At 72.1% G+C, this 191,938-nt stretch carries 187 protein-coding genes and 3 pseudogenes; 110 read left to right on the top strand and 80 right to left on the bottom strand.

Going from position 1 to position 191,938, the window contains the following annotated elements; all coding sequences use genetic code 11:
• Nucleotides 1–192 precede the first annotated feature (192 nt).
• A complete protein-coding gene (locus tag ACIBSW_RS15410) occupies nt 193–591 on the top strand; it encodes a hypothetical protein (protein ID WP_354721766.1) in 399 nt (132 codons plus the stop codon).
• 58 nt (nt 592–649) lie between these two features.
• Here ACIBSW_RS15410 and ACIBSW_RS15415 read toward each other — a convergent pair whose 3' ends face one another.
• The gene (locus ACIBSW_RS15415) at nt 650–1,468 is read right to left on the bottom strand and encodes a class I SAM-dependent methyltransferase (protein WP_404799337.1); all 819 of its coding nucleotides are present in this window, start codon (nt 1,466–1,468) and stop codon (nt 650–652) included.
• Nucleotides 1,469–1,809: 341 nt separating this feature from the next.
• Here ACIBSW_RS15415 and rpsA point away from each other — a divergent pair, with 341 nt between their 5' ends.
• From rpsA to ACIBSW_RS15440, 5 genes are all read left to right on the top strand, one after another.
• Nucleotides 1,810–3,327, top strand: coding sequence for a 30S ribosomal protein S1 (gene rpsA, locus ACIBSW_RS15420; RefSeq protein ID WP_184996451.1), 1,518 nt, complete (start codon nt 1,810–1,812; stop codon nt 3,325–3,327).
• 82 nt (nt 3,328–3,409) lie between these two features.
• Complete coding sequence (gene coaE, locus ACIBSW_RS15425; protein ID WP_354721767.1) at nt 3,410–4,609, top strand: dephospho-CoA kinase; 1,200 nt, start codon at nt 3,410–3,412, stop codon at nt 4,607–4,609.
• 1,199 nt (nt 4,610–5,808) lie between these two features.
• The gene (gene uvrB / locus ACIBSW_RS15430) at nt 5,809–7,941 is read left to right on the top strand and encodes an excinuclease ABC subunit UvrB (RefSeq protein WP_354721768.1); all 2,133 of its coding nucleotides are present in this window, start codon (nt 5,809–5,811) and stop codon (nt 7,939–7,941) included.
• Nucleotides 7,942–8,621: 680 nt separating this feature from the next.
• Nucleotides 8,622–9,569 carry a GNAT family N-acetyltransferase gene (locus tag ACIBSW_RS15435; protein WP_354721769.1) on the top strand — a complete coding sequence of 316 codons (948 nt, stop codon included), beginning with the start codon at nt 8,622–8,624 and terminating at the stop codon, nt 9,567–9,569.
• A 712-nt stretch (nt 9,570–10,281) separates the two neighbouring features.
• Complete coding sequence (locus ACIBSW_RS15440; protein WP_354721770.1) at nt 10,282–11,277, top strand: TerC family protein; 996 nt, start codon at nt 10,282–10,284, stop codon at nt 11,275–11,277.
• Between the two features lie 217 nt (nt 11,278–11,494).
• On the opposite strand, the gene typA is transcribed toward ACIBSW_RS15440, so the two are convergent.
• Nucleotides 11,495–13,357 carry a translational GTPase TypA gene (gene typA, locus ACIBSW_RS15445; protein WP_354721771.1) on the bottom strand — a complete coding sequence of 621 codons (1,863 nt, stop codon included), beginning with the start codon at nt 13,355–13,357 and terminating at the stop codon, nt 11,495–11,497.
• A 164-nt stretch (nt 13,358–13,521) separates the two neighbouring features.
• On the opposite strand from typA, the gene ACIBSW_RS15450 reads away from it, so the two are divergent.
• Both ACIBSW_RS15450 and ACIBSW_RS15455 read left to right on the top strand, forming a co-directional pair.
• On the top strand, nt 13,522–14,316 hold the full coding sequence (locus ACIBSW_RS15450) for a transglycosylase SLT domain-containing protein (RefSeq protein ID WP_404799338.1): 795 nt from the start codon (nt 13,522–13,524) through the stop codon (nt 14,314–14,316).
• Between the two features lie 182 nt (nt 14,317–14,498).
• Nucleotides 14,499–14,924, top strand: coding sequence for a 50S ribosomal protein L11 (locus tag ACIBSW_RS15455; protein WP_354721773.1), 426 nt, complete (start codon nt 14,499–14,501; stop codon nt 14,922–14,924).
• A gap of 54 nt (nt 14,925–14,978) precedes the next feature.
• Here the strand turns inward: ACIBSW_RS15455 and ACIBSW_RS15460 are convergent, their stop codons facing one another.
• The gene (locus tag ACIBSW_RS15460; RefSeq protein WP_354721774.1) at nt 14,979–15,587 is read right to left on the bottom strand and encodes an ATP-dependent Clp protease proteolytic subunit; all 609 of its coding nucleotides are present in this window, start codon (nt 15,585–15,587) and stop codon (nt 14,979–14,981) included.
• Between the two features lie 117 nt (nt 15,588–15,704).
• Between ACIBSW_RS15460 and ACIBSW_RS15465 the strand changes: the two genes are divergently transcribed.
• Nucleotides 15,705–16,319, top strand: coding sequence for a cysteine hydrolase (locus tag ACIBSW_RS15465; protein ID WP_354721775.1), 615 nt, complete (start codon nt 15,705–15,707; stop codon nt 16,317–16,319).
• A 260-nt stretch (nt 16,320–16,579) separates the two neighbouring features.
• Nucleotides 16,580–17,068 carry a DUF1269 domain-containing protein gene (locus tag ACIBSW_RS15470; RefSeq protein WP_354721776.1) on the top strand — a complete coding sequence of 163 codons (489 nt, stop codon included), beginning with the start codon at nt 16,580–16,582 and terminating at the stop codon, nt 17,066–17,068.
• 29 nt (nt 17,069–17,097) lie between these two features.
• Here ACIBSW_RS15470 and ACIBSW_RS15475 read toward each other — a convergent pair whose 3' ends face one another.
• Nucleotides 17,098–17,748, bottom strand: coding sequence for an MBL fold metallo-hydrolase (locus ACIBSW_RS15475; protein WP_354721777.1), 651 nt, complete (start codon nt 17,746–17,748; stop codon nt 17,098–17,100).
• 2 nt (nt 17,749–17,750) lie between these two features.
• Complete coding sequence (locus tag ACIBSW_RS15480; protein WP_354721778.1) at nt 17,751–18,446, bottom strand: maleylpyruvate isomerase family mycothiol-dependent enzyme; 696 nt, start codon at nt 18,444–18,446, stop codon at nt 17,751–17,753.
• Between the two features lie 248 nt (nt 18,447–18,694).
• Between ACIBSW_RS15480 and rsgA the strand changes: the two genes are divergently transcribed.
• The 13 genes from rsgA to ACIBSW_RS15545 all read left to right on the top strand — a co-directional run bounded on the left by rsgA (nt 18,695) and on the right by ACIBSW_RS15545 (nt 35,892).
• Nucleotides 18,695–19,726, top strand: a complete 1,032-nt coding sequence (gene rsgA, locus ACIBSW_RS15485; protein WP_354721779.1) for a ribosome small subunit-dependent GTPase A — start codon at nt 18,695–18,697, stop codon at nt 19,724–19,726.
• Between the two features lie 22 nt (nt 19,727–19,748).
• On the top strand, nt 19,749–21,536 hold the full coding sequence (locus ACIBSW_RS15490) for a hypothetical protein (protein WP_354721780.1): 1,788 nt from the start codon (nt 19,749–19,751) through the stop codon (nt 21,534–21,536).
• 110 nt (nt 21,537–21,646) lie between these two features.
• Nucleotides 21,647–24,604 (top strand): excinuclease ABC subunit UvrA, encoded by a 2,958-nt coding sequence (uvrA, locus tag ACIBSW_RS15495; protein WP_354721781.1) that lies wholly within the window; start codon nt 21,647–21,649, stop codon nt 24,602–24,604.
• Between the two features lie 207 nt (nt 24,605–24,811).
• Entirely contained in the window at nt 24,812–25,357 is a 546-nt protein-coding gene (locus ACIBSW_RS15500) for a Rieske (2Fe-2S) protein (protein WP_354721782.1), read from the top strand.
• A gap of 134 nt (nt 25,358–25,491) precedes the next feature.
• On the top strand, nt 25,492–27,885 hold the full coding sequence (uvrC, locus tag ACIBSW_RS15505) for an excinuclease ABC subunit UvrC (RefSeq protein WP_354721783.1): 2,394 nt from the start codon (nt 25,492–25,494) through the stop codon (nt 27,883–27,885).
• 576 nt (nt 27,886–28,461) lie between these two features.
• Nucleotides 28,462–29,358, top strand: coding sequence for an RNase adapter RapZ (gene rapZ / locus ACIBSW_RS15510; protein WP_354721798.1), 897 nt, complete (start codon nt 28,462–28,464; stop codon nt 29,356–29,358).
• A 77-nt stretch (nt 29,359–29,435) separates the two neighbouring features.
• Nucleotides 29,436–30,671 (top strand): 2-phospho-L-lactate transferase CofD family protein, encoded by a 1,236-nt coding sequence (locus tag ACIBSW_RS15515; protein ID WP_404799339.1) that lies wholly within the window; start codon nt 29,436–29,438, stop codon nt 30,669–30,671.
• A 41-nt stretch (nt 30,672–30,712) separates the two neighbouring features.
• Nucleotides 30,713–31,693: a DNA-binding protein WhiA gene (gene whiA / locus ACIBSW_RS15520; RefSeq protein ID WP_184996434.1), complete on the top strand. Its 981-nt coding sequence runs from the start codon at nt 30,713–30,715 to the stop codon at nt 31,691–31,693.
• A gap of 341 nt (nt 31,694–32,034) precedes the next feature.
• Nucleotides 32,035–33,030, top strand: coding sequence for a type I glyceraldehyde-3-phosphate dehydrogenase (gap, locus tag ACIBSW_RS15525; protein ID WP_354721784.1), 996 nt, complete (start codon nt 32,035–32,037; stop codon nt 33,028–33,030).
• Nucleotides 33,031–33,035: 5 nt separating this feature from the next.
• Nucleotides 33,036–34,232 carry a phosphoglycerate kinase gene (locus tag ACIBSW_RS15530; protein ID WP_354721785.1) on the top strand — a complete coding sequence of 399 codons (1,197 nt, stop codon included), beginning with the start codon at nt 33,036–33,038 and terminating at the stop codon, nt 34,230–34,232.
• A gap of 3 nt (nt 34,233–34,235) precedes the next feature.
• Complete coding sequence (tpiA, locus tag ACIBSW_RS15535; protein ID WP_354721786.1) at nt 34,236–35,027, top strand: triose-phosphate isomerase; 792 nt, start codon at nt 34,236–34,238, stop codon at nt 35,025–35,027.
• An 89-nt stretch (nt 35,028–35,116) separates the two neighbouring features.
• On the top strand, nt 35,117–35,371 hold the full coding sequence (gene secG / locus ACIBSW_RS15540; RefSeq protein ID WP_354721787.1) for a preprotein translocase subunit SecG: 255 nt from the start codon (nt 35,117–35,119) through the stop codon (nt 35,369–35,371).
• A 173-nt stretch (nt 35,372–35,544) separates the two neighbouring features.
• Nucleotides 35,545–35,892 (top strand): RNA polymerase-binding protein RbpA, encoded by a 348-nt coding sequence (locus ACIBSW_RS15545; protein WP_354721788.1) that lies wholly within the window; start codon nt 35,545–35,547, stop codon nt 35,890–35,892.
• A gap of 6 nt (nt 35,893–35,898) precedes the next feature.
• Here ACIBSW_RS15545 and ACIBSW_RS15550 read toward each other — a convergent pair whose 3' ends face one another.
• The gene (locus ACIBSW_RS15550; RefSeq protein ID WP_354721789.1) at nt 35,899–36,513 is read right to left on the bottom strand and encodes a GNAT family N-acetyltransferase; all 615 of its coding nucleotides are present in this window, start codon (nt 36,511–36,513) and stop codon (nt 35,899–35,901) included.
• 117 nt (nt 36,514–36,630) lie between these two features.
• Between ACIBSW_RS15550 and ACIBSW_RS15555 the strand changes: the two genes are divergently transcribed.
• The 5 genes from ACIBSW_RS15555 to fliQ all read left to right on the top strand — a co-directional run bounded on the left by ACIBSW_RS15555 (nt 36,631) and on the right by fliQ (nt 38,832).
• Complete coding sequence (locus ACIBSW_RS15555; RefSeq protein ID WP_354721790.1) at nt 36,631–37,050, top strand: hypothetical protein; 420 nt, start codon at nt 36,631–36,633, stop codon at nt 37,048–37,050.
• A 13-nt stretch (nt 37,051–37,063) separates the two neighbouring features.
• Complete coding sequence (locus ACIBSW_RS15560; RefSeq protein ID WP_354721791.1) at nt 37,064–37,648, top strand: sigma-70 family RNA polymerase sigma factor; 585 nt, start codon at nt 37,064–37,066, stop codon at nt 37,646–37,648.
• On the top strand, nt 37,645–38,058 hold the full coding sequence (locus ACIBSW_RS15565; protein ID WP_354721792.1) for a hypothetical protein: 414 nt from the start codon (nt 37,645–37,647) through the stop codon (nt 38,056–38,058). Before ACIBSW_RS15560 ends, ACIBSW_RS15565 begins: the two co-directional genes overlap by 4 nt.
• A gap of 5 nt (nt 38,059–38,063) precedes the next feature.
• Nucleotides 38,064–38,471 (top strand): VOC family protein, encoded by a 408-nt coding sequence (locus ACIBSW_RS15570; RefSeq protein ID WP_354721793.1) that lies wholly within the window; start codon nt 38,064–38,066, stop codon nt 38,469–38,471.
• A gap of 91 nt (nt 38,472–38,562) precedes the next feature.
• A complete protein-coding gene (gene fliQ / locus ACIBSW_RS15575; RefSeq protein WP_404799260.1) occupies nt 38,563–38,832 on the top strand; it encodes a flagellar biosynthesis protein FliQ in 270 nt (89 codons plus the stop codon).
• Between the two features lie 57 nt (nt 38,833–38,889).
• Here the strand turns inward: fliQ and pgl are convergent, their stop codons facing one another.
• The 6 genes from pgl to tkt all read right to left on the bottom strand — a co-directional run bounded on the left by pgl (nt 38,890) and on the right by tkt (nt 47,104).
• Nucleotides 38,890–39,660, bottom strand: coding sequence for a 6-phosphogluconolactonase (pgl, locus tag ACIBSW_RS15580; protein WP_354721268.1), 771 nt, complete (start codon nt 39,658–39,660; stop codon nt 38,890–38,892).
• 146 nt (nt 39,661–39,806) lie between these two features.
• Nucleotides 39,807–40,790 carry a glucose-6-phosphate dehydrogenase assembly protein OpcA gene (locus ACIBSW_RS15585; RefSeq protein WP_354721266.1) on the bottom strand — a complete coding sequence of 328 codons (984 nt, stop codon included), beginning with the start codon at nt 40,788–40,790 and terminating at the stop codon, nt 39,807–39,809.
• A gap of 55 nt (nt 40,791–40,845) precedes the next feature.
• A complete protein-coding gene (gene zwf, locus ACIBSW_RS15590; protein WP_354721264.1) occupies nt 40,846–42,363 on the bottom strand; it encodes a glucose-6-phosphate dehydrogenase in 1,518 nt (505 codons plus the stop codon).
• The gene (locus ACIBSW_RS15595) at nt 42,356–43,861 is read right to left on the bottom strand and encodes a glucose-6-phosphate isomerase (RefSeq protein WP_354721262.1); all 1,506 of its coding nucleotides are present in this window, start codon (nt 43,859–43,861) and stop codon (nt 42,356–42,358) included. The genes zwf and ACIBSW_RS15595 overlap by 8 nt, the downstream gene beginning before the upstream one ends.
• A 1-nt stretch (nt 43,862) precedes the next feature.
• Complete coding sequence (gene tal, locus ACIBSW_RS15600; RefSeq protein WP_354721260.1) at nt 43,863–45,002, bottom strand: transaldolase; 1,140 nt, start codon at nt 45,000–45,002, stop codon at nt 43,863–43,865.
• Between the two features lie 53 nt (nt 45,003–45,055).
• Entirely contained in the window at nt 45,056–47,104 is a 2,049-nt protein-coding gene (gene tkt, locus ACIBSW_RS15605; RefSeq protein WP_354721286.1) for a transketolase, read from the bottom strand.
• Nucleotides 47,105–47,438: 334 nt separating this feature from the next.
• On the opposite strand from tkt, the gene ACIBSW_RS15610 reads away from it, so the two are divergent.
• Together ACIBSW_RS15610 and ACIBSW_RS15615 are read left to right on the top strand one after the other, a co-directional pair.
• Entirely contained in the window at nt 47,439–48,398 is a 960-nt protein-coding gene (locus tag ACIBSW_RS15610; RefSeq protein ID WP_404799340.1) for a heme o synthase, read from the top strand.
• Between the two features lie 228 nt (nt 48,399–48,626).
• Nucleotides 48,627–48,923 carry a hypothetical protein gene (locus tag ACIBSW_RS15615; RefSeq protein ID WP_354721258.1) on the top strand — a complete coding sequence of 99 codons (297 nt, stop codon included), beginning with the start codon at nt 48,627–48,629 and terminating at the stop codon, nt 48,921–48,923.
• Nucleotides 48,924–49,035: 112 nt separating this feature from the next.
• Here ACIBSW_RS15615 and ACIBSW_RS15620 read toward each other — a convergent pair whose 3' ends face one another.
• Complete coding sequence (locus ACIBSW_RS15620; protein ID WP_354721256.1) at nt 49,036–49,968, bottom strand: COX15/CtaA family protein; 933 nt, start codon at nt 49,966–49,968, stop codon at nt 49,036–49,038.
• A gap of 98 nt (nt 49,969–50,066) precedes the next feature.
• On the opposite strand from ACIBSW_RS15620, the gene ACIBSW_RS15625 reads away from it, so the two are divergent.
• The 9 genes from ACIBSW_RS15625 to ACIBSW_RS15665 all read left to right on the top strand — a co-directional run bounded on the left by ACIBSW_RS15625 (nt 50,067) and on the right by ACIBSW_RS15665 (nt 57,664).
• Entirely contained in the window at nt 50,067–50,831 is a 765-nt protein-coding gene (locus ACIBSW_RS15625) for a transcriptional regulator (RefSeq protein ID WP_354721282.1), read from the top strand.
• On the top strand, nt 50,828–52,261 hold the full coding sequence (gene sufB, locus ACIBSW_RS15630) for a Fe-S cluster assembly protein SufB (protein ID WP_354721254.1): 1,434 nt from the start codon (nt 50,828–50,830) through the stop codon (nt 52,259–52,261). Before ACIBSW_RS15625 ends, sufB begins: the two co-directional genes overlap by 4 nt.
• Before the next feature lie 51 nt (nt 52,262–52,312).
• Nucleotides 52,313–53,446, top strand: coding sequence for a Fe-S cluster assembly protein SufD (sufD, locus tag ACIBSW_RS15635; protein ID WP_354721252.1), 1,134 nt, complete (start codon nt 52,313–52,315; stop codon nt 53,444–53,446).
• Complete coding sequence (locus ACIBSW_RS15640; RefSeq protein ID WP_354721250.1) at nt 53,443–53,775, top strand: non-heme iron oxygenase ferredoxin subunit; 333 nt, start codon at nt 53,443–53,445, stop codon at nt 53,773–53,775. Before sufD ends, ACIBSW_RS15640 begins: the two co-directional genes overlap by 4 nt.
• Nucleotides 53,772–54,536 carry a Fe-S cluster assembly ATPase SufC gene (sufC, locus tag ACIBSW_RS15645; RefSeq protein WP_354721248.1) on the top strand — a complete coding sequence of 255 codons (765 nt, stop codon included), beginning with the start codon at nt 53,772–53,774 and terminating at the stop codon, nt 54,534–54,536. The genes ACIBSW_RS15640 and sufC overlap by 4 nt, the downstream gene beginning before the upstream one ends.
• 17 nt (nt 54,537–54,553) lie before the next feature.
• Entirely contained in the window at nt 54,554–55,783 is a 1,230-nt protein-coding gene (locus tag ACIBSW_RS15650) for a cysteine desulfurase (RefSeq protein WP_354721246.1), read from the top strand.
• Nucleotides 55,780–56,238 (top strand): Fe-S cluster assembly sulfur transfer protein SufU, encoded by a 459-nt coding sequence (gene sufU / locus ACIBSW_RS15655; protein WP_354721280.1) that lies wholly within the window; start codon nt 55,780–55,782, stop codon nt 56,236–56,238. Before ACIBSW_RS15650 ends, sufU begins: the two co-directional genes overlap by 4 nt.
• 20 nt (nt 56,239–56,258) lie before the next feature.
• A complete protein-coding gene (locus ACIBSW_RS15660; RefSeq protein ID WP_354721244.1) occupies nt 56,259–56,660 on the top strand; it encodes a metal-sulfur cluster assembly factor in 402 nt (133 codons plus the stop codon).
• A gap of 65 nt (nt 56,661–56,725) precedes the next feature.
• On the top strand, nt 56,726–57,664 hold the full coding sequence (locus ACIBSW_RS15665; protein WP_354721243.1) for a metallophosphoesterase: 939 nt from the start codon (nt 56,726–56,728) through the stop codon (nt 57,662–57,664).
• Nucleotides 57,665–57,668: 4 nt separating this feature from the next.
• Here ACIBSW_RS15665 and ACIBSW_RS15670 read toward each other — a convergent pair whose 3' ends face one another.
• The 5 genes from ACIBSW_RS15670 to ACIBSW_RS15690 are packed head-to-tail and all read right to left on the bottom strand — an operon-like array spanning nt 57,669 to nt 61,911.
• Nucleotides 57,669–58,406, bottom strand: a complete 738-nt coding sequence (locus tag ACIBSW_RS15670) for an SDR family oxidoreductase (RefSeq protein ID WP_354721241.1) — start codon at nt 58,404–58,406, stop codon at nt 57,669–57,671.
• Nucleotides 58,399–59,430, bottom strand: coding sequence for an alcohol dehydrogenase catalytic domain-containing protein (locus tag ACIBSW_RS15675; protein WP_354721239.1), 1,032 nt, complete (start codon nt 59,428–59,430; stop codon nt 58,399–58,401). The genes ACIBSW_RS15670 and ACIBSW_RS15675 overlap by 8 nt, the downstream gene beginning before the upstream one ends.
• Nucleotides 59,430–60,272: a fumarylacetoacetate hydrolase family protein gene (locus ACIBSW_RS15680; protein WP_354721237.1), complete on the bottom strand. Its 843-nt coding sequence runs from the start codon at nt 60,270–60,272 to the stop codon at nt 59,430–59,432. Before ACIBSW_RS15680 ends, ACIBSW_RS15675 begins: the two co-directional genes overlap by 1 nt.
• On the bottom strand, nt 60,269–61,156 hold the full coding sequence (locus ACIBSW_RS15685; protein ID WP_354721236.1) for an SMP-30/gluconolactonase/LRE family protein: 888 nt from the start codon (nt 61,154–61,156) through the stop codon (nt 60,269–60,271). Before ACIBSW_RS15685 ends, ACIBSW_RS15680 begins: the two co-directional genes overlap by 4 nt.
• Complete coding sequence (locus tag ACIBSW_RS15690) at nt 61,153–61,911, bottom strand: IclR family transcriptional regulator (protein ID WP_354721234.1); 759 nt, start codon at nt 61,909–61,911, stop codon at nt 61,153–61,155. The genes ACIBSW_RS15685 and ACIBSW_RS15690 overlap by 4 nt, the downstream gene beginning before the upstream one ends.
• Before the next feature lie 59 nt (nt 61,912–61,970).
• Here ACIBSW_RS15690 and ACIBSW_RS15695 point away from each other — a divergent pair, with 59 nt between their 5' ends.
• Together ACIBSW_RS15695 and ACIBSW_RS15700 are read left to right on the top strand one after the other, a co-directional pair.
• Entirely contained in the window at nt 61,971–63,686 is a 1,716-nt protein-coding gene (locus ACIBSW_RS15695) for an IlvD/Edd family dehydratase (protein WP_354721232.1), read from the top strand.
• A 35-nt stretch (nt 63,687–63,721) separates the two neighbouring features.
• Complete coding sequence (locus ACIBSW_RS15700) at nt 63,722–64,477, top strand: maleylpyruvate isomerase family mycothiol-dependent enzyme (RefSeq protein WP_354721230.1); 756 nt, start codon at nt 63,722–63,724, stop codon at nt 64,475–64,477.
• On the opposite strand, the gene ACIBSW_RS15705 is transcribed toward ACIBSW_RS15700, so the two are convergent.
• A complete protein-coding gene (locus tag ACIBSW_RS15705) occupies nt 64,478–65,188 on the bottom strand; it encodes a histidine phosphatase family protein (protein ID WP_354721228.1) in 711 nt (236 codons plus the stop codon). It abuts the gene before it with no gap.
• A gap of 132 nt (nt 65,189–65,320) precedes the next feature.
• On the opposite strand from ACIBSW_RS15705, the gene ACIBSW_RS15710 reads away from it, so the two are divergent.
• The gene (locus ACIBSW_RS15710; protein ID WP_354721226.1) at nt 65,321–65,914 is read left to right on the top strand and encodes a LysE family transporter; all 594 of its coding nucleotides are present in this window, start codon (nt 65,321–65,323) and stop codon (nt 65,912–65,914) included.
• Here ACIBSW_RS15710 and ACIBSW_RS15715 read toward each other — a convergent pair whose 3' ends face one another.
• Nucleotides 65,915–66,598, bottom strand: a complete 684-nt coding sequence (locus ACIBSW_RS15715) for a DNA alkylation repair protein (protein ID WP_354721224.1) — start codon at nt 66,596–66,598, stop codon at nt 65,915–65,917.
• A gap of 30 nt (nt 66,599–66,628) precedes the next feature.
• Between ACIBSW_RS15715 and ACIBSW_RS15720 the strand changes: the two genes are divergently transcribed.
• Nucleotides 66,629–67,261: an acVLRF1 family peptidyl-tRNA hydrolase gene (locus ACIBSW_RS15720; protein WP_354721222.1), complete on the top strand. Its 633-nt coding sequence runs from the start codon at nt 66,629–66,631 to the stop codon at nt 67,259–67,261.
• Here the strand turns inward: ACIBSW_RS15720 and ACIBSW_RS15725 are convergent.
• On the bottom strand, nt 67,258–68,178 hold the full coding sequence (locus ACIBSW_RS15725; RefSeq protein WP_354721220.1) for a neutral zinc metallopeptidase: 921 nt from the start codon (nt 68,176–68,178) through the stop codon (nt 67,258–67,260). The genes ACIBSW_RS15720 and ACIBSW_RS15725 overlap by 4 nt on opposite strands.
• Before the next feature lie 216 nt (nt 68,179–68,394).
• On the opposite strand from ACIBSW_RS15725, the gene ACIBSW_RS15730 reads away from it, so the two are divergent.
• The 4 genes from ACIBSW_RS15730 to ACIBSW_RS15745 all read left to right on the top strand — a co-directional run bounded on the left by ACIBSW_RS15730 (nt 68,395) and on the right by ACIBSW_RS15745 (nt 73,508).
• On the top strand, nt 68,395–69,999 hold the full coding sequence (locus tag ACIBSW_RS15730) for an ABC-F family ATP-binding cassette domain-containing protein (protein WP_354721218.1): 1,605 nt from the start codon (nt 68,395–68,397) through the stop codon (nt 69,997–69,999).
• A gap of 463 nt (nt 70,000–70,462) precedes the next feature.
• Nucleotides 70,463–70,690 carry a helix-turn-helix domain-containing protein gene (locus tag ACIBSW_RS15735; RefSeq protein WP_015620263.1) on the top strand — a complete coding sequence of 76 codons (228 nt, stop codon included), beginning with the start codon at nt 70,463–70,465 and terminating at the stop codon, nt 70,688–70,690.
• Entirely contained in the window at nt 70,687–71,466 is a 780-nt protein-coding gene (locus ACIBSW_RS15740; protein ID WP_354721216.1) for an enoyl-CoA hydratase/isomerase family protein, read from the top strand. The genes ACIBSW_RS15735 and ACIBSW_RS15740 overlap by 4 nt, the downstream gene beginning before the upstream one ends.
• A 101-nt stretch (nt 71,467–71,567) precedes the next feature.
• The gene (locus ACIBSW_RS15745; protein WP_354721278.1) at nt 71,568–73,508 is read left to right on the top strand and encodes an ABC transporter ATP-binding protein; all 1,941 of its coding nucleotides are present in this window, start codon (nt 71,568–71,570) and stop codon (nt 73,506–73,508) included.
• 500 nt (nt 73,509–74,008) lie between these two features.
• Here the strand turns inward: ACIBSW_RS15745 and ACIBSW_RS15750 are convergent, their stop codons facing one another.
• Nucleotides 74,009–75,469, bottom strand: a complete 1,461-nt coding sequence (locus ACIBSW_RS15750) for a rod shape-determining protein MreC (RefSeq protein ID WP_354721214.1) — start codon at nt 75,467–75,469, stop codon at nt 74,009–74,011.
• A 10-nt stretch (nt 75,470–75,479) separates the two neighbouring features.
• Nucleotides 75,480–76,001, bottom strand: coding sequence for a SigE family RNA polymerase sigma factor (locus ACIBSW_RS15755; RefSeq protein WP_354721212.1), 522 nt, complete (start codon nt 75,999–76,001; stop codon nt 75,480–75,482).
• Between the two features lie 475 nt (nt 76,002–76,476).
• Here ACIBSW_RS15755 and ACIBSW_RS15760 point away from each other — a divergent pair, with 475 nt between their 5' ends.
• The 4 genes from ACIBSW_RS15760 (at nt 76,477) to ACIBSW_RS15775 (ending at nt 78,611) form a co-directional block, all read left to right on the top strand.
• Nucleotides 76,477–76,680 (top strand): anaerobic C4-dicarboxylate transporter family protein, encoded by a 204-nt coding sequence (locus tag ACIBSW_RS15760; protein WP_354721288.1) that lies wholly within the window; start codon nt 76,477–76,479, stop codon nt 76,678–76,680.
• A 199-nt stretch (nt 76,681–76,879) separates the two neighbouring features.
• On the top strand, nt 76,880–77,278 hold the full coding sequence (locus ACIBSW_RS15765; protein WP_354721210.1) for a hypothetical protein: 399 nt from the start codon (nt 76,880–76,882) through the stop codon (nt 77,276–77,278).
• A gap of 81 nt (nt 77,279–77,359) precedes the next feature.
• Nucleotides 77,360–77,968, top strand: a complete 609-nt coding sequence (locus tag ACIBSW_RS15770) for a hypothetical protein (protein WP_404799341.1) — start codon at nt 77,360–77,362, stop codon at nt 77,966–77,968.
• Nucleotides 77,969–78,008: 40 nt separating this feature from the next.
• On the top strand, nt 78,009–78,611 hold the full coding sequence (locus tag ACIBSW_RS15775; RefSeq protein ID WP_354721207.1) for a hypothetical protein: 603 nt from the start codon (nt 78,009–78,011) through the stop codon (nt 78,609–78,611).
• On the opposite strand, the gene ACIBSW_RS15780 is transcribed toward ACIBSW_RS15775, so the two are convergent.
• Nucleotides 78,529–79,113, bottom strand: coding sequence for a topology modulation protein (locus tag ACIBSW_RS15780; RefSeq protein WP_354721205.1), 585 nt, complete (start codon nt 79,111–79,113; stop codon nt 78,529–78,531). The two genes, ACIBSW_RS15775 and ACIBSW_RS15780, sit on opposite strands and share 83 nt — an antisense overlap.
• A 170-nt stretch (nt 79,114–79,283) precedes the next feature.
• Between ACIBSW_RS15780 and ACIBSW_RS15785 the strand changes: the two genes are divergently transcribed.
• The 3 genes from ACIBSW_RS15785 to ACIBSW_RS15795 are packed head-to-tail and all read left to right on the top strand — an operon-like array spanning nt 79,284 to nt 81,155.
• The gene (locus ACIBSW_RS15785; RefSeq protein WP_354721203.1) at nt 79,284–79,862 is read left to right on the top strand and encodes an N-acetyltransferase; all 579 of its coding nucleotides are present in this window, start codon (nt 79,284–79,286) and stop codon (nt 79,860–79,862) included.
• Between the two features lie 46 nt (nt 79,863–79,908).
• The gene (locus tag ACIBSW_RS15790; RefSeq protein WP_354721201.1) at nt 79,909–80,466 is read left to right on the top strand and encodes a CG0192-related protein; all 558 of its coding nucleotides are present in this window, start codon (nt 79,909–79,911) and stop codon (nt 80,464–80,466) included.
• A complete protein-coding gene (locus ACIBSW_RS15795) occupies nt 80,463–81,155 on the top strand; it encodes a DNA alkylation repair protein (RefSeq protein ID WP_354721200.1) in 693 nt (230 codons plus the stop codon). Before ACIBSW_RS15790 ends, ACIBSW_RS15795 begins: the two co-directional genes overlap by 4 nt.
• A gap of 31 nt (nt 81,156–81,186) precedes the next feature.
• Here the strand turns inward: ACIBSW_RS15795 and ACIBSW_RS15800 are convergent, their stop codons facing one another.
• The 4 genes from ACIBSW_RS15800 to ACIBSW_RS15815 are packed head-to-tail and all read right to left on the bottom strand — an operon-like array spanning nt 81,187 to nt 83,846.
• Complete coding sequence (locus ACIBSW_RS15800) at nt 81,187–81,720, bottom strand: SET domain-containing protein (RefSeq protein WP_354721198.1); 534 nt, start codon at nt 81,718–81,720, stop codon at nt 81,187–81,189.
• Nucleotides 81,717–82,292, bottom strand: coding sequence for a G/U mismatch-specific DNA glycosylase (gene mug / locus ACIBSW_RS15805; RefSeq protein WP_354721197.1), 576 nt, complete (start codon nt 82,290–82,292; stop codon nt 81,717–81,719). The genes ACIBSW_RS15800 and mug overlap by 4 nt, the downstream gene beginning before the upstream one ends.
• Nucleotides 82,293–82,298: 6 nt before the next feature.
• Nucleotides 82,299–83,054 (bottom strand): SDR family oxidoreductase, encoded by a 756-nt coding sequence (locus ACIBSW_RS15810; protein ID WP_354721195.1) that lies wholly within the window; start codon nt 83,052–83,054, stop codon nt 82,299–82,301.
• Nucleotides 83,055–83,087: 33 nt separating this feature from the next.
• Nucleotides 83,088–83,846, bottom strand: a complete 759-nt coding sequence (locus ACIBSW_RS15815) for a helix-turn-helix transcriptional regulator (protein WP_354721193.1) — start codon at nt 83,844–83,846, stop codon at nt 83,088–83,090.
• A 118-nt stretch (nt 83,847–83,964) separates the two neighbouring features.
• Here ACIBSW_RS15815 and ACIBSW_RS15820 point away from each other — a divergent pair, with 118 nt between their 5' ends.
• On the top strand, nt 83,965–84,327 hold the full coding sequence (locus tag ACIBSW_RS15820) for a nuclear transport factor 2 family protein (protein WP_354721192.1): 363 nt from the start codon (nt 83,965–83,967) through the stop codon (nt 84,325–84,327).
• A 45-nt stretch (nt 84,328–84,372) separates the two neighbouring features.
• On the opposite strand, the gene ACIBSW_RS15825 is transcribed toward ACIBSW_RS15820, so the two are convergent.
• The 4 genes from ACIBSW_RS15825 to ACIBSW_RS15840 form a co-directional block, all read right to left on the bottom strand.
• A complete protein-coding gene (locus tag ACIBSW_RS15825) occupies nt 84,373–84,828 on the bottom strand; it encodes a hypothetical protein (protein ID WP_354721190.1) in 456 nt (151 codons plus the stop codon).
• Complete coding sequence (locus ACIBSW_RS15830; RefSeq protein ID WP_354721188.1) at nt 84,825–85,643, bottom strand: DUF692 domain-containing protein; 819 nt, start codon at nt 85,641–85,643, stop codon at nt 84,825–84,827. The genes ACIBSW_RS15825 and ACIBSW_RS15830 overlap by 4 nt, the downstream gene beginning before the upstream one ends.
• Entirely contained in the window at nt 85,640–86,572 is a 933-nt protein-coding gene (locus ACIBSW_RS15835) for a TIGR04222 domain-containing membrane protein (RefSeq protein ID WP_354721186.1), read from the bottom strand. The genes ACIBSW_RS15830 and ACIBSW_RS15835 overlap by 4 nt, the downstream gene beginning before the upstream one ends.
• A 62-nt stretch (nt 86,573–86,634) precedes the next feature.
• Nucleotides 86,635–87,213: a helix-turn-helix domain-containing protein gene (locus tag ACIBSW_RS15840; RefSeq protein WP_354721184.1), complete on the bottom strand. Its 579-nt coding sequence runs from the start codon at nt 87,211–87,213 to the stop codon at nt 86,635–86,637.
• 162 nt (nt 87,214–87,375) lie between these two features.
• Here ACIBSW_RS15840 and ACIBSW_RS15845 point away from each other — a divergent pair, with 162 nt between their 5' ends.
• On the top strand, nt 87,376–88,023 hold the full coding sequence (locus ACIBSW_RS15845) for an HAD family hydrolase (RefSeq protein WP_184996378.1): 648 nt from the start codon (nt 87,376–87,378) through the stop codon (nt 88,021–88,023).
• Nucleotides 88,024–88,175: 152 nt separating this feature from the next.
• The gene (locus ACIBSW_RS15850; protein ID WP_404799342.1) at nt 88,176–89,093 is read left to right on the top strand and encodes a serine protein kinase RIO; all 918 of its coding nucleotides are present in this window, start codon (nt 88,176–88,178) and stop codon (nt 89,091–89,093) included.
• Between the two features lie 64 nt (nt 89,094–89,157).
• On the opposite strand, the gene ACIBSW_RS15855 is transcribed toward ACIBSW_RS15850, so the two are convergent.
• The 3 genes from ACIBSW_RS15855 to acnA form a co-directional block, all read right to left on the bottom strand.
• The gene (locus ACIBSW_RS15855; protein WP_354721182.1) at nt 89,158–89,403 is read right to left on the bottom strand and encodes a DUF2630 family protein; all 246 of its coding nucleotides are present in this window, start codon (nt 89,401–89,403) and stop codon (nt 89,158–89,160) included.
• 37 nt (nt 89,404–89,440) lie between these two features.
• A complete protein-coding gene (locus ACIBSW_RS15860; protein WP_354721180.1) occupies nt 89,441–90,184 on the bottom strand; it encodes a response regulator transcription factor in 744 nt (247 codons plus the stop codon).
• A gap of 118 nt (nt 90,185–90,302) precedes the next feature.
• A complete protein-coding gene (gene acnA, locus ACIBSW_RS15865) occupies nt 90,303–93,074 on the bottom strand; it encodes an aconitate hydratase AcnA (RefSeq protein WP_354721178.1) in 2,772 nt (923 codons plus the stop codon).
• 180 nt (nt 93,075–93,254) lie between these two features.
• Between acnA and pulA the strand changes: the two are divergent.
• Nucleotides 93,255–96,128 (top strand): annotated as a pseudogene (gene pulA, locus ACIBSW_RS15870) (pullulanase-type alpha-1,6-glucosidase); the annotation flags it as partial.
• A 74-nt stretch (nt 96,129–96,202) separates the two neighbouring features.
• Complete coding sequence (locus tag ACIBSW_RS15875) at nt 96,203–96,649, top strand: hypothetical protein (RefSeq protein WP_354721176.1); 447 nt, start codon at nt 96,203–96,205, stop codon at nt 96,647–96,649.
• Here the strand turns inward: ACIBSW_RS15875 and ACIBSW_RS15880 are convergent.
• Entirely contained in the window at nt 96,624–97,196 is a 573-nt protein-coding gene (locus tag ACIBSW_RS15880; RefSeq protein WP_354721174.1) for a TetR/AcrR family transcriptional regulator, read from the bottom strand. The genes ACIBSW_RS15875 and ACIBSW_RS15880 overlap by 26 nt on opposite strands.
• 138 nt (nt 97,197–97,334) lie before the next feature.
• On the opposite strand from ACIBSW_RS15880, the gene ACIBSW_RS15885 reads away from it, so the two are divergent.
• The gene (locus ACIBSW_RS15885) at nt 97,335–97,871 is read left to right on the top strand and encodes a class I SAM-dependent methyltransferase (RefSeq protein WP_354721172.1); all 537 of its coding nucleotides are present in this window, start codon (nt 97,335–97,337) and stop codon (nt 97,869–97,871) included.
• Here the strand turns inward: ACIBSW_RS15885 and ACIBSW_RS15890 are convergent.
• Entirely contained in the window at nt 97,846–98,394 is a 549-nt protein-coding gene (locus ACIBSW_RS15890; protein WP_354721171.1) for a helix-turn-helix domain-containing protein, read from the bottom strand. The genes ACIBSW_RS15885 and ACIBSW_RS15890 overlap by 26 nt on opposite strands.
• Before the next feature lie 57 nt (nt 98,395–98,451).
• On the opposite strand from ACIBSW_RS15890, the gene ACIBSW_RS15895 reads away from it, so the two are divergent.
• A complete protein-coding gene (locus tag ACIBSW_RS15895) occupies nt 98,452–99,612 on the top strand; it encodes an FAD-dependent monooxygenase (protein WP_354721169.1) in 1,161 nt (386 codons plus the stop codon).
• Here the strand turns inward: ACIBSW_RS15895 and ACIBSW_RS15900 are convergent.
• Both ACIBSW_RS15900 and ACIBSW_RS15905 read right to left on the bottom strand, forming a co-directional pair.
• Nucleotides 99,609–101,087 carry an aminopeptidase P family protein gene (locus ACIBSW_RS15900; RefSeq protein ID WP_354721167.1) on the bottom strand — a complete coding sequence of 493 codons (1,479 nt, stop codon included), beginning with the start codon at nt 101,085–101,087 and terminating at the stop codon, nt 99,609–99,611. The genes ACIBSW_RS15895 and ACIBSW_RS15900 overlap by 4 nt on opposite strands.
• Nucleotides 101,088–101,166: 79 nt before the next feature.
• Nucleotides 101,167–101,853 carry a hypothetical protein gene (locus ACIBSW_RS15905; protein WP_354721165.1) on the bottom strand — a complete coding sequence of 229 codons (687 nt, stop codon included), beginning with the start codon at nt 101,851–101,853 and terminating at the stop codon, nt 101,167–101,169.
• Between the two features lie 117 nt (nt 101,854–101,970).
• Here ACIBSW_RS15905 and ACIBSW_RS15910 point away from each other — a divergent pair, with 117 nt between their 5' ends.
• Nucleotides 101,971–102,909 carry a carbohydrate kinase gene (locus tag ACIBSW_RS15910; RefSeq protein WP_354721163.1) on the top strand — a complete coding sequence of 313 codons (939 nt, stop codon included), beginning with the start codon at nt 101,971–101,973 and terminating at the stop codon, nt 102,907–102,909.
• On the opposite strand, the gene ACIBSW_RS15915 is transcribed toward ACIBSW_RS15910, so the two are convergent.
• From ACIBSW_RS15915 to ACIBSW_RS15930, 4 genes are read right to left on the bottom strand one after another with little or no spacing between them, the layout of a single operon-like run.
• Nucleotides 102,906–103,298 (bottom strand): thioesterase, FlK family, encoded by a 393-nt coding sequence (locus ACIBSW_RS15915; protein ID WP_354721161.1) that lies wholly within the window; start codon nt 103,296–103,298, stop codon nt 102,906–102,908. The genes ACIBSW_RS15910 and ACIBSW_RS15915 overlap by 4 nt on opposite strands.
• Nucleotides 103,299–103,307: 9 nt before the next feature.
• Entirely contained in the window at nt 103,308–104,777 is a 1,470-nt protein-coding gene (locus tag ACIBSW_RS15920; protein WP_404799343.1) for a PH domain-containing protein, read from the bottom strand.
• Nucleotides 104,774–105,298, bottom strand: coding sequence for a PH domain-containing protein (locus ACIBSW_RS15925; protein WP_354721159.1), 525 nt, complete (start codon nt 105,296–105,298; stop codon nt 104,774–104,776). Before ACIBSW_RS15925 ends, ACIBSW_RS15920 begins: the two co-directional genes overlap by 4 nt.
• 10 nt (nt 105,299–105,308) lie before the next feature.
• Nucleotides 105,309–105,530 carry a hypothetical protein gene (locus ACIBSW_RS15930; RefSeq protein WP_354721157.1) on the bottom strand — a complete coding sequence of 74 codons (222 nt, stop codon included), beginning with the start codon at nt 105,528–105,530 and terminating at the stop codon, nt 105,309–105,311.
• Nucleotides 105,531–105,851: 321 nt separating this feature from the next.
• Here ACIBSW_RS15930 and ACIBSW_RS15935 point away from each other — a divergent pair, with 321 nt between their 5' ends.
• Genes ACIBSW_RS15935 through ACIBSW_RS15945 form a run of 3 tightly spaced genes read left to right on the top strand, consistent with a single transcriptional unit; the run spans nt 105,852 to nt 108,962 of the window.
• On the top strand, nt 105,852–107,000 hold the full coding sequence (locus ACIBSW_RS15935; protein ID WP_354721155.1) for a MoxR family ATPase: 1,149 nt from the start codon (nt 105,852–105,854) through the stop codon (nt 106,998–107,000).
• Nucleotides 107,001–107,010: 10 nt separating this feature from the next.
• Nucleotides 107,011–108,015: a DUF58 domain-containing protein gene (locus tag ACIBSW_RS15940; RefSeq protein WP_354721153.1), complete on the top strand. Its 1,005-nt coding sequence runs from the start codon at nt 107,011–107,013 to the stop codon at nt 108,013–108,015.
• Nucleotides 108,012–108,962, top strand: a complete 951-nt coding sequence (locus ACIBSW_RS15945) for a VWA domain-containing protein (protein ID WP_354721151.1) — start codon at nt 108,012–108,014, stop codon at nt 108,960–108,962. Before ACIBSW_RS15940 ends, ACIBSW_RS15945 begins: the two co-directional genes overlap by 4 nt.
• Nucleotides 108,963–109,331: 369 nt before the next feature.
• On the opposite strand, the gene ACIBSW_RS15950 is transcribed toward ACIBSW_RS15945, so the two are convergent.
• From ACIBSW_RS15950 to ACIBSW_RS15965, 4 genes are all read right to left on the bottom strand, one after another.
• Entirely contained in the window at nt 109,332–110,375 is a 1,044-nt protein-coding gene (locus ACIBSW_RS15950) for an acyltransferase family protein (protein ID WP_354721149.1), read from the bottom strand.
• Nucleotides 110,372–111,238, bottom strand: a complete 867-nt coding sequence (locus ACIBSW_RS15955) for an alpha/beta hydrolase (protein WP_354721147.1) — start codon at nt 111,236–111,238, stop codon at nt 110,372–110,374. Before ACIBSW_RS15955 ends, ACIBSW_RS15950 begins: the two co-directional genes overlap by 4 nt.
• A 74-nt stretch (nt 111,239–111,312) precedes the next feature.
• Nucleotides 111,313–111,969, bottom strand: coding sequence for a response regulator transcription factor (locus ACIBSW_RS15960; RefSeq protein ID WP_354721146.1), 657 nt, complete (start codon nt 111,967–111,969; stop codon nt 111,313–111,315).
• Complete coding sequence (locus ACIBSW_RS15965; RefSeq protein ID WP_354721144.1) at nt 111,966–113,162, bottom strand: sensor histidine kinase; 1,197 nt, start codon at nt 113,160–113,162, stop codon at nt 111,966–111,968. Before ACIBSW_RS15965 ends, ACIBSW_RS15960 begins: the two co-directional genes overlap by 4 nt.
• Nucleotides 113,163–113,313: 151 nt before the next feature.
• On the opposite strand from ACIBSW_RS15965, the gene ACIBSW_RS15970 reads away from it, so the two are divergent.
• From ACIBSW_RS15970 to ACIBSW_RS15995, 6 genes are read left to right on the top strand one after another with little or no spacing between them, the layout of a single operon-like run.
• Nucleotides 113,314–114,018, top strand: a complete 705-nt coding sequence (locus ACIBSW_RS15970; protein WP_354721142.1) for a beta-ketoacyl-ACP reductase — start codon at nt 113,314–113,316, stop codon at nt 114,016–114,018.
• A gap of 28 nt (nt 114,019–114,046) precedes the next feature.
• Nucleotides 114,047–114,814: an enoyl-ACP reductase FabI gene (gene fabI, locus ACIBSW_RS15975; RefSeq protein WP_184996353.1), complete on the top strand. Its 768-nt coding sequence runs from the start codon at nt 114,047–114,049 to the stop codon at nt 114,812–114,814.
• 51 nt (nt 114,815–114,865) lie between these two features.
• Nucleotides 114,866–115,894 carry a ferrochelatase gene (locus ACIBSW_RS15980; RefSeq protein ID WP_354721140.1) on the top strand — a complete coding sequence of 343 codons (1,029 nt, stop codon included), beginning with the start codon at nt 114,866–114,868 and terminating at the stop codon, nt 115,892–115,894.
• Complete coding sequence (locus ACIBSW_RS15985) at nt 115,891–116,670, top strand: HAD-IIA family hydrolase (RefSeq protein ID WP_354721138.1); 780 nt, start codon at nt 115,891–115,893, stop codon at nt 116,668–116,670. Before ACIBSW_RS15980 ends, ACIBSW_RS15985 begins: the two co-directional genes overlap by 4 nt.
• A gap of 2 nt (nt 116,671–116,672) precedes the next feature.
• Nucleotides 116,673–117,167, top strand: a complete 495-nt coding sequence (locus ACIBSW_RS15990) for an NUDIX domain-containing protein (RefSeq protein WP_354721136.1) — start codon at nt 116,673–116,675, stop codon at nt 117,165–117,167.
• Nucleotides 117,168–117,225: 58 nt separating this feature from the next.
• Nucleotides 117,226–118,413, top strand: a complete 1,188-nt coding sequence (locus ACIBSW_RS15995; protein WP_354721134.1) for a methyl-accepting chemotaxis protein — start codon at nt 117,226–117,228, stop codon at nt 118,411–118,413.
• An 11-nt stretch (nt 118,414–118,424) separates the two neighbouring features.
• On the opposite strand, the gene ACIBSW_RS16000 is transcribed toward ACIBSW_RS15995, so the two are convergent.
• Nucleotides 118,425–118,928, bottom strand: coding sequence for an NUDIX domain-containing protein (locus tag ACIBSW_RS16000; protein WP_354721132.1), 504 nt, complete (start codon nt 118,926–118,928; stop codon nt 118,425–118,427).
• Nucleotides 118,921–119,703, bottom strand: a complete 783-nt coding sequence (locus ACIBSW_RS16005; RefSeq protein WP_354721130.1) for a hypothetical protein — start codon at nt 119,701–119,703, stop codon at nt 118,921–118,923. Before ACIBSW_RS16005 ends, ACIBSW_RS16000 begins: the two co-directional genes overlap by 8 nt.
• 89 nt (nt 119,704–119,792) lie before the next feature.
• Here ACIBSW_RS16005 and ACIBSW_RS16010 point away from each other — a divergent pair, with 89 nt between their 5' ends.
• Nucleotides 119,793–120,593: a DUF3097 domain-containing protein gene (locus tag ACIBSW_RS16010; RefSeq protein WP_354721272.1), complete on the top strand. Its 801-nt coding sequence runs from the start codon at nt 119,793–119,795 to the stop codon at nt 120,591–120,593.
• Nucleotides 120,594–120,602: 9 nt separating this feature from the next.
• Here the strand turns inward: ACIBSW_RS16010 and ACIBSW_RS16015 are convergent, their stop codons facing one another.
• Nucleotides 120,603–121,916, bottom strand: coding sequence for a serine hydrolase domain-containing protein (locus ACIBSW_RS16015; RefSeq protein WP_354721128.1), 1,314 nt, complete (start codon nt 121,914–121,916; stop codon nt 120,603–120,605).
• A 119-nt stretch (nt 121,917–122,035) separates the two neighbouring features.
• Here ACIBSW_RS16015 and ACIBSW_RS16020 point away from each other — a divergent pair, with 119 nt between their 5' ends.
• The 5 genes from ACIBSW_RS16020 (at nt 122,036) to ACIBSW_RS16040 (ending at nt 125,992) form a co-directional block, all read left to right on the top strand.
• Nucleotides 122,036–122,485 (top strand): NfeD family protein, encoded by a 450-nt coding sequence (locus ACIBSW_RS16020; protein WP_354721126.1) that lies wholly within the window; start codon nt 122,036–122,038, stop codon nt 122,483–122,485.
• Nucleotides 122,486–122,520: 35 nt separating this feature from the next.
• Nucleotides 122,521–123,636, top strand: coding sequence for an SPFH domain-containing protein (locus tag ACIBSW_RS16025; RefSeq protein ID WP_354721124.1), 1,116 nt, complete (start codon nt 122,521–122,523; stop codon nt 123,634–123,636).
• Nucleotides 123,637–123,758: 122 nt separating this feature from the next.
• Nucleotides 123,759–124,418 (top strand): hypothetical protein, encoded by a 660-nt coding sequence (locus tag ACIBSW_RS16030; RefSeq protein WP_354721122.1) that lies wholly within the window; start codon nt 123,759–123,761, stop codon nt 124,416–124,418.
• Nucleotides 124,419–124,457: 39 nt separating this feature from the next.
• A complete protein-coding gene (locus ACIBSW_RS16035) occupies nt 124,458–125,048 on the top strand; it encodes a dihydrofolate reductase family protein (RefSeq protein WP_354721120.1) in 591 nt (196 codons plus the stop codon).
• A 62-nt stretch (nt 125,049–125,110) separates the two neighbouring features.
• Nucleotides 125,111–125,992: a CPBP family intramembrane glutamic endopeptidase gene (locus ACIBSW_RS16040; protein WP_404799344.1), complete on the top strand. Its 882-nt coding sequence runs from the start codon at nt 125,111–125,113 to the stop codon at nt 125,990–125,992.
• Here ACIBSW_RS16040 and ACIBSW_RS16045 read toward each other — a convergent pair.
• Nucleotides 125,978–126,220: pseudogene (locus tag ACIBSW_RS16045) on the bottom strand (TrmH family RNA methyltransferase); the annotation flags it as partial. The gene ACIBSW_RS16040 and the pseudogene ACIBSW_RS16045 overlap by 15 nt on opposite strands.
• Nucleotides 126,221–126,357: 137 nt before the next feature.
• Between ACIBSW_RS16045 and ACIBSW_RS16050 the strand changes: the two are divergent.
• Nucleotides 126,358–126,870: a hypothetical protein gene (locus ACIBSW_RS16050; protein WP_354721116.1), complete on the top strand. Its 513-nt coding sequence runs from the start codon at nt 126,358–126,360 to the stop codon at nt 126,868–126,870.
• A gap of 57 nt (nt 126,871–126,927) precedes the next feature.
• Here ACIBSW_RS16050 and ACIBSW_RS16055 read toward each other — a convergent pair whose 3' ends face one another.
• Nucleotides 126,928–127,740, bottom strand: a complete 813-nt coding sequence (locus tag ACIBSW_RS16055) for an RNA methyltransferase (RefSeq protein ID WP_354721114.1) — start codon at nt 127,738–127,740, stop codon at nt 126,928–126,930.
• A 74-nt stretch (nt 127,741–127,814) separates the two neighbouring features.
• On the opposite strand from ACIBSW_RS16055, the gene ACIBSW_RS16060 reads away from it, so the two are divergent.
• From ACIBSW_RS16060 to ACIBSW_RS16070, 3 genes are all read left to right on the top strand, one after another.
• A complete protein-coding gene (locus tag ACIBSW_RS16060) occupies nt 127,815–128,345 on the top strand; it encodes a GNAT family N-acetyltransferase (RefSeq protein ID WP_354721112.1) in 531 nt (176 codons plus the stop codon).
• Complete coding sequence (locus ACIBSW_RS16065; RefSeq protein WP_354721110.1) at nt 128,345–129,472, top strand: aminotransferase class I/II-fold pyridoxal phosphate-dependent enzyme; 1,128 nt, start codon at nt 128,345–128,347, stop codon at nt 129,470–129,472. Before ACIBSW_RS16060 ends, ACIBSW_RS16065 begins: the two co-directional genes overlap by 1 nt.
• Nucleotides 129,473–129,572: 100 nt before the next feature.
• Nucleotides 129,573–131,861: a flavohemoprotein gene (locus ACIBSW_RS16070; RefSeq protein WP_404799345.1), complete on the top strand. Its 2,289-nt coding sequence runs from the start codon at nt 129,573–129,575 to the stop codon at nt 131,859–131,861.
• A 3-nt stretch (nt 131,862–131,864) separates the two neighbouring features.
• Here ACIBSW_RS16070 and ACIBSW_RS16075 read toward each other — a convergent pair whose 3' ends face one another.
• On the bottom strand, nt 131,865–133,166 hold the full coding sequence (locus ACIBSW_RS16075) for a hypothetical protein (protein ID WP_354730565.1): 1,302 nt from the start codon (nt 133,164–133,166) through the stop codon (nt 131,865–131,867).
• Between the two features lie 84 nt (nt 133,167–133,250).
• Between ACIBSW_RS16075 and murD the strand changes: the two genes are divergently transcribed.
• The 9 genes from murD to ACIBSW_RS16120 all read left to right on the top strand — a co-directional run bounded on the left by murD (nt 133,251) and on the right by ACIBSW_RS16120 (nt 143,301).
• Nucleotides 133,251–134,603 (top strand): UDP-N-acetylmuramoyl-L-alanine--D-glutamate ligase, encoded by a 1,353-nt coding sequence (gene murD / locus ACIBSW_RS16080; protein ID WP_354730563.1) that lies wholly within the window; start codon nt 133,251–133,253, stop codon nt 134,601–134,603.
• 370 nt (nt 134,604–134,973) lie between these two features.
• Nucleotides 134,974–135,948 (top strand): MurR/RpiR family transcriptional regulator, encoded by a 975-nt coding sequence (locus ACIBSW_RS16085; RefSeq protein WP_354730561.1) that lies wholly within the window; start codon nt 134,974–134,976, stop codon nt 135,946–135,948.
• Nucleotides 135,949–135,995: 47 nt separating this feature from the next.
• The gene (locus ACIBSW_RS16090; protein ID WP_354730559.1) at nt 135,996–137,300 is read left to right on the top strand and encodes an extracellular solute-binding protein; all 1,305 of its coding nucleotides are present in this window, start codon (nt 135,996–135,998) and stop codon (nt 137,298–137,300) included.
• Nucleotides 137,301–137,443: 143 nt separating this feature from the next.
• Nucleotides 137,444–138,424 (top strand): sugar ABC transporter permease, encoded by a 981-nt coding sequence (locus tag ACIBSW_RS16095; RefSeq protein ID WP_354726775.1) that lies wholly within the window; start codon nt 137,444–137,446, stop codon nt 138,422–138,424.
• Entirely contained in the window at nt 138,424–139,323 is a 900-nt protein-coding gene (locus tag ACIBSW_RS16100; protein WP_354726773.1) for a carbohydrate ABC transporter permease, read from the top strand. Before ACIBSW_RS16095 ends, ACIBSW_RS16100 begins: the two co-directional genes overlap by 1 nt.
• A gap of 35 nt (nt 139,324–139,358) precedes the next feature.
• The gene (gene ngcE, locus ACIBSW_RS16105; RefSeq protein ID WP_354726771.1) at nt 139,359–140,792 is read left to right on the top strand and encodes an N-acetylglucosamine/diacetylchitobiose ABC transporter substrate-binding protein; all 1,434 of its coding nucleotides are present in this window, start codon (nt 139,359–139,361) and stop codon (nt 140,790–140,792) included.
• Between the two features lie 47 nt (nt 140,793–140,839).
• The gene (locus tag ACIBSW_RS16110; protein ID WP_354726769.1) at nt 140,840–141,751 is read left to right on the top strand and encodes a sugar ABC transporter permease; all 912 of its coding nucleotides are present in this window, start codon (nt 140,840–140,842) and stop codon (nt 141,749–141,751) included.
• Nucleotides 141,752–141,777: 26 nt separating this feature from the next.
• Nucleotides 141,778–142,695 carry a carbohydrate ABC transporter permease gene (locus tag ACIBSW_RS16115; protein ID WP_354726767.1) on the top strand — a complete coding sequence of 306 codons (918 nt, stop codon included), beginning with the start codon at nt 141,778–141,780 and terminating at the stop codon, nt 142,693–142,695.
• 192 nt (nt 142,696–142,887) lie between these two features.
• Complete coding sequence (locus ACIBSW_RS16120) at nt 142,888–143,301, top strand: hypothetical protein (protein WP_354726765.1); 414 nt, start codon at nt 142,888–142,890, stop codon at nt 143,299–143,301.
• Between the two features lie 41 nt (nt 143,302–143,342).
• Here the strand turns inward: ACIBSW_RS16120 and ACIBSW_RS16125 are convergent, their stop codons facing one another.
• Nucleotides 143,343–145,604, bottom strand: a complete 2,262-nt coding sequence (locus tag ACIBSW_RS16125) for a glycoside hydrolase family 3 C-terminal domain-containing protein (RefSeq protein WP_354726763.1) — start codon at nt 145,602–145,604, stop codon at nt 143,343–143,345.
• A gap of 60 nt (nt 145,605–145,664) precedes the next feature.
• Between ACIBSW_RS16125 and ACIBSW_RS16130 the strand changes: the two genes are divergently transcribed.
• Genes ACIBSW_RS16130 through ACIBSW_RS16140 form a run of 3 tightly spaced genes read left to right on the top strand, consistent with a single transcriptional unit; the run spans nt 145,665 to nt 149,619 of the window.
• On the top strand, nt 145,665–146,264 hold the full coding sequence (locus ACIBSW_RS16130; protein ID WP_354726761.1) for a helix-turn-helix domain-containing protein: 600 nt from the start codon (nt 145,665–145,667) through the stop codon (nt 146,262–146,264).
• Nucleotides 146,261–147,985, top strand: a complete 1,725-nt coding sequence (locus ACIBSW_RS16135) for a bifunctional 3'-5' exonuclease/DNA polymerase (protein ID WP_404799361.1) — start codon at nt 146,261–146,263, stop codon at nt 147,983–147,985. The genes ACIBSW_RS16130 and ACIBSW_RS16135 overlap by 4 nt, the downstream gene beginning before the upstream one ends.
• Before the next feature lie 53 nt (nt 147,986–148,038).
• Complete coding sequence (locus ACIBSW_RS16140) at nt 148,039–149,619, top strand: serine/threonine-protein kinase (protein WP_354726759.1); 1,581 nt, start codon at nt 148,039–148,041, stop codon at nt 149,617–149,619.
• 9 nt (nt 149,620–149,628) lie between these two features.
• Here the strand turns inward: ACIBSW_RS16140 and ACIBSW_RS16145 are convergent, their stop codons facing one another.
• Nucleotides 149,629–150,450 (bottom strand): metal-dependent hydrolase, encoded by an 822-nt coding sequence (locus ACIBSW_RS16145; RefSeq protein ID WP_354726758.1) that lies wholly within the window; start codon nt 150,448–150,450, stop codon nt 149,629–149,631.
• Between the two features lie 121 nt (nt 150,451–150,571).
• Nucleotides 150,572–151,036 carry a DUF1707 domain-containing protein gene (locus ACIBSW_RS16150; RefSeq protein WP_354726756.1) on the bottom strand — a complete coding sequence of 155 codons (465 nt, stop codon included), beginning with the start codon at nt 151,034–151,036 and terminating at the stop codon, nt 150,572–150,574.
• 224 nt (nt 151,037–151,260) lie between these two features.
• Between ACIBSW_RS16150 and ACIBSW_RS16155 the strand changes: the two genes are divergently transcribed.
• Both ACIBSW_RS16155 and ACIBSW_RS16160 read left to right on the top strand, forming a co-directional pair.
• Nucleotides 151,261–152,598: a histidine kinase gene (locus tag ACIBSW_RS16155; RefSeq protein ID WP_354726754.1), complete on the top strand. Its 1,338-nt coding sequence runs from the start codon at nt 151,261–151,263 to the stop codon at nt 152,596–152,598.
• Complete coding sequence (locus ACIBSW_RS16160; RefSeq protein WP_354726752.1) at nt 152,595–153,281, top strand: response regulator transcription factor; 687 nt, start codon at nt 152,595–152,597, stop codon at nt 153,279–153,281. Before ACIBSW_RS16155 ends, ACIBSW_RS16160 begins: the two co-directional genes overlap by 4 nt.
• Here the strand turns inward: ACIBSW_RS16160 and ACIBSW_RS16165 are convergent, their stop codons facing one another.
• Together ACIBSW_RS16165 and ACIBSW_RS16170 are read right to left on the bottom strand one after the other, a co-directional pair.
• Nucleotides 153,282–153,782, bottom strand: a complete 501-nt coding sequence (locus ACIBSW_RS16165; protein ID WP_354726750.1) for an NUDIX domain-containing protein — start codon at nt 153,780–153,782, stop codon at nt 153,282–153,284.
• 9 nt (nt 153,783–153,791) lie between these two features.
• Nucleotides 153,792–154,568, bottom strand: a complete 777-nt coding sequence (locus ACIBSW_RS16170; protein WP_354726748.1) for a TSUP family transporter — start codon at nt 154,566–154,568, stop codon at nt 153,792–153,794.
• Between the two features lie 121 nt (nt 154,569–154,689).
• On the opposite strand from ACIBSW_RS16170, the gene ACIBSW_RS16175 reads away from it, so the two are divergent.
• From ACIBSW_RS16175 to ACIBSW_RS16190, 4 genes are all read left to right on the top strand, one after another.
• A complete protein-coding gene (locus ACIBSW_RS16175) occupies nt 154,690–157,296 on the top strand; it encodes an MGH1-like glycoside hydrolase domain-containing protein (protein WP_354726746.1) in 2,607 nt (868 codons plus the stop codon).
• A gap of 10 nt (nt 157,297–157,306) precedes the next feature.
• Complete coding sequence (locus ACIBSW_RS16180) at nt 157,307–158,140, top strand: LLM class F420-dependent oxidoreductase (RefSeq protein ID WP_354726744.1); 834 nt, start codon at nt 157,307–157,309, stop codon at nt 158,138–158,140.
• Nucleotides 158,141–158,208: 68 nt separating this feature from the next.
• Nucleotides 158,209–161,460 (top strand): SCO7613 C-terminal domain-containing membrane protein, encoded by a 3,252-nt coding sequence (locus ACIBSW_RS16185; RefSeq protein ID WP_354726742.1) that lies wholly within the window; start codon nt 158,209–158,211, stop codon nt 161,458–161,460.
• Nucleotides 161,461–161,479: 19 nt separating this feature from the next.
• Nucleotides 161,480–161,884: a VOC family protein gene (locus ACIBSW_RS16190; protein ID WP_354726740.1), complete on the top strand. Its 405-nt coding sequence runs from the start codon at nt 161,480–161,482 to the stop codon at nt 161,882–161,884.
• Here ACIBSW_RS16190 and ACIBSW_RS16195 read toward each other — a convergent pair.
• From ACIBSW_RS16195 to ACIBSW_RS16205, 3 genes are all read right to left on the bottom strand, one after another.
• Complete coding sequence (locus tag ACIBSW_RS16195) at nt 161,874–162,713, bottom strand: GGDEF domain-containing protein (RefSeq protein ID WP_354726738.1); 840 nt, start codon at nt 162,711–162,713, stop codon at nt 161,874–161,876. The genes ACIBSW_RS16190 and ACIBSW_RS16195 overlap by 11 nt on opposite strands.
• Nucleotides 162,714–162,838: 125 nt before the next feature.
• On the bottom strand, nt 162,839–164,047 hold the full coding sequence (locus ACIBSW_RS16200) for a sigma-70 family RNA polymerase sigma factor (protein WP_354726736.1): 1,209 nt from the start codon (nt 164,045–164,047) through the stop codon (nt 162,839–162,841).
• Nucleotides 164,047–164,412, bottom strand: coding sequence for a YciI family protein (locus ACIBSW_RS16205; protein WP_354726734.1), 366 nt, complete (start codon nt 164,410–164,412; stop codon nt 164,047–164,049). Before ACIBSW_RS16205 ends, ACIBSW_RS16200 begins: the two co-directional genes overlap by 1 nt.
• A 117-nt stretch (nt 164,413–164,529) precedes the next feature.
• On the opposite strand from ACIBSW_RS16205, the gene ACIBSW_RS16210 reads away from it, so the two are divergent.
• Nucleotides 164,530–164,904, top strand: a complete 375-nt coding sequence (locus tag ACIBSW_RS16210) for a hypothetical protein (protein WP_354726732.1) — start codon at nt 164,530–164,532, stop codon at nt 164,902–164,904.
• Here ACIBSW_RS16210 and ACIBSW_RS16215 read toward each other — a convergent pair.
• A complete protein-coding gene (locus ACIBSW_RS16215) occupies nt 164,843–165,424 on the bottom strand; it encodes a hypothetical protein (protein WP_354726730.1) in 582 nt (193 codons plus the stop codon). The genes ACIBSW_RS16210 and ACIBSW_RS16215 overlap by 62 nt on opposite strands.
• A 4-nt stretch (nt 165,425–165,428) precedes the next feature.
• Nucleotides 165,429–165,632, bottom strand: a complete 204-nt coding sequence (locus ACIBSW_RS16220) for a hypothetical protein (protein ID WP_354726728.1) — start codon at nt 165,630–165,632, stop codon at nt 165,429–165,431.
• A 69-nt stretch (nt 165,633–165,701) separates the two neighbouring features.
• Between ACIBSW_RS16220 and ACIBSW_RS16225 the strand changes: the two genes are divergently transcribed.
• Entirely contained in the window at nt 165,702–166,067 is a 366-nt protein-coding gene (locus tag ACIBSW_RS16225) for a hypothetical protein (RefSeq protein ID WP_354726726.1), read from the top strand.
• An 82-nt stretch (nt 166,068–166,149) separates the two neighbouring features.
• Entirely contained in the window at nt 166,150–166,605 is a 456-nt protein-coding gene (locus tag ACIBSW_RS16230) for an SRPBCC domain-containing protein (RefSeq protein ID WP_354726777.1), read from the top strand.
• 6 nt (nt 166,606–166,611) lie between these two features.
• On the opposite strand, the pseudogene ACIBSW_RS16235 reads toward ACIBSW_RS16230, so the two are convergent.
• Nucleotides 166,612–167,769, bottom strand: a pseudogene (locus tag ACIBSW_RS16235) (multidrug effflux MFS transporter); the annotation flags it as partial.
• Nucleotides 167,770–168,049: 280 nt separating this feature from the next.
• Between ACIBSW_RS16235 and ACIBSW_RS16240 the strand changes: the two are divergent.
• Nucleotides 168,050–168,925, top strand: coding sequence for a helix-turn-helix transcriptional regulator (locus ACIBSW_RS16240; protein ID WP_354726724.1), 876 nt, complete (start codon nt 168,050–168,052; stop codon nt 168,923–168,925).
• Here ACIBSW_RS16240 and ACIBSW_RS16245 read toward each other — a convergent pair.
• The 3 genes from ACIBSW_RS16245 to ACIBSW_RS16255 all read right to left on the bottom strand — a co-directional run bounded on the left by ACIBSW_RS16245 (nt 168,906) and on the right by ACIBSW_RS16255 (nt 171,824).
• Complete coding sequence (locus ACIBSW_RS16245; RefSeq protein WP_354726722.1) at nt 168,906–169,484, bottom strand: DsbA family protein; 579 nt, start codon at nt 169,482–169,484, stop codon at nt 168,906–168,908. The genes ACIBSW_RS16240 and ACIBSW_RS16245 overlap by 20 nt on opposite strands.
• A gap of 73 nt (nt 169,485–169,557) precedes the next feature.
• Nucleotides 169,558–171,369, bottom strand: coding sequence for an anthranilate synthase family protein (locus ACIBSW_RS16250; RefSeq protein WP_354726720.1), 1,812 nt, complete (start codon nt 171,367–171,369; stop codon nt 169,558–169,560).
• Nucleotides 171,370–171,587: 218 nt separating this feature from the next.
• Nucleotides 171,588–171,824, bottom strand: a complete 237-nt coding sequence (locus tag ACIBSW_RS16255; protein ID WP_354726718.1) for a hypothetical protein — start codon at nt 171,822–171,824, stop codon at nt 171,588–171,590.
• A 184-nt stretch (nt 171,825–172,008) separates the two neighbouring features.
• On the opposite strand from ACIBSW_RS16255, the gene ACIBSW_RS16260 reads away from it, so the two are divergent.
• The 5 genes from ACIBSW_RS16260 to ACIBSW_RS16280 all read left to right on the top strand — a co-directional run bounded on the left by ACIBSW_RS16260 (nt 172,009) and on the right by ACIBSW_RS16280 (nt 178,205).
• Nucleotides 172,009–172,383, top strand: a complete 375-nt coding sequence (locus tag ACIBSW_RS16260; protein ID WP_184996293.1) for a response regulator transcription factor — start codon at nt 172,009–172,011, stop codon at nt 172,381–172,383.
• A 40-nt stretch (nt 172,384–172,423) separates the two neighbouring features.
• On the top strand, nt 172,424–174,385 hold the full coding sequence (locus ACIBSW_RS16265; RefSeq protein WP_354726716.1) for an ATP-binding protein: 1,962 nt from the start codon (nt 172,424–172,426) through the stop codon (nt 174,383–174,385).
• 39 nt (nt 174,386–174,424) lie between these two features.
• Nucleotides 174,425–175,363: a serine hydrolase domain-containing protein gene (locus tag ACIBSW_RS16270; RefSeq protein WP_404799346.1), complete on the top strand. Its 939-nt coding sequence runs from the start codon at nt 174,425–174,427 to the stop codon at nt 175,361–175,363.
• A gap of 30 nt (nt 175,364–175,393) precedes the next feature.
• A complete protein-coding gene (locus ACIBSW_RS16275) occupies nt 175,394–176,437 on the top strand; it encodes a LacI family DNA-binding transcriptional regulator (protein ID WP_354729275.1) in 1,044 nt (347 codons plus the stop codon).
• A gap of 70 nt (nt 176,438–176,507) precedes the next feature.
• A complete protein-coding gene (locus ACIBSW_RS16280; protein ID WP_354729273.1) occupies nt 176,508–178,205 on the top strand; it encodes a glycoside hydrolase family 13 protein in 1,698 nt (565 codons plus the stop codon).
• Between the two features lie 21 nt (nt 178,206–178,226).
• Here ACIBSW_RS16280 and ACIBSW_RS16285 read toward each other — a convergent pair whose 3' ends face one another.
• The 13 genes from ACIBSW_RS16285 to ACIBSW_RS16345 all read right to left on the bottom strand — a co-directional run bounded on the left by ACIBSW_RS16285 (nt 178,227) and on the right by ACIBSW_RS16345 (nt 190,594).
• Nucleotides 178,227–178,943 carry a DUF6390 family protein gene (locus ACIBSW_RS16285; protein ID WP_354729271.1) on the bottom strand — a complete coding sequence of 239 codons (717 nt, stop codon included), beginning with the start codon at nt 178,941–178,943 and terminating at the stop codon, nt 178,227–178,229.
• Nucleotides 178,943–180,001 carry a hydrogenase expression/formation protein HypE gene (gene hypE / locus ACIBSW_RS16290; protein ID WP_354729269.1) on the bottom strand — a complete coding sequence of 353 codons (1,059 nt, stop codon included), beginning with the start codon at nt 179,999–180,001 and terminating at the stop codon, nt 178,943–178,945. The genes ACIBSW_RS16285 and hypE overlap by 1 nt, the downstream gene beginning before the upstream one ends.
• Nucleotides 180,001–181,101, bottom strand: coding sequence for a hydrogenase formation protein HypD (gene hypD / locus ACIBSW_RS16295; RefSeq protein ID WP_354729267.1), 1,101 nt, complete (start codon nt 181,099–181,101; stop codon nt 180,001–180,003). Before hypD ends, hypE begins: the two co-directional genes overlap by 1 nt.
• On the bottom strand, nt 181,098–181,382 hold the full coding sequence (locus ACIBSW_RS16300) for a HypC/HybG/HupF family hydrogenase formation chaperone (RefSeq protein ID WP_354729266.1): 285 nt from the start codon (nt 181,380–181,382) through the stop codon (nt 181,098–181,100). The genes hypD and ACIBSW_RS16300 overlap by 4 nt, the downstream gene beginning before the upstream one ends.
• Before the next feature lie 23 nt (nt 181,383–181,405).
• Nucleotides 181,406–183,916, bottom strand: coding sequence for a carbamoyltransferase HypF (gene hypF / locus ACIBSW_RS16305; protein ID WP_354729264.1), 2,511 nt, complete (start codon nt 183,914–183,916; stop codon nt 181,406–181,408).
• A 2-nt stretch (nt 183,917–183,918) separates the two neighbouring features.
• Nucleotides 183,919–184,413: a hydrogenase maturation protease gene (locus ACIBSW_RS16310; protein ID WP_354729262.1), complete on the bottom strand. Its 495-nt coding sequence runs from the start codon at nt 184,411–184,413 to the stop codon at nt 183,919–183,921.
• Complete coding sequence (locus tag ACIBSW_RS16315; protein ID WP_404799347.1) at nt 184,410–184,529, bottom strand: DUF6893 family small protein; 120 nt, start codon at nt 184,527–184,529, stop codon at nt 184,410–184,412. The genes ACIBSW_RS16310 and ACIBSW_RS16315 overlap by 4 nt, the downstream gene beginning before the upstream one ends.
• Complete coding sequence (locus ACIBSW_RS16320; protein ID WP_354729261.1) at nt 184,526–185,842, bottom strand: hypothetical protein; 1,317 nt, start codon at nt 185,840–185,842, stop codon at nt 184,526–184,528. The genes ACIBSW_RS16315 and ACIBSW_RS16320 overlap by 4 nt, the downstream gene beginning before the upstream one ends.
• Nucleotides 185,839–186,471 carry a DUF6084 family protein gene (locus tag ACIBSW_RS16325; RefSeq protein ID WP_354729259.1) on the bottom strand — a complete coding sequence of 211 codons (633 nt, stop codon included), beginning with the start codon at nt 186,469–186,471 and terminating at the stop codon, nt 185,839–185,841. The genes ACIBSW_RS16320 and ACIBSW_RS16325 overlap by 4 nt, the downstream gene beginning before the upstream one ends.
• A gap of 150 nt (nt 186,472–186,621) precedes the next feature.
• Entirely contained in the window at nt 186,622–187,254 is a 633-nt protein-coding gene (locus ACIBSW_RS16330) for a DUF5947 family protein (RefSeq protein ID WP_354729257.1), read from the bottom strand.
• The gene (locus tag ACIBSW_RS16335) at nt 187,251–187,784 is read right to left on the bottom strand and encodes a hypothetical protein (RefSeq protein WP_354729255.1); all 534 of its coding nucleotides are present in this window, start codon (nt 187,782–187,784) and stop codon (nt 187,251–187,253) included. The genes ACIBSW_RS16330 and ACIBSW_RS16335 overlap by 4 nt, the downstream gene beginning before the upstream one ends.
• Complete coding sequence (locus ACIBSW_RS16340) at nt 187,781–189,571, bottom strand: nickel-dependent hydrogenase large subunit (RefSeq protein WP_354729253.1); 1,791 nt, start codon at nt 189,569–189,571, stop codon at nt 187,781–187,783. The genes ACIBSW_RS16335 and ACIBSW_RS16340 overlap by 4 nt, the downstream gene beginning before the upstream one ends.
• A 15-nt stretch (nt 189,572–189,586) precedes the next feature.
• Entirely contained in the window at nt 189,587–190,594 is a 1,008-nt protein-coding gene (locus ACIBSW_RS16345; protein ID WP_354729251.1) for a hydrogenase expression protein HypE, read from the bottom strand.
• Nucleotides 190,595–190,776: 182 nt separating this feature from the next.
• Here ACIBSW_RS16345 and ACIBSW_RS16350 point away from each other — a divergent pair, with 182 nt between their 5' ends.
• Together ACIBSW_RS16350 and hypB are read left to right on the top strand one after the other, a co-directional pair.
• Nucleotides 190,777–191,097, top strand: coding sequence for a hydrogenase maturation nickel metallochaperone HypA (locus ACIBSW_RS16350; protein WP_354729250.1), 321 nt, complete (start codon nt 190,777–190,779; stop codon nt 191,095–191,097).
• 2 nt (nt 191,098–191,099) lie between these two features.
• Nucleotides 191,100–191,813 (top strand): hydrogenase nickel incorporation protein HypB, encoded by a 714-nt coding sequence (hypB, locus tag ACIBSW_RS16355; protein ID WP_354729249.1) that lies wholly within the window; start codon nt 191,100–191,102, stop codon nt 191,811–191,813.
• Nucleotides 191,814–191,938: the final 125 nt, after the last annotated feature.

Genomic DNA, 191,938 nt, shown 5'->3' on the forward strand with positions numbered 1-191,938 from the left:
TGGGTGATCCGGTCACGCCGTACGGCCTGGTTCGCAAGACCCTCGGCCGGAGCGGCACGAACATGCGCTGGGTGAAAGCCGAGCAGAGCTCCCACCTGGGCCACAGCCTGAGCGGAGGCGGGCCGCTTCACACCGCAGGCTTCGCCGCTACGTTGTCAACGTTCGTCTTGATCCAGAGCGAGGTTCGATCGGATGCCGGTACTGCAGCAGGTTCTCACCAAATCGAGACGCAAGTGGTTGTATATCGGTCTAGCTTTCGTCGTCGGCTGCTCCGTCGGATTCGTAACCGCGCAGCTGATGCGGGATACGAACTCCGCAACGGCCGAGAGCCTCACGGGCACCGTCACCTGGTCGAACCAGAACGACCGCCTCATCGCGTTCGAAGCTGACGGCGAGAAGCGTGATCCGCTCGACGGCCAGGCCCTGTATCACGTGATCAGCGATGAGCTGAACTTCCCCCGCTGCTTGACCGCAACCGCGAGCGATCCGGTCCGCCTCGACCACCGGCGGGTCACCCTCGAGGCCGTCAATCGAGATTACGGTGGCCCGCAGCAGACCCATGTCGCGATGTCAGTCCGTTGCTTGGACTGAGCTGAGCAAGCTCATCAGAAGTCAGGCGAGGGAGGCTGGTCAGTCCTCCAGCAACCTGCTACGAGGGCAGGTGGCTGACGAAGATCGCCGTGCCGGGGAAGATGCGGCCACGCATCGGACTCCACTGCCCCCAGATCTGATCGTGCCCCTCCGGCCACTCCGGCTCCACCAGGTCGTCCAGCACGAACCCCGCCCCGACCAGCTCACGGACCCGGTCGCCGAGCGTCCGGTGCTGTTCCACGTAGGTCGGCATCCCGTCCGCGTCCTGCTCGACATAGGGCCGCCGGTCGAAGTAGGGATGCGTAGCCACCAGCCCCTCCTCGCCCGGCTCATCCAGGAAGATCCAGCGCATCGGATGAGTGATGGAGAACACCCATCGCCCGCCCGGCCTCAGGACCCTGGCGACCTCCTTCATCACCATCCCGGAGTCCGCCACGAACGGAACCGCGCCGAACGCCGTGCAGACCACGTCGAAGGCCGACGTCGCGAACGGCAGTGCCAGCGCGTCGGCCTGCACCAGCGGCACCCGTACGCCGCTGCGGTCGGCCGCCGCGCGCGCGTGGCCCAGCATCCCCGCCGACAGGTCGAGCGCGACCACGTCGGCGCCCTGGCCGTCCAGCCAGCGCGCTCCCGCGGCCGCGCCGGCGCCCAGCTCCAGGATCCGCCGGCCGCGGACCTCGCCCAGCAGGCGCGCGTCCGCCTCCCGCAGGCCCTCCGGGCACCAGACGAAGTCCACGTCGCCGAGGAACGTGCCGTGCTCCTCCTGGTAGTCGTCCGCGTCCAGGTCCCACCAGTGCCGGCTGGCCGCGCGGCTCTCGTCGTCGGTCACGGCCCGGCGCAGCGCGCCGGCCGAGGGAGATGGTTGCGCTTCGATCACCGTTCAGACGGTACGGGGGGCGTATGACACCGCGGGAGCCAGGGCGAGATGGGGTCTAATCGGCACAAAAAGCCCTGGGTACGGAGTTTGCCTTCAACAATGTGCCTCGGTCATCAGGAGGCCTTGCAACCTGTGGTAATGCGCACGGTAAGCTAGTCGATGCACTCGCGGATCGTGTGCCTCGGCAGGGAGCAGGTTCCGCAAGTCGTCGGTCCCAGCATGATCCTGCTCGCCTGATCTGACCTCTCGTCGTGATCACCGGATGTTCGTGCTGTGCCCGCCGGCAGTTCCGCGGGGCGCGAGAGTCACCACGACACCATCCGTTCGGAGCAACAGTCCACATGACGAGCAGCATCGAGGCCACCTCGAGCGCCAACAAGGTCACCGTCGACGATCTTGGCTCTGAGGAAGCTTTCCTCGCAGCCATCGACGAGACCATCAAGTACTTCAACGACGGCGACATTGTCGAAGGCACCGTCGTCAAGGTCGATCGGGACGAGGTCCTGCTCGACATCGGCTACAAGACCGAGGGCGTCATCCCCTCGCGCGAGTTGTCGATCAAGCACGACGTGGACCCCGCGGAAGTGGTGTCGGTCGGTGACCACATCGAAGCCCTCGTCCTCACCAAGGAGGACAAGGAAGGTCGCCTGATCCTCTCGAAGAAGCGTGCGCAGTACGAGCGCGCGTGGGGCACGATCGAGAAGATCAAGGAGGACGACGGCGTCGTTCGCGGCTCCGTCATCGAGGTCGTCAAGGGTGGCCTCATCCTCGACATCGGCCTCCGCGGCTTCCTCCCGGCCTCGCTGGTCGAGATGCGCCGTGTCCGCGACCTCCAGCCGTACGTCGGCCGGGAGCTCGAGGCGAAGATCATCGAGCTGGACAAGAACCGCAACAACGTGGTCCTGTCCCGCCGCGCCTGGCTCGAGCAGACGCAGTCCGAGGTTCGCACCGAGTTCCTCAACAAGCTGCAGAAGGGCCAGGTCCGCAAGGGCGTCGTGTCCTCCATCGTCAACTTCGGTGCCTTCGTGGACCTGGGTGGCGTGGATGGCCTGGTGCACGTCTCCGAGCTCTCCTGGAAGCACATCGACCACCCCTCCGAGGTTGTCGAGGTCGGCCAGGAGGTCGAGGTCGAGGTGCTCGACGTCGACCTGGACCGCGAGCGCGTCTCGCTGTCGCTGAAGGCGACCCAGGAAGACCCGTGGCGCCAGTTCGCCCGGACCCACGCGATCAACCAGATCGTGCCGGGCAAGGTCACCAAGCTGGTTCCGTTCGGTGCGTTCGTCCGCGTCGACGACGGCATCGAGGGCCTGGTGCACATCTCCGAGCTGGCCGAGCGGCACGTCGAGCTGCCCGAGCAGGTCGTCCAGGTGGGCTCCGACGTCATGGTCAAGGTCATCGACATCGACCTCGAGCGTCGCCGGATCTCGCTGTCGCTCAAGCAGGCCAACGAGAACTTCGTCGAGGGCGAGGAGCACTTCGACCCGACCCTCTACGGCATGGCCGCGACGTACGACAACGAGGGCAACTACATCTACCCGGAGGGCTTCGACCCCGAGACGGGTGAGTGGCTCGAGGGCTTCGACAAGCAGCGCGAGGTGTGGGAGAAGCAGTACGCCGACGCTCGCGAGCGCTGGGAGGCCCACACCAAGCAGGTGCAGGCGTCCCGCGAGGCCGACGCCGAGGCCGCGCTCAACCCGGCTCCGGCCGGCGGCGTGACCACCTCGTCGACCTCCACCTCCACCAGCACGTCGACGAGCTCGTCCTCGCCGGCGCGTGCGGCGGAGGAGCCGGCCGGCACCCTGGCCACCGACGAGGCGCTCGCCGCTCTGCGCGAGAAGCTCGCCGGCGGCAAGAGCTGACCCAGCTCGTAGCCAGTAGCTAGCAAGGCCCGAGGGCCGTCCGCGATTTCGGTCGCGGGCGGCCCTTCGGCATACTTGCCGCGTGCTGAAAGTGGGTCTCACCGGAGGAATCGGCGCGGGCAAGAGCGCGGTCGCGCAGCGCCTCGTCCAGCGCGGCGCGATCCTGATCGACGCCGACAGGCTGGCCCGCGAGGTCGTCGCGGCCGGCACCGACGGCCATGCCGCGGTCGTCGAGGCCTTCGGACCGGAGGTCCTCGGCCCGGACGGCGAGCTCGACCGCCCGGCCCTCGGCGCCCGGGTCTTCGGAGACGAAGCGGCCCGCCGCCGGCTCGAGAGCATCATTCACCCCCGCGTACGCGCCCGTACGGTCGAACTGACGTCCTCGGCCCCGCCGGACGCGATCGTGGTCAACGACGTGCCGCTGCTGGTCGAGACCGGGCTGGCGCCGTCGTACCACCTCGTCGTCGTGGTCGACGCCGACCCGGCGGTCCGGATCGAACGGCTCGTGTCGCTGCGCGGCATGACCCGGGAGCAGGCGGCCGCCCGCATCGCCGCCCAGGCCGACGAGGCCGTTCGGCGCGCGGCCGCGGACGCCCTGCTGGTCAACGATGCCGGCCTCGACGAGCTGGACGCACAGGTCGAGCGGTTGTGGCGGGACCGGCTCCGGCCGTACGAGGAGAATCTCCGCCTGGGGCGCCGCGCCCCGGACGATGGCGTGCTGCGCGTCGTACCCCCGGATCCGACCTGGCCGGAGCAGGCAGGCCGGGTGATCGCACGGATCCGGCACGCGCTCGGCGGGGACGCCGACGTCTCGCATATCGGGTCGACCGCCGTTCCCGGGCTGCCGGCCAAGAACATCATCGATCTGATGCTGGCCGTGCCGACGCTGGAAGTGGCCGACCGGCTCGCGGACGCACTCGGCGGCGCCGGCCTGCCACGCCGGGTGGGCAAATGGCAGGACAACGCCCGCGGCCTGCCCGGCAAGACCTGGCCGAAGCGCCTGCATGGCAGCGCCGACCCCGCCCGCCCGGTCAACCTGCACGTCCGGGTCACCGGCTCGCCGGGCTGGCGCTTCGCGCTGCTCATGCGCGACCACCTGCGCGCGGTCCCCGAGGCCCGCGCCGAATACATCGCGGCCAAGGAACGCTGGGCGGCGCGCCACAGCGACAGGGCGAGCTACTCGGAGGCGAAGGAGCCGTGGTTCGACTCGGAGGCGGTGGCCGCCCAGGAGTGGGCGGAGGCTACCGGCTGGTGCCCGGACTCCGGCCGGCCAACGCCGTAGGCGGGCAGGCGCAGGCCTGGTTGCCTCTGCTTCGCCCGGCCCTTCCGTGCGAGGCGTCCTCACAGTCCCGGCACCTTGCGCTTTCCCCCAGCACCTCAGGCCCGTGACCTGTCGGGCCGTGCAGAGGCGAAGGAGCCGTGGTTCGACTCGGAGGCGGTGGCTGCGCAGGAGTGGGCGGAGGCTGCCGGTTGGTGCTGGACTCCGGCCGGCCAAGACCGTAGACAGGCAGGCGCAGGCCTCTGGGTGCCTCCGCTTCGCCCAGTCTTTCCGTGCCACGCGCCCTCACGGTCCCGGCGCCTTGTTCACCCCAGCACCTCAGGTCCGGCGATCTGTCGGGCCGTGCAGAGGCGAAGGAGCCGTGGTTCGACTCGGAGGCGGGTGGCTGCGCAGGAGTGGGTGGGGGCTACCGGCTGGTGCCTGGACTCCGGCTGGCCAAGGCCGTAGGCGGGCAGGCGCAGGCCTGGATGTCTCCGCTTCGCCCAGCCTTCCCGTGCCCGGCGCCCTCACGGTCCCGCCACGTTCTTCAACCCAGCTCAGACCTGTCGGGCCATGCAGAGGCGAAGGAGCCGTGGGTGAGCGGAGGCGGCCCGGCTGACGCCCGGATGCCGATCAGCAGGTAGGAGGCGTAGGCCTAGCCGCTACCTTCCTGACCTGGTGTCGTCTGGTTCTGATGCACCCCCTGGCCCGTGACCTCCGCTGGCACGCTGGCATTGGGGTGTGTGAATGCTGAGGTCTGAAGGCGTTCAGGCGGGGTAGCGGGCCGGTACCTCCTCGACGAGCGGGCGGGCGGTCTCGTCCTCGCTCAGCAGGCGTCCATGCGACGCAGGCGGGGTAGGAGCTCTGGGTGAGGGACGTGGCGACGCTGGGAGCGGAAGGCATCGTCTGGGCGCAACGGCGTTCGTCTGAGTGGGCGCCGGACAGGAAGGGGCGCCCGCGGCGGCCGGTCCGCGCTGAGCGCGACCATCATCAGGTGCGCGCGCCGAGCAGTGTCGGGGCAGCAACCTGCGTGCCGACGCGGCCGCACCGTGTGGTGGTGTCGGACCGGGCCGGGCGGCCGCCGCGAGCGGCCTACCGAGTCACCGTAGCGTCGCTGCCGAACGGTGGACAATGCCGTTTTCGGCGGCCGAATGTGCACCCTCTGAACCGGCCCTGGCGGCAGCCGCTGAAAGTTGTCACACCCCCGACGTAACGTGGTCCCCATGGCGCTCGACATCCCACGACTCGATGGCCGCTTCGAGGTCATCAGCGACTACCAGCCGGCCGGTGACCAGCCAACGGCCATCGCCGAGCTGGAGCGCCGGGTGCGCCGCGGCGACCGCAACACGGTGCTGCTCGGCGCCACCGGCACCGGCAAGAGCGCCACCACCGCCTGGCTCATCGAGAGGCTGCAACGGCCGGCGCTCGTGCTCGCGCCCAACAAGACCCTCTGCGCCCAGCTGGCCAAGGAGTTCCGCGAGCTGCTGCCCAACAACGCGGTCGAATACTTCGTCAGCTACTACGACTACTACCAGCCCGAGGCCTACATCGCGCAGACCGACACCTACATCGAGAAGGACTCGTCGGTCAACGAAGAGGTCGAGCGGCTGCGCCACTCGGCGACGATGTCACTGCTCACCCGCCGCGACGTGATCGTTGTCGCGACCGTCAGCGCGATCTACGGCCTGGGCACCCCGCAGGAATATCTCGACCGCGCGGTCCGCGCCAAGGTCGGGCAGGAGGTCGACCGCGACAAGCTGTTGCGGCGCCTGGTCGACATCCAGTATTCCCGCAACGACATGGCCTTCCAGCGGGGCACGTTCCGGGTCCGCGGCGACACCCTCGAGATCATCCCGGCCTACGAGGAGCTGGCGATCCGCATCGAGCTGTTCGGCGATGAGATCGAGAAGCTCTACTACCTGCACCCGCTGACCGGCGACATCGTCCGCGAGGTCGACGAGCTCGTGATCTTCCCGGCGACGCACTACGGGGTCGGGCCGGAGCGGATGGAGCGGGCGATCCGCGACATCGAGACCGAGCTCGGCGAGCGGCTGGCCGAGCTGGAGCGCCAGGGCAAGCTGCTCGAGGCCCAGCGGCTGCGGATGCGCACCACCTACGACATCGAGATGATGCGCCAGGTCGGCTTCTGCAACGGCATCGAGAACTATTCGATGCACATGGACGGCCGGTCGCCGGGCGACCCCGCCTACACGCTGCTCGACTACTTCCCGGACGACTTCGTCACCGTCATCGACGAGTCGCACGTGACGATCCCGCAGATCGGCGGGATGTATGAGGGCGACGCCTCCCGCAAGCGCATCCTGATCGAGCACGGCTTCCGGCTGCCCAGCGCCGCCGACAACCGGCCGCTGCGCTTCGACGAGTTCCTCGACCGGGTCGGGCAGTTCGTGTTCCTGTCCGCGACGCCGGGGCCGTGGGAGATGCAGGAGGCACAGGGCGAGTTCGTCGAGCAGATCATCCGCCCGACCGGCCTGGTCGACCCGCAGGTGGTGGTGAAGCCCACCAAGGGACAGATCGACGACCTGATGCACGAGATCAAGCTGCGCACGGAGAAGGACGAGCGGGTCCTGGTCACGACGCTGACGAAGAAGATGGCCGAGGACCTCACCGACTATCTGCTGGAGAACGGCATCCGCGTCCGCTACCTGCACTCGGAGGTGGACACGCTGCGCCGCGTCGAGCTGCTCAAGGAGCTGCGCAAGGGCGACTACGACGTGCTGGTCGGCATCAACCTGCTCCGCGAGGGTCTCGACCTGCCGGAGGTCTCGCTGGTGGCGATCCTCGACGCGGACAAGGAGGGCTTCCTGCGCAGCGGGCGCTCGCTGATCCAGACGATCGGCCGCGCGGCCCGCAACGTCTCCGGCGAGGTCCACATGTACGCGGACAAGATGACCCCGTCGATGCGCAACGCGATCGACGAGACCGACCGCCGCCGGGCGAAGCAGATCGCCCACAACGAGGCGAACGGCATCAACCCGGAGCCGCTGCGCAAGAAGATCCACGACATCCTGGACGACATCTACCGCGAGGCCGAGGACACCGACGTGGCGGTCGGCGGGCACGGGCCCGGCGGTCACGTGGTGGGCGGCGGCGGCCGGCAGATGTCGCGCGGCAAGGGCCCGGTCCCGGAGACCCGCTCGAAGGCCCGTGGATCGTCGGTGCCGGCCCGCGAGGGCATGGCCCGCGCCGAGCTGGCCCAGCTGATCCAGGACCTGAACGATCAGATGCTGGCGGCGGCCCGCGAGCTGCAGTTCGAGCTGGCAGCCCGGATCCGCGACGAGGTCAAGGAGCTGAAGAAGGAACTCCGTGGCATGGACGTAGCCGGCGTCCGCTGACGCAACACGCGGGCGGGCGGTAGGGCTCGCGGGCTGCGCGGGCGGTCGGCGGGCCGCGCGGTAGGGCTCGTGGGCGGTCTGCGGGCTGCGCGGCAGGTCTTGCGGGTGGTCGGCAGGTCTCGTGGGCGGTTGGTGGGCTGCGCGGCAGGTCTCGCGGGTGGTGGGCGGGTTGCGCGGCAGGTCTCGCGGGTGGTGGGCGGGTTGCGCGGCAGGCCTTGCGGGTGGTCGGCAGGTCTCGTGGGCGGTTGGCGGGCTGCGCGGCAGGCCTTGCGGGTGGTCGGCAGGTCTCGCGGGCGGTCGGCAGGGCTCGCGGGCGCGGGGGAGGCTTTGTCGCTACGCCGTCCGGGGGCGCGCGGAGAAGCGGCGAGGCGCCGGCACGCGTCCGGAGAAGCGCTCGAAATGCCCGGGTCGTCGTGCCCCGGTCTGCCTACGGCGTGGCCCGTGCTGAGCTGGCCAGCGTGGCCTGCGCTGATGGCCAGCGTGACCCGTGCCGAGCTGGTCCAACCGATTCATGGACCTTAACGATCAGATGCTGGCCAAACATCTGGTGGCGATATGCGGCTGTGGTCGGGCATCTGATGGTGAGATGCGGCGGTGGCCGTGGATGTGGCCGGACATCTGGTGGCGAGATGCGGCGGTGGCCGTGGGGATGGCTGGGGGTGGCTTACTAGGCTGGCCGCGTGTCTGTGACCGATGGCATGACCACCGATGGTGTGGCCTGGGCGCCGCTGCTGTTCGAGGATGTGGGCGACTTCCGGGCGGGCAGCGGGAGCGGTGACGCCGACCTGATCCTGCTGGCTCGGCGGTGTCTCGATGTCGACGGTGGCCTGCCGCTTGCGGCCGAGCCCGGCTTTCTGCGTCGTCGTTGGGCGGCGCCTGGGGGTGTTGCCGTGCAGGCGCGGGACCGCGCGGGGACGCTCGTCGCCGCCGGGGCGGTGCGGCCCGGTGGGTCAGGGGACGGGGCGACGTTCACCGGGATGGTGGATCCGGCTGCGCGGGGGCGTGGGCTCGGTGCCCACCTGCTCAGCTGGGGGCTGGCGGAGGGTGGTCGCCACGCGGGTCCGGTCACCGTCGAGACCGAATCGCTCACCGGTGGTGCCGAGGCGTTGTTCGCGGGGCGAGGGCTGCGGCAGGTCTTCGCCGAGGACGTCATGCGTGTCGACCTGGCTGCGGCCGTACCGGATCGGGGTTGGCCCGAGGGTGCGGTCCTGACCGGCTGGACCGAGGCGGCCGCGGGGCGCTTTCATGCGGCCTACGAGGCCGCGTTCCGGGAGCGGCCCGGGTTTCCGGGGTGGACCGCCGAGCAGTGGATCGCGGATCTGGTCGAGGACGACGAGTTCCGGCCGGCCTGGTCCGTGCTGGTGACCGTGCCCGGTCTCGGCGATGCCGGGTTCGTGACGGCGGCGGTCGACTGGATCGTGCAGGTCGGCGTCGTGCCCGCGGCCCGGGGGCGGGGGATCGGCGCGGCGCTCGTCGCCGAGGGGCTGCGGCGGATGCGGGCCGACGGCGGCACCCACGCCTGGCTCGACGTCAACGTCGACAACCCGGCCGTCCATCTGTACCGCAAGCTGGGGTTCGAGCATCGCGGCCGTCGGGCCCGCTACCGGTTCCCGGCGACCGAAGCCTGACGATCCGGGGCATCACCGTGGTGAAGGCCGCGCCGAGTCGGCGCCTTGCCGGCCATCACGACGTGGCTTCGCCAACGGGGTCAGCTTGGCGTGAAAGGTGGCTTGGCCTGGTCGGTTGGCGTGCCGCGAAGAAGGCGCGGCTTTCAAAGCGGTCGGCTTGGCGAGTAGGTGTGGCTTGGCCTGGGCGGTTGGGCACGGCGAGAGAAGGCGCGGCCTCTTAAGCGGCGAGAGAAGGCGGGGCCTCTTCAAGCGGGCGGCATGGCGCGAAGGCCAGGCGGTCGGCTACGAGGATAGAACTAGCCTCCTAGGATGCAGAGGGGGTGTGCCTCTGCGCTCTGGGGAAGCGTCGCGTCATCTGGGTGGTGTGTGACACAGCATCTGGGAAGTGTGTGGCACGACACTCCCGCGAGGAAACCCGGTCTCTGTCCGGTTCTGCGGCCTTCAGCGGCACAAAAAGCGGAGAGCCGCAACACGATTGACAGGGTGATGTGGGGTTCCGGTCGCAGATGCGACACAATAGCCGCGTAGGAGGGGAGTATTCCTCTGCGCCGGTCTCGTCAGCACGGTCTTCACCTCGCGGTGGGCCCGGGGCCGGTGGTCGTCGCCCGCCGGGCGTCGGCGGAAGAGACCTCCGACAGTCGCACGTCGCTGTGACCCGCGAAACCGAGTGGGTGCAGCGATGGACCGTGTCTGCCGGAGGTTTTCGTTGAACGTGTCCGCCTGGGTTTGGGTCGTTACCCTGATCGCCCTGGTCGTTGTCCTCGCCGTCGATCTGCTGATCGTCGGTCGCCGCCCGCACGAGCCGAGCATGCGCGAGGCCGGTGGGTGGGTCGCGTTCTACGTCGGCCTGGCGCTTCTATTCGGGGCCGGACTGTGGCTCGTCGCGGGCGGCCAAGCCGCCGGCGAGTTCTATACGGGCTGGCTGACTGAGTACAGCCTGTCGGTCGACAACCTCTTCGTCTTCGTGATCATCATGGCCCGCTTCGCCGTGCCGCGGCAGTTCCAGCAGAAGGTGCTGCTTATCGGCATCGTGCTGGCGCTGGTCATGCGCGGCGCGTTCATCGCCGCGGGTGCCGCCCTGATCGCGCAGTTCTCGTGGGTCTTCTACATCTTCGGCGCGTTCCTGGTCTACACGGCCATCACGCTGTTCAAGCAGGGTGAGAACGACGAGGAGGACTTCAAGGAGAACATCCTGATCCGGTGGTCGAAGCGGGCGCTGCCGATCTCCTCCTCGTTCGACAGCGGCAAGATGACCATGATCACCGAGACCGGGCGGCGGCTGTTCACGCCGATGCTGATCGTCATGATCGCGATCGGGACCACCGACCTGATCTTCGCGCTCGACTCGATTCCGGCGATCTTCGGCATCACGAAGGAGCCGTACCTGGTCTTCACCGCGAACGTCTTCGCGCTGATGGGCCTGCGCCAGCTGTACTTCCTGCTCGGCGGGCTCCTGGAGCGGCTGGTCTACCTCAACATCGGGCTGGCGTTCGTGCTCGCCTTCATCGGCGTGAAGCTCTTCCTCGAGGCGCTGCACACCAACACGCTGTCGTTCATCAACGGCGGGCACGGTGTGCACTGGGCACCGGAGATCCCGATCTGGCTGTCGCTGCTGGTCATCCTCGGCACGCTGGGCATCGCCACGGTCGCGAGCCTCTACAAATCCTCCCGCGACCGCCGGAAGGAACTGGTCGACACCGGGGTCTGAGCAAGAGCAAAAGACACGGCCCGCGGTACAAGACCGCGGGCCGTGCCATTTCGGGATCGCCGGACGGAACCGGCCGGCTCCCGGGTCCGAACAAAGGGAACGGCCCGCGGTCCGAGACCGCGTGATCGCCGAAGGAACCGGCCGGCTCCCGGGTCCGAGCAAAAGGAACGGCCCGCGGTCCAAGACCGCGGGCCGTGCCGTTGGGTACGGTGCGCGGCTACTGGTGCTTGCGCCGCGCGGCGGCCCGGCCGCGGACCTGCTGGTCGAGCTCCACCTTGCGGATGCGCACAGCCGCCGGGGTGACCTCGACGCACTCGTCCTCGCGGCAGAACTCGAGAGCCTGCTCCAGCGACAGCTTGCGCGGCGGGATCAGGCGCTCGGTGTTGTCGGCGCTCGCGGCCCGCATGTTGGTGAGCTTCTTCTCCTTGGTGATGTTGACGTCCATGTCGTCCTCGCGGGAGTTCTCGCCGACGATCATGCCCTCGTACACCTCGGTGGTCGGCTCGACGAACAGCTGACCGCGCTCCTGCAGGTTGATCATCGCGAAGCCGGTGACCACGCCGGCCCGGTCCGCGACGAGCGAGCCGTTGTTGCGGGTGCGCAGCTCGCCGAACCACGGCTCGTAGCGCTCGAACAGGTGGTGCATGATGCCGGTGCCGCGGGTCTCGGTGAGGAACTCGGTGCGGAAGCCGATCAGGCCGCGCGCGGGCACCAGCCACTCCATCCGGAGCCAGCCGGTGCCGTGGTTGATCAGCTCCTCCATCCGGCCCTTGCGGGTGGACAGCAGCGTGGTGATGGCGCCCATGTACTCGTCGGGGGCGTCGATGGTCAGGCGCTCGACCGGCTCGTGCACCTTGCCGTCGATCGTCTTGGTCACCACCTGCGGCTTGCCGACGGTCAGCTCGTACGACTCGCGGCGCATCTGCTCGACCAGGATGGCCAGGGCGAGCTCGCCGCGGCCCTGCACCTCCCAGGCGTCGGGGCGCTCGGTCGGCAGGATGCGCAGCGAGACGTTGCCGACCAGCTCCTTGTCGAGGCGGTCCTTGACCATGCGGGCGGTGACCTTGGCGCCCTTGACCTTGCCGACCAGCGGCGAGGTGTTGGTGCCCAGGACCATCGAGATGGCCGGCTCGTCGACGCTGATCAGCGGCAGCGGGATCGGGTTCTCCGCGTCGGCGAGGGTCTCGCCGATCATGATCTCGGGGATGCCGGCGACGGCCATGATGTCGCCGGGGCCGGCGCTCTCGGCCGGCTTGCGCTCCAGGCCCTCGGTGATCAACAGCTCCGAGATGCGGACGTTGCTGATCGTTCCGTCGGTCTTGCACCAGGCGACGGTCTGGCCCTTGCGGATGGTGCCCTCGTGTACGCGGCAGAGCGCGAGGCGGCCGAGGAACGGCGAGGCGTCCAGGTTGACGACGTGCGCCTGCAGCGGTGCGCCCTCGGTGAAGGTCGGCGCCGGGATGGTCTCCAGGATGGTGCTGAACAGCACCTCGAGGTCGGTGCTGTCCTCCGGGACGGTGCCGTCCTTCGGCTGGGTCAGCGAGGCGATGCCGTCGCGGGCGCACGCGTAGACGATCGGGAACTCGATCTGGTGCTCGTCCGCGTCCAGGTCGAGGAAGAGCTCGTACGTCTCGTCCACGACCTCCTTGATCCGGGCGTCGGGGCGGTCGACCTTGTTGATGATCAGGATGATCGGCAGCTTGGCCTGCAGCGCCTTGCGGAGCACGAAGCGGGTCTGCGGCAGCGGGCCCTCGCTGGCGTCGACCAGCAGGGCGACGCCGTCGACCATGGTGAGGCCGCGCTCGACCTCGCCGCCGAAGTCGGCGTGGCCGGGGGTGTCGATGATGTTGATGGTGACGGGTCCACCGTCGGCGGGCTGGTAGCTGATCGCCGTGTTCTTGGCGAGAATGGTGATGCCCTTTTCCCGCTCCAGGTCCATGGAGTCCATGACGCGGTCGGCCATCTCGCCACGCGCGTGGGACTGGCTCCCCTGGCGCAGCATGGCGTCGACCAAGGTGGTTTTGCCATGGTCGACGTGGGCGATGATGGCGACGTTGCGTAGGTCGGTGCGGGTCTGCATGGCCACCATTGTCCCCGGCGTTTGTATCGGACGGCGTCCCGGGGGTCAATACCCGGAACCGGTTGCGACCCTCGTCCCGTACGTCCTATTTTCGGGGCGACGCCGCAAACTTCCCGCTGCTACCGTTCGGGCGTCGGTGGCCGGATCGGGGAGGGGCTTCGTCGATGAATCGCAGGATGTTGTGGCTTGTCGCGGCGGTTGCCGCCGTGCTGGTTGTCGCGGGCTGCGGGTTCTTCCGGGGCAACAACGACGATCCCGCGCTGGTGGCGGCGCCGCTTCCCTCGGTCTCCGAACCGGAGAACATCGTCGACCCGGTGATCGAGTCGGAGGAGCCGGAACCGGAGCCGTCGCCTGCCAAGAGCAGCGCGAAGCCGAAGTCGAAGCCGAAGGCGACGCCGACGGAGGACCCCAACAACTTCCAGCTGCCCGAGTGCGCGCACCGGGAGGGCAAGGAGGTCTCGAAGGCGAAGGCAAAGGCGGCGCTGAAGAGCGCCGCCGCCCGCAAGTACTGGCCGACCTCCGCGCCCAAGCTCACGGTGCCGTCGCGGCTGGTGCTGACCACGGCTTGGCACGAGAGCGGCTGGACGTCGAACATCGTCAACTGCGACGGCGGCCGCGGGCTCATGCAGGTGATGCCGGACACCGAGGCCTTCATCAACCAGCGCTTCGAGCAGTCCTTCGCGAGCACCGACTACCGGCAGAACGCGGTGCTCGGCGCGAACTACCTGGCCTGGCTCACCAAGGCCTTCGGCGACCAGTACTTCAAGGGCAGCTACGACCTGAGCGCCGGCAAGTGCAAGACCCACCGCAGCATGTGCCTGTTGAACATGGTGATCTCCGGCTACAACGCGGGCCGGGCGGCGGTCGACGAGTCGCACGGCTCCGGGCGGCTGCCGAACCCGGAGTACGTGGACGTGGTCCGGTCGCTGATGAAGTCCTGCTACTGCGACCGGTACTGAGGCGACCGGGTCATCGAGGCCGCGCCGGTCCGGTTACACTTGTCGGCGGAACCCGGGACTGTGCCCGCCGCTTTGACCCACCTACGGTCGCGGTAGTAAAGTCTCGGGGTTGTCGTGCGTTGATGATGCTGGCGAGCTCCTGACTTAGGCCCGTGCAGCACACACTAAGGAGCCGTTGCGTAATGCCGCCCAAGAAGAAGACCCATGTGGTGACCCTCGCGCTTGAGGCGGGTAACGCCGCGATGGTCGACCTCGGCAAGATGCTCGGCCCGACCGGTGCCAACATGCGCGCGGTCAAGGTCGAGTACGACGAGGCGACGTCGAAGTCGCGTGGCGAGATCATCCCGGTCGTCGTCACGGTCTTCGAGGACCGCAGCCACCAGCTCGTCTACAAGACGCCGCCGACGAGCTTCCTGATCCGCAAGGCTCTGGGCATCCAGTCGGGCGCTTCCAACCCGCTGACCCAGACCGTCGGCACGCTCAGCGCCGACCAGATCAAGCAGATCGCGGAGCGCAAGCTCCCCGACCTGAACGCGAACGACGTCGACGCCGCGGTCAAGGTCGTCGCCGGCACCGCGCGCTCGATGGGCGTCAAGGTAGCCGAGTAAGTAGTCCGGTAAAGCGCTGAACGGCGCGGGCCCGCTGGGGCCCGCGCCGTTTTGTCATCTGCCCTTGTCGCCGACGATGTCGTCGATGAGGCCGTAGTCGCGGGCCTCGGCCGCGGTGAGGGTCCGCCCGGCGGAGAGGTCGTCCTCGATCCGGCTGCGCGACTGCCCGGTGACCTCGACCAGGCGCAGCACGACCTCCTCGAGCTCGCGCAGGTGCTGGCCCGCGGCGGCGGCCACCTCGTCGGCGGTGCCGGTGACCGCGCCGGCGCGCGGCTCGGCCAGCTTGAACCGGGCGTGCCGGTACGCGGAGCGCCGCTCGGCCGCGGCCAGCACCGCGAGCACGGCGTCGCCGGCCTCGGAGGTGACCACGGCATGCACCGGCGCGGCCATCGCGTCGATGACGTCGGTGATGGCGTGCGCGGCGTTCAGGTCCCCGCCGGAGCTGGCCACGTGCAGCTGGATCGGTGCCGGCCCGGCGGCGTCGAGGGTGAGCAGCGCGGCGGCGATGCCGGAGGCCGCGTGCGCGGTGAGCGGGCCCCGGATCATGACGATGCGCTGATCGAAGAGCCGCTCCTCGAGCCAGCCCGGGACGGCCGGCCCGCTCTGCCAGGGTTCGGGCTGCTGGGGTACGGGGGAGGGCTGCCATCGCAGGTGGGGTGTCACCGGGCCTCCGCGGGTCGAGGGGTAACCCGATAGTAGGTAGGCGCGGGCATCTTGGCGGTGCGGTTCAGCCGTGGGCGGACTAGCGTCGGTGTGAGCCAACGCATACCGGGAGACGCGATGTCCGAGACGCTGCAGCTCGATCCCGCCAGGACCGCGATCGTGCTGATCGAGTACCAGAACGAGTTCACCTCGGACGGCGGCGTGCTGCATCGCGCGGTCGCGCCGGTGATGGAGAAGACCGGCATGCTGGCCAACACGGTCGCGCTGGTCGACGCGGCCCGCGCCGCGGGCGTGACGATCATGCACGCGCCGATCACGTTCGCGCCGGGCTACGGCGAGTTGTCGCGGCATCCGTACGGGATCCTCAAGGGAGTCGTCGACGGTAACGCGTTCGTGAAGGGCACCTGGGGCGCGGCGATCGTGGACGACCTCACGCCGGCCGAGGACGACATCCTCATCGAGGGCAAGCGCGGCCTGGACACCTTCGCCAGCACGAACCTCGACTTCATCCTGCGCGGCCGCGGCATCGACACGGTGATCCTCGCGGGTTTCCTGACCAACTGCTGCGTCGAGTCGACGATGCGCAGCGCTTACGAGAACGGCTATCGGGTCATCACGCTGACCGACTGCACCGCGGCGACCTCCGGCGAGGAGCATGACAACGCCATCGCGTACGACTATCCGATGTTCTCGCTGCCGATGGAGTCGAGCCGGGTCGTCGCCGCCCTTTGAATGAGCAATTTTCAACCTGGCCACGGGCCTGAGGCATCCGAGCCGTTGACCGCCGCCGGGCGGTGCAGCCCGGGCCACGTTGAAAAAGGCTCAGTCTTCATCCAGCACGGATGAAATCCGCATACCTGCGGGTACGGCATCGATGGATATCCTTCCGGCGGGATGAGGCCGGGTACCCCGCAAGCGGCCAGGATGGCAGGCGATCGGACCGGAGGCGCCGGTGCTGGCCACGCCGTCTCCCATTCTCGAGGGGTAGGACTATGACAGCTTTCACGGTGTGGAAGTTCGACGGTCCGGAGCGCGCCGACCGGGCCGCTCTGGTCCTGCGGGACGCGGCGCGGGACGGGCTGGTCAAGATTCTCGACCACGCGGTCGTGAGCTGGCCGGAGGGCGCGGAGCGGCCGACCACCAAGCACTCGCACGACGAGAACAAGCGCGGTGCGGGCTGGGGCGCGTTCTGGGGCGTGCTGGTCGGCGCGTTGTTCTTCGTCCCGGTGGCCGGCGGCGTCGCCGGCGCGGCGATCGGCGCCCTGGCCAAGTCGACGGAGGACGTCGGGATCACCAAGGAGCAGCTGGAGACGATCCGCACCGAGGTGACCGAGGGGACCTCGGCGCTCTTCATCGTGACCGAGGAGGGCGACCTCGACCGGCTGGGCGAGCGCTTCCACGGCATGGAGAAGAAGCTGGTGGCGACGAACCTCACCGAGGGCGAGCGGGAGATCCTGATCGAGACGTTCGGCGGCGCCTGACCCCGTCCGGGCGGCCGGGCGCCGCCCGGTCACCAGCCGCGTGCGCGCCATTCGGGGATGGCCGGCCGCTCGGCGCCCAGGGTGCTGTCCTTGCCGTGGCCCGGATAGAACCAGGTGTCGTCGGGCAGCCGGCCGAAGACCTTGGTCTCCAGATCGCCCATGAGGCTCCCGAAGTCCTTCGGATTCGTGGTTCTGCCGGGGCCGCCGGGGAAGAGACTGTCGCCGGTCCACAGGTGTGTGATGCCGTCCGGCTCGCGGTAGACCAGGGCGATCGAGCCCGGCGTGTGGCCGACCAGGTGGATGACCTCGAGGGTGCAGTCACCGACGGCGATGGTGTCGCCGTCGCTCACCGTGTCGGTCACCAGCGGGATTGCCTCAGCGTCGTCGGCGCCGGCCACGGAGCGTGCGTCGGTCGCCCGCACGACCTCCTTCAGCGCGCCGGTGTGGTCCGGGTGCCGGTGTGTCGTCACGACCGTCGCCAGCCCGGCCGGGCCGATCAGCTCCAGCAGCGTCTCCGCGTCGTTCGCCGCGTCGATCAGCAGCTGCGAGCCGTCCGAGCGGCAGGTCAGCACGTACGCGTTGTTGTCCATCGGGCCGACCGACACCTTCTTGACGGTGAGGCCGGCGAGTTCGCGGACCGCGGGGCCGCCGCCGCGGGTCACGTCTCCGGTGTACGCCATTGTCACTTCCACCTCGGTGGCTGGGGTAGCTCGCCGTCGGGCGAGACGGTCAGGTCGGTGCCGTCGCCGCGACCGGCGAGCCAGGCGGCGATCGAGCGGGTCGGGCCGCCGACCGTCGGCGCGCCGTCGCCGGCGCCGATGCTCAGCGGATGCTCCACGCCGTGTGGACGCAGGACGACGGCGAAGTCGTCGCCTTTGGACCCGGCGACGATCTCCCGCAGCAGCCGCAGCGCGAACGCGTCGCGCCAGTCCTCCGGGGTGTAGCCGGCGCCGAGGTCGACGTGGTGCACCTCGACCTCGCGCAGCCGCGCCCACGGCACGGCCGCCGCGGACGCGCCGGTCGACGGCAGGTGGAAGGTCCACGCCTCGGCGGGCATCGCCGCGCCCGCGTCGGCGAAGCGTTCGTGCGCCTCGCGGACGTCGGCGAGCTGCTCGGCGAGCGGGCGCCCGGCGCCGGCCTCGATGCCCTCCGCGCGGGCCGCCGGCGAGGCGTACGCCGGGGTCTCGACGCCGGTGCGGGCCCAGGTCAGCAGGTTGGTGTACGCGTCGGCGTTGCGGGCCACGTGGGTCAGGACGTGGCCGACGGTCCAGCCGGGCAGGGCGGACGGCGCGGCCACGTCCAGCCCTTCGGCGGTACGGATCAGGCGCTCGGTGGCCTGATCGACGTCGGTCATCAGCACCAGCGGGTCCACTGTCATGACCGACTGCACCCGGGTCGGGAAGGTAATGGCATCACGGGTCGACCCTAGTGGCCGCCCGCGCGGGCAGGGGAGCGGAATTCGCTTTCGCGCCGGTTGCGCCGACCGTACCGTCGGTTCTTGACGCGATCGCGACAACCGCGGAGGGGGTGGGGAACCGTGCTGTGCGTCCGTCAGTACCGGCTTCGCCCGGAGGTCACGGCCTGACACCCGTCGGGCCGCGCCTCCTCACACCCAAAGGGTTTCTCATGTCTGACCTGTCCGCGTTGGGCTGGAGCGAGACGCTCGCCTCCGCCTATCGAAGCTTCGACCGTCCCGACGCCCTGCCCGGCCGCGTGCTGCGCGCCGACCGCGGCGTCTGCACCGTTCTCGACCAAACCGGGGTCACCCGGGCCAGCCTCGCCGGCAGCGTGCTGCTCGCCGCGGCCCAGGACCCCGCCAACCTGCCGTGCGCCGGCGACTGGGTGGTCCTGCGCCATTGGCCGGACCGCCGCACCACGTGTGAGGTGGTGCTGCCCCGGCGTACCGCGCTGATCCGGCGTACCGCCGACAAGGACGCCTCCGGCCAGGTCCTGGCCGCCAACATGGACACCGTCGCGGTCGTCGAACCGATGCTCCCGGCGCCCGACGACGCCCGCGTCGAACGGCTCCTCGCGCTGGCCTGGGAGTCCGGCGCGGAACCGCTGGTGGTGCTCTCCAAGAGCGACACCGCGGGCGACCCGCGGGCGATCGCGCGCCAGCTTTCCCGGCTGGCTCCCCGGGTACGCGTGCTGCCGGTCAGCGTGCACGACGGCACCGGGATACCGGCCCTGAAGGAGTACGTCGCACCGGGGCGCACCCTCGCGCTGCTGGGCCGTTCCGGCGCCGGCAAGTCGTCGCTGGTGAACGCCCTGGCCGGCGCCGACGTCATGGGCGTACAGGAGATCAGGCGGGCCGACGGCAAGGGCCGGCACACCACCGCGTACCGGAATCTGGTCCTGGTCCCGGGCGGCGGCGCCGTCCTCGACACGCCGGGCATCCGCGGTGTCGGCCTGCTCGACACGGCCGAGGGCCTGGACCGGGCCTTCGCCGACGTGGCCGAGCTGGCCGCGCGATGCCGCTTCGGTGATTGTCGTCACGACGCCGAGCCGGGGTGCGCGATCGTCGCCGCGCTGGCCGACGGGACGCTCCTGCCGAGACGGCTGGAAAGCTGGCGCAAGCTGCAGCGCGAGGTCGCCGTCGAGAGCGGCCGGCGCGCGGTCCGCCTGGCCGGCGCGGCGCAGCGCAGGCCGCGTCACTGAGCGACTCTGGCACAATTCACCGGTGCCCGCGGTGGAAGAGGTTCTGGACAAGCCCGGCCTCTCCGTCGAGGCGGTGCCCGAAATGCGCACCCGTGGGTACGTCGACGTCTGGGCGCTGACCAGCTATCTGGTGCTCGCCGTGGTCGTCCTGATCCAGCTCTGGATCAGCCCGGGCGGCCGGGTGCTGGCCGCCAACGACGACGACCACGGCTTCTTCTCGTTCGTCATGGCGCACGGCGAGCGGGTCCTGTTCCACGGCGCGAACCCGCTGTTCAGCGACCGGATGAACGTGCCGGACGGCGTCAACATGATGGCCAACACGACGGTGCTGGCGCTGAGCCTGCCGATGGCGCCGGTCACGCACTTCCTCGGCGTCGGCGTCTCCGTCGTGCTGCTGCTCACCCTCGGCCTGGCCGGCACCGGGTTCGCCTGGTACTGGGTGCTCTCGCGGCACCTGGTCGCCGCGCCGGTCGCCGCCTGGATCGGCGGGCTGTGGTGCGGCTTCGCGCCGACGATGGTGTCGCACGCCAACGGGCACATCAACTTCGTCTCGCAGTTCGTCGTGCCGTTCATCGTGTGGCAGGTGCTGCGGCTGCGCGAGCCCGGCCGGGCCGTGCGCGGCGGGATCACGCTCGGGCTGCTGGTGGTGCTGCAGGTCTTCATCAACGAGGAGACCCTGCTGTTCACCGCGCTCACGCTGGGCGTCTTCGTGGCCGCGTACGCGGCCCTCGACTGGCGGACCGCGGTCGGGTACGCGCGCCGGTTCGCGGCCGGGCTCGGGGTCGCGGTGGCGACGGCGCTGGTGTTCCTGGCCTACCCGCTGTGGTTCCAGTTCGCCGGGCCGCAGAGCTACAGCGGGCAGCCGTTCGAGCCCGGCAAATTCGTCACCGACCTGCTCGCCCTCGGCGCGTACGCGCGGCAGTCGCTGGCCGGCAACGGGGTCGTCGCCCGGGCGCTGAGCGTCAGCCCGACCGAGGACAACACGTTCTTCGGCGTACCGATGCTGGTGATGGTCGTGGTCAGCGTGGTGCTGCTGTGGCGCAACCTGGCCGCCCGGGCCGCCGCGATCGCCGCCGGAGTGCTGCTGGTCGCCTCGATGGGCCCGCAGCTGCGGATCGGCGGGTGGGACACCGGCGTACCGCTGCCGTTCGCCCTGATCAGCCACGTGCCGATCATCGACCTGGTGAGCGTGACCCGGTTCGCCATGGTGCCCGCGACGATCATCGGGGTGCTGCTGGCGCTGGCCGCCGACCGCGCACCGCTGCTGCCGCGCCGCCGGCGGATCGCCTTCTGGATCGGTCTCGCGGTAGCGATCGTGCCGGTGCTGCCCAAGCCGCTGCCGGTCGTCGCCGCCGATCCGCTGCCGCCGTTCATCGCGCAGCAGATGTGGCGCGACTACGTGCCCGACGACCGGACCCTGGTCACCGTGCCGCTGCCGGAGGTCACCACCGGGCGGGCCGGGATGCGGTGGTTCGCCCTGTCCGGGCTCGACTACTCCGTGCCGCGCGGCTACTTCATGGGCCCGGCGGCCGACGGCACCGGTTCGTGGAACGCCGCGCCCCGGCCCACCTCCGACCTGTTGCGCATCGCGGGGGCGTACGGTCGGATGCCGGTGCTCACGGACGCCGACCGGCAGGACGCGATCACCGACCTGACCTACTGGCGGGCCGCGGCCGTGGTGCTGGTTCCCGGCACCCCGAACCACGACCTGCTGAAGTCGGTGGTGAGCGGGCTGCTCGGCGGCGCACCGCGCGAGGTCGGCGGCGTGCTGCTGTGGGACGTCCGGAGCCTGGTACCCCCGTCCGAGTGACGGGAATTCTCGCTCACCGCGCGGCGCTGTACCTCGGCGCCGGGAAACTTGTCGTACCCCGCGGCTAGGGTGGCGGCGCCCATCGTCTTGACGTAACGGAGTGGCTGGCTGTGGCCGACCGACTGATCATCCGCGGCGCGCGGGAGCACAACCTGCGCGACGTCAACCTCGACCTGCCCCGCGACGCGATGATCGTGTTCACCGGTCTCAGCGGCTCGGGAAAGTCCAGCCTGGCGTTCGACACGATCTTCGCCGAGGGGCAGCGCCGGTACGTCGAGTCGCTGTCGTCCTACGCCCGGCAGTTCCTCGGGCAGATGGACAAGCCCGACGTCGACTTCATCGAGGGCCTGTCCCCGGCCGTCTCCATCGACCAGAAGTCGACCTCGCGCAACCCGCGCTCGACCGTCGGCACGATCACCGAGGTCTACGACTACCTGCGCCTGCTCTTCGCGCGTACGGGCACCCCGCACTGCCCGGCCTGCGGCGAGCGGATCAGCCGGCAGTCGCCGCAGCAGATCGTCGACCGGGTCCTGGCGATGGAGGAGGGGACCAGGTTCATGGTCCTGGCGCCGGTGATCCGGGGCCGCAAGGGCGAGTACGTCGACCTCTTCGCCGAGCTGCAGTCCAAGGGTTACGCCCGCGCCCGCGTCGACGGCGTGGTGCACCCGCTGACCGAGCCGCCCAAGCTCAAGAAGCAGGAGAAGCACACCATCGAGGTGGTCGTCGACCGGCTCAGCGTCAAGGCGAGCAGCAAGCAGCGCCTGACCGACTCCGTCGAGGCGACCCTGGCGCTGTCCGGCGGCATCGTGCTGCTCGACTTCGTCGACCTGCCGGAGGACGACCCGCACCGCGAGCGCCGCTTCTCCGAGCACCTGGCCTGCCCGAACGACCACCCCCTGGCGATCGAGGACCTCGAGCCGCGGGTCTTCTCCTTCAACGCGCCCTACGGCGCCTGCCCGGAGTGCACCGGCCTGGGCACCAAGAAGGAGGTCGACCCGGAGCTGCTCGTCCCGGACGACGAGCGCAGCCTGCGCGAGGGCGCGATCCAGCCGTGGTCCGGCGGCACCACCCTCGAATACTTCCTGCGCCTGCTCGAGGCGCTGGCCGAGGCCGAGAAGTTCAGCATCGACACCCCGTGGCGGCAGCTGCCGAGCCGTGCGCAGAAGACGATCCTGTACGGCTCCGAGGACCAGGTGCACGTCCGCTACCGCAACAAGTACGGCCGCGAGCGCTCCTACTACACCGGCTTCGAGGGCGTGGTGCAGTGGATCGAGCGCCGGCACGGCGACACCGAGAGCGACTGGTCGCGCGACAAGTACGAGGGATACATGCGCGACATCCCGTGCCCGGCCTGCGGCGGCGCCCGGCTCAAGCCCGAGGTCCTCGCGGTCACCATCGCGGGCAAGAGCATCGCCGAGATCTGCAACCTGTCCGTCGGCGAGTGCGCCGAGCTGCTGGCGACGATCGAGCTGACCGACCGCGAGAAGATGATCGCCGAGCGGGTCCTCAAGGAGATCAACGCGCGGCTGCGGTTCCTGGTCGACGTCGGCCTGGACTACCTGTCGCTCGACCGCGGCGCCGGCACGCTGTCCGGCGGCGAGGCACAGCGCATCCGGCTCGCCACGCAGATCGGCTCCGGCCTGGTCGGCGTCCTCTACGTGCTCGACGAGCCGTCGATCGGCCTGCACCAGCGCGACAACCACCGGCTGATCGAGACGCTGGTCCGGCTCAAGAAGCTCGGCAACACCCTGATCGTGGTCGAGCACGACGAGGACACCATCCGCACGGCGGACTGGATCGTCGACATCGGCCCCGGCGCCGGCGAGCACGGCGGCCGGATCGTGCACAGCGGCTCGGTGAAGGGGCTGCTGGCCAACCGGGAGTCGCCGACGGGCGCGTACCTGTCGGGCCGCAAGAAGATCCCGACGCCGGCCACCCGGCGCCCGCAGGTGCCCGGCCGGGAGCTGGTCGTGCAGGGCGCGCGGGAGCACAACCTGCGCGACATCACGGTCGGCTTCCCGCTCGGGCAGTTCATCGCGGTAACCGGTGTCAGCGGCTCGGGCAAGTCGACGCTGGTCAACGACATCCTCTACACGGTCCTGGCCAACCAGATCAACGGCGCCCGGATGGTGCCCGGGCGACACACCCGCATCACCGGGCTCGACGGCGTCGACAAGGTCGTCGGGGTGGACCAGTCGCCGATCGGGCGCACCCCGCGGTCGAACCCGGCGACCTACACGGGCGTCTTCGACAACGTCCGCAAGCTGTTCGCCGAGACCACCGAGGCGAAGGTCCGCGGGTACGGCCCCGGACGGTTCTCGTTCAACGTCAAGGGCGGCCGCTGCGAGAACTGCACCGGCGACGGCACGATCAAGATCGAGATGAACTTCCTGCCGGACGTGTACGTCCCGTGCGAGGTCTGCAAGGGCGCCCGCTACAACCGCGAGACGCTCGAGGTGCACTACAAGGGCAAGACGGTCTCCGAGGTCCTGGAGATGCCGATCGAGGAGGCCGCCACGTTCTTCGAGGCGATCCCCGCGATCCACCGGCACCTGCGGACCCTGGTCGACGTCGGCCTGGGCTACGTGCGGCTGGGCCAGCCGGCGCCGACGCTCTCCGGCGGCGAGGCGCAGCGGGTCAAGCTCGCCTCCGAGCTGCAGAAGCGCTCGACCGGCCGGACGGTCTACGTGCTGGACGAGCCGACCACCGGCCTGCACTTCGAGGACATCCGCAAGCTCCTGATCGTCCTGAACGGGCTGGTCGACAAGGGCAACACGGTCATCACGATCGAGCACAACCTGGACGTCATCAAGAACGCCGACTGGCTCATCGACATGGGCCCCGAGGGCGGCAACAAGGGCGGACTGGTGCTGGCCACCGGCACGCCGGAGGAGCTGGCCGAGGTGCCGGGCAGCCACACCGGGCAGTTCCTGCGCCCGATGCTCGGCCTGACCGGCGAGCCGGCCGGTGCGGACGCCGCGCTGGCCCGCGCCGCCAAGGCCAACGGCGCCACGAAGGCCGCCGCGAAGCCGCGGGCGACCCGCACCCGGGCCCGGGCCGCCGTCTGACGTACAGGTAACACACAGCTACGAACGTTTTCCGTGCTTCCGGCGGGTGTGACCTCTCACGCCCGCCGGCAAGCATGGCAAAAACACAGCAACCGGGCTCATAATTTCCCCCGCGCTCATGAACCACAGCGGCGAAGTGAGCGTATCTATCAGCAACGCCGCGTGACTTGAGCGCGCGGATCAGGGGTAACGAAGGGTTCGGATCATATGACTGACGTGCAGACGGGACCTGACGCCGAGACCGCGGCTGACCAGCCTGCCCGTACGGGCGTCGCGTCGCGTCGCGTCGTGCTGACCGGTGCCGGCGCGCTCGGCGCCGGGTGCCTGCTGACGGCCTGCGGTACGAACGCGGGCGGCGGCAGCAACAACGCGAACGGCGGCGACTTCAGCAACGACCCCGCCCCGGCCGGCAGCAAGGGCGCCGACGCCGGTGGCACCGGCTCGACGTCGGACAACGACTCGGGCGGCGGCGGTGCCACGCTGGCCCTGGTCGCGGACGTTCCCGAGGGCGGCGGCGTCATCAAGGGCAAGTACGTCATCACCCAGCCCACCGCGGGCAAGTACAAGGCCTTCAGCAAGGTGTGCACCCACGCCGGCTGCGACGTCAGCAAGGTCGACGGCGGGGTGATCGTCTGCCCGTGCCACAACAGCACCTTCTCCATCGAAGACGGCTCGCCGACCGGCGGCCCGGCGAACCAGCCGCTGCCCGAGAAGAAGGTCACCGTGGACGGCGACAACATCGTCGCCGCTTAAGAAACTTGGGGCCGGCCTGACCTGCCGACACGGCCGGCCCCGGCAATGCTCCGGCCGGAGGCCCGCTGCCGTGGCGGCGGCGACGGGCCTCCGGCGGGACAAATCATGTCAGGGGTCCGCACTAGTGTTGAGCCGTGCCTGACCCGTCCAGCTACCGGCCGGCGCCGGGGACCGTCCCGGACGCTCCCGGTGTCTACCGCTTCCGTGACCCGACCGGCCGCGTCATCTACGTGGGCAAGGCGAAGAGCCTGCGAAACCGGCTGAACTCCTACTTCGCCGACACGTGGACCCTGCACGCGCGCACCCAGCAGATGGTCACCACCGCGGCCGCGGTCGACTGGGTCACCGTCGGCAGCGAGGTCGAGGCGCTGCAGCTCGAATTCTCCTGGATCAAGGAGTTCGACCCCCGCTTCAACGTCAAGTACCGCGACGACAAGTCCTACCCGTTCCTCGCGGTGACCCTCAACGAGGAATACCCCCGGCTGCAGGTGATGCGCGGCGCCAAGCGCAAGGGCGTGCGCTACTTCGGGCCCTACTCGCACGCCTGGGCCATCCGCGAGACCCTCGACCTGCTGCTGCGCGTCTTCCCGGCCCGCACCTGCTCGACCGGCGTCTTCAGGCGCGCGGGCCAGATCGGCCGGCCCTGCCTGCTCGGCTACATCGGCAAGTGCTCGGCGCCGTGCGTCGGCACGGTCTCCGCCGAGCAGCACCGGGCCATCGTCGACGACTTCTGCGACTTCATGGCCGGGCGCACCGACTCGTTCGTCAAGCGCCTCGAGCGCGACATGCTCGACGCGTCCGAGGAGCTCGAGTTCGAGAGGGCGGCCCGGCTGCGCGACGACATCGCCGCCCTGCGCAAGGCGATGGAGAAGCAGACGGTGGTGCTCGGCGACGGCACCGACGCGGACGTCGTCGCCTTCGCCGAGGACCCGCTCGAGGCCGCGGTCCAGGTCTTCCACGTCCGCGACGGCCGGGTCCGCGGCCAGCGCGGCTGGGTGGTGGAGAAGGTCGAGGACCTAACCACCGGCGACCTCGTGCATCACTTCTGCACCCAGGTCTACGGCGACGAGCACGGCGAGAGCGACGTGCCCCGCGAGCTGCTGGTGCCGGCACTGCCGCCGGACGCGGCGGCGCTGGAGAACTGGCTCTCCGAGCACCGCGGCAGCCGGGTGAGCCTGCGCGTGCCGCAGCGCGGCGACAAGCGCGCCCTGCTGGAGACGGTGGCCCGCAACGCCGGTGAGTCGCTGGCCCGGCACAAGCTGCGCCGCGCGGGCGACCTGACCACCCGCAGCAAGGCGCTGGACGAGATCGCCGAGGCGCTCGGGATGGAGTCGGCGCCGCTGCGCATCGAGTGCTTCGACGTGTCCCAGATCCAGGGCACGGACGTGGTGGCGAGCATGGTGGTCTTCGAGGACGGCCTGCCCCGCAAGAGCGAGTACCGCCGCTTCGCCGTCCGGGGAAACCCGGACGGCTCCGGCACCGACGACCTGGCGGCGATGAGCGAGGTGATGCGGCGCCGCTTCGCCCGCTACCGCGCACAGCCCACCCTCCCCGCCACCGTTGAGACAACCGGCCCGGCTCTGTCCGGTGACACCGAGCGGGATCTGGTGGGCGCGGAGCGGGATCCGGCTGCTTTCGAGCGGGGTCTGGCGGATGCCGAGCGGGATCTGGTGGGCGCGGAGCGGGATCCGGCTGCTTTCGAGCAGGGTCTGGCGGATGCCGAGCGGGATCCGGCCGCCGATGAGCAGGGCTCGGCGGTCGGTGAGGAGGGGCCGGCGATCGCCGAGCTGCCCGGTATCGATCCGCTGACCGGGCGGCCGCGCAGGTTCGCCTACCCGCCCAACCTGGTGGTCGTCGACGGCGGCCAGCCGCAGGTCAACGCCGTCGCGGCGGTCCTGTCCGACCTCGGCATCACGGACGTGGCCCTATGCGGCCTGGCCAAGCGCCTGGAGGAGGTGTGGCTGCCGGGCGAGGACTACCCGGTGATCCTGCCCCGCACCTCCGAATCGCTGTACCTGTTGCAGCGGGTGCGCGACGAGGCGCACCGCTTCGCGATCACGTTCCACCGCCAGCGCCGCTCCAAGCGGATGACGGCCTCGGCGCTGGACGACATCTCGGGGCTGGGCGAGACCCGGCGCAAGGCGCTGCTGCGGCACTTCGGTTCGCTCAAGCGGCTCGGCCAGGCGTCCCCGGAGGAGATCGCCGAGGTGCCGGGCATCGGCCGCCGCACCGCGGAGGCGATCCTCAAGGCGCTGACCGGCGCGGAACAGCCAGGCCCGCAGCAACCAGGCCCGGTGCAGCGAGCTCTCGAGCCGCCAGGCCCGGAGGGGGCAGGCCCGGAGAAGACAAGCCCGGAGAAGGCACGCCTGGAGAAAGCAGGCCCGGAGAAGGCAGGCCCGGAGAAGGCGCCGCCCGCCGTGCCAGCCGGCGGCGCGGGACGGACCCGGTCCGGGGCCAACCGTTCGAGGGTGCCGCGGCCTGTGTCGGCCGAGGCGGTGACACCGCCTCCGGCGGAACCCACCGCGTAAACCGGAATGCGTCGGCCTGCTGCACCAGTTGCAGGTAGGTGTTGCTCGCCGACCGACGTCCAGGGCGGGCGGATCGCGGCGCGGTCGTCGGCAGCTCCCGCGTCAGCCGGACGCCAGCCGGTCGCGTCAGCCGGTCGCACCGGCCGGTCGCGTCAGCCGGTCGCGCCAGCCGGACGCAGCCGGACACCAGGTCCCGCAGCAGGTCGCCGCCGACCCTGCCCGCTGCAGGCGGGCGGGAGGGCGGGTCTTCCGCTGAGCGCGACCGGAGCCACGCTGTTCAGCCCGGCGGCCGCGCAACGGCCCGGACCGGGCAGACCGGCCGCGCGGCGCAGTGTGGACTTCACGGCACCCGTCCGGGAAAAGATCTAAAAGACCCCGCCCGGGAAACGGATCATCCCGCCGTCGGTTCCACCGTCGTGGTGGATCTGGGCGGCTTACGACACCTCGGTGCACTGGATCGGGTAATGGACACGATGTCAGGAGGCCTCCCACCCGCCCTTCGGCCTAGGATGCAGTGTCCGCCCGTACGGGGTGCAGAGGCAGTGCGGTGCAGGAGGAGTCTGCGTGTCCGAGTCGATGTCGGGGTTCGCCCCGGAGCCAACGCCCGACGAGGCCGCCACCGACCTCGTGGTGGTGACCGGGGTCTCCGGAGGCGGCCGCAGCACGGTCGCCCGGGCCCTGGAGAACGTCGGCTTCTACGTCGTCGACAACCTGCCACAGGCGCTCATGCTCGACATGGCCCAGCTGGCGTTCGAGGCCGGCGGCGCCGCCCGGCGCACCGCGATGGTGCTGGACGTGCGCAGCCGGGCGTTCTCCACCGACCTGGCCGGCGCGGTCCGCGCGCTCAAGGACCGGGGATTCTCGCCGCGGGTCGTGTTCGTCGACGCCGACGACGAGGTGCTGATCCGGCGGTTCGAGTCCGTGCGGCGCTCGCATCCGCTGCAGGGTGACGGGCGGCTGGCCGACGGCATCACCGCCGAGCGCAAGCTGCTCGAGGAGGCCCGCGAGCACTCCGACGTGATCATCGACACGAGTCACCTCAACGTCAATCAGCTGCGGCGCCGGGTCGAGGAGCTCTTCGGCGGCGAGGACGCGCGCCGGCTGCGGATCACCGTGCTGTCGTTCGGCTTCAAGTACGGGCTGCCGCCCGACGCCGACTACGTGCTCGACGCCCGCTTCCTGCCGAACCCGTTCTGGGTGCCCGAGCTGCGCGAGCACACCGGGCTCGAGGAGGGCGTCAGCGGCTACGTCCTCGGCCAGGAGGGCGCGCACGACTTCGTGGCCACCTATGCCGGGCTCATCGCCACGACCGCGCCCGGGTTCGAGCGCGAGGGCAAGCGCTACCTGACCGTCGCCATCGGCTGCACCGGCGGCAAGCACCGCAGCGTCGCGATAGCGGAGGAGCTCACGGCCCAGCTGCGCGACATCCGCCTGTCCGCACACTCCTCGCACCGCGACCTGGGGCGGGAGTGACGGCGGGTCAGCCGGCAGGGCCGCGTGGCGTAGCCGCCCGCGGCGGCGAAGTGGGTGGGCGGCGGCCGATCAGGGTCGTGGCCTTCGGCGGCGGTCACGGGCTGGCGGTCTCGCTCCGTGCCCTGCGCAACTGCGCGCCCGAGCTGGATCTCGACATCACCGCCGTGGTCACGGTGGGCGACAACGGCGGCTCCAGCGGGCGGCTGCGCGCCGAGCGGGACGCCCAGCTGCCGCCGGGTGACCTGCGCATGGCTTTGGCCGCGCTCGCCGACGACGACCCGGCACATCAGCGCACGGTGGCGCTGCTCCAGCACCGTTTCGCGCTGCTCGGCGGGTCGGCCGGCCGCGCCATGGAGGCGGATGGCATCCCCGTCTCGGCCGAACACGGCTGGGCGGGCCACGGCCGCGCGGGCGGCGGGGATCCGGCCGGCCGCGTCGCGGGCGACAAGGGCGCGGGCGGCGGGGGTCCGGTCGGCGGCGGCGTCGCGGGCGAAGAAAGCACGGGTGGCGAGGGAACGGTCGGCGGCGCTGCGGGCGGGGTCGCCGGTGGCGGCGCTGCGGGCGCCGCGAAGGCCGGGTGGGGTGGCGTGGACCGGCAGATCGCGTTCCGCGGTGGGCGGCACGATCCGCTCGCCGGGCATGCCGTCGGCAACCTGCTGCTGCTCGGGCTCATGGAGCTGCTCGGCGATCCCGTCGAGGCGCTCGCGCACGCCGGCGCCATGGTCGGCGCGCAGGGCCGGGTCCTGCCGATGGCCTGCCACGCGGTCGGGATCGAGGCCGACGTGCGCGGCGGCGATCCGGAGCGGCCCGACGACGTCGTCACCGTGCGCGGTCAGCACGCCGTCGCCGTCGCCAGCGGTCACGTCGAGGCGTTGCGGATCGTTCCGGCCGCGCCGCCGGCCTGCCCGCCCGCCGTCGCCGCCATCGCCGAGGCCGACTGGCTGATCTTCGGGCCGGGCAGCTGGTACACCAGCGTGCTGCCGCACCTGCTGGTGCCGGAGCTCGCCGCCGCCATCGTCGCGAGCCCCGCGCAGCGGCTGGTGACGCTCAACCTGGCGGCCGAGAACGAGACCCTCGGGCTCTCCGTGGCCGATCATCTGGCCGCGCTGCACTGGTACCTTCCGCAGCTCCGGGTCGACACGGTGCTGGCCGACAGCAAGTGGGTCGGCGAGCCGGACCCGGTGCACCGGGCCGCCGAGGCCCTCGGTGCGCGCCTGATCCTGGCATCCTTGGCGGTGGCGGACGGCAGCCCCAAGCATGATCCTGAGTCGTTGGGCACAGCACTGGTGCCGCTCCTCGGCTCCGATCGTTAAGCAACTGGCGTACCGCGAAACAAGCATGAGGTGACTTCGAGATGGCGATGACGGCAGCGGTCAAGGACGAGCTGAGCCGGGTGGACGTGCCCAAGCCGTGCTGCCGCCGTGCGGAGATGGCCGCCCTGCTGCGTTTCGCGGGCGGCCTGCACATCGTGTCCGGGCGGGTGGTGGTCGAGGCCGAGCTGGACACGGGCGCGGTCGCCCGGCGGCTGCGCCGCGAGATCGCCGAGGTGTACGGCTACCCCAGCGAGGTGCACGTGCTCGCCTCCGGCGGCCTGCGCAAGGGCAGCCACTACATCGTGCGCATCGTCAAGGACGGCGAGGCGCTGGCCCGGCAGACCGGGCTGCTCGACGTCCGGGGCCGTCCCGTGCGCGGGCTGCCGCCGCACGTCGTCTCCGCCAACGTGTGCTGCGCGGTCGCCGCGTGGCGAGGCGCGTTCATGGCGCACGGCTCGCTGACCGAGCCCGGCCGCTCCAGCGCCCTGGAGATCACCTGCCCGGGGCCGGAGGCGGCCCTGGCGCTGCGTGGCGCCGCCCGGCGCATAGGGATCACCGCCAAGGAGCGCGAGGTGCGCGGCGTCGACCGCGTGGTGATCAAGGACGGGGACGCGATCGCGGCGCTGCTCACCCGCATCGGCGCGCACTCGAGCGTGCTCGCCTGGGAGGAGCGCCGGGTACGCCGGGAGGTGCGCGCGACGGCGAACCGCCTGGCGAACTTCGACGACGCGAACCTGCGCCGCTCCGCCCGCGCCGCGGTGGCGGCGGCCGCCCGGGTCACCCGGGCGCTGGAGATCCTCGCCGACGAGGCGCCCAACCACCTCACCTCCGCGGGGCGCCTGCGGCTGGAGCACCGCCAGGCCTCGCTCGAGGAGCTGGGCGCGCTCGCCGACCCGCCGCTGACCAAGGACGCGATCGCCGGCCGCATAAGGCGTCTGCTCGCCCTGGCCGACAAGCGCGCCCGCGACCTTGGCATCCCGGACACCGAGGCCGCCGTCACCCCCGAGATGATGGCCTGCTGATTCCCGGGCCGGGCCCGCGCGCGGGCGCGGGATCCCCTTTCGGGGGCGGCGGTTCGCCCGGGGCGCCGGGAGATTTTCGGTACCTTAGGTAACGATCAGGTCGCGCCCCAATGCGAGAGGCGGACACCTCCTCGGATAGGGTGACGACGACGGCGACGGTGCCGGCAGAATGGCCGCCCCACGCCGGGCGCCGCCGGTGGCACCAGGTCAAGACCTGGATGCGGCGGCTGGTCCCTGCACGCGCGGCGGCCCTGATGAGCAACAGCCGGCCCTCGATACGGTCGGCACGCAGACATCCGCCGGTCCCAGATTCCGGCGGACCGAAACGAGGAGATCCACCTGTGACCATCCGGGTTGGCATCAACGGCTTCGGCCGTATCGGCCGCAACTTCTTCCGGGCGGTGCTCGCCTCCGGCGCGGACATCGAGATCGTCGGCGTCAACGACCTGACGGACAACGCCACCCTCGCCCACCTGCTGAAGTACGACAGCATCCTGGGCCGCCTGCCGCACGAGGTGAAGGCCACGGCGGACGAGATCACCGTCGCCGGCAAGACCTTCAAGGCCTTCGCCGAGCGCGACCCCGCGAACCTCGCCTGGGGCGACCTGGGCGCCGACGTCGTCATCGAGTCGACCGGCTTCTTCACCGACGCCAACAAGGCCAAGACGCACGTCACCAACGGCGCGAAGAAGGTCATCATCTCGGCGCCGGCCAAGAACGAGGACATCACGATCGTGATGGGCGTCAACGACAACCTGTACGACGCCGCCAAGCACACGGTCATCTCGAACGCGTCCTGCACCACCAACTGCCTCGCGCCGATGGCGAAGGTGATCAACGACACGATCGGCATCGAGCGTGGCCTGATGACCACGATCCACGCGTACACGCAGGACCAGAACCTGCAGGACGGCCCGCACGGCGACCTGCGCCGGGCCCGCGCCGCCGCCCTCAACATCGTGCCGACCTCGACCGGTGCCGCCAAGGCCGTCAGCCTGGTGCTGCCGGAGCTCAAGGGCAAGCTCGACGGCTTCGCGCTGCGGGTGCCGATCCCGACCGGCTCGGCCACCGACCTGACCTTCACCGCGTCCCGCGCGACCTCGGTCGACGAGGTCAACGCCGCCATCAAGGCCGCGGCGGACGGCCCGCTCAAGGGCATCCTGGTCTACACCGAGGACCCGATCGTGTCGAGCGACATCGTCACCGACCCGGCCTCCTGCATCTTCGACGCCGGCCTCACCAAGGTGATCGGCGACCAGGTCAAGGTCGTCGGCTGGTACGACAACGAGTGGGGCTACTCGAACCGCCTCGTCGACCTGGTCAAGCTGGTCGGCTGACACACGTGAAGACTCTCGACGACCTGCTCGGCGAGGGTGTCTCGGGTCGGCGCGTGCTCGTGCGCGCCGACCTGAACGTCCCGTTCGACAAAAACGAGCCGGGCCGGATCAGCGACGACGGCCGCATCCGCGCGGTGCTGCCGACCCTGATCGCCCTGCGTGACGCGGGCGCCCGCGTGATCGTGTGCTCGCACCTCGGCCGCCCCAAGGGCGCGCCGGACCCGAAGTTCACGCTCGCGCCGGTCGCCACGCGCCTCGGTGAGCTGCTCGGCGGCTCCGCCGTCTTCGCCGCGGACACCGTGGGGTCCTCCGCCAAGGAGTCCGCCGCCGCGCTGACCGACGGCCAGGTGCTGCTGCTGGAGAACCTGCGCTTCAACGCGGGCGAGACCAGCAAGGACGACGCCGAGCGTGGCGCCTTCGCCGATGAGCTCGCGGCGCTGGCGGAGTACTACGTCGACGACGCGTTCGGCGCGGTGCACCGCAAGCACGCCTCGGTCTACGACGTCCCGGCGCGGCTGCCGCACTACGCGGGCGGCCTCGTCATCAAGGAGGTCGACGTGCTGCGGCGGGTGACCGAGAGCCCGGAGCAGCCGTACGTGGTGGTGCTCGGCGGCTCGAAGGTCTCCGACAAGCTCGCCGTGATCAAGGCGCTGCTGCCGAAGGTCGACAAGCTGCTCGTCGGCGGCGGCATGTGCTTCACCTTCCTCAAGGCGCAGGGCCACGAGGTCGGCAAGTCGCTGCTCGAGGAGGAGATGATCGCGACCTGCGCCGATCTCCTCGCGCAGGCCGAGGGCCGGATCGTGCTGCCGGTCGACGTGGTCGCGGCGACCGCCTTCGCGGCCGACGCGGAGCACGCCACGGTCGCCGCCTCGGCGATCCCGGCCGACCGGCTCGGGCTGGACATCGGCCCGGAGAGCGTCGCGCTCTTCGCCGACGCGATCGGGTCGGCGCGGACGGTCTTCTGGAACGGCCCGATGGGCGTCTTCGAGCTGGCGCCGTTCGCGGCCGGCACCCGGGGCGTCGCCGAGGCCATCACGAAGATCGACGGCTTCTCGGTCGTCGGCGGCGGCGACTCGGCCGCGGCCGTGCGCACGCTCGGCATCGACGAGTCCGCGTTCGGGCACATCTCGACCGGCGGCGGCGCGTCGCTGGAGTACCTCGAGGGCAAGACCCTGCCGGGTCTCGCCGCGCTGGAGAGCTGAAGCATGGCTGACGTGACCCGCCGTCCGATCATGGCCGGCAACTGGAAGATGAACCTCAACCACCTCGAGGCCATCCTCCTGGTGCAGAAGCTCGCCGCGAGCCTCAACGAGCAGCAGCTCACCGACGTCGAGGCGGTCGTGCTGCCGGCGTTCGTCTCGCTGCGCAGCGTGCAGACGGCGATCGACGGCGACAAGGTGCCGATCGGCTACGGCGCGCAGGACCTGTCGCCGCACCCGAGCGGCGCGTACACCGGGGACGTCTCCGGGGCGATGCTGGCCAAGCTGGGCTGCGGCTACGTGGTGATCGGTCACTCCGAGCGCCGCGAGTACCACAACGAGGACGACGCGCTGGTCAACGCCAAGGTGAAGGCGGCCCTGGCGAACGACCTGACGCCGATCCTCTGCGTCGGCGAGGGCCTGGAGATCCGCGAGGCCGGCACGCACGTCGCGCACGTCGCGAGCCAGCTCGACGGCGCGCTCGACGGGTTCACGGCCGAGCAGGTCAAGAACATCGTGATCGCGTACGAGCCGGTGTGGGCGATCGGCACCGGCAAGACCGCGACGCCCGAGGACGCGCAGGAGGTGTGCGGCTCGATCCGGGAGCGGCTCGCCGAGAAGTACGGCGCGGAGACGGCCGACGCGGTGCGCATCCAGTACGGCGGTTCCGTGAAGGCGGCCAATATCGCCGCTATCATGGCGCAGCCCGATGTGGACGGCGCACTCATCGGCGGCGCGAGCCTGGACGCCGAGGAATTCGCCTCGATCGTCCGTTTCCGCGAGCACCTTCCGCGCTGAATCATGGATGCCCGGCCGCCTCGTGGCGGCGGCCGGGTACCCGCTATTGTTGTGGCGCTGCCGTGCCCTTCGAGAGGAATGACCCGACCATGCCGATCGCGTTCGCGTACACGTTGATCGTGTTGCTGCTCATCTCCAGCGTCCTGCTGACCCTGCTCGTCCTGCTGCACCGCGGCAAGGGTGGGGGCATGTCCAGCATGTTCGGCGGCGGTGTCACCTCCAGCCTGGCCGGCTCCTCGGTCGCGGAGAAGAACCTGGACCGCTACACGGTGCTGGTCGGCGTCATCTGGTTCGCCTGCATCGTCGGCCTCGGGCTCTGGCTCAAGGTCGCCCAGGCGGGCTGAAACAGATAGTTGACGTCCGCTTCGCAAGCGTTCGTGCTGGGCCCTTCACCGGGGCCTCTGTGAGTCGTAGACTCTGCCGCGCGGTCCGGTCCGGGCCGCGCGGTTGTTTTTCCACCGTTAATGCCGCCGGCTTTCCCCGGCGATGAAACGCCCTCGAGACAGGAGTGACTTCCGTGTCCAGTGGCAGTGCGATCCGCGGTAGCCGCGTCGGCTCCAGCCCGATGCGTCCCGACGAGCGCAGCGAGCCCGCCCCCCGGCGACAGGTGACCTACTGGTGTGCCGCGGGGCACCCGGTCGAGGTCCGTTTCGCCGCCGACGTGGTACCCCCGGAGACGTGGGACTGCACCCGGTGCGGCCAGCCGGGCGGTCTCGACCGGCAGAACCCGCCCGGCCGGCTGCGCGCCGAGCCGTACAAGTCGCACCTGGCCTACGTGAAGGAGCGCCGCTCCGACGCCGACGGCGCGGCGATACTCGCCGAGGCGCTGGCCAAGGTTCGTCAGCGCCGCGGCCGCGGCGAATAGGCGCCGCTACGCGGCGGTGCCGCGACCCAGATAGGTGACCGCGGTGGCGCCGGGTACCGGGATCTCGGTGAAGCCGAGCCGGTCGTAGAAGGCGCGCGCGGCGACGTTGGCGGGTGCCATGCCGAGGTGCACCCGCGGCACGCCGGCGGCCCGCAGCCCGGCCAGGAACGCGTCCATCAGGCCGCGCCCCCAGCCCTTGCCCTGCCACTGCGGCAGCAGATCGATGTGCAGGTGCGCCGGGTACGCCGCCAGCTCGGGCACGACCATGCGCTCCGGGTGGTAATGCAGCCACAGCATGCCCTGCTCCGGCGTCACGGGCGGGTCCGGCGGCTCGGGGTAGCGGCCGGCCGTCGCGGGCAGCCATTCGTCCAGGTAGCGCCGCGCGAACGTGGTCGTGTCGGCCGTGCCGAGCACGTAGCCGACCGCGTTGCCGTCGCCGTCGTCCAGGACGTGCGTGTGTTCCGGCTCCAGCGTCACGTACGGGGCGGCGAAGATGTCGCCCATCAGCCGCTCGGAGGAGTACCGGCCGCGGGCGTCGCCGCCGGCGTCGGCGGTGCGCACGCAGATGTCGTAGACGGCGCCGAGGTCGGCGGGCCGGTAGGCGCGGATCGATGGCTGCACGGCCGCGAGTCTAGGACCCGGTTCGCTGTGGCGTGCGTCACCGTACGGCCGCCAACCTTCCGCGGCGCCGCGCGTCTACTCCTGCGAAGGCCGTTACCGACCCCCAGGAGCCCCGTGATGCAACCGAACGCCCGCACCGCCTCGCTCGCCCTCGGCGGGATCGCCGTCGCCGTCCTCGGTGTGCTGACCGCAACCGGTGCGTTCGCGGACGAGGCGCCGCCGCCCGCGCCGAGGCCGGCGGCCTCCCCGGCAGCGCCGGAGCCCGCGCCGACCGCCTCCTCGGTGCCCGGCGGCCCGGCCCCCGTGCCGACCGTCTCCTCGGTGCCGGGTGCTCCGGCGCCCGCGCCTACCGTCTCCTCGGTGCCGGGTGCTCCGGCGCCCGTGCCGAGCCCCAGCCGGCCCGGCGGCCCGGCCGCGGTCCCGAAGGGGCCCCTGCCGTCCGGCCCGGCCGCGGCCCCGGCGCCGCCTCGGCCGGCCGCCTCGCCGGTGCCCGACGGCCCGGCCGGGGTACCGTCGCCCGCACCGACCCGGCGCTGACCCCAGGACCACCATGACTCTCGCCTTTCCGCTGCCCGCGCCCCTGCTGCGCCTGCTGCGGTCGGTCGTGTCCGGCCCGGCCCGGGCGGTGCGCGGCGCCGGCGCGGACGGCCCGCCGGCGATCAACGAGCTGTACCACGCGCGCCGGCTGAGCCTGGTGCGCCTGGCGGTGCTGATGGTCGACGACCTGCCGACCGCCGAGGACATCGTCCAGGACGTGTTCGCCGCGCTGTACCGGCGGCACGGCGCCGACCTGGCCTCGGTGGCCGACCCGCACGCGTACCTGACGACCGGGGTGATGAACGCGGCCCGCTCGGCGCTGCGCCGCCGGCGCAGCGCGCGGGCCTACGTGCCGCCGCGTCCGGGCCTGGCGCCGGCCGCGGAGGACGAGGTGCTGCTGGGGCAGGGCGACCGGGAGGTGCTGGCGGCGCTGGCGGAGCTGACGGTGCGGCAGCGCCAGGTGATGGTGCTGCGCTACTGGTCGGAGCTGTCCGAGCGGGAGATCGCCGACGTGCTGCGGGTGTCGCGCGGCACGGTCAAGTCGACCGCGAGCCGCGCCCTGACCATTCTGCGTGGCAGGCTGGGGGAGCGGCGATGAGCACGGAAGTCGAGGAGCGGGTGCGCCGGGCGCTGGCCGGGCGCGCGGCCCAGATCACCCCCGAGCGGCTGCGGCCGGAACCGCCGCCGACGGCGACGGCGGCGCGCCCGTCGTGGCGCCCCTGGTGGCGGCCGCTGCTGGCGGTCGCGGCCGTGCTGGTGGCGGCATTCTTCGCGGTACGCGGTGAGCACGACGCGCCGCCGCGCCCGGTACCGCAGCAGCCGGCCGCAACGGTGCCGTCGCCGTCGCTGCCCGCACCGGAGCCGACGAGCTCGCCCGCGCCGTCCCCGGCGGGGGTACCGGTGCCGGCGAGCGCACCCGCCGCGCTGCCCTCCGGCGCGGTCTCCGGGCCACCCGGCCCGATCGAGGTGCCGGGGCGCCCCATGGCGTCGCCGCCGGTGGCACGATAAGGCGCGTGAACTGGACCCTTGAAGTGGTAGTCGTGCCCGTCTCGGACATCGACCGGGCGAAGGAGTTCTACGCCGACCAGCTCGGCTTCAACGTCGACCATGACACCGTGATCAACGACGACGTCCGGATCGTGCAGCTGACCCCGCCGGGCTCGGGCTGCTCGATCGTCATCGGCAAGGGCGCCGTCCCCGACATGCCGCCCGGCTCGCTCAAGGGGCTGCAGCTGGTGGTGCCCGACATCAACCGGGCGCACGCCGAGCTGGTCGCCCGGGGCGTGCCGGTCAGCGACGTGCAGAAGGTGGGTGAGAACCCCCGGGCGGTGCCCGACCCGCTGGACAACGTGGGTTTCGTCTTCTTCGCCGACCCCGACGGCAACGGCTGGGCGGTGCAGCAGATCTCGTCCCGCGCCTGACCTGAGAATTCGGCCGGTGCGAACCGAACGGCAACCGTGGTGCCCCCGTTTGGGTCTCCCCGGGTGGCGGCGGTGCGCCGAACGGGATGGCATGACCGACACGCAGATCGTGGAGCTGGGCCTGCAGGCGATGACCGTCGCGGCGAAGATGTGCGCGCCGGTGCTGGTCACGGCGCTGCTGATCGGTTTCGCGATCTCGTTGTTCCAGTCGGTGACGCAGATTCAGGAGGCGACGCTGTCGTTCGTGCCCAAGGCGGTGGGTGTCGGCGCGGCGATCCTGTTCTCGGGTAACTGGATGTTGCACGAGATGATGACGTACACGACGCAGCTGTTCGAGAAGATCCCGACGCTGCTCGCCTGAGCTCAGACACGGGAAAGGGCCGCCCTCCGGCGGCCCTTTTCCGCATGTCCTGGGCGCTCAGCGCAGGCTGCGCGCCCGCGGCGGCACGTTGGCCGCGGCGGCGCGGTCCAGCAGCCACAACGTCCGCACGGTGCCGACCGCTCCCGCCGCCGGCACCTGCTTCGGGCCGGCGCCCCCGATCGCCATGCCGGCCGCGGCCGCCTTGTCCTTGCCCGCCGCGATCAGCCAGACCTCCTCGGCCGTCTGGATGGCCGGCATGGTCAGGGTGATCCGGGTCGGCGGCGGCTTCGGGCTGTTGTGCACGGCCGCGACCGTGCCGGTCTCGTAGACGCCGGGGTGCTCCGGGAAGAGCGAGGCCACGTGGCCGTCCTCGCCGACCCCGAGCATCAGCACGTCGAAGTGCGGCAGCTCCGAGCTGCCCGGCCGCGCCGCGGCGGCCAGCTCGTGCGCGTACCGGGCGGCGGCCGCCTTCGCGTCGTCGCCGTCCGGGCCGTCGGAGGCCGGCATGGCGTGCACGTGCGCCGGGTCGAGCGCGAGCGCGTCCAGCAGCGCCTCCCGGGCCTGCGTCTCGTTGCGGTCCGGGTGGCCCGCGGGCAGGAACCGCTCGTCGCCCCACCACAGGTCGATCCGCGACCAGTCGACCGCGTCCGAGGCCGGCAGCTCCTTCACCGCGCGCAGCACCTTCGCCGCCACCCGGCCCCCGGTCAGCACGACGCTCGCCCAGCCCCGCTCGGCCTGCGCGTCGATGATCCTGACGACCAGGCGCGCCGCCACCGCCGACGCCAGAATGTCAGCATCGGGAACCACCACCACAACGGTCTCGCTCATGCCATCGCCTCCGCTGGCGCTCCGGCGATGACATTCGTCGCGCGCAGAGTTGATGATTCGCTCGCAAGCTCGCTCATGGCACCTCTCGTCATTCTGCAAAAGGGGCCGCCCGCCGAAACGGCGGAACGGCCCCGTGATCTAGGAAATCAAGCGCTCCCGCTCGCGCGGGCGGCCAGCGCCGGGTCCTTCCAGACGTGTACGCGCATCGGCGGCTTGCTGTCCAGGCCCGCGACGCCGGCCAGGGCGCCCAGCGCCTCGCCGTAGATCTGGTCGGCGTCGAGCCGGCGCAGCTCCTCGGCCAGTTCGTCGCCGACGGGCCGCTTCGGCAGCGGCATGTAGCGGTCCTCCTGCCCGGACCGGCTGAACAGGGCCGTGCCCTCCTCGCGGGTGACCTTCACGCAGTCGCCGTTGGCGCACTGCAGCTCGACGGAGTGCATCCGCGGCGAGCGGTCGGTGTGCACCCAGTTCGGCTCGATGCCCAGCCGTGACTTCAGCCAGCCCTTCATCAGCGCGGCCGTCGGGTCGTTCAGCGGCGCCTCGATGGTCGCGCCGGTGACGCGCTCCTCGGTGGTGTCGAACGCGCCCGCGACCAGGGTGCGCCACAGGGTGATCCGGGTCCAGGTCAGGTCGGTGTCGCCGGGCGCGTAGTCGGCCGCCCGCCGGCGCAGCGCCCCGACGGGGTCCGGGGCCAGCTTGCTGTCGGTGATGCGCCGGTCGGCGACCACGCCGAGGAAGTCGTTGGCGATGGTGTCCGGCGGCTCGCTGTGCCACCACGTCACCACCGGCACGTCCGGGGCCAGCAGCGGCATGACGACCGACTCGGCGTGCAGGGCCAGCCGGCCGTACATGCGCATCACGACGGCCTCGGCCGGACCCAGCCGGCCGCCCACGACGATCTCGGCGTCGAGGCGGCTGCGGCCGTCGAGGTCCGAGCGGACCACGATGAGCAGGCGGCAGGGGTGCGCCGCCGCCGCGATGGTCGCGGCGGCCTCGGCCTCGCGGACCTTCTTCTCCTCCACGACCGCGACCAGCGTCAGGGCGAGGCCGCTGGCCACGCCGCCCGCGCTGCGCCGCTCGGCCGCGAGCGCCTTGACCACCTCGTTGCCGGTGGTGTCCCACAGCCCGATCATGCTGTGCCACCCTTCGGCATGCGCTCGCGGCCCTCGCTGCGCTCGGTGCACTCGCTCATGCCCGCCTCCAGGCGCGGCCCTCGCGGGCCAGCATCTCGTCGGACGCCCGCGGTCCCCACTCGCCGGAGCGGTACGGCTCCGGCGTGGTGCCCGTCCAGGCCGCCTCGAGCGGGTCGATGACCCGCCAGCTCTGCTCGATCTCGGCCGCGTCCGGGAACAGGGTGCGGTCGCCGACGAGCACGTCCAGGACGAGCCGCTCGTAGGCCTCCGGGCTGGACTCGGTGAACGCCTCGCCGTACTGGAAGTCCATCGCGATGTCCCGGACCTCCATCGTGGTGCCCGGCACCTTCGAACCGAACTTGAGCACCACGCCCTCGTCCGGCTGGACCCGGATGACCAGCTGGTTGTTGCCGAGCATCTCGACGTCGGCGTGGTCGAACGGCAGGTGCGGCGCCTTCTTGAACATGATGGCGATCTCGGTGACCCGGCGCGGCAGCCGCTTGCCGACCCGGACGTAGAACGGCACCTCCGCCCAGCGCCGGTTCTGGATGCCGAGGCGCACGGCGACGTAGGTCTCCGTCGTGGAGTCCGTCGGCACGCCCTTCTCCTCGAGGTAGCCGACGGCGCGCTCGCCGGCGACCCAGCCGGGCAGGTACTGGCCGCGTACCGAGTCGGTGGCGATGTTGCGGGGCAGGCTGATGGCCTTGAGGACCTTGAGCTTCTCCGCGCGTACGTCATTGGGGTCGAAGCTCGTCGGCTCCTCCATGCCCACCAGGGCGAGCAGCTGGAGCAGGTGGTTCTGCAGCACGTCGCGGGCCGCGCCGGAGGCGTCGTAGAACGCCGCCCGGGTGCCGATGCCGACGTCCTCGGCCATGGTGATCTGCACCGAGTCGACGTACTTGGAGTTCCACACCGGCTCGAACAGGTTGTTCGCGAAGCGCAGGGCCAGGATGTTCTGGACCGTCTCCTTGCCGAGGTAGTGGTCGATGCGGAACACGTCGGCGGGGGTGAAGACCTCGTCGACGAGCTGGTTCAGCGACATCGCCGTCTTCAGGTCGTTGCCGAACGGCTTCTCGACCACGACCCGGCGCCAGCCGCCGGACTTGGCGTTGTCGGCCATCCCGGTGCGGGCCAGCTGGTTGAGCACCAGCGGGAACGCGGCCGGCGGGATGGAGAAGTAGAAGGCGGCGTTGCCCGCGATGCCGTTGCGCTCGCGCAGCTCGTCCAAAGTGCTCGCCAGCTGGTCGAACGCCGTGTCGTCGTCGAACGAGCCGGGCACGAACTGGAACTGGCTCGCCAGCCGGGTCCACACCTCCTCGCGCCACTGCGTGCGCGCGCCCTTCTTGGCGGCCTCGTAGGCCAGCGACTCGAAGTCGCCGTCGCCCCAGTCACGGCGCGCGAAGCCCAGCACCACGAAGCCCGGCGGCAGCAGGCCGCGGTTGGCCAGGTCGTAGACGGCCGGGATGAGTTTCTTTCGGGAGAGATCGCCGGTGACCCCGAAGATCACCAGAGCGCAGGGCTCCGGGATCCTCGGTAGCCGTCGGTCCTGTGCCGTGCGCAGCGGATTACCCACGTGCCCATCCTGCCAGCTTTTCCTGCCCCCGCAGGCGTACGGGTGATGGTCGGTGCGGCAGCGTGCCGGCGGCGGCGAGCAGCTGCCGCACGCCCTCGGCGCGGTCGGTGAGGTGCAGGCGCAGCAGCGGGCGGCCCTCGCGCCGCAGCGCCCGCCGGTCGCCGGCGGCCCGGGCCGCCTGCCGGTCGCCGAGCGTGTGCGGCTCGCCCGGCACCCGCACGTCGCCGGCGGCCAGGCCGGTGATCTGCAGAAACGCGCCGTTTCGCGGTCCGCCCCTGTGGTATCGGCCCCAGCCGAACGAGACCGGCCGAGGGCAGGCGGCGGCCAGCAGCGGCCGTACGCCGGCCACCGCCGCGTCGGCGTCACGGTCCAGGAAGGCCCGTACGGCGAGGTGATCGTCCACGTCGGCGAGCAGCTCCCGCAGCGCGGAACCGAGGTCGGTCGCGCCGCCAGTGGTGAAGATCTCCACCGCGCCCTCGACGAAGGACGGCGCCCCGGGCTCCGGCACGGCGGTCTCGGGCTCGAAGCTCCGGAACGGGTCGACGCCGCGTACCCGCGCGGCGATGGCGACCGCGTACCGCCAGGCGAGGAACTGCGCGCCCAGCGGGCCGTTGACGGCCAGGTCGGGGCGGACGCCGCCGCCGGGGACCGCACCCGGTGCCAGGCTCCCGCCGTACGAGATGATCAGGACGTCTCCGGGCAGTGAGCCGGCGGCCGCGGGGGACTCGACCTCGATCGCGAGCAGGCCGAGCGCGCCGGTGACCAGGTCGGCGGCCCATTCGCCGAGGCCCTCGATGCCGGTGCCGTCCGGCACCAGGGCGATCCGGCCGGCGCCGGCCAGGGCGACGCCGAGCGCGAGCGCGGGGTTGTGGTGGTCGCCGGCCAGCGACGGGGCGAACAGCTCGGCCTCGTCGATCAGCTCGGCGACGTCCACGCCGGCGAAGGCGAGGGCGGTCAGGGCGCCGGGATCGCCCGGGACGTCGATGATGCCGGGCACGGGTCCGGACAACGCCACGAAGTGGCGGGCCGCCTCGGCGGGCGGGTAGCCGAGGTCGAGCCAGGCCTGCCGGAGGGGTTCGAGCAGGCCGTCGTCGCGGAGCACGACGAGCGTGCGGCGCAGCCGGCCGCCGTCGTCGATCAGCGCACGGACCCGCTGCGGGTCGGGGTCGTCGAGAACGGTCAGCCGCCGGCCCAGCGTGCGGGCCGCGACCTCGGCGGTGCCGCCGGGGCCGGCGAGCACCACGTCGGTGAGGTCGCCGAGCTCCTCGCGCAGTTCGGCGATCAGGGGCAGCAGCTCGCGGTCCCGCCGGCCGGCGTCCAGGAACTCCAGGGCCGCCTTCGCGCCGGCCTCGGCGGCCGGGCCCCACAGCGTCGGGTCCCCGCTGGCCAGCAGGCCGGGCACGCCCCGCGCGACCAGTTCGTGGCGGGAGGCCGCCGCCGGGCCGCCGAAAACGGCGAGCCCCGCGGCGGCCTCCATGACCGCGAACCCGTCGGTCACGTCACTTCGCGGCGTCGCTCGGATTCCGCGCGCCCGCGGAGGCGGCCGCGAGTGACTTCTTCACGTCCTCGAGCAGCTCGCCCCAGCTGGTCTCGAACTTCTCGACGCCCTCGTCCTCGAGGACCCGGAACACGTCGTCGAAGTCGATGCCGACCGCGGCGAGGTCGTCCATTACCTTCTGCGCGGCGGCGTACGAGCCGGTCACCGTGTCGCCACGGGTCTCGCCGTGGTCCTCGAACGCCTTGATCACCGATTCCGGCATGGTGTTCACCGTGCCGGGCGCGATCAGCTCCTCGACGTAGATGGTGTCCTTGTAGTCCGGGTTCTTCGTGCCGGTCGACGCCCAGAGCGGCCGCTGCGGGTGCGCGCCCGCGTCGGCCAGCGCCTGCCAGCGGGCGGTGCCGAAGACCTCGGCGTACGCCTGGTACGCGAGCTGGGCGTTGGCCACGCCCGCCTTGCCCTGCAGCGCCCGGGCCTCGTCGCTGCCGATCTTGTCGAGCCGCTTGTCGATCTCGGTGTCCACCCGGGACACGAAGAACGAGGCGACCGAGCCGATCTGGGTCAGGTCGTGCCCGTTGGCCTTGGCCTGCTCCATGCCCGCCAGGAACGCGTCCATGACGGCCCGGTAGCGCTCCAGCGAGAAGATCAGCGTCACGTTCACGCTGATGCCCTCGGCCAGGGTCGCCGTGATCGCCGGCAGGCCCGCCTCGGTCGCCGGGATCTTGATGAAGACGTTCGGACGGTCCACGAGCCACCACAGCGTCTTGGCCTCGGCCGCGGTCTTGGCGGTCTCGTGCGCGCTGCGCGGGTCGACCTCGATCGACACCCGGCCGTCGACGCCGGACGACGCGTCGTACGCGGGCTTCATGACGTCGGCGGCCCAGCGCACGTCGTACGAGGTCAGCAGCCGCACCGCCTCCTCGACCGTGACGCCCTGCGCGGCGAGGTCCTTGAGCTGCGAGTCGTACGCGTCGGCGTCGGCGAGCGCCTTGGCGAAGATGGTCGGGTTCGTGGTCACGCCGACCACGTGCTGCTCGCGGCGCATCCGGTCCAGCGAGCCGCTCTGCAGGCGGACGCGGGAAAGGTCGTCGAGCCACACCGCCACACCTGCGGCGGAAAGGTCAGCCAGCCTGTCGGTCATCGCTACTCCTCAAGTTTCTTCTACCTCTAGTACGGCGGAGCCGCCTCGGTAGCTCAGGTACCGGTCGTGTAACCGGTGATTTCTCCGACCTTGGCGAGGGCGGCGTTGGCCTTGGCGACGACGTTGTCCGCGGTGAAACCGAACTGCTCGAACAGGATCTTGGCCGGGGCGCTGGCGCCGTAGTGCTCGATGCTCACCGGCTCGCCGGCCTCGCCCAGGATGCGGTCCCAGCTCATCCGGATGCCGGCCTCGACCGTGACCCGGGCCTTGACGCCGCGCGGCAGGACCTCCTGCTGGTACGCCGCGTCCTGCTCGTGGAACCACTCCTGGCACGGCATCGACACCACCCGGGTCGGGGTGCCCTCGGCCTCGAGGCGCTCCTGCGCGGTGAGGCAGTACTGCACCTCGGAGCCGGTGCCGATGAGGATGACCTGCGGCTGTCCGGTCGACGCCTCGGAGAGGATGTAGCCGCCCCGCAGGGTGCCCTCGGCCGACGCGTACCGGTTGCGGTCGATGGTGGGCAGGTTCTGCCGGGAGAGCGCGAGCGCGGTCGGGCGGTCGGTGTGCTCGAGTGCGCCGCGCCAGGCCCAGGTGGTCTCGTTGGCGTCCGCCGGGCGGACCACGTCGAGGCCGACGATGGCGCGCAGCGCGGAGAGCGTCTCGATCGGCTGGTGGGTCGGGCCGTCCTCGCCCAGGCCGATCGAGTCGTGCGTCCACACGTAGATGACCGGCAGCTTCATCAGCGCGGAGAGCCGGACGGCGCCGCGCATGTAGTCGCTGAAGACCAGGAACGTGCCGCCGTACGGGCGGGTGCCGCCGTGCGCGGCGATGCCGTTGAGGATCGAGCCCATGCCGTGCTCGCGGACGCCGAAGTGCAGCGTGCGGCCGTACTCGTGGCCCGGGAACGCCTTGGTGGCGTACTCGCTCGGGATGAACGAGGGCTCGCCCTTCATGGTGGTGTTGTTGCTCTCCGCCAGGTCGGCGGAGCCACCCCAGAGCTCCGGCAGGACCCCGGCGAGGGTTTCGAGCACCTTGCCGGAGGCGGCGCGGGTGGCCAGGCCCTTCGGGTCGGCGGGGAACTCGGGCAGCGCGGCCGTCCAGCCGTCGGGCAGGGCACGGGAGCTCAGCCGGTCGAACAACTTGCGGCCCTCGGGGTTGCTCGCGGACCAGACCTCGAATGCCTTGTCCCAGTCGGCGTGCAGCGCCCGGCCCCGGTCGGAGACGAGGCGGGCGTGCGCGAGGACCTCGTCGGCGACGGCGAAGTCCACGTGCGGGTCGAAGCCGAGGATCTGCTTGGTGGCCTTGACCTCGTCGGCGCCGAGCGCCGAGCCGTGGATCTTGCCGGTGTTCTGCTTGTTCGGCGCGGGCCAGCCGATGATCGTGCGCAGCACGATGAACGACGGCTTGTCGCTGACGGCCCGGGCGGCCTGGATCGCCGCGAAGAGCTCCTCGACGTTCTCGTCGTAGTCGCCCTTGCTCGGGTCGCCCTTGCGCCAGTCGACGGTGTGCACGTCCCAGCCGTACGCGGCGTAGCGGGCGCCGACGTCCTCGTTCTTGGCGATCCGGGTGTCGTCCTCGATGGAGATCTCGTTGTCGTCGTAGATCACCGTGAGGTTGCCGAGCTTCTGCACCGCGGCGACGGCGCTCGACTCGTGGCTGACGCCCTCCTCGATGTCGCCGTCGGAGCACAGCACGTAGACGTGGTGGTCGAAGACCGACTCCTCGGCGTCCGGGTCGAACAGGCCGCGCTCGCGGCGGGCGGCCATGGCCATGCCGACCGCGTTGCCGATGCCCTGGCCCAGCGGGCCCGTGGTGACCTCGACGCCGGGGGTGTGCCCGTACTCAGGGTGACCGGGGGTCAGCGAGCCCCACTGGCGCAGCGCGGCCAGATCGTCGAGCGCCAGGCCGTAGCCGGACAGATAGAGCTGGATGTAGAGGGTCAGGCTGGAGTGGCCGCAGGAGAGCACGAAACGGTCCCGGCCGGCCCAGTGCGGGTCGGTGGGGTCGTGCCGCATGACCCGGTTGAAGAGCAGGTAGGCCGCCGGCGCCAGGCTCATCGCCGTGCCGGGGTGCCCGTTACCGGATTTCTCGACCGCGTCCATGGCCAGCACCCGGACGGTGTCGACCGCCCTCCGGTCGAGGTCGGACCAGTTCAGATCGTCTTTGGCAGCCACGTCGGTTGTACTCCTCGGCCATGGTGGGGGAACCCTTTTGACTTGACCCTATCCATTAGCGGTAAACAACCGCCCGCCGAACCGGAACGGCCCATACGCTGAGAGCGGACGCGGAGCGACGGGGGACTGCGCCGCACGACACCCCCTGGACACCTCGACCGAGGAGCGCCCCGGGCTGCGCGTAGTCTGTCCCAACGTGCCAGCCGGTCCCGGCCGGCAACGGCTAAGTTCAACCCTCGCCGATGCCGGAAGGTGGCTGTCCGTGAGCATGATCACCGAGCGTCCCGACCAGGGGCGGTCGCCCGGTCTACTCCCGGCGCCACGGGCGGCGGAGCCTGCGCGGCGTCGCCGCGACGTCGGCGCCGTCATCAGGGCGTATGTCTCGCTGACCAAGCCGCGCATCGTCGAGTTGCTGCTGGTGACCACGGTCCCGGCGATGATGCTCGCCGCGGGCGGCTGGCCGGACCTGTGGCTGGTCGCGGTGGTGCTGGTCGGCGGCTCGCTGGCGGCCGGCGCGGCGAGCGCGCTGAACTGCTACATCGACCGGGACATCGACCAGCTGATGCGGCGCACCAAGCGCCGCCCGCTGCCCGCGCACGACGTGACCCCGCGCTCGGCGCTGGTGTTCGGCCTGGTGCTGGCGACCATCTCGGTCGTGCTCATGGGCGCCTTCACCAACTGGCTGGCCACGGCGATGACGGCCGGCTCGATCTTCTACTACGACGTGGTCTACACGCTCTGGCTCAAGCGCCGGACGCCGGCGAACACGTTCTGGGGCGGGATCTGCGGCGCGGCGCCCGTGCTCATCGGCTGGGCGGCCGTGACCGGGTCCATCGCCCCGCTCGGGTGGGCACTTTTTGCCGTTGTCTTTTTTTGGCAGATGCCGCATTTCTACGCATTGGCCATCAAATACAAGGACGACTACGCCCGCGCGGGCATCCCGATGCTCCCGGTGGTGCGCTCGGCCGGCCGGGTCAACGCCGAGATCCTGATCTTCACCGTGCTGATGCTGGCCGCGTCGCTGGCGGCCTGGCCGCTGGGCCTCGGCCCGATCTACGGGGTCACGGCCATCGTCTCGGGCCTGATCTTCCTGTCCGAGGCGGTGCGGCTGGTGGGTCGCTCCCGGCGCGGCGAGCCGCTCAAGCCGATGCGCCTCTTTCACTGGTCCTACACGTACCTGACGATTCTCTTCATCGCGGTCGCGGTCGACGCGCTCATCTGAGTAACAAACATCACGTCGCGACATTCACGTACGTCGCACAGAATGCCCGTTATTCGGGTTATCGGAGTGACGTGGCTTACCCCTTTAGGTGGAACCGGGGAGCGGGTGTAATTCGGGCAATATAGGCCCAAAACAATGCCCCCGAAGGCTAAACCCGCAGGTAATTGCCATCACAATTCCCCGCCGTCTGTGCTTGCTCGCCGTCGAGTTCTGCCTAGAGTGCGAGTCATGGCAGAAGGTTCCGTTACGACACTGACCGCCGACATCAAGTCATTCGCCAACGGCCACGGCGGGGCGAAGGCGGTCATTGAGTATGTCGGCAAGCGCGGCGCACGCATCGTCCTGGTCGGCGAGGACGGCGAGTGGACCGACCAGTTCGCGGCCGACGGCACCGACGTGGCCCGCCAGGCGTGCGAGACGGCGGGCGTCGCGGTGGAGAACGAATGGGAGCGCGAGCTGATGGAGCAGATGCGCCCGAGCAACGACCTGTGGCGTGCGATGTCCCGCCGCAGCCTGTCGCGCTGACAGCTCTGACCCCTACCGCGGCACCCACCGACAGGCCCGACCACAAATACCCCACTGACCGACCGCAGCGACCCGGGAGCGATCCCGGGTCGCTTCTCGTTGCGCCGGGGGCTCAGGCGACGGGGGTTGCCACCTTGGTCTCGGTGGCCGGTGTTGCCGGCTGGGCCGGGGCGGCGGCGGGCCGCTCGCGCAGGCTCCACAGCACGCCCAGCGTCGCCACCCAGACCAGGCAGGCGCCCAGCATGTGCGCGCCGACCAGCAGGACCGGCAGGTGGGTGAAGTACTGGACGAAGCCGATCAGCCCCTGGCCCAGCTCGACCACGATCAGGACGCCCGCCGCCCGGACCGCCGGCCCCGGCGCCCCCGCCGCGCGCAGCGCGAACCAGAGCCCCACCGAGAGTCCGATCAGCAGGAACACCAGGTCGGCGTGGACCTGGGAGATCAGCTCCGGGTCCAGGCCGTTGCGCTTGGCGTTCTCGTCGCCCGCGTGCGGGCCGCTGCCCGTGACGACCACGCCGACCACGATCACCGCGCCGCTCGCCAGCGCCGTCAGCCGGGCCAGCGCCGACAGCGGCGCCGCCACCAGCCGGCGCGGGGGCCCGTCACCCTCGGCGGTGCGTCTCCAGAGCGCGTAGGCGAGGGCGATCAGCGCCATCGAGAGCAGGAAGTGGAGCCCGACCACCCACGGGTTCAGGTCCGTCAGGACCGTGATGCCGCCGATCACGCCCTGACCCGGGATGCCCAGGAGCACCGCGAGCGACAGCAGCACCAGCGAGCGGCGCCGGGGCCGCTCGAGCAGGGCCGCGACGAAGCAGGCCAGCGCGATCACGCCGAGCGCGAGGCCGAGCAGGCGGTTGCCGAACTCGATGACGCCGTGCACGCCCATCTCCGCCGTCGTGGTGTACGACGCCTCGGTGCACCTGGGCCAGGTGGGGCAGCCGAGGCCGGAGCCGGTCAGCCGGACCGCCGCACCCGTGACGACCAGGCCGATGTTGGCGATCAGGGAGGCGAGTGCCAGCGGGCGCAGGAGGGTGCGTTTGCTCACGCGGGGAATCGTACGCCCGAATTTGATCTTGATTTGAGGCGGTCGTGGGCGCCGGTGTCATGGATCACCGGGTCCGCCGTTTGCGGGTCGCCGATGAAATACGTAACGTTAGCGTAGTGAAAACACGGGAACTCGCTGCGCCGGCCGGTATGGCCGTGGGCTTCCGTGTGCCCACCAGCGAAAACACCGATGGCCGCACCCGGGACCGGGTGGCCCAGCTGCTCTTCGAGAGCGGCGCCGCGACCGCCGCCGAGCTCGGTTCCCAGCTCGGGCTCAGCCCCGCCGCGATCCGCAAGCACCTCGACGCCATGCTGGCCGAGCGGCTGGTCGAGGTCCGCGAGAGCCGGCACCACGGCCCCCGCGGCCGGGGCCGGCCCGCCAAGGCGTTCGTGCTCACGGCGGAGGCCCGGGAGGGTTTCCCGCACTTCTACGACGGCATCGCCACCGCCGCCCTGCGCTGGATCGCCGAGCACGGCGGCCCCGACGCGGTCAGCGCGTTCGCCACCGCTCAGGTCGCGCCCCTGGAGGAGCGCTGCCGGGCTGCGCTGGCCGAGGCCGGCGACGATCCCATCGCCAGGGCGGAGGCACTTGCTCAGGCCCTGACCGCCGAGGGTTACGCTGCCAGTTCGACCGCGATCGCGTCCGGCGGGCAGCTGTGCCAGCACCACTGCCCGGTGGCGCACGTGGCCGCCGAGTTTCCCCAGCTGTGCGACGCCGAGACCGCGGTCATCTCGCGGCTCATCGGCACACACGTGCAGCGTCTCGCCACCATCGCGCACGGCGACGGGGTGTGCACCACGCACATCCCCGGCCCGTCGCGTGTAACCGATACAACCGCCACCACTGTGAGGACAGATAGATGACCGAGCAGACCGTCCAGCCCGTCGTGACCCAGGAGGAGCACCTCGCCGCCCTCGGGAAGTACGAGTACGGCTGGGCCGACGCCGACACCGCCGGGGCGACCGCCCAGCGCGGCCTGTCCGAGGCCGTGGTGCGCAACATCTCGGCGCTCAAGAACGAGCCGCAGTGGATGCTCGACCTGCGGCTCAAGGGCCTGCGTCTCTTCGACCGCAAGCCCATGCCGAACTGGGGCGCCGACCTCACCGGCATCGACTTCCAGAACATCAAGTACTTCGTGCGTTCGACCGAGAAGCAGGCCGCCTCCTGGGACGACCTGCCCGAGGACATCAAGAACACGTACGACAAGCTCGGCATCCCCGAGGCGGAGAAGCAGCGCCTCGTGTCCGGTGTCGCGGCGCAGTACGAGTCCGAGGTCGTCTACCACAAGATCCGTGAGGACCTTGAGGAGCAGGGTGTCATCTTCCTGGACACCGACACCGCGCTGCGCGAGCACGAGGACATCTTCAAGGAGTACTTCGGGACGATCATCCCGGTCGGCGACAACAAGTTCGCCGCGCTGAACACCTCGGTGTGGTCGGGTGGCTCCTTCATCTACGTGCCGAAGGGCGTGCACGTGGACATCCCGCTGCAGGCCTACTTCCGGATCAACACCGAGAACATGGGCCAGTTCGAGCGGACGCTGATCATCGTCGACGAGGGTGCCTACGTGCACTACGTCGAGGGCTGCACCGCGCCCATCTACTCCTCGGACTCGCTGCACAGCGCGGTCGTCGAGATCATCGTCAAGAAGAACGCCCGCTGCCGTTACACGACCATCCAGAACTGGTCGAACAACGTCTACAACCTGGTCACCAAGCGCGCCACCTGCGAGGAGGGCGCGACCATGGAGTGGGTCGACGGCAACATCGGCTCCAAGGTGACGATGAAGTACCCGGCCGTCTACATGACCGGCGCGCACGCCAAGGGCGAGGTGCTCTCGGTCGCGATGGCCGGCGAGGGCCAGCACCAGGACGCGGGCGCCAAGATGGTGCACGCCGCGCCGCACACCTCCTCGACGATCATCAGCAAGTCGATCGCCCGGGGCGGCGGCCGCACCTCGTACCGGGGCCTCGTGCAGGTCCTGGACGGTTCGCACCACAGCGCCAGCACCGTCAAGTGCGACGCGCTGCTGGTCGACACCATCTCCCGCTCGGACACCTACCCGTACGTCGACATCCGCGAGGACGACGTGTCGATGGGTCACGAGGCGACCGTCTCCAAGATCAGCGACGACCAGCTCTTCTACCTGATGAGCCGGGGCCTGACCGAGGACGAGGCCATGGCGATGATCGTGCGCGGCTTCATCGAGCCGATCGCCAAGGAACTCCCGATGGAGTACGCCCTCGAACTGAACCGCCTGATCGAGCTGCAGATGGAAGGGGCCGTCGGCTGACCGCCGGCGCCCCGCCCCCCGAACGCACCGGACCACCAGAGCAAGGATGAGATGACTACCGAGGCCATGGCACCGCCGAGCACCAAGTCGCAGGTGCTGCGCTCCTTCGACGTCGCCGACTTCCCGGCCCTCAACGGCCTGGAGGAGGAGTGGCGCTTCACCCCGATCAAGCGGCTCGGTGAGCTGATCACCGCCGGCGCCCTCACCGGCGCCGCGCCGGTGTTCGAGGCCGGCGACCTGCCGGCCGGGGTGTCGGTCACCCAGGTCGACGCCGGCAAGGTCGAGCCGGTGCTGACGCCGTTCGACCGGGTCAGCGCGCTCGCGTTCGGCTCGGCGGCGTCGGTGACGCTGATCGACGTCGCCGCCGAGACGGTGGAGGCCGAGCCGGTCGTCATCAAGGTCGTCGGCCAGGGCGGCGCCGCCGCCGGGGCCCGCACCTACGTCCGGGTGGGCAACTTCGCCAAAGTCACGGTCGTCCTGGAGCAGGTCGGTGCCGCCACCCTGGCGGACAACATCGAGGTGGTCCTCGGCGACAGCGCCCAGCTCACCTTCGTCACGCTCGCCGAGTGGGACGCCGAGACGGTGCAGGCGCAGCACATCCGGTTCCGGGTCGGCCGCGACGCCCGCGTCGACCACGTCCAGGTCTCGCTGGGCGGCAGCCTGATCCGCCAGTTCGCCAGCGTCGAGTACGCGGGCCGCGGCGGCCAGGCCGAGCTCTGGGGCCTGTACTTCGCCGACGCCGGCCAGCACATCGAGCACCGCCAGCTGGTCGACCACGGCGTGCCGGACTGCCGCAGCTACGTCGGCTACCGCGGCGCGCTGCAGGGCCGGTCCGCGCACACCGTCTGGGTCGGCGACGTGGTCATCCGGGCGGCCGCGACCGGCACGGAGACGTACGAGATCAACCGGAACCTGCTGCTCACCGACGGCGCCCGCGCCGACTCGGTGCCGAACCTGGAGATCGAGACCGGCGAGGTGGTCAGCGCCGGGCACGCCAGCGCGACCGGCCGCTTCGACGACGAGCAGCTTTTCTACCTGATGGCCCGCGGCATCCCCGAGGAGTCGGCCCGCAAGCTCGTCGTGCGCGGCTTCTTCGCCGAGCTGATCCACAAGATCCCGGTCGAGGAGCTGCGCGAGCGCCTGGGCGACGCCATCGAGGCCAGGCTGGCTAAGGCCGGCTCATGACCTTTGAGCTCGTGGGCAGGGCCGAGGACGTCGTGAAGGGCAGCGTGGCGACCGCCAGCATCGACGGCGTCGATGTCGCGATCGTGCACGCCGACGACGACCGCTTCTACGCCGTGCGCGACGAGTGCAGCCACGCCGCCATCGCCCTCTCCGAGGGGGAGGTCGACGGCTGCACCCTCGAGTGCTGGCTGCACGGCTCCCGCTTCGACGTGCGTACCGGTGAGCCCTCCGGCCCTCCCGCCACCGAGCCGGTGGCAACCTTTCCCGTCGAGATCCGCGACGGCGACATCTACGTCTCTACGACACCGAGCAATGGAGTAATGCCGTGAGCACCCTCGAGATCCACGACCTGCAGGTGTCGGTCAAGTTGCCCGATGGCGACCTGAAGCCGATCCTCGCCGGCGTCGACCTGACCGTGAAGGCCGGCGAGACGCACGCCATCATGGGCCCGAACGGCTCCGGCAAGTCGACCCTGGCCTACTCCATCGCGGGTCACCCGAAGTACGAGATCACCGGCGGCACGGTGACCCTCGACGGCGAGGACGTCCTCGCGATGACCGTCGACGAGCGCGCCCGCGCCGGCCTCTTCCTGGCCATGCAGTACCCGGTCGAGGTGCCCGGCGTCTCGGTGGCGAACTTCCTGCGCACCGCGAAGACCGCGATCGACGGCGAGGCGCCCAAGCTGCGCACCTGGGCCGGCGAGCTGCGCGGCGCCATGGAGAAGCTGCAGATGGACCCGGCGTTCGCCCAGCGCAACGTCAACGAGGGCTTCTCCGGCGGCGAGAAGAAGCGGCACGAGATCATGCAGCTCGAGCTGCTCAAGCCGAAGATGGCGATCCTCGACGAGACCGACTCCGGCCTCGACATCGACGCGCTGCGCATCGTCAGCGAGGGCGTCAACCGGGTGCGGGCGTCCGGCGAGGCCGGCCTGCTGCTGATCACGCACTACACCCGGATCCTGCGCTACATCAAGCCGGACTTCGTGCACGTCTTCGTCGCCGGCAAGATCGTCAAGGAGGGCGGTCCCGAGCTCGCCGAGCAGCTCGAGGCCGAGGGCTACGAGCGTTACGTGGCCTCCGCGAACGCCTGAGGATCGAGGAACCGATCATGACGTTCGACGTGCGCCTGGTGCGAGCCGACTTCCCGATCCTCGATCGGGAGGTCAACGGGCATCCGCTGGTCTACCTCGACAGCGCGAACACCTCGCAGAAACCGCGCCAGGTGCTCGACGCGATGCGCGTGCACCAGGAGCGGCACAACGGCAACGTGTCCCGCTCGGTGCACACGCTGGGCACCGAGTCGACGACCGCCTACGAGGACGCCCGCGCGAAGATCGCCACCTTCATCGGCGCGTCCTCGCCCGACGAGGTGGTGTTCACCAAGAACTCCACCGAGGCGATCAACCTGGTCGCCTACACGTCGGAGCGGCTGCTCTCGCTCGGCCCGGGTGACGAGATCGTGGTCTCCGAGATGGAGCACCACTCCAACCTGGTGCCGTGGCAGCAGCTGTGCGAGCGCACCGGCGCGACCCTGCGCTGGTTCGGCGTCACCGACGAGGGCCGGCTCGACGAGTCGAACCTCGAGGAGCTGGTCAACGAGCGCACCCGGATCGTCGCGATCGTGCACATGTCCAACATCCTCGGCACGATCAACGACCCGTCGCGGATCGTCGCCCGGGCGCGCGAGGTCGGCGCGAAGGTGCTGCTGGACTGCTCGCAGTCGGTGCCGCACCTGCCGGTCGACGTCGCCGCGCTCGGCGCCGACTTCATCGCGTTCACCGGGCACAAGATGCTCGGCCCGACCGGCATCGGCGTGCTCTGGGGCAGGTTCGAGCTGCTCGAGGCCATGCCGCCGTTCCTGTCCGGCGGGTCGACGATCGAGACCGTGACGATGACCGGCACCACGTTCGCGCCGCCGCCGGCGCGCTTCGAGGGCGGCACCCCGCCGATCACCGAGGCCATCGGCCTCGGCGCCGCGGTGGACTACCTGACGGCGCTCGGCATGGAGAACGTGCAGGAGCACGAGCAGGAGATCACCGCGTACGCGTTGAAGGCGCTCGCGGACATCCCCGGCGTGCGCGTCTTCGGCCCGGCGACGCCGGAGGGCCGCGGCGGCACGGTTTCGTTCGAGGTCGAGGGGGTACACCCGCACGACGTCGGGCAGATTCTCGACGATCTCGGTGTCGAGGTGCGGGTTGGCCACCACTGCGCGCGCCCGGTGTGCGCGCGGTTCGGGGTACCGGCGATGACCAGGGCCTCCTTCTACCTCTACACGACGACCGACGAGATCGACGCCCTGGCGCGCGGTCTCGAGCAGGTTCGGAAGGTGTTCGCCTGATGGTCGATCAGCTCTACCAGGACATCATCCTGGACCACTACAAGCACCCGCACGGCAAGGGCCTGCGGGAGCCGTTCACGGGCGAGGCGCACCACGTCAACCCCACCTGCGGCGACGAGGTGACGCTCCGGGTCGCGATGGACGGCGCCACCTTCTCGGACATCTCGTACGACGGGGTGGGCTGCTCGATCAGCCAGGCGTCGGCGTCCGTGCTGCACGAGCTGCTGCAGGGCGTCACCGCAGACGAGGCGAGCCGGGTGCACGAGGCCTTCGTCGCGCTGCTGCAGAGCCGCGGCGCGATCGAGCCCGACGAGGAGGTGCTCGGCGACGGCATCGCGTTCGCCGGCGTCGCGCGTTATCCAGCCCGGGTCAAGTGCGCGCTGCTGCCGTGGATGGCGTTCAAGGACGCCGCGGCCCGCGCCGGCGTCGGGGTTGGCCCGGAGGTGACGGCATGACCGGCGCAGGAGGAAACAGCATGACGGACAGTGTGGAAGAGATCGCCCCCGCCGCGGAGGCCGCGAAGCCGGACGCCGAGGGCGGCGCCCCGGTCAAGAAGGCGACCGTCGCCGAGGTCGAGGAGGCGATGAAGGACGTCGTCGACCCCGAGCTGGGCATCAACGTGGTCGACCTCGGCCTGGTGTACGACGCGCACATCGACGACGACAACGTCGCGACGCTGGACATGACGCTGACGTCGGCGGCCTGCCCGCTGACCGACGTGATCGAGGACCAGACCCGCCAGGCCCTGACCACCGGCCCCGGCGGCGGCCTGGTCAAGGACTTCCGGATCAACTGGGTGTGGCTGCCGCCATGGGGCCCCGACAAGATCACCGACGACGGCCGCGACCAGCTGCGGACGCTGGGCTTCAACGTCTGAGACAAGACCTCGCTAGAACGCCGGACCGGGCAACCGGTCCGGCGTTTTCGTCTAGCGTGGGAGATATGGGATATTCCTCCGGCTTGTCGCCGGCGATGCTGCTGAGCGCGGCCCTCGTCGCCTGTTCGGTCGGGCCCGGCCCCACGGTCGGTCCGACGGGCGGTGCGGCATCCCGAGGCACGGTTCCCGTCGCAGGCGCTGCCGCGGCGGTGCTCATCGGCGCCGGGGACATCGCCGACTGCGCCAGCACCGGCGACAGCCGGACCCTCGCGGTGGTCCAGCGCAACGCCGGCACGGTGTTCACCCTGGGCGACAACGCCTACCCGAGCGGCAGCAAGGCCGACTTCGCCCGCTGTTACGCGCCCACCTGGGGCAAGGTCAAGAACCGGACCCGCCCGGCCATCGGCAACCACGACTACCACACCGCCGGCGGGGCACCCTACTTCGACTACTTCGGGCCGAAGGCAGGACCGCGGGGCAAGGGCTATTACTCGTACGACGTCGGCGCCTGGCACGTGGTCGTGCTGAACAACAACTGCCGGTCCGTGCCGGGTGGCTGCGGCACCGGCTCCGCGCAGCAGCGCTGGCTGCGCGCCGACCTTGCCGCCGCCGGGAACTGCACCGTCGCGATGGCGCATCATCCGCAGTTCTCCTCGGCGGACAGACACCCGCCGACCGCGCAGACCCGTCCGCTGGTGCAGACGCTCTACGACGCCGGGGTGGAACTGCTGCTGGCCGGGCACGATCATGTCTACGAGCGTTTCGCGCCGCAGACGCCGACCGGGCGCCCGGACCCCGACCGCGGCATCCGGGAGATCATCGTCGGCACCGGCGGCGGCGCCGAGCGGCACACGTTCGGCCCGGCCGCGGCGAACAGCGAACGGCGCGAGAGCGACACCCTCGGGGTGCTCCGGCTGACCCTGCGGCCGGGCTCCTACCGCTGGGACTTCCTGCCGGTGGCCGGCGAGACCTTCACCGACTCCGGCACCGGGACCTGCCACTGAGCGCCTAATTCGGCAGCCGTAGCCCGGCCATGCCGCCGTCGACCGCGAGCAGCGTGCCCGTCGTCGAGGCGGCGAGCGGGCTCGCCAGGTAGGCGATCGCCTGCGCGGCCTCGCCGGCGCTGACCAGCCGGCCGATCGGCTGGCGGGAACGCAGCGCGGCCCCGGTCGCCGCGGGATCGTCCGCGCCGGCCAGCAGCCGCTCGACCCAGGGCGTGTCGGCGGTGCCGGGCAGGACGGCGTTGACCCGTACCCCCTCGCGGACGTGGTCGGCGGCCATCGCCAGGGTCAGCGCGGCCACCGCGCCCTTGCTGGCCGCGTACAGGGCGCGCTGCGGCACCCCGACCGAGGCGACCACCGAGCAGGTGTTGACGATCGCGGCGCTGGGCGAGGCGAGCAGCAGCGGCAGGGCGGCGCGGGACATCCTCGCGATGCCGACCACGTTGATGTTCAGCACCCGGTGCCATTCGTCGTCGCCGTTCGCGGTGACGTCGCCGGTCGCGCCGATCCCGGCGTTGTTGACCAGGATGTCGAGGCGGCCGAACCGGGCGGCGACGGCGGCGACCGCGGCGTCGACGGACGCGGAGTCGCCGACGTCGCAGACCACCGAGAGGTCGCTGTCGTGGTCGGCGAGGTCGAGGCCGGCCACCCGCGCGCCGCGCTCGCGCAGCACGGCGACGGTCGCGGCGCCGATCCCGCTCGCGCCGCCGGTGACGATCGCGGTGAGTCCTTCGAGGTCAGTCATGACACGATCCCTTCGCCGCCGGGCTGACGTGGATCTTCGGGCCGGAGCCCCAGGACGGGTGCCGCTCGCCGGCCAGCACCGCGGGAACGTCGTCCAGGCCGACGGTGGCGGCGATCAGCGGGCGCGGGTCGACCAGGCCCGCCGCGAACAGCTCGACCGTCCCGGCGAAGCCGCCCGACGCGCTGAGCACCCCGACGGCGGTGACGTCCTTGAGCACCAGGGCCCGGGTGTCGACCGGACTGGGCCCGCTCGCCAGCCCCACGTAGACCACCCGGCGGCCCGGCTCGACCAGCTCGGCGGCGAGTGCCGGCAGCGCGGCGGAGTTGGAGGCGTCGATGACCGCGTCCCACGGCAGCCGCGGCAGGGTCTCGGCGGTCCAGGCCCGGGTGAAGCCGATCGAGGCGGCGAACTCCAGCCCCGCGCCGGCCCGCCCGAGCAGGTGCACCTCGGCGCCGCCCGCGGCGGCGATCTGGGCGGCGAGCAGGCCGATCGTGCCCGGCCCGAGCACGAGCAGCCGGCCGCCGGGCGGCAGCGCCGCCGCCTGGACCGCGCGCAGCGCGTTGCCGCCGGGTTCGACCAGGGCGCCGAGCGCGGGATCGACGGAGTCGGGCAGCGCCTGCAGCGCCTTGACGGGCACGGCCAGCTGCTCGGCGAGCGCGCCGGGCCGGCCGTTGCGGACGCCGATCTCGTCCCGGTCGGCGCAGACGTGCTGCCGCCCGGTCGCGCACCGGTGGCAGCGTCCGCAGCCGAGCATGGTGTCGCCGGTGACCCGGCGCCCGATCCAGGCCACATCTACCCCGGCCCCGACGGCGGCGACCGTGCCGGACCACTCGTGCCCGATCCGCATCGGGTACTCCGCCTGGCCGGTGTGCAGGTAGGACATGGCGCCGCTGAAGAACTCCATGTCGGTGCCGCAGACACCGGCCCGCTCCACGTCGACCACCACCTCGCCGGGGCGGGCGTCGGGCGGCGGCACGTCGCGGACCTCGGCCCGGCCCGGGCCGGTGATCACGAAGGCGCGCATCAGCGGGCGGCCACCACGGTCTGGCGCTGGCTGCCCAGCCCGTCGATGCCCAGCTCCATGACGTCGCCCGGCCGCAGCCAGGGCGGCGGGTCGAGGCCCATGGCGACGCCGGGCGGCGTACCAGTGTTGATCAGATCGCCGGGCTCCAGCACCATGAACTGACTCAGGTACCGCACGATCTCGTACGGGTCGAAGACCATGGTAGCGGTGCTGCCGGTCTGCCGGCGTACGCCGTTGACGTCGAGCCACAGGCCCAGCGCCGACACGTCCGGCACCTCGTCCGGCGTCACGAGCCACGGCCCGGCCGGGTTGAACGTCTCGGCCGACTTGCCCTTCGACCACTGCCCGCCGCGCTCGATCTGGAACGCGCGCTCGCTGATGTCGTTGCACACCACCCAGCCGGCGATCGCGGCGCGCGCGGCGTCGTGATCCTCCAGGTAGCCGGCCCGGCGGCCGATCACGATGCCGAGCTCGACCTCCCAGTCGAGCTTGGTGGAGCCGCGCGGCTGCCGGACGTCGTCGTTCGGGCCGACCAGCGTGTTGGGCGACTTGGTGAACAGGATCGGCTCGTCCGGCACCGGCTGGCCGGTCTCGGCGGCGTGGTCGCGGTAGTTGAGCCCGATGCAGACGATCTGGTGCGGGCGGGGGATGGGCGCGCCGATCCGCTCGCCGGCGAAGGGCGCGACCCGGCCGGCGGCGATCCGGGCGTCGACGGCCTCCCGGAACTCCTCCGGCGCGGCGAAGAACTTCTCGCCCAGGTCGGCGACGTCGACGTAGCCGTCGTCGTCGACCCGGACGACGGCCCGCTCGGCGCCGGCCTCCCCGATCCGCATCAGCTTCATCGCTCTCCCGACGTCGGTCCGGCCCAGGGGGCCACCGGCAGGCCGGTCACGCCGGCCTCGGCGAGGAAGAGACGACCCGACATCGGGTACGCGGCCAGGCGCTCCGCGTCCAGCTCGTCCGTCGCCGTGGTGATGAGCATCCGGTCCAGCCCGGGGCCGACGAACGCGACGCTGCTGGTGTGCGGGGCGGCCACCTCGACGACGTCCCCGGTCGGCCGCCCGTCGGGGGTGTACCGGCGCACCTCGCCGGCGCCCCAGACCGCGATCCACAGGTGCCCGTCGGCGTCGGCGCACATCCCGTCGGGCACGCCGTCGTCGATCCGCAGCCACTCCCGCCGCGGGCCGACGGCGCCCGTGGCCACGTCGTACGCGCGGACCCAGACGATGCCGGGGACGCTGTCGATGCTGTAGAACAGCGTGCCGTCCGGGCTCCAGGCGAGCCCGTTGGAGAGGGTCAGGTCGTCGTCGAGCGTGGTCAGGGTGCCGTCGCGCTCGAGGCGGACCAGCGTCTCGCCGCCCCGGGAGCGGTTGAGCGTGAGCGAGCCGACCAGGAACCGCCCGGCCGGATCGCAGGCGGCGTCGTTGAGGCGACTTCGGGATCCCTCGGCGATGACCCGCGCGCCGGCGGCTCCGCGCGGCACGGTGAACACGGTCTTCGCCCCGGCGACGAGCAGCTCGCCGGCCGCGGAGCAGACCACCGCGCCGACCGTGCGGTCCAGGTGGTGCGTGGCGGTGACGATCACCCGGTCGCCGTCGAGCCGGCCCTCGTGCACCGCGCCGGCGGGGATGTCGACCCAGAGCAGCCGCTCCCGCGGGCCGTCCCAGACGGGGCCCTCGCCGAGGGCGAAGGTCTGCTCGCCGGCGACGGCGGCGAGGTGTCTCATCGGGCCTCCACGGTCGCTCGGATCGCCGGGACCTGGGCGATCAGGGTGGTCAGCGGGGTGCGGGAGGCGGGCGCCGAGACGCTGACCGCGCCGCTCGGCCGGGTCGGCGACGCCATGAACACCGGCACGGCGAGGCACACGATGCCGGGCTCGTTCTCCTGGTCGTCGACCGCGTAGCCGTCGACCCGGACCCGGCGCAGCGCGGCGGCCAGGGCCGGAGCGGTGGTCAGGGTCTGCGGGGTGCGGGAGGCCAGGGCGCGTCCGCCGATCCAGTCGGCGACCGCCTCGTCGTCGGCCAGCGCGTACGCCAGGAGGAGCTTGCCGACCGCCGTGCTGTGCACCGGATTGCGGCCGCCGACCGTCGAGGTCAGGCGCAGCGCGCCGGACGGCGGGTCGACCTTGGCCCGGTAGACGACGGTGTCGCCGTCGAGGACGGCGTAGTGCGCGGTCTCGCCGTAGCGCACGGCCAGCTCGCTGAGCACCGGCGCGATGCGCAGGTGGTCGGGGCGGGCCTCGTGGTGCGCGAACGCCAGCCGCAGGAACTCGTCGCCGAGCACGTACCGGCCGCGCCCGTCGCGGCCGGCGAAGCCGAACCGGCACAGCGCGGCCAGGGCCCGGTGGACGGTGGGTTTGGGGCTGGCCACCGCGCGGGTCATCTCCTCGAGCGTGACGCCGCCGGCGTGCCGCGCCAGCTCGGTCAGGACCGCGAGGACGCGATCCGTGCCGACCAAGGGGGGTGCGATTTCCGTGGGCACCGGCGTACCGTACCGGATATTCCAGATAGGACACCAGCGTTCCGATAATTGGAAGATTCATGCCTGAGCTGCGCAGCGCCCAGTGGTACGCCGGACCGGACCGCAACGCCTACATCCATCGCGCCTGGATGCGCCGGGGAGCGCCGAACTCGGCGTTCGAGGGCCGCCCACAGATCGCGATCGCCAACACCGCCTCCGATCTGACCCCGTGCAACAGCCACCTCGACGAGGTCGCCGAGCATGTCGGGCGCGGCGTCTGGGAGGCCGGCGGAGTACCGCTGAACCTGCCGGTCGTGTCCATCGGCGAGACACAGGTGCGCCCGACCGCGATGCTGTGGCGCAACATGGCCGCGATGGCGACCGAGGAGATGCTGCGCGCCAACCCGGTCGACGGCGCCGTGCTGCTCGGCGGCTGCGACAAGACCATCCCGTCGCTGCTCATGGCGGCGGCCTCGGTCGACCTGCCGGCCGTCGTCGTGCCGGGCGGGCCCATGCTCACCGGCACGTTCCGCGGCGTGCCGCTGGGCTGCGGCACCGACGTGTGGCGCCTGTCCGAGGAGGTGCGCGCCGGCACGCTGAGCCGGGCCGCGTTCCTCGACTCCGAGTCCTCGATGATCCGCAGCCGCGGGCACTGCAACACCATGGGCACCGCGTCCACGATGGGGCTGCTCGCCGAGGCGCTCGGCACGGTCCTGCCCGGCACGGCGGGCACCCCGGCACCGGACAGCCGGCTGCTGGCCCGGTCGCACGAGACCGGCCGGCTGATCGTGGAGATGGTCGACGCCGACCGGCGGCCCAGCCGGGTGCTCACCGCCGGCTCGTTCCACAACGCGATCGTCGCGCTGGCCGCGCTCGGCGGCTCCACCAACGCGGTCGTGCACCTGCTGGCGATCGCGGGCCGGCTCGGCGTGCCGCTGACCCTCGCCGACTTCGACCGCATCGCCGCCGAGGTGCCGCTGCTGGTAGATCTCCAGCCCGCCGGCAAGTACCTGATGGAGGACCTGTACCGGGCCGGCGGCCTGGCGGCGGTGCTGCGTGAGGTGGCCGACCTGCTCGATCCCGCAGCGATCGACGTGACCGGGCGGCCCTTCGTCGAGTCGCTCGCCGACGCGCAGATCTTCGATCCCGAGGTCATCCGCACCCGGGGCGCCCCGGTGCTGCCCAGCGCCGGCATCGCCGTGCTGCACGGCAACCTCGCGCCGAAGGGCGCGATCATCAAGCCCGCGGCGGCCAGCCCGCACCTGCTGCGGCACCGCGGCCGGGCCCTGGTGTTCGACTCCGTCGAGGACTTCCACGCCCGCATCGACGCGCCGGACCTCGACGTCGACGCCGACTCGGTGCTGGTGCTGCGCGGCTGCGGGCCGCGCGGCTACCCCGGCATGCCCGAGGTGGCGAACATGCCGCTGCCCACCCGGCTGCTGCGGCAGGGCGTGCGGGACATGGTCCGGGTCTGCGACGGGCGGATGAGCGGCACGGCGTACGGCACTGTCGTGCTGCACGTCGCGCCGGAGGCCGCCGCCGGGGGACCGCTCGACCGGGTACGGGACGGCGACTGGATCACCCTCGACGTCGAGGGGCGGAGCATCAGTGTGGACGTACCGGATGAGGAGCTGGCGGCGCGCGAGCCGTCGGCGGCGCTGCGTGCCGCGGTGGCCCGGCCGGTCCGGGGCTGGCAGAAGCTCTATGTGGACACCGTGCTCGGCGCCGATACCGGCGCCGACCTGGACTTTCTCGTCGGCTCGAGCGGCGACGGGGTGAGCCGCGAGTCGCATTGACAGACATTGTCGGTCCCCGGTGGTAGACAACGGGAATGAGTCAGATGCCGCCGTTCCCCGAGTCGCTCGACCTCATCGCCGAGCGGTCCGCCGCGCTCCGCGTGGCGCTCGCCCGCGCGAGCGACCTGGACAGCCGCGTGCCGGGCTGCCCCGACTGGTCCCTGCGTGAGCTGGTCGCCCATCTCGGCCGGGTGCAACGGTTCTGGGCGGCCGCGGTCGCCGCCGGTCCCGCCGACGGCCCGCCGCCCGGCTCGGCCGTCGTCGACCCGCGGCCGGTCGGCGACCTGACGGCCTGGTCGGCCGAGTCGACGCGCCTGCTGATCGAGTCGCTGCGCGCGGCCGGACCGGACCGCGACTGCTGGACCTGGTGGGGCGCCTCCGACGCGCCGATGACGTCCGGCGCGGTGGCGCGCCACCAGGTGCAGGAGGCGGCCGTGCACGCCTACGACGCGCAGGAGACCGTCGGTAAGCCCGAGCAGATCCCGGCGGGCGTCGCCATCGACATCATCGACGAGCTGCTGGTGGTGACCCTCGGCTCGCTCGGGGCGTGGCCGCACCGCTCGGCACGGATCGCGCTGTCGGCGACCGAGGGGCCGACGTGGACCCTCGACCTGACGCCCGGCGGCGCGCGTTCCGGCCCGGCGGCGGGCGACGAGCCCGACGCGACGATGCGCGGCTCGGCCGGCGACCTGGTGCTCGCGCTCTACACCCGCATCCCGCTGGACCGCATCGAGATCGACGGCGACCGGGAGACCGTCGAGCGCTTCCAGGCCTGGACCGACACCCGCTGATCAGAGGTGCTCGACCGAGTTGTACCCGTCCAGCACGAGGCGCCCGGAGGAGCCGTCGAACCGGGTGATCGAGGCGTTCAGCACCCGGCCGGCCTCGGCGACGACGGCGGCCAGCCCGACCCAGTCCAGGCCCTCGATGACATATCGCATCATCAGCACCACGGCGTCGTGCGCGACCACGACCACCCGCGCGCCGGCGTGCCGGGCGTTCAGGTCGTCGAGGAACAGGCTCAGCCGCGCGGCGATGTCCTCGAAGTTCTCGCCGCCGGGCGGCCGGTAGGTGTATTCGTTCGCGTGCTCCTTCCAGCGAGCGGGCTCGTCGGGGAAGCGGGCCGCGATCGCCGCCCGGGTGAGCATCTCCAGGTCGCCGAGCAGCCGGTCGACGAGCCGCTCGTCGGCGGCCGGCGCCGGCAGCCCCAGGCCGGACGAGTCGGCCGCGATCCGCCAGGTCTCCCGGGCCCGGAGATAGGGGGAGACGATCACCACCTCGGGCGCGCGCTCGGCGGGGAGCGCGGCGAGCCAGCGCCCGACGGCCCGGGCCTGCTCGACGCCGAGGGCGGTCAGCTCGACGTCGGTGTCCCGGCCGGTCAGCCCCGACTCGAGCAGGCCTCTCTCGTCCGCTAGCGGAAATGCGACGTTCGCCACACTCTGCCCGTGCCGGATCACGATCAGCTCGGCGACGACGCCCGTACGACGAAAATCTGTGGCCATCAACCGAGTGTGCGGTCATCATGGCTGCGTGACAAAGCTGAGCCTGCCCGCGCACCTGCCCGCCGCCGAGCCCTGCCGGGCCGTGCGACAGCAGCGTGCCGCCGCCGGCCCGGCTATGCACCCACCCGTGCCGTGAACGGCCCGTTCCTGGCCGGCGTCGTCGCCGGCTACGGCGTCGCCGTGCCCGTCGGCGCGATCGCCGTACTGATCGCCGGCCTGACCGCCCGCACCTCGCTGCGCGTCGGCGCGGCGGCCGGGCTGGGCGCGGCCACCGCGGACGGCGTGTACGCCCTGGTCGCGGTCCTGGGCGGCGCGGCCCTGGCCGGAACGATCGCCCCGATCGCGACGCCGCTGCGCTGGACCGCGGCCGCCGTGCTGGTGGCGCTCGCGGTGCACACCGCCCGGTCGGCGCTGCGGAAGCGGACCGGCGCGGCCGCCACGGTCACGACCACGCCCGGCGCGGCCTACCTCGGCGTCCTCGGCCTCACGATGCTCAACCCGGCGACGGTCGTGTACTTCGCGGCGCTGGTGCTGGGCCGCGGCGGCGCGGGCGGCGGCGTGTGGTTCGTGCTGGGCGCGTTCCTGGCCTCGGCGAGCTGGCAACTGCTGGTGGCCGGCGGGGGCTCCCTGGTCGGGCGGGTGCTGACCGGCGAGCGCGGTCGCCTGGTGACCGCCCTGGTCTCCAGCGCCGTCATCGCGATCCTGGCCGTCGGCCTGGTGGTCTGATCAGAGGTGTTTCGCCGCCTCGCGCACCGAGAGCGGGGACAGCGCGTCGCGGTGCCGGGCGAGGTAGCGGCGTACCGCGTCCGGGTCGGTACGGGCGTAGTGGCGCAGCGCCCAGCCGATCGCCTTGCGGACGAAGAAGTCGGGGTGGCCCGCCTGCCGCGTGCAGTAGCCGAAGAGCCGGTCCGTGTCCGTCTCCGCGCCGTAGTGCAGCTGGTGCAGTATCGCCGTGCGGACCAGCCACTTGTTCTCCTCGGCGGACCACGCGTCCATCCGGGCGCCGAGCTCCGGATGCCGCCGCACCAGCCCGCCGACGAACCGGGTGGCCAGCGGGTCGATCGTGTCCCACCACGATTTGGTCGTGATCAGCCGCTGCGCGGTGTCCAGGAAGTCCGGGCCCGGCACCGCCACGTGGCTGCGCAGCAGGTCGCAGGCGAAGTACTGGTACTCCCGCTCCTCCAGCTCCCAGCAGGCAAGCGCCACCGCGCGCAGGTCCGCCTCGGTCGGCGCGGGCAGGCCGGCCAGTACATGACGGGCCAGCGCCCGCAGTGCCGGTGTCGGCAGGCCGAGGAAGGCGAACTGGTTTCGCATGTATGCCGCCGTGCCAACGGCGCGCTCGGGGTCGCGGGCCGCGCCGAACTCCCGGACCAGCCGGTCCAGCAGCTCGTCGGCGAGCGGTCGGGTCATGTGACGATCATCGCACCGTAGGGTGAGGGCATGAGTGCTCGACCGGCCGCGGGTGGTGGACGCTGGGTGGATGTCGCCCCCGAGCGGCTGCCGCGCTGGCTGGAGAACTTCGCCGCCCGGCACGGGCCGTGGACCGGGGCCGGCCTGCTGCTCACCGCGGCGGACGGCGCGACCGCCGAGCTGGTGCCGCCGCCGGGCGCGCCGCCGGTCGACGACCTCGAGTCGCTGCGGCGCGAGGCGGGCGCGGCCCGCCGGATCGGGCTGCTGCTGGCCCGCAAGGGCGCGGTCGCGGTCGGCGTCGCCGAGGGCACGAAGCTGGTCGTGTCCAAGGTCGACACCCACTACGTGCAGGGCCGGACCGCGGCGGGCGGCTGGTCGCAGCAGCGCTTCGCGCGTCGCCGCGACAACCAGGCGAAGGCGGCGGCCGCGGACGGCGCCGGCATCGCGGCCCGCCTGCTCCTTCCGGAGGTACGGGGCCTGAGCGCGCTGGTCACCGGCGGCGACCGTACGGCGGTCGAGTCGATCCTCGCCGCGCCGAACCTGCGGCCGCTGGCGGCGCTGCGCGCGGAGCGCTTCCTGGACGTGCCCGAGCCGCGCCGGACGGTGCTGGAGGAGGCGGCGGCCCAGGCCCGTACGGTGAGGATCCTGGTTCGGGATCCTTAGTTCAGCCCGCCGCCGGCGAACGTGTCGCAGTCCTTGGGGGAGCCCGACGCGTAGCCCCTGCCGAACCACTCCTGCCGCTGGGCGCTGGTGCCGTGGGTGAACTCCGCCGGGTTGACCTCGCCGCCGCCGCGCCGCTGCAGCGCGTCGTCACCGATCTTGGCCGCGGTGTCCAGGCCCTGCTGGATGTCCTCCTGGCCGATGCTCTTGAAGATCTTCTTGCCGGACTTGTCGTCGGTGCCCGTCGCGTTCTTCGCCCAGGCGCCCGCGTAGCAGTCCGCCTGCAGTTCCAGCTTCACCGACAGGTCGTTCGCGTTGCCCGGGTCGCGCTGCTGCGCCCGGCGCATCGCCGCCTCGGTGCCCAGCAGGTCCTGCACGTGGTGGCCGTACTCGTGCGCCAGCACGTAGGGCTGCGCGAACTCGCCCGGCGCGCCGAGCTGGTCCGCCAGCACCCGGTAGAACGTCAGGTCGATGTAGACCCGGTCGTCGGCCGGGCAGTAGAACGGTCCGACCCCGGAGTCGGCCGCGCCGCACTTCGTGCGGACCGCGTTCGAGAACAGGACCGTCTTGGCCGGCTGGTACGGCTCGCCGAATCTCGCCGGCAGCGCGTCGGCCCAGTAGTCCTGAATCGAGTTCACAAAGAGCACGTTGCGGCAGTCGAGCTGCTCGCGGGCGTCCGACTGCGCGCACTTCTGCGCCAGCGCGGCGTCGCCGCCGCCGGTCGGCGCCGTCCCGTCGTCCCCGGCCAGGTTGTTGACGCCGAAGTAGCCGCCGACGAGGGCGATCAGCACCGCGACGACGATGCCGGTGAGACCTCCGCCACCGATGGGCAGGCCACCGATGCCGCCGCCCGATCCGCCGGAGGAGCGCTGGTCGTCGATCTGGCTGGTGTCGATACTGGCGTTCTCGTTGAGTTCCATCTCACCCTCGCTCGGCCATCCGGCACGTGTGCTCCGCCGCTTACCCGTTGCCGTCGCGGGCTAATCGGTTGGGAGGTCGCGGCGGGCGCCCGGTACAATCGGCGGGTGCTGCTCTGCGAAGGCTGACCTGCCCCGCGCCGACCGGATGCTTCTCCTCCGGCTCGGCGCTTCCGTGTGCCTGAGCCAGCCTCTTCACTGAGAGCGAGACGTCTCCTCATGATTACCGCCACCGGACTCGAACTGCGTGCGGGCTCCCGGATCCTGATCTCCCCGACCACGCTGCGGGTCCAGCCTGGCGACCGCATCGGCCTGGTCGGCCGCAACGGCGCCGGCAAGACGACCACCCTCAAGGTCCTGGCCGGCGAGGGCCAGCCGTACGCCGGGGAGGTGGCCCGCACGAGTGAGGTCGGTTACCTTCCGCAGGACCCCCGTACCGGTGACCTGAACGTGACGGCCCGCGACCGGGTGCTCTCCGCCCGCGGCCTCGACGTGCTCCTCTCCGAGATGCAGAAGCTCGAGGTCGAGCTCGAGGAGAGCAGCGACGAGAAGCTCATCCGCCGCTACGGCCAGCTCGAGGACCAGTTCGCCAGCCTCGGCGGCTACGCGGCCGAGGCCGAGGCGGCCCGGATCTGCTCGAACCTCGGCCTGCCCGACCGGGCGCTGGCGCAGACGATCGGCACGCTCTCCGGCGGCCAGCGGCGCCGCATCGAGCTGGCCCGCATCCTGTTCCAGAACTCGGGCCAGAACGGCAAGGGCATCCTGCTGCTCGACGAGCCGACCAACCACCTGGACCAGGACTCGATCACCTGGCTGCGCGGCTACATCGCGCAGCACAAGGGCGGCCTCATCGTGATCAGCCACGACGTCGAGCTGCTCGACGCCGTGGTCAACCGGGTCTGGTACCTGGACGCGAACCGCGCCGTCGTCGACATGTACAACGTCGGCTGGAAGACCTACCTGAACCAGCGGGAGACCGACGAGCGCCGCCGCCGCCGCGAGCGGGCCAACGCGGAGAAGAAGGCCGGCGCCCTGATGGCGCAGGCCGACAAGATGCGGGCCAAGGCCACCAAGACCGTCGCGGCGCAGAACATGGCCCGGCGCGCGGAGAAGCTGCTCGGCGGCCTCGAGGAGGTCCGCAGCTCCGACAAGGTCGCCAAGGTGCGCTTCCCCAGCCCCGCGGCGTGCGGCAAGACGCCGCTGACCGCGCACGGACTGTCGAAGTCGTACGGCTCGCTGGAGATCTTCGCCGACGTCGACGTCGCGGTGGACCGCGGCTCGCGGGTGGCCATCCTCGGCCTGAACGGCGCCGGCAAGACCACGCTGCTGCGGATCCTCGGCGGCCTGCTGGAGTCCGACACCGGCGAGGTGCGCCCGGGGCACGGGCTGCGGCTCGGCTACTACGCCCAGGAGCACGAGACCCTGGACGTGGACCGCACGATCCTCGAGCACATGCGCAGCGCCGCGGCCGAGCAGACCGACACCGAGCTGCGGAAGATCCTGGGCGCGTTCCTCTTCTCCGGCGACGACGTCGACAAGCCCGCCGGGGTGCTCTCCGGCGGCGAGAAGACCCGGCTCGCGCTCGCGACGCTGGTCTGCTCGGGCGCCAACGTACTGCTGCTGGACGAGCCGACGAACAACCTCGACCCGATCAGCCGCGAGCAGGTGCTCGACGCGATCGCCAACTACCCGGGCGCGATCGTGCTGGTCACGCACGACGCCGGCGCCGTGCAGGCGCTCAAGCCGGACCGGGCGATCCTGCTGCCCGACGGCGACGAGGACGCGTGGAGCGACGACCTGCTGGAGCTCGTCGAGCTGGCGTGATCCAGGATCAACGGCATCGTCAGTTGTCAACTGGTGCCCACACAGACAGTGCGACTCCGGCCCGGCTCCGGTCACCCCGTGACGGAGCCGGGCCGCGCCATACCCGGGTGTGCCCACCGTCACGGCGCCTCTGCGTGAACCCCGTATAGACAGTGAGTGACATCGTTGTCCGGCTCTGTCGTAGTTGATGTTTGTGCAGCTCAGCGGGTGGTCTTGGACCCCGGGTCGCTATACCACAGCGGACGCCGGCCGGCCCGGGAAAACGCTCTCCGGTACCCGATTCGCGGTGTCTTCCGGGCGCGGTGCCATCGGTCTGACATTGATGCGCATGGTGACCGTCGGGTTCCTGACAGTGGTAATTGGGCACGTTCGCTAAGCCAAGATACCTAGCGCATGATCGTTGGAGGCGGTCTAATAGGTGGGACCGTATCGAACCGCACAGTCTGGGACGTGAGGATTCAACATGGCAGCCACGGGCACAGCCACCAGCACTGAGAAGGGTCGTCGAATCGTTGGAAGCGAGCGCCAGACGCTCGCCAAAGACCTGGTGAAGCGTTACACGTCCGGGGAGAGCATTCGCGCGTTGGCCGCCTCGACCGGGCGGTCCTACGGATTCGTGCACCGGGTGCTCACCGAGTCGGGTGTACAGCTGCGCCAGCGCGGCGGCGCCCGCCGTCGTAAGAAGGCATGACGACCAGTGCATCACCCGGGTCCGACGTAGGCGTTCGGTATGACCAGGACGGGCCGGTCGCAACGGTGACGTTGTGCCGGCCCGATGTGCTCAATGCACAGACTCCGGCCATGTGGTCAGAGCTCGGCAATATATCCCGGAAATTACCGGGAGATGTGCGAGTCGTCATTGTCCGCGGTGAGGGACGCGCCTTTTCCGCGGGACTCGACTTGTCGGTCGCCCGGGGTGACGGCGATTCTTCGCTGCCCGTACTGGCCCGGTTGTCGCCGGAAGAGTGTGCCGAACGCATTGCCGGCTTCCAGGAAGCGTTCACCTGGTTACGACGTCCGTCGCTCGTCACCATCGCGGCCGTACAGGGCCACGCTATCGGCGCGGGATTTCAGTTGGCGCTGAACTGCGACTTCCGGGTTCTCGCCGACGACGCGCGCTTCTCGATGGCCGAGGTGACCCTCGGCCTGGTACCGGATCTCGGCGGGACGAAGCGCCTGGCGGAGCTCGTCGGGGTGTCCCGGGCGCTGGAGATCTGCGTGACCGGCCGGCGGATCTCGGCGCAGGAGGCGGACCGGATCGGTCTGGCCACCGCCGTGGTGCCCGGCGCCGACCTGGCGGGCGCGGTCACCGACCTGGCCGCCGCCACGCTGGCCGGCGACGCCGGCGCCGTCGCGGAGATCAAGGCCCTGCTCGCCGGAGCGCCACAGCGCTCGTACGCGGAGCAGGACCGGGCCGAGCGGGAGGCGCAGACCCGCCGCCTGCGTGACCTGATCGGTAGTGAGTAAGGACCCAACAGGAAGAAACCGGTTACCTCTCGGGTTGTCACACCCAGCAGGCACACTGTTGCCTGCGGTTCACGACGCCCGGGAGGTGACACATGGGCCCGATGTCCAGCGGCTCCAGCTGGATGATGCTGCGCTCGATCCAAAACTCAGAGCGCGTGTCGAAACACCAGCTCAGCAGCGGCACCACCCGGCGCATCCTGCAGTTCGCGCGCCCATACCGCCGCGACATCGTGGTGTTCCTGATCACCGTCGTGTTCGCGGCCGGCATCGGCGTCGCGACCCCGGTGCTGGCCGGCCACGTGGTCAACGCGATCACCGCCGGCGGCCCCGACGCCGCGGCGACGGTGATCCGGATCGCGTTCACCATCGCGGGCCTCGCGGTCGTCGACGCGTTCCTGTCGCTGGCCCAGCGGTGGTATTCGGCCCGCATCGGCGAGGGCATCATCCTCGACCTGCGCACCCAGGTCTACGACCACGTCCAGCGCATGCCGCTCCAGTTCTTCACCAGGACGCAGACCGGCGCGCTGGTCAGCCGGCTCAACAACGACGTCACCGGCGCGCAGCGCGCGTTCACCTCGACGCTGTCCGGCGTGGTCAGCAACGTGATCCAGCTGGTGCTGACCGCGGCCGTGATGTTCACCCTCTCCTGGCAGATCACCGTGCTCTCGCTGGTGCTGCTCCCGGTGTTCGTCATCCCCGCGCGCCGGGTCGGCAAGCGGCTCGCCGAGATCACCCGCGAGTCCTACAACCTGGACGCGAAGATGAACGCGACGATGACCGAGCGCTTCAACGTCTCCGGCGCGCTGCTGGTCAAGCTCTTCGGCCGGCCCGGCGCCGAGGCGGCCCGCTTCGGCGAGCGCGCCAAGCGGGTCCGCGACATCGGCGTGCAGCAGGCCATGTACTCCCGCACCTTCTTCGTCGCCATGCTGCTGGTCGCCTCGCTCGCCCAGGCCCTGACCTACGGGCTCGGCGGCTGGCTCGCGGTCACCGGCAGCGTCACCGCCGGCACCGTGGTCACCCTGGCGCTGCTGCTCACCCGCCTCTACGGCCCGCTGACCGCGCTGAGCAACGTGCGCGTCGACGTGATGAGCGCGCTGGTCTCCTTCGACCGGGTCTTCGAGGTTCTGGACCTGCGCCCGGGCATCGAGGAGAAGCCCGGCGCGACGGCGATCCCGGCCGGCGCGGGCCACCTCGAGTTCCGCGACGTGCACTTCCGCTACCCGAGCGCCGACGAGGTCTCGCTGGCGACGCTGGAGGACGTGGTCGCGCTCGACCGCACGGAGAACACCCCGGTGCTGCGCGGCGTCGACTTCACCGTCGAGCCCGGTCAGATGGTCGCCCTGGTCGGCCCGTCCGGCGCCGGCAAGACCACCACCTCGATGCTGGTCTCCCGCGTCTACGACGTGACCGAGGGCGCGGTCCGCGTCGGCGGCGTCGACGTCCGCGACGCCACCCTCGACTCGCTGCGGGACACCATCGGCGTCGTCACCCAGGACTCGCACCTGTTCCACGAGACGATCGCCGAGAACCTGCGCTACGCGCGGCCCGAGGCGACCGAGGAGCAGATGTGGGCGGCGCTGAGCGGCGCCCAGGTCGCCGACCTGGTCCGCGCGCTGCCCGAGGGCCTGGACACGATGGTGGGCGAGCGCGGCTACCGCTTCTCCGGCGGCGAGAAGCAGCGCCTCGCGATCGCCCGCCTGCTGCTCAAACAGCCGTCGATCGTGATCCTGGACGAGGCGACGGCCCACCTCGACAGCGAGTCGGAGGCCGCGGTCCAGCGCGCCCTGTCGGTCGCCCTCGAGGGCCGAACGGCCCTGGTCATCGCCCACCGCCTGTCAACGGTCCGCGACGCCGACCAGATCCTGGTCCTGGACGCCGGCCGCGTCGTCGAACGCGGCCGCCACACCGACCTGGTCGCGGCCGGCGGCCTCTACGCCGAGCTCTACCGCACCCAGTTCGCGGTCGCGGACAGCCCCGCCGTCCCTTACCTGGCCGAGCCCGAACCGATCATCGTCACCGCCTCCCACCCGATCGAGCCCTGACCCGGGGCGCCGGCCTCTCAACCTGTCGCCTCGGCGACGAACGGTGCAGCACCGTCGACTTCGCGAGATTCCCGGTTCACGGCTTAGATGTGCCAGTCGCAGCGGTGCGCCGATACACATCGCCATGATCCGCCAGCCGCACCACCTCGAAAATGGGTGGGCTACCACAACTGCGCTGAGACAGACAGTCGGTGCTGCGGAACAGGTCACCCCATGCCAAAGCCGGGGATGCTCCAACTCCCCGTGTACGGTCAAGCTTCTCGTGCACGGCCGGGGTTCCTCCCCCGTGCGCAGTGCAGATGTCGAGACCGACGGTGCCTGACGGTAGCCGTGCTGGAAGCCGCCCTGCGGAAGGCCCTTGTCGGCGCTGCGCGCTTCCTGCCGCAGGTGACGCGCCGGGCCGAGGCAGCGTTGATTGCGGATCACCAGCTGATCTCGGGCACCGGGAGCCTGGACGGGCATGGCGCCGCCTTCTGGCTCGCGGTAGCGGTCGCCCCTGATCAATCGCCGAAGACCCTTGATCCAGCCGCGTTCGTCGACCGGGCAGGCGAACTAGCCGCGGTCTCCTTCGCGGCCGTACCGTTCCATGTCGACCATTCCGGCAGCGCCGAGGTGCGTCTGGTAGCAGGGACGTGCACCGACCAAAGCCGGGCGGGCACCGAGCACATGCGGAGGCGACTCGCCTCCGCGCGTTCTGGCGTTAGCGGGGGCCCACAGTGAACGGCGTCATTGAACACCTTCTCCAGGTGGGATAGGTCCGCCGTCGGCGTGAGCTCTACCGTGCTTGCGTCCACCGCCTTTTCGGCGGACGCTCGCCCGATCGTGACAGCGCCCACCTGATTGTTGTCCTGGGATGGATCCGGCATCAAGACACGGTTACCCTGGAAGACCTCGCCACCTGCCGGAATGCGCTCCATGACCAGCTTCTGTCCGGTCCCACGCCCGGAACCCGGCACATTACTGATATTGGTGTAGACCTCGCCGGCGAATCCGGTACTGGTGACCAAGTCGACAGTGGCTTCGCCGCGAGCGGCATCGACTGCGGTGACGCGTCCAACCAGACCCTCGGCTACGACAGCGAGCTGCCCCTGCCGCACCGCCTGGCCCTTCGGGAACACCACGACCATCTGCTGGCCGGTCCTGCTGACCACCTCGGCGGGTACAGCCCGCGCGTCGCCGTCGGCGCCGTCCTCGCCTGGTTCCTCGAACACCTTTGTCGCTTTGGCGAAGGGTAGTTTCGCCGTGATGAAACCGGCGATGGCGGTCGTCTGCGCAGTCGCAGCGAGCGGGAGGCTCTTTACAGCGAGGCGACTGGTGGGTGCGTCGGGTGTTCCTATCATTTGTTCGTCGATCGCAGTGCTTGATACCCGTACCGCGGTAACGCCTGGCATGACGACGGCGATGGCGTAGGTACCCCAGGGATCCGTGCTGAGGGTTCCCGCCGGCCCGGTCAACCGAGGACTGACCAGACTGATCACCTTGGTGTTCACCGGGTCGGGCGCCGGCCGATCGGCCCGCAACCGCAAGGCATCCGCCGCGCTCACATCACTTGTGAAGAACGCCAACCGTGCCGCGCCCTGCTTGTCGTAGCCCTGAAGCACGACCACCGAGTGCAGGAGTCGGTCCCGCGTCGCCACCAGAGTTCGAACGCCAGAGTGCGGACCTGTCGAGGCGGTACGGTCCCAGGTATCAATTGCCTCACGCACCAGGGCGACGTCAACGTCGCCCACAGAGGACCAGCCCAGGAACGGGCCGTCCGGGGTCGCCGCGGCAAGTTGCGGCGTGGACCCGACGCCGACCACTCGAAACATCGTCACCAGCAACGCCACGCACACCGCGGCCGCCGCTCCGGTGGCGATACGCCGCCGTCCACGAAGCCGGCGTGCCCGCCGCATGACTCCGTCTTCGTAGCCCTCGATGGGTATCACCGGCACGGCCAGCTCGATCAGACCGTCACGCAACTCTGTCGGGCTATGCATATCGCACCTCGTGTTCAGCCACAGTGTCGACCTCGACCCACCGCCTGCGCAGTGTCTGCAGGCCCCTTGACGAAAGACTCTTGACCGTGCCGACCGAACAGCCCAGCGCGTGCGACGCTTCCTGCTCGGACAGGTCCTCATAGAAGCGCAGAACGACCGCAGCACGCTGGCGTGCCGGTAGCCCTTCCAGTGCTCGGCGTAGCCAGTCTCGCTGCTCCACCCCTACGTACTCGTCCCGCGCTCGACTCTCCACCAGCCGACCCAGGGGTTGCTCCCACCAGGACCGGCGCCGCCGCGAGGTCACATAGGTATTGACCAGAATTCGCTGCACGTAGCGATCGATACCTTCCGCGCCTTGCAGGCGAGGCCACGCCGCTACCGTCTTGGCCAACGCCGTCTGGACCAGGTCCTCGGCCTTCCCTCGATCGCCGCACAGCAGATAGGCGGTCCGAAGCAACGGTCCGTAACGCGCCCGGACGAAGGCCGTAACCTCCTCGTCCTCACGATCGCGCACCAGCCCCCCGCATCCTTGATCTCAACTTCACGAGGACTACTTACGCCCTGGAGCACGGTAAAGGTTGCCGTGATCCGAAGATTTCCTACATCGACGATCTTGATCCGTGGCCGTCCCCGCCGGAGGGCGGCCAGGGCGAAGAACGACACGGCGATGCCGCGCAGTGCCGGCCGCTCCCTGGCTTCGGGCACGCGGGACCGGAACTGCCAGATCACCCCAGGGCGCTGGAGACCTCGACGAAGGAGCCCAGGCCGAAGCCGAGCGGGCTGCGGCAGCCGGTGGAACATTTGACGCCCGACCGCCCGACCGCCCGACCGCCCGACCGCCCGACCGCCCGGCCCTCGACCAGGCCGCAATCGCGCAGGCCGGGGACCGGGTCACCCGTCGCGGATGTTCCGGCTCCCGGTCCGGCGTTCGTACGATTCGGCGACTGACATGGGTTGATGTCTGGTTCCGCGAGGGCTGGGAGGTTCGGGTGGATGCCGCGTTGATCGTCGCGCAGGGGATCGTGGTGATCGTCGCGATCCTTCTCGGTGTGCGCATGGGCGGCATCGGTCTCGGCCTCTGGGGCCTGGTGGGCCTCGCGGTCCTCCCCTACCTCCCCGACCCCGAGCCGATAGTCCTCACCCCCTCCCACCCCGATCGACCCCTGACCCCTGACAGAAGAATGGGAACGTGAGATCAGGGGGCGGACCAGATGACCTGCGTGCCGGTTTCGAGGCGAAGCTGACTGATCTTCGAGGTCGGCGTCTCACGGCGGTCGACTACTGGGACGTCCGCAACCTCGGCCCCGAGGCGTCGGAGTGGGACTACGGCGATTGGCACCACGCCGTCATGGGCGTTCAGCTCGGAACCGACCAGGGGCCCGTGACAGTGACGTGTTTCACGAGCCGATCACGGATCACCTGGCCGGTGGCGTGGACGGTCCGCAGCGGGTCGGCCCGGACACCCGTGACCCGGGCGTCTGGGCGCCGTACCTCGGGACGCCGATCAGCGGCGGCGCCTTTCACTGGGAGCGGCTGGAGCTCGGCCCGGGTCGGCGAGCCGACGGCACGATCGTCAGCCCGGCATACACGGTGGACGTTCCGGTCGCTGTGCGGCTGGACTTCCCGGCCGGGACGGTGTGGTTCGTCGCCGGGATGCCGCAGTTTTCGGAGCCGCAGCGGTTCTTCATCCCTGCTGACGAGATCCTGGTCCTCTTCTCCGCCGCCAAGCTGCGGGAACTGGCTTCGACGACCCGGCGTTCGTTCGATAGAACACAGACGGCGCTGTCGTAGGGTCGCCGGGTGAATGTGTATGACATCGCGGCAGCGTTGCCTCCCGTCGACGTTCTGCGTGAGCGTTGCAGGTCGTTGGCCGTGCTGGAGCGCATCATCGACGGCGGCGAGCCGTACTACGCCTTCGACCCGGCCTGGGGCGACGACGAGGCCGCGCAGATGAGCAACGGCAGCGGCGACGAGTGGACGGCCGTGTTCACCGGCGACGGGACGTTCATCCGGGTGTTCGCCCACGAGTCGTCGATGTCGCCCTACCGGGATCCGGACGGCGAGCTGTGGCCGGGACTTCTCGACGGTCTTCCGGAGGTGTTCCGTCCGCAGCTCGACGAGCCGGCCTTCGGCGACGAGATCGGACAGTTCGTCGCGACCGCGGTGCTGTGGCGGCGTGCCGGTGACGACTGCTGGCACGCGGGGACGGGCATCGTGTTTCCGCCGTCTCGTGGACCGTACGACAACGTCGGGCCGGATGGCGCTGCCCAGCTCCAGATCCTGCTCGACGACATCGTCGATCAGTATGTCGAGTTCGCCGGCGACTACTACGAGACCGCGGTGGACCGGTCGGCCGTCGAGCACATCGTCGCGCGCCGCCCCCTCACCGAGGCGGTGGCTCGAGCCTTGAATCCGGACGTGGACTTCGCCGCCCTGCGCGAGGACGTCACCGCGATCGGATACCCAGTCGTGGCTCGGTGATCATCCTTGTGTCCCGCCCCTGCAAGTCCCGGAGTCGAAGATGTCGGATCGTCTGTACTTCACCGTGGAACCGGCGCCGGAGCCGGTCGCCGAGCCGATCTCCAAGATGGGTGGGCAGCCGGTGTGGCTCGAGGAGCCGCAGTGGCCGCTCTCGCGCAACCTCGGCACGCCGATGTCGTTCATCGCGCAGTTCCAGGTCCCGGCCGGGCTGGCGTATGTGTTCATGACCGACGCCACGGAACATGTGGATGAGGACACCTGGGCGCCGGACGGCGGCGAGAACGCCGTCATCGTGCAGCGCGACGGCCGGCTGCCGGTGCTCGGGGTGTACGGGCCGATGGTGAAGGTCTACGGCTCAGCCGATCCGCGGCCGATCGACGTGTCGGCGCAGGCGACCGGACCTACCGTCGCCACCGATCACCGGCTCGCGGTGGCGCCGGACGACGCCGGCGGCTATCAGTTCGGCGGCGGTGCGCCGCTGTGGCTGCAGAACCCGGAGGTGCCGGGGGAGGGCTACCGCTTCCTGATCCAGTTGGACTCCGATCAGCTTCCCTTCCCGATCAGCTTCGGTGACGCCGGAATCGGCTACGTGTTCCTGTCGCCGGATCTCCGGGAAGGCCGTTTCCTCTGGCAGAACTCGTAAAGCGCGTACCGCCTGACGAGTGGCGGCGGACGTCGGCCAGGTATCGGCGTGCGGCGCGTCGGCTTCGCAGGTGCACCACGGTGGTGTCCGCGCGGTGCTTGCTGATGCGCTGCATGACTCTCGGTAGGTGCCGGGCGCGGTAGGTCAGCACGTACCACAGGAACCCGGCAGTGATCTTGTCGAAGACGCCGTCGGGGTGTTGGCCGCCGCGGTAGCGCAGCCTTCGGCGGAGGATGCCGAGGAGGCAGACGAGCGGGTGTGGGTCGAGCACGATGATCGTGTCGGCCGCCGCGGCACGGATGTGCAGGGTGGCCAGGCTGTTTCCGTCGATCACCCACGCCGCGCCGGCGACCGCTCTGCGTTGCGCGGCCTCGAAGTCGTCGTCGGGCACGAGGGTCCAGTCCGGCGTGTAGCGCAGTGCGTCGAGGTGGGTGACCGGAAGGTCGAGGAGCGCGCTCAGCTGACGAGCGAGCACGGTCTTGCCGGCGCCGCCGGCGCCCACGATCGCGACCCGCCGCAGGTGAGTCTCGATCATCGTCCGGCACCGACCGTGCGGACCGTCGAGCCGGGCCGGCCGGTGCTGCATAAATCAGTACACCCATACCGCCACGCCCGCTGATGGGCGCGAGAAACTCCGGTGCGCCGGCCGACCTCTGACACTAAGGTCGCGCCATGGAGATCCGTGAGGTTATGCCGGCCGAAGAGCCGGCTGCCGAGGAGGTCGTCTCGGCGGCATTCGGCGAGCCACCGGACGGGCGCGTTGTGCAGATGATGCGAGCCCTGCAGGCCAGTGGAGCGGCTCGGGCGAGTCTGGTCGCTGTCGTCGACGAGGAGCTGGTCGGGCACGTCGGTCTCTCCCGCGGCTGGGTGGACGCTCGACGCGAGCTGGTCGAGGTGTTGGTGCTCTCCCCGCTGTCGGTACGTCCCGACTTCCAGCGCAACGGCGTCGGCACCGCGTTGGTCACGGCGGCGCTGGAGACCGCCGAAGGTCGCGGCGCGCCGGCCGTCTTCCTCGAGGGCAGCCCGGACTACTACGGACGCCGCGGGTTCAGCTCCGCCTCCGCCCTCGGGTTCGACCGGCCCTCGACGCGCATCCCGGACCCGGGGTTCCAGGTGGCGCTTCTTTCGTCGTACCAGCCGTGGATGGTCGGCCGGCTGATCTATCCCGAGGCGTTCTGGACCACTGACACAGTCGGTCTGCGTGACCCTGAGCTAGAGCGGGTGGAAGCTCTGGTCGAGTCAGGGAGTTGATTCCAACTCTGGTTGGACGGCCGGGCCGACTCACTATGATCCGCTCATGGCACTGCTGCATCGCGCTGAACTGAAGCCGTCGAAGCTCGAACTCATCGAGGCCTGGCTGCCCGGTCAGGCCTGGTTCGAAGGCCCGGCCACGGCCGGGCTTGAACGCGTCGCCGCCTACCGCTTCGACGACCCGGCGGGGGCGGTCGGCGTCGAGACGCTGCTCGTGCGGTTCGGTGACGGGCCGATCTATCAGGTTCCGCTCACCTATCGGGGCGCGCCCCTGGACGGCGGCGACGACTGGTTGATCGGCACGATGGAGCACTCGGTGCTCGGCAAACGCTGGGTGTACGACGCGCTCGGCGACCCGGTCTACCTCGCGACGCTGGCGGCCGCCTTCGCCGGCGAGCCGCAGGCCGAGGAGTTCATCGAGGTCGACGGGGAGCTGGAGCGGCGGGCGCCCAGCATGGCGATCACCGGCACCGGCGCCGTCCCCGAGGGCGGCGCGGCGACTGTGGTGCGCCGCCTCGGTGACGACGCCGCGACGGCCGGCGCCGCGTTGACCGGGACCTGGGACGGACGGTCGGCGCCGGCGCTGCTGGCGTACGCCGAATGACCGGCACCGTCGCCGAGGTGATGGCCGAGCTCGCCGCGCTGGAGGACCCGAAGGCGCGCGCCGTGAACGAGAAGCACGGCGACGACCACGGCGTGAACCTCGGCAAGCTGCGCGCGGTCGCCAAGGAGCTGAAGACGCGACAGGATCTCGCGGTGGAGCTCTGGGCGACCGGCGACACCGCGGCGCGGCTGCTGGCGATCCTGATCTGCCGGCCCAAGGCGTTCGGGCGCGACGAGCTGGACGCCATGCTGCGCGCGTCGCGTACCCCGAAGGTGCACGACTGGCTCGTGAACTACGTGGTGAAGAAGAACCCGCACGCCGAGGAGCTGCGGGTGGCCTGGTTCGCCGACCCGGATCCGGTGGTCGCGAGCGCCGGCTGGGCGCTGACCACCGAACGCGTGGCGAAGAAGCCCGAGGGGCTCGACCTCGCGGCGCTGCTCGACCTCATCGAGGCGCGGATGCGCGACGCGCCGGAGCGCCTGCAGTGGGCGATGAACCACTGCCTGGCCCAGATCGGGATCGAGCACCCCGGGTACCGCGCCCGCGCGCTCGACATCGGCGAGCGCCTCGAGGTGCTCAAGGACTACCCGACGCCGCCGAACTGCACGTCCCCGTTCGCACCCGTCTGGATCAACGAAATGGTGCGCCGCAAGTCGGCGAACGCCGCGGCCAGCCCGTCGACCGTGTAGTGCGCGTTCAGGCCGCTCATCGCGGCGAGAACTACACCCCGGCCGACCGGATCCGAGCCAGCAGCGCGGGGACCCAGCGCTCGCCGTACCGGGCCTGCAGGTCCGGGCGACGCCAGTCGTCGCCCGTCACCGTGCCCCGACACGATGCTGAGCGGCACGAGCACGTCATCGCGAAATCGGGTTCGGCAGTGCTGGTGGCATAGTCATTCGTCAGCTCCTCCCCATCGGCGAGGTCGCGGCGGGCGGCCAGCTCGAAGGGGCCGACCCACCAGAGGTTCGGATCGCAGCTGTGGTTGCCGTACCCGTTGGCTCGTCGGGGTGGCAGGACGAGGTGCAGCTGGGTGTCGACCGTGATGGCGTCGATGTACGGCCGGGCCGGGTCGTGGGCCGCGGCCGCGAACATTTCGCGAAGCGCCGCCGTATCGACGAGCTGGCCGCCGAGGCGTGACACCACCGTCCCCGCTGCGATGTCGGCGCGGGCGAACAGGCCGCGACCGGAGATCGGGGAACGGCGGACCTCGACATCGGCGTGCAGCCAGCAGTCCCGCTCCGGTTCTTCGATCATCTCGTGGCCTTTCCCGTCTCACCGGCGGCGGCCCGTAGCCGTCCGAACTCCTCCGCGAGCCGGTCGATCTGCCAGGATGCGTTGAGGCCGCTCGGGTTCGGCAGCACCCAGACCGGCACGCCGGCGATCGGCTCGTCCTGGGGTCCCATCCGGGCCTTCGGCCGCGCGAACGCCGCCCGGTACGCGGTCACGCCCAGCACCGCCAGGTAGCGCGGCCGCCACCGTGCCACCAGGTCCGCCAGCAGCTTGCCGCCCGCGACCAGCTCCGCCGGGGACAGCTCGTCCGCCCGGGCCGTCGCGCGGGCGACCACGTTCGTGATGCCCAGCCCCTCGGCCGGTAGCGACCACTGCTCGGACGGGTGCAGGAGCCGCCCGGTGAAGCCGGAGCGGTGCAGCGCCGGCCAGAACCGGTTTCCCGGGCGGGCGAAGTGGTGACCGGTCGCCGCCGAGTACAGGCTCGGGTTGATGCCGGAGAAGAGCACCCGCAGGTCCGGGCCGACCAGGTCCGGAATCGTGCGGTCGGCGGCCGCCGCGATCTCGGCGGGGGTCGGCCTGCGCGGGACGGACGGCATCGGCGGTTACAGCGTGCGGAGCGCGCCGCCGTCGACGGGCACGGTCAGGCCGGTCAGGTAGCCGGCCGCCGGCGACAGCACGAACGCCGCCACCCGGCCGAACTCCTCCGGCGCGCCCAGCCGCCCGAGGGGGATGGAGGCGGCCGCCGCGGCCGCCGCGGCCTCGGCGTCGCCGGTGGCCGCGAAGAGTTCGCGGTTGCGGTCGGTCATCACCCGGCCGGGCAGCAGGCTGACCACCCGTACGCCCCGGGGGCCGAACTCGTCCGCCATGTCCTTAGCGACGCCGGCCAGCCCGGGGCGCAGCCCGTTGGACAGGCCGAGGCCGGGTATCGGCGTTCGCGTCGAGGTGGACAGCACCACCGCGATCGCGCCGCCCTCGCCGAGCTCGGCAGCGAACGTGCGCATCGCGCGTACCGATCCGAGGAAGACCGTCTCGAACGCGCCGCGCCACTGGTCGTCGGTGAGCTGCGCGGCCGTGCCGGGGTTCGGGCCGCCGACCGAGACGAGGGCGCCGTCCAGGCGCCCGAAGCGCTCCCGCGCGGTGCGGACCAGGAGCTGCGGCGTCGCGGGATCGGTGAGGTCCGCGGCGACCCCGGCGGCGCCGTCGCCCAGCTCGGCGACGGCGGCCTCGACGCTCTGCGCCGAACGGGAGGAGACGACGACCTTGGCGCCGTCGGCAACCAGCGACCGCGCGGTGGCGAAGCCGAGGCCCTTCGAGGCTCCGGTGAGGACGTAGACGCGATCGGCGAGCCCGAGATCCATGACGCCGATACTGCCACTCCGGCGGGCGGGCCGTCATCGGGCGCGCAGGAACTCCGCGGTCGCCGGGTCCGCCGGCAGGAACGACTCGACGGCCAGTTCGGCGAGGGTGACGTCCAGGGGAGTGCCGAACATCGAGGTGAAGCTGTAGAACGACAGCTCGCGGTCCGCCGCCGCGAACCGCAGCGGCACGGCCAGGCCGTCGGGCTCCGCGGCGGCCCGGCCGCCGGGCAGGGCCAGCAGCTCGTCGTGCAGCGACCGCAGCACCGGGTCGCCGGTGTTCTGCGCCTGGCGGTCGAGCCGGTGCAGCACGTGGGTGCGCCATTCGCCCAGGTTCAGGATCCGGGGTGCGATGCCGTCCGGGTGCAGCGAGAGCCGCAGCACGTTCACGGGCGGCTCCAGCAGCTCGGGTGCCGCCCCGTCGATCAGCAGGGCGACCGCCGCGTTGCCGTCGATCATGGTCCAGTGCCGGTCGACCAGCACCGCCGGGCAGGGCTCGTGCCCGGACAGCACCGCGCGCAGCGACGTCAGCACGGCGGCCAGGCCCGGGCCGCCGAGATCACCCTCGGGATAGGCCGGCGCATAGCCGCCGGCCAGCAGCAGCGCATTGCGGGCCCGCAGCGGTACGGCCAGCTCCTCGGCCAACCGCAGGATCATCTCCCGCGTCGGCCGGGAGCGGCCGGTCTCCACGAAGGACAGGTGCCGCGTGGACACCCCGGCCTGGCCGGCGAGGGCGAGCTGGCTCAGCCGCCGGTCGCCACGCCAGCGCCGCAGCAGCGCGCCAACCTCGCTCATGCCCCGATCGTAGGCAGCCCGTCGCCGCGCGCCGATTACCCGGGAGGTAATCGACCCGGCTACCCGCGCCGGGCGACGGTGGTCCGGCACACGTCACCGACCGGTAAGGGAGATCGCCATGAGCAAGCTTGCGGTGGAGCGGTACCTGGCCGCCTGGAACGCGGAACCGACCGAGCGCGGTGCGCGGATCGAGGAGGCGTTCACGGCCGACGTCCGGTACGTCGACCCGTTCGCCGCGGTCGAGGGCCACGGCGCGCTGGGGCACCTGATCGGCGCGGCGCGGGAACGGTTCCCCGGCCTGGTCTTCACGGCCGGCGGCCCGGTGGACGCGCACCACGACCAGGCGCGTTTCACCTGGCACCTGGGCCCGGCCGGCGGGGAGCCGCTGGTGGTGGGCTTCGACGTCGCGGAGTTCGGCCCGGACGGCCGCATCCGCACGGTCCTGGGCTTCATCGACCGGGCGCCGGCGATTCCGGGTTGAGCACCGGACGCCGCCGGGGCGGCGCGGCGATCCGTGCCGCCTTGGCTACCGGTGCGGTCCGGCGGCGGGGCGGCGCAGCACGCGTACCCGGCCGGCGAACTGGACGACCAGGGAGCCGGCGGCGCCGCGCACGGCCGGCGCCCGCCGGTTACGCGGCGCCGAGCTTCCGTCGTAGGACATCAGCGCCTCGCGGGCCGCCAGCTCGGCGCTGGCCGCGGCCGGCAGCTCGCCGGCCGCGCGCAGGTCGCGGGCCAGGTCCCAGCCGTCGCGCAGCGAGCCCCGCGTCGGCCGGGCCGCGGCCCACGCCGACCACCGCCGGGGCCAGCCGCGGCCGAACGCCGCGGCCAGCTCCGGCCACTGCCGCGCGACCTCGCCGGCGCGCTTCCTGAGCAGCGCGACCCGGGCCGCCTCGACCAGCCGGCCGTCGAATCCCGGCGGTACGGCGGCACCGGCGGTCAGCGCGGCCACCAGCTCCGCCTGCCGCCGCCCCAGCGACGTCATGTGACGGCGGGGTAGCCGGAGGCGGCCGCGATGGCGTCCAGCTCGCCGCGCAGCTCGGGCGCCGCCGGGTAGTCGCCGTCGCGTTCGAGCATCAGCGCGGGCGGCCGGTGCCGCTCGCACAGCGCCGTGACCAGGTCGAGGACCGGCTGGGGCACCGCGTCGGTGTGCGTGTCGTGGTAGATGCCGTCGTGCTCGGCGCCGCCCGCCACGTGGACGTACGCGACCCGCTCCAGCGGCAGCCGGTCGAACAGGGCGACCGGCTCGGTGCCGCGGTTGCGGGCGTTCGCGTAGACGTTGGCCACGTCGAGCAGCAGCAGGGCGTCGGTGCGCTCCAGGATCTCGGTGAGGAACGCGCCCTCGTCCAGCTCGTCGTCGGGCCAGTCGAAGAGGGCGGCGATGGGTTCGAGCGCGATCGGCACGTCCAGCTCGGCCTGGGTACGCCGGACGTTGGCGACCACCGCGTCGACGGCCTCGCGGCTGCGCGGTACCGGCAGCAGGTGCCCGGCCTCGACGCCGCCGGCCCGGACGAACGCGATGTGCTCGCTCACCAGGGGCGCGGCCACCCGCCGGGCCACCGCCGCGAGGTGCGCGACGCGGGCCGGCTCGACCGGCTCCGCGCCGCCGAGCGACAGCTTCACCCCGTGCGGCACGACGGCGACGCCGCGCTCGATCAGCTCGGCCAGGCCGGGCGGCAGGTCGCCGTGCGCGTGCACCGACTCGGCGACCACCTCGGCGAAGCGCAGGCCCGGCAGTTCGGCGACGAAGCCGGCGATCTCGGGCCGCCAGCCGATGCCCACCCCGTACGAGGTGGTCACCCGCCGCACCCGCCTCCGCCGCAGCCGCCTCCGCCGCCGCACGAGCTGCCGCCGCCACCGCACGAGCTGCCGCCGCCGTCCGAGCTGCCGCCGCCGCAGGACGAGGAGGAGCCGCCCGCGCCGGCGCTGGAGTTGATCCGCTGGATCTCCGCCTCGGAGGCGAACGCCGGGTCCATCGTGTAGAGCGACGCCGCGCCGAACAGCGCGATGCCCATCCCGGCGCCGGTGGCGCCGTAGGTCGCGTAGGACGGGGACATCCGCGGCGACAGGTATTCGTGCTTGCGGCGCAGCGCGGTCATGCCCTTGTCGGCGACCCGGGTGGCCCGCCGCCGGCTGCGGCGCAGCATCGAGATCGACAGGATGACCGCGAGCACGATGGCGCCGATGAGGAAGAGGACGGGCTTGTCGTTCTGCAGGCCGTCGACCAGCCGGGCCACGCCGAGCAGCACGAGGGCGGCGCCGGCCAGGGCCCAGAGCCGGGCCACCTTCGCCCGGGCGGGCGGCACCGCGAGCCTCTGCGCCTCGAGCGCCTCGCGCAGTTGCCGCAGCGCCGCGACGACCCACTCGTCGCCGATGACGTCCCGGGCCCGGATGCCGCGGCCGGCCGCGTTGTAGATCGCCGAGTCCAGCGCGGTGGCGCCGGCCGGCAGCGGCCCGGCCTGGCGCAGGGTCTTACCGGGGTTGCTGTCGATCGCCTCGGCGCCGCGCAGCCCGCCGAGCGCGGCGTAGACGGCGAGCCGGTCGCCGCCGTTGAGGTACGCGACCTGCTGCGGGTCGAGCCGCTCGACGTGCGCGCCGGAGTCGCCCGCGAAGAGGATCCGCCGGTGTATCGCCGCCAGGATCGCGACGGCCACGACGGTCACGATGTAGAGGATCAGAAAGCTCGGTCCGGTGATGCCCCAGGTGTCGCCCTGCGCTGCGAGATTCATGTCCGACCTCCCGAGCTCGTGCTGTTCAGGGCCTCATTGTGCAGGTCACCGCAAATCCGCGGTCAGCGGCGGCGGACGGCCTCCTCGACGACGTCGAGCACCCGGCCCAGTTCGCCCGCCGGGCGGCCGGTGGCCAGGTGCAGGACCATGCCGTCGTACGCCAGCTCCAGGAACTGGGTGAGTACCTCGACCGGCACGTCGTCGCGGAGCACACCGGCGTCGTGCTGGCGCTCCAGGCGCTCGCGGGTGGCCTCGGCGATGGCGGCGGAGCGCTCGGCCCAGCGCTTGGCGAACTCGGGGTCGGTGCGCAGCCGCCGGGAGACCTCCAGCTGGGTGCCGAGCCAGCCGGCGGTGTCGCCGTCGCTGGAGCGGGCCTGTCCGAGCAGGTCACGCATGACCTGGACCAGGCCGTCGCGGGCGACGGTATCCACCATGGCGGCGGCGTCGTCCTCGGCGACCGCGAGGAAGAGCGAGTCCTTGTCGCGAAAATGGTGGAAAATCGCGCCCCGGGACAGGCCGGTGGCCTCCTCGAGTCGGCGCACGGTGGCGCCCTCGTAGCCGAAGCGTGCGAAGCATCCCCGCGCCGCGGCGAGGATCTCGTGGCGGCGGGCGTCGAGCTGATCCTGGCTTACCCTGGGCACGCCTGCGATCGTGTCACGGACCTTCGGGGCCTTGCAATCCGTACGTACGGCTTGCCACGGCGCGGACTTCGCTCTCGCATGGCGCAAAAACAGCCATCCGGGCGAATCTTTGTTAACACTGTTGGACTGTCGGCCCCGGATGCACTCACGTACAGTGCGCGGGTGCCTCTCGTCTTCCTGGCCCTGGACGACACCCTGCTGGATCGCAGCGGGGCGTTCCGGCTGTGGGCGAAAGGCTTCCTCGACGAGATCTCGGCGCCGCACGAGGACCTCGAGTGGCTACTGTCCGTCGACGCCGACGGGCTCACCTCGCGCTGGGACCTCGCGGACCTGATCCGCGACCGCTACCAGCTCCAAATCCCCTCGATCGACCTGCTCGAGGAGCTGCACGAGGGCCCGCTGGCGTACGAGCGGCTCGACCCCCTCGTCGCCTGTGCACTGCGGATCGCCGGGGACTCCGGCTGGGTGCCGGTGGTGGTCACGAACGGCCCGCACGAGCAGCAGGAGAGCCGGATCCGGCGCACCGGGCTGGACCGCTATGTCGCCGACTGGGTGATTTCGGAGCAGGCCGGGGTGAGCAAGCCGAATCCGCGCATCTTCGCGCTGGCCGCCCAGCGGGTCCGGATGCGCCTCGGCGGCGCCTGGATCGTCGGCGACAGCCCGGAGGCCGACATCGGCGGCGCCGCCGCGATGGGGCTGCCCAGCGTGTGGCTGCACCGCGGCCGGGACTGGATCGACAACCGGTTCGCGCCGACCCGGGTGGTCGGCAACGTGATCCAAGGGCTGTCCGCCGTGATGGCGGCCCGATAAATAGGTTGCGCCGCCCGGGGTCGCCCGGAAGAGTGCACCCGGTACGTGTTCCGCAGGTTTCCGGAAGAGAAGGAGGTGGACCTCATGGCTGTCGTTGTCCTTCGCCATGCCCAGGTTCTTGTTCCTTCTTTCTCTTCCGAGGAGACCCTCCAGTGCGAGAGCACGACTCTTTCGGCCCGACGACCATGCGCCGCGGCCGCCGCAAGTTCGACGACGACGAAGCAGACTTCGTAAAGCGCGGCCGGCTCGAGCCGGCCCTTTCCGAGGACCCCGACCTGCCCGAGACCGGCGACCGCTGGTCGACGTGGGACGGTGCGCTGCACGGCCCGCTGCCGCGACCCGACTGGGTCCGCACCGAGCACGGGGCCGTGGACACCGAGCTGGGCGTGCTCAAGACCGGCAAAGAGGCGGACGTGCACCTCGTTCGCCGTACCGTGCCGGGTACCGATCAGGTCGCCGTGCTCGCGGCCAAGCGTTACCGCGACGGCGACCACCGGCTCTTCCACCGCGACGCGGGCTATCTCGAGGGCCGGCGGGTGCGCCGGTCCCGCGAGATGCGGGCCATGACCAACCGGACCGCGTTCGGCAAGGAGCTCATCGCCGGGCAATGGGCGGCGGCCGAGTTCGGCGCGCTGTCACGGCTCTGGCAGGTCGGCCAGGAGGGCGGCACGATCTCGGTGCCGTACCCGGTGCAGCTGCTCGGCACCGAGCTGATGCTGGAGTTCATCGGCGACTGGGAGACCGGGGAGGCCGCGCCGCGGCTCGCCCAGGTACGCACCGATCACGACGGTCTCGAGGACCTGTGGCGTCAGATGACCGAGGCGCTCAGCGTGCTGGCGCGTACCCAGATCGCGCACGGCGACCTGTCGCCGTACAACACGCTGGTGCACCGGGGCCGGCTGGTGATCATCGACATGCCGCAGATCGTCGATCTCATCGCCAACCCACAGGGCCGCGAGTTCCTGGCCCGCGACGTGCGCAACGTGGCCGGCTGGTTCACCGCGCGCGGCCTGAAGGTCGACGCGGACGGCCTCATCGAGCGGCTGTGCTACGAGGCGGGGCTGCTGTGAAGCGCCGCGCCAGGCGCCCCGGGCCGCGGCCGCCGGACACCCGCCGGCCGCGGCACGGCCGGCGTCATTGGAGGTAGCTCTCCACCTCGGTGATGCTGTGCGCCTGCTCGGTGTCCGGGTCGTTGCCCTGATCGCGCGCGGCCCGGCGCCGACGCAGGAGGTCCCAGCACTGGTCCAGCGCGACCTCCAGCTCGCGGAGCCGGACCTGCTCCTCGTCGCTGCTGATCTCGCCGCGGCCGAGCTGCCCGCGTAGCTTGTGCTCCTCGTCGACCAAGCCGCTGATCCAGCTCAGCACCGTCTTGTCATCCATGACTCAGAGCCTCGCATATTCTCCGGCGCGCGCCCGGCTACAACTCGAGCGCCACCCTGGGGGCGATGGCCTCCCACCCGGGAGCCGGCATGAGGTCGGCCGGCTGCGGCGCGAGCACCAGCTTGTAGCCGACCTGCCGGACGGTGCCGATCATCGACTCGTACTCGGTGCCGAGCTTGGCCCGCAGCCGGCGCACGTGCACGTCGACCGTGCGGTGGCCGCCGAAGTAGTCGAAGCCCCACACCTCGCGCAGCAGCTGGTCGCGGCTGAACACCCGGCCCGGGTGCTGGGCCAGGAACTTCAACAGCTCGAACTCCTTGTACGTGAGGTCGAGCTGGCGCCCCTTGAGCCGCGCGGAGTAGGTGTGCGGGTCGATGACGAGCTCGCCCGCGTTGACCAGGCCGCTGGTGGCGCCCGCGGCGCCGCCGGAGACCCGCGCGGTGGCCAGCCGCAGCCGGGCCTCGACCTCGGCCGGCCCGGCGCCGGTCAGCAGCACGTCGTCCAGGCCCCAGTCGGCGGCCATCGCGATCAGCCCGGCCTCCTCGACGACGGCGAGCAGCGGCACCCGCAGCCCCGTCGTGCGCAGCAGCCGGCACAGGTCGCGGGCGTCGAGCAGGTCGCGCCGCGCGTCGACGAGCACGGCGTCGGGGTCGGCGCCGGACATCAGGGCCTGTACGTCGTAGGTGCCGACCCGCAGCGAGTGCCGCAGCAGATCGAGCGCCGGCAGGGCTCGATCCGCAGCGTTCGCGCCGGGACGGGTGGCCAGCAGCAGGATCTCCATGACCACAGCGTGCAACACCCATGTTTCCGGCAGCTTTCCGGCAGCTCACAGGCGTGGGAACGGCGCGATGCCCCGCCGCCCGGGTGGGCGACGGGGCATCGGCTCTACCCGTACGCGATCAGCTCGCGAGCATCTTGCGCAGCACGTACTGCAGGATGCCGCCGTGGCGGTAGTAGTCCGCCTCGCCCGGCGTGTCGATCCGGACGTCGGCGTCGAACTCCACGCCGGTGTCCGTGCGGACCTTCACGGTCGACGGGATGCCGCCCTCGTTGAGCGCCTCGACCCCGGTGATCGAGAAGGTCTCGGTGCCGGTGAGCCCGAGCGACTCCGCGTTCGTCTTCGGCGGGAACTGCAGCGGCAGCACGCCCATGCCGATCAGGTTCGAGCGGTGGATGCGCTCGTAGGACTCGGCGATGACCGCGCGCACGCCCAGCAGCATGGTGCCCTTCGCCGCCCAGTCGCGCGACGAGCCGGAGCCGTACTCCTTGCCGGCCAGGATGACCAGCGGGACGCCGGCCTCCTTGTAGGCGACCGAGGCGTCGTAGATGCTGGTCTGCTCGCCGGTCAGGTGGTTGACGGTGAAGCCGCCCTCCACGCCCGGTACGAGCTGGTTGCGCAGCCGGATGTTCGCGAACGTGCCGCGGATCATCACCTCGTGGTTGCCGCGGCGCGAGCCGTACGAGTTGAACTCGTGCCGGGGCACGCCGTGCTCGGCGAGGTACTTGCCCGCGGGGGAGTCCGGCTTGATCGAGCTGGCCGGCGAGATGTGGTCGGTGGTGACCGAGTCGCCGAGCTTCGCCAGCACCCGCGCGCGGGCGATGTCGCCGACCGGCGACGGCTGCGCGGCCATGCCCTCGAAGTAAGGGGGCTTGCGCACGTAGGTCGAGTCCTCGGCCCACTCGAACGTCTTGCCCTCCGGCGTCGGCAGCGACTGCCACTGCTCGTCGCCGGCGAAGACGTCGGCGTACGCGGCGCTGAAGCCCTCGGCACCGATCGCCTGCGCGATGACGTCGTCGATCTCCTTGGCGGACGGCCAGACGTCGGCCAGGAAGACCGGCTTGCCGTCGGAGCCGATGCCGAGCGGCTCGGTGGTGATGTCGATGTCCATCGAGCCGGCCAGGGCGTACGCCACGACCAGCGGCGGGGACGCCAGGTAGTTCATCTTGACGTCCGGGTTGATCCGGCCCTCGAAGTTCCGGTTGCCGGACAGGACGGACACCGCGGTGAGGTCGGCCTCGTTGACCGCGGCGGAGACCTCCTCGGGCAGCGGGCCGGAGTTGCCGATGCAGGTGGTGCAGCCGTAGCCGACCAGGTTGAAGCCGATCTTGTCCAGGTACGGCGTCAGGCCGGACCGGTCGTAGTAGTCGGAGACGACCTTGGAGCCCGGCGCGAGGGTGGTCTTGACCCACGGCTTGCGGGTCAGGCCCTTCTCGACCGCCTTCTTGGCGAGCAGGGCGGCACCGATCATGACCTGCGGGTTCGAGGTGTTGGTGCAGGACGTGATGGCGGCGATGACGACCGCGCCGTGGTCCAGCTCGTACTCGACGCCGTCCTCGCCCTTGACCAGCGTGGGCTTGGAGGTCCGGCCCTTCGCGCCGTTCGCGGCGCTGAAGAGGACCGGCTTGTCGGCCGCGTCGTCGACGCCGTTGGCGGGCGAGTCGGAGGCCGGGAAGGACTCCTCGCTGGCCTCGTCGGCGTGCCCGTGCGGCGTGGCGTAGTTCGGCAGGGCGTCGCGGAACGCCGCCTTCGCCTCGCTCAGCAGGACCCGGTCCTGCGGGCGCTTCGGGCCGGCCAGCGACGGGACGATCGTCGACAGGTCGAGCTCGAGCTTCTCGGAGAAGTTCGGCTCGGCGTTCGGGTCGAGCCACAGGCCCTGGCGCTTCGCGTACGCCTCGACGAGCGCGACCTGCGCCTCGGTGCGGCCGGTCAGCTGGAGGTACTTGATCGTCTCTTCGTCGATCGGGAAGATCGCGGCGGTCGAGCCGTACTCCGGCGACATGTTGCCGATGGTGGCGCGGTTGGCCAGCGGCACGGCGCTGACGCCGGGGCCGTAGAACTCGACGAACTTGCTGACCACGCCGTGCTGGCGGAGCATCTCGGTGATCGTCAGCACCAGGTCGGTCGCGGTGGTGCCGGCCGGCATCTCGCCGTGCAGCTTGAAGCCGACGACCCGCGGGATCAGCATGCTGACCGGCTGGCCCAGCATCGCGGCCTCGGCCTCGATACCGCCGACGCCCCAGCCCAGCACGCCGAGGCCGTTGACCATCGTGGTGTGCGAGTCGGTGCCGACCACGGTGTCCGGGTAGGCCTGCCCGTTGCGCTCCATGATCGTGCGGGCCAGGTACTCGATGTTGACCTGGTGCACGATGCCGGTGCCCGGCGGGACGACCTTGAACTCGTTGAACGCGGTCTGTCCCCAGCGCAGGAACTGGTAGCGCTCGCGGTTGCGCTGGTACTCCAGCTCGACGTTGCGGGCGAAGGCGTCCTCGCGGCCGAACAGGTCGGCGATCACCGAGTGGTCGATGACCAGCTCGGCGGGGGCGAGGGGGTTGACCTTCGTCGGGTCGCCGCCCAGCTCCTTGACGGCCTCGCGCATGGTGGCGAGGTCGACGACGCAGGGCACGCCGGTGAAGTCCTGCATCAGCACCCGGGCCGGGGTGAACTGGATCTCCACGCTCGGGTCGGCGGTGGGGTCCCAGCCGCCGAGGGCCCGGATGTGGTCGGCGGTGATGTTCGCGCCGTCCTCCGTGCGGAGCAGGTTCTCCAGCAGGATCTTCAAGGAGTACGGCAGGCGGTCATGCCCGTCGACCTTGTCGATCGTGAAAATCTCGTAGCTCGCGTCTGCGACGCGTAGCTCGCTCTTCGCACCAAAGGTGTCGAGGCTGGCCACGTCATCTCCTTCACACCCAGCGACTGTGAGTAGTACTCATCAGTCTGTCGCACCGGTGACGGGCGCCCGCCGGTTAGGTTCACCTAACTCAGGGTTCACGTCTTCCGTAAACCGTACGTCCGTCTTGTTATCCACTGCAACCCGGGTCCGGCCCGGTGGGATCATGTCCGCATGCCTGCGCTTGTCGTGCACTACCACCGCGAGGACGGGGCCTACGGGGACTGGGTGCTGCACGCGTGGGGTGACATCGCGCCGGGCGCGATCACCGGCTACCCCGGTGGCCACCCGTTCGCCGGAGAGGACGCCTACGGCCGCTTCGCCTGGGTGGGGGTCGCCGAGGATGCCCGCCAGGTGGGCTTCCTGGTGGTCGACCACGCCGGCGCCAAGGACGTGGCGCACGACCGGCACGTCGATCCGGCGGTCACCCCCGAGGTCTGGCTGCGGCACGGCGACCCCGAGGTCTACCCGAGCGCCGCGGCGGCGGGCTCCGCCTCGCTCGGCCCGGAGCTCGGCCCGGCGCGCGCCCTCGCCGTCTTCGTCGACCGGACCACCCTCGCCCTGCCGGCGCACCTCGCCGGCCTGGCCGAGGGGTTCACCCTGGTCTCGGGCGCGGACGGCGAGCACGCGGTGTCGCTGGCACTCACGCCCCGCCCCGGCGGGCTGTTCCGGGCGCAGGGCCGCCGCTTCCCGCACCTGCGCTCCTACCGCGCCTTCGCCGTGCCCGAGCTCGCCGACGACGCCCTCGGCGAGCTGCTGCTCGGCCAGGTGCTCGTGGCGGGCCGCGACGCCGCCGACCGGGTCACGGTCCTGACCGGAATCCAGCTTCCAGGCGTCCTGGACGACCTGTACGCGGGCGCCGCCGACGCCGGCCTCGGCGTGGTCGTAGACGAGGGGCGACCGACGATCTCCGTCTGGGCGCCGACCGCCCGCGCGGTCTCGCTGGAGCTGTCCCGTACGCCCGGCGACGAGCCGGAGGTCCTGCCGATGGAGCGGGACGCCGCTACCGGCGTGTGGTCCGTCGCCGGCCGCCGCGAGTGGCTCGGCCGCTACTACCGCTTCCGGGTCGAGGTCTGGCATCCGGCGGCGCAGCGCGTCGTGACCAGCAGCGTCACCGACCCGTACGCGCTGTCGCTCTCGGTCGACTCGACGCACAGCCAGCTCGTCGACCTGTCCGCGCCGGAGCTGCGGCCGCCGGGCTGGGCGGGGCTGGTCAAGCCGCCGGCCGTCGCGCCGGCCCGGATGCAGATCGCCGAGCTGCACGTCCGCGACTTCTCCATCGCCGACGCCTCGGTGCCGGCGGGGGAGCGGGGCACGTTCCTGGCCTTCACCCACCCCGAATCGGCGGGCATGCGGCACCTGCGGACGCTCGCGGACGCCGGGCTCACCCACGTGCACCTGCTGCCGGCGTTCGACTTCGCCACCGTGCCCGATCGCCGCGCCGACCAGGCCGTGCCGCGGTGCGACCTGGCCGCGCTGCCGCCGGACTCGCCGGAGCAGCAGCGCGCGGTCCTGGCCGTCGCCGACGAGGACGGCTTCAACTGGGGGTACGACCCGCTGCACTACACGACGCCGGAGGGCAGCTTCGCCGTCGACCCGTCCGGGAGCGCCCGGATCCTCGAGTTCCGCCGGATGGTCGCGGCGCTCGGCGCGGCGGGCCTGCGCGTGATCATGGACGTCGTCTACAACCACACCTCGGCCGACGGGCTCGCGCCGTTCAGCGTGCTCGACCGGATCGTGCCCGGCTACTACCACCGTCTGCTGGCCGACGGCACCGTCGCCGACTCGACCTGCTGCTCCAACACCGCGCCCGAGCACCTGATGATGGGCCGGCTGGTGGTGGACTCGACGGTCACCTGGGCCCGGGAGTACAAGGTGGACGGCTTCCGCTTCGACCTGATGGGCCACCACCCGCGCGCGAACATCCTGGCGGTCCGGGCCGCCCTCGACCGCGTCGACCCCGACATCTACCTCTACGGCGAGGGCTGGAACTTCGGCGAGATCGCGGACGACGCGCGGTTCGCGCAGGCGACGCAGGTCAACCTGGCCGGCACCGGCATCGGCACGTTCAACGACCGGCTGCGCGACGCGGTCCGCGGCGGCGGCGCGCTCGACCGCGACCCGTCCGTGCGGGGCTTCGCGACCGGGCTCGGCGCGGACACCCCGCTCGCCGTGCACGACCAGGTCAAGGTGGGGCTCTCCGGCGGCCTGGCGGCGTACCGGTTCGTCGCGCACACCGGCGCCGAGCGCAGCGGCGCCGAGATCGACTACCACGGCTCGCCCGGCGGCTACACGGCCGCGCCGGGTGAGTGCGTCGCCTACGTGGACGCGCACGACAACGAGACGCTCTACGACGCGATGGCGTTCAAGCTCCCGGCGTCGCTGCCGATGCCGGAGCGGGCCCGCATGCAGGTGCTCGCGCTGTCGCTCGTCGTGCTCGGGCAGGGCGTCGGCTTCGTCGCGCTCGGCACCGAGCGGCTGCGGTCGAAGTCGCTCGACCGCAACTCCTACAACTCGGGCGACTGGTTCAACCAGCTGCGCTGGGCCGGCGCGGACGGCAACGGCTTCGGCATCGGGCTGCCGCCGGCGCCGGAGAACGAGCACCGGTGGCCGCTGGCGCGCCCGCTGCTCGCCGACCCGGCGCTGGTCCCGTCGGCGGAGCAGATCGACCTGACCGCGGCCCGCTACGCGGAGCTGCTGCGGATCCGCCGGGCCTCGCCGGTGTTCGGCCTGCCGACGGCCGACGAGGTGCAGCGCAGGCTGAGCTTCCCGCTGGGCGGGCCGGCGGAGAGCCCGGGCGTGATCGTGATGTGCCTGGACGGCGCGGGCCTCGACCCGCGCTGGAGCGAGACCGTGGTCGTCTTCAACGCGACGGGGCACCCGACGAGCCAGGCGGTGCCGTCGCTGGCGGGCCGATCGCTGACCCTGCACCCCGAGCTGGTCGCCTCGGCCGACCCGTTGCTGCGCACCGCCGCCGCGGCGGCGGGCACGCTGACGGTTCCGGCCCGCTCGGTGGCCGTGTTCGTCGCCGGGCCGGCGGGGCGACCGGTCGGCTGAGGGCCCGTTGCCGAGGTCTGGCAGCATGAGCGCGGCCGCCGGGCGGCGGCCGGTTGTCAGCGTCGGAGGTCATCGTGCGGTTCGCCCCGCTGTTGTGCGGCATCGTCCTTGTCGCGGCTGTCGCCGCCTGCACCGACGAGCCGCCGGCCGCGACCGCGCCCAGCCCGACCGCCCCGGCGTCGACGCCCGTGTGGCACGAGCCGATGAACTACGCGTACGTCGTCGACCGCCGTTGTGGTACTGGGCCGTCGGAGGGCGTCTACCGGGTGACGGTGCGGGGGCACGCGGTGGCGAGCATCGAGCGCACCGACGGCAAGACCGCGTCCGGCGAGGAGGAGATCGAGCTGCCGACGCTCGGCGGCCTGCTCGACCTGGCGCAGACCGCGGCGGACGACGGCGGCGAGATGACCACCAGCGTCGACCCGGCCGACGGTCACCCGGTGGCGGTCACCTTCGACGTCTCGGAGGGCGCCGGCGCGCCGACCTGTTTCGTCATCACGGAATATGCGGTGCAGGGCTGAGGCTCGCCGTCACGCCCGGCGCGGTCAGCAGCTGGCACATCGCGGCCAGCTCCTCGGGCTGGTACGGGAAGTCCTGCCGCACCCACCACAGCAGCGTGCTGAGCAGCGCGCCCGAGTAGTACTCGGCCGCGATCTCGACCGGCAGCCGGGTGCCGGCCACGCACAGGTGCTCGCGCAGCAGCTCGAAGAGCAGCCGCTGCATCAGGTGGGTGAAGGCGTTGCCGCCCTGGCGGCCGCAGACGGCACGGTAGACCCGCTGATTCCGGTACGCGTGGTCGAAGATCACCCCGAGCGGCCGGCCGGCGTCGGTCGGCCGCCGGTGCTCGGTCATGGCGTCCAGCTCGCTGCGCAGGTCCTCGCGCAGGCCGTCGAACCACGTCATGAACAGGGCGTCCTTGTCGCGGAAGTGGGTGTAGAAGGTGGACCGTCCGATGTCGGCGCGGTCGAGCACGTCCTGCACGGTGAGCCGCTCGTAGCCGCGCTCCTCGATCAGCGCGACGAGCGCCTCCTGCAGCATCCGCCGAGTGCGCCGAACCCGTCGATCCATGGCTCCTCTTCCCGGACAGTTTCCGGCCTTTGTGCGAAGCCGGACTACACCGCGTGATTGGTCGTTGACCGGAGTCCGGTGTAGAGAACCATACTCGAACATGATGTTCGACATTGAACGCACTGTCCGGGTGTCGCCATGAGACATCCCGGCGGCTACGACCGGAATACCCATCGCCTGCTGGCCCGGATGCGTACCCGGATCATCGACGACATCGCGGCGGCGGATCTCGAACCCGGCAGCCGGATTCTCGACGTGGGCACCGGCCCCGGCCGGTTACCGCTGGCCATCGCGGCCGCGTTTCCCTCCCTGCGTGTCGACGCGGTGGACCTGTCGGCCGAAATGATCGAGTACGCCCGCGGGGTCGCCGGCGACGCGCCGGTCACCTTCGCCGTCGGCGACGTGGCCCGGCTGCCGTTCCCCGACGACACGTTCGAGCTGGTGGTCTCGTCGCTGAGCCAGCACCACTGGACCGATGTGGAGGGTGGGATCCGCGACCTGCGCCGGGTGCTACGCCCGGGCGGCCGGATGTGGATCTACGACGCGCGGTTCGCGCTGCGCCGGGCGACCGCGGCGGCCCGGGCCTCGTTCGCGCCCGCCTCGGTGACCCGGGTGCCGATCCGGGTCACCCGCGTCCCGGTCAAGCTGGTCAGCCGGCTGGGTGCCCGGGCCTGAGGGCGCGCAGGGCCGCGTCGACCGCCCGCTCGCGGATCGCCCCGATGACCTCGTCCTCGGGGAAGAGGATCACGCAGTCCTGCAGGCCGCCGAGGGCGACGACCGCGCGTACCCGGTCCGCCGGGTCCTCGCCGACCAGCATGACGTCGAGCCGGGTTCGCCATTGGATCATCGTGTTGACCAGGTCGAGCTCGCTGAGCACCTGGACGTCGCGCAGCAGCCCCGCGAACAGCTGGCGGTGCCGCACGCACATGTCGAAGTACGCCTCGAGCACCGCGCGCTGGTCGGTCCGGGCCTTCGCCTCCGCGCCGGCGAGGAAGTCCTCCAGGTCGTCGACGAGCGGCGCGGTCAGCGCGCCCAGCAGGTCGCGTTTGGAGCTGAAGTGGTAGTAGAGCGCCGCCTTGGTGATGCCGAGCTCCTCGGCGATCTCGCGCAGGCTGGTCTGCTCGAAGCCGCGGGTGGAGAACAGTCGCAAGGCGACGGTCTTCGCCTCCTCGCGGGTGTCGGTGTTCAGGCGCGGCATGTCGGCATATTAGCCGAACGGTTGACTACCTGCCGCCCGGTAAGTAAGCATGGCGGCATGACCAGCGTCCTGATCTCCGGCGCGAGCGTCGCCGGGCCCGCGCTCGCGTACTGGCTGCACCGGTACGGCATGGACGTCACCGTCGTGGAGAAGGCCGGCTCGATCCGCGGCGGCGGCTATCCCATCGACATCCGCGGCGCCGCCGTCGACGTGGTCGAGCGCATGGGCGTGCTGCCGCAGGTGCGCGCCGCGCACATCGCCACCCGGCGGATCACCGTGACCGACGGCGCCGGCCGCACGGTCGCCGCCTTCAGCCCCGACGACCTCACCGGCGGCCGGCCCGGCGCCGACCTCGAGCTACCCCGCGGCGACCTGACCTCGATCCTGTACGCGCGGACCCGCGACGACGTCGAGTACGTCTTCGGCGACTCGATCGCCGGCCTCGGCGCGCACGACGGCGGCGTCGACGTCACGTTCGAGCGCGGCCGCCCGCGCACCTTCGACTACGTGGCCGGCGCCGACGGCCTGCACTCCAACACCCGCCGCCTGGCGTTCGGCCCGGAGCCCGCCTACCACCGCTATCTGGGCTGCTGCTTCGCCGGTTTCACCGCGCCGAACATTGGCGGTTGGTCGCACGAGGCGATCCTGCAGAACACGCCCGGGACGATGGCCGCGGTCTACGCCGTCGGCGAGCAGCCCTGGGTGCACGCCCTGCTGGCGTTCGCGACGCCGGAGCCGCCCCGGGACGCCGCCGACCGCGTCGCGCTGGTCGCCGAGGCCTTCGCGGGCCAGGGCGGCGAGGTGCCCGCCCTGCTCGACACGCTGGCCGGCGCGGACGACGTCTACTTCGACACGGTCAGCCAGATCCGGATGCCGGGCTGGGTCGACGGCCGGGTCGCGCTGCTCGGCGACGCGGCGTACGCGCCCTCGTTCCTCACCGGCCAGGGCACCAGTCTCGCCCTGGCCGGCGCCTACGTCCTCGCCGGCGAGCTGCGCAACGGGACGCCGGCTGCCTACGAGGCGCGGATGCGCGACTACGTCACCCGCAACCAGGCGCTGGCGGACAACGGCGGCATGACCATCCTGCCGCGCACCCGGGCCCGGCTCTGGGCGCGCAACCAGGCCTTCCGGCTGCTGCCGCTGCTGGCCCGCACCAACCTGGCCGGGCGCGGCGAGCGCCGCGCCGCGACCTCGCTGTCTCTGCCGTCCTACGTCTAGCTGTCCAGGCCGGGCAGGCGCGGGCCGGCCTCGCGCTGCGAGGACAGCCAGGCCTCGACCTCCGCGGACGAGCGCGGCAGGCCCGCCGAGAGGTTGCGGCAGCCGTCGGCCGTGACCAGCACGTCGTCCTCGATCCGGACGCCGACGCCGCGCAGCTCCGCCGGGACCAGCTCGTCCTCCGGCTGGAAGTACAGGCCGGGCTCGACCGTGAGCACGTAGCCCTCGGCCAGGGCGCCGTCGCGGTAGGTCTCCTTGCGGGCGGCCGAGCAGTCGTGCACGTCGATGCCGAGCATGTGGCCGAAGCCGTGCAGCGTCCAGCGGCGGTACACCGTGGACTTGTCGCTCATCGCCTCGTCCACGCTCACCGGCAGCAGGCCCAGGTCGTGCAGGCCCTCGGCCAGCGCCCGCATGCAGGTCAGGTGCACGTCGTGGAACTTGACGCCGGGCTTGATCGCGTCCATGCCGGCCTGCTGCGAGGCGTGCACGATGTCGTAGACCTGGCGCTGCAGCGGGGTGAACGTGCCCGAGACCGGCACCGTGCGCGTCACGTCGGCGGTGTAGAAGTTGCGGTTCTCGACGCCCATGTCCATCAGCAGCAGGTCGCCCGGCGTGGTGACGCCGGTGTTGCGGACCCAGTGCAGGATCGTCGCGTGCGCGCCGGCGCCGACGATGCTGCTGTAGCCGACGTCGTTGCCGTCGACCCGGGCGCGCATCCCGAAGACGCCCTCGAGCAGGCGCTCCGGCACGGCGCGGTCGGCGGGCAGGATCCGGGCCACGTCCTCGAAGCCGCGCACGGTCGCGTCGATCGCGTCCTGCAGCTGCGCGATCTCCCACTCGTCCTTGACCAGCTTCAGCTCGGAGATCACCGAGGCCAGGGCGCGGTCCCGGCGTACCTGCGGGTCCGGCTCGTAGGCGAGCACCGCCCGGTCGACGACCGGGGCCAGGCCGCGCAGCACCCGGGTGCGGGCCGGCGCGCACTCGGCGAGCGTCTGGCCGAGCGCGGCGTAGGGCGCGGTCTCGAGACCCAGCTCGGTCGACTTCTCGCGCAGGGTGTGCCGGCGGCCGACCCACAGCTCGCCGTCGCGGCTGCGGAAGAACTCGTCGGTCTCCTTGGAGGACCGCTGCCGGCTGTAGACGACCGCGTCGTGCCCGGAGCCGCTGGGCCGCATGACCAGCACGCTGTCCGGGTCGCTGTCGCCGGTGAGGTAGACGAAGTCGCTGCCGGGCCGGAAGTGGTAGTCGGTGTCGTTGGCGCGCACCTTCTCGACCCCGCTCGGGATGACCAGGGTCTCGCCCGGGAACGCGTCGGAGAGGGCGGCGCGGCGCTTGGCGTAGTTCGGCGTCTCCGGGCGGGGCGTCACGTTCAGGGCGTCGTCGCGCCAGCCGGTGCGCATGAACTGCAGGAGCGCCTCCGGGAAGTCCGGGTCGTGCGACTCGGTCTTCGGCGTGCTGGTGCCCTCGCTCTGCTCGGCCATGATGGCCCTCCCGTTCGGCGCGTCGTCCCTGATCCCGCCCTGACGTTACCGCCTGACCAAGATCAAGAGCAGCCGGGCTTCACCTCGTCGTCAGGGTGAGGCACGCCACCCGGGGCCCGGCGGTGCCGGCCTTGCCCGCGGCGGTGCTGGTCGGCTTGGCGTGGATGATCAGCGAGCGGGGCGGTTCGATCCGGTCGAAGTACCAGTCCTCGCCCGCGCCGACGAGCGCGGCGCCCCGGGCGTCCGCCGTGAAGTCGAGCCAGACCTCGTTGTGCGGGTTCGCGTACGAAGGGTCGACCGAGGGCGGCGACGCGGCGGCCTTCGGGTCGGGCACGTGCTGGTAGTGCGGGCCGGCGTCCTCGGGCACCGCGGTGCACGGCTGCCGGTGCAGGTGTGCGCCGTAGGTACGGCGCGGCACCATGCCGGTGACCGCGAGCCGTACCCGGGTGCCGTCCGCGGTCCGGACGATGACGACCTGGGCGGTCGATCCGGGCGGGACCACCTTGGGGTCGTAGGTGATCGCCAGGCTGCTCTGCGGGAAGGGCAGGAAGGTGCCGGTGACCATGCCCTGCGTCATCGGGGCGCCCGGGCTGCCCGGCGGCGGCACCGCGGGCGACGGGCGGGCCGAGCCGGGCGGGCCGCTGGCGAACCACGGGGTCCCGCCCGGCGGCGGGGAGAAGGTCCGCTCGCCGGTCGGCGTGGCGTCGGTGCACCCCGCGAGGGCGGCGGTGAGCAGAAGGGGTAGGGCAAGCCGGCGGAGACGCATGGGTCAAATCATGTCAAAGAAGGGCAAATCGGGCGAGCATTTCCCATGCGCTGGCTTTCTCGAGCCGCGGGCGCGAGGCTGACAGGCGACACTGACACGGCGCGATTGGGGATCGGGATGGGCTACGCGGTGGTGCTCGGGGAGGCGCTCGTCGATCTCCTGGAGACCGGGCACGACGGCGAGCTGATCTACCGGCAGGCGATCGGCGGCGCGCCGCTGAACGTCGCGGTCGGCGTCACCCGGCTCGGCGGCGACGTGCGGTACCTCGGCTCGCTCGGCAACGACACCCTCGGCGACCGGATCGCGGCGTTCCTGCGGCAGTCCGGCCTCGGCACCGACGGCCTCACGCGGGTCGGCGTGCCGACCACGCTCGCGGTGACCACGTTCGACGGCGCCGAGCCGACGTTCCAGTTCTACGGCGAGCCGCCGTCCTACGCGCTGCTGCGCCCCGAGGACGTCGACGAAGCGGTGGTCGCGGGCGCCGGCGTCGTGTACACCGGGTCGATCTGCCTGATGCGCGAGCCGTTCCGGGCCGCGGCCCGCAAGGCCTGGGCCGTGCCGGGGCCGGTGCGGGTGTTCGATCCGAACGTGCGCCCGAAGCTGCTGCCCGACGCCGCCGCGGTGACCGAACTGCGCGACCTGGTCGAGGGGTTCTTCGCGACGGCGGACCTGGTGAAGCTCAGCTCGGCCGACGCCGAGGTGCTGTGGGACGGCGCGACCCCGGCGAGCGCGGCGGAACACATCCTCAAGGTCGGCGCGCGGGCGGTCGTGGTGACCTGCGGCTCGAAGGGCGCCTACGTGGCGACGGCGGAGGGCGCCTCGATGCTGCCCGCGCCGGCGGTGGCCGCCGTCGACGCGACCGGCGCCGGCGACTCCGTGATGGCCGCCCTGGTCCGGCGCCTGCTGGCCGACGGCGTGCCGGCGGACCTGGAGGGCTGGCGGCGCCACGTGCGCTTCGCGCTGGCCGTGGCCGGCCTGGTGTGCGAGCGCCCGGGCGGCGCCGTGGCGATGCCGACCAACGAGGAGCTCACCGCCCGTTGGGGCGCGCTGATCTAGCCGCCGAGCGCCTTGGCGATGAAGCGCTGGCGGTCGAGCAGCACGCGCTCGACGCGTACCTCGGCGACCAGCTCCTCGCCGTCGCGGACCGCGACCTCGAAGAGCAGCTTGCGGCCGTCGACCTTGGTCAGCGTCGCCAGGGCGGTGACCCGGCGCCCGAGCGGGGTCGGCGCGCGGTGCTCGACCTCGGCGCGGGTGCCGACGGTGGTCACCCCGCCCGGCAGCTTCCGGGCGGTGGCGGCGACCGTGGCGGCCTCGGCGAGCGCGAGCACCCGGGGCGTACCGAGCACGGGCACGTCACCCGAGCCGAGCGCCTGCGCGGTGTCGGCGTCGGTGACGGTCAGCTCGACCTGGGCACTGAGACCAGGCGAGAACTCCGGAAGCTCCATGCGCACAGCTTAAGACCGCTCGGGCCCGCGCCAGAAAGAGTCATCCTCCGGCGCCGGGTCCGCCACCGCCTCCGCCACCGGGTCCGCCGGCCGCGGCGCCGGGCCGCGGGCGTGCCGGGCCCGGATCGACAGCTGCTCGGCGAGCCACCACGCCTCGGCGACGTCGCGGTCCCGGGCCACCCCGGAGCGGCCGCCGGCGGTGTCGCCGTAGACCGTGGCCAGCCCGAGCCGCCGCTGCAGCGGCCCCTGGATCACCCGCACGCTCTGCAGCCGCGCGTACGGGACGATGGTCACCTCGCGGGTCAGCAGGCCGGAGCGGGACACGAAGACCTCGTCGGTCAGCGCCGCGCCCATCGAGTTCAGCGCGATCGGGTTCAGCCAGCGCGCGCGGGCCGGCGGCGGGGTGGTGACCAGGGCGGCCAGGTCGACGCCGGGCAGCACCTCCCAGGCCAGCTCGCGGGCGGTCGCGAGGGCGCCGACGGGCAACAGCCGGTCGGAGTGCTTGTCGTTGCCCGACTGCGGCCCCGCGTAGCCGGCGATGTCCAGCCGCATGTGCAGCCAGCCCTTCGCCCGCCAGAACAGCGGCCAGGTGACGCCGATGGACTGCACCCGGTTCAGCGGGACGATCTGGCTGCGGGTCTCCAGCAGCCCGTGGCGCACGGCGAGCCGGCCGTCCGGGTCGCGGGCGAGCCGGAAGTCCCAGTCCTGCAGCACCCGGCGGATCGGCTGCAGCAGCACGCCCGCCATCGCGGTGACCGTGCTGGCGATGCCGATGAAGGTCCACGAGTGTTCCAGCACGAACTGGGTCGCGACGAAGGCCACGCCGAGCGGGAGCAGCAGGGCCTGCGGGGTGAGCAGCTGGCTGATCAGCAGGTCCCGGTTGTCGACCCGCAGCAGCGGACGCTCGAGCGCGGGTGGGCCGGCCGCCGGCTCGTGGACGGCCCGGCCGGCCGCGCCGGGGGTACGCCCGGCGAGCGCGAGCAGCCGCTCCCGCAGCGCGGCCGCCTCCCGCACGGTCAGGTACGCCAGCGGCGCCTCGGTCTTGCCGCCGCCGACCACCTCGAGCCGGAGCTCGGCGAGGCCGGTGAGCTGGGCGAGCAGCGGCCGCCGCAGCTCGACGGCCTGCAGCCGGTCGAGCGGGATGGCCCGGTTGCGCCGCCAGATCAGCCCCTCGGCGATCCGCAGCTCCCGGCCGACGACGTGGTAGCCGGTGTTGAGCCAGCCGACCACCGAGAAGATCACCACGCCGACGGCGATCACCGTGACCACCACGGCGAACCGGCCGACGCCGACCTCGGACAGCGTCTGCCAGCTGAGCGCGGCGACGATGACGGCGATGGACTTGGCCCCGTTGAGCAGCGGGCTCAGCGGATGCAGCCGCCGCCGCGGCTCGTCGCCCGGCGTCGCGGGCGGGTCGGTCTCCGGTGGCGTGGTCAGATCGCGGTGCGGATCCGGCTGGGGGCGCGCGTCGGCGGTCACAGGCCCTCGGCCCGGTCCTCGCCCAGCGCGGTGAGCCGGTCGCGCAGCCGGGACGCCTCCTCCGGCGCCAGGCCCGGAATCCGCGCGTCGCTGGCCGCCGCCGCCGTGTGCAGCTGGACCGTCGCCAGCTTGAACGCCCGCTCCAGCGGGCCCGCGGTGACGTCGACGAACTGCATGCGCGCGTACGGGACGATCGAGAGGCGGCGGATCACCAGGCCGTGGCGGACCAGCAGGTCGTTGTCGCGCTCGGCGTACCCCCAGGCCTTGACGGCCCGGACCGTCACGACCGAGCGCCAGGCCGCGAGGAGCAGGACCGCCGCCATGGCCGCCGGCCAGGCCCGGTGGTCGGTGAGCAGCCAGCCGACGGCGAGGCCGGCCAGCACGATCACGACCCAGAGCGCGCGATTGATCAACTCCACAGTGATCAGACTGCGCGAGACCGGCCGCCAGGTGACCGTCTCGGGCCACGGCTCAAGCGGGTCGGTGTGCGGTGCGGGCGCCGGGGCGCTGGGCTCGGTCACAGCAGAAAGCCTATGGGGTGCTGTCGTCCGGCGGCGCCCTGAATTCGGTCACCTCGCGCAGGAAGCCGCGGGCGTTGAGGAAATCGCTGAGATGCGCCCGATGATCGTCGCAGGCCAGCCAGGTCTTGCGGTGCAGCGGCTCGTGCAGGCTGGGATTGTTCCAGCGCAGGACCCACACCGCGGGCGCACGGCAGCCCTTGGCGGAACACTCGGGAAGAAATTCCTCGACCACCCCGAAACACTATCCGGCGGACGGTGGATCGGAGGGGAGTTGAGCGCCGGGCGACCACGGGGGAAGTCGCCCGGCGACGCGCTGAATGTTACACGGCGGATCTGGGATTCCGTCTACCCGCCAGGGTGCCCGTTCGAGCGCATCGCGCAGAAAGATCGACTTCTCCGGTGAACCTGGCCAGGGGGCCGGCGACCGGGCCACGGGGAAAAAGGTTCGATCTAATGCGGCTCTGCCAGCCGCCTCCAAGCGTGGTCGTGTAAGTCTTGAGCGTCGGCACCCGTGCCGGCGACGGACGACACGCGAAATCTCGATGGAGGACCGGTGGCCGAGCCGACCACGCCCGAGGGCACGACCAGCGCCGATCCGGGCACCCCGGTGCCGCCCGCGCAGGACGCCACGCAGCTCGAACGCGCCATGTTCGAGGTCAAGCGGGTGATCGTCGGCCAGGACCGGATGATCGAGCGGATGTTCGTCGCGCTGCTGGCCCGCGGCCACTGCCTGCTCGAGGGCGTTCCCGGCGTCGCGAAGACCCTCGCGGTCGAGACGCTGGCCCGGGTCGTCGGCGGCTCGTTCTCCCGGATCCAGTTCACCCCCGACCTGGTGCCCGCCGACATCGTCGGCACCCGGATCTACCGCCAGTCGAGCGAGAAGTTCGACGTCGAGCTCGGCCCGGTGTTCGTCAACTTCCTGCTCGCCGACGAGATCAACCGCGCGCCGGCGAAGGTGCAGTCGGCGCTGCTCGAGGTCATGGCCGAGCACCAGGTGTCGATCGGCGGCGAGTCGCACTCGGTGCCGGACCCGTTCCTGGTCATGGCGACGCAGAACCCGATCGAGCAGGAGGGCGTCTACCCGCTGCCCGAGGCGCAGCGCGACCGCTTCCTGATGAAGATCCTGGTCGGCTACCCGACGGACGCCGAGGAGCGCGAGATCGTCTACCGGATGGGCGTCAGCCCGCCGGAGCCGAAACAGATCTTCACCTCCGAGGACCTGCTCGCCCTGCAGCGCCGCGCCGACCAGGTCTTCGTGCACAACGCCCTGGTCGACTACACGGTCCGGCTGGTGCTCGCCACCCGGGCGCCGGCGCAGCACGGCATGGCGGACGTCGCCCAGCTGATCCAGTACGGCGCCAGCCCGCGCGCCTCGCTCGGCATCGTCCGCGCCACCCGGGCCCTGGCCCTGCTGCGCGGCCGCGACTACGCGCTGCCGCAGGACGTGCAGGACATCGCGCCGGACATCCTGCGGCACCGGCTGGTGCTCAGCTACGACGCGCTCGCCGACGACATCCCGGCCGATCACATCGTCGCGCGGATCATGGGCAACGTGCCGATGCCGTCGGTCGCCTCCCGGCAGGGCGCGTCGCCGAACGGCCACCAGGTCTCCGGCGTGCCGGCGCCGGCCAGCGGGGTACCCGCGTTCGACGCCCAGCCGCCGTTCCCCCAGCCGCAGCCCGCCTGGCCGGGGCAGCAGTGACGGTCCGACCGTGACCACCGCCGACCTGCCCCGGACCGAGGCGGACGCGACCCGCGCCGAGGCGGTGCTGTCGCGGCTGCAGCTGCTGGTGACCCGCAAGCTGGACGGTCTGCTGCAGGGCGACTACGTGGGGCTGCTGCCCGGCCCGGGCAGCGAGGCCGGCGAGAGCCGGGAGTACCGCCCCGGCGACGACGTGCGGCGGATGGACTGGCCGGTCACCGCGCGGACCACGCTGCCGCACGTGCGGCGCACGGTCGCCGACCGCGAGCTGGAGACGTGGATGGCGGTCGACCTGTCGGCGAGCCTCGACTTCGGCACGGCCGCGATGCTCAAGCGCGACCTGGCGTTGGCGGCGGCGACGGCGATGGCGCACCTGACCGTGCGCGGCGGCAACCGGATCGGCGCCGTGGTCGGCACCGGCTCGGGCGTGGTGGCCCGCGAGCCGGGCGGCCTGTTGCGGCGGCGCCGCCCGGCGGCACCGCGGGAGCCGGAGTCGCCGTCGACGGTGCGGATGCCGGCCCGGCCCGGGCGCAAGGAGGCGCAGGGACTGCTGCGCGCCATCGCCCGTACCCGGATCAGGCCCGGGCGCACCGACCTGGGCGAGCTGATCGACATGCTGAACCGGCCGCCGCGCCGCCGGGGCGTCGCCGTGGTCATCTCGGACTTCCTGGCGCCGGTCGAGGGCTGGTCCCGGCCGGTGCGCAAGCTGGGCGTCCGGCACGACGTGCTGGCGATCGAGATCGTCGACCCGCGGGAGCTCGAGCTGCCCGACGTCGGCGTGCTGACCCTCGCCGACCCGGAGACCGGCGTGCTGCACGAGGTGCAGACGGCCGACCCGGGGCTGCGGGCCCGGTACGCGCAGGCGGCGAGCAACCAGCGCGGCGAGATCGCCCGGGCGCTGCGCGCCGCCGGCGCGGCACACCTGAGGCTGCGCACCGATACCGATTGGCTGCTGGACATCGTCCGCTTCGTGGCCGCCCAACGACACGCCCGGACCCGGGGGACCACCCGATGATTCGTTTCCTGCAGCCGTGGTGGCTGCTCGCCGTGCTTCCCGTCGTGCTCGTCGCGGCCGCATACGGCTGGCGCCAGTTCCGCCGGCGCACGTACGCGATGAAGTTCACCAACGTCGACCTGCTCCGCACGCTGGCGCCCAAGGGCCTCGGCTGGCGCCGCCACGCGGCGGCGGGCGCGTTCCTGCTGAGCCTGCTGGCGCTGGCCCTGGCGATGGCCCGCCCGTCGATAGACCGCGAGGAACCGCTCGAGCGCGCGACGGTGATGCTGGCGATCGACGTCTCGCTGTCGATGGAGGCCGACGACGTGCGGCCGAACCGCATCGAGGCGGCGCAGGAGGCGGCCAAGGCGTTCGTGCAGGAGCTGCCCCCGACCTACAACCTGGGCCTGGTGTCGTTCGCGAAGTCGGCGAACGTGCTGGTGTCGCCGACCAAGGACCGCGCGTCGGTGATCGCGGGCATCGACGGGCTGACCCTGGCCGAGGCGACCGCGACCGGCGAGGCGGTCTTCACCTCGCTGGACGCGATCCGTTCGGTGCCGGCGGACGGCGCGGACGGCGCGCCGCCGGCCCGCATCGTGCTGCTCTCCGACGGCTACCGGACCTCGGGCCGCTCGATCGAGGACGCGGCCGCGGCGGCGGACGCGGCGAACGTGCCGGTGTCGACGATCGCGTTCGGCACCGACTCGGGCGTGGTGGACATCCGCGGCCAGCTGCAGCGGGTCCCGGTGGACCGGCTGTCGCTGCAGCAGCTGGCGGAGAAGACCGACGGCTACTTCTACGAGGCGGCCTCGGTGTCCGAGCTCAAGCAGGTCTACGAGGACATGGGCAGCTCGATCGGCCATCGGGTGCAGCCCCGCGAGGTGACCCAGTGGTACGCCGGGGTGGCGCTTCTGATGGGCCTGGTCGCGGGGGCGATGAGTCTGCTGTGGACGTCCCGGCTGCCGTGATCTACGGCGCGCTGTGCACCAGGACGAAGATGACGACCACCCAGGCGGCGGCGAGGGTGAAGCTCAGCGGTGCGACGAACTTGCTCATGGCTGTGACTTTCCGGTGGAGACCGATGGGAAAGTGCGCACAGGAAGCGTCGCGGCCGGGACCCCAGCTCCGTCGCGGCGCACGACACCGGCCGGGTCTCGATCGCGTCGAAGCCACGGAACGGCAGGCAGGAGCGGGGTGGGTCTGCGTCAGCTGTCGAGGTCAGAGCGGCTGACGAGCGGCCCGGCCACGACTAGGAGGATCGCTATCTCGCACAGCGATCACCTCCGTCAGTAGTCCGGGCTCTGGAACCGTCCAAGAGCGTACCTCTTAAGGCCCACTTAATGCATCAGGGTCCTCCGGGGGTGTCGCACACCCGTTGCGGCGGCGAGGACGGCGGCGAGGACGGGCAGCCAGAGCAGCCGGGCGGCGACCCACCCGGGCCCGGCCGGCGCGGTCAGCAGGCCGGGCATCGCGGGGTCGACCAGCGCGGCTGCCCCGGCGACGGCGAGCAGGACGCTCTGGTGGCCGAGGTAGACACCGACGGCGGCGCGGTTCAGCGCCGCGACCGGACGCCAGGCCCGGTCGCGGCGCAGCAGCCGGGCGAGCGGCGCGCGCAGCAGCAGGAACACCCCCGCCTGGGTGACGGCGAGCGCGACGGCCAGCAGCGACGGCGGGGAGAGATTGGACCGGCCCGCACCCGGTACGCCGACCGCGCTGGCGGGGTAGTGGCCGAGCCCGATCAGGGCGACCATGGCGGCCGCACCCACGCACGCGAGGGCCGCGCCGCCGTACCCGAGGGCGTCACCCCGGCCGGTGTGGCCGGCCACGAGGATGCCGAGCAGCCAGGGCACCGACCAGGCCGCGAGCACGGCGACCGGGCCCGGCAGCAGGCCCGCGTCGGTTGCCGCGACCACGGCGACCGGCGCGAGCACCGCGGCCGGGCCGACCCGGGCGAGAAACCGGCGCAGCAGGCCGGTGCCGGCGGACAGCGCCAGGTACGGGAGCAGGAACCAGAGCGGGCTGACCACCAGGGTGGCGATCGTGCGCAGGGTCGCGGCGGGCGCGCCGAGCGCGGCGGCGAGCAGCAGCGCGAGCGCCCAGCCGGCGAGCAGCCCGAGCACCGGCGGGGCGTGGCGGCGCAGCGCCGGCCGCGGCCGGCCCGCGTCCCGTGAGCGGGCCGCCGCGAAGCCGCCCGCGAAGAAGAACAGGCCGAGGGTCTGCAGCAACCAGGTCAGGGGCGCGCCGGCGGGCATGGCCGCGAGCGGGCTGGCGGTGCCGAGCCCGTCCGGTCCGGGCACCAGGCCGGTGACGAGCCAGTGGCCGCAGACCACCCCGGCCACCGCGAAGGCCCGTACCGCGTCGACGGTCCGGTCGCGCGTCACGCCGCGTCCACCGTCGTTCGACCGAGGACGATCGACGCGACCGCGTCCAGGGTCGCGGTGCCCGGGCACAGGTATCCGTCGTGCCCGGCGACGCCCGCGACCGGCAGCTCGCGGGCGCCGAAGGCCGGCGCGGACGGGCGCCGCCCGTGGCCCAGCCGCAGCAGGCGCAGCTGCGGCACCCGCCGGATCCAGTCGTCGCCGGCCAGCGCCGACCACACCCGGGCGCCGCCGAGCCCGGCCGCCGTGTCCGCGCCCATGCCGGGCGCGCCCAGCGCCACGACGTCCGCCACCCGCGGCAGCCGCGGCGCGGCCAGGCCGACGACCAGCGCGCCGTAGCTGTGCCCGATCAGGGTCACCTCGGCCCGCGCGGGCAGCGCCCGGACGAACGCGGTCAGCGCCGCCGCGCCCGAGCGGGCGCGCAGGTCGCGGGCGACGTCCAGGGACAGCCCCTCCGGCGGGTCGTAGCCGAGCCACGCCACGACCGCGACCCGGGTGCCCGGCGCGGCGGCGCGGAGCCGGTCGCGCAGCGCGCGGGCCTGCACCGCGGGTGCCCGGCGGGCCACGCCGCCCAGCCCGCGGTCGAAGTCCCGCAGGCGGGTGTCGACGCCGGGCACCAGCACCGCGATCCGGTCGGCGGTCTCGAGATCGCCGACGACCTCGACGCCGATGCCGTCGCCGCGCGGGTCGAAGGCCAGGAACCGCCGCCCGGTCCGGGCCCAGGAGGCGTACGGCTCGCCCGCGGAGACCATCGCCGCGAACGCGGCCGACCGGGAGAGCGCGGGCACGGGCGGCCGCTGCGCCGGCGGCGCGGAGGCGAGCGGGAGGGCGACGGTCAGGGCCAGCAGGGCCGGGGAGATTCGCATGCCGACGACCGTGCGGCCGCGGCCGGCACCCGGTCGTCAACCCCGGGTGCTCACCGCGGGGCCGTACCCCGGTGCTACTCGCCCGCGGCCACCAGACCCGACTCGTACGCGAACACGACGACCTGCGCCCGGTCGCGCAGGCCCAGCTTCGCCAGGATGCGGCCGACGTGGGTCTTCACGGTCTGCTCGGCGACCACCAGCTCCGCCGCTATCTCCTGGTTGGACCGGCCCCGGGCGATCAGCCGCAGCACGTCGGTCTCCCGGGGCGTCAGGGCCGCCAGCGCCGTCGGCCGGGGCCGCTGTGTGCGCGGGCGCGCCGCGAACTCGGCGATCAGGCGCCGGGTCACCGACGGCGCGAGCAGCGCCTCGCCGCCGGCCACGACCCGGACCGCCCGCACCAGGTCCGCCGCCGGCGCGTCCTTGAGCAGGAAGCCGCTCGCGCCCGCGCGCAGCGCCTCGTAGACGTAGTCGTCGAGGTCGAAGGTCGTCAGGATCAGCACCTTGACGCTCGACCCGGGCGTCATCAGCCGGCGGGTCGCCTCCAGGCCGTCCATCACCGGCATCCGGACGTCCATCAGTACGACGTCCGGGTCGAGCCGGCGTGCCGCCGCGACCGCCTCCGCGCCGTCGCTCGCGTCGCCGACCACGAGCAGGTCCGGCTGCGCCGCGAGCAGCGCGCCGAAGCCCTGCCGGACCATGGCCTGGTCGTCCGCGATCAGTACCCGGATCACAAGTCCTCCGTGAGTGGAAGTCGTGCCTCGACGCGGTAACCGCCGTCCGGCGCCGGCCCGGCCTCGAGCGCGCCGCCGAGCAGCGCGGCGCGCTCCCGCATCCCGATCAGTCCGTGCCCCGGCCCGTCGGCGGCCGGCGCGGGGGAGCCGGGCCCGTTGCCCACCTCGACGCGCAGCGCCCCCGGGTCGGCGCGGACCACGACCCACACCGGGCCGCCCGGCGCGTGCCGGGCCGCGTTCGCCAGGGCCTCCTGCACGATCCGGTACGCGGCCAGCCCGACCGCCTCCGGCAGGTCCGCGACGGCGTCGCAGTCGAGGCTGACCGTGACGCCGGCCCGCCGCGCGGTCTCGACCAGCGCCGCCACGTCGGCGAGCCCCGGCTGCGGCGCCCGCGGCGACTCGTCGGTCTCGGCGCGCAGCACGCCGAGCAGCCGCCGCATGTCGGCCAGCGCCTCGCGGGCGCCGGACGCGATGGTGGCGAACTCGGCGAGGGCCGGCGGCGACATGCCGGTGACCCGGTACGGCGCGGTCTCGGCCTGCACCGCGATCATCGACATGTGGTGCGCCACCACGTCGTGCATCTCGCGGGCGATCCGGGCGCGCTCCTCGAGCACCGCGCGGCGGGCCTTCTCCAGCTCGGTGCGCTCGGACTGCTCGGCCAGCGCCAGCCGGCTGCGCCGCCGCCGGGACACCAGGTCGCCGGCGAGCGCGATCGCGACGAGCAGCACCGCGACGCCCCAGGCGTTCGCGCGCGGCGCGAACACGAAGACCGGCACGATGTTCAGCGCCGTGACGATGCCGATGACGCCCGGGTCCTCGCGCACGGCCAATGCCGCGAACACGAACAGGAAGCCGAGGATCTGGACCGTCGACCACGGCCAGGGCTCCTTGGCGGTCGTGCCGAGGGTGCCCAGGAACAGCAGCGGGTACGCGATCCGCCAGGCCAGCAGCGGCCGGCGGAACGCCACCACGACCGGCAGCACGGACCAGGCCGAGAGCAGGCCGGCGACCAGCCCGCTCACCGGCCGGTTGTCGAGCCAGTACTGAGCGTTCGCCCAACCCAGTCCGAGCAGCGCGAGCAGGCCGAGCGGCACGAGATACGACCGGATCATGGACTTGCGGGGGGTCGGTGCCGCGGTGGGCGGGTGGTCCGGGCCGGCCAGCACCCGGCGCAGGGGGCCGACGACGTCCATCCCGGCAGGTTACGTCCGAAGTGACGGCCCGTCGTGCACCCCAGGGATGATCTCCAGGCCGTACCCGGGTATGAGCCGGGTCGAGTTCCTCCTACCCGCAGGTAACACCTAGTGTTCGAGCCGTCCGACTTCCACGAACGAAGGAGTACGCGTGGCCCGCACCGTGTTGGTGACCGGAGGCAACCGCGGCATCGGCCTGGCCATCGCGCAGGCGTTCGCCAAGCAGGGCGACCGGGTCGCCGTCACGCACCGCGGCAGCGGTGCCCCCGACGGGTTGTTCGGTGTGGAGTGTGACATCACCGACTCCGCCGCCGTCGACGCGGCGTTCACCACGGTCGAGAAGGAGCTGGGCCCGGTCGAGGTGCTCGTCGCCAACGCCGGCATCACCGACGACACGCTGCTGCTGCGGATGTCGGAGGAGCAGTTCACCCGGGTGCTGGACACCAACCTGACGGGCTCGTTCCGGGTCGCCAAGCGGGCCAGCAGCAAGATGCTGCGCGCCAAGTGGGGCCGGATCATCTTCATCTCCTCGGTCGTCGGCCTCTACGGCGGCCCCGGCCAGGTGAACTACGCGGCGAGCAAGGCCGGGCTGGTGGGCATGGCCCGCTCGATCACCCGGGAGCTGGGCAGCCGTAACATCACCGCGAACGTGGTCGCACCGGGCTTTATCGACACTGAGATGACCGACGTGCTGAGCGACACCCGCAAGGCGGAGATCCTCAACGCGATCCCGGCCGGACGGCTCGCGGCCCCCGACGAGGTCGCGCAGGCCGTGATGTTCCTGGCGGGCGACGGCGCGGCGTACATCTCGGGCGCGGTCGTACCGGTCGACGGCGGCCTCGGCATGGGTCACTGACCCGCCACTGCGAAACGGAGATAAGAAAGTGTCTGGACTGCTCGCCGGCAAGCGGCTGCTCATCACCGGCATCATCACCGACGCCTCGATCGCGTTCTCGGTGGCCAAGCTCGCGCAGGAGAACGGCGCGACGGTCGTGCTGACCGGCTTCGGCCGGATGTCCCTGGTCGAGCGGATCGCCAAGCGGCTGCCCGCGCCGGCGCCCGTGATCGAGCTGGACGCGACCAACCCGGAGCACCTGGCCGGGCTCGCCGACAAGGTCCGCGAGCACGTGGACGGCCTCGACGGCGTCGTGCACTCGATCGCGTTCGGCCCGCAGAGCGTGCTCGGCGGCGAGTTCCTCAACGCCCAGTGGGAGGACGTCGCCACCGCGCTGCAGGTGTCGACGTACTCCTACAAGTCGCTCGCGACCGCCTGCCTGCCGCTGATGGGCAAGGGCGGCAGCATCGTCGGCCTGACGTTCGACGCGACCAAGGCCTGGCCGGTCTACGACTGGATGGGCGTCGCGAAGGCGGGCCTCGAGTCGGCGTCGCGGTACCTGGCGCTGCACCTCGGCGCGCAGGGCATCCGGAGCAACCTGGTGTCGGCGGGCCCGCTGCGCACCATGGCGGCCAAGTCGATCCCGGGCTTCGAGCAGTTCGAGGAGGCCTGGGCGCAGCGCGCGCCGCTGGGCTGGGACCTGACCGACCAGGAGCCGGCCGCGCGGGCGGTCTGCGCGCTGCTGTCCGACTGGTTCCCGGCGACCAGCGGGGAGATCGTGCACGTCGACGGCGGGTATCACGCGCTGGGAGCCTGACCCGGGCGGGGTGAGTGGGTGCCGCCGGCCCGCGCGGTGCAGGATGGGCCGGTGGCGTACGACGCGTTTCTCCTGCTCTCGTTCGGCGGCCCGGAGGGCCCCGAGGACGTGCTGCCGTTCCTGCGCAACGTGACGCGCGGCCGGGGCATCCCCGAGGAACGGCTCGCCGAGGTCGCCGAGCACTACCGGCACTTCGGCGGGGTGTCCCCGATCAACCAGCAGTGCCGGGACCTGCTCGCCGCGGTGCGGGCCGACTTCGCCTCGCACGGCGTCGGCCTGCCCGCGTACTGGGGCAACCGCAACTGGACGCCGATGCTGGCCGACACCCTGGCGCGGATGCGCGACGACGGCGTCACGTCCGCGCTCGGCTTCGCGACCAGCGCGTACGGCGGCTACTCGTCGTGCCGGCAGTACTGGGAGGACATCGCGCAGGCCCGCGCCAAGGTCGGCCCGCGCGCGCCCGCGGTGACCAAGCTGCGCCAGTTCCACGACCACCCCGGCTTCGTGGCGCCGCACGCCGACGCGGTCCGCTCGGCGCTGGCGACCCTGGACCCCGGGCGCCGCCCGAGCACCCGGATCGTCTTCACCGCGCACTCCATCCCCTCCTCGATGGCCGCCACCGCCGGACCCGACGGCGGCCGCTACGAGGCGCAGCTGCACGAGACCGCCGCCCTGGTGCACGCCGAGGCCGCGGCCGACCTGCCCTGGGACCTGGTCTGGCAGAGCCGCTCCGGCCCGCCCCAGGTGCCGTGGCTGGAGCCCGACGTCAACGACCACCTGACCGCGCTGGCGGCCAAGGGCGTCACCGACGTGGTGGTCAGCCCGATCGGTTTCGTCTCCGATCACCTCGAGGTGATCTGGGACCTCGACAACGAGGCCCGCGACACTGCCGATCGGCTCGGGCTCGGCTACGCCCGCGCGGCGACGCCCGGCACCGACCCGCGCTTCGTCACGATGATCCGCGAGCTCGTCCAGGAGCGGATCACCGCGTCGCCCCGCCGGCGGCTCGGTACGCTGCCGGTCTGGGACCAGTGCGCGGCCGACTGCTGCCCCGCCCCGCAACGCCGAGGAGCGAAATGACCGAGCGCAAGGCCATCGAGACCTGGCTCACCGACATGGACGGGGTGCTCGTCCACGAGGGCGTGCCGGTGCCCGGTGCGCCCGAGTTCGTCAACCAGATGAAGAAGTCGGGCAAGCCGTTCCTCATCCTCACGAACAACTCGATCTACACGCCGCGCGACCTGCAGGCCCGGCTGAGCCGGATGGGCTTCGACGTGCCGGAGCAGTCGATCTGGACGGCCGCGCTGGCCACGGCGCAGTTCCTGGCCGGCCAGCGGCCCGGCGGCACGGCCTACGTGATCGGCGAGGCCGGCCTCACCACCGCGATGCACGCCGTCGGCTACGTGCTGACCGACTACGCGCCGGACTACGTGGTGCTCGGCGAGACCCGGACCTACAGCTTCGAGGCGATCACCAAGGCGGTCCGCCTGATCAACGACGGCGCCCGCTTCATCTGCACCAACCCGGACCCGACCGGCCCCTCCAACGAGGGCGCGCTGCCGGCCGCCGGCTCCGTCGCCGCGATGATCTCGAAGGCGACCGGCGTCGAGCCGTACTTCGTCGGCAAGCCGAACCCGATGATGATGCGCTCGGCGCTGAACGTCATCGGCGGCCACAGCGAGAGCACCGCGATGATCGGCGACCGGATGGACACCGACGTGCTCTGCGGGCTGGAGGCGGGCCTGGAGACGATCCTGGTGCTGACCGGCATCAGCACGCGCGCGGAGAGCGAGCGCTACCCGTACCGCCCGTCCCGCATCGTCGACAGCGTCGCAGACCTCATCTCCGAGATCTGATCATGGGTCTGAGCTGGGAAGATTCTTACATCGGCGGGCTGCGCAAGCTGGCCGGGGACGACCGGGTGCTGATCTCGGTCGGCGCGCACAGCCTGGTGCGCGACGGCGACGGCCGGATCCTGCTGATCCAGCGCTCCGACGACCGCACCTGGGCGCTGCCCGGCGGCACGATGGAGCTGGGCGAGACGCTGCGCGACTGTGCCGCCCGGGAGGTCCGGGAGGAGTGCGGCCTGATCGCGCACTCGGTGACGCCGTTCGGGCTGTACACCCGGGCCAAGGACTGGTACCCGAACACCTACGGGCACGTGTATCAGTACATCGCCCTGGTGTGCCGGGTCGACTCGTACGCAGGTTCGGTGGTCCGGGTGACCGACGAGAGCGTCGACGCCGGCTGGTTCGCCCCGGACGAACTGCCCGAGGGGACGGGCCGGCTGGTGAGGCGGGGCCTGGCGGACCTGGCCGCCTTCGAGACAAACGGCACATTCGCCTTGGACTGAGTCCCTTAACTCGGCGCGACCGTGGCCGATCTCACCTGGTGATCCCCCAGGAGGACCCATGTTCGCGCTGCTTGACCGGTTGCCGCTGAAGGCCCGGACCGCTCTCGCCCTGATCTGCTTCGTCGGCTTCGGCATCGGCCTGGGCCTGTTCACCTCGTCGGTGACCGGCTCGGTCGCCGAGGGGCTGCCCGCCGGTTCCGACGGCCGCGCCGAGCTGGAGCGGCTGTCCTCGATAGCGCTCTGGACGCCGCTGATCATCGCGCCGATCGGGGTGATCCTGCAGATGTCGGTCTGGTTCAGCATCGTCCGGGTGCTCCGCCTGAACGTCGCCGTCATCAAGAGGGCGGCCGCGGGCGACCTGAGCCCGCGCATGATCGTCGTCGGCAAGGACGAGCTCGGGCAGATGGCCGTCGCCTTCAACACGATGATGGGCCGCTTCCAGGAGACCGTCGCCGGCATCCGCCGCGCCGTCGACGAGGTCACCAGCTCGGCCGGCAGCCTGCAGCGGGCCAGCGGCACGATGACCGCGGCCGCGGACGCCACCGCCGGGGAGCTGGAGACCGTCGCCCGTTCGGCGGCCCGCACCAGCGAAGAGGTCGGTGCGATCGCCGAGGGCACCCAGCAGATGCGTCACGCGATCACCGAGATCAGCGCGAACACCTCGGACGTCTCCCGGATGACCGACGACGCGGTCACCGGCGTCTCCCGGGCGAGCGGCAACGTGACCCGGCTGCAGGACTCCAGCCAGGAGATCAACGAGGTGCTGCGCACCATCAACGCGATCGCCGCGCAGACCAACCTGCTGGCGCTCAACGCGACCATCGAGGCGGCCCGGGCGGGCGAGGCCGGGCGCGGCTTCGCCATCGTGGCCGGCGAGGTGAAGGAGCTGGCGCAGGCGACCGCGACGGCGACCGAGGAGATCGCCCGGCGCATCGAGGGCATCCAGCACGACACCAGCGAGACCGTCGACGCGGTCGGCGGCTTCTCCGACATCATCGGCCAGATCGCCGCGCACCAGGTGACCATCGCCGCGGCGGTCGAGGAGCAGACCGCGACCACCGGCACGATGGTCGACGGCGCGGGCCTGGTCAGCGCGGGCGCCGAGCAGATCAGCCTGGCGATCGGGGCGGTCAGCGCGGCCGCGGACGAGGTCCGCGGCGCGGCGGAGGAGACCCACCGGGCGGTCGACGACCTCACCGGTACGGCGGCCCGCCTGCACGGCCTCGCGGCGGTCTTCAAGTCCTGACCGGCCAGGTCCTACATCCCGGCGGCGACCTGCGCGAAGTAGCGGTTCGCGACCCGGGTGTGCAGCTCGAAGCCCAGCGGCTCGGGCACGTGCAGGACCACCAGCTCGAGGGTCTCGGCGTTCTCCCGGTGCGGCGGCAGTTCGTCCGCTGAGGACAACGCCGGGAAAAGCCCGAAGACGAGCAGCGTCCCGTCCGGGGCGCTGATCGTGTCGTACAGCCTCGCCGCGTCGGGATCCGCGGCGAGGCCGGTCTCCTCGCCCAGCTCGCGGGCCGCGGCCTGCTCCCAGGTCTCGCCGACCTCGATGTAGCCGCCCGGCAGGGCCAGCGCCCGCTCGGCCGGCGGGATGCCCCGGCGCACCACCAGCAGGCCGCCGCCGACCGGCTGGACCGCGACGGCGACCGGCTTGGGGTTCAGGTAGCTCGTCTCGCCGCAGGCGCCGCACCGCCGCGGCCACTCCTGCCCCGTCCCGAAGCGCGCACCGCAGAACGTGCAGTGCAGGTATCTGTCACGCATGCAGCGGCGCGTTACAGGCGGCGACCAGGGCCTGCCGGCAGGCCCTGGTCAGCGGCCGCAGCGCCGCGTCGCGCTGCTCCGCCTCGTAGCCGTTGACCGCGCCGCCGGGCGCGCTGTGCTCGGCGAGCGCCAGCACCTGGTCGAGGATGCTGGCCCGGGCGAACAGCCGCCGCGAGCGCGGGTCGAAGCCCGGCGGCAGCGTCGCGGTGCTCTCCGGGCGGCGCAGCGCCTGCAGGGCGCCGGCCAGCTCGGGACGCCAGTGCGCGACGTCCAGGCGGGTCAGCCGGTTGGTCGCCTCGGCGAGCGCCGCGGTCAACTCGCTCTCCGCCTCGGCCGAGCCCATCTGGAAGCCCGGCCGGAACTCCGGTACCGGATAGAAGCGCCACAGCACCGTCTCGAACTCGACGCCCGAACCGGAGGTGTGCCGGCGCAGCTCGGGCACGATCCCGAACGACGGGGTCACCATCGCCTCGCCGGCCAGCATCGCCGCGCCGGTCAGCTCGCCGGGGCCGGGCAGGCCGCGCGGGTCGCCGGGCGCGGGCAGGACCAGCCGGATGTCGTCGGGGTGCAGCTTGGCGAACGCGGGCAGCGCCTGCCCCAGCGGCACGTCGGTCCACGTGCCGGGTGCATCGGCGACGAGGTGCTCCTCGTCGCCGGCGATCTCGTCGGCCAGCTCGTCGAACGGGACGAGGCCGGCCCGCCAGGCGCGTACCCACGTCACGAACCGGGTGGACCGGCGCGCCGTGAGTGTCGCCGCATCTGCTGCGGGGGACATGCGAGCAAGGGTACGTGCCGTCTGCCGAGCTTGTCTCGGTCGGAGCGTCGCAACCGGCGTGTCCGCGCGGAGGAGTTAACGTGCCCGTCATGTATGGGGAGGACGTGTTGGCGGGGAACTGGCGGCGCCGCAGGGTGACGCCCGAGGTGGACGCCGAGCGCGATCTGGTGGTCGAGGACGCCGATTCGGGCTTCTGCGGCGCGGTCGTCGGCTTCGAGCTGGGCGCGGTGGTGCTGGAGGACCGGCACGGCCGGCGCCGCAACTTCCCGCTCGAGCCGGCCGCGTTCCTGCTCGACGGCGAGGTGGTCACGCTGCGCCGGCCGGTCGCCCGGCCGGAGCCCGCGCGGCAACGGACCGCGTCCGGGTCGGTCGCGGTCGCGGGGGTACGCGCACAGGTCGCCAAGGCCAGCCGGATCTGGGTCGAGGGCGTGCACGACGCGGCCCTGGTCGAGCGGATCTGGGGCGACGACCTGCGCATCGAGGGCGTCGTCGTGGAGCCGCTGAACGGCATCGACGACCTCGCCGGAGCCCTGCGGGAGTTCCAGCCGGCCCGTGGGCGCCGGGTCGGCGTGCTGGTCGACCACCTGGTCGCGGGCTCCAAGGAGAGCCGGATCGTCGCCGCGGTCAATGACCCGAACGTGCTGGTCACCGGGCACCCGTACGTAGACGTGTGGCAGGCGGTGAAACCGGAGCGGGTGGGGCTCAGGGCGTGGCCGGTGATCCCGCCCGGTCAGCCATGGAAGGAGGGCGTCTGCCGCGCCGTGGGTGTCGCCGAACCGTACGAGATGTGGCGCCGCGTGCTGAGCGGCGTGAGCAGCTACAAGGACGTCGAGACGCCGTTGATCAACGCGATGGAGCGGCTGATCGACTTCGTCACCGAGCCGAGCTGAGCGCCCCGCTCAGGCGAGGTGCATCGGGTCGCGGCCGAAGACGAACGTGGCGATGTCGAGCTGGGTGACCTCGCCGCCCGGGCCGCGCGCCGCGACCAGCACCTCGCCGGCGTTGGTGCCCGAAACGCCGCGCCAGCGGTCCCGCGCCTCGCGGACGAAGCGCCACGGCGCCCGCCCGGTGAGGCCGACCGGGCTCATCACCAGGTCCGCGCCGTCGGCGGCGACCTCGAACTCGCCGCCCATCCACCACCAGCGCCCGCACAGCTCGGCCGCCTCGCCCTGCGGTGCCGGCGCCGGGCGCCACGGCGGGGGCGCGGGCGGCTCGGCGTCCAGGACCGCGGTGAGCGCCTCGAGGCCGACCGCCCGGATGGTGGTGCCGCGCAGATCGTAGGAGTTGGCGAACGCGACCACGCCGGTGCGGCTGGGCCGGTGCACCGCGACCACCGAGACGTAGCCGGGCATCGAGCCGCCGTGCCCGACGTAGATCCGCTCGCCGACGCGCATCAGCTCCGGGCCGAGGCCGTGCCCGCCGGTCCAGGCGTCGTCCTTGATCGCCACCGGCGTGCACATCTCGTCGACGGTCGCGCGGCGCAGCATCGCCGGCGCCGGGTCGGCCAGGAACGCCGCCCACTTCGCCATGTCGGTGACCGTCGACCAGAGCTGCCCGGCGGAGGCCATCGCGCCCGCGTCCAGCCGCGGCTCCTCGTGCAGGCCGCCGTCGAGCGCGTGCACCACGTAGCCGCGGGCGAACGGCTCGACCGGCAGGTAGGTGGTCCGCCGCATGCCCAGCGGGTCCAGCACCCGCTTGGCGAGCAGCTGCGCCCACGGCTCGCCGGTCACCCGCCGCAGCACCGCACCCAGCAACCCGTACGCGAGGTTGGAGTAGTGGTAGGTCCGGTACGGCGGCGCGGCGATCTTGTCGTAGGTCAGCTCGGCGAGGAGCTTGTCCACGTCGCCGCCGGTGTTGCGCTCCCACCACGGCCCGTCCGGCTCGCGCTGCAGCCCGGAGACGTGCCCGAGCAGCTGCCGCACCGTGAGCCCGCCGACCGGGGTGTCCGGCAGATGCCGGCTCAGCGGGTCGTCGAGGGCGAGTCCGCCCTCGTCGCGCAGCTGCATGATCATGGTCGCGGTCATCGTCTTGGTGATCGAGCCGATCCGGTACTGGGTCTTCGGGTCCGGCGGCGGCGTCTCACCCGCGCCGGTGAAATGCAGCAGCGACCGGTCGCGGACGATCGCCAGCGCCAGGGACGGCGCGCGGCCCGCGGACTGCGCGCGGGCGGCGATCTCGGTGACGCGTCGGCCGGTCTCCGGCAGCAGGGACACGGGTGAGCCTTTCTCGGATGCGGGTACTACTTCTTAACTGAACGACACCGATCTGGCTACGTGGCAACCCGACGTGACGCGACGTCGCCTCACGAGCGTGGACGTGTCACGATCAGGGGGTGGAAAGCGTCCTCTGGATCGTGCTCGCCGTCGCCCTCGCGGTCGCGGAGGCCTTCACCGCGACCTTTCTGATCATTTTCTTCGCCGTCGGCGCCCTCGCGGCGGCCGGCGCGGCGGCGCTCGGCGCCCCGCTGCTGCTGCAGGCCATAGTCTTCGCCCTCGTCTCCGGCCTCTCCGTCTTCGCCGTCCGGCCGATCATCATGCGGCACCAGCGGTCCGCCGCCGAGACCGGCGAGACGCCGTTCGGCATCGAGGCGATCGAGGGATCCCAGGCGACCGTGCTCGAGGAAGTGACCTCCGACCACGGGCTCGTGAAGATCGACGGTGAGCTCTGGACCGCGCGCTCCTTCGACGGCGCGGAGACGTACGCGCCCGGCGACCGGGTCCGGGTCATCAAGGTCAAGGGCGCCACCGCGATCGTGTGGCGCGACGACCTGCCCAATCTCTGAATCACCAAATCGCATAGAGAAAGAAAAGAGACGCCATGGAAGTCGCAATCGGTGTGCTCGTCTTCGTGATCGCGCTGTTCGCGGTGATCACTTTGCTCAGGTCGGTCCGGATCGTCCCGCAGCAGCGGCACGACGTGGTGGAGCGCCTGGGCAAGTACAAGCGCACGCTGTCGCCCGGGCTCAACCTGCTGGTGCCGTTCATCGACACGGTACGCACCAAGGTGGACATGCGCGAGAACGTGGTCAGCTTCCCGCCGCAGCCCGTCATCACCTCCGACAACCTCGTGGTCTCGATCGACACGGTGCTCTACTTCAAGGTCGTCGACCCGGTGCGCGCCACGTACGAGATCGCGAACTTCCTGCAGGCCATTGAGCAGCTGACCGTCACCACCCTGCGTAACGTCATCGGCTCGCTCGACCTGGAGCGCGCGCTGACCAGCCGCGAGGAGATCAACCGGCACCTGTCCGGCGTGCTCGACGAGACCACCGGCCGCTGGGGCGTCAAGGTCACCCGCGTCGAGATCAAGGCGATCGAGCCGCCGCCGAGCATCCGCGACTCCATGGAGAAGCAGATGCGCGCCGAGCGTGACCGCCGCGCCGCGATCCTCACCGCCGAGGGCGTCAAGCAGTCCCAGATCCTCACCGCCGAGGGCGACAAGCAGTCCGCGGTGCTGCGCGCCGACGGTGACCGGCAGGCCCGGATCCTCACCGCCGAGGGCCAGGCCAAGGCCATCCGGACGGTGTTCAACGCCATCCACGAGGCCAACCCGAGCCAGAAGGTCCTGGCCTACCAGTACCTGCAGGCGCTGCCGCAGATCGCCAACGGCTCGGCCAACAAGGTCTGGATCGTGCCGACCGAACTCACCAAGGCCCTTGAGGGCGTCGGCGGCGCGCTCGGCGGACTGGCCAACATGGTCGGCGACCTGCCCTCGTCGACGGTCGACGCCGGCGCCGTCGAGCGCGAGGCCGCCGCGGCGGCCGAGGCCGCGGCGAAGGAGGCCGCCGCCGTCGACGCCCAGGTACGCGCCGCCGAGGCGCAGGTGTCCGGAGACAGGGGACCCCGGGGCCTGCCCGCGCCGGAGGCGGTGCCGCCGTCCGCGGCGCTCGGCAGCGCCGACTACCACGGTTCGGGGGAACCCGAGCGCGCCTGACCTCCCCCAGTAGGTGCAAGATCGTTGCGAATGCCGCAAAACCCCGCGCACTGCGCGGGGTTTTGCCATGCTGACCGAGGATTCCGACCGGGGTCCACTGCCGCTTGGCGTGAGGCGACGGAATGAGCATCGGTCAACATCAGACGGCCAGCGGACGCCCGCTGCGCGTGGCGCCGGCCTGGGTCGGCGGTGCACAGACCACCGCCGAATACCTGCCGGTCCGCGAGGCCGTCTGGATCTGGTCCGTACGCCGGTACGCCCGGATCTCCCTGTGGGCGCTGCCGCTCGGCGCCGTGCTCTACGGCTGGACCACGCTCGGCGTGGCCGGCCCACCCGGCACCCTGCTGGTCCAGCTCGTCGCGGGCTGGCTCTGCGCGGTCGCGATGATCGGCCTCGCCGGGCTGCTCTCCGGCTCCCGCACCCGCCGCTCCGCGCTCGTCGGCCTGCTCGTCGGCATGGCCGGCTTCATGCTGATGCTCCCGCTCGCCGCCCTGCCCGAGGGCGTCGGCCCGGCCGGCTCCGGCCTGAGCGCCGCACAGGTGCACGCCGCCTCCCTGGCGGCCGCGGCCATCGCCGGCGTCGGCTGGCTGCTGCTGGGCTGGGCGGTGTTCCGCTCCAAGCTGGTCAACCCGGCCGACGGCGTCCTGCTGATGCTCGCCGCGATCTCGATCGGCGCCGGCTCGTACGCGGTCCGCCCGCTGCCGACCGTCGGCGCCCTGCTCCTGCTCGCCGCCGGCATGGGCCTGGCCTGGACCGGATCGCGGCTCATCCCACCGGCCTGAGCGGGATTGCTTGCGCCGCGCCTGGGTACTGACCTCGAGATGACGAAGGTGGTCGCCGACATCTCGGTGTCCCTGGACGGGTACGTGACCGGCCCGGACCCCGACCCGGAACACGGCCTCGGCCGCGGCGGCGAGGGCCTGCACACCTGGGCCTTCAGCCCCGACCCGATCGACCGTGACGTACTCGCCGCGACGACCGACGCCACCGGCGCGGTCGTCATGGGCCGCCGCCTCTTCGACATCATCGACGGCCCACACGGCTGGAACGACGACGTCGGCTACGGCGCCGGGCTGGCCGCGAAGCCACCCATCCTGGTGGTGACCCGCCGGCCGCCCGACACGGTCCGCCTCGCGGATCGGGTGACGTTCGTCGTGGACGGGGTGCGCAGCGCGGTGGAGAAGGCCACCGTGGTGGCCGACGACCGGGATGTCGTGGTGATGGGCGGTGCCGCGGTCATCCGCGGCGCGCTCGAGGCGGGCGTGCTCGACGAACTGCGCCTGCACCTGTCACCGGTGCTGCTCGGCGGCGGCACGCCACTGTTTCTCGCCGGGACCAGCCCGCGCACGCTACGCCAGATCCACGTCCGCGCCTCCGGCACCACCACCCACCTGACCTACCGCGTCGACTGAGCCGACTGTCCGGGCAGTGTGGGGGAGGCCTCTATGAGTTGTTAGCAGCGCGCCGCTCGATCATGATCGTCGTCGTGACGCTGGCCCGGGAACTCATTTCGCATCTGTTGATCGCGGCGATGCTGATCGAGATGCTGATCGTGGCGCGTCGTGGGGTGAAGTACCGCGACCACTTCGTCCGACAGCTCACGACCGAGCCGGGGCGGCGGGCTCGGGTCTATCGCTTCCTCATCGTCCGATCGTGGATCTGGGCCGCCGTCGTCGCACTGGTCGCGTTGCTGAGCCCTGGTCTGTCCACGGTCGACCTCGGTTGGGCCTGGCCTGGCGGTGACGGCATCGACTACCTGCTCACGGGGTGGCTCCTGGTGATGATGTCGGTCGGTGCCCTGCGGATCCGAGGTCGGATGCGACGCGGACACGTGATCCCCGGCCGAGCCGGGACTGCTCCGCTGGTGCCGCGAACCGCGTACGAGCGCCGGTTGGCCGCGGGGGTGGCGCTCTCCGTCGGCATCAGCGAGGAGGTCGTCTACCGAGGGCTCCTCATCGGGGTCGGCACGCAGCTGTACGGGCTACCGCCGGCGGCGGCCGTCTTCGCCAGCCTGGCGTTGTTCGTGGTGGCACACACATACCAGGGTCGCCGGGGGATGGTCGGCATCGCCGTCCTCGGCGGCATGTTCACCTTCGTTTATTTGATCTCGGGTAGCCTCCTGCTGGCCATCGTGCTGCATGTCTTCCAGGACCTGCTGGCGCTGTTGCTGATCCCGGCGTATCCCACCGCGCGGCAGGTCTCGGACGACACCGCGACCGTGCCCGCGACCGAGACGGCCGGCCACGCTCGACCGGCGGCCTCGACACCGGCTTTGTCGCAATCCAGTGCCATGGCAGCCCAGATCCGCCCTCCATACCCGGGCGAGGGCTCGGTACTGCGGTCAACTGGCGGGTGAGCCTGTGCGGGTGAGTTCCCAGAAGGCGATGGCGGCGGCGGTGGCGACGTTGAGGGAGCCGACGTTGTTGTGCATGGGGATGGCGACGCGGACGTCGCTGGCCGCAAGAGCCTCGCGGGTGAGCCCCGGCCCCTCGGCGCCCAGCAGCAGCGCCGGCCGCGACCGCTGGTCCGCCGTCAGCTCCTGCAGCGCGACCGCGTCCGGAGCCGGCGTCATCGCGAGCAGGGTGCGGAAATGCACTGTATTTCACAAGCTGTAGCGGACGGTGTTGATGTTCGTGGTGCAAAAATGAGGCCGACCCAGCTGCTTTTCCGGCGGACTGGTCGCGTGAGCGCGAGCAAATGCGACGACGGTTAGTAGGGGAAATGGACGAGATTCGAAAAACCGTAAGTTCATACGGGCGTGCATTTGACGAGACAGTGGAACTTGTTGCGAGAGCGATGGCGGCCCAGGGGTACTCCTCCAAGCACGCGGTTGCAACCGGGTCGCAGGCAAGCGCCACTGAACTCATGGATCTATTGTCGACTCTTGGAATGCTTTGCCAAAGGATGCGAAATGAAGTACGTGGCGGGCTTGGTGGGGAAACACGGACCGGTGTCCGCCACGTCAATTTTTTGGCCGTCTATTCCTCAGCGAGAAGGCTGATCCTTCTTTTTCGTGAAGCTCAACTGTCCGGGTTGCTGGCGAGCCGTGTCGCCGCAGAGGTCGATGGCGACGTCGACAACCTCGAGGAACTTGCTATTCGCCTTGACGATCCGGATGAAATCGTTGAAGCGTCGCGATCCCTCGTAGCGGTCTCCCGCCTGTTCGAGGAGCAACTTCCTAGGGCGATTCGGGATGAACTGAGTGAGCTGGATGAGTTGTTGAGAGCCGAATGACCGGGCGCACGCAGCACGTGATCGGTTGCGGTGTGGCCGTGTCCGAGGAGCCCCAGGCTAGGTTCCAGGTTGGCCGGTGCGGGTGAGTTCCCAGAAGGCGATGGCGGCGGCGGTGGCGACGTTGAGGGAGTCGACGTTGTTGTGCATCGGGATGGCAACGCGGACGTCGCTGGCCGCAAGGGCCTCGCGGGTGAGCCCCGGTCCCTCAGCGCCCAGCAGCAGCGCCGGCCGCGACCGCTGGGCCGCCGTCAGCTCCTGCAACGCGACCGCGTCCGGAGCCGGCGTCATCGCGAGCAGGGTGAAGCCCGCGTCGCGGACGGCGGCCAGTGACTTGGGCCAGTCCTCGGTCTTCACGTACGGGATGGCGAAGACCTCGCCCATGCTGACGCGTACCGCGCGGCGGTAGAGCGGGTCGGCGCAGGTAGGGGAGAGCACGATCGCGTCGATGCCGAGGGCGGCCGCGCTCCGGAACAGCGCGCCGAGGTTCGTGTGCGTGTTCAGGCCCTCGAGGACCGCCAGCCGCCGGGCACCGGCGAGCAGCTGCTCCAGCGTGGGTAGCTCGCGCCGGTGGAACGAGGCCAGGATGCCGCGGTGCACGTGGAAGCCGGTGACCGACTCCAGCACGCCGGGAGTCGCGCTGTACAGCGGCGCGTCCTCGGGCAGCCCGCTGAGCTGGTCGACGCGCTTCTCGTCGACCAGGGCGGAGCGCAGCCGGTACCCCGCGCGCAGGGCGCGCTGGATGACGAGCTCACCCTCGGCGATGAACAGCCCGTTGGGCGGCTCCCACCGGGTACGCAGCTCCAGGTCGGTCAGCGCGCGGTAGTCGGCGATCCGCGGGTCGTCGGGGTCGGTGATGCTCAGTGCGGGCACAAGGGCATTCTGCCCACTGCCCGCCGACCGGTTCGATGCCGGTACCTTTTACCGGGTCACCGAGAAGGGACGCGATGACGATCTCTGAGTTGAAGACCAACCGCCTGCTGCTGCGGCAATGGCGCGAATCCGACGTGATGCCCTGGGCCGCGATGAACGCGGACCCGCTGGTCCGCGAGTTCTTCCCGCAGGTGATGAACTACGAGCAGAGCGCCGCCTCGGTCGCGCGTTTCAGCGCCGAACTCGCCGCCCGCGGCTGGGGCTGGTGGGCCGTCGAGGTGGTCGCGACCGGCGAGTTCATCGGGTTCGCCGGGCTCGACCCGGTGGACGAGGAGCTGCCGTTCGGGGGTGTCGAGGTCGGCTGGCGGCTGGCCCGCTCGGCCTGGAACCACGGTTATGCGACCGAGGCCGGCCACGCCTGCCTCGACTACGGCTTCGACGTGCTGCGGCTCGCGGAGATCCTGGCCATCACCGCGGTCGGCAACGACCGGTCCCGCGCGGTCATGCACCGGCTCGGAATGTCCTACGACCCGGCCGACGACTTCGAGGATCCGACCGTCGAGGGGCCGCTGCGCCACTCGGTGGTGTACCGGATCGTCCGCTGATGCACGTAGATCCGCTGGAGACGCTGCGGGGGCGGCGCAGCGCGAAGTGGCGCACCTACCCCGGCGACGTGCTGCCGCTCTTCGTGGCCGAGATGGACTATCCGCTGGCGCCGCCGGTCGCGGCGGCCCTGCGCGCGGCGGTGGACGCCTCCGACACCGGGTACTCGCTGGCCGGCCCGGACCTCGGGGTGGCCGTGTCGGGCTTCGCGGCCCGGCACTGGGGGTGGGACGTCGATCCGGGTGCGGTCACCGCGGTCGCGGACGTCGGCGTCGGCGTGGTCGAACTGCTGCGCGTGCTCACCCGGCCCGCCGACACGGTGGTGATCAGCCCGCCGGTGTACCCGCCGTTCTTCCATTGGGCGCCCGAGGCCGGTACCCGGCTGCTGGAGGTGCCGCTCACCGAGGAATTCCGCCTCGACCTGCCCGCGCTGGAGGCGGCCTTCGCCGCCCACCCCGCGGTCTACGTGCTCTGCAACCCCCACAACCCGGTCGGCCGCGTGCACACGCGCGAGGAGCTGACCGCCCTGGTCCGGCTGGCTCGCCTGTACGGGGTGACGGTCGTCAGCGACGAGATCCACGCGCCGCTGGTGTTGCCGGGTGCGCAGTTCACGCCGCTGCTGAGCCTTCCCGGCGCGGGCGAGGTCGCGGTGAGCCTGCTGTCGGCCAGCAAGGCCTTCAACCTCGCCGGCCTCAAGTGCGCGGCGATCGTGACCGGCGGGCCGGCTATGGCCGCGCTGGTCGGCCGTTTTCCGCCGGACGTCCGCTGGCGCACCGGGCACCTCGGCGTCCTGGCGACCGTCGCGGCGTTCACCGACGGCGACGCCTGGCTGGCCGAGCTGCGCGCGGAGCTGGACGAGCGCCGGGCGCAGCTGGGTCACCTGCTGAGCACCCGGCTGCCGGCGGTGCGCTGGCGTGCGCCGGAGGCGACGTACCTGGCCTGGCTGGACTGCCGGTCCCTGGGCCGCGACGACGAGCCGCAGGCGTTGTTCCTGGCCAAGGGCCGGGTCGCGGTCGAGCCGGGCACCCGCTTCGGCGCGGCCGGCGCGGGCTGGGTTCGGCTGAACTTCGCCACGAGCGCTGACATCCTGGATGAGGCGACCGCGCGGATGGCGGGCGCCGCCGGGTAGTCGATGGCGGCCAGGCGCGACGGCAGTACGGTTGTACTGTTCGCGTCGTTCTGTGGTCGGGGGTGCGCAGTTGTCGTCCGGATCCGGTACCGATCCGCATATGCTCGCGCTGCTGCGGGCGCTCCGGCTGCGGCTCGCCGCGCCGGAGGCGGCCGAGTCCGGTGCCGCGGACGTGGCCGCCGGCCTGAACCCGCAGCCTGAGACCGCCGCCGAACTACCCGCCGCGCCGCCGTTGGCGCTGCCGTCGGCGCATCCGTTTCGCGAGCTCTCCGCCGGCGAGGTGCCGCGGCCCGACCGCGACGCCACGCAGGCCACGGAGGCCGGGGCCCGGCAGGGCGCGACGGCCGACCGGGCCGGGGAATTCCGCGCCGCGGTCGGGCCGGTTCCCGGCGGCCCCCGCACGACCCGGCCCGCGGAACCGCCGCCCAGCGGTAGCTCCGGCGGTCCCCGCGGCCCGGTCTCCGGCGCCCCGGCCACCTCCGGCGAGGCCGGGACCGGCGGCGCGGGCGGCTCGGGCCCCGGCGGAGCATCCGGTGGTACGGGACCAGGTCGAGCGCTGCCCGAGGCGCCGGTGCCCGCGGCCGATCCGGCTGATCCGGTCGACCCGGCGTCCGAGCCTCCGGCCCCGATACTGCCGCTACGCGGCGCAATACCGATGAGGCCCGGCGGGCCAGGCCAGGTGATGCCGAATCCGTTCGTCCCGGGTGCCACCCCGGCCCTTCCGGGGTCGGGGTCGACCGGAGTCCCGGGAGCCACCCCGCCCCTTCCGGCCCCGGGGATCACCGGCGTTCCGGGTGCGCTACCGGTCCCCGGCGGGGGTCCGCCCGGCCGGACGCTGCCGCCGGCTCTCGGCGTCCCGGGCGCGGCAGCGCCCCCTGGCGTCCCGGGCGCCGTGCCGCCCGCGACGCCTGCGCCCGGCGCGACGCCTGCGCCCGGCGCGACGCCTGCGCCCGGCGCGACGCCTGCGCCCGGCGCGACGCCTGCGCCCGGCGCGACGCCCGCGCCCGGTGGGACGCCCGGGCCAGGCGGGCCGCCGCGTGGTCACGCCGCCGCGCACCCGGCCGGTGCCGCGCCGTGGATCGCCGGCATGGTGCCGCCCGGATTCGGCACGGGGCCGATCAGCCCGGTCCAGCGGGTCGGCGCGCCCCGCCCGGCCGGCCCGCACTGGCCCGGGGAGCCCATCGCGCCGCCGAGCCCGTTCGGCCAGGTGCGGCTGCCGGGCGTGCCGGCCATCGGCGTACCCCCGATGCCGGCGGCCGACGGCATGGACCCGGCCGACGACGCCGCGCTGCACGCGATGCGGCTGCTGCTCGCCGACAGCATGGCGCTCGCCGGCGGCCCCGAGGACGTCGCCGTGCGGCTGCGGGCCGCGCTCGCGCAGGCCCAGCCCGCGCTCTTCGCCCGGCTGCCCGGCGGGCCCGCCTGGCAGACCGAGCAGCTCGCCCAGGCGCTGACCTGGCTGGTGCAGAACCTCGAGCAGCCGCCGCAGCTGGTCGCCGCCTGCGGCCGGCTCGGCGCGGTGCTCGCCGAGTGCGGGGTGCTGCCGCAGCAGCTGCAGCTCGCCGGCGCCGCGCTCGCCGAGGCGTTGCGGGCCGGCATGGCCGCGAACGGCTGGCGGCAGGACTTCGACGAGGCGTGGCGATCCAGCTGGCAGCACGCGTACGAGTGGATCGCGCACGGGATGGCGGGGCAGTACCGGCCCGCCGCGTGGACCGCCGTGGTGGTCGGGCACGAGCGCCGGCGCGACGACCTCGCCGTGCTGTGGCTGCGGCCGTACCTGCCGATGCCGTACCGGCCGGGGCAGTTCGCCCGCATCGAGGTTCCCGAGCTGCCCGGGGTTCTGCGGCCGTATTCGCTGTCGGGCGATCCGCGCCGCGACAACATCGTCGAGCTGCATGTGCGGGCGAAGGGCGAGGCCGGGGTGAGCGGCGCGCTGGTGTACCGCACCCAGGTCGGCGACACGGTCCGGATCGGCCCGGCCGAGGGCGAGATGGGCCTGCCCGAGGCGGGCCGGGACCTGCTGATGATCGCCGGGGACACCGGGATCGTGCCGCTGAAGGCGCTGCTCACCGAGCTGGCGTCGACCGGCGACCGGCGCTCGGCGGTGCTCTTCTGGGGCGTCCGCGACCTGGCCGAGCTGTACGACATCGAGGATGTCGCGGCGATCGCCCGGGCCTGCCGCCGGGCCACCGTCGTCCCGGTGATCTCCGAGGGCCCCGCCGGGCCGTTCGCGTCCGGCCTGGTCACCGACGCGGTCGCCGCGTACGGGGAGTGGTCGGCCTACGAGGTCTACCTGGCCGGGCCGCCGTCGATGCTGGCCGCGACCAGCGCGGCGCTGCACGCGCTCGGCGTCGCGCCGGAGCGCATCCACCACGACGTGCCGGAGTAGCGGTCAGGCGATGGCGGTAGCCAGCACCTTCGCGTAGGACGGCGGGACGAACGTCTGGCCGCCGGGGGTCAGCACCTCGTCGCGGGAGGCCGCGGCCCACGCGTCGGCCGGGACTGCCGCGCGCAGGGCGGTGATCACCGGAGAGTCGGCCCACTGCGGGTCGTCGCCGAGCATCGTCAGCGCGACCAGCGACTCCTCGACCTCGCCGACGCACTCGAACGGCTTGTGCGCGTCGATGCCGAGCAGCTCCAGGTAGCCCGGCACCTGCGCCGGGTCCGCGAACAGGTCCCGGCCGAAGATCGCGGTGAGCCGCTCGCGCGGCATCGACGGCGCCATCGCCAGCGCGACGAAGCGGCACTTGGGGCAGTCGCCGCACCAGCGTGCGGTCGGGTCGTGCAGCTTGAAGGCCTTGTTGCAGCTGGTGACCACGTCGTCGTACGCCGTGTGCCGGGCGAAGAGCTGCGCGATGTGCAGCTCCGACAGCGACCGCAGCAGGGAGAAGTAGGGCTCGGTCAGGCCGGTGTGCGCGGTGACGGCGGCGCGCAGCAGCGCCTCGGCGGCGACGCCCTTGGACCACTGGTGGTTGATCTCGTGACCGTTCCAGATCAGGTTCGGGTCGGACGCCGAGCGCTCGTTCGACATCACCACCGGGCCGAGGCCGTGCAGCGCGGCGGTGGCGATCGCGATCAGCGAGTTGATCGCCGTGACCGGGATGTGGCCGTTGAGCGCGCCGGCCTTGTTGAGCTCGAACAGGCGGGGGTCGAGCCGGCGGCGGGCGGCGAGCGAGGGCAGGCCGGAGGCGGCGTTGACGTTGACGATCACCGGGTTGGGGTTGACCGAGAAGGGCACCGGGTCGAGCCCGGCGGCGCGCAGGATCTCGAGCGTGACGATCGAGTCCTTGCCGCCGCCGACGGCGGAGAGCGGGCGGCCGTCGGCGTTGTCCACCGCCGGGGCGGCGGCCGAGGTGCCGGGGACCTCCACCGACAGCTCGAGGACGTGCGGCAGCTTGTTGACGTAGGCGTACTCGCCGAGGCCGTGGGTGTAAACGGCCGTGAACAGGGCCGCGGCCTCGGGCGGGACCGCGGACGGCGCCTCGATGCGCGCGGGGGCGCCGACCTTGTAGTAGCTCACCCCGGCCACGACGTGCAGCAGGTCGAGCACCCGGTGGAAGTGCTCCGGGGGCGGGCCGGCGGCGACCGGGAAGGTGATCGTCTCGGTGAACTCCAGCGGCTGCGGGCCGTCGAGCAGGTAGTCGAACTCCGCGACCCCCGTCGCCGGATCGAACCTGTATGCGGGGAACCGCATGACCTCGAACTGCGCACGCACCCGGAAGCTCCCGTCGTTGGACCAGCGAGCCATACTAGTTCGACGCGACCAAGGGAGACGACAGTGCGCTTGACCGACCTGCGCGGACGTTCCGTGGCTGTCTGGGGTACGGGCCGTGAGGGCCGTGCCGCCGTCACGGCAGTCGCCGCACACGGTCCGTCGCGCCTGATCGCGGTGGACGACAGCGTGAACTTCCTCTCCGTGCCCTGGGAGGGCGAGCTGGCCGAGCTGGCGCCGTTGGCCGGAGGTGATCATGCGTTCGCCGCGCTGGTCGCGGCCGACGTGGTGGTGCGCTCGCCGGGCGTGCCGCAGACGCACCCGTGGATGGCCGAGCTGCGTTCCCGGGGCGTCACCGTGACCGGCGGCAGCGCGCTCTGGATGGCCGACCACGCCGGCCGGACGATCGGGGTCACCGGCAGCAAGGGCAAGAGCACCACGGCGAGCCTGATCAGCCACCTGCTGGCGGCGGCCGGCCGGCCGAACGTCTTCGGCGGCAACATCGGCGTGCCGCTGCTCGACCTGCCACCGGCGCAGCAGTACGTCCTCGAGCTCTCCAGCTACCAGTGCAGCGACCTGAGCGACTCGCCGCGGGTCGCGGTGGTCACCTCGCTGTTCCCGGAGCACCTGGACGCGCACGGCGGCGAGCGCGAGTACTACCGCGACAAGCTCAACCTGCTCGCGCACGGTCCGGAAGTGATCGTGATCAACGGCGCGGACGAGCGGCTGGTGACCGAGACCCTGCAGGCCCGCGACGCCAACGGCTTCGCGGCGGTGCCGGCCGGCAGCGGCGACTCCCGGTTCCGGATCGACGACGACAACCTCGTCTACTGCAGCGACGAGGCCCTCTTCCCGCGTACGGCGCTGCGGCTGCGGGGGCGGCACAACGGGCGCAACCTGTGCGTGGCGCTGGCCGTGCTGGACGGCATGGGCATCGACGTCGCGGGGCTGAAGGACGAGCTGCGCGGCGCCCTCGAGTCGTTCGAGGGGCTGCCGCACCGGCTCACCGAGATCGAGGACCCGTCGGGGCTGACGTTCGTCGACGACACGCTCTCCACCAGCCCGTACTCGGCGATGCACGCCATCGACGCGTACGAGGGGAGGCCGTTGACCGTGCTCGTCGGCGGCACCGACCGCGGCCTGGACTATGCGCCGCTGCGGGACCACCTGCGGAATCTCGAGATCATCGTGATCGGCCTGCCGGACAGCGGGCCGCGGATCCTGGAGGAGCTGGCGGGGCTGCCGGGCGTGCGCACCGAGGCGGCCGAGGACCTGCCGGCCGCGGTCCGGCTGGCGCGCAAGCTCACCCCGCCCGGCGGGGTGGTGCTGCTGTCGCCGGCGGCGCCGAGCTACGGCCGGTTCCGCAACTTCGAGCACCGCTCCGAGGTCTTCGCACAGGCGATCCGCGAGAGCTCCTGACCGATCCCGGCCCGCCGCTGGGCAGAATTTTTGCCGGGCCGTACCCGTTTGAAGACGCCCTCGCCGCCGGCGAGGGCGTCTTGCGTTAACGGTCTCATCGAATAGACGGACTAGTCGTTGCTGTCCGATCGTCGCTGCCTGATGCCCGAAAAGCCGACGTATAAATCGGGCTAAATGGGCGGATGTGATGGCGGTCACGCCGTAACGGCCATATGCGGATCGACGCGGGTCAACCGACGGCGGAGTGGCACACATTCATCGACGTGCCCTTGGTAACGGTTTGAAAACTTCACCCGCAGGCTTGACATGAGGGGTCAGAAAGTAAGAACTTTTACCGCGACAGTAAACACTCCTTATGAAGGGACGGCCGATGGTCGAGCCAGACGCAGACGGCACCGCATCGACCGCGGTCGTCGACTCGCTGGTGCGCGACCAGGCCCCGCACATCGTGATGAGCAACAACTCCGACGGTGTGCTGGTACGGGTCCGCACCCTGCTACCGGAGTTCACCGGCGCCCTTCAGCGCGTCGCCGAGCAGGTGCTCACCGACCCGGCCGCCGCCTCCCGGGCCACCATCGTCGAGCTCGCCGAGCGCAGCGGCACCTCACCCGCCACCGTCACCCGGTTCTGCCGGGCCCTCGGCTTCGACGGCTACGCGGACCTGCGCCTCGGCATCGCCGCGGAGACCGGCCGCGCCCGCGCCTCCGGCTGGACCGTCGACATCGGCCGAGAGATCCAGCCGAGCGACCCGCTCGAGCGCGTCCTCGGCCAGATCATGGCCGCCGACACCCAGGCCATGCACGACACCGCCTCGCTGCTCGACCTCGCCGAGGTGGAGCGGGCCGCGGTGGCCATCGCCGTCGCGCCGCGGGTCAACATCTTCGGCGCCAGCGGCAGCGCGCTGGTCGGCGAGGAGATGCAGTTCAGCCTGCACCGCATCGGCGTGGCCGCCTGGGCCTGGACCGACGTGCACAACGGCCTGGCCAGCGCCGCGCTCTCGCGCTCCGGCGACGTCGCCCTCGGCATCTCGCACAGCGGCGAGACCGGCGAGACGATCGAGCTGCTCGCCGAGGCCAGCAGCCGCGGCGCCACCACCATCGCGCTGACCAGCTTCCCGCGCTCGCCGCTCGCCGAGCTCGCGGACATCGTGCTGCTCACCGCCACCCAGGCGACGACCTTCCGGCCGGACGCGCTCTCCGCGCGCCACCCGCAACTGGTCGTCCTCGATCTGCTCTATGTCGCCGTCGCCCAGCGGACCCACGAACGTTCGCACGCGGCATTCCAACGCACCGCCCAAGCCGTCCACGGCCACAAAGCCGTCAAGGACGGCAGTTCCGCCCCGTGATCCCGATATCCCCCACCGCACCTTCATCTTTGTCCAGGAGGAACAGCGTGAAGCGCAGAATCGCGGTTGCCGCGGCGCTCGCCGCAACGCTGGTCGGCGCCGCCGCGTGCGGCTCGAGCAGCGACAGCAGCGAAACCCCGAACGCCAACGCAACGAACGGCGCCGGCAAGACCATCAAGGTCTGGCTCATGGTCGACGCGCAGTCCGGTTGGCCCGAGGTCGTCAAGCAGGCCAACGACCGGTTCACCCAGGCGACCGGCGCCCAGGTACAGGTCGACTACCAGCAGTGGACCGACCACCTGGCCAAGCTCGACACCACCCTGGCCGGCAACGACGTCCCCGACGTCGTCGAGCTGGGCAACACCGAGATGCCGAAGTACGTCTTCAACGGCGCGTTCGCGCCGCTGGACAAGTCGCAGTTCGAGAACTCGGCGCAGTGGCTCACCGGCCTCTCCGCGCCGTGCGAGCTCGACGGCAAGACCTACTGCGTGCCGTACTACGCCGGCGCCCGGGTGCTGCTCTACCGCACCGACCTCTACGAGAAGGCCGGGTTGAAGGCGCCGACGACCTACGACGAGCTGATCGCCGCCGCCAAGGCGCTCAAGGAGAAGAACGGCGCGGACAAGCAGTTCTCCGCCTTCTACATGCCGGGCAAGTACTGGTACGCCGCGATGGCGTGGGTGCACGGCAACGGCGGCGAGATCGCCAAGAAGGACGGCGACAAGTGGGTCGGCACGCTGTCCGAGCCGGGCGCGCAGGCCGGCCTGACCAAGTGGGCCGAGCTGGCCAAGACCTACTCCAGCGGTGACCCGACCAAGGACGAGTCCGACCAGGACGCGGTCTACGCGCAGGGCAAGTCCGGCATGCTCTACGGCAACGGCTGGGAGCTCAGCGCCGTACAGGAGCAGCCGAAGGACCCCAACGACCCGGCCTCGGCGAAGGTCAAGACGAAGGTCAACGGCAAGGTGGCCACCGCGGCGCTGCCCGAGATCCCGTCCTTCCTCGGCGGTTCGGACGTCGCGGTAACGGCGAAGAGCCCGAACGCCGACCTGGCCGCCAAGTGGGCGCAGATCTTCACCGACACCAAGTCCCAGGAGGGGCTGATCGCCAAGGCTGTCCTGCCCAACGCGACGAACCTGCTGGACAAGGCCGCGGCCGTGAAGGGCAACGAGGCGACCGCGCAGGCCGCCAAGGAGACCTGGTTCGTGCCGATGGCGCCGAAGTGGTCCGACGTGGAGTCGGCGAACGTGCTGCAGAACATGCTGGTCAGCATCGCCACCGGCAAGGCGACCGTGGCCGACGCGGCCAAGGAAGCCGACGCGAAGATCAACGAAATCCTCAACGCCAGCTGACCGGAGCGTGGCGCCCCCCCCCCGGCGGGGGGGCCCCCCCCCCCCCCCCCCCCCCCCCCCCGGGGGGGCCGGGGCCCCCCCCCCCCGGGGGGGGGCCCCACGACCCGCCACCACACTGACGAAGCGAGAGAGGTAAGGGACCGATGTCCGTCGTCGAATCCCCGCCCGCCCGGCCGGCATCGCAGACGCCGGCGCCGGGTGACGGCCGCTCCAGGGGCAGACGTCGTTCGGCGACGAGCGGCGGGTTCGCACCCCTCGCGCTCACCCTGCCCGCACTGCTGCTGCTCGCCGGCCTGCTGGGCTACCCGCTGGTCCGCATGATCGTCCTGTCCTTCCAGAATCTCGGCCTGCGCCAACTCTTCAGTGACTTGCCGCCGGACAACGTCGGCCTCGACAACTACGTCAAGATCTTCACGACCGACACGTTCTACCAGGTCGTCGCCCGTACCGTCGCGTTCACCGTGGTGTCGGTCGTGCTCACGGTGGTGCTCGGGCTCGCCGTCGCGCTGCTGATGCGCCGGGTCGCGCCGAGCGTGCGGATCGCCATGATCATCGCGATGATGTTCGTCTGGGCCATGCCGCAGCTGGTCGCCACGCAGATCTTCCGCTGGCTGGTCGACTCCGACTTCGGCGTCGTGAACTACCTGATCGACCTCCTGCCCGGCGTCGACTTCGCCAACCACAGCTGGTTCGCCGACCCGATCCAGGGCTGGACCGTGATCACCACGATCGTGGTCTGGGCCGGCATCCCCTTCATCGCGATCACCCTCAACGCCGGCCTCACCCAGGTGCCCAAGGAACTGCTCGAGGCGGCGACGGTGGACGGCGCGTCCGCCTGGCAGACGCTGCGCCAGATCACCATCCCGTTGCTCAAGCCGCTGCTGATCATCGTCACGACGCTCTCGGTGATCTGGAACTTCGGCCTGTTCACCCAGGTGTACGTGGTGCGCAACGGCCGGCCGGAGGACGAGTACCAGGTGCTGGCCACGTGGGCGTACAGCATCGCGTTCAAGAACAACAGCTACGGGCTCGGCTCGGCCATCGCGGTGGTGACGGTGCTCATGCTGCTCGGCGTCATGGCGTTCTACCTGCGCCAGATGTTCAAGATCGGAGACGTGGACTGATGGTCGCCACCGCACCGCCGGCCGCCGTACGCAAGCGGCGCCGCAAGCAGCGCGAGTCGGACACGCCGACGGTCGGCCGCAGCCGCCTCGGCACCGCCGCCGCCAACGCCGGCGGCGTCCTGTTCGCGATCGTGATGTTCTTCCCGGTCTACTGGATCATCAACACGTCGTTCAAGCCGGCGCCGGAGATCCTCCAGTTCGAGCCGACGTTCTTCCCGCACACGTTCACGCTGGACAACTTCAAGTCCGCGTTCAACGCGCCGTTCTTCCAGCAGGACCTGCTCAACGGCGTGATCATCACGTGCGGCGCGGTGCTCGGCGCGCTGCTCGTCGGCTTCCTGGCGGCGCTGGCCATCGCCCGGTTCCAGTTCTACGGCCGCAAGGCGATCATCCTCGTCGTGCTGGCGGTCCAGATGGTTCCGTTCGTCGCCGTGCTGATCCCGCTCTTCCTGATGCTGCAGCGCTTCAACCTCACCAACAGCCTGCTCGGCATCACGCTGGTCTACGTCGGACTCATCCTGCCCTACACGGTCTGGACCCTGCGCGGATTCATCAGTGCGATCCCGCGCGAGCTCGACGAGGCAGCCTCCATCGACGGCGCCAGCCGCTTCCAGGTCTTCTGGAAGATCATTCTGCCGCTCACCGGTCCCGGCCTGGTCGCGACCTCGGTGTACGGCTTCATCCAGGCCTGGAACGAATTCATCATCATCAACACGCTGAACGATCAGGCGCACCAGAACCTGATGGCGTGGCTGTTGCAGAACCAGACGAGCCGTGGCACCTTCTGGGGCCCGCTCATGGCTGGGTCGATCTTGACCGCCCTGCCGGTGGTCATCTTCTTCCTGATCGTCCAGCGCAACATCGCAACCGGCCTGACGGCTGGCGCCGTAAAAGGCTGACCCGGCACCGCATCAACACCCTGAGGAGAAAGTGAATGTCCGAGATTTTTAAGCCCGAGGTCGATCGCCGTACGCTGCTGCGCCGCGCGGCCGCCGTCGGTCTGCTCGCCACCCCCGCCGTCTCGATGCTGAGCGCCTGCGTCGGCAGCGGTGGCGACAAGGACGACAACACGGACAAGCCCGCCGGCGCGGTCTCCGCGACCAACCCGCTGGGCATCAAGGAGGACGCGCCGCTCGAGGTCGTGATCTTCAACGGTGGCCTCGGCACCAAGTACGCGACCGACGTGCACATCCCGTCGTACAAGAAGCTGTTCCCGAAGTCCGAGGTCGCCTTCAGCCAGACCGAGGAGATCGCGACGGTCGTGCAGCCGCGGTTCACCGCCGGCAACCCGCCGGACATGATCAACAACTCCGGCTCGAAGCTGATGGACCAGGGCGCCCTCGTCCAGGCCGGCCAGGTGCAGGACCTGACCGAGCTGTACGCGGCCCCGTCGCTGGACATCTCCGGCAAGACCGTCAAGGACACCCTGATCCCCGGCACGGTCGAGCAGGGCTCGTTCAACGGCAAGCCGTACGTGCTGAACTACGCCTTCACGGTCTTCGGCCTCTGGTACTCGGGCAAGCTGTTCAAGGACAACGGCTGGACCGCGCCGACCACCTGGGCCGACTTCACCGCGCTGCTGGAGAAGATGAAGGGCAAGGGCATCACCCCGTTCGGCTACGCGGGTGCGAACGCGCCGTACTACATGTACACGGTGATCCTCACCAGCGCGGCCAAGATCGGCGGCGCCGACGTCCTCAAGAACATCGACAACCTCGAGGACGGTGCCTGGACCTCCGACGCCGTCAAGCAGGCCGCGGCCGCGTGGGCCGAGGTCGGCGCCAAGTACTCGAACAAGGCGTTCCTGGGCCTCAAGCACACCGAGGTCCAGCTGCAGCAGAACCAGTACAAGGTCGGTCTCTACCCGTCCGGCTCCTGGCTGGAGAACGAGCAGGCCAAGGACACCCCGGCCGGCTTCGACTACCAGCTCATGCCGATCCCCAGCGTGACCGCCGCCGACAAGCTGCCGGTCACCGCGCTCTACGCCGCGGCCGGCGAGCAGTACTTCGTCGCCAGCAAGGGCAAGAACCCCAAGGGCGGCATGGAGTACCTGCGTCACATGCTGAGCAAGGCCGGCGCCATCGGCTTCACCCAGCTCACCAAGACGCTGACCGTCGTCGCCGGCGCCACCGACGGCATGGAGATCAGCCCCGGCCTCACCTCGGGCAACAAGGCCCTCGGTGCGGCGGGCGCGGACACCTTCAGCTTCCGTTTCGACACCTGGTACAAGAAGCTGGACGACGAGCTGCGCGCCGCCACGAACGAGCTGTTCTACCAGGGTGGCACCGCGGACAAGTTCGTCACGCGGATGCAGAAGGCCGCCGACGCCATCAAGAAGGACCCGTCGATCGAGAAGTTCACCCGCTGATCAAGCGCTGACGACGTAGCCGCAACCACGGACGGAGCAAGAGAACCATGAAGCACGGCAGGTATCCCTTCATCATTGGCTTCCTGATCGTGCCGGTGGCCATCTATGCGACGTTCGTGGTTGCGGCGTACCTTCAGGCGTTCCAGCTGTCGTTCACCAACTGGCGAGGCTTCTCGCCGGACGTGGAGTACATCGGCTTCGACAACTTCGTGAAGCTGTTCCACGACAACACCTTCTGGCAGGCGATCCGGCATAACCTCTTCCTGCTGCTCTTCCTGCCGCTGTTCGCGATCGTGATCGCGCTCTTCTTCTCGTTCCTGCTGAACATGGGCGGTGGGACGAGGGGCGGCCGCACCCACGGGGTCCGGGGCTCGGGTTTCTACAAGGTGGTGTTCTTCTTCCCGCAGCTGCTGGCCCTGGCGCTGGTGGCGGTCATCTTCGCCCGGGTCTACTCGCCCGACCTGAGCGGCCTGATCAACGGCCTGCTGCACCAGGTCGGCGCCGGCCCGGTGCTGTTCCTGGCGGACGAGAACCTGGCGATGTGGTCGATCCTCGCGGTGCTCGTCTGGCAGGCGGTCGGCTTCTACGTGGTGCTCTTCTCCGCGGGCATGGGCTCCATCCCGACGGAGATCTACGAGGCCGCCGCGCTCGACGGCGCCACCCGCGGCACGCTGTTCTTCAAGGTGACGCTGCCGCTGCTCTGGAACACGCTGCAGGTCGCCTGGGTCTACCTCGGCATCGCCGCCTTCGACGCGTTCGCCCTAGTCAACATCATGTCCGTGGACCGCGGTGGCCCGGACGGCGCGACCACGGTGATCGGCCTCGAGATCGTCCGCAACGCCTTCGACTACGCACAGTTCGGCTACGCCTCGGCCATGGGTGTCGTGCTGTTCTTCCTCACCATCACGTTCGCGGCGCTGACCCTGCGGGTCACCCGGCGCGAATCGATCGAGCTGTGAGCCGGGAGCCTACGATGACAAACCTCATGAGTTCCGACAGCACGGTCACCCCGCCGGGCACGAAGGCAGGCCCGCGCCACACCACCGAGGCGGGCCGCGCGAAGCGCGAGATCAAGGTGTTCAGCGGCTTCGCGCACATCGCCCTGGCGATCTGGGGCCTCACGGTCGTCGCGCCGCTGATCTGGGTGGTCTTCGCCTCGTTCAAGAGCAACACCGAGATCTTCACGCACGCGCCGTTCAGCCTGCCCAGCCAGATCTCCTTCGAGAGCTACAAGACGGCCTGGACCGAGGCGCACGTCGGGCGTTACTTCCTCAACAGCGTCTTCGTGGTGACGCTCAGCACGGCCGGCACGATGCTCTTCGGCTCGATGGCCGCCTACGTGCTGGCCCGGTACAAGTTCTTCGGCAACCGCTTCATCTACTACATGTTCGTCTCGGGCCTGGCCTTCCCGGTGTTCCTGGCGCTGGTGCCGCTCTTCCTGATCCTGCAGAACCTCGGCCTGCTGAACACCTTCACCGGCCTGATCCTGGTCTACATCGCCTACTCGCTGCCGTTCACGGTCTTCTTCATGACGGCGTTCTTCAAGACGCTGCCGAACCACATCGCCGAGGCCGCGATCGTCGACGGTGCCTCGCACACGAGGCTGTTCTTCCAGGTGATGCTGCCGATGGCCAAGTCCGGCCTGGTCAGCATCACGATCTTCAACATCGTCGGCCAGTGGAACCAGTACCTGCTGCCGGTGGCGATCATGCAGGGCCAGGGCGCCGAGCAGAAGTGGGTGCTCACCCAGGGCATCGCGAACATCTCGGTCTCGGCGGGCTACCAGGCCAACTGGGCCGCGCTCTTCGCGGCCCTCACCCTCTCGATCCTGCCGATGATCATCGTGTACGCGTTCTTCCAGCGTCAGATCCAGTCGGGCCTGACCGCGGGCGCGACCAAGTAGTTCCGCGACCGCGAAATCCGGGCGGCGTCTGGTCCAGGGGGACAGGCGCCGCCCGATCGCGTTTCCGACAGGCCGGTCGGTACCGGGTTCGTGCCATGACCCGGAGTGCGGCGACTGTGGACGGTCCCGGCTCAGCAGGATGGTGATCATCGGATCGGCCCCGATCCGGACACCACATGGGGGACCAGGAACATGAAACTGAGCCGACTCGCCGCCGCCGCGACCGTGGTCGCCGTGGCCTTCGCCGGACTGACCGCGAGCCCCGCGCAGGCGGCGGCCAAGCCCGGCGTCGTCGTCGACTACGCCTACCACCAGATCAAGGTCAAGCCGAAGTCGATCCGGCCGTACAAGGACCTCGACTTCAGCAAGCTGCGCTGGACCAGTCTGACCGCGTCGACCGGGTACGCCACCGGCGTGCAGAACGTCAACACGTGCATCCCGGACTGCGCCGCCGGAAACTACCGGCACACCAAGGTCAAGCTGAAGTTCACCCGGGTCCGCTCCTCGGACTGCCGCAAGGTGTTCACCCGGGTGCGCGTGACCGAGGTCAAGTCGAAGCGTACGAAGACCTACGCCCTGCCCCGGCACAAGCGCTCGGGCTGCTGATCATCACCGCCGGGCCGTTGCGGCCCGGCGGTGACGGCGCTTCACCGGGCGGCGAAGCCCGGCGCCGCGGCCTCGACGGCCGGCTCGTTCACCGGGAAGCCCGGAAAACGCGACATTCGCCGGAGCGGGATCGCCCGCATCATCTGGCCGTGCGGGCCCGGGTCGGCGAGCATGCCGGCGAAGGCGCCCTCGCCCAGGTTCTCGCGCAGCCACGGGCCGGCGAGCGGGTGGTCCAGCCAGGCGTCCACCGTCGAGTCGGCGGTCAGCGGCGCGGCGAACGGCTCCCCGGCGAGCTCGACGGTGCCCTCGAGGCGGATGTCGCGCGAGGACGCGCCGACCCGGATGCCGAACGTGCCGCCCTCGACCACCCAGCGCCGGGCGGTCTCGTGCCAGAACGCGAACTCCCGGGCGCCGAGGACCAGGGTCACCGGCCGGCTCTCGCCGGGCTCGAGGCTGACCTGGGCGAACGCCCGCAGCTCCTGCTCCGGCCGGTAGACGCTCGCCGCCGGGTCGGTGACGTAGAGCTGCACGGTCTCGCGGCCGGCCCGCGCGCCGGTGTTGGTGACGGTCAGCGTCACCTCGACGCGGGGCCGCTCGCCGTCGGCGGTCACGGCGATCGCGAGGTCCCCGTACCCGAACGAGGTGTAGGACAGGCCGTGCCCGAACGGGTACGCGACCGGCAGCCGGTGCGCGTCGTACCAGCGGTAGCCGATCAGCAGGCCCTCCCCGTACCGGACGTGGCCGAGCTCGCCGGGGAACGCGCCGATGGTGGGGTTGTCCTCGAAGCGCACCGGGACCGTCTCGGCCAGCCGGCCGGCGGGCTCGGCGGCGCCGAGCAGCAGGTCCGCGGTCGCGGCGCCGCCGGCCTGGCCGAGCAGCCAGCCCTCGAGGACGGCCTGCGCGCGGTCCTGCCACGGCGCGACGCTGACGACCGAGCCGTTGGAGAGCACGACGACCACGCGGGGGTTGGCGTCCGCGACGGCGTGCAGCAGGTCGATCTGGTGCGCCGGCAGGTCCATGTGCGCGCGGTCGAAGCCCTCGGACTCGTACGACGGCGGCAGCCCGAGGAACAGCACGACGACCTCGGCCGCGGCGGCGACCCGGACGGCCTCGTCGACGAGCGCGGGGTCGGCGGTGTCGGACTCGATGGCGAAGCCGGGCGCGTAGACGACCTCGCGGCGGCCGCCGAGCGACTCGCGCAGCGCGTCCAGCGCGGCGTCGAGCCGGGTCGGGTTGACCTGCGAGGAGCCGGCGCCCTGGAAGCGCGGGGTGCGGGCGAACTCGCCGATGACCGCGATCGGGCCGCCGGAGCTCGGGTCGAGCGGCAGGACGCCGCCCTCGTTCTTGAGCAGCACCGCACTGGCGGCCGCGGTCTCGCGGGCGAGCGCGTGGTGCGCGGCGACGTCGTACGTGTCCGCCGGCTCCGCCGCTCGCAGCGACCGGTCGATCAGCGTCAGGACGCGGGTGACGGCGAGGTCGAGGTCGGCCTCGCTCAGCGTCCCGTCCTTGACGGCCTCCAGGATCACCCGGGTGCCGGCGCCGCCGGAGGAGGGCATCTCGAGGTCGAGGCCGGCGGCGACCGCGTGGTCGCGGCGGTTGACCGCGCCCCAGTCGGACATGACCAGGCCGTCGAAGCCCCACTCGTCGCGCAGCACCTCGGTGAGCAGCCAGTGGTGCTCGCTCGCGTACCGGCCATTGATCTTGTTGTAGGAGGACATCACCGTCCAGGGCCGCGCCCGGGTGACGACCCGCTCGAAGGCGGGCAGGTAGATCTCGCGCAGGGTGCGCTCGTCGACGTCGGCGGAGACCGTCATCCGGTCGGTCTCCTGGTTGTTCGCGGCGAAGTGCTTGACCGACGCGCCGACGCCCTGGCTCTGCAGCCCGTTGATCAGCGCGGCGCCGAGCTCCCCGGCCAGCAGCGGATCCTCGGAGAAGTACTCGAAGTTGCGCCCGCACAGCGGCGATCGCTTCATGTTGATGCCGGGCCCGAGCAGCACGGCGACCCCGGCGGCCCGGCACTCGCGGCCGAGCGCCTCGCCGACCCGGGTGAGCAGGCCGGGGTTCCAGGTGGACGCGAGGCCGGCGGCCGGCGGGAAGCAGGTCGCCGGGACGCTGTCGTCGAGGCCGACCTGATCCGATCCGCCCGCCGGCTTGCGCAGGCCGTGCGGCCCGTCGGTCATCATGACGCCGGGAACGCCGAGGCGCTCGACCGGCTGCGTGCGCCAGAAGTCGGCGCCGTCGAGCAGCTCGGCCTTCTCCTCGAGGCTGAGCGCGGCGAGCACGGCGGGGATATCGAGTGTCATCACAGCACCGTAACAACGAAAACCTCCGCGCGGAAGTTTTGGCGACCCTAGGATGGGCCGATGGATGACGCCCAGGGGACACCGCCCCGGCGCGGCGCGTACGAGAAGGGCGTCCGCCGGCGGCGCGAGATCCTCGACCGCGCGATCGAGGTCTTCGCCGAGCGCGGCGCCGAGGGCACGTCCCTGCGCGCGATCGGAGAGGCGATCGGGGTGTCGCACGCGGCGCTCAAGCACTACTTCTCCTCGCGCGAGGAGCTGCTGATCGAGGTGTACCGGACCGCCGAGGAGCGCTCGAAGGTCGAGGACCGGCCGCCCGCGGACGTCACGGTGGTCGGCCTCATGACGCACGCGGCGCGCCGCAACCACGGGGTTCCGGGCCTGGTGCAGCTCTACTCGACGCTGGTCGCCGGCGCGCTGGAGGAGGGCAACGAGCTGTCCCGGGCGTTCTTCGGCGAGCGGTTCGCGCAGCTGCGACGGTTCCTGGCGCACCGCGTCGAGGCGGAGCAGGCGGCCGGCCGGATCCGCCCGGACATCGCGCCGGAGGCCGCCGCCGCGCTGATCATCGCCGCCTCCGACGGCCTGCAGACGCAGTGGCTACTCGACCCGCGCATCGACATCGAGAAGTCGTTGGAGCTGCTGGAGGGCCTGCTCGGCAGCTGAGTGTCGTACCCGGGCGGCAGAATGGGCCCGTGCTGGTAGCGGTGGTGTCCGACGACGGGAGCTGGCACGGCCCCGGCCGCTGGCAGGAGCTGCGGCCCGACGGGCGCCCGGCCGGTGAGCCGGAGCGCTTCGCCGACCTCCCGGCGGCCGTCGCCGCGCGCGAGGAGGCCGAGCGGCCCCGCTGGGTCTGGGCCGCGACGACCGAGGGCTACCCGGCGCTGCTGCGCGCCGGCGTGCGGGTCGGCCGATGCCACGACATCGAGCTGACCGAGGCGCTGCTGCTCGGCCACGCGGGCCGCTGGGGCGAGCCCCGCGCCCTGCCCGCCGCCTGGGCCCGGCTGACCGGCGCCGCGGTGCCGGCCGACCCGCCGCCGCGCCAGCCGGACCCGCCGGGCTTCGCACAGGCCGCGCTCTTCGAGGCCATGACCGGGCCGCCGACGGCGTCCGGCTCGGTGGTCCTGCAGGCCCTGTCCGGCGTCTACGCCGACCAGCACGCGCGGATCCGCGCCACGGGCAGCCCGGGGCGGTTCGGGCTGCTGGTGGCCGCCGAGTCCGCCGGCGCCCTGGTCGGCGCCGAGATGGGCCACGCCGGGCTGCCCTGGAGCGCGGAGATCCACGACCGGCTGCTGCGCGAGCTGCTCGGCGCGCCGCAGCCGGTCGGCCCGCCGCGCCGGCTGGCCGAGCTGACCGCGGAGGTCAACGCGGCGTTCGGCGTGCACGGCCTGCATCCCGACTCGCCGGCCGAGGTGCTGCGCGCGTTCGCCCGCGCGGGCATCGACGTGCCCAACACCCGCGCCTGGGTCCTGCGCAACGTCGAGCACCCCGCCGTCAAGCCCCTGCTCGAATACAAGGAGCTCTACCGCATCTGGACGGCGCACGGCTGGACCTGGCGCGACGCCTGGGTGAGCGAGGGCCGCTTCCGCCCGGAGTACGTGCCCGGCGGCGTGGTCTCGGGCCGCTGGGCCACCCGCGGCGGCGGGGCGCTGCAGGTGCCGAAGGTGGTCCGCCGTGCCGTGGTGGCCGACCCGGGCTGGCGCTTCGTGATCGCGGACGCGGGCCAGCTCGAGCCCCGCGTCCTGGCCGCGGTCTCGGGCGACGCCCGGCTGGCCCGGGCCGGCGCCGCCGGGGACCTCTACGCCGCGCTGGCGACCGACTCGTTCGGCGGCGACCGCGCCAAGGCCAAGATCGCCCTGCTCGGCGCGATGTACGGGCAGACCGGCGGCGCCGCGATCCCGGCGCTGGCGGTGCTGCGGCAGAGCTACCCGACCGCCTTCGAGTACGTGGAGGCGGCGGCGCGCACCGGCGAGGCCGGCGGGCTGGTGCGCTCGTGGCTGGGCCGCACCTGCCCGCCGGCGTCGACGGCCTGGCGCGACGCGGGCCTCGACCCGCCCGAGGAGTCCGGGTCGGCGGAGCCGCAGGGCGGCGCGTCGGGCCGGGCCCGGGGCCGCTTCACCCGCAATTTCGTGATCCAGGCGACGGCGGCCGAGTGGGCCCTGGTGCTGCTCGCGACGCTGCGGACGGCGCTGCGGGGCACCCGGGCGGAGCTGGTGCTCTTCGTGCACGACGAGGTGGGTGTGCACTGCCCGGCGGAGGAGGCGGAGCTGGTCGCGCAGGCGGTCCGGGAGAGCGCGGAGCGCGCGGGCGAGCTGCTGTTCGGCGCGACCTCTGTCCGCTTCCCCCTGGACGTGTCGATCGTGGAGTGCTACGCCGACGCGGTGTGACCGGCCGGCGCCAGGGGGTGCGCATCGTCGTCGATACCGGCAGACTGGCGCGGATGGATGCGACCCCTGTGCTCGGCGGCCGGTACGTGCTGCGCGATCAGCTCGGTGCCGGCGGCATGGCCGTCGTGTGGCGGGCCCAGGACCAGGTGCTGGGCCGGGAGGTCGCGGTCAAGCTGCTGGCCGCCCGGCACGCCGGCGACCCGGACTCCAGGCGGCGGATCCACGCCGAGGCCCGGGCCGCCGCGGCGCTGTCGCACCCCAACATCGCCCAGGTGTACGACTACGGCGAGTCCGAGGCCTACTTCGGCCGGGTGCCGTACGTGGTCATGGAGCTCGTCCGCGGCGGGACCCTGCAGGAGCGGATGACGGCCGGCGAGCTGCCGCCGCGGTTCGCGATGCGGGTCGCCGCCGAGGTCGCGGCGGCGCTGGCCGCGGCCCACGCCGACGGGCTGGTGCACCGTGACATCAAGCCGGCGAACGTCATGGTCCCGCCGGCCGGAGTCAAGGTGGTGGACTTCGGCATCGCCGCCGCCATCGATCCGGGCGGCACCGGGGACCCGGACTTCGAGGTGCTCGGCACGCCGGCCTACCTCGCGCCCGAGCGGCTGATCGACGACGCGGTCGAACCGGCCTCGGACGTCTACGCGCTCGGCGTGCTGCTGTACCGGATGCTCTCGGGGCACTCGCCGTGGAGCGTCGACACCACGACGCAGATGCTGACCGCGCACATCTACATCGATCCGGAGCCGCTGACGCCGCAGCCCGGCGTGCCGGGCTACATCATCGCGCTGTGCAACCGATGCCTGGTCAAGGACCCCACCGAGCGACCGAGCGCCCGCGAGGCAGCGGCGCTGCTGGCGCAGGGCGCGGGGCTGCGCGTCGTCGACGACATCCCGCCGCAGCCGCAGGCGGGACCGTGGCAGGAGGACGACGACCCGTCCGTCCTGATCCGCCCGAAAGCAGAGCCATCGGCGCCCGCCGTGACGGCCTCGCCGACCGAGACGGCCCCGCCGGCCGAGACAACGTCGGCCGACGGCGCCGAGGTTCGGAAGCCGGTGCACCGCCGCCGGGGTGTGCTGCCGTTCGCGTTCGTGCTGCTCGCGGCGGTCGCGGCCGGGCTCTGGTGGCTGGTCGCCGGCGACGACCGGCCGGCGCCGGGATCCTCCGCCGGTGCGCCCGCCGCCAGCCGGTCGGCCTCGGCCGCCGCGGCGCCGTCGGCCACGAGCGGTGGGAAGGCGCCGGCCACCCCGGGCACGGCGACGCCCGGCGCCGCGAGGCCCGGCACGGTCGCACCCGGCACGGTCGTACAGAACCCGGCGAACGGCGTACCCCCGCCCACGACGACGGCTCCGGTCACCGCGACGACCGGTGCGACGCCCACCCCTGATGCCGAGCCGACGCCGGCACCACCGCAGGAACGCACGCTCACGTCGGCGGGCGGCTCGGTGCGCGCCGTCTGTCCCGAGGCCGGCACCGCGCAGCTGCTGTCCTGGACGGCCGCGAAGCCCTACAAGGTGGACGAGGTCGAGGCGGGGCCGGCGAGCGCGGCCGTCGCGGTGTTCCGGCACGGCAACCGGCAGGTGCGGATGACCGTCACCTGCTCGGGCGGCGTCCCGTCGCACACCACCGGCTAGCGCCGCGGCTCAGCCGCCGGCCCAGGTGTCCAGATCGAACTCGTTCAGCAGGTGCGGCGCGAACATCCCGAAGATCGACAGCAGCGCCACCAGGGTGAAGACCGTGCGCAGCACCAGCACCTCGCCCCGGCCGCCGACCTTGACCGCCATCCCGTTCGGGATGCCGACCATCCGCCACATCCGGCGGCCGGTCGGAATGGGCCACAGGATCGGTACGCCGTTCTTGGTGATCATGTCGCCGAGCAGGTGCACGATGCAGCCGACCCCGACCGCGAACCCCAGCATCGGGTAGCCGCGGTCGCCCGGCAGGTGCGCCGCGGTGAACCACGCGATCGCGCCCGACGCCAGCGTCACGATCAGCCAGCCGGCCCGCTCCGCCCACTCGTCGAACAGCCCGCGCAGCGCCAGGCCGGCCATGAGGAAGACGACGGCCACCACGGCCCATCTCCCGTAGGTCGCGCACAGCGTCGTCGTGCCCCAGCCGACCAGCCCCGCGAACGGCAGCGTGTGCGTGAACGTGCGGTGCCCGTTGTTGCGGCGCGGGTCCTTGCTGAGCTTGGTCGCCGTGTAGACACCCAGCGAGATCTTCTCGATCACCTCGGCCACGAACAGGGAGAACACGCCGAAGGTCCGGGCGACCGTCGCGCCGCCCTGGTTGCGGGTCACCTTGCCGGACAGGTCGAGGTCCGGCAGCAGCGCGCCGCCCGCGCAGACGGCGGTGCCGACGGCGACGGCCAGCGGCGACTGCTCGTACCCGGCGAAGTGGTCCAGGGCCCAGCTGCCGGCCAGCCAGACGGCCGCGCCTGACAGCGCGTGCGACGGACCCATCATGTTCGAGACACCCCTCCCCGAGGTCCCCGTACGCGGAAGCGGCCGGGGGTAAACCGGGCCACTCTCGCAGAGCGGGAAGGGGTGTTCAACGACCGCCACGGCTACTGTGGAGTGTTGATGATCACCTGTAGTTCGGTGCGTTCCACGGCGCGACCCGGTGGCGGTAGTAGTGGTGGTGGCGGTGTTCGCCGTACCGGACGTGCCGCATCAGGCCGATGACCAGGAACACCAGCGGGATCGCCGGCCAGAAGAAGTGCGCGCCGGAGAGCAGCCACAGCCCGGTCAGCAGGACGGCCGTCACGGCCACGAAACTGGCGTGCCGGCGCACGCCCCGGCGTGTCGCGGCCCGGGCCTGCGGCGTCTCGGCCAGCGCCCGGCGGCCGTTGTCCGGCAGGTCGGCGGTGAGCGGGGCCAGCTCGTCGCGGAACTTCGCCGCGTACACCCGGCCGAGCCGCTCCTCGCCCTCCTCCAGGGTGAGCCGGCCCTCGGCCATCGCGGCCCGCAGGATCTCGGCGACCTGCTCGCGCTCGGTGTCGGAGGTCCGGAGCCGGTTCGGGCCGGACCAGTTGGCGTCGGTGGGATTCACGGTGACCTCCTGGGACGTGGCGGGATCTGATTAACAGGCTGGCCGATTCGCCGCCGGGCCGCGTCGCCCCGGCGGAGCATCCGGTACGCGGCCCGCGGCGCAGCCGACCGTCCGCGGGGTACCACCCGGGGAGTACGCGGGGCCGGCCGGTACCACCGGGGGCGCAGCGCCTCGTCGTCGTTGTGCGGATGCCCGGGTGAACGGCGGTGCCGTAGGTTCGAGACGTGCGTAACCCGGGCCGGCGGTACCCGCCCCGGCGACCGGATCGACCCGGCCGCCGGGCGAACGGTGCTGCCCCGACCGCGTGGTTCGACACCATCGACGTGCACGCCGGTGCGCCTGGTTCCGGCGCGGAAGGCGGCCGTTTCCGATCGTCCGGCCGCTCCGGCGGCCTGGGCCGGCGGCCACGGCAGCCGCACTGGCCCGGCGCGGTCGTCGCGGCGCTCTGCTTCCACCTGTTCGGCAACTGGTCTGAGGCGACCGCCCTGTCCCGCCCGGCCGACGTGATCGCGTGCACGCTGCTGCTCATCGGCCCGATAGCGCTGGCCTGGCGCGGACGCGCCCCGATCGCCGTCCTCGCCGTCAGCGGCGCGGCCACCATCGGTTTCGCCACCCTCGCGACGCCGTCCTGGACCTACGCCGCCGCGCCCGTCATCGCCCTCTTCGGCGCGGTCAAGGCCGGCCGGCGCCGCGCCGCGGTGGCCGTAGCCGCGGCGGGTTACCTGGCCTACCTGACGGTGACCTGGTTCTGCGCCGGCGCGCTCGGGCTGCCGGCCGCGGCCCGTCCCGACCTGCGCGACGCGGTGCTGATCGGCCTCGGCCTCGCGCTGACGGTCTTCCTCGGCAGCGCCGCCCGGGCCCGGGCCAGCTACATCGCCGAGATGACCAAGGCGAGGGCCGAGCGGGCCCGGGCCAAGGAGGAGCAGGAACGCCGCCAGGCCGCCGACGAGCGGCTGCGCATCGCCCGCGAGCTGCACGACGTGCTCGGCCACCACCTGTCGCTGATCAACGTGCAGGCCGGGGTCGGGCTGCACCTGATGGACAACCGCCCCGAGCAGGCCCGCGAGGCCCTCACGGCGATCAAGACGGCGAGCTCCGAGGCGCTGCGCGAGGTCCGGGCGGTGCTCGGCGTGCTGCGCCCCGAGGAGGAGGCCGCGCCGCGCCAGCCCGCACCGGGTCTGGGCCGGCTCACCGACCTCACCGCGGACGCGGGCCTGCCGGTGACCACGACGACCTTGGGGGAGCGGCGCGAGCTGCCCGCGGAGGTGGACCGCGCGGCGTACCGGATCGTCCAGGAGGCGTTGACCAACGTCCGCCGGCACGCGGCCGCCGGCGCGGCCGCGACGGTCGCGGTCACCTACGCGGAGAACGAGCTGCGCCTGTCGATCCGCAACGACGGCCCGGCGGCGAAGGAGCCGCCGGACGGCGGCGGGGGCAGCGGCATCGCCGGGATGCGCGCCCGCGCGGCCAGCCTCGGCGGCACCCTGGCGGCGGGCCCGCCGCCGGAGGGCGGCTACCTGGTCTCGGCGGTGCTGCCGACAGCGACGGAGGAGAATTCATGATCAAGGTCCTGCTCGCCGACGATCAGGTCCTGGTCCGGGCCGGCTTCCGGGCGCTGCTCAACGCCGAGCCCGACATCGAGGTGGTCGCGGAGGCGGGCGACGGCCTCGAGGCGGTGCGCCTGGCCGCGCAGACGCGGCCCGACGTGGTGCTGATGGACATCCGGATGCCCGGCGTGGACGGCCTCGAGGCGACCCGCCGCATCGCCGCGGACCCGGCGCTCGGCGACACCCGGGTCGTCATCCTCACCACGTTCGAGCTGGACGAGTACGTCTTCGAGGCGCTGCGCACCGGCGCCTCCGGTTTCCTGGTCAAGGACACCGAGCCGGTCGAGCTGCTCCGCGGCGTGCGCGCGGTCGCCGCCGGCGACGCCCTGCTGTCGCCGAGCGTCACCCGCCGGGTCATCGGCGAGTTCACCACCCCGGGCGGGCGCGGCCGTCCCGCGCTGCCGCCGGAGGAGGCCGAGCAGCGGCTGGCGCAGCTGACCGAGCGCGAGCGCGAGGTGATGGTCCTGGTCGGCGAGGGCCTCTCCAACGACGAGATCGCGGCCCGCCTCATGATCAGCCCGGCGACGGCGAAGACCCACGTCAGCCGCACGATGGTCAAGCTCGGCGCCCGGGACCGGGCCCAGCTCGTGATCTACGCGTACGAGGCGGGCCTGATCCGCCCCGGCTGGCTCGCCTGATCAGGGGTGAAAGCCGGCGATCCCGCCCTCGCCGGGCTGCGCGAACCAGGCCGGGGCGTCCTCCTCCAGCGAGGTGCGGATCCGGACCATGGCGAACGGGTTCATCTCCGGCAGCGCGTCGGGCGCGAACCAGCCCACCGCGACCGACTCGGAGTCGTTGACCCGGGCCTGCCCGCCGACCGCCCGGCAGCGGAACCAGGTGTTGACCATGTGGCAGTGGTCGCCGTTCGGGTAGACCACCTGGTGCAGGGCGACGCCGGCCAGGCGCTCGATCTTCACCTCGACGCCGGTCTCCTCGAGAACCTCGCGCACCAGCGCGTCCGCGGGCTGCTCGCCGGGGTCCATCATGCCGGCGATGACCGACCACTGCCGGTTGTCGCTGCGCTGGCCGAGCAGGATCTCGCCGCGGTCGTTGAGGACGATCGCACTGACGGTCGGGAACATGATCACGTCTTGGCCGACCTTGGCGCGCAGGTTCTTCACATAGTCAGATGCAGGCACGCCGCGACCCTAACGCGCGGCCTGGCCGAGGTAGAGCACGGCCAGAGCGATGGCCAGTCCGCCGAGCACCAGCCGCAGCGCGCGCTCGGGCAGCCGGGGCTGCAGGCGTGCGCCCAGGTAGCCGCCGACGAGCCCGCCCAACCCGCACAGGATCCCGACGCCCCAGTCCGGCGCGATGTCGCCGCGCCCGGTCAGCGCGAGCACCGCGAACGCCGCCGCGCCGGCGACGGACGTGACGAAGGTCGTGGCGAGCGCGGCCGGCGCGACCACCGCCATCGGCATGCCCCGGCCGGCCAGGACGGGACCGATGATGGAGCCGCCGCCGATGCCGTAGACACCGCCGACCACGCCGACGCCCAGCGCCAGCCCGGCGATCCCGCGACGGGACATCGTGTCGGCGTGGGGCCGCGGCGCCGCGGGGCGCAGGCAGAGCCACACGCCCAGCGGCAGCAGCAGGACGCTGACGATCAGGCGGAACACGTCCGGGCCGGGGACGACGAAGACCCGTACGACCGCGCCGACGACCACGCCTGGCAGGGTGCCGGCCAGCAGCAGCCGGGTGAGCGGGCCGCCGAGGCCGCCGCGCCGGCCGTACCGCAGCAGCGCGCCCGGGCCGGAGACCACGTTGAACAGCAGATTCGTCGGCGTCACCGCCGGATTCGGCACCGCGAGCACGCTCAGCTGGACCGGGAGCAGGAACACCGCGCCGGAGACGCCGACCGGGGTGGTCACCACCGAAATGATCAATCCGGCCGCGACGCTCAGCAGGGCCTCGGTCCATGTCACGGGGGGAACCCTCGCACGGTCCCCGGAGCGCCCGCACTTCGGCACGCGGTCCGTTAGTGTTCGTAACACCTGTCAGTAACAATGTCGGGGTTCCCGGGGCGGATGGGGGGTGTGCGACGGCGTGGCGGAGCGTGAGCGCCTGGCACAGGCCGACTCCGGTGAGCAGCCGTGGCGCGCCTGGGGCCCCTACCTCGCCGAGCGGGCGTGGGGCACGGTCCGGGAGGACTACAGCGAGCACGGCACCGCCTGGGACTACTTCCCGCACGACCACGCGCGCTCCCGGGCGTACCGGTGGAACGACGACGGGATGGCCGGAGTCTGCGACGACCGGCAGACGTTCTGTTTCGCCCTGGCCCTCTGGAACGGCCGGGATCCGATCCTCAAGGAGCGGATGTTCGGACTCGGCGGCGACGGCGGCAACCACGGTGAGGACGCCAAGGACTACTGGTGGTACCAGGACTCGACGCCGACCCACTCGTGGATGAGCTGGCGCTACCACTATCCGCAGGCGGCCTTCCCCTACGACGAGCTGGTCCGGGTCAACGGGCACCGCTCGCGGGAGGACCCCGAGTTCGAGCTGATCGACACCGGCGTCTTCGACGAGGACCGGTTCTGGGCCGTCACCGTCGACTACGCCAAGGCCGGCGTCGACGACATGTGCATCGTGGTGACCGTCTCCAACCGCGGTCCCGAGGCGGAGACCCTGCACGTGCTGCCGTCGCTGTGGTTCCGCAACACCTGGTCGTGGGGCCTGCCGAACCGCCGGGTACCGGTCATCCACGGCGGCGGCGGGCGGCTCGCCGGGCAGCACCGCGGCCTCGGCCACATCACGCTCGAGGGCGAGGGCGCGCCGCCGGCGCTGATGTGCGACAACGAGACCAACGCGCAGCGGCTCTGGGGGATGCCCGGCACCAGCACGTACCCCAAGGACGGCATCAACGATTACCTCGTGTCCGGCGCGCCGACCGTCAACCCGGCCGGCACCGGCACCAAGGGCGCGCTGCACTACGAGCTGACGCTCGGCCCGGGGGAGACCCGCGAGATCCGGCTGCGCCTCGCCCGGTCCGACGAGGCCGCCGGCCCGCTCGACCTCGGCGACGGCTTCGCCACCGTGGTACGCGACCGGCGGGCCGAGGCCGACGCCTACTTCGCCGAGCTGGTACCCGCCGCCGCGTCCGCCGAGGAGGCCGCCGTCGTGCGGCAGGGCATCGCCGGGCTGATGTGGGGCAAGCAGTTCTACCACTTCGACGTCAAGCAGTGGCTGCGCGGCGACCCCGGCTCCGCGCCACCGCCGCCGGGCCGGCGCTACGGGCGCAACAACGCCTGGTGGCACATGAACAGCTTCGACATCATCTCGATGCCGGACCCCTGGGAATATCCCTGGTACGCGGCGTGGGACCTGGCGTTCCACTGTGTCTCGATCGCCCGCGTCGACCCCGGGTTCGCCAAGTCGCAGCTGCTGCTGCTCCTGCGCGAGTGGTACATGCACCCCAACGGCCAGATCCCCGCGTACGAGTGGTCGTTCGGCGACGTCAACCCGCCGGTGCACGCCTGGGCCGCGCTGCGGGTGTTCGAGATCGACGGCGGCCGGGACCATGACTTCCTCGCCCGGATCATGCACAAGCTGCTGCTGAACTTCACCTGGTGGGTCAACCGCAAGGACGTCGGCGGCAACAACGTCTTCGAGGGCGGCTTCCTCGGCCTGGACAACGTCGGCCCGTTCGACCGCTCCGCGGCGCTGCCCGTCGCCGGCGTGCTGGAGCAGTCCGACGGCACCGGCTGGATGGCCATGTACGCCCTCAACCTGCTCGACATGTCGATCCGCCTCGCCCTGCACGACCCCACCTACGAGGACATGGTCACCAAGTTCTTCGAGCACTTCGCCTACATCGCCGAGGCGGCGTACCGCCAGGGGCTCTGGGACGACGAGGACTGTTTCTTCTACGACGTGCTGCGCCTGCCCGACGGGCACCGGATGCCGCTCAAGGCCCGCTCCATCGTCGGCCTGCTGCCGCTGGCCGCCACCACCCGGCTCAGCGCCGGCACCCTCAACCGGCTGCCCGGCCTGGCCGCGCGGCTACGCTGGCTGCTCGCCAACGGCCCCGAGTACGCCGACGTGATCAGCGCGCGCCGGCTCTCGGCCGACGGCCGCCAGCAGCGGCTGCTCTCCATGGTCGGCCAGGACCAGCTGCTGCGGATCCTGGCCCGGATGCTCGACCCGGAGGAGTTCCTCTCCCCGTACGGGCTCAGGACGCTGTCGCGCGCCCACCGGGAGAAGCCGTTCACGGTGTCGCTGGGCGGCTCGGACTTCACGGTCGGCTACGAGCCGGCGGAGAGCACCAGCGGCCTGTTCGGCGGCAACTCCAACTGGCGCGGTCCGATCTGGATGCCGACCAACTACCTGCTCATCGAGGCGCTGCGCGAGTTCGCGGCGTTCTACGGCCCCGACCTCATGGTGGAGTACCCGACCGGCGCGCAGACCAAGATGCCGCTGAGCGCGGTCGCCGACGACCTGTCCCGGCGCCTGATCTCACTGTTCGTGCCGGACTCCTGGGGCCGCCGCCCGATGTACGGCGCCGCGGACCTCTTCCAGAACCACCCGGACTGGAAGGACCTGATCGCGTTCCCCGAGTACTTCAACGGCGACGACGGCGCGGGCCTCGGCGCCTGGCATCAGACCGGCTGGACTGCACTTGTGGTGGATCTGATTCTGACCCTCCATCGATAGGATCGGTCACATGGAGTTCGGTGTCGGTTACTTCCCAACCCATGACGGCATCGGCCCCGGCGCGCTCGCCCGGCTCGTCGAGGAGCGCGGTCAGGACGCTCTCTTCTTCCCCGAACACACCCACATCCCGGCCAGCCGGGAGAGCCCCTGGGGCGACGGCAGCCGCGAACTGCCCAGCAAGTACGCGCACTGCTACGACCTGTTCGTCGCGCTGACCGCCGCGGCGACCGCGACCAGCCGGATGCGGATCGGCAGCGGCGTCTGCCTGGTCGTCGAGCGTGACCCGATCATCACCGCCAACGAGGTCGCCAGCGTGGACCACCTCTCCGGCGGCCGGCTCGAGTTCGGCGTCGGCGCCGGCTGGAACCGCGAGGAGATGGCCAACCACGGCACCGACCCGCGCACCCGGATGGCCCTGCTCACCGACCGGGTCCAGGCGATGCAGGCGATCTGGACCCAGGACGAGGCCTCCTACTCGGGCGAGTTCGTGAACTTCGACCGGATCTGGTCCTGGCCCAAGCCGGTGCAGGGCCCGTGGCCGCCCGTGCTCGTCGGCGGCGCCGGCCCGACCGTGCTCGACCGGGTGCTGGCCTGGGGCGACGGCTGGTTCCCGCAGTGGCACGACCGGGACCTCTTCGAGCGGATCGCCGAGCTGGAGGCCCGCGCGGACCGCCCGATCGAGGTGCAGGTCCTCAGCGTCCCGGCCCAGCCGAAAGCACTCGAGCAACTCGCGAACGCGGGCGTGCGCCGCGCCTCGTACTGGCTACCCTCCGGACCGTGGGACATGGTCGAGCCCCGACTGGAGAAATGGGAGAACGCAATCGCCGAGCTGACCGGCCGCTGACCAGCGGGCACGAGATTTAGGTATGCGGACTCAAGTGCCGGGACTCCGCGGGCGGCGATTATCGTCGCGTGACCTCCTACCCCTGCCCGTACTGCCATGCCCCGGCGACCCTGACGTCCGGCTGTCCCGGCTGTGGCCGTGGCCCGGACCCCGACGCCGCCGAGGTCGTCCGGCTCGACGCGGAGATCCCGGTGCTCACCGCCCGGCTGGCGAGCGCCCGCGAGGCCGTCTCGGCCGCCGACTCGGCGCTGCGGCAGGCCTGGCGGTCGCGCGAGGACGCGGCGACCCGGGTCCGCGCGGCGCTGGCGGCGTCGACGGCCGCGCCGGTGGTCGTGCCGGCCGCCGGGCCCGCGCCGGCGCCCCGCACGAAGGAGGCGTCGACCAAGCTGGTGCAGAACGTGCTGTTCATGCTCGGCGGCCTGCTGCTCGGCGTCGCGGCGATCGTCTTCACCGCGGTCGCCTGGGCGCAGTTCGGCGTCGGCGGGCGGGCGCTGCTGCTCGCCGCGTTCACCGTCGTGTCCCTGGCGGTGCCGTATGTCGCGCTGCGGCGCAACCTGCGCGCGACGGCGGAGACCTTCGCGGCGGTCGGGCTGCTGCTGGTGCTGCTCGACGGGTACGCGGCCTGGTACGTGAACCTGTTCGGCGTCGCGGACTACTCGGCGCTCGGGTACGCCGGCGCGGTCTGCGCGGTCACGGCCGCGGTCGCCGCCGGGTACGAGCACCTCACCGGGCTGACCGGCCCGCGCTTCGCGGCGCTGCTCGTGGCCCAGCCGGTGCTGCCGCTGCTCGCGGCGCCGTTCGAACCGGACGCGGCGGGCTGGGCGTACGTGCTGGTGGGCGTCGCCCTTCTCGACCTTGCGGTGATCCACCTGGGACGGTCGGCGCTGAGCGCGGTGTCCGTCACGGCCTATGCGCTCGGGGGCGTCGCGATCGCCGCCGCGGGCCTGTCGGCGCTGCTCGCGCTGGCCGTCGCCGAGAACACCGCTGAGGCCGCACTGGCCGCGACCGCGCTGGTCGCCGCGGCCGGGCTTACCGTGGCGGCGGCGGTCATGGCCCCGGCCCCGGCCCGGGTGGTGGCCCGGTCGACGGCCGGAGGCCTGTTCGTGGTCGCCCTGGCGCTCGCCGCCGGCCGCTTCGCCGCGGTCGCCGGCGGGAGCTTCCTCGCCCCGGTGCTGATCGCCGCGGTCGTCGCCGCGGTGGCGGTCCTGGTGACGGCGGTGAACCGGGTGCTGCCGGGGCCGGTCCGCCGCGGGCCGTGGATCGGTGGGCTGGTCGTCGCCGTCGCCCCGGCACCGTTCGCGGCCGCCGCGGTGGTCACCGGACCCGCCGACTGGCGCCTGCTCGCCGTCATCGCGCTGAACACCGCCGCCCTGGTGGTGCTGGTCCCGCGTGCGCTTCAGGCGCAGGTGCTGCTCGGCGGCGCCGCGCTGGCCGCCGTCTCGGCGCTGGCCGCGCTCGGCCTGCACTGGTGGGCCGCGCCCGTCCTCGACCTGGTCGTCGTCGCGGCGGCGCTGGCGTGCGCCCTGCGAACGGCGCCGGCCTGGCCCGCAACCGTCGCGGCGGCGCTCACCGTCCACGCGGTCACCGTCTCCCTCGCGCGCCCGGGCGTCGCCTGCGCGACCCTGTCCGCGGTCGCCGTCCTCGGCGCCGGCACCGCGCTAGCCGCCCGGCGCGCTACCCGGCTCGCCGGAGTCGTGCTCACCGTCGGGCTCCTCGCCGTGCCGGCGGCGGCCTGGACCGGCGCGGCCGCGCTGTCCCTGCCCGCGCCGGCGCAGAGCCGGGCGGCGCTGGCGGCCCTCGCGCTGCTGACCGGGGCGCTGCACCTGACCGGCCGGGGCTACCGGCCGTACGCGCTGGCGGCCGTCCTGCTCGGCGTCGTGTCGGCGCCGGCCTGGGCGCTCGTCTCGGGCGACTCACCCGCGCTGTACGCGGCGATCGGGCTGCTGCTCGTCGCGCTGACCCTCTCGGCCGGCGTCTGGGCCCGGGCGGCCGCCCTGCCGCTCGGCCTCGCCCTGTTCGCGGCGACCGCGCCGAGCCTGTCCGCCGTGCTGCTGCGCCCGTACGAGTGGATGTCCCGGGTGTGGACCGGCGTGCCGGACGGCACCGGCGGCGCGCCGGTCGCGGTCGCCGATGTGGTCGCCCTCGGGGTGTTCGCCGTGGCCGTCGCGGTCGCGGTCGGTGCCGCGCGCGGCGTTCGGGCGGCGACCTGCGCCGTCGTGCCGCTCTTGGCCGTGCTGGTCCCGGCCGGTCTCGCCGCGGCCGTCGCGCCGTGGCCCGGCGTCCCGGCCGCGAGCCTGCTCCTCGGCCTGGCCGCGCTGCTCGCCGTCGCGCTGCCGTTCTTCTTCGGGCCCGGCCGGATCGCCGCGGGCGTGACCGGCGCCGCGCTCACCGGCGCGGGGCTCGCCGGTTCGCTGCCGACCCGCGGCGCGACCCTGGCGGCGCTCGGCCTCGCCCTGGTCGCGGCCGCCGTGGTGAGCGTGGCCGGCCGTGACCTCGCGGCCCGGCTGCTCGGCGGCCTCGGCGCCGCCGTCGCGGCCATGACGCTCGGCTTCACGGCGGGCCGCGCGGCCGGCCTGCCCCTGCACACCACGGCCTTCGCGGTCCTGGGCACCGCCGCGGTGCTGCTCGCGCTCGGCGCGGCGCTCGTCTCGCGCCGGCCGCAGGAGGGCCGGGCGGTGCAGGCCGCCGCGCACGCGGGCGCGCTCGTCGCGCTGCTGCTCGCCGCCGGGTCGATCCGGCACGCGGCCGCCGTCTGCACGTTCTGGGGGCTGGCGCTCGGGCTGCGGGCGCTGCGCCCCGGCGAGTCCGCGACGGTCCGTCGTGGACACTTCACCGCCGCGGTGCTCGCCGAGCTCGGCGCCTGGTGGCTGCTGCTCGCGGGCGAACGGGTCGCGATCCTCGAGGCGTACACGCTGCCGGCCGCCGCCGTCGCGCTGCTCATCGGCTGGCTGGCCCGCCGCGGGCGGGGCGAGCTGTCGAGCTGGGTCGCGTACGGCCCGGCACTGGCGGCGGGGCTGCTGCCGACGCTGGCCTCGGTCCTGGCGGGCGAGGGCGAACCGCTGCGGCGGCTGCTGCTCGGCCTCGGCGCCCTGGCCGTCCTGCTGGCCGGCGCGCACGCCCGCCTGCAGGCGCCGGTGGTCGCCGGCGGCGGCGTGCTGGCCGCCGTCGCCCTGCACGAGGTGGTGCTGGCCTGGGATCTGCTGCCGCGGTGGATTCCGCTCGCGGTCGCCGGGCTGCTGCTGGTCGCCCTGGCGATGACCCTGGAACGCCGCCGCCGGGACCTGGCCCGGGTCCGCTCCGCCCTGACCCGGATGGGCTGACCCCGGGGCATGATGGGGTATGGCCGAGGAACTGAAACTCTCCGTGATGCTGGTCGTCGCGGATGCGGAGGCCGCGGTGGCCTGGTACCGGGCCGCGCTGGGCGCGGCGGAGCTGTGGAATCTCGGCGGCGTGGCCGGCCTCGAGATCGGTGGCGCCGCCTTCTTCATCCACGAGGTCAATCCCCGCAATCCCACGGAGACCAGCCCGGGCCGGGCGGGGGTCACCAGTACCCGCGTCGAGGTGTTCACCGACGACCCGGACGGCTTCATCGCCCGCGCCGTCGCCGCGGGCGCTTCCGCCGGATCGGAGATCGAGGATCACCAGGTGCCCTGGGGAACACACCGCCAGGGCGGCTTCACCGACCCGTTCGGCCACAACTGGTCCGTGGGCGACAGGTCACCCCTGTACCCGTTCAGCCCCTGAACGCGCTGAAGGCCTGAGCGGCGTGGCGCCGGATCCGGTGCCTGCCGCCGCGCGTCGGCTGCGCCGGCGGCGCCGGTTCGGGGACCCGCAGGCTGTATCCGCTGGTTCCGCCGCACGAGCAGCTGCCGAGCCCGGCGCAGACCCCGTTGCAGAGGGGCGCGCGGGTGAGCGGGTCGGCCGGCCTCCGCCGGATCGGCGGGCTCTGGGCGGGCCGGGCCTCCGCCTCGGCGAGGCGGTCACGGCCCGTGTCCTTCGCCCGGTAGAGGGCGGCGTCCGCGCGCGCCGTCAGCTCGTCGGAGGTCTCGGCGCCGTCCCAGGTCGCGGTGCCCGCCGAGAAGGTCAGGCCCACGGGCGTGGCCTGCTTCATCCGGGTGATGACCTCGCGGGCGTACGCGGCGGTGGCGTCCGGCATCAGCAGGACGAACTCCCCGCCGTCGAGGCGCGCCAGGTGGTCGGCCGAGCGTACGGTGTCCGACCAGGCCGCCGCGGCCGCCTTGAGCAGGAGGTCCCCGGTGGGGTGGTCGAGGTGGAGGACCGCGACGGTGAGCGGCTCGCCGCCGCGGCGGGCGCGTTCGATGGTCCTCGGCAGCTCGGCGTTCCAGGCGCGCCGGTTCGGCAGGCCGGTCAGGTCGTCGGTCACCGCCAGCTCGCGGACCCGCCGGGTCAGGACGTCGAGCTGCTTCGTCAGCCGCGCCATCCGGGCGACGACGAGCAGGAACAGCACGGCGCAGCCGAGCCCGACGGCCAGGCCGCCGGCCAACTCGGGCAGGACCGCCTGAATGATCAGCAGCGCGGGGCCGACGAGTGCGACGACCAGGTTCGTGCGCATGAGCCGGCTCGTCGGCACTCGACCTCCCACGTTCAGCCCGGCCTGCGGATCGCCGGACCCTCCATGTCACCGGTCTGTGGGTGCGAGGTCGTCTCCGGTGCAGAGCGGCTCGGTTGCGGAGTGGATCAGCTCAGCTCGGCGGCCTTGCGCAGCAGCACCGAGCGTTCGCGCCGGTTGGCGCAGAGCCGGGCGGCCAGCTCCAGCTCGGCGCGGGCCTCCGAGCGCCGTCCGAGCCGGGCGAGCAGCTCACCGCGTACCGTCGGGACCAGATGCGAACCGGGCAGCCGGTCCGCGGCGATCAGCTCGTCGACGATGGCCAGGGCCGGCGCCGGGCCGGAGGCCATGGCGACGGCGACGGCCCGGTTGAGCTCGACCACCGGCGAGGGCGCGAGCCGCCCGAGCGCCTCGTAGAGCAGCACGATCCGGTCCCAGTCGGTCGCACCGACCGAGGGCGCCGCCGCGTGGGTCGCGGCGATCGCGGCCTGCAGGCCGTACTGGCCGAGGCCGCGGGCCGACGCCCTGGCCAGCGCGGCCAGCCCCCGGCGGATCGCCGAGACGTCCCATCGCCGCCGGTCCTGCTCCTCGAGCAGGACCGGCGAGCCGTCCGGGCCGGTCCGGGCCGGGAAGCGCGCGGCCGTCAGCTCGCAGAGCGCGAGCAGGCCGTGCACCTCCGGCTCGTCCGGCTGCAGCGCGGCCAGCGTGCGGGCCAGCCGGATCGCCTCGTACGCGACGTCGGCGCGCAGCAGCCGGTCGCCCGACGTGGCCGTCGACCCCTCGGTGAAGATCACGTAGAGGACGCTGAGCACGCCGCCCAGCCGTTCCCGGCGCTCGTCGGCCGGGGGCAGCTCGAACGGCACGCCCGCCGCCGCGATCGTCTTCTTGGCCCGGGTGATCCGGGCCTGCACGGTCGGCACGGGCACCAGGAAGGCGCGGGCGATCTCCTCGCTGGACAGGCCGGCGACCACCCGCAGGGTCAACGCCACCCGGGCCTCGGGGGAGAGCACGGGGTGGCAGCTGACGAACATCAGCGCCAGCACGTCGTCGTCGATCCGGTCGATGTCGACGTCGTCGTCGACCGCCGGGTCGGCCGCGATCAGGGCGTACCGGTCCCGCAGCGCGGCACGGCGGCGGATCGCGTCGATCGCCCGCCGCCGGGCCGTCGCCATCAGCCAGCCGGCCGGGTTCGCCGGCGCGGAGCGCGGCCAGGACACCAGCGCCTCGGCCACCGCCTCCTGAGCCGCGTCCTCGGCCAGCCCGAAATCGCCGGTGAACCGGGTCAGCGCGGCGACGATCCGCGCCGACTCGATCCGCCAGACGGCCTCGACGTCGGCCATCAGACCTGCGGAACCTCGTCGCTACCGGGCACCCGGCGAACCTCGATCTTGGACCCGGGCGCCGCAGGCACCCGCTTGGCCCACTCCACCGCCTCCTGCTGCGAGGCGACGTCGACCATGAAGAAGCCCCCGAACAGCTCCTTGGTCTCGCCGTACGGCCCGTCCGTGACCACGGGGGCCGCCCCGCCGAAGTCGACGACGGCGCCCTTCGCCGGATCGTCCAGCCCCTCCGCCGCGAGGAGCACGCCGGCCTTGAGCGCCTCGTCGATGAACTGGTGGGTCGCGGCCATCATCTCCTCGATGTCGGCCATCATGGCCGCGTTCGACTCGTCGGTGCCCCGCATGATCAGCAGATACTTCGGCATCGCACTCTCCTCGTCCGCCGGGACCGCCCCTCGGCCCGCGCACCCTCACGTCGAACGAGCGGCCCCCGGATCGACACGGCCCCCGAAGAAACATCATGGATCTGAAAGCATCAACCTATGACGTCGAGACGATGGGATCCGACGGCGGCCGCGGCCGCCGCGATCACCGCGGTCATGATGGTGCTCTATCTGGCCCTCATCGGCCGGCAGGGCGGTCAGCCGGCGGCCTGGTTCGTGGCCGGCCTGGCCACGGCGACACTGCTCTCCCTGTACGGGGTGAGGCGCGCGGCGCCGCGCCGCCGGGTGGCCCTGGCCGCGTCCGCCGTGCTGCTGCTGGTGTTCGGCGTGCTCGGCCTGCTGTCGATCGGCCTGCCCATCGTCGTCGCGGGCGTGCTCGCCGCGGTCGCCGCCGCCCGCGACCGGGGGTCGATCACCCCTGCGGGCTCGCCGGCTGCGGGCCCAGGGCCGCGGGGCGATGCCGGTCGAGGGTGAGGCGGAGCTCGGACCGGCCCGGCCGGATCGCGCCGACGTCGACGCGGAACATCGCGACGCCGCGGCGGTACCGGATCGCCGGCAGGTCGCGGCTGGGCAGGGCGCTTCGGACCGCGTACAGGTCGGCCGGGGTGATCTCGAGGGCCGAGAAGATCCACCGCCCGCGCACCCCGGCCGCGGTGATCTGCGACCACGGCACGAACACCGGGTCGCCGCACTGCGCCAGCTCGATGCCCAGGCCGGAGACCCGGATCCAGGTGGGGCGCCCACGCTGCCGCCACGCCGTGGCACCGAAGAACGTCAGCGCCCCGACCACCGGGACCAGCAGGCTGGGGCCGACATCCTCCCAGCTCACGCCGTGCCCGATCAGTGCCGAGATCAGCAGCTTCGCGCACACCCAGGCGGCCACCGTCGCGGCCACGAGGATCAGTAGCGCCCGTACCGTCGAGCTCCGAAACAGCGCCGCGTCCGGCGCCGGGGCGGCCACGTCCCCGGGCCCAAGCGATCTGCGCGCCGTCACTTGATCATGCTATTGGCCCGCCCGAACGCTGTGACCGGGCCTTTCGGTCAGGGGTATCACCGACGCGAAACGTCACGTTGTCCGTGCCCGACGCAGCGACCACCCGAACCGGCAGCCCGGCCCACTCCGGGAACTGCCCGGCCGGCAGCCGCGCCACCAGCGCCGCGTCGATGTCCACCTCATCGTCGTGCAGCTTGATGACCTCCACGGACCAGAGCCCTGCTACGGCCGCCGCCCGGTGTCCACCGAGTTGAGTCGCGGTGCGACCATCGCCGCGGTGGAAGTTCGATCGGATGAAGAGTGCCGCCGGCTGGCTTGGGCCCTCAGCCAGCTCCTGCTCGCCGTGGCGCGGCTTGCTCTCACACCTGAGCTCCAGCGCGACTATCTGCGCCGCTCCGGGGTCGGCGACTCGGCGGACGAGCTTGGTCTCGAACTGGACGACGCCGCCCACCAGGTGGGCGAGCTGGAGGACGCCGGCTGGATCACGCCGGAGCGGGCGGCCGCGGTCCGCCGGATCGACGGGATGCTGAGCGCGATGAGCGACGCGCCGAACGCCGCGCTGTGGGAGCCGGAAGCGCTGTCGGCCGCCCCGGAGTGGGCCGAGGTCCGGGCCGCGGCCGGAGAGTTCCTCCTGTCACCCTGAGGCAACCGATGGTTGCGCTTTCTCGTGTCCGGGGCTACCGTCACACGCAACCAATGGTTGCTATTGATCGGGGGAGAGACCCATGACCAGCAGCTTCAGTACGTCGTTCTCGGTGGACCAGAGTCCCGACGAGGTGTTCCGGGCCATCGTCGACGTGTCACGGTGGTGGACCGGTGACATCGACGGCAGCGCCGCCGAGGTCGGCGACGAGTTCGTCTACCGGTACGCGGATCTGCACGTCTCCCGGCAGGGAGTCACGAAGCTCGTCCCGGGCCGCGCCGTGGTCTGGCGCGTCCTGGACGCGAAGCTCTCCTTCACCGAGGATCCCGCCGAGTGGGTCGGCACCGACATCGCCTTCGGCATCGAGCGCCGGGACGGCCGGACCGTCGTCACCTTCGAGCACGTCGGGCTGGTGCCGGGCATCGAATGCTTCGACCAGTGCTCCAGCGCCTGGGGCTTCTTCGTCAACGGCAGCCTGAAGCGACTCATCACCACCGGCGAGGGACCCACCACCCCGCCGTGGGCGGGCGGCGAGTAGTCCGATCATGGAGACGGCGGCTCCGGCGGTCATCAGGAGGGCCATCGGGACCGCGGTGTGCTCGCCGCCGAGGCCCGCGATCGGGGCGATGGCGCCCGCGGCGATCCACTGGACGAACCCGAGGACGGCGGAGCCGGTGCCGGGATGGTCGGGAACCGCGGCCGAGGCCATGGCTCCGCCGTTGGTCACGATGAGGCCTTGCGCGGCCATCAGCACGAAGAAGCAGGCGATCACGAGGGGCAGTGGCGTGCCGAACAGGATCGCTCCGGTCAGCATCGCGATCCCGGCGGCCAGGGCGGCGAGCTGTCCGGTGAGGATGACCGAACGGGTGGCGACCCGGCCGGCCAGCCGCGCGGCGATCAACGCGGCGGCCGTCATCCCGGCGGCGTTGACGGCGAAGTCGATCGAGTAGCCGACCGGGGAGAGCCCGTTCATCGACTGGAGCACGAACGCCGACGACGCGACGTAGGCGAACAACGCGCCCATCGACGCCCCGGTGACCAGCAGGTAGCCCACGTAGCGGCGATTGGTGAGGACCTGCCGGCCCGAGACGGCCAGGGCACGCAGGCCACGGCCGTTGCGCCGCTCGGGTCGCAGCGTCTCGGGAACCGCGACCACGACGGCCGGCAGCATGACGCAACCGAGCGCGGCCACCGCCCAGAACGAGACCCGCCAGCCGGACAGCTGCAGGATCACCGCGCCGAGCAGCGGGCCGACGACCGGGGCGATGCCGCCGACACCGGCGATCACGTTGAGCACGCGCACCAGCCGGGCGCCGGTGGCGAGATCGACGATGACCGCCCGGCCGATCACCATCGCCCAGCCGCCGGCGAAGCCCTGGACGAACCGGGCAGCCGTCATGACCCCGATGCCCGGCGTGAGGGCGCACACGCCCGATGCCAGGACGAACACCACCACCGCGGCGATCAACGGCCGCCGGCGTCCCCGCTGGTCGGACACCGGACCGCCGATGAGCTGCCCGAGCGCCATGCCGGCGAAGAACGTGGTCAGCGTCAGCTGTACCTGGGTGGCGGTCGCGGACAGATCCTCGGCGACCCGCGGAAACGCGGGCACGTACAGGTCGGTGGCCAGGGGCGCGATCGCGGTCAGCAGCACCACGGTCGCGACCAGGGCCGCAGTCAGCCGGGCTCGATGGGTATCCATGGCGATCGGGCCAGGCCGGCTCGATGCGGATCGTGAGCCGCGGGCCCGCGTCGGCGATGGCGTCGAGGCCGGTGTCGAGCGTGCCGAGGCGGATCAGCCGCGGCGCCGCGGAACCGGTCGACACGGAACAGCCGGACAGCGCGGCGGCGAGCAGAGCGGCGATCGCAAAGCGGGTCATGGCATCCAGCACACCGGCCGGGCACGGTGTCAGGAAGTCACCGACGATGGGTGTACTCGCAGTGCATCGCAGGGCGCCGGCGGCCGTCGTACCGTCGAGCGCATGGACAACCGGGCCGCGGTGCGCGACTTCCTCACCTCACGCCGCGCCAGGATCAGCCCCGAGCGCGCCGGCCTGCCGCCCGCCGGGCAGCGCCGCGTACCGGGGCTGCGCCGCAGCGAGGTCGCCGCGCTCGCCGGGATGAGCGTGGAGTACTACGCCAAGCTCGAACGCGGCGCCCTCGCCGGCGCCTCGGCCGGCGTCCTCGACGCGCTCGCCCGCGCCCTGCAGCTCGACGACGCCGAACGCGCACACCTGCTGCGCCTCGCGCACGAGGCCGACGGCACCAGCGCGCTGCTGCGGCCGAAGCGCGGCCCGAGGCAGTCGACGGTGCGGCCCAGCCTGCAGTGGTCGCTCGACGCCATCACCGCCGCCCCGGCGATCGTCGGCAACAACCGGATGGACCTGATCGCCGCCAACCACCTGGGCCGGGCGATGTACGCCGACCACTACAACGACCCGGTCGGCCCGCCGAACTTCGCCCGGTTCACGTTCCTCGACGGCGCGGCCCACCGCTTCTACCCCGACTGGGGCCTGGCCGCCGACCTGTGCGTGGCGAACCTGCGCACCTCGGCCGGCAAGGATCCCCACGACAAGGGCCTGCACGACCTGGTCGGCGAGTTGTGCACCCGCAGCGACGACTTCCGGCGCCGATGGGGCGCGCACAACGTGCGTACCCACGGCACCGGCGTGAAGACCTTCCATCACCACGTCGTCGGCGATCTCACGCTCGCCTACGAGAGCATGGACCTCCGGGCCGAACCGGATCTCACCATGACGGTCTACACCGCCGAACCCGGCTCCCCGACCGCGGACGCGCTGCAACTGCTCGCCGCCTGGGCCGCCGCGACGCCGCGGGCTACGAGCGGCCGCGCTTGAGTTCGAAGAACGTGTCGCTGCGGGCCAGTGGGACGACCGCGTCCCAGATGGCCAGGGACTCCTCGGTGCCGGGGACATGGTCGAGGATCGGGCCGTGCACGCCGCGGCCGGCGCCGGAGATCAGCAATACCGGCGAGCCGATGTCCGGGCCCGCCGAGCCGAAGCCCAGCTCGTGCGACTCGCGGACCGCGCCGTCCCACGCCGGATCGTCGAGGATGGCCTGTGGCTTCTCGATGCCGGCCGCCTCGGCCGCGGCCGTGACGATGTCGTCCGAGAGCGGCGCGCCGGCCTCGTGCGTGCGGGTGCCGAGTTCGGTGTAGAACGTGGCGATGGTCTCGTCGCGGTGGTCGGCCCGCAGCGCCTCGACCAGTCGCAGCGCCCGGCTGGACGCGGCGAGCATCGGGCGGTACTGGTCGGGGACGTTGTCGCCGTTGAGGATCGACAGGCTGAAGGCGCGCCAGCGCAGCGTCACCCCGCGCTCCGGCGCGACGGCGACCAGCCACCGCGAGGTGCGCCAGGTGAACGGGCAGGCGGGGTCGAAGAAGAAGGTCGCTTCCACGACGCGATCCTATGCGGGCCGGTGGCCCAAGCGGAGGCTCTCGATCCACCTGGACCACCGGCGTTCTCTTGCGCTACCCGTTCGCCGCCGGGCTAACCGTCCGGGAGAGAAGTGGCGGAAGAAGTTCGGCGAGTACCGCGACGCCGTCCGCGCTGAGCACCGACTCCGGGTGGAACTGGACGCCCGCGAAGCCCGGGCCGCGCAGCGCGTGCACCGTGCCGTCCGCGGGGTCGGCGGCGAGCTCGACGCCGTCGACCGGGTCGGCGAGGGCGGTGAAGCTCGAGTAGAAGCCGACCCGCCGCACGGTGCCGAACAGGTCGATGTCGCGGGCGACGCCCTGGTAGGGCTGGTCCCGGCGGTGCAGGCGCAGGCCCAGCGTCGCGCTGAGGATCTGGTGGCCGAGGCAGACCGCCAGCATCGGCTGTCCCGCCGCCAGCAGGTCGGCGACCAGGCCGCGGAGCATCAGCATCTTCGGCTCGGCCGAGGCCGGGTCGCCCGGGCCGGGGCCGACGACCACCAGGTCGGCGCTGGGCCGGACCGGCGTCGTCCACGGCACCACCGTCACGGTCAGGCCGAGCGCGCGGAGCTGGTGTGCCAGCATCGCCGTGAACGTGTCCTCGTTGTCGACGATCACGGCGGTCCGGCCGTCCAGCTCGGGCACGGTCAGGGCGCCCGGGCGGCGCTGGTCCAGCCAGAAGCGGGCCAGGCCGTCGTTGCGCGCGGCCAGGGCGGCCAGCACCTCCGGGCCGTCGTCCTCGGGGCGGGCGGCCGGGCGGGGCGGGGACGCGGCGCCGAGCGCGGCCAGTACCCCCGCGGCCTTGGTGTGCGTCTCGGCGACCTCGCCGGCCGCGGTCGAGTGCCGGACCAGGGTGGCGCCCACCGGTACCCGCAGGGTGCCGGCGGGCGAGATCTCCGCGGTCCGGATCAGGATGGGCGCGTCCAGGGTCTGCCGGCCCTCGTCGTCGTGGCCGAGCAGCGCGAGCACGCCCGCGTAGTAGCCGCGGCCACGGCGCTCGTGCCGGGCGATCACCCGGCAGGCGTTCTCCAGCGGGCTGCCGGTGACGGTCGGCGCGAACATGGTCGCGCGCAGCACCTCGCGGACGTCGAGCGAGCCCTTTCCGGCCAGCAGATACTCGGTGTGGGTGAGGTGGGCCATCCGTTTCAGGTACGGGCCGACGACCTGCCCGCCGTGCTCGGCGACCGCGGCCATCATCTTGAGCTCCTCGTCGAGCACCATGTACAGCTCGTCGGTCTCCTTGGGGTCGGCGAGGAAGTCGAGCAGGTCGCGGGCGCCGTCGTGGCGGAACGTGCCGGAGATCGGGTTCATCATGGTCAGGCCGTCGGCGACGCTGACGTGCCGCTCCGGGGTGGCGCCGACGAGCGTACGGCTGCCGGTGTGCACCAGGAACGTCCAGTACGCGCCCCGCTCGCCGGTGAGCAGGTTGCGGAACGCGGCCCGGGCCGCGTCGAGCGGGTCGCCGTCGACGGCCGCGGTGAAGACGCGGTGGATGACGAAGTTGGCGCCCTCGCCGTGTCCGATCTCGTCGCGCAGCACCTCGGCCACGATCTCGCCGTACGCGTCGTCGGTGATGTCGAAGGCGCCGCCGGTGAGCGCGACCGGCGCGGCCGGGAGACCGTCGATGATCTCCCGCAGCGGGCGGGTGGTGTGCGCGGCGATCCGCAGGCACTCCAGGGGCGCGCCGTCGTCGACGCAGTCGAAGCCGCGCTCGGCGATCTGCCGGTACGGGATCAGCGCGAGGGTCTGCGGGCCGGTTCTTCCGGGGGTCAGCGGGATGTCGGCGAGCGCCTCGACGGTGACGATGTCGCCTTCCAGGACGTCGACGTGGTCGGCGCCGTCACGGTGCAGCAGGGCGAAGGGCCTCATGGTTCCTCGGTTGGCTCAGGAGCCGCCGCCGAGGATCGGGCCATACGAGAAACGGCCGCCTCGGGGAGGCGGCCGCGGTGGTCGAGTTACGCGCGGGTGGGTGTGGCCGCCGGGTCGGCGGGCCACCACATGCTCAATCGCGCGTGCATGACGGACACCTTACGGCCCGTCGACAGGCCGGCGCCAGGTATCGCCGGCACCGGCATGTCGGAAGTCGGTCAGGCCGCGAACGCGGTGCGCACGGCGGTCCGGGCCCACTGCATCCGGCCGAGTGCGCAGTCCGGGTGCTCGCCGAACTCCTGGGCGACGAGGGCGGCGCAGCCGTTCTCGCCCAGCCGGCCCACCGTCTCGGTCACCGCCTCGCGGATCAGCTCGGGGGTCGGCTGCTGCGAACGCTGCAGGTCGGAGACGAACAGCGCTTCGGAGCGGATGTCGTCGCTGTTGAAGACGGTCATCGGGTCCTCCTGGCGTTCGGTTTCGCGGGCTGAGCGTCTGTGAACTAGAACACCAGGCCGGGGCTGCACGGCGGCTGCCGCGCGGTTGCCGTGTGGTTGCGGCTACCTGGGGTCTTACGCGACCTAACGGGATATCATGCGAATTGGTAGCGAATATCAGATCGCCGACCGGGGGGAATTTGTCGTGACGGTGGTTCTGGTCGCCGACGACGACCCCGACATCCGCGATCTGGTGGCGTTCAAGCTCGAGCAGGCCGGCTTCGACGTGATCGCGGTGGCGGACGGCCAGGCGGCGCTCGAGCAGGCGCGGACCCGGCAGCCGACCCTCGCGGTCCTGGACATCTCGATGCCCGGCCTCTCCGGCATCGACGTGTGCCGGATACTTCGCGGCGACCCGGCCACCGCCGGGATGCTGATCATCATGCTGACCGCCCGGGTCCAGGAGCACGACGTGGAGGGCGGCTTCAGCGCCGGCGCCGACGACTACGTGACCAAGCCGTTCAGCCCGCGCGAGCTGGTGTCGCGGATCCAGGCGCTGCTGAGCCGGGCCCGGGCCTGACCACCTGCTGATGCGTCGCGACCGCTCTGTCGGGTTCCTGTTGACCAGAGCGTTCGTGGTCCTGGTCGGCCTGATCGTCTGCTCAGGGGTGGTCGAGACGGCCGCGGTGCTGCAGCAGCACCTGATGGTGCGCGCGCTCACCACCCACGTCCAGCCGCTCCGGCTGGCCAACGCCGAGCTGCGCGGCGTGCTCGCCGACGCCCAGCTGGGCGTGCGCGGCTACTCGCTGACCGGCGACGGCGAGATGCTGGGCGCGTTCCGGTCCGCCCTGATCGAGTACGCCGTGGCCGGCCGGGCGCTGCGGGCGATGGCGGACGAGGACGAGGCGCCGGCCGTCGACGAGCAGCTGGCCCGGGCCGACACCTGGTTCGAAATTGCGGAGCTGCAGAGCCGGGCGCCGCCGCGCAGCGCCGAGGCGGTGCGGTACGCCGGCGAGGCGGGGCCGCTCTTCCTGGCCTTCATGGCCGCGAACCGGGACTTCGACGCCGACCTGGCCGAGCGCACCGACGAGCTGCGCAGCCTCAGCTTCCGGCTGGGCGGCGCGACGATCGTGGTGCTGGTGGCGCTGACCGTCGGCGCGGCGCTCATCGCGGCCTGCACCGCGGTGATGACGGCCCGCCGGATCACCATCCCGCTCGGCGACGTGGTCCGGGTGCTGGCCCGGCGCGGCCGGGGCGAGCTCGAGGCCCGCGCCGACGCCGGCGGCGGCCCGACCGAGATCCGGGCGGTCGCCGCCGCCCTCAACGCGATGGCCGACGAGAGCGACCGGGCCCGCGACGCCGAGCGCGACGTCGCACGGCTGCGCGGCGTGGTCCGCGAGCTCGGCTACCGGATCCGCGCCCACCTCAACGTCCGGGACGCGATCGACGAGGCGGTCCGGGAGCTGGCCGAGATCATGCGGGCCGACCACGTGCTGGTCCGGATGGCGCCCGGGCATCCCGAGGCGCCGCAGCTGAGCAGCCTGCGCGACGAGCACGCCGACGGGCCGCTCGCGCCGCTCGCCGGCTGCGACGTCGGCTGGCTCGGCAGCGGCGACGTGTGGACCTCCGGCGACCGCCCGCCGGACGGCGGCGCGCAACCCCCGGAGGCCGAGCGGCGGGCCTGCGCCCAGGCCGGCGACGGGCCGGTGCTGACCGTCGCGGTCAGCGCGGGCGAGGACCGCCTCGGCGCGCTGACCCTGATCCGCGACGCCGGGCCGCCCTTCGGCCCGGTGGACATCCAGCTCGCCGAGTCGGTCGCCGGCGACCTCGGCCGCGCGGTACACCTGGCCCGCCTGTACGAGCGCGAGCAGCAGCTCGTGGCCCGGCTGCAGGAGCTCGACACCGCGAAGACCGACTTCATGTCGACGGTCTCGCACGAGCTGCGCACGCCGCTGACCAGCATCGCGGGCTATCTCGAGCTGCTGGAGGACGCCGAGGCCGGCGAGCTGAACCCCCAGCAGGCGCGGATGCTGGAGGTGATCGGGCGCAACACCCGGCGGCTGCGCGAGCTGATCGAGCAGTTGCTGCTCCTCTCGAAGATCGAATCGGGTGCGTTCCACGCCACCCGGCACCAGGTCGACCTGGCCGAGCTGGTGGAGGCCGCGGTCGCGGCGATCTCGCCGGCGGCGGCCCAGGCGCAGGTCGGCCTGCACACCGAGGTACGCGGGCCGCTGCGGCTCGACGCCGACGCCGGCCAGCTGGACCGGCTGCTGATGAACCTGCTGACCAACGCCGTGAAGTTCACGCCGGCCGCCGGCACGGTGTCGCTGCTGGCGCGGCGCGAGGCGGACGAGGTGGTCATCGCGGTCGAGGACACCGGCATGGGCGTACCGGAGGGCGAGCAGGACGCGCTCTTCACCCGCTTCTTCCGGGCCAGCAACGCGGTCCGGGAGGCGGTGCCCGGCACCGGCCTCGGCCTGGCGATCGTGGGCGCGGTGGTGGACAACCACCACGGCCGGATCGAGATGCGCTCGGCCGAGGGCGCCGGAACCACCGTCACGATTCACCTACCGGTGTCCTGATCTCTCATTTCCCTTGCGTTCGGGGCTAATGTGTCGGCCATGTGGACAGTCGAGGGCCTGCACGGCGCCGCGCTGGTGACCGTCGACGGCTCGGTCGCCGTCGACGTCGCCGGCGGCCCGGCGACGTCGCAGACCCGGTTCCCGATCGCCTCGCTCGGTAAGCAGTTCGCCGCGGTCGCCGCGCTGCTGCTGGCCGAGCGGGACGCACTCAACCTCGATCGGCCGGTGAGCCACTGGCTGCCGGACAGCCCGCCGCGGTGGCGCGAGATCACCCTGCACCACCTGCTGACGCACACCTCCGGGACCAGCCACTGGCAGGACGCGCCCGGGTTCGACGTGACCGATCCGATCGCGATCGAGCGGCGCGCGCCCCTGCTCACGGCGGCGGAGCCGATCAGCCGGCCGGGGATCCGCTGGTGTTACAGCAGCCCCGGCTACCTGCTGGTCGCGCACATCGTGGAGCGGGCCGCCGGCCAGGAGTACGGATCGTTCCTCGCGGAGCAGGTCTTCGCGCCGGCCGGCATGACGTCGACCACGACGGGACGCCCGGACGGTCCCGGCGCCGCCGTCGGACATCGCGCCGGCGAGCCGCTGCCCGACGCCGCGCTGCCGCCGTTGCCGGGCACCAGCGACGTGTGGTCGACCGTCGGCGACCTCGCCCGCTGGACCGGTGCCCTGCACGGCGGCGAGGTGCTCGGCTGGGAGTCGCACATGGTGCTGACCGGCCCGCTCGCGCCGACCGGTGAGGAGCCCGCGCCCGGCGCCTGCTTCGTCGGCGCCCATTACGGCTACGGGCTCTACATCGGCACGGTCGGCGGGCACCGGGCGTACTTCCACCCCGGCGACCTGCCCGGCTTCGTCTCGTTCGGCGCCTGGCTGCCGGAGCGTCGCGCGGGGATCGTGGTGCTGGCCGACGACGAGACGGTCGACGTGCACACCCTGCTCCGACGGCTGCTCGCGGCGGCTGGGTTATCGTAGGCGCTTACCGAACGAACGAGGTCTTGGCGGATGCCGTCGAAAAAGGCCGGCGGCAAGCCGACGTCCAGCGACGTCGCCGCGGCCGCCGGGGTGTCCCGATCGGCGGTTTCGTGCGCCTTCAACAATCCGCAGCGGATCTCCGCCGCCACCCGTGACCGCATCCTGGCGGTGGCCCGGGAGATCGGCTACACGCCGAACACGCTGGCCCGGATGCTGCAGGCCGGCGCGACCCAGTCGCTGGGCGTGCTGCTGCCGGAGCCGCTGGCCCGGATCATGGAGAACCCGTACTACTCCCGCTTCCTGATGGGCGTCGGCCAGGTCTGCGACCAGGAGGGATACACCCTGCTGCTCACGCCGCCGCTGCAGGACTCGGTGCTCAAGGCAATCCCGTACGCGGCGGTCGACGGCTTCATCGTCTGCGGGCTGGAGACCGACCGGGGCGAGGTGGCCGAGCTCGAGCGGCGCAACATCCCGTTCGTGCTGATCGACAGCGACCGGCACGAGGGCGCGGCCAGCGTCGACGTCGACGACCACGGCGGCGCCCGGGAGGTCACCCGGTACCTGCTGGACCTGGGGCACCGGCGCCTGGCGGTGGTGTCGCCCGGCCCGGGACCGGATCGGCCGCACCGCGGCCCCGGCGGGCCGCTGGGGCGGCGCCTGGCCGGCATCGCCGAGGCGCTGGCCGAGGTCGGGCTGGCCATGGACGACGTGCGGCTGACGGAGGTCCCGGTTTCGCGTACGGAGGGTTACCACGCCACCCGGACGTTGATGGCCGAGGCGCGGCCGCCGACCGCGATTCTGGCGCTCTCCGACGTGCTCGCGTACGGGGTGGTCGACGCCCTGCAGGAGCTCGGCATCGACGTGCCGACGGGCGTCTCGGTGACCGGCTTCGACGACCTGGCCGAGTCGGCGTGGTTCCGTCCCCGGCTGACCACGGTGCGGCAGCCGATCGTGACGAAGGGCCGGACCGCGGCGGATTTTCTCATTTCGGCCATTCGGGGCGAAGATCAACACCCGCACCAGTCGCTCGGCACGTCACTCATCGTGCGCGACTCCACCGCCAAGCCTTCCTGAGCGCTCGCGTGCACGGTCTTTGGTAAACAGGTATGTAACACGAGTTAGTAACCTGCTACCGTCATCCGCCATGACCGATCAACTGATCGAACTCCCTTCGGCGGAGCGCGATGACGCCGCCGCGCCGGCGCCCAGCCCCTGGTGGCGCGACGCGGTCATCTACCAGATCTACCCGCGTAGCTTCGCCGACTCCGACGGCGACGGCATCGGCGACCTGCCGGGCATCCGCAGCCGCCTGCCGTACCTGCGCGACCTGGGCGTCGACGCGGTGTGGCTGTCGCCGTTCTACGCCTCGCCGCAGGCCGACGCCGGCTACGACGTGGCGGACTACCGCAAGGTCGACCCGATGTTCGGCACCATCGCCGACGCGCAGGGCCTGATCGCCGACGCGCACGAGCTCGGCGTCCGCGTGATCGTCGACCTCGTGCCGAACCACTCCTCGGACCAGCACGAGTGGTTCCGGCGGGCGATCACCGAGGGCCCCGGCTCGGCGCTTCGCGGGCGTTACCACTTCCGGCCCGGGCAGGGCGAGCACGGCGAGCTCCCGCCGAACAACTGGAAGTCGATCTTCGGCGGCCCGGCCTGGACCCGGACCACCGACCCGGACGGCACCCCCGGCGACTGGTACCTGCACCTGTTCGCGCCCGAGCAGCCGGACTTCAACTGGGAGCACCCGGCGGTCGCCGACGAGTTCCGCACCATCCTGCGGTTCTGGCTCGACCTCGGCGTCGACGGCTTCCGGGTCGACGTGGCGCACGGCATGGTCAAGGAAGAAGGCCTGCCCGACATCGACGAGTCGCGGGAGTGGCACCTGCTCGACGCGGGCGTCAGCCCGAGCTTCGACCGCGACGGCGTGCACGAGATCTACCGCACCTGGCGCAAGATCCTCGACGAGTACCCGGGCGAGCGCATCGCGGTGGCCGAGGCGTGGGCGCCGACCCTGGAGCGGGTCGCCAACTACGTGCGCCCCGACGAGCTGCACCAGGCCTTCAACTTCGCCTACCTCGGTACGGCCTGGGACGTGGCCGCCCAGCGCCAGGTCATCGACGACTCGCTCGAGGCCATGGGCTTGGTCGGCGCGCCGGCCACCTGGACGCTGTCCAACCACGACGTCGTCCGGCACACCACCCGCATGCTGCAGCCCAACGACGGCGACGAGGTCGCCGGCCGCAAGCCGATCGTCGTCGACCCGGTGGCGGGCCAGCGCCGGGCCCGCGCCGCGTCGCTGCTGATGCTCGCGCTGCCCGGCTCGGCCTACCTGTACCAGGGCGAGGAGCTGGGTCTCCCCGAGGTCGTCGACCTGCCGCCGGAGGTGCGCCAGGACCCGGCGTTCCACCGCGCGAACGGCCAGGACGGCTACCGCGACGGCTGCCGGGTGCCGATCCCGTGGTCCGGCGACCGCACGCCGTACGGCTTCGGCCCCGACGGCGGCCCGAGCTGGCTGCCGCAGCCGGAGAGCTGGGCGGAGCTGAGCGTCGAGGCGCAGCAGGGCCGCCCGGGCTCGACGCTGGAGCTCTACCGCGCGGCGCTGGCGCTGCGCAAGTCGGACCCGGCGCTCGGCGCGGCGGAGAACCTGGCCTGGTGCGACGCGCCCGAGGGCCTGCTGGTCTTCGACCGCACGCCGCACTTCCGCTGCACGGTCAACATGACGACCGAGCCGATCCGGATCGCCATGCCGGGCCGCGCGCTGCTCACCAGCGGCCCGGTCGAGCTGGACGGCGACGAGGTGGAGATCCCGGCGGACACCACGATCTGGTGGGCCGTCTGACCTGATCACGTGCCCCGGCCGTCACCCGGCCGGGGCCGTCAGGCAGCGGCGCCGGCGCAGCTCCAGCGACTCGATGCGCTCCTGCTGCTCGCCGGTGATGACGTCGCAGACCCAGTCCCAGTGCAGGGCCACCCGGTCGCCGGGGGACAGGCCGCCGAGCAGCGATCTCCCGCCGGCGGACCAGGCGGCGACCTCCTCGCGCGGCGGGCCCGGCGTCAGCTCGGCGCCGTCCCACACCAGGGGCCGCGAGCGTACGGTCGCCGACTCGCCGCGCACGTCGAGCACGACGCCGGCCCGGATGCGGCAGCGGTCCAGCACCGACACCGCGACCGGCCCGGCCGGCGCGGTGAGCAGCCCGGCCCACGGATACACCTCGAACACCTGGAAGCTGTGGTGTGCCGTGGCCCGCGCGCCGGCCGTACGCCAGGTGCCGCCGGGCTGGCCGTGGAAGCGCTCGCCCAGCCACGCCACCAGGTCCGGCGCCGAGACGCCGTCGAGCAGCTCGTTGCCGATCCAGTACGCCTCGACCACCGCCTCGTCGAGCGGATCGGCGATGCCCGCCGACGCGGCGATGAACTCGAGATAGCTCCAGGCGCCCTCGAAGCGCCGGGCCCGCCGGGCGATCTCCGCGGGCGCGTCCGGGCGCAGCAGCGCCGCCGCGCCCTGCGGCCCGCAGTAGCCCAGCTCGTTCGGCGGGTACGCGTACCGGGCGAACAGCAGCGTCCCCCGCAGGCTCATCAGCAGATCCGCGGAAGCTGCTCGCCGATGGGCAGGTTCAGCACCCGGGTGCCGCCGAGCGCCGTGCGCGCCACCACCATGCCGGGGTGCTCGGGCACGACGGTGCCGATCCGGCAGGCGCACGCGCCCATCGGGTGCGCCCGCATCGCAGCCAGCACGTCGGCGGCCTGTTCGGCGGGGACGAACGCCAACAGCTTGCCCTCGTTGGCGACCTGCATCGGGTCGAGGCCGAGCAGGCTGCACGCGTCGCGTACCCCCGGCGGGACGGGCAGGTCCCGCTCGACCAGGTCGACGCCGACGCGCGCGGCCCGGGCGATCTCGTTCAGCGACGCCGAGACCCCGCCGCGGGTCGGGTCGCGCAGCGCGTGCAGGTCGGCCCCGGTGGCGATCATCGCGGCGACCAGGCCGTGCAGCGGCGCGGTGTCGCTGCGCACGGCGGTGCCGAACTCGAGCCCCTCGCGGCAGCTCATCACCGCCACCCCGTGCACGCCGATGTCGCCGCTGATCAGCACCGCGTCCCCGGGCGCCGCCCGGTGCGCCGCGATGTCCACGCCGTCGGCGACGACGCCGATGCCGGCGGTGTTGATGAACACGCCGTCGCCGCTGCCGCGGTCGACGACCTTGGTGTCGCCGGTGACCAGCCGCACCCCGGCCGCGGTCGCGGCGGCGCCCATCGCCTCGGCGATGCGGGCCAGCTCGGACAGGGCGGTGCCCTCCTGCAGGATGAAGGCGGTCGACAGGTACAGCGGCATCGCGCCGGACATGGCCAGGTCGTTGACGGTGCCGTTGACCGCGAGGTCGCCGATCGACCCGCCGGGGAAGAACATCGGCTTGACCACGTACGAGTCGGTGGAGAAGGCGAGCCGGGCGCCGCCGGCGGTGACCACGGCCGAGTCGCCGAGCCCGGCCGCCGCGGCGGCGGCGCCGAAGCCGGGCAGGAACAGGTGCTCGACCAGCTCGGCCGACATGGCCCCGCCGCCGCCGTGGCCCATCACGATCGACGGGGTGTCGCGCAGCGGCAGCGGGCAGGTCCAGTTCTCGAAGTCCAGGTCCGTCATCAGAGCTGCACCAGGTCGAGCCGGCGGTACGCGTAATAGGCGGCGCACGCGCCCTCGGAGGACACCATCGTCGCGCCCAGCGGGTTACGCGGGGTGCACTGCTTGCCGAACGCCGCGCACTCGTTCGGCTTCAGCAGCCCCTGCAACACCTCGCCGGAGCGGCACAGCGGTGACTCGCAGGCGCTGATCCCGCCGACGTCGAAGCGGCGCTCCGCGTCGAAGTCGGCATACCGCGGCGAGAGCCGCCACCCGCTGTCCGGGATCATGCCGATGCCGCGCCAGGTCCGGTCGGTCACCTCGAACACGTCGCGCAGCATCGCCATCGCGGGCAGGTTGCCCTCCGCGCGCACCGCCCGGGGGTAGGCGTTCTGCAGCTCGTGGCGGCCGGACTCGAGCTGGATGACGGTCTGCCGGATCCCCTCGAGGATGTCGAGCGGCTCGAAGCCGGTCACCACGATCGGCACGCCGTACTTCTGCGCCAGCGGCGGGTACTCGGCGGTGCCCATGACGCTGCAGACGTGGCCGGCGGCCAGGAAGGCCTGCACCCGGCAGCGCGGCGACTCCATGATGGCGGCGATCGCCGGCGGCACCAGCACATGCGAGACCAGCAGCGAGAAGTTGCTGACGCCGAGCCGCTTGGCCTGGTACACGGTCATCGCGTTGGCCGGCGCGGTGGTCTCGAAGCCGATGCCGAAGAACACCACCTGGCGGTCGGGGTTCTCCCGGGCGATGGTGAGCGCGTCGAGCGGCGAGTACACGACCCGCACGTCCGCGCCGGCGCTCTTGACGCCGAACAGGTCCCGGCCGCTGCCGGGCACGCGCAGCATGTCGCCGAACGAGCAGAAGATCACGCCGGGCTCCGCGGCGATGGCCAGGGCCCGGTCGATGATCTCGAGCGGGGTGACGCAGACCGGGCAGCCGGGGCCGTGGATCATCTCGATGCCCTCGGGCAGCAGCTGGTCGATGCCGTGCCGGATGATCGAGTGGGTCTGTCCGCCGCAGACCTCCATCATCGCCCAGGGCCGCGTCGCGGTCGCGTGAATCTCGTCGAGGAGCCGGCGGGCCAGGTCGGGGTTGCTGAACTCGTCGAGGTACTTCACTGGTCTGCTCCCGCCTGCTCTGCCGCGCGGGTGAACCCGTCGCCGAACTCCTCGTCGAGGATGCCGAGGCGTTCGAAGTCGGCCAGCGTCTGTAGCGCGGACTTCTCGTCGAGACGCTGGATGGCGAATCCGACGTGGACCACGACGTACTCGCCGACCGCGGCGTCGGGGATGTACTGCAGGCACACGTTCTTGTGCACGCCGCCGAAGTCGACCTCGGCCATCAAGGTGCCGTCGGTCTCGGCGATGCTCAGGACGCGCCCGGGAACGGCCAGGCACATGGGAGTGTCTCCCTTCTCTTTGTTCAACAACAGGCGCCGACGACCAGCTGGCCGAGGGCCAGGCCGCCGTCGTTGGGCGGCAGCAGCCGGGGGAGCAGCACGGTGAAGCCCCGCTCCCGCAGGGCACGCCGGGCCGCGTCGAGCAGCAACGCGTTCTGGAAGACCCCGCCGCCGAGCGCGACGACGTCGAGGCCGGACCGCTCCCGGCCCAGCTCGGCGAGGTCGGCGATCAGGATGGCGACGGCCGCGTGGAACCGGGCGGCCACCACGGCCGCCGGGACGCCGGCCAGGACGTCGGCGGCGACCGCGCGGATCACCGGGCCGGGGTCGGCGGGCGGCCCGAACCGGTAGCCGTCGCCGACCGGCCCGGCCGAGGCCGCCAGCCCTTCGAGGATGATCGCTGCCTCGGCCTCGTACTCCACGGCGTGGCACGCGCCGGTCAGCGACGCGACCGCGTCGAACAGCCGGCCCATGCTCGACGTCGGCACGCAGCCGAACCCCGTCTCCAGCTGGTGGGCGAGCACGTCGCGCTCGGCGGGCGGGCAGGCCGCGACGCACGGCAGCTCCGGACGCCACGGCACGCCGGCGGCCCGCAGCTGCGCCATGGCCATCCGGTACGGGCGCAGCACGCTCGCGTCCCCGCCCGCGAGCGGCACGTAGCCCAGGTGCGCGGCCCGGTCGTACGACTTGTAGTCGGCGATCAGCAGCTCGCCGCCCCACACCGCGCCGTCGGTGCCGTAACCGGTGCCGTCGAACGCCACCCCGATCACCCGCTCGTCGAGGCCGATGCCGTGCTCGGCCAGCACCGAGGCGATGTGCGCGTGGTGGTGCTGCACCAGCCGCACCGGCCGGCCGGCGGCGTGGTCGCGGGCCCAGCCGGTGGAGCGGTAGCCGGGGTGCAGGTCCGCCACGAGCAGCTCGGGGCGTACGCCGGTGAGCCGTTCGAGGTGCGCCTCGGTGCCGGACAGGGCGTCGATGGTGCTCAGGTCGTCCATGTCGCCGATGTGCTGGCTGAGCCAGGCGTACCGGCCGGCGCCGAGCGCGCAGGCGTTCTTCAAATCCGCGCCGACCGCGAGGGACGGCGGCACCTCGAACGGCAGCGCCAGCGGCAGCGGCGCGTGGCCGCGGGACCGGCGGATCGGCAGCTCCGCGCCGGCGGCGTGCCGGCTGACCGAGTCGTCGCACGGCACCCGGATCGCCCGGTCGTGTCGCAGGAACGCGTCGGCCAGCGGCGCGAGCCGCCGGGCGGCGTCCGCGTCGTCGTAGGCGATCGGCTCGCCGGCGAGGTTGCCCGACGTCATGACCAGGGCGTCCGGCCCGGCCGGGTCGCCGGGCAGGCCGAAGAGCAGCGTGTGCACCGGCGTGTACGGCAGCATGATCCCGAGGTCGGGGTTGCCCGGCGCCACCGCGGCGGCGACGCCGGCCCCGGCTCGCCGGGGCAGCAGCACGACGGGGTGGCGGACGCCGGTCAGCAGCCGCTGTTCGTCGTCGGTCATCGTGACCAGCCGGCGGGCCGTGTCGAGGTCGGCGACCATCACGGCGAACGGCTTGCCGCCACGCCGCTTGCGGGCGCGCAGCTCCGCGACGGCGTCCGCGTTGCGGGCGTCGCAGGCCAGGTGGTAGCCGCCGAGGCCCTTGACGGCGACGATGCGCCCCGCCGCGAGCAGCTCCCGCGCGCCGCGCAGCGGGTCCGGGTGCCGGGCGCCGTCCGGTGTGTACAGCTCCAGCCGCGGGCCGCAGCCGGGGCAGGCGATCGGCTGCGCGTGGAAGCGCCGGTCGGCCGGGTCCTCGTACTCGGCGCGGCAGGCGGCGCACATGGCGAACCCGGCCATCGTGGTGGCGGCCCGGTCGTACGGCAGGCCGGTGATGATGGTGAAGCGAGGGCCGCAGTTCGTGCAGGTGATGAACGGGTGCCGGTACCGGCGGTCGGCGGGATCGCGCAGCTCGGCGAGGCAGTCGTCGCAGGTCGCCACGTCGGGCGAGGCCAGCGTCCGGGCCCGGGCGCCGGCGCTCGACGCGGCGATGGTGAAGCCGGTGCCGCCGCGCGGTTCGAGCGGGGTCTCGTCGACGGCGGTGATCATCGCGAGTGGCGGCGCGTCCGCCCGGAGCCGGCGGCCGAACTCCCGGACCGCCTCGGCGGGGCCCTCGGCCTCGATCACCACGCCGTCGGGGGTGTTCGCCACCGAGCCGGTCAGGGCCAGGTCGGCGGCGGTCGCGTAGGCGAAGGGCCGGAAGCCGACGCCCTGCACGAGCCCGGCGACGGCGAAGCGCCGGCGTACCCGACCGGCGGGCTCGGTCTCGTCGCGGGCCCGGCCCATCAGCTCCAGGCCGGACATGGCCCGCTCGGCGGCCGCCTCGTCGATGACCTCGAGCGCGAAGCCCATGTGGATCAGGATCCAGTCCTCCGGGTCCGGCGCCCGTTCGAGCATGCCGACGTTGACCTGGCGCTGCACGCCCATGACGTCCACCATGGCCAGCTGTCCGGCGTAGCCGGGAACGAGCCGCACGACCCGGCCGGGGATTCCGAGGCACATGGTCAGGACCCGCCGGCGAGGACGCGGCCGACGAGCTCGCGTACCCGGGTGACGGCCTCGGGGACGGCGGCGGCGACCGGCTCGCTCAGGCCGATGCCCTCCTCGACGGTGCCGGCCCGGCAGCCGACGACGTAGGTCGTCGGCAGGGTGCCGCCGAGGCGTTCGAGGTTGGCGAGCATGGCCGCGGGGTGCATGCCGTGCGCGTCGTACTCGCCGTCGCCGAGGTCGTCCGCGCTCACCTCCAGCACCACCAGCTGACCCGGTGAGTCCGCGGACGGCAGGGCGTCGACGAGCACCAGCGTGTCGTAGGAGTCGAGCAGGTCGTAGGCCAGGTGCATGCCGCGGATGCCGTAGTCGGCCACCTTCACCCCGGGTGGCAGCGTGCCCTGACCGGTCAGCCGGCGCACGACCTCGGGACCGAAACCGTCGTCGCCGAGGAAGAAGTTGCCGATCCCGGCGACCAGGACCCGCGCCGTGCGCCCCTCGTCGCCGGTCACATCGAGCGGATCTTGAGATACCGCTGGATGTCGGGCATCGCCCGCACGACCACGACGGCGGCGAACACGGTCACGGCCGCACCGACGGCCGTGGTGATGATGCCGATGGTTCTCACGATCGGTTCTCCTCCCCGGCCGCCGGGGCGGCCGCCGGTAGCGGTTCGAGCTCCTCGGGTGCGAAGTAGAAGTAGCGGCCGTACCAGTCGTGCAGGTCGGCGGCGGGATCGTCGACGAGCACCAGGGCGACGTGCACGCCGCCGTCGACGTCGCCGAGCACCGCGGTCACCCGCGCCACCCGGCCGGCGAAGAAGATGTCCTGCGCGTCCGCCCGCCGCGACGGGTGCACCCGGACCAGGCTGCCCTTGGCGACGGGCACCCCGTCGATCAGCACCACGTCGGTGTCCGGGTCCGCCCGCGCGTCGGCCGCGGGATCCCACCAGGGTTCCGGGTCGCGCCGGACGCCGTGCAGTTGCCGCAGGTCGGCGTCCGGCATGGTGTCGCAGCGGTCGATGATCGCCGCGGCCCGGGGGTCGGTCGAGCGGGCCTCGGCCTTCTCCGCGGGAGTCATGGTCATCACCCGCAGCGTGAGGATCTCGTCGATCTCGGTGGAGTCGAACAGCGCACCGGGGCTCTGCTCGGCGATCCGCGGGTGGTCGTACAGGATGATCGGCGCGCCCATGACGACGTCGTGCGAGCCCTCGGGTCCGGCGAGGACCGGCCAGCAGCGGCGCTGGCGGCAGCGCCCGGCCGCGGCGGCGGCCGCCGGCGGCGGCTCCAGCAGCGAGACGAACGCGCCGTCGTACGCCTCGATCAGCAGGTGCGCGCCGATCAGCGAGGACCGGATCGCGGCGTCCTTGCCGGCGACCGTCTCCGGATGCTCGTTGCGCACCTCGACGGTCAGCCGCACGTAGCCGCCGTCGGCGTCGGCGCGGGTGCGCAGCCGCGCGGTCAGCGGCCACCGGCGCCGCACGATCCGGCCGGCGGGGGTGCCGTCCGGGGCGGTGACCGGATCCGTCTCGCACCCGCCGGGCACCTCGACGGCGACGTCCGCCGCCCGGCCGATCGGCGCCGCCGGTACGGTGATCTCCCGCTCGACGGCCTCGTCCCAGCTCAGCAGCGTCGCGCCGGCGACGGTGAGCTCGCCGACCGGCAGGTGTGACCCGTCCGGTTCGCGGCGCTGCACCTCGCGGGACTGCAGCTGCAGGAAGCGCAGGTGGATCCGGACGCCCGCGGCGTCGCCCGGGTCGAGCAGGCACTGCATCGCCATGTCGGGCGCCTCGGCGAAGGCGGCGGCGGTGGCCCGCGGCGGCCCGAGGACCCCGAACTGCCAGCGCGACCGGTTCTTCGCCGCGCTTTTCCGGTACGGGTAGAGCAGGTAGCCCTCGTAGAGCACCGCGTCGGCGACCGCGCGCACCGTCTCCATGCTCATGTCGCCGCGCCGCCGAGCAACTTCTCCACGGTCTCCTCCCAGCTGGTCATGCCGTGCCGGGCCCGGTAGGCGGCCAGCCGGGACAGCACCTCGGCGTCCAGCCGCAGCCAGCCGGTGTTCGGGAAGTACGTCGAGATCATCTGCCGCCACACGGCGACCGGCAGGTCGTGGCGGGCCTCGCTGTCCCACGGGATCTGCTCCACGCCGAACCCGGCGTCGCCGCGGGTGAACACGGTGCCCGAGAAGAGCAGGGTGAGCGGCACGTCGCCCGCGTCCAGCGCGTGCAGATACCGCGCGCCGATCACATCGAGGTCGTACGTGCACGGCAGGGCGACGTCGACGTCGGTGCGGCCGGTGAAGCCCTGCACCGTGGTGTTGCACTGCATCCACAGGAACGGCTTCAGGGTCTCGCCCCACCGGGCGTGCTCGCCGAACAGCCCGCGCAGGTCCTGCCGCTCGCCCTCGTCGTAGCCGCGGTGCCGCGGCTCGATGCGCACCTGGCAGCGCAGCGCGATCGCGTGGATGCGCAGGCCCGTACCCTCGTCGATGCGCAGCCGCGCGGTCAACTGCGGCGCGGCCGCATACGGCTCGGCGAACACGTCGAGCACGGAGAACTCGAAGGCACTCATGACATCGCCTCCGCTGGCGCTCCGGCGATGCCAAGAGCTCGACGCTGAGCTGATGATTCGCTCGCAAGCTCGCTCATGACATCGCCTCCGCTGGCGCTCCGGCGATGCCAAGAGCTCGACGCTGAGCTGATGATTCGCTCGCAAGCTCGCTCATGTCGGCGCCGGGCGGCTGCGGGCGCGCACGCCGGCGAAGAAGCCGTCGATGTGCGCGTGTGCCTCGGCGCCGCCGTCGAAGCCGCGCCACAGCTTGCGCAGCTGCCCGACCAGCTCGTAGCAGGCGTCGATCGGCACCACGAAGCAGTCCTCGCCGGGGCGGCGCACCAGCAGCGCCTCCACGTCCGGCCGGAGCACGGCCAGCCGCGGGCTCTGCGCGACGATCCGGTCCCAGGCCGCCAGCGGCAGCTCGGACTCGGTGGCGCCGGCCGGCCCGGGGTAGAAGGCGACCATCCGCCGCTGCACCGAGTTGCGGAACAGGAACGCGAGGCCCACCGGTATCTCGAGTTCGTCCCAGGTCCGGCCGTCGACCGCGGTGCCGGCGAAACAGAGGTACCGCTCCGGAACCGACCGGTAGTGCAGGGCCGCGCCGGCGTCGGCGAAGAGCAGGTAGCAGGGCCGGCAGGCGCACATCAGCGCCCGGCTCTGCAGGTCGACCACGTGCGCGTGCGCCGCGGCGATCGGCTTCGCGCACATCTCGCAGCGCTCGCCGTCGGCGGGCACCGGCCGCGACCGGGTGACCCGGCGCAGCGCGGCCAGCGGCACGCCGCCCCGCCCCGGCCCGGTCATGACGCGACCGGCGCGATGCGGGAGAAGAGCGCGGATACCGGGATCACCGAGCCGCCGGCCGGTGCCGCGGGCTCCTCGACCTCGATCGCGGTGACCTCCGGCGCGGCCGCCTCGATCGCGGCCTCCACGGCGAGCCGCGCGGCCGCCGACCCGCAGCCGTCGCCGCCGGGCATCCGCAGCCGGACCACCCCGTCGGCGCCGACGCCGAGCAGTTCCACGCCGTCGCCGCGCGCTCCGAGATCGGCCAGCGCCTGCTCGATCCGGCTCTCCACCGGGTACGGGTGCAGGCCGTGCACCAGCAGCAGGCTCGCCACCAGGTCGTCGCCGGCGAGCGCGTCAAGCACGTCGTCGGTCAGCGCGCCGTGCTCGTGCGCGATGTCCAGCAGCCGCGTCAGGCCGGCGCCGTAGAGGTCGGCGACGAGCCGGACCAGCTCCTCGGCGCGCTCGCGGGCGACCGTGCCGCCGGCGGCGCTCGCGGCGATCAGCGCCTCCACCCGGTCACCGGCCGCGCGCCAGTCCGCCTCGCTCACGACGCACCGGCGGACTGCGTCGGCGAGTGCAGCAGCTCCAGCTTCTTGCCGCCGCCGAGATACATGTGCACGCCGCACGGCAGGCACGGGTCGAAGCTGCGCACCGTACGCATGATGTCGATGCCCTTGAAGTTCTCCCGGTCGTTCTCCTCGAAAATGGGCTGGCCCTGCACGGCGTCCTCGTAGGGCCCCGGCGTGCCGAAGCTGTCGCGGGGGTTGGCGTTCCACGGCGTCGGCGGGTACGGGTGGTAGTTCGCGATCTTTCCGTCGCGGATCACCAGGTGGTGCGAGAGGACGCCGCGCACGGCCTCGGTGAAGCCGCAGCCGATGCCCTCGTCGGGCACCTCGAAGCTCTCCCAGGTCTTGGTGCGCCCGGCCCGGATCTCCACCAGGGCCTTCTCCGCGAAGTGCAGCGCGCAGGCGGCGGCGTACGCCTGGAAGTAGGTGCGCGCCCGGTTACGCTCGATGGTGTTGCTCCAGCGCGGGATCTTCCACTCGAACTCGACCGGGCCCTTGAGCGCGGTCTTCGGCAGATTGATCTTCACGCTGCCGCCGGTCGACTTGACGTAGCCGATGTCGACCAGCCCGGCGAGCGCGGTGACCCAGAGCCGGGCCAGCGGCCCGCCGCCGGTGTCCAGGGCGAGATAGTCCTTGCCGTCGAACCAGCGCGGCGACATGACCCAGCTGTACTTGTCGTCCAGGTCGCGCTTCTGCGGCCGGGGGTTGGTGTGCTGGTTCCACGGGTGCCGCCGGTCGACGGGGTTGCCCAGCGGGTCGTGCGTCACGAACATCTCCTGGTCCTCCCAGTCGTCGTAGTACGACGAGCCGAGCAGGATCCGGATGCCCAGGTTGATTTTGACCAGGTCGGTGGTGATGAGCTTGCCGTCGACCACGATGCCCGGGGTGACGTACATCTTCCGACCCCAGTCGGTCATGTCGGCGTACTTGAAGTTGCAGTGCTCGGGATCCTGGAACGAGCCCCAGCAGGCGAGCAGGATGCGCCGGTTGCCGACCTTCTCGTAGCCGGGCAGCGCCTGGTAGAAGAAGTCGAACAGATCGTCGTGCATCGGCACGACCTTCTTCATGAACTCGACGTAGCGCATCAGCCGGCTCAGGTAGTCGGTCATCAGCTGGATCGTCGCGACGGTGCCGACGCCGCCCGGGTACAGCGTGGAGGGGTGCACATGGCGGCCCTCCATCAGGCAGAACATCTCCCGGGTCATCCGGCTGACCTGAAGCGCCTCGCGGTAGAACTCGCCGGTGAACGGGTTGAGCGAGCGCATGATGTCGCCGATGGTGCGAAAGCCGTGCTCGCCGGCGTGCGGTGACTCGGTGCGGTTGGCCATCTCCAGCACGCCGGGGTTGGTCTCGGCGACCATCTTCTCGCAGTAGTCCACCCCGACCAGGTTCTCCTGGAAGATGTTGTGGTCGAACATGTACTCCGCGGCCTCGCCCAGGTTGACGATCCACTCGCCGAGGTGCGGCGGCTTCACCCCGTACGCCATGTTCTGCGCGTAGCAGGAGCAGGTCGCGTGGTTGTCGCCGCAGATGCCGCAGATCCGGCTGGTGATGAAGTGCGCGTCGCGGGGATCCTTGCCCTTCATGAAGATCGAGTAGCCGCGAAAGATGGAGCTGGTGCTCTTGCACTCCGCGACGATCCGCTGCTTAAAGTCGATCTTCGTGTAGATGCCGAGGCTGCCGACGATGCGGGTGATCGGATCCCACGCCATGTCGACGAGTTCGGTCTTGCCGGCCGTGTGGTCACGCCGGTCCTGCGTCGCCGTCATGACGCCGCCTCTCCGTTACCAGGTGCGCTGTGCGCCGGTGGTCAGCTTCCGGCCGGGGCGGCGCCACTTGGGCTCCCGGTCGAGGGTGTGCGTGGTGAGCTCGCGGAGCCGGCGGATGGTCGCTCCATAAGGGCCGATCACGGTGGTGGAGAAGTGGCCGCCGGGCGGCTCGTCCATGAACGGCATGAACTTGTCGGGGAAGCCGGGCATGGTGCAGCCGATGCAGATGCCGCCCACATTGGGACAGCCGCCGACGCCGTTGATCCAGCCGCGCTTGGGCACGTTGCACTTGACCACCGGGCCCCAGCAGCCCAGCTTGACGATGCACTTCGGCGAGCCGTACTCCGTGGCGAAGTCGGCCTGCTCGTAGTAGCCGGCGCGGTCGCAGCCCTCGTGCACCGTCTGGCCGAACAGCCAGGTCGGGCGCAGCGCGTCGTCCAGCGGGATCATCGGCGCCTGGCCGGTCGCCTGGTAGAGCAGGTAGGTCAGCGTCTCGGAGAGGTTGTCGGGCTGGATCGGGCAGCCGGGCACGCAGACGATCGGTATGCCCGCCTTGGACTTCCACCCCCAGCCGAGGTAGTCGGGCACGCCCATCGCGCCGGTCGGGTTGCCGGCCATGGCGTGTATGCCGCCGTAGGTCGCGCAGGTGCCGACCGCGACGACAGCGGTCGCCTTCGGCGCCAGCCGATCGAGCCACTCGCTGGTGGTCATCGGCTGCCCGGTCGCGGGGTCGTTGCCGAATCCGCACCAGTAGCCCTCGTCGTGCAGCCGCTCGTTGGGTATCGAACCCTCGACTACCAGGACGAAGGGCTCCAGCTCGCCGCGGTCGGCCCGGAAGAACCACTCCAGGAAGTCGTCGGCGCCGCCGTTCGGCCCGCACTCGAAGTCGATCAACGGCCAGTGCACGGCGACCCGGGGCAGCCCGGGCAGTGCGCCGAGCGCGATCTCCTCGATGCTGGGCTGGGTCGCCGCGGTGAGTGCGACGGAGTCGCCGTCGCAGCTTAGGCCGGCATTGATCCACAATATGTGGATCAGTGTGTCAGCCGCTTTCAGTGCTTCCGTTGAAGGCATGAAAACTGCTTTCCGGGGCCGGGGAGGAGGCCCCTGTGACACAGGAGTGCTCACCTGACACACTAGTGGGCCGGTGTGCGAATATGTCAACGCCGATGATTCGATCCGGCCGGGGCGGGGCCACATTGCATGAATTGTCGATCACCCAGAGCGTCGTCGACGCGGTCTGCGAGCGCGCCGGTTCGCGCACCGTCCACAGCGTGAAAGTCGAGGTAGGAGCGTTGACGGCGGTGGTGCCCGATGCCATGCGATTCTGCTTCGACCTCGCGGTGGAGGGCACCGTCGCCCAGGGCGCGCGGCTCGAGATCGTGCCCCGCCCGGGGGTCGCCCACTGCGGTGATTGCGGCACCGACTTCGGGCTGGAAGATTCGATCTTGTTGTGCCCCTGCGGCAGCGCCGACGTCCGGGTGACGGCCGGTCGCGAATTGCGCATCCTTTCCATGGAAGTGGGCTGAAAATGTGTACCACCTGCGGCTGCGGAGAAACACATAATCACCCGAAAGAGATCAACCATTCGCACGAGACGATCACCCTCGAGCAACGGGTCCTCGCGAAGAACGACGCGCTGGCGCGGGCCAACCGCGACCGGCTCGCCGCCCTCGGCATCCACGCCGTCAACCTGATGAGCTCACCGGGCGCGGGCAAGACCACCCTGCTCGAACGCACCATCCGAGACACGGCGGGCCGCCGGCCCGTCGCAGTGATCGAGGGCGACCAGGAGACACCGCTGGACGCGGACCGCATCCGGCGAACCGGCTGCGCGGTCGTACAGGTCAACACCGGCGCGGGCTGTCACCTCGAGGCAAACATGATCGCCGAGGCGCTGGACACCTTGAACCCGGCGCCGGGCTCGCTGCTGTTCATCGAGAACGTCGGCAACCTGGTCTGCCCGGCCCTGTTCGACCTCGGCGAGAACGGCAAGGTCGTGATCGCCTCGGTCACCGAGGGCACCGACAAGCCGCTGAAGTACCCGTACATGTTCGCGGCAGCCGACCTGGTCCTGATCAACAAGACGGACCTGCTCCCATACGTCGACTTCGACCTCGCCGCCTGCCGCGCGCACATCAAGGCGGTGAATCCGGCGGCGCGGGTGCTGGCCGTCTCCGCGACCACCGGCGAGAACCTGGAATCCTGGTACACCTGGCTGGACGCGCCTCTCGCTCGCACCTGACGGTCTGGCTCGGTGGGTGGCCTCTTTGGTTGCGCTTGGACGGGCGGGGGCCGGGGGGGGCCCCCCCCGGGGGGGGGGCCGGTGTATTGCCCGGGGCGGGGCCCCCCCCCCCCCCCCCCGGCCGG

Source organism: Actinoplanes sp. NPDC049668 (genome assembly GCF_044465445.1).
GTDB lineage: Bacteria > Actinomycetota > Actinomycetes > Mycobacteriales > Micromonosporaceae > Actinoplanes.

What these genes read in the sequence shown, in the direction of transcription:
- tpiA (WP_354721786.1), top strand. Translation starts at nt 34,236, where the DNA reads ATGGCTGACGTGACCCGCCGTCCGATCATGGCCGGCAACTGGAAGATG.
- typA (WP_354721771.1), bottom strand. Translation starts at nt 13,357, where the DNA reads ATGCAGACCCGCACCGACCTACGCAACGTCGCCATCATCGCCCACGTC.
- ACIBSW_RS16230 (WP_354726777.1), top strand. Translation starts at nt 166,150, where the DNA reads ATGACCAGCAGCTTCAGTACGTCGTTCTCGGTGGACCAGAGTCCCGAC.
- ACIBSW_RS15705 (WP_354721228.1), bottom strand. Translation starts at nt 65,188, where the DNA reads ATGGCCACAGATTTTCGTCGTACGGGCGTCGTCGCCGAGCTGATCGTG.
- hypF (WP_354729264.1), bottom strand. Translation starts at nt 183,916, where the DNA reads ATGTGCCTCGGAATCCCCGGCCGGGTCGTGCGGCTCGTTCCCGGCTAC.
- ACIBSW_RS15670 (WP_354721241.1), bottom strand. Translation starts at nt 58,406, where the DNA reads ATGACTGACCTCGAAGGACTCACCGCGATCGTCACCGGCGGCGCGAGC.
- hypE (WP_354729269.1), bottom strand. Translation starts at nt 180,001, where the DNA reads ATGACGGACCTGGACTTCGAGAACTGGACCTGCCCGCTGCCGCTGCGC.
- tkt (WP_354721286.1), bottom strand. Translation starts at nt 47,104, where the DNA reads ATGGACGCGGTCGAGAAATCCGGTAACGGGCACCCCGGCACGGCGATG.
- ACIBSW_RS15695 (WP_354721232.1), top strand. Translation starts at nt 61,971, where the DNA reads ATGCCTGAGCTGCGCAGCGCCCAGTGGTACGCCGGACCGGACCGCAAC.
- sufD (WP_354721252.1), top strand. Translation starts at nt 52,313, where the DNA reads ATGACTACCGAGGCCATGGCACCGCCGAGCACCAAGTCGCAGGTGCTG.
- ACIBSW_RS15775 (WP_354721207.1), top strand. Translation starts at nt 78,009, where the DNA reads ATGTCGGATCGTCTGTACTTCACCGTGGAACCGGCGCCGGAGCCGGTC.
- ACIBSW_RS15895 (WP_354721169.1), top strand. Translation starts at nt 98,452, where the DNA reads ATGACCAGCGTCCTGATCTCCGGCGCGAGCGTCGCCGGGCCCGCGCTC.
- ACIBSW_RS15860 (WP_354721180.1), bottom strand. Translation starts at nt 90,184, where the DNA reads ATGGAGATCCTGCTGCTGGCCACCCGTCCCGGCGCGAACGCTGCGGAT.
- ACIBSW_RS16320 (WP_354729261.1), bottom strand. Translation starts at nt 185,842, where the DNA reads ATGAGCATGGAGACGGTGCGCGCGGTCGCCGACGCGGTGCTCTACGAG.
- ACIBSW_RS15700 (WP_354721230.1), top strand. Translation starts at nt 63,722, where the DNA reads ATGAGTCAGATGCCGCCGTTCCCCGAGTCGCTCGACCTCATCGCCGAG.
- ACIBSW_RS16030 (WP_354721122.1), top strand. Translation starts at nt 123,759, where the DNA reads ATGAGCATCGGTCAACATCAGACGGCCAGCGGACGCCCGCTGCGCGTG.
- ACIBSW_RS16060 (WP_354721112.1), top strand. Translation starts at nt 127,815, where the DNA reads ATGACGATCTCTGAGTTGAAGACCAACCGCCTGCTGCTGCGGCAATGG.
- ACIBSW_RS15685 (WP_354721236.1), bottom strand. Translation starts at nt 61,156, where the DNA reads ATGAGACACCTCGCCGCCGTCGCCGGCGAGCAGACCTTCGCCCTCGGC.
- ACIBSW_RS15735 (WP_015620263.1), top strand. Translation starts at nt 70,463, where the DNA reads ATGGCAGCCACGGGCACAGCCACCAGCACTGAGAAGGGTCGTCGAATC.
- ACIBSW_RS15810 (WP_354721195.1), bottom strand. Translation starts at nt 83,054, where the DNA reads ATGGATCTCGGGCTCGCCGATCGCGTCTACGTCCTCACCGGAGCCTCG.
- ACIBSW_RS15985 (WP_354721138.1), top strand. Translation starts at nt 115,891, where the DNA reads ATGACCGAGCGCAAGGCCATCGAGACCTGGCTCACCGACATGGACGGG.
- ACIBSW_RS15905 (WP_354721165.1), bottom strand. Translation starts at nt 101,853, where the DNA reads ATGCGTCTCCGCCGGCTTGCCCTACCCCTTCTGCTCACCGCCGCCCTC.
- ACIBSW_RS15785 (WP_354721203.1), top strand. Translation starts at nt 79,284, where the DNA reads ATGGAGATCCGTGAGGTTATGCCGGCCGAAGAGCCGGCTGCCGAGGAG.
- ACIBSW_RS16275 (WP_354729275.1), top strand. Translation starts at nt 175,394, where the DNA reads ATGCCGTCGAAAAAGGCCGGCGGCAAGCCGACGTCCAGCGACGTCGCC.
- rsgA (WP_354721779.1), top strand. Translation starts at nt 18,695, where the DNA reads ATGTCTGACCTGTCCGCGTTGGGCTGGAGCGAGACGCTCGCCTCCGCC.
- ACIBSW_RS16000 (WP_354721132.1), bottom strand. Translation starts at nt 118,928, where the DNA reads ATGCGTGACAGATACCTGCACTGCACGTTCTGCGGTGCGCGCTTCGGG.
- ACIBSW_RS15410 (WP_354721766.1), top strand. Translation starts at nt 193, where the DNA reads ATGCCGGTACTGCAGCAGGTTCTCACCAAATCGAGACGCAAGTGGTTG.
- ACIBSW_RS15800 (WP_354721198.1), bottom strand. Translation starts at nt 81,720, where the DNA reads ATGATCGAAGAACCGGAGCGGGACTGCTGGCTGCACGCCGATGTCGAG.
- ACIBSW_RS16110 (WP_354726769.1), top strand. Translation starts at nt 140,840, where the DNA reads ATGAAGCACGGCAGGTATCCCTTCATCATTGGCTTCCTGATCGTGCCG.
- ACIBSW_RS16270 (WP_404799346.1), top strand. Translation starts at nt 174,425, where the DNA reads ATGTGGACAGTCGAGGGCCTGCACGGCGCCGCGCTGGTGACCGTCGAC.
- ACIBSW_RS15955 (WP_354721147.1), bottom strand. Translation starts at nt 111,238, where the DNA reads ATGCGAATCTCCCCGGCCCTGCTGGCCCTGACCGTCGCCCTCCCGCTC.
- ACIBSW_RS15475 (WP_354721777.1), bottom strand. Translation starts at nt 17,748, where the DNA reads ATGGCGTACACCGGAGACGTGACCCGCGGCGGCGGCCCCGCGGTCCGC.
- ACIBSW_RS16070 (WP_404799345.1), top strand. Translation starts at nt 129,573, where the DNA reads ATGCTCGCGCTGCTGCGGGCGCTCCGGCTGCGGCTCGCCGCGCCGGAG.
- ACIBSW_RS16190 (WP_354726740.1), top strand. Translation starts at nt 161,480, where the DNA reads ATGGCCGAGGAACTGAAACTCTCCGTGATGCTGGTCGTCGCGGATGCG.
- ACIBSW_RS16050 (WP_354721116.1), top strand. Translation starts at nt 126,358, where the DNA reads ATGGACGAGATTCGAAAAACCGTAAGTTCATACGGGCGTGCATTTGAC.
- ACIBSW_RS16200 (WP_354726736.1), bottom strand. Translation starts at nt 164,047, where the DNA reads ATGGCCGACGTCGAGGCCGTCTGGCGGATCGAGTCGGCGCGGATCGTC.
- ACIBSW_RS16145 (WP_354726758.1), bottom strand. Translation starts at nt 150,450, where the DNA reads ATGATGGGTCCGTCGCACGCGCTGTCAGGCGCGGCCGTCTGGCTGGCC.
- ACIBSW_RS16120 (WP_354726765.1), top strand. Translation starts at nt 142,888, where the DNA reads ATGAAACTGAGCCGACTCGCCGCCGCCGCGACCGTGGTCGCCGTGGCC.
- ACIBSW_RS16100 (WP_354726773.1), top strand. Translation starts at nt 138,424, where the DNA reads ATGGTCGCCACCGCACCGCCGGCCGCCGTACGCAAGCGGCGCCGCAAG.
- rpsA (WP_184996451.1), top strand. Translation starts at nt 1,810, where the DNA reads ATGACGAGCAGCATCGAGGCCACCTCGAGCGCCAACAAGGTCACCGTC.
- ACIBSW_RS16125 (WP_354726763.1), bottom strand. Translation starts at nt 145,604, where the DNA reads ATGACACTCGATATCCCCGCCGTGCTCGCCGCGCTCAGCCTCGAGGAG.
- sufB (WP_354721254.1), top strand. Translation starts at nt 50,828, where the DNA reads ATGACCGAGCAGACCGTCCAGCCCGTCGTGACCCAGGAGGAGCACCTC.
- tal (WP_354721260.1), bottom strand. Translation starts at nt 45,002, where the DNA reads ATGACCGACAGGCTGGCTGACCTTTCCGCCGCAGGTGTGGCGGTGTGG.
- ACIBSW_RS15910 (WP_354721163.1), top strand. Translation starts at nt 101,971, where the DNA reads ATGGGCTACGCGGTGGTGCTCGGGGAGGCGCTCGTCGATCTCCTGGAG.
- ACIBSW_RS16040 (WP_404799344.1), top strand. Translation starts at nt 125,111, where the DNA reads ATGATCGTCGTCGTGACGCTGGCCCGGGAACTCATTTCGCATCTGTTG.
- ACIBSW_RS15720 (WP_354721222.1), top strand. Translation starts at nt 66,629, where the DNA reads ATGAGTGCTCGACCGGCCGCGGGTGGTGGACGCTGGGTGGATGTCGCC.
- ACIBSW_RS15650 (WP_354721246.1), top strand. Translation starts at nt 54,554, where the DNA reads ATGACGTTCGACGTGCGCCTGGTGCGAGCCGACTTCCCGATCCTCGAT.
- ACIBSW_RS15665 (WP_354721243.1), top strand. Translation starts at nt 56,726, where the DNA reads ATGGGATATTCCTCCGGCTTGTCGCCGGCGATGCTGCTGAGCGCGGCC.
- uvrB (WP_354721768.1), top strand. Translation starts at nt 5,809, where the DNA reads ATGGCGCTCGACATCCCACGACTCGATGGCCGCTTCGAGGTCATCAGC.
- ACIBSW_RS15890 (WP_354721171.1), bottom strand. Translation starts at nt 98,394, where the DNA reads ATGCCGCGCCTGAACACCGACACCCGCGAGGAGGCGAAGACCGTCGCC.
- ACIBSW_RS15730 (WP_354721218.1), top strand. Translation starts at nt 68,395, where the DNA reads ATGATTACCGCCACCGGACTCGAACTGCGTGCGGGCTCCCGGATCCTG.
- ACIBSW_RS16240 (WP_354726724.1), top strand. Translation starts at nt 168,050, where the DNA reads ATGGACAACCGGGCCGCGGTGCGCGACTTCCTCACCTCACGCCGCGCC.
- ACIBSW_RS15855 (WP_354721182.1), bottom strand. Translation starts at nt 89,403, where the DNA reads ATGGATGACAAGACGGTGCTGAGCTGGATCAGCGGCTTGGTCGACGAG.
- ACIBSW_RS15900 (WP_354721167.1), bottom strand. Translation starts at nt 101,087, where the DNA reads ATGGCCGAGCAGAGCGAGGGCACCAGCACGCCGAAGACCGAGTCGCAC.
- ACIBSW_RS15565 (WP_354721792.1), top strand. Translation starts at nt 37,645, where the DNA reads ATGAGCACGGAAGTCGAGGAGCGGGTGCGCCGGGCGCTGGCCGGGCGC.
- ACIBSW_RS16160 (WP_354726752.1), top strand. Translation starts at nt 152,595, where the DNA reads ATGATCAAGGTCCTGCTCGCCGACGATCAGGTCCTGGTCCGGGCCGGC.
- ACIBSW_RS15945 (WP_354721151.1), top strand. Translation starts at nt 108,012, where the DNA reads ATGATTCGTTTCCTGCAGCCGTGGTGGCTGCTCGCCGTGCTTCCCGTC.
- ACIBSW_RS16330 (WP_354729257.1), bottom strand. Translation starts at nt 187,254, where the DNA reads ATGACCGGGCCGGGGCGGGGCGGCGTGCCGCTGGCCGCGCTGCGCCGG.
- ACIBSW_RS15715 (WP_354721224.1), bottom strand. Translation starts at nt 66,598, where the DNA reads ATGACCCGACCGCTCGCCGACGAGCTGCTGGACCGGCTGGTCCGGGAG.
- ACIBSW_RS15880 (WP_354721174.1), bottom strand. Translation starts at nt 97,196, where the DNA reads ATGGATCGACGGGTTCGGCGCACTCGGCGGATGCTGCAGGAGGCGCTC.
- ACIBSW_RS15585 (WP_354721266.1), bottom strand. Translation starts at nt 40,790, where the DNA reads ATGATCGGGCTGTGGGACACCACCGGCAACGAGGTGGTCAAGGCGCTC.
- ACIBSW_RS16085 (WP_354730561.1), top strand. Translation starts at nt 134,974, where the DNA reads ATGGTCGAGCCAGACGCAGACGGCACCGCATCGACCGCGGTCGTCGAC.
- ACIBSW_RS16300 (WP_354729266.1), bottom strand. Translation starts at nt 181,382, where the DNA reads ATGTGCCTGGCCGTTCCCGGGCGCGTCCTGAGCATCGCCGAGACCGAC.
- pgl (WP_354721268.1), bottom strand. Translation starts at nt 39,660, where the DNA reads ATGAGCGAGACCGTTGTGGTGGTGGTTCCCGATGCTGACATTCTGGCG.
- hypB (WP_354729249.1), top strand. Translation starts at nt 191,100, where the DNA reads ATGTGTACCACCTGCGGCTGCGGAGAAACACATAATCACCCGAAAGAG.
- ACIBSW_RS16115 (WP_354726767.1), top strand. Translation starts at nt 141,778, where the DNA reads ATGAGTTCCGACAGCACGGTCACCCCGCCGGGCACGAAGGCAGGCCCG.
- rapZ (WP_354721798.1), top strand. Translation starts at nt 28,462, where the DNA reads ATGTCGGGGTTCGCCCCGGAGCCAACGCCCGACGAGGCCGCCACCGAC.
- ACIBSW_RS16005 (WP_354721130.1), bottom strand. Translation starts at nt 119,703, where the DNA reads ATGTCCCCCGCAGCAGATGCGGCGACACTCACGGCGCGCCGGTCCACC.
- ACIBSW_RS16205 (WP_354726734.1), bottom strand. Translation starts at nt 164,412, where the DNA reads ATGCCGAAGTATCTGCTGATCATGCGGGGCACCGACGAGTCGAACGCG.
- ACIBSW_RS15465 (WP_354721775.1), top strand. Translation starts at nt 15,705, where the DNA reads ATGTCCGAGACGCTGCAGCTCGATCCCGCCAGGACCGCGATCGTGCTG.
- ACIBSW_RS15560 (WP_354721791.1), top strand. Translation starts at nt 37,064, where the DNA reads ATGACTCTCGCCTTTCCGCTGCCCGCGCCCCTGCTGCGCCTGCTGCGG.
- ACIBSW_RS16140 (WP_354726759.1), top strand. Translation starts at nt 148,039, where the DNA reads ATGGATGCGACCCCTGTGCTCGGCGGCCGGTACGTGCTGCGCGATCAG.
- ACIBSW_RS15995 (WP_354721134.1), top strand. Translation starts at nt 117,226, where the DNA reads ATGTTCGCGCTGCTTGACCGGTTGCCGCTGAAGGCCCGGACCGCTCTC.
- ngcE (WP_354726771.1), top strand. Translation starts at nt 139,359, where the DNA reads ATGTCCGAGATTTTTAAGCCCGAGGTCGATCGCCGTACGCTGCTGCGC.
- ACIBSW_RS15745 (WP_354721278.1), top strand. Translation starts at nt 71,568, where the DNA reads ATGTCCAGCGGCTCCAGCTGGATGATGCTGCGCTCGATCCAAAACTCA.
- ACIBSW_RS16075 (WP_354730565.1), bottom strand. Translation starts at nt 133,166, where the DNA reads ATGCGGTTCCCCGCATACAGGTTCGATCCGGCGACGGGGGTCGCGGAG.
- ACIBSW_RS16280 (WP_354729273.1), top strand. Translation starts at nt 176,508, where the DNA reads ATGACCGATCAACTGATCGAACTCCCTTCGGCGGAGCGCGATGACGCC.
- ACIBSW_RS16130 (WP_354726761.1), top strand. Translation starts at nt 145,665, where the DNA reads ATGGATGACGCCCAGGGGACACCGCCCCGGCGCGGCGCGTACGAGAAG.
- ACIBSW_RS15965 (WP_354721144.1), bottom strand. Translation starts at nt 113,162, where the DNA reads ATGGACGTCGTCGGCCCCCTGCGCCGGGTGCTGGCCGGCCCGGACCAC.
- ACIBSW_RS15820 (WP_354721192.1), top strand. Translation starts at nt 83,965, where the DNA reads ATGAGCAAGCTTGCGGTGGAGCGGTACCTGGCCGCCTGGAACGCGGAA.
- ACIBSW_RS15675 (WP_354721239.1), bottom strand. Translation starts at nt 59,430, where the DNA reads ATGCGCGCCTTCGTGATCACCGGCCCGGGCCGGGCCGAGGTCCGCGAC.
- ACIBSW_RS16195 (WP_354726738.1), bottom strand. Translation starts at nt 162,713, where the DNA reads ATGCGCACGAACCTGGTCGTCGCACTCGTCGGCCCCGCGCTGCTGATC.
- ACIBSW_RS15885 (WP_354721172.1), top strand. Translation starts at nt 97,335, where the DNA reads ATGAGACATCCCGGCGGCTACGACCGGAATACCCATCGCCTGCTGGCC.
- ACIBSW_RS16095 (WP_354726775.1), top strand. Translation starts at nt 137,444, where the DNA reads ATGTCCGTCGTCGAATCCCCGCCCGCCCGGCCGGCATCGCAGACGCCG.
- ACIBSW_RS16285 (WP_354729271.1), bottom strand. Translation starts at nt 178,943, where the DNA reads ATGAGCCTGCGGGGGACGCTGCTGTTCGCCCGGTACGCGTACCCGCCG.
- fliQ (WP_404799260.1), top strand. Translation starts at nt 38,563, where the DNA reads ATGACCGACACGCAGATCGTGGAGCTGGGCCTGCAGGCGATGACCGTC.
- secG (WP_354721787.1), top strand. Translation starts at nt 35,117, where the DNA reads ATGCCGATCGCGTTCGCGTACACGTTGATCGTGTTGCTGCTCATCTCC.
- ACIBSW_RS16025 (WP_354721124.1), top strand. Translation starts at nt 122,521, where the DNA reads ATGGAAGTCGCAATCGGTGTGCTCGTCTTCGTGATCGCGCTGTTCGCG.
- mug (WP_354721197.1), bottom strand. Translation starts at nt 82,292, where the DNA reads ATGCCGTCCGTCCCGCGCAGGCCGACCCCCGCCGAGATCGCGGCGGCC.
- ACIBSW_RS16210 (WP_354726732.1), top strand. Translation starts at nt 164,530, where the DNA reads ATGACGTCGAGACGATGGGATCCGACGGCGGCCGCGGCCGCCGCGATC.
- ACIBSW_RS16250 (WP_354726720.1), bottom strand. Translation starts at nt 171,369, where the DNA reads ATGAGGCCCTTCGCCCTGCTGCACCGTGACGGCGCCGACCACGTCGAC.
- ACIBSW_RS15450 (WP_404799338.1), top strand. Translation starts at nt 13,522, where the DNA reads ATGAATCGCAGGATGTTGTGGCTTGTCGCGGCGGTTGCCGCCGTGCTG.
- ACIBSW_RS15470 (WP_354721776.1), top strand. Translation starts at nt 16,580, where the DNA reads ATGACAGCTTTCACGGTGTGGAAGTTCGACGGTCCGGAGCGCGCCGAC.
- ACIBSW_RS15640 (WP_354721250.1), top strand. Translation starts at nt 53,443, where the DNA reads ATGACCTTTGAGCTCGTGGGCAGGGCCGAGGACGTCGTGAAGGGCAGC.
- ACIBSW_RS15915 (WP_354721161.1), bottom strand. Translation starts at nt 103,298, where the DNA reads ATGGAGCTTCCGGAGTTCTCGCCTGGTCTCAGTGCCCAGGTCGAGCTG.
- ACIBSW_RS15990 (WP_354721136.1), top strand. Translation starts at nt 116,673, where the DNA reads ATGGGTCTGAGCTGGGAAGATTCTTACATCGGCGGGCTGCGCAAGCTG.
- ACIBSW_RS15740 (WP_354721216.1), top strand. Translation starts at nt 70,687, where the DNA reads ATGACGACCAGTGCATCACCCGGGTCCGACGTAGGCGTTCGGTATGAC.
- ACIBSW_RS15660 (WP_354721244.1), top strand. Translation starts at nt 56,259, where the DNA reads ATGACGGACAGTGTGGAAGAGATCGCCCCCGCCGCGGAGGCCGCGAAG.
- ACIBSW_RS15615 (WP_354721258.1), top strand. Translation starts at nt 48,627, where the DNA reads ATGGCAGAAGGTTCCGTTACGACACTGACCGCCGACATCAAGTCATTC.
- ACIBSW_RS15795 (WP_354721200.1), top strand. Translation starts at nt 80,463, where the DNA reads ATGACCGGCACCGTCGCCGAGGTGATGGCCGAGCTCGCCGCGCTGGAG.
- ACIBSW_RS15790 (WP_354721201.1), top strand. Translation starts at nt 79,909, where the DNA reads ATGGCACTGCTGCATCGCGCTGAACTGAAGCCGTCGAAGCTCGAACTC.
- ACIBSW_RS15825 (WP_354721190.1), bottom strand. Translation starts at nt 84,828, where the DNA reads ATGACGTCGCTGGGGCGGCGGCAGGCGGAGCTGGTGGCCGCGCTGACC.
- ACIBSW_RS15725 (WP_354721220.1), bottom strand. Translation starts at nt 68,178, where the DNA reads ATGGAACTCAACGAGAACGCCAGTATCGACACCAGCCAGATCGACGAC.
- ACIBSW_RS15455 (WP_354721773.1), top strand. Translation starts at nt 14,499, where the DNA reads ATGCCGCCCAAGAAGAAGACCCATGTGGTGACCCTCGCGCTTGAGGCG.
- ACIBSW_RS15835 (WP_354721186.1), bottom strand. Translation starts at nt 86,572, where the DNA reads ATGAATCTCGCAGCGCAGGGCGACACCTGGGGCATCACCGGACCGAGC.
- ACIBSW_RS15500 (WP_354721782.1), top strand. Translation starts at nt 24,812, where the DNA reads ATGACTGACGTGCAGACGGGACCTGACGCCGAGACCGCGGCTGACCAG.
- ACIBSW_RS15555 (WP_354721790.1), top strand. Translation starts at nt 36,631, where the DNA reads ATGCAACCGAACGCCCGCACCGCCTCGCTCGCCCTCGGCGGGATCGCC.
- ACIBSW_RS16035 (WP_354721120.1), top strand. Translation starts at nt 124,458, where the DNA reads ATGACGAAGGTGGTCGCCGACATCTCGGTGTCCCTGGACGGGTACGTG.
- ACIBSW_RS16340 (WP_354729253.1), bottom strand. Translation starts at nt 189,571, where the DNA reads ATGACGGCGACGCAGGACCGGCGTGACCACACGGCCGGCAAGACCGAA.
- ACIBSW_RS15480 (WP_354721778.1), bottom strand. Translation starts at nt 18,446, where the DNA reads ATGACAGTGGACCCGCTGGTGCTGATGACCGACGTCGATCAGGCCACC.
- ACIBSW_RS15815 (WP_354721193.1), bottom strand. Translation starts at nt 83,846, where the DNA reads ATGAGCGAGGTTGGCGCGCTGCTGCGGCGCTGGCGTGGCGACCGGCGG.
- ACIBSW_RS16065 (WP_354721110.1), top strand. Translation starts at nt 128,345, where the DNA reads ATGCACGTAGATCCGCTGGAGACGCTGCGGGGGCGGCGCAGCGCGAAG.
- ACIBSW_RS16180 (WP_354726744.1), top strand. Translation starts at nt 157,307, where the DNA reads ATGGAGTTCGGTGTCGGTTACTTCCCAACCCATGACGGCATCGGCCCC.
- ACIBSW_RS15680 (WP_354721237.1), bottom strand. Translation starts at nt 60,272, where the DNA reads ATGAAGCTGATGCGGATCGGGGAGGCCGGCGCCGAGCGGGCCGTCGTC.
- whiA (WP_184996434.1), top strand. Translation starts at nt 30,713, where the DNA reads ATGGCGATGACGGCAGCGGTCAAGGACGAGCTGAGCCGGGTGGACGTG.
- ACIBSW_RS16255 (WP_354726718.1), bottom strand. Translation starts at nt 171,824, where the DNA reads ATGACCGTCTTCAACAGCGACGACATCCGCTCCGAAGCGCTGTTCGTC.
- ACIBSW_RS16325 (WP_354729259.1), bottom strand. Translation starts at nt 186,471, where the DNA reads ATGAGTGCCTTCGAGTTCTCCGTGCTCGACGTGTTCGCCGAGCCGTAT.
- ACIBSW_RS16010 (WP_354721272.1), top strand. Translation starts at nt 119,793, where the DNA reads ATGTATGGGGAGGACGTGTTGGCGGGGAACTGGCGGCGCCGCAGGGTG.